The 226,319-nt window shown below is 67.9% G+C and carries 208 protein-coding genes, 2 tRNA genes, 4 pseudogenes and 1 riboswitch; of the genes and pseudogenes, 139 read left to right on the forward strand and 75 right to left on the reverse strand.

The annotated features are described in order from the left end of the window. The first annotated feature begins 102 nt into the window (after nucleotides 1–102). The 5 genes from ACFHYQ_RS04550 to ACFHYQ_RS04570 are packed head-to-tail and all read left to right on the forward strand — an operon-like array spanning nucleotide 103 to nucleotide 4,660. Nucleotides 103–720: a TetR/AcrR family transcriptional regulator gene (locus tag ACFHYQ_RS04550; RefSeq protein WP_394299797.1), complete on the forward strand. Its 618-nt coding sequence runs from the start codon at nucleotides 103–105 to the stop codon at nucleotides 718–720. Between the two features lie 54 nt (nucleotides 721–774). Next, nucleotides 775–1,962 carry an aromatic ring-hydroxylating oxygenase subunit alpha gene (locus ACFHYQ_RS04555; RefSeq protein ID WP_394299798.1) on the forward strand — a complete coding sequence of 396 codons (1,188 nt, stop codon included), beginning with the start codon at nucleotides 775–777 and terminating at the stop codon, nucleotides 1,960–1,962. Between the two features lie 10 nt (nucleotides 1,963–1,972). Continuing rightward, the gene (kce, locus tag ACFHYQ_RS04560) at nucleotides 1,973–2,902 is read left to right on the forward strand and encodes a 3,5-dioxohexanoate:acetyl-CoA acetone transferase (protein WP_394299799.1); all 930 of its coding nucleotides are present in this window, start codon (nucleotides 1,973–1,975) and stop codon (nucleotides 2,900–2,902) included. Next, complete coding sequence (locus ACFHYQ_RS04565) at nucleotides 2,889–3,896, forward strand: 3-hydroxyacyl-CoA dehydrogenase NAD-binding domain-containing protein (protein ID WP_394299800.1); 1,008 nt, start codon at nucleotides 2,889–2,891, stop codon at nucleotides 3,894–3,896. Before kce ends, ACFHYQ_RS04565 begins: the two co-directional genes overlap by 14 nt. Further along, complete coding sequence (locus tag ACFHYQ_RS04570; protein WP_394300119.1) at nucleotides 3,884–4,660, forward strand: VOC family protein; 777 nt, start codon at nucleotides 3,884–3,886, stop codon at nucleotides 4,658–4,660. The genes ACFHYQ_RS04565 and ACFHYQ_RS04570 overlap by 13 nt, the downstream gene beginning before the upstream one ends. Before the next feature lie 91 nt (nucleotides 4,661–4,751). On the opposite strand, the gene ACFHYQ_RS04575 is transcribed toward ACFHYQ_RS04570, so the two are convergent. Continuing rightward, nucleotides 4,752–5,033 carry a hypothetical protein gene (locus ACFHYQ_RS04575; protein WP_394299801.1) on the reverse strand — a complete coding sequence of 94 codons (282 nt, stop codon included), beginning with the start codon at nucleotides 5,031–5,033 and terminating at the stop codon, nucleotides 4,752–4,754. Continuing rightward, on the reverse strand, nucleotides 5,030–5,869 hold the full coding sequence (locus tag ACFHYQ_RS04580; protein ID WP_394299802.1) for an RNA polymerase sigma factor: 840 nt from the start codon (nucleotides 5,867–5,869) through the stop codon (nucleotides 5,030–5,032). The genes ACFHYQ_RS04575 and ACFHYQ_RS04580 overlap by 4 nt, the downstream gene beginning before the upstream one ends. Before the next feature lie 120 nt (nucleotides 5,870–5,989). On the opposite strand from ACFHYQ_RS04580, the gene ACFHYQ_RS04585 reads away from it, so the two are divergent. Then, nucleotides 5,990–6,784 carry a hypothetical protein gene (locus tag ACFHYQ_RS04585; protein WP_394299803.1) on the forward strand — a complete coding sequence of 265 codons (795 nt, stop codon included), beginning with the start codon at nucleotides 5,990–5,992 and terminating at the stop codon, nucleotides 6,782–6,784. 126 nt (nucleotides 6,785–6,910) lie between these two features. After that, nucleotides 6,911–7,363, forward strand: a complete 453-nt coding sequence (locus ACFHYQ_RS04590; RefSeq protein WP_394299804.1) for a hypothetical protein — start codon at nucleotides 6,911–6,913, stop codon at nucleotides 7,361–7,363. A 225-nt stretch (nucleotides 7,364–7,588) separates the two neighbouring features. Here ACFHYQ_RS04590 and ACFHYQ_RS04595 read toward each other — a convergent pair whose 3' ends face one another. After that, nucleotides 7,589–8,290 (reverse strand): helix-turn-helix transcriptional regulator, encoded by a 702-nt coding sequence (locus ACFHYQ_RS04595; protein WP_394299805.1) that lies wholly within the window; start codon nucleotides 8,288–8,290, stop codon nucleotides 7,589–7,591. 130 nt (nucleotides 8,291–8,420) lie between these two features. Here ACFHYQ_RS04595 and ACFHYQ_RS04600 point away from each other — a divergent pair, with 130 nt between their 5' ends. From ACFHYQ_RS04600 to ACFHYQ_RS04610, 3 genes are read left to right on the forward strand one after another with little or no spacing between them, the layout of a single operon-like run. Then, a complete protein-coding gene (locus tag ACFHYQ_RS04600) occupies nucleotides 8,421–8,660 on the forward strand; it encodes a DUF2231 domain-containing protein (RefSeq protein WP_394299806.1) in 240 nt (79 codons plus the stop codon). A 2-nt stretch (nucleotides 8,661–8,662) separates the two neighbouring features. Beyond that, complete coding sequence (gene folE / locus ACFHYQ_RS04605; RefSeq protein ID WP_394299807.1) at nucleotides 8,663–9,262, forward strand: GTP cyclohydrolase I FolE; 600 nt, start codon at nucleotides 8,663–8,665, stop codon at nucleotides 9,260–9,262. A 39-nt stretch (nucleotides 9,263–9,301) separates the two neighbouring features. Next, nucleotides 9,302–10,525, forward strand: coding sequence for an NAD(P)/FAD-dependent oxidoreductase (locus ACFHYQ_RS04610; protein WP_394299808.1), 1,224 nt, complete (start codon nucleotides 9,302–9,304; stop codon nucleotides 10,523–10,525). On the opposite strand, the gene ACFHYQ_RS04615 is transcribed toward ACFHYQ_RS04610, so the two are convergent. Then, nucleotides 10,507–11,481 carry a helix-turn-helix transcriptional regulator gene (locus tag ACFHYQ_RS04615; RefSeq protein WP_394299809.1) on the reverse strand — a complete coding sequence of 325 codons (975 nt, stop codon included), beginning with the start codon at nucleotides 11,479–11,481 and terminating at the stop codon, nucleotides 10,507–10,509. The genes ACFHYQ_RS04610 and ACFHYQ_RS04615 overlap by 19 nt on opposite strands. Before the next feature lie 135 nt (nucleotides 11,482–11,616). Here ACFHYQ_RS04615 and ACFHYQ_RS04620 point away from each other — a divergent pair, with 135 nt between their 5' ends. Then, entirely contained in the window at nucleotides 11,617–12,012 is a 396-nt protein-coding gene (locus ACFHYQ_RS04620) for a RidA family protein (RefSeq protein WP_394300120.1), read from the forward strand. A 67-nt stretch (nucleotides 12,013–12,079) separates the two neighbouring features. Here the strand turns inward: ACFHYQ_RS04620 and ACFHYQ_RS04625 are convergent, their stop codons facing one another. The 3 genes from ACFHYQ_RS04625 to ACFHYQ_RS04635 are packed head-to-tail and all read right to left on the reverse strand — an operon-like array spanning nucleotide 12,080 to nucleotide 12,787. Beyond that, on the reverse strand, nucleotides 12,080–12,256 hold the full coding sequence (locus ACFHYQ_RS04625) for a hypothetical protein (RefSeq protein ID WP_394299810.1): 177 nt from the start codon (nucleotides 12,254–12,256) through the stop codon (nucleotides 12,080–12,082). A 13-nt stretch (nucleotides 12,257–12,269) separates the two neighbouring features. Next, nucleotides 12,270–12,527 (reverse strand): Txe/YoeB family addiction module toxin, encoded by a 258-nt coding sequence (locus ACFHYQ_RS04630; RefSeq protein WP_394299811.1) that lies wholly within the window; start codon nucleotides 12,525–12,527, stop codon nucleotides 12,270–12,272. Continuing rightward, entirely contained in the window at nucleotides 12,524–12,787 is a 264-nt protein-coding gene (locus tag ACFHYQ_RS04635; RefSeq protein ID WP_308440851.1) for a type II toxin-antitoxin system Phd/YefM family antitoxin, read from the reverse strand. Before ACFHYQ_RS04635 ends, ACFHYQ_RS04630 begins: the two co-directional genes overlap by 4 nt. A 401-nt stretch (nucleotides 12,788–13,188) precedes the next feature. Here ACFHYQ_RS04635 and recQ point away from each other — a divergent pair, with 401 nt between their 5' ends. Both recQ and ACFHYQ_RS04645 read left to right on the forward strand, forming a co-directional pair. Next, nucleotides 13,189–15,072, forward strand: coding sequence for a DNA helicase RecQ (gene recQ / locus ACFHYQ_RS04640; protein WP_394299812.1), 1,884 nt, complete (start codon nucleotides 13,189–13,191; stop codon nucleotides 15,070–15,072). A 352-nt stretch (nucleotides 15,073–15,424) separates the two neighbouring features. Next, complete coding sequence (locus ACFHYQ_RS04645; protein WP_394299813.1) at nucleotides 15,425–15,556, forward strand: hypothetical protein; 132 nt, start codon at nucleotides 15,425–15,427, stop codon at nucleotides 15,554–15,556. A 5-nt stretch (nucleotides 15,557–15,561) separates the two neighbouring features. On the opposite strand, the gene ACFHYQ_RS04650 is transcribed toward ACFHYQ_RS04645, so the two are convergent. Next, the gene (locus tag ACFHYQ_RS04650) at nucleotides 15,562–16,815 is read right to left on the reverse strand and encodes a cytochrome P450 family protein (RefSeq protein ID WP_394299814.1); all 1,254 of its coding nucleotides are present in this window, start codon (nucleotides 16,813–16,815) and stop codon (nucleotides 15,562–15,564) included. A gap of 402 nt (nucleotides 16,816–17,217) precedes the next feature. Between ACFHYQ_RS04650 and ACFHYQ_RS04655 the strand changes: the two genes are divergently transcribed. After that, the gene (locus tag ACFHYQ_RS04655) at nucleotides 17,218–18,582 is read left to right on the forward strand and encodes a condensation domain-containing protein (protein ID WP_394299815.1); all 1,365 of its coding nucleotides are present in this window, start codon (nucleotides 17,218–17,220) and stop codon (nucleotides 18,580–18,582) included. A gap of 127 nt (nucleotides 18,583–18,709) precedes the next feature. Here ACFHYQ_RS04655 and ACFHYQ_RS04660 read toward each other — a convergent pair whose 3' ends face one another. The 3 genes from ACFHYQ_RS04660 to ACFHYQ_RS04670 all read right to left on the reverse strand — a co-directional run bounded on the left by ACFHYQ_RS04660 (nucleotide 18,710) and on the right by ACFHYQ_RS04670 (nucleotide 21,395). Then, nucleotides 18,710–19,513: an AfsR/SARP family transcriptional regulator gene (locus tag ACFHYQ_RS04660; RefSeq protein WP_394299816.1), complete on the reverse strand. Its 804-nt coding sequence runs from the start codon at nucleotides 19,511–19,513 to the stop codon at nucleotides 18,710–18,712. A 191-nt stretch (nucleotides 19,514–19,704) separates the two neighbouring features. Then, on the reverse strand, nucleotides 19,705–20,358 hold the full coding sequence (locus ACFHYQ_RS04665; protein WP_394299817.1) for an O-methyltransferase: 654 nt from the start codon (nucleotides 20,356–20,358) through the stop codon (nucleotides 19,705–19,707). Between the two features lie 104 nt (nucleotides 20,359–20,462). Beyond that, complete coding sequence (locus ACFHYQ_RS04670; protein ID WP_394299818.1) at nucleotides 20,463–21,395, reverse strand: NADP-dependent oxidoreductase; 933 nt, start codon at nucleotides 21,393–21,395, stop codon at nucleotides 20,463–20,465. A 127-nt stretch (nucleotides 21,396–21,522) separates the two neighbouring features. Between ACFHYQ_RS04670 and ACFHYQ_RS04675 the strand changes: the two genes are divergently transcribed. Then, the gene (locus ACFHYQ_RS04675) at nucleotides 21,523–22,086 is read left to right on the forward strand and encodes a MarR family winged helix-turn-helix transcriptional regulator (protein ID WP_394299819.1); all 564 of its coding nucleotides are present in this window, start codon (nucleotides 21,523–21,525) and stop codon (nucleotides 22,084–22,086) included. Nucleotides 22,087–22,117: 31 nt separating this feature from the next. Here ACFHYQ_RS04675 and ACFHYQ_RS04680 read toward each other — a convergent pair whose 3' ends face one another. Then, nucleotides 22,118–23,326 (reverse strand): cytochrome P450, encoded by a 1,209-nt coding sequence (locus ACFHYQ_RS04680; RefSeq protein WP_394299820.1) that lies wholly within the window; start codon nucleotides 23,324–23,326, stop codon nucleotides 22,118–22,120. A gap of 66 nt (nucleotides 23,327–23,392) precedes the next feature. After that, complete coding sequence (locus ACFHYQ_RS04685) at nucleotides 23,393–25,462, reverse strand: ATP-binding protein (protein ID WP_394299821.1); 2,070 nt, start codon at nucleotides 25,460–25,462, stop codon at nucleotides 23,393–23,395. Nucleotides 25,463–25,979: 517 nt separating this feature from the next. On the opposite strand from ACFHYQ_RS04685, the gene ACFHYQ_RS04690 reads away from it, so the two are divergent. Beyond that, nucleotides 25,980–26,108, forward strand: coding sequence for a hypothetical protein (locus ACFHYQ_RS04690; RefSeq protein ID WP_394299822.1), 129 nt, complete (start codon nucleotides 25,980–25,982; stop codon nucleotides 26,106–26,108). Nucleotides 26,109–26,135: 27 nt separating this feature from the next. On the opposite strand, the gene ACFHYQ_RS04695 is transcribed toward ACFHYQ_RS04690, so the two are convergent. From ACFHYQ_RS04695 to ACFHYQ_RS04715, 5 genes are all read right to left on the reverse strand, one after another. After that, nucleotides 26,136–26,672 carry an IS66 family transposase gene (locus ACFHYQ_RS04695; RefSeq protein WP_394299823.1) on the reverse strand — a complete coding sequence of 179 codons (537 nt, stop codon included), beginning with the start codon at nucleotides 26,670–26,672 and terminating at the stop codon, nucleotides 26,136–26,138. Beyond that, entirely contained in the window at nucleotides 26,641–27,528 is an 888-nt protein-coding gene (locus ACFHYQ_RS04700) for a hypothetical protein (protein ID WP_394299824.1), read from the reverse strand. Before ACFHYQ_RS04700 ends, ACFHYQ_RS04695 begins: the two co-directional genes overlap by 32 nt. Nucleotides 27,529–27,750: 222 nt before the next feature. After that, entirely contained in the window at nucleotides 27,751–28,878 is a 1,128-nt protein-coding gene (locus tag ACFHYQ_RS04705; RefSeq protein ID WP_394299825.1) for an FAD-dependent oxidoreductase, read from the reverse strand. A gap of 123 nt (nucleotides 28,879–29,001) precedes the next feature. Beyond that, nucleotides 29,002–30,072: a methyltransferase gene (locus ACFHYQ_RS04710; RefSeq protein ID WP_394299826.1), complete on the reverse strand. Its 1,071-nt coding sequence runs from the start codon at nucleotides 30,070–30,072 to the stop codon at nucleotides 29,002–29,004. Between the two features lie 90 nt (nucleotides 30,073–30,162). Continuing rightward, entirely contained in the window at nucleotides 30,163–31,227 is a 1,065-nt protein-coding gene (locus tag ACFHYQ_RS04715; protein ID WP_394299827.1) for a methyltransferase, read from the reverse strand. A gap of 521 nt (nucleotides 31,228–31,748) precedes the next feature. Here ACFHYQ_RS04715 and ACFHYQ_RS04720 point away from each other — a divergent pair. Then, complete coding sequence (locus ACFHYQ_RS04720) at nucleotides 31,749–32,519, forward strand: AfsR/SARP family transcriptional regulator (RefSeq protein ID WP_394299828.1); 771 nt, start codon at nucleotides 31,749–31,751, stop codon at nucleotides 32,517–32,519. On the opposite strand, the gene ACFHYQ_RS04725 is transcribed toward ACFHYQ_RS04720, so the two are convergent. The 4 genes from ACFHYQ_RS04725 to ACFHYQ_RS04740 form a co-directional block, all read right to left on the reverse strand. Next, nucleotides 32,432–33,304 carry an AfsR/SARP family transcriptional regulator gene (locus ACFHYQ_RS04725; RefSeq protein ID WP_394299829.1) on the reverse strand — a complete coding sequence of 291 codons (873 nt, stop codon included), beginning with the start codon at nucleotides 33,302–33,304 and terminating at the stop codon, nucleotides 32,432–32,434. The genes ACFHYQ_RS04720 and ACFHYQ_RS04725 overlap by 88 nt on opposite strands. A gap of 141 nt (nucleotides 33,305–33,445) precedes the next feature. Further along, complete coding sequence (locus ACFHYQ_RS04730; protein ID WP_394299830.1) at nucleotides 33,446–34,441, reverse strand: class I SAM-dependent methyltransferase; 996 nt, start codon at nucleotides 34,439–34,441, stop codon at nucleotides 33,446–33,448. Between the two features lie 65 nt (nucleotides 34,442–34,506). Beyond that, entirely contained in the window at nucleotides 34,507–35,574 is a 1,068-nt protein-coding gene (locus tag ACFHYQ_RS04735; RefSeq protein WP_394299831.1) for a type III polyketide synthase, read from the reverse strand. 333 nt (nucleotides 35,575–35,907) lie between these two features. Continuing rightward, the gene (locus ACFHYQ_RS04740) at nucleotides 35,908–36,366 is read right to left on the reverse strand and encodes a MarR family winged helix-turn-helix transcriptional regulator (protein WP_394299832.1); all 459 of its coding nucleotides are present in this window, start codon (nucleotides 36,364–36,366) and stop codon (nucleotides 35,908–35,910) included. 178 nt (nucleotides 36,367–36,544) lie between these two features. Here ACFHYQ_RS04740 and ACFHYQ_RS04745 point away from each other — a divergent pair, with 178 nt between their 5' ends. Beyond that, entirely contained in the window at nucleotides 36,545–37,963 is a 1,419-nt protein-coding gene (locus ACFHYQ_RS04745) for an FAD-binding oxidoreductase (protein ID WP_394299833.1), read from the forward strand. Between the two features lie 140 nt (nucleotides 37,964–38,103). Beyond that, nucleotides 38,104–38,379 (forward strand): hypothetical protein, encoded by a 276-nt coding sequence (locus tag ACFHYQ_RS04750; protein WP_394299834.1) that lies wholly within the window; start codon nucleotides 38,104–38,106, stop codon nucleotides 38,377–38,379. Nucleotides 38,380–38,596: 217 nt separating this feature from the next. On the opposite strand, the gene ACFHYQ_RS04755 is transcribed toward ACFHYQ_RS04750, so the two are convergent. Beyond that, nucleotides 38,597–39,046 carry a hypothetical protein gene (locus tag ACFHYQ_RS04755; protein ID WP_357811586.1) on the reverse strand — a complete coding sequence of 150 codons (450 nt, stop codon included), beginning with the start codon at nucleotides 39,044–39,046 and terminating at the stop codon, nucleotides 38,597–38,599. 274 nt (nucleotides 39,047–39,320) lie between these two features. After that, complete coding sequence (locus tag ACFHYQ_RS04760; RefSeq protein ID WP_394299835.1) at nucleotides 39,321–39,530, reverse strand: hypothetical protein; 210 nt, start codon at nucleotides 39,528–39,530, stop codon at nucleotides 39,321–39,323. A 110-nt stretch (nucleotides 39,531–39,640) separates the two neighbouring features. Here ACFHYQ_RS04760 and ACFHYQ_RS04765 point away from each other — a divergent pair, with 110 nt between their 5' ends. Genes ACFHYQ_RS04765 through ACFHYQ_RS04775 form a run of 3 tightly spaced genes read left to right on the forward strand, consistent with a single transcriptional unit; the run spans nucleotide 39,641 to nucleotide 41,193 of the window. Beyond that, nucleotides 39,641–39,811: a hypothetical protein gene (locus tag ACFHYQ_RS04765; protein WP_394299836.1), complete on the forward strand. Its 171-nt coding sequence runs from the start codon at nucleotides 39,641–39,643 to the stop codon at nucleotides 39,809–39,811. A 9-nt stretch (nucleotides 39,812–39,820) separates the two neighbouring features. Then, nucleotides 39,821–40,408 carry a recombinase family protein gene (locus ACFHYQ_RS04770; protein WP_394299837.1) on the forward strand — a complete coding sequence of 196 codons (588 nt, stop codon included), beginning with the start codon at nucleotides 39,821–39,823 and terminating at the stop codon, nucleotides 40,406–40,408. Then, complete coding sequence (locus ACFHYQ_RS04775) at nucleotides 40,408–41,193, forward strand: hypothetical protein (RefSeq protein WP_394299838.1); 786 nt, start codon at nucleotides 40,408–40,410, stop codon at nucleotides 41,191–41,193. Before ACFHYQ_RS04770 ends, ACFHYQ_RS04775 begins: the two co-directional genes overlap by 1 nt. Nucleotides 41,194–41,583: 390 nt before the next feature. On the opposite strand, the gene ACFHYQ_RS04780 is transcribed toward ACFHYQ_RS04775, so the two are convergent. Continuing rightward, a complete protein-coding gene (locus ACFHYQ_RS04780) occupies nucleotides 41,584–42,141 on the reverse strand; it encodes a TetR/AcrR family transcriptional regulator (RefSeq protein ID WP_394299839.1) in 558 nt (185 codons plus the stop codon). Nucleotides 42,142–42,257: 116 nt separating this feature from the next. Between ACFHYQ_RS04780 and ACFHYQ_RS04785 the strand changes: the two genes are divergently transcribed. Then, entirely contained in the window at nucleotides 42,258–43,169 is a 912-nt protein-coding gene (locus tag ACFHYQ_RS04785; RefSeq protein WP_394300121.1) for an NmrA/HSCARG family protein, read from the forward strand. 77 nt (nucleotides 43,170–43,246) lie between these two features. On the opposite strand, the gene ACFHYQ_RS04790 is transcribed toward ACFHYQ_RS04785, so the two are convergent. Beyond that, nucleotides 43,247–44,242, reverse strand: a complete 996-nt coding sequence (locus tag ACFHYQ_RS04790; protein WP_394299840.1) for a helix-turn-helix transcriptional regulator — start codon at nucleotides 44,240–44,242, stop codon at nucleotides 43,247–43,249. Between the two features lie 111 nt (nucleotides 44,243–44,353). On the opposite strand from ACFHYQ_RS04790, the gene ACFHYQ_RS04795 reads away from it, so the two are divergent. Both ACFHYQ_RS04795 and ACFHYQ_RS04800 read left to right on the forward strand, forming a co-directional pair. Then, complete coding sequence (locus ACFHYQ_RS04795) at nucleotides 44,354–44,776, forward strand: VOC family protein (RefSeq protein WP_394299841.1); 423 nt, start codon at nucleotides 44,354–44,356, stop codon at nucleotides 44,774–44,776. Between the two features lie 156 nt (nucleotides 44,777–44,932). After that, nucleotides 44,933–46,029: pseudogene (locus ACFHYQ_RS04800) on the forward strand (winged helix DNA-binding domain-containing protein). A gap of 202 nt (nucleotides 46,030–46,231) precedes the next feature. Here ACFHYQ_RS04800 and ACFHYQ_RS04805 read toward each other — a convergent pair. Then, the gene (locus ACFHYQ_RS04805) at nucleotides 46,232–47,788 is read right to left on the reverse strand and encodes an alpha/beta hydrolase (RefSeq protein ID WP_394299842.1); all 1,557 of its coding nucleotides are present in this window, start codon (nucleotides 47,786–47,788) and stop codon (nucleotides 46,232–46,234) included. Nucleotides 47,789–48,012: 224 nt separating this feature from the next. On the opposite strand from ACFHYQ_RS04805, the pseudogene ACFHYQ_RS04810 reads away from it, so the two are divergent. Next, nucleotides 48,013–48,114, forward strand: a pseudogene (locus tag ACFHYQ_RS04810) (DNA-binding response regulator); the annotation flags it as partial. 417 nt (nucleotides 48,115–48,531) lie between these two features. Here ACFHYQ_RS04810 and ACFHYQ_RS04815 read toward each other — a convergent pair. Next, a complete protein-coding gene (locus tag ACFHYQ_RS04815; protein ID WP_394299843.1) occupies nucleotides 48,532–49,407 on the reverse strand; it encodes a helix-turn-helix transcriptional regulator in 876 nt (291 codons plus the stop codon). A 131-nt stretch (nucleotides 49,408–49,538) separates the two neighbouring features. Between ACFHYQ_RS04815 and ACFHYQ_RS04820 the strand changes: the two genes are divergently transcribed. Further along, nucleotides 49,539–50,444 carry an oxidoreductase gene (locus ACFHYQ_RS04820; protein WP_394299844.1) on the forward strand — a complete coding sequence of 302 codons (906 nt, stop codon included), beginning with the start codon at nucleotides 49,539–49,541 and terminating at the stop codon, nucleotides 50,442–50,444. Nucleotides 50,445–50,540: 96 nt separating this feature from the next. On the opposite strand, the gene ACFHYQ_RS04825 is transcribed toward ACFHYQ_RS04820, so the two are convergent. After that, entirely contained in the window at nucleotides 50,541–50,840 is a 300-nt protein-coding gene (locus tag ACFHYQ_RS04825; RefSeq protein WP_394299845.1) for an SAM-dependent methyltransferase, read from the reverse strand. Between the two features lie 240 nt (nucleotides 50,841–51,080). On the opposite strand from ACFHYQ_RS04825, the gene ACFHYQ_RS04830 reads away from it, so the two are divergent. The 3 genes from ACFHYQ_RS04830 to ACFHYQ_RS04840 are packed head-to-tail and all read left to right on the forward strand — an operon-like array spanning nucleotide 51,081 to nucleotide 52,398. Then, nucleotides 51,081–51,779, forward strand: coding sequence for a DUF2637 domain-containing protein (locus ACFHYQ_RS04830; protein WP_394299846.1), 699 nt, complete (start codon nucleotides 51,081–51,083; stop codon nucleotides 51,777–51,779). After that, nucleotides 51,776–52,045: a hypothetical protein gene (locus ACFHYQ_RS04835; RefSeq protein WP_394299847.1), complete on the forward strand. Its 270-nt coding sequence runs from the start codon at nucleotides 51,776–51,778 to the stop codon at nucleotides 52,043–52,045. Before ACFHYQ_RS04830 ends, ACFHYQ_RS04835 begins: the two co-directional genes overlap by 4 nt. Continuing rightward, nucleotides 52,042–52,398 (forward strand): hypothetical protein, encoded by a 357-nt coding sequence (locus ACFHYQ_RS04840; RefSeq protein WP_394299848.1) that lies wholly within the window; start codon nucleotides 52,042–52,044, stop codon nucleotides 52,396–52,398. Before ACFHYQ_RS04835 ends, ACFHYQ_RS04840 begins: the two co-directional genes overlap by 4 nt. Before the next feature lie 109 nt (nucleotides 52,399–52,507). On the opposite strand, the gene ACFHYQ_RS04845 is transcribed toward ACFHYQ_RS04840, so the two are convergent. Then, nucleotides 52,508–53,713 (reverse strand): hypothetical protein, encoded by a 1,206-nt coding sequence (locus ACFHYQ_RS04845; RefSeq protein WP_394299849.1) that lies wholly within the window; start codon nucleotides 53,711–53,713, stop codon nucleotides 52,508–52,510. Nucleotides 53,714–53,730: 17 nt separating this feature from the next. Then, a complete protein-coding gene (locus ACFHYQ_RS04850) occupies nucleotides 53,731–54,264 on the reverse strand; it encodes a hypothetical protein (protein WP_394299850.1) in 534 nt (177 codons plus the stop codon). Between the two features lie 343 nt (nucleotides 54,265–54,607). On the opposite strand from ACFHYQ_RS04850, the gene ACFHYQ_RS04855 reads away from it, so the two are divergent. The 3 genes from ACFHYQ_RS04855 (at nucleotide 54,608) to ACFHYQ_RS04865 (ending at nucleotide 56,287) form a co-directional block, all read left to right on the forward strand. Beyond that, on the forward strand, nucleotides 54,608–54,904 hold the full coding sequence (locus ACFHYQ_RS04855) for a type II toxin-antitoxin system Phd/YefM family antitoxin (protein WP_394299851.1): 297 nt from the start codon (nucleotides 54,608–54,610) through the stop codon (nucleotides 54,902–54,904). Continuing rightward, complete coding sequence (locus ACFHYQ_RS04860) at nucleotides 54,901–55,137, forward strand: hypothetical protein (protein ID WP_394299852.1); 237 nt, start codon at nucleotides 54,901–54,903, stop codon at nucleotides 55,135–55,137. Before ACFHYQ_RS04855 ends, ACFHYQ_RS04860 begins: the two co-directional genes overlap by 4 nt. Nucleotides 55,138–55,597: 460 nt before the next feature. After that, entirely contained in the window at nucleotides 55,598–56,287 is a 690-nt protein-coding gene (locus ACFHYQ_RS04865) for a DUF2637 domain-containing protein (RefSeq protein ID WP_394299853.1), read from the forward strand. Nucleotides 56,288–56,955: 668 nt separating this feature from the next. On the opposite strand, the gene ACFHYQ_RS04870 is transcribed toward ACFHYQ_RS04865, so the two are convergent. Then, a complete protein-coding gene (locus tag ACFHYQ_RS04870) occupies nucleotides 56,956–57,912 on the reverse strand; it encodes a YhfZ family protein (RefSeq protein WP_394299854.1) in 957 nt (318 codons plus the stop codon). A 41-nt stretch (nucleotides 57,913–57,953) separates the two neighbouring features. Next, entirely contained in the window at nucleotides 57,954–59,399 is a 1,446-nt protein-coding gene (locus ACFHYQ_RS04875) for an FAD-binding oxidoreductase (RefSeq protein WP_394299855.1), read from the reverse strand. Between the two features lie 182 nt (nucleotides 59,400–59,581). Here ACFHYQ_RS04875 and ACFHYQ_RS04880 point away from each other — a divergent pair, with 182 nt between their 5' ends. The 9 genes from ACFHYQ_RS04880 to ACFHYQ_RS04920 all read left to right on the forward strand — a co-directional run bounded on the left by ACFHYQ_RS04880 (nucleotide 59,582) and on the right by ACFHYQ_RS04920 (nucleotide 70,202). Next, the gene (locus tag ACFHYQ_RS04880) at nucleotides 59,582–60,670 is read left to right on the forward strand and encodes a substrate-binding domain-containing protein (protein WP_394299856.1); all 1,089 of its coding nucleotides are present in this window, start codon (nucleotides 59,582–59,584) and stop codon (nucleotides 60,668–60,670) included. Continuing rightward, a complete protein-coding gene (locus ACFHYQ_RS04885; protein ID WP_394299857.1) occupies nucleotides 60,649–62,184 on the forward strand; it encodes a sugar ABC transporter ATP-binding protein in 1,536 nt (511 codons plus the stop codon). Before ACFHYQ_RS04880 ends, ACFHYQ_RS04885 begins: the two co-directional genes overlap by 22 nt. Nucleotides 62,185–62,276: 92 nt before the next feature. Continuing rightward, nucleotides 62,277–63,227 carry an ABC transporter permease gene (locus ACFHYQ_RS04890; RefSeq protein ID WP_394299858.1) on the forward strand — a complete coding sequence of 317 codons (951 nt, stop codon included), beginning with the start codon at nucleotides 62,277–62,279 and terminating at the stop codon, nucleotides 63,225–63,227. A gap of 48 nt (nucleotides 63,228–63,275) precedes the next feature. Then, nucleotides 63,276–63,974, forward strand: coding sequence for a class II aldolase/adducin family protein (locus tag ACFHYQ_RS04895; protein ID WP_394299859.1), 699 nt, complete (start codon nucleotides 63,276–63,278; stop codon nucleotides 63,972–63,974). Next, complete coding sequence (locus ACFHYQ_RS04900) at nucleotides 63,974–65,494, forward strand: FGGY family carbohydrate kinase (protein WP_394299860.1); 1,521 nt, start codon at nucleotides 63,974–63,976, stop codon at nucleotides 65,492–65,494. Before ACFHYQ_RS04895 ends, ACFHYQ_RS04900 begins: the two co-directional genes overlap by 1 nt. Further along, nucleotides 65,491–67,074, forward strand: coding sequence for a glycerol-3-phosphate dehydrogenase/oxidase (locus ACFHYQ_RS04905; RefSeq protein WP_394299861.1), 1,584 nt, complete (start codon nucleotides 65,491–65,493; stop codon nucleotides 67,072–67,074). The genes ACFHYQ_RS04900 and ACFHYQ_RS04905 overlap by 4 nt, the downstream gene beginning before the upstream one ends. A 10-nt stretch (nucleotides 67,075–67,084) precedes the next feature. Then, nucleotides 67,085–68,197 carry an S-(hydroxymethyl)mycothiol dehydrogenase gene (locus ACFHYQ_RS04910; RefSeq protein ID WP_394299862.1) on the forward strand — a complete coding sequence of 371 codons (1,113 nt, stop codon included), beginning with the start codon at nucleotides 67,085–67,087 and terminating at the stop codon, nucleotides 68,195–68,197. Further along, nucleotides 68,194–69,393 (forward strand): recombinase family protein, encoded by a 1,200-nt coding sequence (locus ACFHYQ_RS04915; RefSeq protein WP_394299863.1) that lies wholly within the window; start codon nucleotides 68,194–68,196, stop codon nucleotides 69,391–69,393. The genes ACFHYQ_RS04910 and ACFHYQ_RS04915 overlap by 4 nt, the downstream gene beginning before the upstream one ends. A gap of 119 nt (nucleotides 69,394–69,512) precedes the next feature. After that, on the forward strand, nucleotides 69,513–70,202 hold the full coding sequence (locus ACFHYQ_RS04920; protein ID WP_394299864.1) for a DUF2637 domain-containing protein: 690 nt from the start codon (nucleotides 69,513–69,515) through the stop codon (nucleotides 70,200–70,202). A 221-nt stretch (nucleotides 70,203–70,423) separates the two neighbouring features. Here the strand turns inward: ACFHYQ_RS04920 and ACFHYQ_RS04925 are convergent, their stop codons facing one another. The 5 genes from ACFHYQ_RS04925 to ACFHYQ_RS04945 all read right to left on the reverse strand — a co-directional run bounded on the left by ACFHYQ_RS04925 (nucleotide 70,424) and on the right by ACFHYQ_RS04945 (nucleotide 77,249). After that, on the reverse strand, nucleotides 70,424–71,566 hold the full coding sequence (locus ACFHYQ_RS04925) for a caspase family protein (RefSeq protein ID WP_394299865.1): 1,143 nt from the start codon (nucleotides 71,564–71,566) through the stop codon (nucleotides 70,424–70,426). After that, a complete protein-coding gene (locus ACFHYQ_RS04930; protein ID WP_394299866.1) occupies nucleotides 71,538–74,012 on the reverse strand; it encodes a GAP1-N1 domain-containing protein in 2,475 nt (824 codons plus the stop codon). Before ACFHYQ_RS04930 ends, ACFHYQ_RS04925 begins: the two co-directional genes overlap by 29 nt. Next, nucleotides 74,009–74,881 (reverse strand): TRAFAC clade GTPase domain-containing protein, encoded by an 873-nt coding sequence (locus ACFHYQ_RS04935; protein WP_394299867.1) that lies wholly within the window; start codon nucleotides 74,879–74,881, stop codon nucleotides 74,009–74,011. The genes ACFHYQ_RS04930 and ACFHYQ_RS04935 overlap by 4 nt, the downstream gene beginning before the upstream one ends. Further along, nucleotides 74,878–75,603: a TRAFAC clade GTPase domain-containing protein gene (locus ACFHYQ_RS04940; protein ID WP_394299868.1), complete on the reverse strand. Its 726-nt coding sequence runs from the start codon at nucleotides 75,601–75,603 to the stop codon at nucleotides 74,878–74,880. Before ACFHYQ_RS04940 ends, ACFHYQ_RS04935 begins: the two co-directional genes overlap by 4 nt. Before the next feature lie 212 nt (nucleotides 75,604–75,815). Continuing rightward, nucleotides 75,816–77,249 (reverse strand): GTPase-associated system all-helical protein GASH, encoded by a 1,434-nt coding sequence (locus tag ACFHYQ_RS04945; protein WP_394299869.1) that lies wholly within the window; start codon nucleotides 77,247–77,249, stop codon nucleotides 75,816–75,818. Between the two features lie 530 nt (nucleotides 77,250–77,779). Here ACFHYQ_RS04945 and ACFHYQ_RS04950 point away from each other — a divergent pair. The 9 genes from ACFHYQ_RS04950 to ACFHYQ_RS04990 all read left to right on the forward strand — a co-directional run bounded on the left by ACFHYQ_RS04950 (nucleotide 77,780) and on the right by ACFHYQ_RS04990 (nucleotide 91,843). Further along, on the forward strand, nucleotides 77,780–79,282 hold the full coding sequence (locus ACFHYQ_RS04950) for a DEAD/DEAH box helicase (RefSeq protein WP_394299870.1): 1,503 nt from the start codon (nucleotides 77,780–77,782) through the stop codon (nucleotides 79,280–79,282). Further along, nucleotides 79,282–81,267: an ATP-binding protein gene (locus tag ACFHYQ_RS04955; protein ID WP_394299871.1), complete on the forward strand. Its 1,986-nt coding sequence runs from the start codon at nucleotides 79,282–79,284 to the stop codon at nucleotides 81,265–81,267. Before ACFHYQ_RS04950 ends, ACFHYQ_RS04955 begins: the two co-directional genes overlap by 1 nt. Continuing rightward, on the forward strand, nucleotides 81,264–82,157 hold the full coding sequence (locus ACFHYQ_RS04960) for a phospholipase D-like domain-containing protein (RefSeq protein ID WP_394299872.1): 894 nt from the start codon (nucleotides 81,264–81,266) through the stop codon (nucleotides 82,155–82,157). The genes ACFHYQ_RS04955 and ACFHYQ_RS04960 overlap by 4 nt, the downstream gene beginning before the upstream one ends. A gap of 939 nt (nucleotides 82,158–83,096) precedes the next feature. Further along, complete coding sequence (locus tag ACFHYQ_RS04965; protein WP_394299873.1) at nucleotides 83,097–84,302, forward strand: cysteine desulfurase family protein; 1,206 nt, start codon at nucleotides 83,097–83,099, stop codon at nucleotides 84,300–84,302. 63 nt (nucleotides 84,303–84,365) lie between these two features. After that, the gene (locus ACFHYQ_RS04970) at nucleotides 84,366–85,490 is read left to right on the forward strand and encodes a DUF4007 family protein (protein WP_394299874.1); all 1,125 of its coding nucleotides are present in this window, start codon (nucleotides 84,366–84,368) and stop codon (nucleotides 85,488–85,490) included. Beyond that, a complete protein-coding gene (locus tag ACFHYQ_RS04975) occupies nucleotides 85,487–89,101 on the forward strand; it encodes an ATP-binding protein (protein ID WP_394299875.1) in 3,615 nt (1,204 codons plus the stop codon). Before ACFHYQ_RS04970 ends, ACFHYQ_RS04975 begins: the two co-directional genes overlap by 4 nt. After that, a complete protein-coding gene (locus ACFHYQ_RS04980; RefSeq protein WP_394299876.1) occupies nucleotides 89,098–89,934 on the forward strand; it encodes a phosphoadenosine phosphosulfate reductase domain-containing protein in 837 nt (278 codons plus the stop codon). The genes ACFHYQ_RS04975 and ACFHYQ_RS04980 overlap by 4 nt, the downstream gene beginning before the upstream one ends. Before the next feature lie 218 nt (nucleotides 89,935–90,152). Beyond that, entirely contained in the window at nucleotides 90,153–90,857 is a 705-nt protein-coding gene (locus ACFHYQ_RS04985; protein WP_394299877.1) for a hypothetical protein, read from the forward strand. A gap of 233 nt (nucleotides 90,858–91,090) precedes the next feature. Further along, a complete protein-coding gene (locus ACFHYQ_RS04990; protein WP_394299878.1) occupies nucleotides 91,091–91,843 on the forward strand; it encodes an adenine nucleotide alpha hydrolase family protein in 753 nt (250 codons plus the stop codon). Here ACFHYQ_RS04990 and ACFHYQ_RS04995 read toward each other — a convergent pair. The 3 genes from ACFHYQ_RS04995 to ACFHYQ_RS05005 all read right to left on the reverse strand — a co-directional run bounded on the left by ACFHYQ_RS04995 (nucleotide 91,770) and on the right by ACFHYQ_RS05005 (nucleotide 94,034). Next, nucleotides 91,770–92,108 (reverse strand): hypothetical protein, encoded by a 339-nt coding sequence (locus ACFHYQ_RS04995; RefSeq protein ID WP_394299879.1) that lies wholly within the window; start codon nucleotides 92,106–92,108, stop codon nucleotides 91,770–91,772. The two genes, ACFHYQ_RS04990 and ACFHYQ_RS04995, sit on opposite strands and share 74 nt — an antisense overlap. Nucleotides 92,109–92,112: 4 nt before the next feature. Next, entirely contained in the window at nucleotides 92,113–93,351 is a 1,239-nt protein-coding gene (gene fxlM, locus ACFHYQ_RS05000) for a methyltransferase, FxLD system (RefSeq protein WP_394299880.1), read from the reverse strand. Nucleotides 93,352–93,473: 122 nt separating this feature from the next. Continuing rightward, on the reverse strand, nucleotides 93,474–94,034 hold the full coding sequence (locus ACFHYQ_RS05005) for an AAA family ATPase (RefSeq protein ID WP_394299881.1): 561 nt from the start codon (nucleotides 94,032–94,034) through the stop codon (nucleotides 93,474–93,476). 329 nt (nucleotides 94,035–94,363) lie between these two features. On the opposite strand from ACFHYQ_RS05005, the gene fxlM (ACFHYQ_RS05010) reads away from it, so the two are divergent. After that, nucleotides 94,364–95,578 carry a methyltransferase, FxLD system gene (gene fxlM / locus ACFHYQ_RS05010; RefSeq protein ID WP_394299882.1) on the forward strand — a complete coding sequence of 405 codons (1,215 nt, stop codon included), beginning with the start codon at nucleotides 94,364–94,366 and terminating at the stop codon, nucleotides 95,576–95,578. Nucleotides 95,579–95,717: 139 nt separating this feature from the next. On the opposite strand, the gene ACFHYQ_RS05015 is transcribed toward fxlM (ACFHYQ_RS05010), so the two are convergent. From ACFHYQ_RS05015 to ACFHYQ_RS05030, 4 genes are all read right to left on the reverse strand, one after another. Further along, a complete protein-coding gene (locus tag ACFHYQ_RS05015; RefSeq protein ID WP_394299883.1) occupies nucleotides 95,718–96,317 on the reverse strand; it encodes an NUDIX hydrolase in 600 nt (199 codons plus the stop codon). A gap of 114 nt (nucleotides 96,318–96,431) precedes the next feature. Then, the gene (locus ACFHYQ_RS05020; RefSeq protein WP_394299884.1) at nucleotides 96,432–96,755 is read right to left on the reverse strand and encodes an NUDIX hydrolase; all 324 of its coding nucleotides are present in this window, start codon (nucleotides 96,753–96,755) and stop codon (nucleotides 96,432–96,434) included. A gap of 27 nt (nucleotides 96,756–96,782) precedes the next feature. Next, nucleotides 96,783–97,679 carry a phosphotransferase gene (locus ACFHYQ_RS05025; RefSeq protein ID WP_394299885.1) on the reverse strand — a complete coding sequence of 299 codons (897 nt, stop codon included), beginning with the start codon at nucleotides 97,677–97,679 and terminating at the stop codon, nucleotides 96,783–96,785. Beyond that, on the reverse strand, nucleotides 97,676–98,989 hold the full coding sequence (locus ACFHYQ_RS05030; RefSeq protein ID WP_394299886.1) for an NsdA family TPR-like regulatory protein: 1,314 nt from the start codon (nucleotides 98,987–98,989) through the stop codon (nucleotides 97,676–97,678). Before ACFHYQ_RS05030 ends, ACFHYQ_RS05025 begins: the two co-directional genes overlap by 4 nt. Before the next feature lie 136 nt (nucleotides 98,990–99,125). Between ACFHYQ_RS05030 and ACFHYQ_RS05035 the strand changes: the two genes are divergently transcribed. From ACFHYQ_RS05035 to ACFHYQ_RS05065, 7 genes are all read left to right on the forward strand, one after another. Then, the gene (locus ACFHYQ_RS05035) at nucleotides 99,126–99,473 is read left to right on the forward strand and encodes a hypothetical protein (RefSeq protein WP_394299887.1); all 348 of its coding nucleotides are present in this window, start codon (nucleotides 99,126–99,128) and stop codon (nucleotides 99,471–99,473) included. Between the two features lie 86 nt (nucleotides 99,474–99,559). After that, a complete protein-coding gene (gene fxlM, locus ACFHYQ_RS05040) occupies nucleotides 99,560–100,819 on the forward strand; it encodes a methyltransferase, FxLD system (protein WP_394299888.1) in 1,260 nt (419 codons plus the stop codon). Between the two features lie 61 nt (nucleotides 100,820–100,880). Beyond that, on the forward strand, nucleotides 100,881–101,075 hold the full coding sequence (locus tag ACFHYQ_RS05045; RefSeq protein WP_394299889.1) for an FxLD family lanthipeptide: 195 nt from the start codon (nucleotides 100,881–100,883) through the stop codon (nucleotides 101,073–101,075). 114 nt (nucleotides 101,076–101,189) lie between these two features. Next, the gene (locus tag ACFHYQ_RS05050; RefSeq protein WP_394299890.1) at nucleotides 101,190–104,294 is read left to right on the forward strand and encodes a lantibiotic dehydratase; all 3,105 of its coding nucleotides are present in this window, start codon (nucleotides 101,190–101,192) and stop codon (nucleotides 104,292–104,294) included. Beyond that, entirely contained in the window at nucleotides 104,291–105,526 is a 1,236-nt protein-coding gene (locus tag ACFHYQ_RS05055; RefSeq protein ID WP_394299891.1) for a lanthionine synthetase C family protein, read from the forward strand. Before ACFHYQ_RS05050 ends, ACFHYQ_RS05055 begins: the two co-directional genes overlap by 4 nt. Beyond that, nucleotides 105,508–106,527, forward strand: coding sequence for a thiopeptide-type bacteriocin biosynthesis protein (locus ACFHYQ_RS05060; RefSeq protein WP_394299892.1), 1,020 nt, complete (start codon nucleotides 105,508–105,510; stop codon nucleotides 106,525–106,527). Before ACFHYQ_RS05055 ends, ACFHYQ_RS05060 begins: the two co-directional genes overlap by 19 nt. A gap of 1 nt (nucleotide 106,528) precedes the next feature. Beyond that, a complete protein-coding gene (locus tag ACFHYQ_RS05065; RefSeq protein ID WP_394299893.1) occupies nucleotides 106,529–107,650 on the forward strand; it encodes a hypothetical protein in 1,122 nt (373 codons plus the stop codon). A 96-nt stretch (nucleotides 107,651–107,746) separates the two neighbouring features. Here ACFHYQ_RS05065 and ACFHYQ_RS05070 read toward each other — a convergent pair whose 3' ends face one another. Beyond that, nucleotides 107,747–108,859 (reverse strand): helix-turn-helix domain-containing protein, encoded by a 1,113-nt coding sequence (locus ACFHYQ_RS05070; RefSeq protein WP_394299894.1) that lies wholly within the window; start codon nucleotides 108,857–108,859, stop codon nucleotides 107,747–107,749. A gap of 371 nt (nucleotides 108,860–109,230) precedes the next feature. Here ACFHYQ_RS05070 and ACFHYQ_RS05075 point away from each other — a divergent pair, with 371 nt between their 5' ends. The 13 genes from ACFHYQ_RS05075 to ACFHYQ_RS05135 all read left to right on the forward strand — a co-directional run bounded on the left by ACFHYQ_RS05075 (nucleotide 109,231) and on the right by ACFHYQ_RS05135 (nucleotide 120,347). Then, nucleotides 109,231–109,572, forward strand: coding sequence for a hypothetical protein (locus ACFHYQ_RS05075; protein WP_394299895.1), 342 nt, complete (start codon nucleotides 109,231–109,233; stop codon nucleotides 109,570–109,572). A gap of 797 nt (nucleotides 109,573–110,369) precedes the next feature. Continuing rightward, a complete protein-coding gene (locus ACFHYQ_RS05080) occupies nucleotides 110,370–110,774 on the forward strand; it encodes a hypothetical protein (RefSeq protein WP_394299896.1) in 405 nt (134 codons plus the stop codon). Nucleotides 110,775–110,938: 164 nt separating this feature from the next. Then, nucleotides 110,939–111,616, forward strand: coding sequence for a hypothetical protein (locus tag ACFHYQ_RS05085; RefSeq protein ID WP_394299897.1), 678 nt, complete (start codon nucleotides 110,939–110,941; stop codon nucleotides 111,614–111,616). A gap of 21 nt (nucleotides 111,617–111,637) precedes the next feature. After that, on the forward strand, nucleotides 111,638–112,342 hold the full coding sequence (locus tag ACFHYQ_RS05090) for an SAF domain-containing protein (protein WP_394299898.1): 705 nt from the start codon (nucleotides 111,638–111,640) through the stop codon (nucleotides 112,340–112,342). Beyond that, complete coding sequence (locus ACFHYQ_RS05095) at nucleotides 112,336–113,058, forward strand: hypothetical protein (RefSeq protein WP_394299899.1); 723 nt, start codon at nucleotides 112,336–112,338, stop codon at nucleotides 113,056–113,058. Before ACFHYQ_RS05090 ends, ACFHYQ_RS05095 begins: the two co-directional genes overlap by 7 nt. Beyond that, a complete protein-coding gene (locus ACFHYQ_RS05100) occupies nucleotides 113,058–114,359 on the forward strand; it encodes a TadA family conjugal transfer-associated ATPase (RefSeq protein ID WP_394299900.1) in 1,302 nt (433 codons plus the stop codon). Before ACFHYQ_RS05095 ends, ACFHYQ_RS05100 begins: the two co-directional genes overlap by 1 nt. Next, nucleotides 114,350–115,177 carry a type II secretion system F family protein gene (locus ACFHYQ_RS05105; protein WP_394299901.1) on the forward strand — a complete coding sequence of 276 codons (828 nt, stop codon included), beginning with the start codon at nucleotides 114,350–114,352 and terminating at the stop codon, nucleotides 115,175–115,177. Before ACFHYQ_RS05100 ends, ACFHYQ_RS05105 begins: the two co-directional genes overlap by 10 nt. Then, nucleotides 115,174–116,055: a type II secretion system F family protein gene (locus ACFHYQ_RS05110; protein WP_394299902.1), complete on the forward strand. Its 882-nt coding sequence runs from the start codon at nucleotides 115,174–115,176 to the stop codon at nucleotides 116,053–116,055. Before ACFHYQ_RS05105 ends, ACFHYQ_RS05110 begins: the two co-directional genes overlap by 4 nt. Nucleotides 116,056–116,079: 24 nt before the next feature. Further along, nucleotides 116,080–116,304, forward strand: coding sequence for a hypothetical protein (locus ACFHYQ_RS05115; RefSeq protein ID WP_394300132.1), 225 nt, complete (start codon nucleotides 116,080–116,082; stop codon nucleotides 116,302–116,304). A 16-nt stretch (nucleotides 116,305–116,320) separates the two neighbouring features. Next, nucleotides 116,321–116,671, forward strand: a complete 351-nt coding sequence (locus tag ACFHYQ_RS05120) for a TadE family protein (protein WP_394300122.1) — start codon at nucleotides 116,321–116,323, stop codon at nucleotides 116,669–116,671. A 98-nt stretch (nucleotides 116,672–116,769) separates the two neighbouring features. After that, nucleotides 116,770–117,171, forward strand: coding sequence for a TadE/TadG family type IV pilus assembly protein (locus ACFHYQ_RS05125; RefSeq protein WP_394299903.1), 402 nt, complete (start codon nucleotides 116,770–116,772; stop codon nucleotides 117,169–117,171). Continuing rightward, nucleotides 117,171–117,587 carry a pilus assembly protein TadG-related protein gene (locus ACFHYQ_RS05130; protein ID WP_394299904.1) on the forward strand — a complete coding sequence of 139 codons (417 nt, stop codon included), beginning with the start codon at nucleotides 117,171–117,173 and terminating at the stop codon, nucleotides 117,585–117,587. The genes ACFHYQ_RS05125 and ACFHYQ_RS05130 overlap by 1 nt, the downstream gene beginning before the upstream one ends. After that, nucleotides 117,588–120,347, forward strand: coding sequence for a LysM peptidoglycan-binding domain-containing protein (locus ACFHYQ_RS05135; RefSeq protein ID WP_394299905.1), 2,760 nt, complete (start codon nucleotides 117,588–117,590; stop codon nucleotides 120,345–120,347). 268 nt (nucleotides 120,348–120,615) lie between these two features. Here the strand turns inward: ACFHYQ_RS05135 and ACFHYQ_RS05140 are convergent, their stop codons facing one another. Beyond that, on the reverse strand, nucleotides 120,616–121,059 hold the full coding sequence (locus ACFHYQ_RS05140; RefSeq protein ID WP_394299906.1) for an ATP-binding protein: 444 nt from the start codon (nucleotides 121,057–121,059) through the stop codon (nucleotides 120,616–120,618). 588 nt (nucleotides 121,060–121,647) lie between these two features. Here ACFHYQ_RS05140 and ACFHYQ_RS05145 point away from each other — a divergent pair. The 11 genes and pseudogenes from ACFHYQ_RS05145 to ACFHYQ_RS05195 all read left to right on the forward strand — a co-directional run bounded on the left by ACFHYQ_RS05145 (nucleotide 121,648) and on the right by ACFHYQ_RS05195 (nucleotide 130,275). Beyond that, on the forward strand, nucleotides 121,648–122,475 hold the full coding sequence (locus tag ACFHYQ_RS05145) for a helix-turn-helix domain-containing protein (RefSeq protein ID WP_394299907.1): 828 nt from the start codon (nucleotides 121,648–121,650) through the stop codon (nucleotides 122,473–122,475). Continuing rightward, nucleotides 122,457–122,684 (forward strand): DUF397 domain-containing protein, encoded by a 228-nt coding sequence (locus ACFHYQ_RS05150; protein ID WP_394299908.1) that lies wholly within the window; start codon nucleotides 122,457–122,459, stop codon nucleotides 122,682–122,684. The genes ACFHYQ_RS05145 and ACFHYQ_RS05150 overlap by 19 nt, the downstream gene beginning before the upstream one ends. Before the next feature lie 246 nt (nucleotides 122,685–122,930). Continuing rightward, nucleotides 122,931–123,072: pseudogene (locus ACFHYQ_RS05155) on the forward strand (IS5/IS1182 family transposase); the annotation flags it as partial. A gap of 543 nt (nucleotides 123,073–123,615) precedes the next feature. After that, nucleotides 123,616–124,362 carry a hypothetical protein gene (locus ACFHYQ_RS05160; protein ID WP_394299909.1) on the forward strand — a complete coding sequence of 249 codons (747 nt, stop codon included), beginning with the start codon at nucleotides 123,616–123,618 and terminating at the stop codon, nucleotides 124,360–124,362. A gap of 878 nt (nucleotides 124,363–125,240) precedes the next feature. Beyond that, on the forward strand, nucleotides 125,241–125,633 hold the full coding sequence (locus tag ACFHYQ_RS05165; RefSeq protein WP_394299910.1) for a hypothetical protein: 393 nt from the start codon (nucleotides 125,241–125,243) through the stop codon (nucleotides 125,631–125,633). 44 nt (nucleotides 125,634–125,677) lie between these two features. Next, on the forward strand, nucleotides 125,678–126,115 hold the full coding sequence (locus tag ACFHYQ_RS05170; RefSeq protein WP_394299911.1) for a hypothetical protein: 438 nt from the start codon (nucleotides 125,678–125,680) through the stop codon (nucleotides 126,113–126,115). A gap of 22 nt (nucleotides 126,116–126,137) precedes the next feature. Continuing rightward, nucleotides 126,138–126,437 carry a hypothetical protein gene (locus ACFHYQ_RS05175; protein ID WP_394299912.1) on the forward strand — a complete coding sequence of 100 codons (300 nt, stop codon included), beginning with the start codon at nucleotides 126,138–126,140 and terminating at the stop codon, nucleotides 126,435–126,437. Between the two features lie 93 nt (nucleotides 126,438–126,530). Further along, nucleotides 126,531–127,613, forward strand: a complete 1,083-nt coding sequence (locus ACFHYQ_RS05180; RefSeq protein WP_394299913.1) for a DUF4192 domain-containing protein — start codon at nucleotides 126,531–126,533, stop codon at nucleotides 127,611–127,613. 39 nt (nucleotides 127,614–127,652) lie between these two features. Then, nucleotides 127,653–129,125, forward strand: a complete 1,473-nt coding sequence (locus ACFHYQ_RS05185; protein WP_394299914.1) for a YifB family Mg chelatase-like AAA ATPase — start codon at nucleotides 127,653–127,655, stop codon at nucleotides 129,123–129,125. Next, nucleotides 129,112–129,423: a tudor domain-containing protein gene (locus ACFHYQ_RS05190; RefSeq protein ID WP_394299915.1), complete on the forward strand. Its 312-nt coding sequence runs from the start codon at nucleotides 129,112–129,114 to the stop codon at nucleotides 129,421–129,423. The genes ACFHYQ_RS05185 and ACFHYQ_RS05190 overlap by 14 nt, the downstream gene beginning before the upstream one ends. A 288-nt stretch (nucleotides 129,424–129,711) precedes the next feature. Then, entirely contained in the window at nucleotides 129,712–130,275 is a 564-nt protein-coding gene (locus ACFHYQ_RS05195) for a hypothetical protein (RefSeq protein ID WP_394299916.1), read from the forward strand. A 166-nt stretch (nucleotides 130,276–130,441) separates the two neighbouring features. Here the strand turns inward: ACFHYQ_RS05195 and ACFHYQ_RS05200 are convergent, their stop codons facing one another. Further along, complete coding sequence (locus ACFHYQ_RS05200; RefSeq protein WP_394299917.1) at nucleotides 130,442–131,350, reverse strand: hypothetical protein; 909 nt, start codon at nucleotides 131,348–131,350, stop codon at nucleotides 130,442–130,444. Between the two features lie 97 nt (nucleotides 131,351–131,447). Continuing rightward, a complete protein-coding gene (locus ACFHYQ_RS05205) occupies nucleotides 131,448–131,942 on the reverse strand; it encodes a hypothetical protein (protein ID WP_394299918.1) in 495 nt (164 codons plus the stop codon). A gap of 197 nt (nucleotides 131,943–132,139) precedes the next feature. Here ACFHYQ_RS05205 and ACFHYQ_RS05210 point away from each other — a divergent pair, with 197 nt between their 5' ends. Beyond that, nucleotides 132,140–133,165: a TIGR03299 family phage/plasmid-derived protein gene (locus tag ACFHYQ_RS05210; protein WP_394299919.1), complete on the forward strand. Its 1,026-nt coding sequence runs from the start codon at nucleotides 132,140–132,142 to the stop codon at nucleotides 133,163–133,165. Nucleotides 133,166–133,437: 272 nt separating this feature from the next. Here the strand turns inward: ACFHYQ_RS05210 and ACFHYQ_RS05215 are convergent, their stop codons facing one another. Further along, nucleotides 133,438–134,343: a phosphotransferase enzyme family protein gene (locus ACFHYQ_RS05215; RefSeq protein ID WP_394299920.1), complete on the reverse strand. Its 906-nt coding sequence runs from the start codon at nucleotides 134,341–134,343 to the stop codon at nucleotides 133,438–133,440. Continuing rightward, entirely contained in the window at nucleotides 134,340–135,701 is a 1,362-nt protein-coding gene (locus tag ACFHYQ_RS05220) for a helix-turn-helix domain-containing protein (protein ID WP_512701467.1), read from the reverse strand. Before ACFHYQ_RS05220 ends, ACFHYQ_RS05215 begins: the two co-directional genes overlap by 4 nt. A 653-nt stretch (nucleotides 135,702–136,354) precedes the next feature. Here ACFHYQ_RS05220 and ACFHYQ_RS05225 point away from each other — a divergent pair. The 9 genes from ACFHYQ_RS05225 (at nucleotide 136,355) to ACFHYQ_RS05265 (ending at nucleotide 144,507) form a co-directional block, all read left to right on the forward strand. After that, nucleotides 136,355–137,251: a phosphotransferase family protein gene (locus ACFHYQ_RS05225; RefSeq protein WP_394299922.1), complete on the forward strand. Its 897-nt coding sequence runs from the start codon at nucleotides 136,355–136,357 to the stop codon at nucleotides 137,249–137,251. Nucleotides 137,252–137,338: 87 nt separating this feature from the next. Then, a complete protein-coding gene (locus tag ACFHYQ_RS05230) occupies nucleotides 137,339–138,457 on the forward strand; it encodes a radical SAM/SPASM domain-containing protein (RefSeq protein ID WP_394299923.1) in 1,119 nt (372 codons plus the stop codon). A gap of 11 nt (nucleotides 138,458–138,468) precedes the next feature. Further along, complete coding sequence (locus ACFHYQ_RS05235; RefSeq protein ID WP_394299924.1) at nucleotides 138,469–139,440, forward strand: radical SAM/SPASM domain-containing protein; 972 nt, start codon at nucleotides 138,469–138,471, stop codon at nucleotides 139,438–139,440. After that, on the forward strand, nucleotides 139,425–140,267 hold the full coding sequence (locus tag ACFHYQ_RS05240; protein ID WP_394299925.1) for a creatininase family protein: 843 nt from the start codon (nucleotides 139,425–139,427) through the stop codon (nucleotides 140,265–140,267). The genes ACFHYQ_RS05235 and ACFHYQ_RS05240 overlap by 16 nt, the downstream gene beginning before the upstream one ends. Next, on the forward strand, nucleotides 140,264–141,481 hold the full coding sequence (locus ACFHYQ_RS05245) for an arylsulfotransferase family protein (protein ID WP_394299926.1): 1,218 nt from the start codon (nucleotides 140,264–140,266) through the stop codon (nucleotides 141,479–141,481). Before ACFHYQ_RS05240 ends, ACFHYQ_RS05245 begins: the two co-directional genes overlap by 4 nt. Beyond that, nucleotides 141,478–142,413 carry a glycosyltransferase family 2 protein gene (locus ACFHYQ_RS05250; protein WP_394299927.1) on the forward strand — a complete coding sequence of 312 codons (936 nt, stop codon included), beginning with the start codon at nucleotides 141,478–141,480 and terminating at the stop codon, nucleotides 142,411–142,413. The genes ACFHYQ_RS05245 and ACFHYQ_RS05250 overlap by 4 nt, the downstream gene beginning before the upstream one ends. Nucleotides 142,414–142,437: 24 nt before the next feature. Further along, nucleotides 142,438–143,154 (forward strand): class I SAM-dependent methyltransferase, encoded by a 717-nt coding sequence (locus tag ACFHYQ_RS05255; RefSeq protein WP_394299928.1) that lies wholly within the window; start codon nucleotides 142,438–142,440, stop codon nucleotides 143,152–143,154. A 15-nt stretch (nucleotides 143,155–143,169) separates the two neighbouring features. Next, a complete protein-coding gene (locus ACFHYQ_RS05260; protein ID WP_394299929.1) occupies nucleotides 143,170–143,769 on the forward strand; it encodes a P-loop nucleotide/nucleoside kinase family protein in 600 nt (199 codons plus the stop codon). Between the two features lie 255 nt (nucleotides 143,770–144,024). After that, a complete protein-coding gene (locus ACFHYQ_RS05265; RefSeq protein ID WP_394299930.1) occupies nucleotides 144,025–144,507 on the forward strand; it encodes a type 2 periplasmic-binding domain-containing protein in 483 nt (160 codons plus the stop codon). Between the two features lie 121 nt (nucleotides 144,508–144,628). Here the strand turns inward: ACFHYQ_RS05265 and ACFHYQ_RS05270 are convergent, their stop codons facing one another. The 5 genes from ACFHYQ_RS05270 to ACFHYQ_RS05290 form a co-directional block, all read right to left on the reverse strand. Continuing rightward, on the reverse strand, nucleotides 144,629–145,243 hold the full coding sequence (locus tag ACFHYQ_RS05270) for a prepilin peptidase (protein ID WP_394299931.1): 615 nt from the start codon (nucleotides 145,241–145,243) through the stop codon (nucleotides 144,629–144,631). Nucleotides 145,244–145,502: 259 nt separating this feature from the next. Beyond that, nucleotides 145,503–146,159 (reverse strand): hypothetical protein, encoded by a 657-nt coding sequence (locus tag ACFHYQ_RS05275; RefSeq protein WP_394299932.1) that lies wholly within the window; start codon nucleotides 146,157–146,159, stop codon nucleotides 145,503–145,505. A gap of 61 nt (nucleotides 146,160–146,220) precedes the next feature. Beyond that, nucleotides 146,221–147,660 (reverse strand): C40 family peptidase, encoded by a 1,440-nt coding sequence (locus ACFHYQ_RS05280; protein ID WP_394299933.1) that lies wholly within the window; start codon nucleotides 147,658–147,660, stop codon nucleotides 146,221–146,223. Next, on the reverse strand, nucleotides 147,657–148,496 hold the full coding sequence (locus tag ACFHYQ_RS05285) for a replication-relaxation family protein (protein WP_394299934.1): 840 nt from the start codon (nucleotides 148,494–148,496) through the stop codon (nucleotides 147,657–147,659). The genes ACFHYQ_RS05280 and ACFHYQ_RS05285 overlap by 4 nt, the downstream gene beginning before the upstream one ends. After that, nucleotides 148,493–150,934 (reverse strand): type IV secretory system conjugative DNA transfer family protein, encoded by a 2,442-nt coding sequence (locus ACFHYQ_RS05290; protein WP_394299935.1) that lies wholly within the window; start codon nucleotides 150,932–150,934, stop codon nucleotides 148,493–148,495. The genes ACFHYQ_RS05285 and ACFHYQ_RS05290 overlap by 4 nt, the downstream gene beginning before the upstream one ends. Before the next feature lie 50 nt (nucleotides 150,935–150,984). Here ACFHYQ_RS05290 and ACFHYQ_RS05295 point away from each other — a divergent pair, with 50 nt between their 5' ends. Beyond that, nucleotides 150,985–151,794, forward strand: coding sequence for a class I SAM-dependent methyltransferase (locus ACFHYQ_RS05295; protein WP_394299936.1), 810 nt, complete (start codon nucleotides 150,985–150,987; stop codon nucleotides 151,792–151,794). A gap of 5 nt (nucleotides 151,795–151,799) precedes the next feature. Here ACFHYQ_RS05295 and ACFHYQ_RS05300 read toward each other — a convergent pair whose 3' ends face one another. The 4 genes from ACFHYQ_RS05300 to ACFHYQ_RS05315 form a co-directional block, all read right to left on the reverse strand. After that, entirely contained in the window at nucleotides 151,800–153,569 is a 1,770-nt protein-coding gene (locus ACFHYQ_RS05300) for a VirB4 family type IV secretion system protein (protein ID WP_394299937.1), read from the reverse strand. Beyond that, nucleotides 153,566–154,501 (reverse strand): PrgI family protein, encoded by a 936-nt coding sequence (locus ACFHYQ_RS05305; protein ID WP_394299938.1) that lies wholly within the window; start codon nucleotides 154,499–154,501, stop codon nucleotides 153,566–153,568. The genes ACFHYQ_RS05300 and ACFHYQ_RS05305 overlap by 4 nt, the downstream gene beginning before the upstream one ends. After that, nucleotides 154,498–156,183 carry a conjugal transfer protein TrbL family protein gene (locus tag ACFHYQ_RS05310; RefSeq protein ID WP_394299939.1) on the reverse strand — a complete coding sequence of 562 codons (1,686 nt, stop codon included), beginning with the start codon at nucleotides 156,181–156,183 and terminating at the stop codon, nucleotides 154,498–154,500. The genes ACFHYQ_RS05305 and ACFHYQ_RS05310 overlap by 4 nt, the downstream gene beginning before the upstream one ends. Before the next feature lie 179 nt (nucleotides 156,184–156,362). Further along, nucleotides 156,363–157,607, reverse strand: a complete 1,245-nt coding sequence (locus ACFHYQ_RS05315) for a hypothetical protein (protein ID WP_394299940.1) — start codon at nucleotides 157,605–157,607, stop codon at nucleotides 156,363–156,365. Between the two features lie 286 nt (nucleotides 157,608–157,893). Here ACFHYQ_RS05315 and ACFHYQ_RS05320 point away from each other — a divergent pair, with 286 nt between their 5' ends. The 3 genes and pseudogenes from ACFHYQ_RS05320 to ACFHYQ_RS05330 form a co-directional block, all read left to right on the forward strand. After that, nucleotides 157,894–158,427, forward strand: a complete 534-nt coding sequence (locus ACFHYQ_RS05320; protein ID WP_394299941.1) for an XF1762 family protein — start codon at nucleotides 157,894–157,896, stop codon at nucleotides 158,425–158,427. Further along, a complete protein-coding gene (locus tag ACFHYQ_RS05325) occupies nucleotides 158,424–159,455 on the forward strand; it encodes a DNA-methyltransferase (RefSeq protein ID WP_394299942.1) in 1,032 nt (343 codons plus the stop codon). Before ACFHYQ_RS05320 ends, ACFHYQ_RS05325 begins: the two co-directional genes overlap by 4 nt. 246 nt (nucleotides 159,456–159,701) lie before the next feature. After that, nucleotides 159,702–160,865, forward strand: a pseudogene (locus ACFHYQ_RS05330) (recombinase family protein); the annotation flags it as partial. Nucleotides 160,866–161,333: 468 nt separating this feature from the next. On the opposite strand, the gene ACFHYQ_RS05335 reads toward ACFHYQ_RS05330, so the two are convergent. Next, nucleotides 161,334–161,419: transfer RNA gene (locus tag ACFHYQ_RS05335), tRNA-Leu, on the reverse strand. A 217-nt stretch (nucleotides 161,420–161,636) separates the two neighbouring features. Between ACFHYQ_RS05335 and ACFHYQ_RS05340 the strand changes: the two genes are divergently transcribed. From ACFHYQ_RS05340 to ACFHYQ_RS05350, 3 genes are all read left to right on the forward strand, one after another. Next, a complete protein-coding gene (locus ACFHYQ_RS05340; protein ID WP_394299943.1) occupies nucleotides 161,637–162,935 on the forward strand; it encodes a M20/M25/M40 family metallo-hydrolase in 1,299 nt (432 codons plus the stop codon). A gap of 103 nt (nucleotides 162,936–163,038) precedes the next feature. Further along, on the forward strand, nucleotides 163,039–163,707 hold the full coding sequence (locus ACFHYQ_RS05345) for a hypothetical protein (protein ID WP_394300123.1): 669 nt from the start codon (nucleotides 163,039–163,041) through the stop codon (nucleotides 163,705–163,707). A gap of 257 nt (nucleotides 163,708–163,964) precedes the next feature. Then, nucleotides 163,965–165,974, forward strand: a complete 2,010-nt coding sequence (locus ACFHYQ_RS05350; RefSeq protein WP_394299944.1) for a chaplin family protein — start codon at nucleotides 163,965–163,967, stop codon at nucleotides 165,972–165,974. Nucleotides 165,975–166,243: 269 nt separating this feature from the next. Here the strand turns inward: ACFHYQ_RS05350 and ACFHYQ_RS05355 are convergent, their stop codons facing one another. Further along, nucleotides 166,244–166,429 carry a DUF5703 family protein gene (locus ACFHYQ_RS05355; protein WP_055482469.1) on the reverse strand — a complete coding sequence of 62 codons (186 nt, stop codon included), beginning with the start codon at nucleotides 166,427–166,429 and terminating at the stop codon, nucleotides 166,244–166,246. A gap of 281 nt (nucleotides 166,430–166,710) precedes the next feature. On the opposite strand from ACFHYQ_RS05355, the gene topA reads away from it, so the two are divergent. The 7 genes from topA to ACFHYQ_RS05390 all read left to right on the forward strand — a co-directional run bounded on the left by topA (nucleotide 166,711) and on the right by ACFHYQ_RS05390 (nucleotide 177,354). Then, nucleotides 166,711–169,419, forward strand: a complete 2,709-nt coding sequence (gene topA / locus ACFHYQ_RS05360; RefSeq protein WP_394299945.1) for a type I DNA topoisomerase — start codon at nucleotides 166,711–166,713, stop codon at nucleotides 169,417–169,419. A gap of 134 nt (nucleotides 169,420–169,553) precedes the next feature. After that, the gene (locus tag ACFHYQ_RS05365) at nucleotides 169,554–170,912 is read left to right on the forward strand and encodes a metallophosphoesterase (RefSeq protein WP_394299946.1); all 1,359 of its coding nucleotides are present in this window, start codon (nucleotides 169,554–169,556) and stop codon (nucleotides 170,910–170,912) included. 124 nt (nucleotides 170,913–171,036) lie between these two features. Continuing rightward, complete coding sequence (gene tmk / locus ACFHYQ_RS05370) at nucleotides 171,037–173,112, forward strand: dTMP kinase (protein WP_394299947.1); 2,076 nt, start codon at nucleotides 171,037–171,039, stop codon at nucleotides 173,110–173,112. 35 nt (nucleotides 173,113–173,147) lie between these two features. Then, on the forward strand, nucleotides 173,148–174,341 hold the full coding sequence (locus tag ACFHYQ_RS05375; protein WP_394299948.1) for a DNA polymerase III subunit delta': 1,194 nt from the start codon (nucleotides 173,148–173,150) through the stop codon (nucleotides 174,339–174,341). 122 nt (nucleotides 174,342–174,463) lie between these two features. Further along, nucleotides 174,464–175,300 (forward strand): PSP1 domain-containing protein, encoded by an 837-nt coding sequence (locus ACFHYQ_RS05380; protein ID WP_394300124.1) that lies wholly within the window; start codon nucleotides 174,464–174,466, stop codon nucleotides 175,298–175,300. Between the two features lie 212 nt (nucleotides 175,301–175,512). Continuing rightward, complete coding sequence (locus ACFHYQ_RS05385) at nucleotides 175,513–177,189, forward strand: alpha/beta hydrolase (RefSeq protein WP_394299949.1); 1,677 nt, start codon at nucleotides 175,513–175,515, stop codon at nucleotides 177,187–177,189. Nucleotides 177,190–177,277: 88 nt separating this feature from the next. Next, nucleotides 177,278–177,354: transfer RNA gene (locus ACFHYQ_RS05390), tRNA-Thr, on the forward strand. A gap of 60 nt (nucleotides 177,355–177,414) precedes the next feature. Here ACFHYQ_RS05390 and ACFHYQ_RS05395 read toward each other — a convergent pair. Continuing rightward, entirely contained in the window at nucleotides 177,415–178,086 is a 672-nt protein-coding gene (locus ACFHYQ_RS05395) for a hypothetical protein (protein WP_394299950.1), read from the reverse strand. A 428-nt stretch (nucleotides 178,087–178,514) separates the two neighbouring features. Here ACFHYQ_RS05395 and ACFHYQ_RS05400 point away from each other — a divergent pair, with 428 nt between their 5' ends. Continuing rightward, entirely contained in the window at nucleotides 178,515–178,961 is a 447-nt protein-coding gene (locus ACFHYQ_RS05400; protein ID WP_394299951.1) for a hypothetical protein, read from the forward strand. Between the two features lie 189 nt (nucleotides 178,962–179,150). On the opposite strand, the gene ACFHYQ_RS05405 is transcribed toward ACFHYQ_RS05400, so the two are convergent. Next, the gene (locus tag ACFHYQ_RS05405; protein WP_394299952.1) at nucleotides 179,151–180,545 is read right to left on the reverse strand and encodes an aldehyde dehydrogenase family protein; all 1,395 of its coding nucleotides are present in this window, start codon (nucleotides 180,543–180,545) and stop codon (nucleotides 179,151–179,153) included. Continuing rightward, entirely contained in the window at nucleotides 180,546–181,655 is a 1,110-nt protein-coding gene (locus tag ACFHYQ_RS05410) for a class I adenylate-forming enzyme family protein (protein ID WP_394299953.1), read from the reverse strand. A gap of 255 nt (nucleotides 181,656–181,910) precedes the next feature. Between ACFHYQ_RS05410 and ACFHYQ_RS05415 the strand changes: the two genes are divergently transcribed. From ACFHYQ_RS05415 to ACFHYQ_RS05505, 19 genes are all read left to right on the forward strand, one after another. Next, nucleotides 181,911–182,423: a methylated-DNA--[protein]-cysteine S-methyltransferase gene (locus ACFHYQ_RS05415; RefSeq protein ID WP_394299954.1), complete on the forward strand. Its 513-nt coding sequence runs from the start codon at nucleotides 181,911–181,913 to the stop codon at nucleotides 182,421–182,423. Nucleotides 182,424–182,499: 76 nt separating this feature from the next. Next, complete coding sequence (locus ACFHYQ_RS05420) at nucleotides 182,500–183,228, forward strand: 2OG-Fe(II) oxygenase (RefSeq protein ID WP_394299955.1); 729 nt, start codon at nucleotides 182,500–182,502, stop codon at nucleotides 183,226–183,228. Further along, complete coding sequence (locus ACFHYQ_RS05425; RefSeq protein ID WP_394299956.1) at nucleotides 183,228–184,067, forward strand: type 1 periplasmic-binding domain-containing protein; 840 nt, start codon at nucleotides 183,228–183,230, stop codon at nucleotides 184,065–184,067. Before ACFHYQ_RS05420 ends, ACFHYQ_RS05425 begins: the two co-directional genes overlap by 1 nt. Further along, nucleotides 184,064–184,783 (forward strand): alpha-ketoglutarate-dependent dioxygenase AlkB family protein, encoded by a 720-nt coding sequence (locus ACFHYQ_RS05430; protein ID WP_394299957.1) that lies wholly within the window; start codon nucleotides 184,064–184,066, stop codon nucleotides 184,781–184,783. Before ACFHYQ_RS05425 ends, ACFHYQ_RS05430 begins: the two co-directional genes overlap by 4 nt. 507 nt (nucleotides 184,784–185,290) lie before the next feature. Beyond that, nucleotides 185,291–186,235: a 50S ribosomal protein L11 methyltransferase gene (locus ACFHYQ_RS05435; RefSeq protein WP_394299958.1), complete on the forward strand. Its 945-nt coding sequence runs from the start codon at nucleotides 185,291–185,293 to the stop codon at nucleotides 186,233–186,235. Between the two features lie 82 nt (nucleotides 186,236–186,317). Next, on the forward strand, nucleotides 186,318–187,739 hold the full coding sequence (locus tag ACFHYQ_RS05440; protein WP_394299959.1) for an iron-containing redox enzyme family protein: 1,422 nt from the start codon (nucleotides 186,318–186,320) through the stop codon (nucleotides 187,737–187,739). After that, complete coding sequence (locus ACFHYQ_RS05445) at nucleotides 187,727–188,062, forward strand: Rieske 2Fe-2S domain-containing protein (RefSeq protein WP_394299960.1); 336 nt, start codon at nucleotides 187,727–187,729, stop codon at nucleotides 188,060–188,062. The genes ACFHYQ_RS05440 and ACFHYQ_RS05445 overlap by 13 nt, the downstream gene beginning before the upstream one ends. A gap of 85 nt (nucleotides 188,063–188,147) precedes the next feature. Then, nucleotides 188,148–189,398 carry an ATP-grasp domain-containing protein gene (locus tag ACFHYQ_RS05450; RefSeq protein WP_394299961.1) on the forward strand — a complete coding sequence of 417 codons (1,251 nt, stop codon included), beginning with the start codon at nucleotides 188,148–188,150 and terminating at the stop codon, nucleotides 189,396–189,398. Nucleotides 189,399–189,533: 135 nt separating this feature from the next. Beyond that, nucleotides 189,534–190,865: an MFS transporter gene (locus ACFHYQ_RS05455; RefSeq protein ID WP_394299962.1), complete on the forward strand. Its 1,332-nt coding sequence runs from the start codon at nucleotides 189,534–189,536 to the stop codon at nucleotides 190,863–190,865. A 28-nt stretch (nucleotides 190,866–190,893) separates the two neighbouring features. Then, nucleotides 190,894–191,775, forward strand: a complete 882-nt coding sequence (locus ACFHYQ_RS05460) for an alpha/beta hydrolase (RefSeq protein ID WP_394299963.1) — start codon at nucleotides 190,894–190,896, stop codon at nucleotides 191,773–191,775. Continuing rightward, nucleotides 191,772–193,022 (forward strand): ATP-grasp domain-containing protein, encoded by a 1,251-nt coding sequence (locus ACFHYQ_RS05465; protein WP_394299964.1) that lies wholly within the window; start codon nucleotides 191,772–191,774, stop codon nucleotides 193,020–193,022. Before ACFHYQ_RS05460 ends, ACFHYQ_RS05465 begins: the two co-directional genes overlap by 4 nt. Nucleotides 193,023–193,085: 63 nt before the next feature. Further along, the gene (locus ACFHYQ_RS05470; protein ID WP_394299965.1) at nucleotides 193,086–194,432 is read left to right on the forward strand and encodes a hypothetical protein; all 1,347 of its coding nucleotides are present in this window, start codon (nucleotides 193,086–193,088) and stop codon (nucleotides 194,430–194,432) included. An 11-nt stretch (nucleotides 194,433–194,443) separates the two neighbouring features. Further along, nucleotides 194,444–195,358 (forward strand): alpha/beta fold hydrolase, encoded by a 915-nt coding sequence (locus ACFHYQ_RS05475; protein ID WP_394299966.1) that lies wholly within the window; start codon nucleotides 194,444–194,446, stop codon nucleotides 195,356–195,358. Nucleotides 195,359–195,608: 250 nt separating this feature from the next. Further along, nucleotides 195,609–196,265, forward strand: a complete 657-nt coding sequence (locus ACFHYQ_RS05480; RefSeq protein WP_394299967.1) for a LysE family translocator — start codon at nucleotides 195,609–195,611, stop codon at nucleotides 196,263–196,265. Nucleotides 196,266–196,343: 78 nt separating this feature from the next. Continuing rightward, entirely contained in the window at nucleotides 196,344–197,954 is a 1,611-nt protein-coding gene (locus tag ACFHYQ_RS05485) for an ABC-F family ATP-binding cassette domain-containing protein (protein ID WP_394299968.1), read from the forward strand. A 133-nt stretch (nucleotides 197,955–198,087) separates the two neighbouring features. Continuing rightward, nucleotides 198,088–198,867, forward strand: coding sequence for a hypothetical protein (locus ACFHYQ_RS05490; RefSeq protein ID WP_394299969.1), 780 nt, complete (start codon nucleotides 198,088–198,090; stop codon nucleotides 198,865–198,867). A gap of 95 nt (nucleotides 198,868–198,962) precedes the next feature. Further along, complete coding sequence (locus ACFHYQ_RS05495) at nucleotides 198,963–200,063, forward strand: saccharopine dehydrogenase NADP-binding domain-containing protein (protein ID WP_394299970.1); 1,101 nt, start codon at nucleotides 198,963–198,965, stop codon at nucleotides 200,061–200,063. A gap of 183 nt (nucleotides 200,064–200,246) precedes the next feature. After that, nucleotides 200,247–202,373: an RNA polymerase sigma factor gene (locus tag ACFHYQ_RS05500; protein WP_394299971.1), complete on the forward strand. Its 2,127-nt coding sequence runs from the start codon at nucleotides 200,247–200,249 to the stop codon at nucleotides 202,371–202,373. A 141-nt stretch (nucleotides 202,374–202,514) separates the two neighbouring features. Further along, nucleotides 202,515–203,705 carry a C40 family peptidase gene (locus ACFHYQ_RS05505; protein WP_394299972.1) on the forward strand — a complete coding sequence of 397 codons (1,191 nt, stop codon included), beginning with the start codon at nucleotides 202,515–202,517 and terminating at the stop codon, nucleotides 203,703–203,705. Nucleotides 203,706–203,746: 41 nt separating this feature from the next. On the opposite strand, the gene ACFHYQ_RS05510 is transcribed toward ACFHYQ_RS05505, so the two are convergent. Beyond that, nucleotides 203,747–204,250, reverse strand: a complete 504-nt coding sequence (locus ACFHYQ_RS05510) for an inorganic diphosphatase (RefSeq protein ID WP_394299973.1) — start codon at nucleotides 204,248–204,250, stop codon at nucleotides 203,747–203,749. A gap of 86 nt (nucleotides 204,251–204,336) precedes the next feature. Between ACFHYQ_RS05510 and dacB the strand changes: the two genes are divergently transcribed. The 11 genes from dacB (at nucleotide 204,337) to ACFHYQ_RS05565 (ending at nucleotide 214,387) form a co-directional block, all read left to right on the forward strand. Next, on the forward strand, nucleotides 204,337–205,884 hold the full coding sequence (gene dacB / locus ACFHYQ_RS05515) for a D-alanyl-D-alanine carboxypeptidase/D-alanyl-D-alanine endopeptidase (RefSeq protein ID WP_394299974.1): 1,548 nt from the start codon (nucleotides 204,337–204,339) through the stop codon (nucleotides 205,882–205,884). Between the two features lie 51 nt (nucleotides 205,885–205,935). Next, nucleotides 205,936–206,985 carry an Rv3626c family coenzyme F420 biosynthesis-associated protein gene (locus tag ACFHYQ_RS05520; RefSeq protein WP_394299975.1) on the forward strand — a complete coding sequence of 350 codons (1,050 nt, stop codon included), beginning with the start codon at nucleotides 205,936–205,938 and terminating at the stop codon, nucleotides 206,983–206,985. A 36-nt stretch (nucleotides 206,986–207,021) separates the two neighbouring features. Then, a complete protein-coding gene (gene tilS / locus ACFHYQ_RS05525; RefSeq protein WP_394299976.1) occupies nucleotides 207,022–208,077 on the forward strand; it encodes a tRNA lysidine(34) synthetase TilS in 1,056 nt (351 codons plus the stop codon). 12 nt (nucleotides 208,078–208,089) lie between these two features. Continuing rightward, nucleotides 208,090–208,647, forward strand: a complete 558-nt coding sequence (hpt, locus tag ACFHYQ_RS05530; RefSeq protein ID WP_394299977.1) for a hypoxanthine phosphoribosyltransferase — start codon at nucleotides 208,090–208,092, stop codon at nucleotides 208,645–208,647. Nucleotides 208,648–208,918: 271 nt separating this feature from the next. Then, nucleotides 208,919–210,934: an ATP-dependent zinc metalloprotease FtsH gene (ftsH, locus tag ACFHYQ_RS05535; protein WP_394299978.1), complete on the forward strand. Its 2,016-nt coding sequence runs from the start codon at nucleotides 208,919–208,921 to the stop codon at nucleotides 210,932–210,934. 2 nt (nucleotides 210,935–210,936) lie between these two features. Continuing rightward, nucleotides 210,937–211,521, forward strand: coding sequence for a GTP cyclohydrolase I FolE (folE, locus tag ACFHYQ_RS05540; protein WP_394299979.1), 585 nt, complete (start codon nucleotides 210,937–210,939; stop codon nucleotides 211,519–211,521). A 100-nt stretch (nucleotides 211,522–211,621) separates the two neighbouring features. Next, complete coding sequence (gene folP / locus ACFHYQ_RS05545) at nucleotides 211,622–212,524, forward strand: dihydropteroate synthase (RefSeq protein ID WP_394299980.1); 903 nt, start codon at nucleotides 211,622–211,624, stop codon at nucleotides 212,522–212,524. A gap of 6 nt (nucleotides 212,525–212,530) precedes the next feature. Beyond that, complete coding sequence (locus ACFHYQ_RS05550) at nucleotides 212,531–212,974, forward strand: nuclear transport factor 2 family protein (protein ID WP_394299981.1); 444 nt, start codon at nucleotides 212,531–212,533, stop codon at nucleotides 212,972–212,974. Beyond that, on the forward strand, nucleotides 212,964–213,329 hold the full coding sequence (gene folB, locus ACFHYQ_RS05555) for a dihydroneopterin aldolase (protein ID WP_394299982.1): 366 nt from the start codon (nucleotides 212,964–212,966) through the stop codon (nucleotides 213,327–213,329). The genes ACFHYQ_RS05550 and folB overlap by 11 nt, the downstream gene beginning before the upstream one ends. Continuing rightward, the gene (folK, locus tag ACFHYQ_RS05560; protein WP_394299983.1) at nucleotides 213,326–213,826 is read left to right on the forward strand and encodes a 2-amino-4-hydroxy-6-hydroxymethyldihydropteridine diphosphokinase; all 501 of its coding nucleotides are present in this window, start codon (nucleotides 213,326–213,328) and stop codon (nucleotides 213,824–213,826) included. The genes folB and folK overlap by 4 nt, the downstream gene beginning before the upstream one ends. A 111-nt stretch (nucleotides 213,827–213,937) precedes the next feature. Continuing rightward, complete coding sequence (locus ACFHYQ_RS05565) at nucleotides 213,938–214,387, forward strand: DUF3180 domain-containing protein (protein ID WP_394299984.1); 450 nt, start codon at nucleotides 213,938–213,940, stop codon at nucleotides 214,385–214,387. 10 nt (nucleotides 214,388–214,397) lie between these two features. Here the strand turns inward: ACFHYQ_RS05565 and ACFHYQ_RS05570 are convergent, their stop codons facing one another. Together ACFHYQ_RS05570 and ACFHYQ_RS05575 are read right to left on the reverse strand one after the other, a co-directional pair. Beyond that, a complete protein-coding gene (locus ACFHYQ_RS05570; RefSeq protein WP_394299985.1) occupies nucleotides 214,398–215,612 on the reverse strand; it encodes an NADH-quinone oxidoreductase subunit D in 1,215 nt (404 codons plus the stop codon). A 67-nt stretch (nucleotides 215,613–215,679) separates the two neighbouring features. After that, on the reverse strand, nucleotides 215,680–216,192 hold the full coding sequence (locus tag ACFHYQ_RS05575; RefSeq protein WP_394299986.1) for an NUDIX domain-containing protein: 513 nt from the start codon (nucleotides 216,190–216,192) through the stop codon (nucleotides 215,680–215,682). A gap of 322 nt (nucleotides 216,193–216,514) precedes the next feature. Between ACFHYQ_RS05575 and ACFHYQ_RS05580 the strand changes: the two genes are divergently transcribed. After that, a complete protein-coding gene (locus ACFHYQ_RS05580; protein WP_394299987.1) occupies nucleotides 216,515–218,158 on the forward strand; it encodes an ABC transporter substrate-binding protein in 1,644 nt (547 codons plus the stop codon). Nucleotides 218,159–218,247: 89 nt separating this feature from the next. Here ACFHYQ_RS05580 and ACFHYQ_RS05585 read toward each other — a convergent pair whose 3' ends face one another. From ACFHYQ_RS05585 to ACFHYQ_RS05615, 7 genes are all read right to left on the reverse strand, one after another. Beyond that, nucleotides 218,248–219,705 (reverse strand): amidase, encoded by a 1,458-nt coding sequence (locus ACFHYQ_RS05585; RefSeq protein WP_394299988.1) that lies wholly within the window; start codon nucleotides 219,703–219,705, stop codon nucleotides 218,248–218,250. 48 nt (nucleotides 219,706–219,753) lie between these two features. After that, nucleotides 219,754–220,773, reverse strand: a complete 1,020-nt coding sequence (locus tag ACFHYQ_RS05590) for an oligopeptide/dipeptide ABC transporter ATP-binding protein (RefSeq protein WP_394299989.1) — start codon at nucleotides 220,771–220,773, stop codon at nucleotides 219,754–219,756. Further along, on the reverse strand, nucleotides 220,773–221,909 hold the full coding sequence (locus tag ACFHYQ_RS05595; RefSeq protein WP_394299990.1) for an ABC transporter ATP-binding protein: 1,137 nt from the start codon (nucleotides 221,907–221,909) through the stop codon (nucleotides 220,773–220,775). Before ACFHYQ_RS05595 ends, ACFHYQ_RS05590 begins: the two co-directional genes overlap by 1 nt. After that, the gene (locus tag ACFHYQ_RS05600) at nucleotides 221,906–222,934 is read right to left on the reverse strand and encodes an ABC transporter permease (RefSeq protein ID WP_394299991.1); all 1,029 of its coding nucleotides are present in this window, start codon (nucleotides 222,932–222,934) and stop codon (nucleotides 221,906–221,908) included. The genes ACFHYQ_RS05595 and ACFHYQ_RS05600 overlap by 4 nt, the downstream gene beginning before the upstream one ends. Continuing rightward, nucleotides 222,927–223,880: an ABC transporter permease gene (locus ACFHYQ_RS05605; RefSeq protein ID WP_394299992.1), complete on the reverse strand. Its 954-nt coding sequence runs from the start codon at nucleotides 223,878–223,880 to the stop codon at nucleotides 222,927–222,929. The genes ACFHYQ_RS05600 and ACFHYQ_RS05605 overlap by 8 nt, the downstream gene beginning before the upstream one ends. Nucleotides 223,881–224,040: 160 nt before the next feature. Beyond that, a complete protein-coding gene (locus ACFHYQ_RS05610) occupies nucleotides 224,041–224,730 on the reverse strand; it encodes a pentapeptide repeat-containing protein (protein WP_394299993.1) in 690 nt (229 codons plus the stop codon). A gap of 66 nt (nucleotides 224,731–224,796) precedes the next feature. Beyond that, nucleotides 224,797–226,137, reverse strand: a complete 1,341-nt coding sequence (locus ACFHYQ_RS05615; protein WP_394299994.1) for an aminotransferase class V-fold PLP-dependent enzyme — start codon at nucleotides 226,135–226,137, stop codon at nucleotides 224,797–224,799. Between the two features lie 50 nt (nucleotides 226,138–226,187). Continuing rightward, nucleotides 226,188–226,303, reverse strand: a riboswitch (SAM riboswitch). Nucleotides 226,304–226,319: the final 16 nt, after the last annotated feature.

Below are 226,319 nucleotides of genomic sequence, written 5' to 3' on the forward strand. Positions count from 1 at the left end.
CGACCGGTCGTCCGCTCTCAGGGTGCTGTCGCCCGCTGACAGTGAAGTGACACCGATCCGTGCGAGACGACGGCCACTCACGCGACCGCTAAGGTGGTGGATGTGAGTCCGAGGCCCGTGCGCACGATGGACGGCGATGAGAAAGTCGACCGGCAGGCGCGGATCCTCGAGGCGGTGCTCCGGCTCCTGTCGCTTCAGGGCATATCCGGGGTCAGCATGCGGGCCGTCGCGCGTGAGGCCGGGGTCTCGTTGGGGCTGGTGAACTACCACTACGAGGACAAGACGAGCCTGATCCGTGCGGCCCTGCACCGCATCGAGGAGCAGGACATCGCGTTGGTCGAGCCGGATCTCACGCTGGAACCGGAAGAGCGGCTGCGTGCCGCGCTGAGGCGGGTGGCCGACCCGGAGTTCCTGACGACGGAGTACCTGTCCCTGCGACTTCAGCTCTGGGCGCTCGCCCAGGCCCATGAGGACTTCGAGCGCATCAACACGGCGGCTCAGAAACGCTACCGAGCCGGGCTTGCCGCCCTCATCCGTGCGGTCCGTCCCGAGTTGTCACCCGACGAGTGCGGTAAGCGGGCCGCCGACATCGACGTCATCCAGAACGGCTTGTGGCTCACGGCCCTGCTGGGGCTCGACCGCGCCTCGATCAGCAGGACCGTCATCCGCTGCGAGGAGATCGCACTAGCCGATTGGCCGGTTGCGCGACGGCGAACCTGAACGAACGTCCAGGAATATATTGAACGAACGTTCAGGCCCTCGTATGCTCCCATCATGGCACCAGTCACGATTGACGACGTACGCCGCGTCGGCACCGGGTACCACGAGGCCCCAGAACGATCGATGTCGCTGCGGTCGGAGGCGTACACGGACCCACCATGGTTCGAAGCCGACGTCCGGGCGATCTTCGCCCGCACCTGGCAGTGGATCTGCCACGTGGAGAAGCTCGAGTCACCCGGCAGCTACGTGTCGGCCACCGTGGCCGGCATGCCGATCGCGATCGTGCGCGATCGTGACGGAGCGCTGCGCGCCTTCTACAACGTCTGCAAGCACCGCGCCCATGAGCTGCTCACGGGCTCCGGCACCACGCGCAACATCGTCTGCCCCTACCACGCGTGGACCTACAGCCTGGACGGTCAGCTGAAGGCGGCTCGTCGCGCCGACAAGATGGAGACCTTCGACAAGGGCGAGATCTGTCTCGACCGGGTGCGGGTCGAGGAGTTCGGGGGATTCGTCTACGTGAACCTGGACCCGGGCGCCGCCCCCCTGGGCGAGCAGGCCGGGGACCTGGCGGCCGACATCGCCAGGTGGGCCCCCGACGTGGCCGGGCTGACCCACGCGAAGCGACTGACCTACGACATCGCCTCCAACTGGAAGAACGTCATCGACAACTTCCTGGAGTGCTACCACTGTCACATCGCCCACAAGGAGTTCGTCGACCTCGTCGACATGGACACCTACGAGGTGAAGACCCACGGCATCTGGTCGAGCCACTTCGCCGAGGCCGGCAAGCAGGAGAACACCGCGTACGACATCTCGGGTGCGTCGGTCACGCAGCACGCGGTGTGGTGGCTGTGGCCCAACACCTGTCTACTGCGCTACCCCGGTCGCGGCAACTTCATGGTCCTGCAGGTCATTCCGGCCGGTCCCGACCGGACCCTGGAGACCTGGGACTTCTACTTCGAGACGGCCGAGCTCACGGACGCGGAGGTGGAGGCGGCGCGGTACATCGACGAGGTGCTGCAGCAGCAGGACATCTCCATCGTGGAGAGCGTCCAGCGCGGCATGAGCACCCCGGCCTTCGACCAGGGCCGCATCGTCTACGACCCGTCCGGCTCAGGGCTGTCCGAGCACGGCGTGCATCACTTCCACGGTCTTGTTCTCGATGCCTACCGCTCGTGGGTGGAAGGGGCCGCCGCCGAGCGCGATCACGGGGATGCCGTCCCCACGCTCACCGCCTAGAGGAACGGTCATGTCGAGGCCCGTCATCATCACCTGCGCACCCACCGGCGGCATTCACACGCCGACGATGTCACCGCACCTGCCGGTGACTCCGGACGAGATCGCCGCCGCGTCCATCGAGGCCGCCGAAGCGGGGGCGGCGATCATTCACCTCCACGCCCGCGATCCCGAGACCGGCCGGCCCGACCCGCGGCCCGAGCTGTTCCTGGACTTCATGCCGAAAATCAAGGAGGCCTGCGACGCCGTCCTGAACGTCTCGACCGGCGGAGGCCTCGGCATGACCCGCGAGGAACGGCTTCGGGCCGCCGTCGTGACCTCCCCGGAAATGGCATCGCTGAACGTCGGCTCGCTGAACTTCGGGATCTTCCCGATGCTGCGGAAGTACTCGCACTGGAAGCACGACTGGGAGCCGGCCTTCCTGGAGATGACCCGCGACTTCGTCTTCAAGAACACCTTCGCCGACCTGGAGTACGTCGTGAAGGAGCTCGGCCACGGCCACGGGACCAGGTTCGAGTTCGAGTGCTACGACCTCGGCCACCTCTACAACCTTGCCTGGCTCATCGACCAGGGCTGGATCGAGCCGCCCTTCTTCGTGCAGATGGTCTTCGGAGTGCTCGGCGGCGTCGGTGCGGACCTCGACAACCTCCAGCACATGCACACGGTGGCGGACCGGCTGTTCGGGGACGGCTACGAATGGTCGGTGCTCGCCGCCGGACGCCACCAGATGCCGTTCGCGACGCAGGCCGCCATGCTCGGCGGCAACCTGCGGGTGGGCATGGAGGACAGTCTGTTCATCGGGCCCGGCGAGCTCACGACGTCGAACGCCGACCAGGTACGGAAGATCCGCGGCGTTGTGGAGGCGCTCGGGCATGAGGTCGCCACCCCGGCGCAGGCCCGGGAGCGGCTCGGTCTGAAGGGAGCCGACCATGTCACCTTCTGAGCTGTCACCTTCTGAGCTGTCACCCTCTGAACGCGCCTCGTCGCCCGTCGAGGTCGCCCGCGTCGCCTCGCTCGGCGGCGGAGTGATCGGCCAGAGCTGGACCGCCCTGTTCCTGGCCGCCGGAAAGTCGGTCACGCTGTTCGACCCCGACCCGGCCGCGGAGGGGCGGGTCCGCCGCGCGGTGGAGACAGCGTGGCCGGCCCTGATCGAGCTCGGTCTGACGACCCGGGCCGAGCCGGAAGGCGAGCTGCTCGTATGCGCCGACGCGCATACGGCGGTGGCGGGCGCCCAGTTCGTCCAGGAGAGCGTGCCCGAGCGGATCGAGCTCAAGCACCGGCTGTACGCCGAGATCGAACCCGCCCTCGCCGAGAACGCCATCGTGGCGTCGTCGGCATCCGGCCTGACCCTCACCGAGCTGCAGGCCGGTTGGGACCGTCCGGACCGGCTCGTTCTCGGTCACCCGTTCAACCCGCCGCATCTGATCCCCCTCGTCGAGGTCATGGGCAACGAGCGGACCGGCGACGGCGTGGTCGACCGGGCCCGGGACTTCTACGAGTCCGTCGGCAAGGTGACGATCGAGGTCAAGCGGGAAGTCCCGGGCCACGTCGCCAACCGGCTGCAGGCCGCCCTGTGGCGAGAGGTCATCCACCTCGTCAACGAGGGCGTGGCATCCGTGGACGACATCGACACCGCCATCTCCTCCGGGCCGGGCCTGCGCTGGGCCGCCTGGGGGCCGACGACGCTGTTCCACCTCGGCGCCGGCGAGGGAGGAATCGCCGCCTTCTGCGAGCGGTACGCCGACAGCTTCAACCGCTGGTGGGACGACCTGGGGCACCCACATCTGGACGAGGCCACCGCGGCCCGGCTGGCCGACGGACTGGCGGCCACCAGGTCCGGTGACCTCGATGCCCTGGCCGCGCAGCGCGACGCCATGATCGTGTCGGCCATCCTGGCGGCCGGCCGCGTGAAAGGAGCCATGCCATCGCAGGCGTAGCCCTCGACCACACGTCGTTCGCCGTCCATGACGCGATGAGCTGGGCACGGCGGCTACGGCGCGAGCTGGGCGCGACCCCGATCTTCGGTGAGCGGCTCGCGCAGTTCGGGTACCTGCTGCTCCACGTCGGCACCGCCGACGACGGTGCGAGATTGGAGCTGCTGGAGCCAAGAGGCGAGGGATTTCTCACCCGCTTCCTGGACGCCCGCGGTGAGGGTCCGCATCACATCACCTTCGTCGTACCGGACCTGCGCGCGATCGTGGCGCACGCCCGCGCACTCGGCCTGACCGTCGTCGGGGAGGACTACGACCACCCGCCGTGGCGCGAGGCGTTCATCGCGCCCGACGCCAAGCACGGTGTCGTCATCCAGCTCGCCCAGTCCGACCGGAGCTACCCGCCCGTCGACCGGCTGTTGTCGACTCGTACCCGTGGCATCGAAAACCTTCCCAGCTCCCGGGGAGCCACCGAGCCGCTGTGGTGGACCCCGCTGTGGGAGACCGCACCGGGAGCGGTCGCACGGTTGGGGACCACGCACCTGGCGTCGACGGACCTCGAGTTCTCCCGGCTCGTCTTCGGGGACCTGCTCGGGGCTCGAATGACCGAAGACGTCTCGGCGCTGGACCTGTCGTGGCCCGGCGGATCCGTCCGGGTTCACGCCGCGGACCGTCCGGGTGTGACCGGAATGAGCCTGCGCGGCGGTCCCGCCGGTGGCATCGAGATCGGTCCCGTCCGGCTGGGCACGGAGGTGCTCCACTCAGGGTGATCGGCAGTACCGCCCTGGCGACCGGGGGAGCGAAGCCCGGTGCGAACCCCGCCGGCGACATTGCCGGGTTGTCAGGGGAACTCTCGATGACTCACCGAATCCGCATCGAGGCGTCCAGGCGCGCGATGGCGCCGGCCGGGGACAGGCCGTGCTCCTCGGCCACCAGAGCAGCCAGCGACCGCGCTTCCTCGCAGCAGACCGCGCACGCCGACAGGTGAACTCGGAGCTCCTCGCTCATAGACCCAGTTGAATCGACCACCTTGTCGATGGCGGCATCGATCTGTTCGAAGCAGTCGTCGCAGGACAGCCAGGGTTCGGTGGCTGCGATCAGGCGTTCGACGGCCTCCGGGCTCAGCGGTTCACGTTTCGTCATCGGTTCACCTCCTTCGTGGTTTGTGCCGGCAGGAAGCCCTGGGCGGACAGGTGGGCCCGCAGTCGTTTCCGGGCGTCGTGCAACGTCTTGTACAGCGCGCTGCGGTTGGTCCCGAGCCGCTCTGCCAGCACGTCGATCGGTACTTCGTCGACCAGCAACGCGACGGCGATACGTCGCTGATGCGGTGTCAACACCTGACCGAGTCCGTCTCGTACGGCCTCGGCCAGGTCGCGTCCCTCCGCGTACGCTTCAGGGGAGGTCGCGGTGGCCTCCCGCGGCTCCGCCACCTCGTGCAGCTCGATCTCCCGCCCGTTCCAGGCGGCACGTCTCACCTCGACACCCGCGTGGAGGATCCCGAACTTGTACGCCCAGGTCGTGAACCGGCTGCGGCCCTCGAACGTGCTCAGCCGCGTCAGGACCGACAACGTCGCCTCGTCTGCCGCCGAGTGCACGATCTCCTCCCGGAGGGCCGCGCCGAGTCCGGCCGCATCCGGCATGCGGCTGACCTGATGCCGGGCCGCGCGCAGCATCAACCCGTGCAGACGTGCCACCGCGTTCTCGCGCACCGGCCCGGTCATGGACAGTTGGGTGACCCACTCCTCTCCGGGGGGCGGGTCTTCGGTCCGCGGATCCCCCGGATCGCGGTAGTGGATCATCAATCGGTCCGCCTCACTCACGTCCACCCCTTGGCCGGTCCTTCCGGGTCGTTTCGATCCACGGCAGCAGGCGTCGTACCCGGCGGCGATGAGCTGCTCGCGGCGCCATCGCAGCACCCGGCCCCGAGGCTGAGGTCGCGCTGACACCGGGATGCCGCGCAGGTCGTCAACACCGCCCATGTGTGATTAGTGCGTTTCGACCAGCCGTGTCTTACCGGGGGCCGAACAAATTCTTCCGCGCCGACAAGAAGTCGGCGAGAAGCCGGTAAGACGCCGCCGCCGGCCGCCCACTAAGTGTGCATGACCACCCCCCGGGCCGTGCGCGAGCCGGCCACGGCGCGCCTGCCGTTCAGCGACGCGGGCCCTGCAGAAAGGACCACCATGGCCATCCGGCACACGGCGAGGAACCGCGTTTCGGCGGTTTCCCTGATCACGGCGCTGGCGCTGTCCGGTACCGTGCTCGCGGCCTGCGGCCACGACAACGCGGTCGCGGCAGCGAGCACCAACGACTACGCGAGCACCGGTAACCAGGCGAGCACCGGTCACCATGCCGGTGACCAGGCTGCGCGGGCGGCCCTCTACGCGACGATGCGGACGCTGTGGCACCAGCACATGGAATGGACCTACGCCACGGTGGTCGCATTCGCCGCCGACTCACCCTCGCTCAAGCCCACCATCGACCGCCTCCTGCACAACCAGGCCGACATCGGCAACGCGGTCGCGCCCTTCTACGGCGACAAGGCCGCCAAGAGCCTCACCAAGCTGCTCACCACCCACATCGAGCAAGCGGTTCCCGTCCTCACCGCCGCCAAGTCCGGCGACAAGGCCGCCCTGAACAAGGCTGTCAAGGACTGGTACGCCAACGCCCGAGACATCGCGGACTTCCTCGCCACGGCCAACCCGGCCTGGGGACGGCAGGAGATGCGTTCGATGATGAAGATGCACATCACGCAGACCATCGGCTACGCCGGTGACGTCCTCAACGGTAGGTTCGCCGCGGCCATCACCAAGTACGACAAGGCCGAAAAGCACATGGCGGAGATGGCCGACATGCTCAGCCAGGGCCTCATCACCCAGTTCCCCGGCAAGTTCTGAACCCGCGCCCCAACGGTGAAGGCGCACCACGCTCGGGAGTCGCGCGATATGGGCCGCGATCCCGGGCGTGGGCCGGCGCACGGCGCCGATATTGCCTCAGGACGACACGAAGGAGAGAACGGTCCCTTGACCACCACCACGCATCAGAAGAAGAGCCAGCGCACCCCCACGCTGGCCGAACCCGGCTTCCAGGCATTCTGGGCGCTGCGTCTGGGCTTCGCGGTACTGCCCATCCTGTTCGGGCTCGACAAGTTCGCGAAGATCCTCACCGGCGACTGGACCCGTTACCTCGCGAACGGGATCAACGACCTCGTCCCCGGTGACGCCGAGATGGCGATGCACCTCGTCGGGGTCACCGAGATCGTCGCCGGTCTCGCCGTGCTGGTCCTGCCGCGGCTCGGGGCGCCCCTGGTCGCCGCATGGCTCGGAGGCATCATCATCGACCTGCTCATGGTGGGCGGATACGGCGATGTCGCCCTGCGCGACTTCGGCCTCATGGCCGCCGCACTGGTCCTGACCCGTCTCGCCTGGGCCTACCCCAACGGCCTGCCCAGACAAGCCCTCGGACGTGGTGTTTGACAGCTACCGGATTCGTCCGCCGTCCTGGCCGCCGGCACCACCTTCCTGCTCCGCGGCCAGGACCTCGAGATCGCCACACCCTGTCCACGGCTCTGCTCGAACCGGACAGCCGTACGCCACCAGGTCTTTCATCGCCGCCTGCCGCCCTTCCCGTTCCCGGAGGCCATCAGGCGGGTGATCCCCCTCCCGCAGTAGGGCGCGGAAAATGAGAGCGAGAGGTCGCTTCTAGCCTTCTCGGGAGGAGCGCAGTTCGACGCAGCACTGTCCAGAACGGGGGGCCAGGACTGCCCGCACCACGCCGTCGGCTTCCAGACCGGCGAGCATGCCGGAGAGGAAGGCGTGGTTGATGCCGCAGACCAGCTCGGGGGCCCGCGCGGCGAGCGGATGGAACGGGCAGTTGCTCAGCCGGACGCAGGTGGGGGATTCACGGGTGGGTTCGAAGCCGTGCCGTGCCAGCACGCCTTCCAACAGGGTGAGGGCCCGTTCGGCGCCGAGCCGGCCTGGTCTGGCCTGTGCGCGTTCGGCGGCGCCGAGTTCTTCGCCGCGCCGGCCTGCCACTTTGATCGCGGCCTGGCGGGCGTTGTCGCTGCCGCCTTCTCCCAGTACGGCGTCGGTGAGGATGCCGGCCAGCACCTCGTGGCGGCGTTCGGGGATGGTGACGCGGATGTCGGTCTCGGCCGGTTCGTAGACCTTGGGGGTGCGTCCGACCTTGCGGATGCCGCCCACCGCCTCGTATCGGGCTCGCAGCAGACCGGCGTCGACCAGTTTGTCCAGGTGGAAGGCGGCCAGCTTGCGGGAGATCCCGACCGCGGCGGCGGCCTCGTCCCGGGTCACCGGCCGGCGAGCCCTGCGGATGTGCATGTACATGCCCCGTCGCAACACGTCATCGAGCGCGGCGACGGCACTGATCGCGGGGTCAATCTCCACACCGCCAGGATAACGCCCGTGATTGTCTCCGTAAACCGGTGTCCATTCGGCCTAGCAGCAGGGTCTTGACTCGCGCGACGAATAAGACCTATATCTGTTGGTGTAATTACTGTGGACGTGGAGGTGGGCGATGACCGGCGGACTACACCAGGCGAAACATCCCGTGAGCGCCGTGCTCGCTGGGCCGTACGGGCATCCGTTCCAGCCCTTCGTGGTCACGGTGCCCGTCGGGGCATGGGCGGCGAGCCCGGTCTTCGATATCGCCTCCCGTTTCGTGTCCGGCCCGGGCTTCCTGGCCAGGGGCTCGTCGCGGCTGATCGCCATCGGCGTGCCCGGCGCGTCGGCGGCAGCGATGGTGAACGGCGGCTGATTATGCATTCCAATACCGCCCTGCGGGTCATCGGCGAGCACGGCGGCGAGGTGGATCTGGTTGCCGCCGAGTGGGCCGCCGGCGAGTTCCTGCGCGCTCTGGGGGTCGCCACGGATTCGGAGAGCCTGCGAAGGACTCCTGAGCGGATGGCCCGGGCGTATGCCGAGTTGTTCACCCCACGCCCGTTCGATCTGACCACCTTCCCCAACGACGAGGGCTACGACGAACTCGTGCTGGCCCGTCAGATCCCGGTCCGTTCGGTCTGCGAGCACCACCTGCTGCCCTTCGTCGGGGTGGCCCACGTCGGCTACCTACCCGGCGACCGCATCCTCGGGCTGTCCAAGCTCGCCCGCATCGTCGAGCATTTCGCCCGCCGGCCGCAGGTGCAGGAACGGCTGACCAAACAGGTGGCCGACTGGCTCATCGACCAGTTGCACCCCAAGGGTGTCGGCGTCGTGATCGAGGCCGAGCACACCTGCATGACCCTGCGCGGGGTTCAGGCGATCGGCTCGAACACCGTCACCTCGACGCTGCTGGGCACCCTGCGTGATGACGCCCGTTCCCGTCAGGAGTTCTTCGCCCTCACCGGCGTCCACTCCTAGAGCACGCCCAGACCACGCCTGAACAAGGAGATCACCGCCGTGGCAAAGCAGAAATTCGTGATCATCGGCGCTGGCCTGGCCGGCGCCAAAGCCGTCGAAGCCCTCCGCGAGCAGGGCTTCGACGGGCGGATCATACTGATCGGCGACGAACCCCACCGCCCCTATGAACGGCCCGCACTCTCCAAGGATTACCTGACCGGCAAAGCCGACCGGGACAGTCTCTTCGTCCATCCGGAAAGCTGGTACGCCGACCACGAGGTCGAGCTGCTGCTCGACGTCGCCGCGACCGGCATCGCCCGCAGCAGTCACCGCGTCGACCTGTCCGACGGCGATGCGCTGGGCTACGACAAGTTGCTGCTGGCCACCGGAGCCAGTCCCCGGACGCTGCCGATCCCCGGCGCCGACGCGGCGAGTGTGCGCTACCTGCGCCGGATGGAGGACTCCGAGTCGCTGAAAGACGTTCTGGGCAGTGCGTCCCGCCTGGTGGTGATCGGAGCCGGCTGGATCGGGTTGGAGGTGACCGCCGCCGCTCGGCAGGCCGGTGTCGCCGTCACGGTCCTGGAGGCAGCGCCACTGCCCCTGCTGCGCGTCCTGGGACCCGAGGTCGCCGCGGTCTTCACCACCCTGCACCGCGACCACGGCGTCGACCTCCGATTCGGGGCAGCCGCCCGCGAGATCACCTCCTCCGGAGTGCGGTTGGGCGACGGCAGCGAGATCACCGCTGACGCCGTCCTCGTCGGCATCGGCGCCGTGCCCAACGTACGGCTCGCCCAACAGGCCGGGCTGAACGTGGACAACGGCATCGTGGTGAACGCGGGCCTGCACACCGGCGATCCGGACATCGTCGCCGCAGGGGACGTCGCCAACGCCTTCCACCCACTGCTGCGCGAACACATACGAGTAGAGCACTGGGCCAACGCCCGCAAACAACCCGCCATCGCCGCCGCCACCATGCTCGGCAGGCCCGCATACTACGAGGAACTGCCCTACTTCTACACCGATCAGTACGACCTCGGCATGGAGTACGTCGGCTTCGTCAAGCCAGGCGACTACGATCAGGTCGTCTTCCGAGGTGACGTCGCCACACGTGAGTTCATCGCCTTCTGGCTCAAGGACGATCGTGTCCTGGCCGGCATGAACGTCAACGTCTGGGGTGTCGGCGAGCCGATCAAGGAGCTGATCCGCGCACGCACACCCGTCGATCCGCGGGCACTGGCCGACCCCGACCAACCGCTGGACCTCTTTCAGGATGAGACTTCGTAGCGGGTGGCGATCGCGGCGGCGCGGTCGCGCAGGGAGGTACGCAACGACCGCGGGGCCAGGGCTTCCGCGTACGTGCTGAGCTGCCACAGTGCCCATTCGGCGTGTCGTGAATCTTGGAAGGCCACCTCCAGCCGCAGCCAGCCGTCTGCGTCGGGCTCCTCGGCGTGGACGGCCAGCGCGGTGCTCAGCAGGTCCTCCCGCCGCGCCGGGTTCACCCGTACCAGCACGGTGACCTGGTCACCCCCGGTCCGAAACCGCGTGCTGCGTTCCTGCCAGGCCCGGCCCAGATCGACCCGGTCTGGTCGCTGTGCGGGTTCGGCGAGTTCCTTGGCGGCCAAGACTCGGGACAGCCGGTAGGTGCGATCCGCGCCGGACCTCGTGGCCAGCAAGTAACCCCGGTCGCGTATGGTGACCAGGCCGATCGGGTCCACCGTGCGCCACTCCGGGGTCTGATCCACAGCCGCGTAGTGGATCTGCAGCCTGTGTCCGGCGAACACCGCGCGCAGGACCTCGGCCGCTATGGCGTCAGGCACCTCCTCAGAGACCAACCGGCGCGAGAGGAGGTCGGTCTCCGGGTCGATGAGCAATCGCTCGGTCGCGCCGGCCACGGTGTTCCGATAGCTCTCGGGTAGCGCGTCAACCACCTTGAGCATCGCCGAAGCGAGCGCTGAGCCGAGGCCGAATGCCTGCGCGCCGCGCCGTGATCCGGCGACCAGTAGGGCAAGGGCCTCGTCATGGTTCAGCCCGGTGAGTTCGGTCCGGAAACCGGGCAACAACGTGAAACCGCCGTTTCGGCCGCGTTCGGCGTAGACCGGGACGCCGGCTGCGGACAGCGCCTCGATGTCGCGCAGCACGGTGCGGGTGGACACCTCCAGCTCGCGGGCCAGCGCGGCCGCGGACAGCCGACCGTGCTGCCGCAGCAGCAGCACCAGCGAGACCAACCGGTCGGCGCGCATACGAAAACTCTATCGAAATACACGACACAGGATGTCGTGATTTGTTGGGAGGCTCATTAACGAGACCAAAAGGTGGCGGCTACCGAGCCGAACGACGTATGTAATGTCGGCGAATCGAATGGAGCAAATGTGGCAATCGAGCGAACGCCGGTCAACCCGTGGCCGTGGTCGGTGGAGATGGGGTACAACCAGGGTGAGATCGTCTCCGGGCACACCCGGACCCTGTACATCTCCGGGCAGACCGCGATGAGCGGTGACGGCAAGCCCCAACATATCGATGACATGGCGGCGCAGTTGGCGCTGAGCCTCGACAACCTGGAGACCGTGCTCGGCGAGGCCGGCATGTCCCTCGCGAACCTCGTCCGGCTCAACGTCTACACCACCGACGTCGATCTGCTCTTCCAACACTACGGCGTGCTGGCGTCCCGATTGGGCGCTGCCAGGGTGGCGCCGACCACCACGATGCTCGGAGTGACACGGCTGGCGATCCCCGACCTGATGGTCGAACTCGAGGGAACCGCCGTCGCGTGATGCGACATCACCGCCTCCGGTAGAGCTGCCGGAGGCGGCACGAGTAGCCAGGGGAGCTGCCGATTACTTACCGAATCCGCAACGCGGCGTCCAGTCGCGCGATGGCCTCGGCCGGGGAAAGGCCGTGCTCCTCGGCCACCAGAGCAGCCGGCGACCGCGCTTCCTCGCAGCAGACCGCGCACCCCGACAGGTGAACTCGGAGCTCCTCGCTCATCGGCGCCGTCGAACCGAGACGATGTTGCACCTCGTCGATCCTTTCATTCGTAGTGGGTGCGGCAGGCGACGATCTGGACGATGTCGGCTTCGATGGCGTAGACGATGCGGTGTTCGGTGGTGATGCGGCGTGACCAGAAACCCGACAGGTTCTGCCGGAGGGGTTCGGGTTTGCCGATGCCTTCATAACCGCTGCGGCAGATGTCTTCGATCAGTCGGTTCAGCCGTTTGAGGGTTACGCGGTCGTTCTGCAGCCACCAGAGGTAGTCATCCCAGGCCTCCGGCGTGAAGAGGATCTTCACTCGGTTTCCTGGTCGTCGTCTTCGATGAGTTCACGAGGCTGGGCCTGGCCGCCGCGCAGGCTTTGGATGGACGCGGCGAGGTGACGGGCGTTGGCGGGAATGCCGAGGAGGAATGCCGTCTCCTTCAGGGACTCGTACTCGCGCAGACTGATCACGACGGCGGGCTCGCGGTTGGGCCGGGTCACCACGATCTCGTCGAGATCTTCGGTGACGCGGTCCAGGGCCGCTGCCAGGTTCGAGCGGAACTCGCTCGCGGACATCGGGTGCATCGTATCCTCCCTATCCCTGGAGTGTACGTAATCACGTACATCAACTGCAAGGCTGTCGTGTGGGTACGCCGAAAGATCTCCACCCTGATTCTTGGACGCCCTCTCCTCATGTCCGCCAAGGAGATGCCCCAGTCGTGATCCATTAGGAATCATTCGTCTAGACGCCAACCGGTCGCGATCGGTGCGGAGGCGGCGACCGCTGGGCGATGCGACGGGGGCGGACGATGAGACAGAGCAGACGGTGCTGCCCCGAGCCGCGGCGTTCGTTGTCCACAGGGTCCCACAGGTCGGCCACCGGGGCCGGTGAAGCTTTCTAGGATGGCGCGGTGTCTGAGAACGGTCGCGGGGGGAGTCCCGAGGTGCGCGCTGGAACCGGCTCTGCGGAGAGACCTGTGCCGGGCCCGGATGGGCCGGAGCCGGAGGCGATCGCGGCGGCGGCGCAGGATCCGGATGAGGCGCGGCACGTGCTGCGCCGCGTCTTCGGCTACGAGTCCTTCCGGCTCGGCCAGCAGGAGATCATCGACCATGTCGTGGCCGGTGGCGACGCGCTGGTGCTGATGCCCACCGGCGGCGGTAAATCGCTGTGCTACCAGATCCCGGCCCTCGTGCGTAAGGGCACCGGAGTGGTGATCTCCCCGCTCATCGCGCTGATGCAGGACCAGGTGGACGCGCTGCGCGCGCTCGGCGTGCGGGCCTGGTTCCTCAACTCGACGCAGGACATGGAGGAGCAGCGGCTGGTCGAGGCCGCGTTCGTCGCCGGCGAGTTGGACCTGCTCTACCTGGCGCCGGAGCGGCTGCGCACCGAGGCCACCGCGCGACTGCTGGACCGCGGCTCGATCTCCGTTTTCGCCATCGACGAGGCGCACTGCGTGGCCCAGTGGGGGCACGACTTCCGGCCCGACTACCTTGCGCTGTCCGCGCTGCACGAGCGTTGGCCGGACGTGCCGCGGATCGCGCTGACCGCGACCGCTACCCCGGCCACCCACGCCGAGATCGCCGAGCGATTGAACCTCGGGCGGGCCAGGCACTTCGTGGCCGGCTTCGACCGGCCCAACATCCAGTATCGGATCGTGCCGAAGAACGAGCCCAGGCGGCAGCTGCTCGGCCTGCTGAGTGGAGAGCACGCCGGCGACGCGGGCATCGTCTACTGCCTGTCCCGGGCCTCGGTGGAGAAGACCGCCGAGTTCCTCAGTGCGAACGGCTTTACCGCGTTGCCTTACCACGCCGGGCTGGACCCGGCCACCCGGGCCGACAACCAGGCCCGTTTCCTGCGCGAGGACGGCGTGGTCATGGTCGCCACCATCGCGTTCGGCATGGGCATCGACAAGCCGGACGTGCGTTTCGTGGTCCACCTCGACCTGCCCAAGTCGATCGAGGGCTACTACCAGGAGACCGGCCGGGCCGGGCGGGACGGCCTGCCATCCACCGCATGGCTGGCCTACGGCCTGCCCGACGTCGTCCAGCATCGCAAGCTGATCGACATTTCCGAGGGGGACGACGTGCACCGGCGGCGGTCAGCCGCCCACCTCGATGCCATGCTCTCGCTCTGCGAGACGGTCGAGTGCCGTCGGGTGCGGTTACTCGCCTACTTCGGGCAGAGCGGCAAACCCTGCGGCAACTGCGACACCTGCCTGTCCCCGCCGTCAACCTGGGACGGCACGGTCGCCGCGCAGAAGCTGCTGTCGGCGGTGTACCGGCTGCAGCACGAGCGGCGGCAGAAGTTCGGCGCCGGCCAGCTCGTGGACATCCTGCTCGGCCGGAGCACCCCCAAGGTCGTGCAGCACCGGCACGACTCGCTGACCGTGTTCGGCATCGGCGCCGAGCTGACCGAGCGGGAGTGGCGCGGTGTGGTGCGTCAGTTGCTCGCCCAGGGGCTGTTGGCGGTCGAGGGTGACTACGGCACGCTGGTGCTCACCGAGGCGAGTGCCGAGGTGCTGGGACGGCGGCGGCAGGTCATGCTGCGCCGCGACCCGGCCCGCCCGGCGGGTTCCCCCGCGGCGAAGGCCGCCGCCAAAACGAAGTCCTCATCCAGTCAGGTCGTGGAGCTCCCCAAGGAGGCCATCCCGGTCTTCGAACGGCTGCGCGGTTGGCGCGCGGCCTCGGCCAGGGAGCAGGGCGTGCCCGCCTACGTCGTCTTCCACGATGCGACGCTGCGCGAGATCGCGGTCAGGGCTCCGGCGACGCTGGAGGAACTGGGCACGGTGAGCGGGGTGGGAGAGAGCAAGCTCGCCAAATACGGCCAGCAGGTCCTGGATACCCTGGCCGCCCAGGAGTGACCTCGCCACTTCCGGGGGCGCCCAGATGTTCGGCGGCTGCGGTCATAGCGGGTGATCACTGTTGATCCTGAAGGATGTCGACACTCCGTTCTTGGATGTGAGCTGCGGTGATGTCCCGGCTTCCACAGCGGCGCAGTGGTCGGGACCGGGCACGCTCGCGCTGAAGCGGGACAGTTTCGCAACACCGGGCGAACGACATTCCGATCATTCACTCGCTCGGCTCCCCGGCGACTCGAACCCCCATGGAGGACTATGCAGTGCACCCATAGCTTAACCGGTCGATAAATGCGAAACGCCCGGAAAAAACTGCCCGAACGTCGGCTTAATTCTGCATATCCATGCGATCCTATGAATGATCTCGGTGTCCGAGGCCGACGAGGTGTTCGACCAGCGTCCGGACGACGGCAAAGCCTGCCCAGGGCACGATGGCGGGCACCTGCCGCGAAAGATGGCGCTGCCGGATCTGGCCTCGACGGTCACGTGAACGGGTCAGCCCCGTGACGGGCCGAGGTACACCGGCAGGCTGGTCACCGAATTGGAGAAGATTGACGGGACCGCGGTCAACTCGGCGGAGTCGACGGCGAGCCTGAGGTCGGGGAAGCGGGAGAACAGCGCGGGCAGGGCGACCGCCGCCTCGAGCCGGGCCAGGGCGGTCCCGATGCACATGTGCGGTCCACCGCCGAACGCCAGGTGCTTCTGGTTGGTCCGGGTGATGTCGAACCGGTCGGCGTCCGGGCCGTACTTGGCCGGGTCGCGGTTGACTCCGCTCCAGGGCGCGAGGATGGCGTCGCCCTTGGGAATGGTGACGCCGCCCACCGTGATGTGCTCGGTCGGGAACCTGGCCGGGAAGTTACCGACCGGGGCGTCCCAGCGCAGGGTCTCCTCGATGGCCTTGGACCACGTCTCGGCGTCGCCATCGCGGACGAGGGCCAGCTGGTCCGGGTGGGTGAGCAGGGCCCGCGTCGCGTTGACGATCAGGCTGATCGAGGTCTCGTGGCCCGCGCCGATGAGCATCCACAGGGTGTCTTCGAGCTCGTCGTCGGTGAGGGCGCCGTCCTCGTCGTTGACGGCGATCATCGCGCTGGTCAGGTCGTCGGCCGGCTCGGCGCGCCGCATGGCGAAGAGCCGCTGCCACAGTTCGTGCCGCTCCTGTTGGGTGGTGAGGTACTCCTCGGCGGTCGTGTCGGCGCGGATGACGGTGTCGATGAGTTCGCGGAACCGGGGCCACCACGCCTTGGGCACGCCGATGAGCTCGCAGATCACCTGCATGGGGAACGGGTAGGCGTAGTGCTTGCGCACGTCGACGACGCCGTTTGGTCCGACGTGGTTGGACAGGTCGTCCAGCATGGTGTTCACGATCTCTTCGGCCCGCGGCCGCAGACGCTCGATCCGGGCGCGGGTGAAGGTGCGGGTCAGCGGTTTGCGCAGCCGCCGGTGCTCCGCGCCGTCGCGGGCCATCGCGTTGTTGAGCCGGATCATGCTGAGTAGCGGCCAGTCCTCGGGGACCTCGCCGCGCCGCAGGGCGTCCCACTGGCGCCAGTCCCGGCCCACTCTCGGGTCGTTGGCGAGGTCGGCGAGCAGTGCGTACTCGGTGACCACCCACATCTGGACGCCACCGGGAAGCACGGCGCGGATGACCGGGCCGAGTTCGCGCATCCGTACCGCCTCGCCGTGGCGGTCGGCGCCCGAGGGGTCGATGTGGATGAGAGGGGGAGGGGTCTGGACGACTACCGATTCGGTCATAGCGGCATGCCTCCTGAATGCTGTGATGTCGGAGCGCGGGAATCGAGCGCACCTCGCTGAAACGACCGGGTTCGCTCACGGGACTGCCCTTGCCTCATTTCGAAATCGATGCCACCAGCGAAGGTCCCCACGTGGTCGGCTCCCGGCCGCCTGCCATCGATTCGCTCATAGCGGGGAGAGCCCGACGGTCATTCGAAATGCCATCACAGCACGCTTGAGAACCAGTTAAATGTCTCTAAAGCCCCAGTGTACCCCTGGACGATCTAAATCGCATGAAACGGTTGACAGTCGTTGCATACTTGCTAGTGTGGCATGCGATTAGCGGCTCTCGATTTCTTGCACTTCTCTCACTATTCGCCGCCGATGCCACCGTGCATCGCGCCATGATTGGGGCTAATTGGCATGAATGCCTCAGCCGTCAAGAAGTCGGGCACCGTCGATGGGCACGCCGGCCCGTTCAGGGCGTTGAGCCCGGCGGAACGCTGGTACTGGATCATCGACCAACTCTCCACACTCAACGTCTGCGCCCGCGTCCGCGTCGAGGGCGAACTATCCACTGAGGCGCTGACCGAGGCACTGCGCGCGCTGCAAGCCCGGCAACCGCTGCTGCGCTCGGCCATCACAGACGAGTTACCCGGCGGACCATGGTTCGTGCCGACGAACAACTCGATCCCTCTGCGCGAGGTGAGCCTGACCCACTCCGAGGAGTCGCGGTGGGAACGCGAGGTGGACGAGCACGAGTTCGCCGAATCGGTCGACTGGCGGTCCGGCCCCCTGGCCCGCGCCGTCCTCATCAGGCAGCCGGGGCAGGTCCACGACATGGTCCTCAGCGTGCCGCACTGTATCGCCGACGGGACGACCGCCCTCGCGTTGCTGCGGCAATGGGTGCGGCTCGCCGCCGAGCCGCGGACGTCCGACCCGGATGTCGCGGATGGACCTGTCCCGGTCGCGGTGGAAGACCTTTTCCCGGCGCGCTACCGCGACATGTCGGGTGTGCTGCCCGACAAGGACCCTGCGGCCGACGACGAGCCCGACACGGCGCAGGACGCGGTGGTGGGCCGCGTCGTGCCCGATCGCTTCGTGCCGTTCCAGCTCCGCCGGACTCGGCTGCTGCACCGGTCGATCGACAGCGACATGCTGGAGAGGCTCACGATGGCGTGCAAGCGGGAAGGCGTCACGCTGCACGGCGTGCTGGCCGCGGCGATGGCCTCTGCCGTGGCGCGCGACGCCGGAGCCAAGCCGCGTGCGCACTTCGCGGTCGGCTCCCCCGTCACCTTCCGGGATGAGCTCGACCGGCCGGTCTCCGAGGACGAGGTCGGGTGCTTCGTCTCGGCGGTGCACTCGGTGGTCGCCTACCAGCGCGACGACCTGTGGTCGATGGCCCGGTTCGTCAACAAGGACATCAGCGCGCGCAAGCGCCGCGGCGAGCAGTACTCGGTGTTCAGCCTTCTCGCTAGCCAGGGGCCGACCAGCGTCGCCGACAGCGAGCCTCTCATCCGATACATGGAGGAGCACGGCTCGTTCAACTTCTTCGTGTCCAACATCGGCCGATTCGACTTTCCCGGCGTCCTGGGCGGGTGGCGGTTGTCGGGGGCGCAGTTCGTGGGCGGCATCTCGGTCGTCGGTTACTTCGCCTCGTCGGTCAGCACCAGCTACGGCCAGTTGAACTGGAACTTCACGCACATCGACGAGGCGGTGCCCCGGGAGCGCGCCGAGCGCCTCGTCGATGACTGCGTCAAGACCGTGCTCACGGCGGCGGGCCTGTAGTACCGCGACACACCCGTGTGTCCTGAGTGGGCGGTGTGGTGCGAGCGAGGCCGGGGTGGGCGGGTGCCCTCGAGAGCACCCGCCCACCCCGGCCTCGGTCACCCGCCGTACGAGTGCCGTCGCGGTGTCAGAACGAGCTGGCCAGCGCGGGAATCTCCGGAAGGTCCGCCGTCGGCCGTCGCGGCAGCGGAACAACCTCCGCCCCGTCCAAGGCGGGATCCAGAGTCAGCACCGCCTGGTGGAGCTCTTTCAGTCTGGACGACGGCTCAAGCCCGAACTCGGTGAGCATGTTGTGGCGCAACCGGTGGAATGCCTCCAACGCGCGGATGCGGTAGCCCGACCGGTACAACGCGATCATGTACTGGGCGTGGAGATTCTCTTGGAAGCGGTTGCGCAGGGTCTGCACCGCGAGTTCGCTGAGGATCTCGCGGTGCAGACCCAGCCGCAGGTCCAGTTCGATGCGGTAGTCCAGCATCGTCATCCGGGACTGTTCGAGCGCGGCGACTTCGGCCCGGATTCTGGTGCCCGGTTCGACGTCGGCCACCGCAGGGCCGCGCCAGAGGTCCAGGGCCTGGCGGAAGTGCTGGGCGGCCAAGCGGTAGTCGCCGGCCCCCATGGCCGTGCACCCGTCCCGTCGGAGCCGGTTGTAGACCTTCAGGTCGAACTGCCCGGGTTCGACGACGAAGCGGTACCCGTTGCGCACTGTCTGCAGTATGTTCTCAGAAACCTCGGCCAGGGTGAGTCCCGTCGACTGGGTCAGCATCTTCCGCAGGTGGAAAACGTAGATCTGCAACGCCGCGCGCGCGCTTTTCGGTGGGCCGTCCTTCCATAACTCATAGATCAGCGCCGAGACGGGCACCACCCGCACGCGGTTGAGCAGCAGGAGGGCGAGCACGGTGCACAGCTTCTGCGCCGTGGGCGTTATCTCCACATTCCCATGGTGGATCGACAGTGGACCGAGGACTCTGATGTCCATCATGGCGAGCTCGTTTCAGGACGGCCGGAGGATGGTCGTGTGGCCAGGCGGACACGCGTACGCCCGACCAGCGGTCCGTTCCCGCAGTCGGAACACACAGCCTGCACACCGGTTATCCTGGAACGAGTCCTCAGTGTTGTCATACATCAGCTGAGCTTGAGGCACACCTGGACGCCCTGGTGGACCGGGAGTCGCAGGGACAGAAAGCCGTTGGCCGGATCGTTGACGTACTCGAGGAAGTCCCGGGTGAAGTCCCGGCCGATATGCAGGTCGATGTCGTCGACGATCACCAGGGCGCCGGGCCGTAGCCGCGGTTGCACGATCTTGATGACCGGCAGCCGCAGGTCCAGCCATCCGTCCAGGAGGAGCAGGTCGACCGGCGCGGGCAGGTCCTTCAGCGTTTCCCGTGCGTCGCCGAGTCGCAGCTCAATGATGTCGGAGAGGCCTGCCGCGGCGAAGTTCTCCTGTGCGCTGCGCGCCTTGTCCGCCTGCAACTCGGTCGTGATCACTTGGCCGCCGTCGTTGTCACGCACGGCGGAGGCCAGGTAGAGCGTCGAGATCCCGAACGAGGTGCCGAACTCCACCACGGTTCGCGCCTTGGCGGCTCGGGCGAGCAGGTACAGCAGCTGCCCACCCTCCCTGGACACCGACATGATGATGTCCTTCGTGCGCTCCGCCAGGTCGGCCGCGCTCACATCCACGGGGTACTCGCCCCCCATGTCCACGCCTGCGTCCGCGAAGGCGGCCACCAGGTCCTGCTGGTCCTCAGCGGCCAGCAGCTGGTTCAGGGTCGAGACCACTGGGTCCGAATGTAACGTCGAAAGCACGGGCAAACACTCCTCGATTTCGTCGCTACCCACCGGCCCGGCGCGGTCGTGCCTAGCCGGGCCGGTGGGTCCGCAGGTCATGGAATCAGGACGGTCTTGCCGGGCAGCTGCCCGGCGGCGGCCTCCTCGTGGATGGCGCGCAGGTCGACCAGCGGCCTGCGCTGGGCCAGGTAGATGGCCAGTTCCCCGGCGTCGACGCGGTTGACCAGCTCGGCGAGCTGCTCGGCGTCGCTGCGGCCGAAGACCTGGCAGATCCGTATGTCGCGAAGGGAGCTTTCTGGGCCCGGGGGGATGGTGTTGGCGAAGGCGCCGCCGTCGACGACCAGGTCCAGCAGCCGGGTGAGGTCCTCCGGGCTCGGCGGTACCAGGTTCAGCACCACGTCGAACCGCTGCCCTGTCACGGCCTCGTAGAGCGGAGTCTCGGTGTAGTCGATGATCCGGTCCACGCCGTAGGACTGGATGCGGTCGCGGCTGCGGGCGCTGGCGGTCGCGGTCACGACCGCGCCCGCCCGCACCGCGAGTTGCACCGCGTACGCGCCCACCGCGCCGCCCGCGCCGTTGATCAGGATGGTCTGGTCTGGCTTCAGGCCGACCTGCTCGAACAGCGCCTGCCAGGCGGTCAGGCCGACGGAGGGCAGCGCCGCGGCGTCGGCCAGGTCGCCCGTGCGGGGCGCGGCTGCCAAGGCCTCGGCGGGCGCGACGACGTACTCGGCGGCCGCGCCGCGCCCGGCGATCGGCAGGAACGCTAGGACCGTGTCCCCGGCGGTCCAGCCGGTCACGCCCTCGCCCACCTCTGCCACGGTGCCCGCCACGTCGTAGCACGGGATATGCGGCATCACCAGCGGGAACACCTCAGGGAAGTAGCCCGCGCGGATCGATGCGTCGACCGGGTTGAACGCGGCGCCCGCCACCTTCACCAGGACCTGGCCCGCACCCGGCTCCGGACGGTCTGCGTCCTCGTAGACGAGGACGTCGGTAACGCCGTAGGAGTGGTACTGCACTGCCTTCATGGTCATCCTTCCCTCGCGTGCTTCGAAGTCGAAGCACTAATCTAGCCTACTTTGACTTCGAAGCAACCCCTGCGAGCGGGAGACGGGCGACACAGTGGTTCTGATTCGAAACATGTAGACTTGTGGGATGGTCGGCATCCCTTCCGGCGCCGACGCGGACAACGGCCCGGCGCTCGATCCCCAGCAGTTGGGGGTCTACTTCGCGCTCATGGAAGCCGTCAGCCTGCTCCAGCACCAGGTCGAGGTGCAGCTGCGCGCTGAGGGCGACCTCAGCTACGTGCAGTTCCAACTCCTGGCCCGCCTCGCGTCGGTCGGCGGTCACCTGACCATGACGCAGCTCGCCGACGGCGTCGTCTACAGCCGCAGCGGCCTGACGTACCAGGCGGGCCTGTTGGAGAAGGCCGGTCTGATCACCCGGTGCCCCAGCCCCGACGATGAGCGCTCCACGCTGGTGGCCGTCACTGAGGAGGGCTTGGCCCTGGTCGGCCGCGTCCTCCCCGGCCACGTCGAGGTGACCCGCCGCCTGCTGTTCGAGCCCTTGTCGGACGACGACCTGCACCACCTCGGTGACATCATGACCCGGTTGCGCGACCACATGCGGGCACAGCCGCCGCGCTCGGCCGTGCCGCGCAAACGCCGTCCGAGCCGACCGTCGGCGGCCCAGTCCGCGCCGCAGGACCAGGATCGCTGACCCCGGTTCCGGGCGTTGCGTCCGGGCCATTTCAGCGTGCACGGGCAACGAAGCGCAGCGGAAGCTCGTTCGGGCCGTGGATACCGGTCGGCGGCCGCCAACTGACCGGGCCCGCGATGGTCGGTGGGTTCAACCGCTCGGCGAGAGAGGAGAGCGCCTCGGCGAGTTCTACACGGGCGAGCGCGGCGCCCAGGCAGTAGTGGGGACCCGCGCCGAACAGGAGGGGGGCCGCCGGGCTGGTACGCGTGATGTCGAACGTGTCGCCGTGCGCGAAGACGCGCGGGTCGCGCTGCGCGGTTTGCACGCACATTGTAAGGAAGGTGCCCTTCGTGACCTGCAGGCCCCCGTACTCGAAGTCCTCGGTCGCGCACCGGTAGATGATCGGCGTCGACGGAACCCAGCGGATGAGCTCCTCGACGGCCTTGTGCGCCAGCTCGGAGCGTTCTGCCAGCAGGTTCCACTGCTCTGGGTGCTGGGAGAAGACGACCATGGCGCTGGACAGCTGGTGGCAGGTGGTGTCGTGGGCGGCGAACACCAGCGTAACGAGGAGGTTGCGCAACTCGTCCTCGGTGACCTGGCCTTCGGCCCGCTGCACGGTGATCAGCGTGGAGATGAGGTCGTCGCCGGGGTTCTTCGCCTTCTCCTCCATGAGTGAGGCTACGTAGCCGTTCAGGCCCACGATGGCCTTCTCCACGCGCGCGACGATGTCGCCGCCGTGGACAATGCTGAAGACGAGGCCGATGTCGTTGGTCCACAGGCGGAACGTGTCGTAGTCCTCGTTCGGCACGCCGAGCAGTTTGCACATGACAGCCAGCGGCAGCGGGTCCGCGAAGCTCTCGACGAACTCGGACACGTCGGCCGACGCGATCTCCTCGGCCATGCGGACGGCCTGCGCCCGCACGAACGGCCGTAATTCGTTGATCATGCGCGGGGTGAAGGCCTTGGTCACCAGGGTCCGCAGCCGCCGGTGGTCGTCGCCGTCGCGATTGTTGATCATGGGCACGAACCAGTCGAAGATCGGCCCCTGGGTGACGCCGCTCTGTTCCATGTAGCCCCGGCCGTTGTGGTCCAGCCTCCGGTCCCGCAGGAGCTCCTGGGCCTCGGCGTAGCGCAGCACGAGGAGTCCGAGCGGGCTGTCGGCGTACCAACTCCGGGCTTGGGCGTTCATCACCTCGGGCGAGCCGAAGTCGAACTCGGGGTCGATGACGTTGAGGAACGGGACATCCGTAGACGTGGGCACGCGGTTCTCCGTCGAAACCATGGTTGTCGTCTCCTTCGAGGGCTAGTCCACCGAGGGGTTCAGGCCTTAGCGGCCACGCGACTTCGGGCCAGGTGGGCGGCACCCCCGACTCCCGCTGTCGTACGGCGGTGCCACCACGGGCCTCGGCGACGGCCGTTGCGGCAGCGGTGTGAGCGGCAGGGGCGCGTCCGGCGCCGGGAGCCGGTACTCGGCGCCCTCGGCCGCGCTCTCGGTGCCCCGCGCCCACGCCCGGCCCGCCGCCGCGCCGAGCCGCCGGAGCAGGCGGGCCCTGCGCAGTCGCCCGGTGGTCTCGTACAGCGCCTCGGTGACCAGGGCGTGGGTGAAGCGGAACCAGCCGAGCCGGTGCTGGTCCTCCACCACCAGGCCTGCCGCGATCGCGGTGTCGAGGATCTCCAGCGCCGCGTCGATCTCGATCGGCACGACCTCGGCGACGACCTCGATGTCGAAGTGCCTGCCAGCGACGGCGGCCACCGACAGCAGCTCGGCCGCGGGCCGGGGCAGCCGCGCGACGCGGCGCAGCGCCACTTCCCGCACCGAGACCGGCACCGGGGCCGTGAGAGGGTCGTCCAGGCGCTGCTCGCCGGCCAACAGTTTGATCAGTTCCAGCAGGAAGAACGGGTTGCCCTCGGTACGGGCGTACAGCCCTTCCGCGGTGCGCTTGCTGACCTCCTGGCGGAGGATGGCGCCCGCCAGGGTCCGAGTGTCCCGCGAGTCCAGTCCTTTGAGGTCTATCCGCGCCAATTCCCCTCGGGACAAGGCGGCCAGCGCCTCAGCCAGGATCGGAGCCTCGTCCGAACGGTAGGACACGACCAGCAGCAACCGGTGCGCGGGCACCGACTCGGCGAGGTGGGCCAGCAGCTGCAGCGAACTCGGGTCCGCCCGGTGGAAGTGGTCGAGCGTCACTACCATCGGCGCGTTCTGGGACATGTCGGTCAAATAATGGACAATCGCCTCAAATCGCCGCAGTGCGGCACCAGTTATGTCCTCGCCGTCCACCAGCGACCGGGGGTCCCTGTCCAGCAACTCGGCCACCGGTCCCGGCACCGGCCGCTCTGGGAAGGAGGCTTTCGCCGCGCGCAGCACCTGCTCCCACGGCCACAACGACGGCGCGGCCACGTGTTCGGGGCAGGCGCCCCAGAACACCGGCACCCCCGCCGACTCGGCGAAACGCCGAAGCAGGCAGGTCTTCCCGACCCCCGGCTCGCCGGACACCGTGACCACCCGGCCCCGGCCCGCCTCCGCCGCGGCCAACGCCTCGGTCAGCTGGCGCAGCGCCGTCTCGCGACCGACGAAGACCGCCACGTCGGCGCCCGGCGCGGGCGGCGGAGCGGTCGTCACGACCTGCGGCGGGGCAGCGGGCTCGCTGGACGCCACCACGGTCGGGACGGCGGGGACCGGACGCCAGTCCAGAGTCGGCGCTTGGTTCAGGATCTCGCGACTGCGTTGCTGGAGCGCGGGTCCGGGGTCGATGCCCATCTCCTCTTTGAGTCGTACCCGGATGGTCCGCAGCACTGCCAGCGCGTCGGCCTGGCGCCCGGCCCGGTACAGTGCCAGGCTCAGCAGTTCGCAGCCGTACTCGCGCAACGGGTTGACCTTCATGAAGGCCCCCAGTTCGGCCACGACCACCTCGTGCGCGCCCACGGCCAGCAGCGCGGCGCAGCGCATCTCGAAGACGGACAGCCGCAACTCCTCCAGCCGCGCCACTTCCGGCACCACACACGGGGCATCGGCCACCTCCGGGTAGGCCTGGCCCCGCCACAACGCCAAACCGGACTCGAACTCACCCAGCGCCTGCTGCGGATCGTCGCGGTCCCACGCGCGCCACCCCGCCGTGGCGTGCTCGCTGAACCGACAGACGTCGACGTCGACGACGCTGATGTCCAACAGGTAGCCCCAGGGAGAGGTGCGCAACACCGTCGCAGGCGTCCTCGGCGCACGGTCCGGTTCCAACAACCTGCGCAGGTTGGACACATACGCCTGAAGTGAGGTCATCGCCGACGGCGGCGGGTGGCCCGCCCACAACGCTTCCAATATGACGTCCACCGGCACCGGCTGACCCACCTGGCTCACCAGCAACGCGAGCAACGCACGCTGCTTGGGCGCCCCTATGTCCACCGGCCGACCAGAGACCGTCGCCTCTACAGGACCCAGCGCACGAAACTTCACCATGGCCTGGGAAGCCCCTTGAACGTCTGACGACTGTGCCGGTCTCTCAGCCCGTGGGATGGAACCCGACGGAGTGTGACGCGCGCCCCCGACGACTGATGTGGTAGTCATTTGCGCCTTTCCGGTCAGGTCAGTTATCGATTGGCCGCTGAACCGTAGTCGGCGCCCGCGCCCGATCTGATGGCGCGGCGCGCTGAATCCAGCTGGATATGGCGTAAGAGCACCTCTCATATGTGAATCGGGCCCACCACAGGAGCAGTGCGGTGCCGTATTTGGTTCACCGCCTAAAGGCCTGAACTGAACCGCCCGAAATGTGAAGGCGAGAGCCAGTCAGCCCCATCCAGATCCTCAAATATCGACTTCTTCGAGGCTAAGAACGCCCACTCAAAATCCACTTAAGAACTCCTAACCGACACTCTGCGGAGAGGCTGGCAGGAAACATCTGGCAGTCGGAGGATGCGGTCGGATGCTGCTGCTGCACCGGCTGGCCGCTCATACGTCGTCGCTGCCCGATGCCGGGGTGGTCGCCTTCCTGGATGTGGACTCGATGCAGCGGCGGACCCCGGTGGGAACTCATCGAGCCCATCCTGGGTAACCACTCACACCTACCTGTGAGCTGGGGTTATGCAGCGGTTCGAGGCAGGATCCAGGGCGTGCCGAGGAAAGCGGCATGCAGAGCGTGGAAGGCGTCGATGCCGTGGTTGGCGGCGGTGACGAGGTAGGTGTGGGCGCGGCAGAACGCCCGCAGGCCGCTCATGCTGCGCCAGCAACCGCTGATCTTCATCTGGGTCCTGGCCCTTCGTAAGATCCGCTCGCTGCCGTTGTTGGTCGCCCTGACGCGAAGATCGCTCAGGAAGAGCAAGGCCTTGTCCACCCGATCGTTCAGGCGTTCGGCCAGAACCCTGGCCTGGTTCTTGGGCCGTCCGACATGATGGGGGTTGAGCTTGACCCCTTGCTCGGCAAGGTCGAGGTAGCGGGTCCGGATGTCGGCGATGACCTGTGGGTTCAGATCGGTTTTACCGTCACGGACGGCCTGGTTGGCGGTGTGGACGGCCTCCTGCAGCACGGTGCGGAGCTGTGCGGCCCAGGCGCCTCGTACCGGATCGGCCTCGTGAACCCGGCAGAGATCACGTACGACGTGGGCCAGGCAGATTTGCACCCCGGCCAGCAGGCTGTCCAGGACAGTAGTAGCCCACGTAGTCGTCGCGGACCAGGATGCCGGTGAAGCCGGTCAGCAGGCCGAAGCCCTTGATGGTGGCGTGGCCGCGGGTGGCGCCGGCGCCGTACCAGACGACCTTGCCGTCGTGCATGCCGTAAATGTAGGCGGTGTTCCCGGCCAGCGCGACCGCGGTCTTGACGTTCGGGCCGTAACACGCCTGACCAGGCTGGACACCCTCGGGCGTCGCCGCGGTCGTCGCGTGACCGCACGAGCAACGCCGCACCGGCATCCGGTATTCGATCGTCTCCGGCATGACCTGCGGCAACTCGGTCACCTGGGCGCGGACGAACCCGGCATCGGCCCCGTGGCCGAATTCAGCGTCGCAGCCGCCGCACCGATCCGGCGCGGACAGGATCTGGATCCGGTCCGGGCCGGCTGTCACCTCCATCCGTGTGCCCTTACGGCCGCGCTGGCCACCCGGCGGACGCTTGGGCCCGTACACCCCGCGCGAGCCCGGCGAGGCATTCTTCTTATCCTCGGCCCGTTCCTTGCGCTCCCACACCTTCTCACTCGAGGTGGGCGTCCCGGAGCGGTTGGAGTCGATGTTCAGCCGTCGCTGCAGCTCAGCGATCAGCTCCCGCAGTTGCTTGATCTCCTCGGCCTGAGCGGTGATGACCTCGGTCTGCCGGACGATCCGCTCGCGCGCCACGGCAAGCTCGGCTTCGCGTTCGGCCAGCAACTCCCGCAGTCGTGTATTCGCGGCCCGGACCTCGGCCACGTCCTGCCGCAGGGCAGCCATCTGCCGCGCAAACTCCTCCATCGAGGGCGCGCTCGGGGACACGGGCTGCTCGGACATGATCGGCGATCACCATGCCGGACCTCGGCTCAATCACCAAACCGACAGTCTCAAGATCATGAAAGGTGTGAGTGGTTACCATCCTGGGGATGAGACGACGATGCCGTTACGGCACCCGGACCAAGGCTGAGGAATTTTCGATTCCGGACGGAACCGGCGTCGCCGGATTCCGCGGCGGTCTTACTACGACCGTAGGGCGACGCGGAAGCGAAAGCGGGAACATCAGACCGGTTCCACCAGCTTGGCCAGCGCCCGCTCCACGACGGCGGTCTGGGCCTCCGGCGGTGCCTGAAGCTGTTCGAGTCTGCCGATCTCGATCGAGCTCTCGACGACGAGCCTGCACCGCTCCTCGCGCCGGGCGGTGAACGCCGCGAACGTCTCGGCGACCGTCCCGTGGACGGCGAGTTCCTCGGCGAGCACCAGGGCGTCCTCGATCGCCATCCCGGCGCCGGAGGCCAGCTGCGGCGTCGTGGGATGGGCGGCATCGCCGATCAGGATGATCCGCCCGGAATGCCAGGGACTCGGCAGGTAGAAGGACTGCAGCGGGCGGAACGCGATCGCGGTGTTTTCGTTGATCGATTCCCGGATCTCCCGCACGTACCCCCCGTACGGTTCGAGCAGTTCGACAAGGCCGTCCGGCAGCTGGTGGCGCTCCCGGACCAGCCGCGGCGTGCGCTCGACCACGAACAGGTACATTCTGGACGCCGAGATCGGAGTCCACCCGACTTTGGCCTTGCCACCGAGGAAGTAGTGGCGGCGGTCGACCCCCGGCGGGCGCGGCACGAACATCCGCCATACGCTCTGACCGGTGTACTCCGGACCCGGCGCGTCAGGGAAGATCTGGTCGCGGGTCCGCGAGAAGATCCCGTCCGCTCCGACGACCATGTCGTAGCGATCCGCGGTGCCGTCGCTGAAGGCGACGTCGACCCCGTCGTCGTCCTGGCCCATCCGGTCGACGGAGACACCGAGGCGCGGGTGGACGCCGCTGGCGAGCACCCGCGCGGAGAGGATCTGGTACAGCACCGGCCGGGCGATCCCGCCCGAGCCGCCCACCCCGGCCTCCGACGGCATCGGTGTCGGGATGTCCCGGACGGGCTCGCCGTCGATCGTGCACACCCGGATTCCCTCACCGACATAGCCCAGTTCGGCCACCTCGTCGTACACACCGAGCTGCCGGAACGCCCGCAGCGTCGGCCCGGTGATCGTGAGGCCCGCACCGGCCACCTTCCAGTCGGGATGGATGTCGATCAGATCGACCGCGACCCCGACGCGCCGAAGTGCGATCGTCGCCGCCATGCCGGCGATCCCGGCACCGACGATCAACACTCGACCCGTCTGCTTCGACGTCATCGTGTTCCCCTCTGCGGGCATGGAGTAACCGCGAACAGTCGACGACTCCGCCACGTGCTCGATCGGGGTCCATGGGCGACAGCGCCGGCACCCGCGAGTCGGCGGGCGTGACCAGACCGTGGGTCACGCGGTCTTCGTGGCGGACAGGATCGCCTGCACGGGGAGGGCGTACGGCGGCAGGTCGGCGGGGTCCTTAGGGATCGCCTGGGTGACCGTGAACCCGGCCTCCTCCAGCCAACTGCGGTAGACCGACAGCTTCTGCGGGCCGCCGTAACCCATCGAGCAGCCGAGGAAGAAGCTCGGGAAGAAATCGATGGTGTAGTTGTCGGTGTCCTTGACGTTCTCCGGGTAGATCGGCACCAGGATGTGGACCTGCCCGCCGACCTCCAGCGACTGGTTGACGCACTCGAAAATCTTGAGCACGTCGTCCTTGTCCCACATGTCGATGAAGTGCTTGATCAGCACGACGTCGAAGCCCTTGGGGATGCTGTCGAAGACGTTGCCGCCGATGAAGGAGCAGTGCTCCTCCACACCGTGTTCGCGGAAGTTCTTCAGGCAGTCCTCTTCCCGCTCGGGTAGGTCGAACGTCGTCACCCGCAGCCCGGGAGAGGCCTTGCGCTTGTAGGTGTGGATCGCGCCGAGGCCGGTGTTCCCGGCCAGGTCGAGGACTCGCGCGCCGGACGGGACGTCGATGTTGTCGAAGAACCAGGGGTCGATGCGGGCGGTGGTCGCGTTCATCACCCTCGACCATGGGTCGCCGATGTCCTTGTGAGTGGCCGCCGCCTCGTACAGGGTGCCCTCGAACCCGTAGAACTCGCGCAGGCCCACGAGCTTGCCGGTCCGCACGCTCTCGGTGAGATAGAACAGCTGCCGGAGCGTGACGACCTTGATGAAGTGCATGAAGTCGACCACCCCCTTGAGTTCGGCCTCGGGCACCTCGGCGAGCGTGTCGAGGGTGTAGGCGCCGGACGCCTCGTCGTAGGCGACGAAGCCCTCCTTGACCAGCAGGAACAGCAGCTGCTCCACGGCCGCGGGCGTGGCCCCTACCACGGTGCCGAGCTCGGCTGCGGTCATGCCGGGGTTGGCCCGGAGCGCGTCGATGATGCCCAGTTCGAAACAGGTCAGCAGGTTCATGAACCGCGCGGGTCCGACCATGTATTCACGGAACCGCGCGAGCGTGCCTTCTGCGGTCATGTGCTGATTCCTCCCAGTCGTGCTGCTTGTGCAAGATGTGTACGGGGTGGATTCGCTATCCCTGTGTGGAGCCGGTCCCACGCCGGCCGGTCACACGGTCTTCGTCGCGCTCAAAATGGCCTGCAAGGGGAGGGCGTCCGGGGGCAGTTCGGAAGGATGCTGGGCGATCGCCTTCGTGACGGTGAATCCGCACTCTTCCAACCAGTTCCGGAACGTCGACAGCTTCTGCGGCCCACCCTGTCCCGTGGCGCACCCGAGGAAGAAGCTCGGGTAGTAGTCGACGGTGCAGGACTCCTTGATGTCTTCGGAATAGATCGGCACCAGGATGTGGACCTGGCCGCCGACCTCCAGCGAGCCTCGGACGCCGTTGAGGATCTTGAGCACCTCGCTCTTGTCGAACATGTTGAGGAAGTGTTTGATCAGCACGACGTCGAAGCCCTTGGGAACCTCCACGAAGACGTCACCGCCGATGAACGAGCACTGCTCGGCCACCCCATGCTCCCGGAAGTTCTTCAGGCACGCCTCTTCCCGGCCGGGTAGGTCGAACGTCGTCACCCGCAGCCCGGGCGACGGCTTCATCTTGAGGGTGTGGATCGCGCCGAGGCCGGTGTTGCCCGCCAGGTCGAGGACCCGCGAACCCGCTGGGATGTCGACGTTGTCGAAGAACCAGGGGTCGATGCGGGCGGTGACCGAGTCCATCAGCCTCGACCAGGATTCCCGCAGGTCCGCGTGCACGGTCATGGCCTCGTACAGGTCCCCGTCGAACCCGTAGAGCTCGCGCAGGCCCACGAGCTTGCCGGTCCGCACGCTCTCGGTGAGATAGAACAGCTGCCGGAGCGTGGTGACCTTGATCTTGTCCATGAAGTCGAGCGGCCGCTTGAGGTCGATGTCGTCCACCTCGGCGAGCGCGTCGAGGGTGTAGGCGCCGGACGCCTCGTCGTAGGCGACGAAGCCCTCCTTGACCAGCAGGAACAGCAGCTGCTCCACGGCCGCGGGCGTGGCCCCTACCACGGTGCCGAGCTCGGCTGCGGTCATGCCGGGGTTGGCCCGGAGCGCGTCGATGATGCCCAGTTCGAAACAGGTCAGCAGGTTCATGAACCGCGCGGGTCCGACCATGTATTCACGGAATCGCGCGAGCGTGGCTTCTGCGGTCATGCACTGATCCCTTCGAGTTGGTTCCATCTCAGCGGCACATAACGTGAACCCGCTACACGCCGATGGGAGCACTGTGGGGCACGCTCCGCGTCGCCACGATCCGGCGGAGACCCGGGCGGTCGCCGCTACCCGCTCTTCAGCATCGGCCACGGGACTTGGCTGGGACTGTCCGGCGAGTTGGCGTCGGCTTGGCGGCCGCCACGAAAGCGCGGTGACCGGCCAAGCGTCGCCGCAGGTCAACCGTTATCGACGGGTCGACTACGGCGATGATCCGACCATTCGCGGCCAGTTCGAACCAGTACCAATATGAGACGGTTGCCCGAAATTCCACACAGAAAGCTGACAAATTACCAGTTTTCTTGACAGCCGACTCGACCGTCGCGCATGATCTGGTGGCCGCGGCAGTGCCAAGGCGGCAGGAGAACGTGCCCGTGACCTGACCATGCGCATCTCCGGAGAGGAGGATCGTCATCCGGATTCACCTTCTTGGGCCGTTGCGGATTTTCTGCGCTGGCGGAGAGATGGCGCCGGTTGCACGGAGACCGCGGCAGATTCTCGCTCTGCTCCTGCTCAGCTATTCGCGGGTCGTGCCCACGGCCGCGTTGATAGATGAGCTGTGGGACGGGTCCGCACCGAAAACGGCGCGCGCCGCTGTGCAGACCTACGTCTTCGAACTGCGCAAGAGATTCGCCGCGGCCGCCGGCCTCGGCATGGACGCCGTCGGCAGCGAGATCTTGCGCAGGGCGCGCAACGGCTACGAGTTCGTCGCCGAAGCGACCTGGTTCGACCTACGGTCCTTCCGGCAACGCGAGCAGACAGGGGTGGCCGCCATGGCCGAGGGCGACCTGAGCAAGGCCGCTCAGGACTTCCGCGCGGCGCTGTTGATGTGGAGCGGTCCGGCGTTGGCGGGCGTCGAACCGGGGCCGAGCATGCGGGCCGAGGTGGCCGGGCTCGAGCAGTCGAGGGCGACGATGCTGAACCACTGCATCGAACTTGAGTTGAGGTTCGGCAGACACCGGGAGATCCTGAGCGAGCTGGCGAACCTGGTGTCGTACGACAGGTTCAACGAGGACCTGTACGCGCAGTTCATGGTCGCGCTGTACCGCTCCGGCTACCGCGCCCGCGCACTGGAGGCGTTTCACCGGCTGCGCAAGGACATGGTTGGCAGGTTCGGCTTGGAACCGTCCCCCAGGTTGCACAGGTACTACCAATCGGTCCTCACCTCCGACCCGGAGCTGGACGAGATGCCGGTGCGGCCGCTGCCCAGCGAACTCCCGGTGCTGCACCCGTAGCCGCCTATGGCGTCGACGGCCGCGGTGTCGGCGACCCGCATGACGTGCCACAGCCGGGAGATCCGGTCGGAAGGCGCTACGCCGAGATCGTCCTGTATGTTCCGCCGGAGTCGGTCGAACACCTCGAGGGCCTGGATCCGGTATCCCGCCCGGTACAGGGCGATCATGAACTGGGTGTGCAGCTCTTCGTGGTGCGGATGCTGGACGACGAGCCTGGCCAGCTCGCTCAGCATCTCGCGGTGCCTGCCCATGTCCAACTGCGTACCGAAGAACAGGACCAGTGTGTCCAATCTGGACTGGTCAAGTTCGGCGACGGCGGCCTGGAGCAGCCTGCCGTGGTCGACGTCCAGCAACGCCGGGCCCCGCCACAAGCCGAGTGCCTCACTCAGCACCTGGCTCGCGCCGAGGGCGTCCCCGATGTTCAGCAGTGCCTGCCCCAAGGCCCGCAGCCGGTGGAACTCGGACAGGTCGAAGGGCGTCTTTCCGACGTCGACCCGGTAGCCACCGTCGCGGGTTTGCAGCAGGTCCTGTGCGACCAGGTCGCGCGGAACACCGAGTTTTCGAGCGAACTCCGTACGCAGGCTGAAGATATGGGTCTGCAGCGTGGTCGCGGCGCGCCGTGGCGGCGTGTCATCCCACAGTTCACTGATCAGCGAACTGGCCGGCACCCGGTGCGGTTCGTTGAGCAGCAACAAGGCAAGCAGCTGCCGAGACTTCCCGGTGATGTGCACCAGGTCTTCGCCGTCTCGCTGGATGGACAGCGAACCCAACACCTGAAATTCCATACGCTCAGTCCACACAGAGACACCTGCTCGGGAATACCAGCCACGCGGCGGCCGCGCCGGCGCTGTCAGACTCTTGGAAGAACGTGCGACGACGGGCTTCACGGCGTTACGGCAAATAGCGCAATGCCCGCACCACTGAGTTTACCGTGCGAAGATCAAAGTGGTGGGCGACTCCGTCGAATGGAACGAGACGTCGTCGAAACCCGCCTCCGTGAGCCAGGCCCGGTAGTCGGCCTGCCGCCAGGTCCCACCCTTCTTGCTCTTGAGCAGCATTTCCGAGGCGAACAGGAGTGGGAAGAACGGGCCACCGCGGTCGTCGTCGACGACGTAGTCGCAGACGACCAGCGTGCCCCCGGGCTTGAGGGCTGCCCTGACCTTGGCGAAGATTGCGATGTTGTCCTCCGGCCCTTCCTGATGTGCGACGTGGGAGTACACTGCGATGTCGTAGGCGGCGGTGCCGAACTCCACGGTATGGAAATCCCCGTTGATGCAGGTGAACCGATCGGCCAGGTGCCGCTCTTTCAGCAGCCTGCGAGCGATCGCATTGATCTGCGCCCAGTCGAGCTGGGTCGAGCGGGCGGCGGGGTTGAGCCCGAGCCAGATGGCTGAGAAGATGCCCGACCCGCCGCCGAGGTCGAGGATCGAGACCTCCCCTGCCGCCGCCAGCCCCAGCAGGTCGGCGGCGACTGTCGCCACCGGGACCGACTGCGCGGCGATGGCGGGGACCACGTCCTCCCAGTGCGGGTTATCGGCCGCCTCGGTCATGGCGTCCACCGGTCCCCCGGTGCGGAACACCTCGAGTAGGCTCCCCATCTTGCCCATCTGCCCCAGTTTGAGCTTCGCGTAGCCGCTCAAGCCGGCGGGCCTGCCCTCGACAAGGAACGCGGCCGCTTCGGCGGTGTTGCGGTAGCTCGCGCCGTGTAGCTCGACCAGGCCCAAGCCGACGAGCCCGTCGAGCAGAGTCTGTGCGCCCCGCTTCGAGATCCCGGCTTTGGCGGCCAGCTGATCCGCGGTGTCCACACCTGCGTCGAGGTGGGTGAACAGTGAGTACTTCGCCGCCGAACCGAGGATGCCGGTGGCCCAGTAGCCGTTGGCGATCTCCATGATCCGGTCCGGCCTCGGTTGGTCGTTACTCACGCTGCCTCCTGAGTCCAGTGTGTAGGTGGCACGCGACCGCGCGCCGATGTTCCGGTGCCCAGCCCTCAGTGGGGCGCGGATACGGCCTCGGGAATCTGCTCTAGGCTCGTCGGCGCGTCCAGGGACCAACTGCCTACCGACATTTCCGCGGTGATGCCCGGTCCGAAACCGGCGATCACACCGATGGCACCGGGTGTCATCGTGCCTTCCTCGAACAGCCTGCGCAGCGCGTCGAGCACCACCGCGCTGGCGATGTTGCCGTACTCGGTCAGCGTCGCCCAGCTGTGGCGGAACATGCTGTTGTCGACACCGAGGTACTTGCTCAGGTCGGCCAGAATCCGCGGGCCGCCCGCGTGGATGACGTAGAAGTCGAGGTTGCCGACGTCCCAGCCGTGCTCGAGGGCGAGTGCGCGCAGCACCGGGGCGAGTGGCTCCATCGTCCCAGGCACCCGGCGGTCCAGTTGGAAGTGGAAGCCGGTGGAGCGCACAGCGTAGGAGATCCAGTTCTCGGTGTCCGGGATGATGTAGGCGGCATTGCGCTCCAGCGTGATGCCGTAGCCGCCGTTCCCCCGCACCACGGCGGCCGCGACCGCGTCGCCGAACAGCCCGTCGGACAGCAGGGACCCGACACCGTCGTCCTCGGGTTGGTAGCACAGCGAGCACAGCTCGCAGGAGACGATCAGGACGTTGCTGTCCGGATAGGCCATGCAGAAGTCATGGGCGCGGTTGATCGCCGCGCCGCCCGCCGCGCAGCCCAGCTGCGCGATGGGGATCTGCCGGGTGTTGTACCGGAATCCCAAGTTGTTGATCAACCATGCGGTCGGCGACGGCATCGTGAATCCGGTGCACGACACGAAGATGATCGCGTCGATGTCCTGCGCCATCAGCGAGGCGTTCGCCAGAGCCTCCTCGATGACCACAGGGCACCTCTTTTTCGACTCCAACTCGAAGATGCGGTTTCGCTGCTCGAAGCCGGGGTGGCGCAGCGTCTCCTCGATGGGCTGCACTATATGCCGCTTCTGCACGCCCGTGTTCCTGACCAATCGGAGCGCCAATGGAAGCTGCGGCTTTCCAGCGTGTGCCTGCTCGGCGAATTTCAGCGTGTCGTCCAGCGTGATGACATACTCCGGCACGCGCACAGACGGCTTGCATAACGTTGGCATTTCTGGAGTCTCCTCCTGTGGAAGTCCACTCTCTGTGCGGAAAGCGCCCTTCGTGTACCCCCGGTACAGATATCAGGTCGCAACGCGCTGCGTATGCCGCGCCGCGGATCGCAGTCGGCGTCGGCTCGGAGATACACATCCACTACCGTCGTTCATCTCGCTTGCCGTGGGCTTGGCATCGACTTGGCATCCCCTTTCGCGGTGGAGGCGGACGCTCGGAACGCGCCTGCCGCAACAGCGTGGCCGCACCGTTTGACGAGCGGGTTCCGGTGCCGCACGGGAGGCTGCGCCCGCGGCGGACTTCTATCCACTTTGAAGGGTGATGATCTCCTCCATTGTCCGGCGCAGCAGGGCGATCCGGTCCTGACCGAGGTGCAGTGCCCACCGCCGTTCGATGTCCACGAGGATTCGCGCGGCAGCCGCCTGGCCCGCCATGCCCCGCTCGGTCAGTCGGATGATCTTCGCCCGGCGGTCCTTCGGGTCGGTCGCCCGCTCGACGTAGCCGAGCCGCTCGAGCTCGTCGACCAGTTCGGCGATGGCCTGTTTGGTGAGCCCGGCGCGGTCGGCTAGCACGGTCAGCCGTGACCCCTCCTCGTCGATGAACCGGAAGACGGAGCCGTGCCGGTACCGGATTCCCTCGAACCCCTCCTCGCCGAGTCGCCGGTGGAGCAACTCGATTGTGATGTTCCTGGCCTGCGTGAGCAGAGCGGGAAGCGGCGCCTGGCCCGCGCCCGCCTCGCCGCGCTCCCCGGATTGCGTCATCCCGGGCGACCTTTCTGGTGTGGCCCATTTCGTCAGGCTACTTGACAATACGTTGCTCCTAGTTAACAGTAGTTTTGCCAATCCTGACAACCGTGACACGACCGCGCGATCCGTTGCGTGTTGTCGCATGGCCCGATTTAGTGGCGGATCCCAAACACCGGCAGAGGTAGGAATTTCGATGATCCGTTTCGACCATGAAGGAAACAAGGTCGCCGACGTCGACGCCGCGGCGATCGACGCTTTAGCCAAGCAGGTGGAAGGCCTGGTGCTCGCCCCTGACAACGAGCGGTACGACGCCGAACGCGCCGGGCACCAGACCACCCGCTGGCACCGGCCCGATGTGATAGTGAGCGCGGTCGGGCCCGCCGACGTGCAGGCGGCGGTGGCGTTCGCGAACGGTTACGGACTCCCGGTGGCGGTGCAAGGAACCGGGCACGCGCTCGCCGCCGTCGCAGCCGAGGGCGGAGTGCTGATCAATACCTCCCGGATGACGGGTATCCGGGTGAATGCCGAGGCGGGCACCGTGTGGGTGGGTGCCGGAGTGAAGTGGGATCAGGTGATCCACGAGGCGGCGACGGTCGGGCTGGCCCCACTGTCGGGTTCGGCCCCAGGCGTCGGCGTGGTCTCCTACACCCTCGGCGGCGGCCTGGGCCTGCTGTCGCGGCGGTATGGGTACGCCGCCGACCATGTGCGCGGCATCGACGTCGTCACGGTGGACGGCAGGCTGCGGCACGTCACCGAGACCTCCGACCCGGACCTGTTCTGGGCGCTGCGCGGCGGCCGGGACAACTTCGGCGTGGTGACTGGTATCGAGGTCGACCTCATGCCGATCACGACGATCTACGGAGGCGGACTGTTCTTCGACGCCGGGTCGGCCGCCGAGGTCCTCGGCAGCTACGTGCGATGGACGACCACCGTGCCCGACGAGATGACCTCGTCGGTCGCGCTGATCTCCTTCCCCGAGGTCCCGGCGCTTCCGGAGCCGTTGCGCGGCCGCTACGTCGTCCACGTCCGCATCGCCTACGCCGCGGACACCCTCGGGGCGGGCGAGGGCCTGGTGGCGCCGCTGCGGGCGCTCAACCCGTTCATCGACACCGTTGCCGAGATGCCCTATGCCCAGGCCGGGTCCATCCACAACGACCCGCCCTTTCCGGGGAGCTTCGAGTCCGGCACCGCACTGTTGGGCGAGTTCGACTCCGCTGCGGTGCGCGCCCTGCTCGGGCACGTCGGCCCCCAAGCGCCGGTGCCGCACGTCGTCGAACTGCGCCATCTAGGCGGGAGGCTGGCCCACCCCTCCGCCGTCCCGAACGCCGTCGGCCATCGCGACGCGCGTTACGCGATCAACGTGGTCTCCCGGTTGGAGCGTGCCGAGATCACCGACATCCGGCCCGCACACGAGCGCGTGTTCGCGGCGATCGCGCCGTGGACCACCGGCGGCCGAGCGCTGAACTTCATGAACGGCGAGAGCGACGCCAAGGACGTGGCCTCCGCGTACAACCCCGAGGACTACCGGCGCCTGGCCGAGATCAAGGCCGTCTACGACCCCCAGAACATCTTCCGGCTCAACCACAACATCCCGCCCGCCGTCACCGGGTGACCCGGAAAACAGGCAGCCCCCGGGCCCGGCAGGGCGCACGCAGACCCCGCGACGTTCGAGATCGTGACATGGATGTTCGTTGCATTCTCCGAAAACTGGGCAAAGAGGCCAAGGGGACCGTTCATGGGCCAGTCGGCGACTTGGGTTCGGAGATCAGCGCCCTTCTGGGCAAGCATGCGAACGCGGCCACGATCCGCCAGCTGGGCCGGCAGTACGGGCTGCACTCCTTTACGCTGAGCGGCGAGCCCGGCGAACTCGTGGCCAACCTGGACGAGGGCCGTACCTACTTCGATGGCACGGCATTCGAGGCTGATGCGTCAGGCCTCCCCGGCGCTATCGTCGAGGTCGTCCCTCGTGGTCCCGGGGTCGACGTCCAGGAACGTGAAGCACTCGGTGGCATGCGCGGAGCCGCGTGACCGTCCCGATCAGCGACCGCGAGCAGCAGGAGCTGACCCGTCTCACTGATGCCCAGGCCGCCGTCGCGCGGGCTGCCGGCATCGCGCGCGACGGCGTGCCCAAGGCCGGCGAGGAGCGCCTGCTCGCCCTCGCCTACGCCATGCGTCAATGCCGCGCACCGCCGGGGGAGACCCGTGAGCCATCCAGTCGGTCGGCGGATCTCTTCGCCTCGGCCGCTCACTCGGCACCGTCGACAGACTGTCCGCCGCTACCGTCGAACGGATTGGCCAGGTCACGGGCGATCTCGGGATCGCTCCAGGCCAGAGCGGTGGAGGTCCACGACCGGCGGGCCCGGGCGTAGGGCAGCAGTTCCCCGGTGTCGGCTCCGGCCAACAGATGAGCGAGGAGTTCGCGGACACACTGCGGCCGCTCGTGCTCCGGAAGCCAGGTCAGCCAAGGAAGGTCCTCGGCTAGGGCTTCTTCCGCCAGGACCCGATTGGAGCGAGCCACGATGGTCATGGAACGGGCCAGCGTGAGGAGAGCGGCACGGGCCGCCTGGTAACGCTCGTCGCGTACCAGCCAGACGTTTTCGGCGTCTCGCCGCTCCAGGAGCACATCGGCAACGTCGAGCTCGGGGAAGACCTCGTTGCGGTCACGGGCCAGCGCGCTGAAAGGGAACGTCTTCATGAATCCAGACTACCCGTCGAGTGCATCACTAGTACAACACTAATGGTGAAGAGCGCGATGGATAGATGTTGAGATTCGCGTTCGCAGGTCGGGTATCGACCGAGGATCTGCAGGATCCCACCACGTCCAGGCAGTGGCAGCGGTCCCGGGCTGAGCAACTCATCGTCGGCGCATCGCCGCCAGGACGGCCCCGAACCGGGCGGTCCACTCGATGTGCACCAGCTCTTTGGGGATCTCCCAGGTGTCATGGATCTCCGGGTCGGTCAGGGTCTGCTCACCGCGCCCGGCGGCCGAGCTCGCGCAGCCGGGCGGACTGCTCCTCGGAGACGGGGAAGCGAAGCGGGCCGACTCCGTCGACCGTCACCGACAGGTCGGTCATGAAGAGCTTCTGGTAGACGCTCCACGCGGCCTGTTGCTCCAGCTCCCCCGGCTTCCCCGGCTCACCGAGCAGCTCAGCCAGTCGCTCACGGGCCGTACCTGGCACGAAACACCACTCCCTCTCACGCGAAACCCCTAAATTACCGGGCTTACGCGCACCGACGGATGAAATCGGGCGTCATGAGTGAAAGGAAAACTCTCAGAAGGGACAGGGGCATGACCGCGACCCAAACCGAACTTCAGCTCGACACCTGGATCGGTCAGGCTCGCCGGGGAACCCGGAGACGCCCGGCCAAGCGCCGTCAGGCGGAGCCGGGGCTGCGGTTCGCGTTCTATGGCCGGACGTCGACGGACCGGTTTCAGGATCGGCGGACCTCGCAGGGCTGACAGCGGGAGGTGGCCGCGGAGTTGGTGTCGGGGCACGGGCGGGTCGTGCGGGAGTTCTTCGACGTCGGGGTGTCCCGGAGGGTGCCATGGCAGGATCGTCCGAAGGCGGCCGAGCTGTTGGAGCTCATCAGCGGGCCGGATTGCCCGTTCGACGCGATCGTGGTCGGCGAGTACGAGCGGGCGTTCTTCGCCGATCAGCTCAACGAGTTGCTGCCGTGGCTGGAAGAGCGCGGGGTGCAGGTGTGGCTGCCCGAGGCGGCCGGCGCGGTCGAGATGGGCAGCCCGACCCACCAGGCGTTGATGACCGTGCTCGGCGCGCAGGCACAGCGCGAGGTGGTCCGGGCGCGCCACCGGGTGCTGGCCGCGATGCGGGTGCAAGCGGCCGTGCAGGGCCGGTACATGGGCGGCCGTCCGCCGTACGGGTATCGGCTGGCGGACGCCGGTCCGCATCCGAACCGGGCGCATGCCCGCTGGGGGCGCCGATTCCACCGGGTATCACTACCTTCATCAGGCTTCCCCCAGCTACGTGGGACGAGCCTAGCCCAGCCACCGAGCAGCACAAGCGTGACCTCGACCTCAGCTCGCTCCGCGCATTGATGAACACCTCCGAGACCGTACGCACGCACTCGCTGGAGCGCTTCCCCCGCTCCTTCGCCGACTGCGGCTTCGACCCCGCCGCGCACCTCACCGCGAACGCCGCGTGGCTGACCCCGGCGACAATCGCGCACAACCTGCTGCGTGCCACCGGATGCCTGGCCTCGGTGTTCCATGCCAAGGCACGCGGGGCCACATCGCGCCCACCCTCCCCGACACCTCCCGGGTCAGGCTGCCGCCAACTCCAAAGTAGCTCTACCCAGAACCTTTACCGGCGTTTCGCAGTCAAACAGAACATGATGAAGACGATGATCGGGGCCTCGCTCCTCGCCGGCTCGCTGCTGGTCTCCGGCGCCACCGCGGCGAACGCCCAGGTGAAGCCGACGCTGGGTCCCCACGGTTATGGCGCCGTCAAGCTCGGTATGACCGTCAAGCAGGCCAAGGCGACGAGGAAGGTCGTCCAGAAGATGCCGGGCGGCGGCGGCTGCTCCGGCTGGGACCTGAAGAAGTTCCCGACCCCCAAGGACTCGGTTGGCGTCTACATCTCGCCGAAGGTGGGACTGGCCGCCATCTTCGCAGCGAAGGGCATGAGAACCCCGGAAGGCATCAAGATCGGCTCCACCGCCAAGCAGTTGAAGGCGGCCTACCCACACATCAAGAAAGACTTCCACGGCTTCTACTCGATCACGGTCCCCGGCAACAAGAAGGCCTACTACACCTTCGGTGTCACGCGCGGCAAGGTCACCGAGTACGGCATGGCGCTCAACGAGCAGGACTGTTTCAACTAGCGGGCATGCCACTTCCGCAATGCCGCCGAACTGGAAGCGGGCGTGGAGCAACGACGGCAACACCGGCAGTCGTGCTGAGGTTTTCGACATGCAGGTCGTCATGCGGCAGAGGAAGCGGTCACGCTCTGACCGCTTCCTCTGCCATTGTCGCTACCGGCAGGGCCGGACGAACCGATCGTCATCGGCCGCAGGAGAGCAATCTGCCGCCATATGCAGCGCACCAGCTCTGTGGTCCCGGGGCCTCAGACGACGGCAACACGTAAGACCACCCAGATGACAGGAATCAAGTGGGGTTCTTGCCCCTGGCCACCAGCCCTCGGTGCCCGGCGCGGTCGATGAGGGCCGGACAGGGTTGATTTGTCCAGGCCGAGCAACGCGGCGAGTTCACGCTTAGGGACATATGCCGTCGAGGGTGAGGCGGAGCAGGCGGCGTGCCGTCAGCGGATCACCTTCAGCGATGCGAGAGACCGCCTCTACCAGGGTGAGCAGATCGTCCGGGGAGACTTCGGAGCGGACGGCGGCCACCGTGAGGGCATGATTCACCAGGACCACGGTCGCCTCCCGCACGATGCCATGGCAGGTGTCGACGGCGGGCGAGTCGACGTCCGCCCCGGCGGCCAGCGAAGCGGGCAGGCCGCGGGTGTTCGCCGCGGCGGTCGTCAGTTCTTCCAGCCAGGTCACAAGTCCCGTCCGGGGGTCACCGCCGGCCAGTTCGCCGGCTCGTCGGCGAAGACGCTCGACCTCATCGCGGAAGACCTCCTCGAGTAACGCCTGGCGGGAGGGGAAGTGCCGGTGCAAGGTGGCGGAGCCCACGCCGGCGTCGCGGGCGATCTCCTCGAGGGAGACCTGGGCTCCGTCGCGGGCGACGAGGGCCGCGGCCGCCGCGAGGAGCCGCTCATGGTTGCGTTGCCAGTCCGACCGCTGCGGCCCGGCCTTGGGATTCGCCATTGGTATGACCTCTCATTGACAAATGGAGGGGGCCCCCATATCGTAGCGGGACATTAAACGGGGTGTGACCCCACTTTGAGTTATGGAGGATTGCCGTGCCTGAATCGCCATCGTTCGTGCTGGTCGTTGGAGCGACCGGCAAGCAGGGAGGCGCCGTGGCCCGCGCGCTGCTCCGCTCCGATGTCCCGGTCCACGCGCTGGTGCGAGACCCTGGCACCGAGAGCGCCGCCGCCCTCGGCGCTGAGGGGGCCACCCTTGTGCGCGGCGACCTCGACGACGTGGCGTCGCTGAAGGCGGCGCTCGACGGTGCCCGTGCGGTGTTCTCGGTGCAGACACCTGATGCCACTGACCTGGTGGGCGCCTCCGAAGTCCGACGCGGGCGAAACCTCGTCGAGACCGCCCGGGCGGCGGGCGCCGAGCACTTCGTGCACACCTCGGTGTCGGGCGCGGGCACCGTCGACGTCGAACGCTTCGACGAGCAGCGCTGGGGTACGCACATGCTGCACTACTGGCGCAGCAAAGCCGCGATCGAGGACCTCGTGCGCGCCGCAGGCTTCCCCCAGTGGACGATCCTGCGACCGGCCACGTTCATGGAGAACTTCATCCGCCCGTCGTTCTACTTCGCGGACATGACTTCGGATCGGCTCCTCGTCGGGGTCGATCCCGATCTCCGGCTTCCCTTCGTCGCAGTCGACGACATCGGAGCGGCCGCTGCCGCGGCATTTGCGGAACCTCGGCGTTTTCACGGCGTCGAACTCGAACTGGCCGGTGACGTTCTGAGCTTCCGCACCGCCGCACGGGTCTTGTCCGAGGTCCTCGGGACGAGCATCGAGCTTCCGGCCAGCCCGGAACACGCTCGCGCGAACGGCCTCGTGACCGAGCTCTTCCTGGCGCAGCAGTATATGAGCGCACATCCCGCACCGGCGCGTCCCGAATTCGCGGCAAACTTGGGGATACCGCTGACCGCCTTCCAGCAGTGGGCAAAGACCACCCTGGGTGGCCTGCCCTCCGGCTCGCACGGGAGTTGATTTCGCAGCCGTGGTCTTGACCGCCTCGCCACAGGCGGGCAGGTCCTGAGTAGCCCTGCGGCGGATTCTCACCCGGTTCAGGGCAGGCGCAGGCCGGTCGCGGCGGCGTAGCGCCGGGCGAGGTGCTCGAAGGCGTCCTTGAGCTCGGGCGGGCCGACCACCTCGAAGTCGACGTCGAACCTGCCGATGGCGGCGGCCAGGGCGGCCCAGGACCACGAGCCCAGGACGAGGCGGCAGCGGTTCGGGCCGAGTTCCTCGACGAGTCCGTCGTGGGTGTACCGGGACACGACGGCGGCCGGCAGGTCGAGGACCACCTCGCCGCGGCAGGGCCAGTCGCTGGAGCCGTCAGAGCCGCCGGAGCCCCGGAACCTGCCGTTCACGAAGGCGGCCACGTCGCCTCCGGGCAGCTCACGCGGGGTGAAGCGAGGTCCTGCGGGGGTGCGGGGGGTGATCCGGTCGGCGCGGAAAATGCGCCAGTCCTCGCGGTCGAGGTCCCAGGCGACGAGGTACCAGTGCCCGCCCCGGCTGACGAGGTGATGCGGCTGCACCCGGCGCGGCGGGGGCCACCCGCCGCCGTCCTCTCTCTGCGGCGAGTAGTCGAAGCGCAGCACCTGGCGGGCGTGCACGGCGGTGCTGAGCTCTATGATCACACCGCTGTCGGCCCGCGGATCCGTCCGGCTACCTGGCCGCTCGACGGTGGTGATCTGGAGGGTGTCGATCCGGTGGCGCAGCCGAGTGGGCATGACCTGCCGTACGGTGTTCAGCGCCCGTGCCGCGGCCTCCTCGATGCCGGCCCCCGACATGGCGGCGGTCTGGAGCGCGACGGCCAGGGCGACGGCCTGCTCGTCGTCGAACAACAGCGGGGGCAGGTCCGTGCCTGCCTCAAGCCGGTAGCCGCCGTCCGGACCCTTGGTCGCCACGATGGGGTAACCAAGCTCGCGCAGGCGGTCGACGTCCCGGCGCACGGTGCGCGGACTGATGTCCAGCCGTTCGGCCAGCAGTGCCCCCGGCCAGTCCCTGCGTGCCTGGAGCAGCGAGAGCAACGCCAGCAGTCGCGCGGAGGTCTTCGGCATGGCCCAATACTGCCCTGAGAAGCGGCCACAACCTGACCTCTTCCTCTGTGACTGTTGTCTCGCGCCGGACAACGGCGTCCAGAAACGACAATCAGTGGTCAGGAGCCGAATATGGCCGTCAAGTCCGTGACTCATCTGAACTTCCGTGGCGACGCCCGCGCGGCGCTCGAGTTCTACCAGTCCGTTTTCGGTGGTGACCTCGCCGTCGTCACCTACAAGGACGCCGGGAGCGTGCAGGACCCCGCCGAGGCGGACCAGGTGATGTGGGGCCAGGTGCTCGCCGGCAACGGCTTCCACGTGATGGCCTACGACGTGCCCTCGCAGATGCCGTGGGGCCGGGGCGAGAACTCCTTCTTCGTCTCCCTGCGTGGCGAGAGCGCGCAGGAGGTCACCGCGTACTGGGACAAGCTCTCCGAGGGCGCCACCGTCGTGCAGCCGCTGGGGCCCGCGCAGTGGGCCCCGCTCTATGGCATGCTCAGGGACCGCTTCGGCGTCGTCTGGGTCGTGGACGTCGTGAGCGAGTACAACGGCTGAACATCACACGTGGTGCGGGAGCGCGCCTCCCGCACCACGCCCCCAGGGCCACCGAAGAGACCGAAGGAGACATCGACGTGTCCTACGACCCACCGGCCGTCACCCGGGCCGAGCTACGCCGGCGGCGGGGCGGCGAGCGAGCCGCGGCGTGATCCGATGACCGTTCTCGACCTCCGGGCGCTCAACCGCGCGACGCTCGCCCGGCAGTTGCTGCTCGATCGCGCCGACGTACCGGTCCTCGACGCCGTCGCGCATCTGTGCGGCCTGCAGGCGCAGGAACCGCAGGAACCGTTCGTGGGGCTCTGGTCACGGGTGCATGGATTCGATCCAGCGGTGCTGTCGGACCTGCTGATCCGGCGGAGAGTGGTGCGTACACACCTGATGCGCCGTACCGTCCACCTCCTGGCCGCCGAGGACGTCCTGGCCTGGCGGGCGCGCCACGACACCATGCTGCGCCAGCGCGTGCTCGGGACCTACCGTCGTGAGCTCGCCGGGGTGGACCTCGACGAGCTCGCGGAGGCGGGCCAGGCGGTGATGGCCGACGGCGAGCCCCGCTCGATGGCCGAGCTGGCGCGGGCGCTGGCCGGGCGCTGGCCGGAGCCGGGACCGCGGGCGCTGGGCGAGATGTTGGTCGCCGCCCTCGTCCCGATGGCACAGCTGCCTCCGCGCGGCCTGTGGCGCAGGAAAGCGGGGGTGCGCAACGTTCCGCTACCCGTCTGGCTGGGCCGCGAGATCGACCCGCCCTCCCCGGACGGCTCAGACCCGGTCGGCAAGGCGCTGGTACGGCGCTACCTGGCCGCGTTCGCCCCGCCGCCACATCCGACCTGCGCGCCTGGTGCGGTCTGGCCGGGCTGCCGGCCGCGGTCGCCGCGATCCGGGACGAGCTGGTCAGCTTCCGTGACGAGCGAGGCCGGCAACTGCTGGACCTCCCCGACGCGCCGCGCCCCGACTCCGGTACCACCGCCCCGGTACGGTTCCTACCGGCCTTCGACAACGTCGTCCTCGGCTACCACGACCGCACCCGCATCATCGATGACGCCCACCGCGGCCTGTCGGTCACCGGCGCCCGCGTCGTGCTGGTCGACGGCAGGGTCGCTGCGATCTGGAACGTCGAGGGCGGCACCGTGCTGGTCAGCCTGCTGCGTCGCTTCTCGCGAGCCGAGCGTGACAGCGTGGCCGAGCAGGGGCAGGCACTGGCGTCGTTCCTGTCCGACGGAGACAGCAAGCGCGTAGAACTCACCGATGCTCCCTGAGATCAAGCCACCTCGAGGTTTCAGCGTGACCTCCTGATCACCGGCCTGCCTGCAGACCCGAGGCACCTACCTGTCTCACCAAGGCCTGTCACCTCGGTCACCCCGAACAACTGGGGTACGACGCCATGGGCACGACCGAGATGATCACCGGGGACGGCGCCGGTGCTCTAAAGCTTGTTGCAGAAGGTGATGTGTAGGCAGGTCAGGGCCGGGGGCCGTCGCAGGAGGCGATCTTGGCCGGCAGGGTTCCCTTGATCAGGAACGCGACGGTGGCCTTGTCGGCGCAGGTCGAGCCGGTGCCGTAGACGAAGTGGCCGCCATGCTTGACACCGAGGAAGGCGGCACGGTCACCCAGGGCCCTGCGCATTCCCCGGCCCGCGGCCCACGGTGTGGCGTTGTCGCGGCGGTTCTGCAGGATCAGGATGTTACGCGAACCGTGCGAGGTGACCTTGACCACCGGCTCGATCGGCTTCTGCGACCAGAACGCGCACGGCAGGATGTTGTTGGGCATGCCCGCACTCAGCGGGTACTTCGCGCGGGAGGCCGCGGTGGCGTCGGCGTAGGAGTCCACCTCTCGCGACCAGGTGGTGTCCCCGCAGAGCATGGCCAGGACCATGGTGGCCTGGTTGTCCGCCGGCACGCCCTTCGCAGCCGGGGTGTCGGCGAGAATCTGCCGGAGCACGGCGACGTCCGCGTCCGCCGGGGCCTTGCCGGCGGACAGGTCGGCCGCCGCCTTCCAGAATCGGGTGAGCGGGGCGAGCATCTCGTTGCGCTGCAACATCTGGTACGTGACGCCGCGCAGCAGCGCACCGCTGATGGCCACCGGTGTGCCCGGCATCATGGCCGGCTTCCGGTCGAGGCGGTCGGCCAGTGCGAGGAAGGTGTCGGTGACCTCGCCGACGGTGCCGCCCAGCCCGAGGCCGGCGTCGTCCGCCGCGGCCACGCGGGCGGCGTCCGGGAACCGGTCGTTCATGCCCTGGTTCCAGGTGTTCAGCATCTTCGCCCACACCTTGCCCGGGTCGACGTTGCCCTCCAGCACCATCCGGTCGGTGTTGTGGGGGAACAGCGAGGCGTAGACCACGCCGAGGTAGGTGCCGAAGGATTGGCCCCAGTAGGAGATCTTCCGCGCCCCGAGTGCCCGGCGGATGCGATCCATGTCGCGCGCTGTGTTCGCGCTGTTGAAGAAGCGGAGTTTGTCACCGATCGTGGCGCACTGCCGGGCGACGGCGCGCGCGGTGGTGACGTTGCCCTCGATCGAGCCGCCGACGCCGGGGTAGGGGAAGATGGTGAGAAGGCTGGTGCCGGACAGACCGCAGCTCATCGGGGTGCTGTGGCCGACGCCGCGCGCGTCGAATCCGATCAGGTCGTAGGAGTCCAGCACTCCCTTCGGGAGCGTCAGTGCCATCTGGCCGGGCATGTCAAGGCCCTGCAGTCCTGGACCACCCGGGTTGAACAGCAGGTCGCCGCGCTTTTTGCCGTGCTTGGCGGTGGCGATCCTGGAGACCGCGACGGTGATGGTCTCTCCGTCGGGGCGGCGGTAGTCCAGAGGCACCTTGACCGTGCCGCAGGTTTGCCTGGGGTCCCGTTTGGTGCCCGGCGCGAGGTCCGGGCACTCACCCCACTTGATCGAATTCTGGACGTGACCGGCGGCCGTCACGGCCCTGGCGTCGGCCGGCTGCCCGCCGATCACTGCCCCCGCTGCCGCGACCGCGGTCAGGGCGCCGGCGACGACGACGCGTACGCGGATGGTGTTTCCCATGGTGCTGTCCTCCGAATTGCCGATGTGCCGCGATTTGGTTTCGCGGTTGACCGTGGTTGTCGGCCGCTGATGAGAAAGGTAGGAGTGGAGGGCCCTGTCCCGAATCACCGTGTTGTGGACATTCCGTGTAGCTCACATGAGGGACAAGCGCGGCAACGTCGGGGATCAGAGATCGCTAGGCTCTGAGCCGTGCCGGGGACCTGGGCCAGCGACCGCTTGCGGAGGTCCGGACCTACGTCTCCCGGATCCTCACCAAACTGGGCCTACGCGACCGCATCCAAGCCGTGGTCTTCGCCTACGGGAGCGGCTCTGCTGGAGTGACGTGATCAAGTGGTCAGGGTGAGGTCGTCGCGGTGGCGCCGGTAGCACGGCGGGTCTTGAGGCTGGAAATGACAAAGCCCCGAGGCGATGACCTGCATCTTCTCGGGGCGTCTCTGGTGTCCGAGGGGGGGAGGCGGCGAACCAATTACACATCCCTTCGCCCTCACCGCCGGCCTCCTGCTCGCGCAGAGGTGAGCGGCTGTGGACACCGATCTTGCCCGGCCGGACCACCGCATCCGGCGTACGACGATCGCCGGTATTTCCTCGGCCACCACCGGCAGCGCTCCGAGCATCTTCTCCACGCTCGGAGCGCCCCACTGCGCTCGCTGTCTCACGAGCCACAGGAACTATCGCTCCGCCCGGCTGTGATCAACCCGCCGCGCCGGAGACGCTCCAACCACCCCGATGTGCGGAAAACGGGACTAGCAGGAGTGCTCGCCGGTGAGCGCCGAGCGGGTCGCGTGCAATGAGGCCAGGAGCTGCAGCCGGTCGGCGTCGGCGCTGCCCGGCTCGGCGGTGTAGACCAGCATGACCGGTCCGGGGCTGCCGGGCAGCGGATAGGTGTCCCAGTCCAGGACGATGTCACCGACCTCGGGGACTCGGAAGGTCTTGGTGCCGCTGACCGACTCGCGTACGTCGTGCCGGGCCCACAGCCGCCGGAACTCGGCGCTGCGGATGCTCAGCTCGCCGACGATCGCGGTGGCGCGCGGATGGGTGGGGTCGGTGGCGACGGCGACGCGCATCATGCCGATGTAGTCCAGGGCCTGCCGCTCCCAGTCCAGGCAGCTCCGCTCGCCGGTCAGCGCGTCGTCGAACAGCAGCAGGAGCATGTTGAGCCGGTGGGGCGGGTAGGCGTCCGGATCGCCGAGCAGCGCCTGCGCCATGGGGTTCCAGGCGAGCAGGTCGAGGTGCCGACCGAGCACGACCGCCGGGGTGTCCATCACCCGCAGCAGCCGCCGTGTGCTGTCCGGCACCCTTTCCGGACCCCGGTCCACCCGGGCAGGCGCTGGTCGGCGGGCGGCGCGGGCCAGGGTGAAAAGGTGTCGGCGCTCCTCGTCGTCGAGGTCGAGCGCCCCGGCCAGCGCGTCCAGGACATCGTCGGACGGACGCACATCCCGACCCTGCTCCATCCGCTGGTAGTAGTCGGCGCTCAGCCCCGCCAGCAGGGCCAGCTCCTCGCGCCGCAACCCGGTGACCTTGCGGCGGCCGCCCGGCTCCAAGCCCACGTCGTGCGGACGCAGCCTGCTGCGGCGGGCTCGCAGGAAATCCCCGAGCGCACGAGCGTACAGATTGGTCATGCCGCAAGTGTGCCGCCTGGCCGGACCTCCAGGGTAGGTCTCGCAGACCTAGGCAGCCGGGAACGATCGAGCTGGCCCGCGCTGCCTCTAACGTCGTCGACCAACCGCACCGACACCTTCAGGAGCAGCAGATGACCGGATGGACCACCGACCGCATCCCCGACCAGCACGGCCGAATCGCCGTCGTGACCGGCGCCAACTCGGGCCTCGGCCTGGTCACCGCCACTGAGCTGGCCCGCCACGGCGCCCATGTCGTGCTCGCCGTCCGCAACACCGCCGCCGGCCAGGAGGCTGCGCGCCGAGTAGGCGGCGACGTCGAGGTACGCGAGCTGGACCTGGCCCGCCTCGACTCGGTACGCGCATTCGCCGCGAAGCTGGCCGCCGACCACCCGGTGATCGACCTGCTGGTCAACAACGCCGGCGTGGTGCTGCTCGGCCCACGCCGTACCACCGCCGACGGCTTCGAACTACACCTCGGCACCAACATGCTGGGCCACTTCGCGCTGACCGGCCTGCTGCTCGGCAATCTGGCCGCGGCCGCTCAACCACGGGTGGTCAGTCTCAGCTCGATCACCCACAAGAATGCCCACCTCGACTTCGACGACCTGATGTTTGAGCGCGACTATCGAGCCGCTCCCGCCTACGGCCGGTCCAAGCTCGCCACCACGATCTTCGCCGTCGAGCTGGACCGCCGCCTGCGCGCCGCCGGATCGCCGATTATCAGCACGCTGGCCCACCCCGGCATCACCCGCACCAACCTCACTCCGCGTGCCTGGGAGCACCGCGGCCGGTTCGGGCAGGCGATCGCACGGCTCGGCCTGCTGGTCACCCAGCCGGTGGAACGCGGCGCGCTGCCGCAGCTGTGCGCCGCGACCGACCCCGGGGTGCGGGGCGGCCAGTTCTTCGGGCCATCCGGGCGCTGGGAGATGCGGGGCCCGGTCACCGAGGCCCGGCTCAGCCGCGAGGCGGCCGATCCGGCCGCCGGCAGGCGGCTCTGGGCGGCGGCCGGGGAACTAACCGGCGTCAGCTACCTGTGAACCCTGTGCCTTGAGTCCTGCATTGCCGGTCGGGGGCTTCGTTTCTCAGTCCTGACGCGGGCGCGGGGTGCGGCGCAGGAGGTACGTGTCCATGATCTATCCTTTGCGGGTGCGGGCCTTCGCGCGCAGTTCGCGGATGCGGTCGCCCACTTCGGTCACTGGCCCGGACACGAGGAGCTCGTCCGAGGTGCCCAGGTAGGCGCCCCAGTAGATGGTGTAGTCGTCGAGGCCGATGTAGGAGGAGTGGGCGTCCAGCATGACGACCGTGTCGTTGGCGGTGGGGCCATCCTCGGCCAGGCGGCGGCCGGTGGTGAGATGGACGGGCCGTCCGATCTGGGTGAGGCTGGTGCGGTGGCGGGCGGTCAGAGCGGCCACCGCGCTGATGCCGGGGATCACCTCGGGCGGTCTCAAATGGTGGAAGCAAGTTCGGAGAGCATCTCGACGAACACTTCGACTGGCGTTCTGTAACCAAGTATACGCCGCGGACGGTTATTGAGTGAGTGAGATATGGAATTTAGAAGTTCCGGATCACTGGGAATCTTTGTCCCTTTCAGAAGATACTCGCGGATAAGCCCGTTCGTGTTCTCGTTTGTGCCGCGCTCCCACGGCGAATGCGGATGCGCGAAATAGACATCGATGTCCGTCTTGACCGCCGTCGTCAGGTGGATCTTCGCCGACCGGCTGGCAGCGGTACTGATCCCGCTCGCCGTCGACGGCCTGATCGTCGTCGCCTCGATGTCCATCCTCCTGGCCAACCGGCATGGCTCCCGCGGCGGTCTCCTGGCCTGGAGCCTCCTCGTGGTCGGCAGCCTGGCCAGCCTCGGCGCGAACGTCGCCGTCGCCGAACCCAGCCTGATCGGCCGCATCATCGCCGCCTGGCCTTCGCTGGCCCTCATCGGGAGCTACGAGCTCCTGATGTCCCAAATCCGCCGCTGCGCGGAAGGACGAGCAGAGTCTGAAGATTTCCCGGCCCTCCGAGCTAATCCTGTCGCCGACGCGGAAGCTGTCCCTGGCGAGCCACAAGGCGATCAGGAGGAAGACGCCAAACTCCCTGCTGAGCACAACGGGAACGGTCGGGCGCTGCAGCGAGAGGCCTGGCGGTGGGCACAGCAGAATCGTCAGGAGGACGGAGACCTGCCCAGCGGCGTCGCCATCGCCCGAGCCTTCGCCCGTAGCCCCCGCTGGGGCCGCCTGGTCAAGAAGGCCGGCCTCGCCGGCGAGCTGAGCTGCTGCCGCGCGCTGCTGGCCCAAGATACACTGGCACTGACGGGTGATGCCCCCCATCAGGGCCTGCCTTGCCGCACCGGAGCGTGCAGAGGAGAGGATGCGCGATGAAGGCCGCCACCGCAGCCACACTGCATGCGAATGCGGCCACGATCCGCCAGCTGGGCCGACAGTACGGGCTGCACTCCTTTACGCTGAGCGGCGAGCCCGGCGAACTCGTGGCCAGCCTGGACGAGGGCCGTACCTACTTCGATGTCACGGCATTCGAGGCTGATGCGTCAGGCCTCCTCGGCGCTACCGTCGAGGTCGTCCCTCGCGGTCCCGGGGTCGACGTCCAGGAACGCGAAGCACTCGGTGGCATGCGCGGCGCCGTGTGACCGTCCCGATCAGCGACCGCGAGCAGCAGGAGCTGACCCGTCTCACCGATGCCCAGGCCGCCCTCGCGGGAGCTGCCGACATTGCGCGCGACGGCGTGCCCAAGGCCGGCGAGGAGCGCCTGCTCGCCCTCGCCTACGCCATGCTCACCTTCGGAGAGATGCTCAAGCAGGCCTCCTGGGGCGTGGTCACTCACGCCTTCAGCGGCCCCATCGCCCTGCGCGACAAGCTCGCCCACATCCCGCACCGCAAGCTCAACCCCGACGTACTCATCGCCTCCACCAGCCGCGCCGAGACCGAGATCCTCCCCTTGATCCAGGCCCGCATCGAGGACCTGGCCGCCCGACGCGGCTGACCAGCGAAGAGCTACGCCTTCCGGGCCTGCCGTGCTCGTTCGGGCTGCCTTCCTCACGACGTCCGGCTGCCATCGGCCACGGGCAGCGGTTGTGCTGTGTATGGCCGGATCAGAGAGGAACCTTCCAGTTCTTCGCGAGCCAGGCCAGGTCGGCTTCGCCGCGTTCGCGGGTGAGGCGCTCTCGTTCGAAGAGTGCATCGGTCTTGGTCAGTACCAGGGTGTACGGCCGGCCCTGTCGTCTGGTCTCGTGGCGGACCGGCAGTTCGGCGCTGTCGATCCGGGAGTGGACATGCCGTCGCTTCTCCTTGGCGAGCGGCCACTCGAAGGCACGCCGTTGCGGGTCGCGGAGGAACGCGCCGAGCGTCCCGCACAGATCACACGTGCAACCGGCGGGCAGTTCGATCGACCAGTCGCCGGACGCACGCCGCGGACGGGCGAGCACCCCCCGGATCCGTTCGGCGCAGCCGAGGGCCAGCTCGCCGAAGCCTTCTCTGTGTGGTCCCGCGGCTCGCAGCGCGGCCATCACCAGCGAGATCACCTGATCGCCGCTGGCCTGCCCGAGCTTGACGACATCGGCCAGCACGCCGGCCGATCCGGTCTGGGCGGCGGCCACGGTGATCCCGGCGAGCGGCCCGCCGAGGCCGGTCAGCCAGGTGTCCAGTCTGCTGGTGGACTGCCCGGTGAGCATGGGACGGACCCCGTCCGCCAGGCATGTCCACGACAGGTCCAGGATGCGGCAGGCGGTCGCGTTTCCTCCGCTCCCCGCGGCCGACAACGTTGTGCACAGCCGGGGGAGACCCGTGAGCCATTCCAGCCGCTCCGGGGCATGGCCGTAGCCTCCCGCCCGCCACGCGGCGGACCAGTCGCGCAGCAGGCCGGCGATCCAGCTGTCGCCGTAGTGCGCGGCCAGGGCGGCGAGCGCGGGGGCGTGGCCGGGCGTCAGTTGCTCCAGCTGGAACGGACGCAGGAGCATGGCCGCCGCCTCCGCGTCGTCCACTCCCTTGGCGGTTTCCAGTGTCCTGCCGAGGAGATCGGTCTGCGGGGCGGAACGGACCGAGGCGTTCCAGAACGGTTCCAGTGACTGCGCCGCCTCGCGGGCCTCGATGACCTGTCCAGCACGGATCATCTCGCCGAGCGCGTCCATCGCCCAGGCTGAGGAGGCCTGGGCTCTGCTGGCGAAGTCCCGGCTGCGGGGCCAGATGACCAGCGCCGCCCGCCGGTACCAGCGGTCCAGGGTGTTGCCGTAGTTGCCCATGCAGCCCTCGTACTGGGAGGTGTGGGGTGTGAGGTTGGCCGTCGGGGTCGTCGCGGCCACCTCCGCGTCGCTGATGGTCAGCGAGATCTCCTCGGGCCGTTTTCCTTCCGGGCTGACCCAGTGTGGGCGAGCGTGATGGAGGAATCGATCAGGTCCTGAAGGACGTACTGCTCATCGTCTGTGCTGTCGGAGTCCTCCTCCGCGAAGTCGTCTTCGTCATAGTCGTCTTCGTCGTCATAGCGGTCGTCGTACCAGGAATCCTCGTCGTCGGAGCCGTAGGCGTTCCAGGTTTCCTGAATCTCCGCAAGGGCCAGCGTCACCTCACAACCCGCCCGGTCTGCTGCGGCCCGCAGCAGCGCGGCCCGGGCGGCGTCGGAGCCCTTCATCCGGGACCAGCTCAATCCCCGGGCGGTGTACTCGTGATCGAGCAGGTACGCCAGCCGGATCGGCGGGCCGGCCTGACCTCTTCCGTAGGAGAGGGTGACCGGAGTCGCGAAGTGCTCGTCGAGACAGGCCGCGAGGTCGCCTGTCAGCGTGTCCTGGGCTGCGGCGCCGCTGTCTCCGGTCAGGAGCAGGTTGTAGGTGAGGGTGATCCGGTTTCCCGCCGTCACGGGGAGGACCTGGTGGTGGCAGTCGGCGTAGAAGGCGACCAGTGAGACCGCGACCTTCGATCCGCGAGCGCGGGGTATGCCGCCTGGGACGCCTCGCCGAGAGTGTCCCGGGACGGAGTACGGTGTGCCGGCGGACCGGCCCCCGCGTTCGGTAGGCCATGGAGGTCGGCCGTTCGGGCGTAGGGCCATGGAGGTCGGACCGGAGACGGGTGGTCGGACGCGGGTACGGCCGGGGTCGCGAGGGCGGCCGAGCACGCCGACCCATGGAGGTGCCCAAGCCGAAAGCGACCGCGCGTCCCGTCAGACCGGTGTACAGATTGGACACATCAACTAGTGTGGACACATGGAGATTGAACAGATTGGGATCGTCGAGGCCCGCAAGCGCCTCGGCACGCTGGTGTCCCGCGCCGTGCACGCCCATACCCCCGTCAGGATCAGCCGCTCGGCCGAGGAGAACGCCGTCCTCATCAGCGAAGACGACTACGCCGAGTTCCGGCGCCTGCGCGAGCAAGCCGAGGTGGTGGAGTTCAAGGAGCGCATAGCCAAGGCCGAGCGCGGGGAGACGCCCGCGCTGTCCTTCACCGACGCTGACGACATGTTCCGCCACTTCGGCGTGACCCGAGACGGCCAGGAGCTATGAAGCGGGCGATCCACCTCGGCGCGGTCGTCGAGGAGATCGCGGCGCTTCCCCCGAACCTGCGCGCCCGGGTCTTGCGCACGATCGAGGACCTGGCGGACACTCCCGAGCCGCTTGGCGCGCGGCCGTACGGCAGCATCCCGACCGCGTTCGAGATCGTCGCGGACTCGTTCACGCTGCGCTACACGTACGGCGATGATCACGTGTCGGTGTGGATCGTGCGCGCCAACACCTGATGATCGTCCGGCACCCCTGGCGGGTGCCAGAAGGCGGGGGCTGGGGGAGGGTTACCAGGTCATAAGGGGTGCCACGGTGTCTGGCAGGAAGATCGTGGAACCCTCTGGCACCTCCTTGCGGCACCTCTGGCAGCGAGATCGAAAGTCGCGGCGCGTGCATCCCACGCGCAGCCGTACGCGCGCGCCCGCATGTCCAGGGAAGAGATCGCCGCCCTGCTCTCTGAGATCGGCGACGTGGCGACGGCCATCGCCGAAGTCCCCACAGACCGGAAGAGCGAGGTCTACCAGCGCCTGGGCCTGCGGCTGACGTACCATCCCGGCAAAGCAAAAGTGAGAGCCGAGGTGAATCTCAGCCCTCACATAGTGAAAAGGTTCGTGTCCGAGGGGAGACACCGCCGATACGTACATACCCTTCGCGGCGTCCACCACACTCGTTCTCCCTGGTCGGGAGCGCTGAGCCTTGGTCGGACCATACGACACTCGCGCGGTACGCCGCATTCAACGTACGACGATCGCAGGTGTTTTCCTACTGGCCGCGATCGCCGCGGTCGTCTCATTCCGGCACATGCACGAGCTGTGCCTGCGCCATGGTGAGGACCACCTGGCGGCGGTGCTCATCCCGCTCGCCGTTGACGGCCTGATCGTCGTCGCCTCGATGTCCATCCTCCTGGCCAACCGGTACGGCTCCCGCGGCGGCCTCCTGGCCTGGAGCCTCCTCGTGGTCGGCAGTCTGGCCAGCCTCGGCGCGAACGTCGCCGTCGCCGAGCCCAGCCTGATCGGACGCATCATCGCCGCCTGGCCATCCCTGGCTCTGATCGGCAGCTACGAACTCCTGATGTCCCAAATCCGCCGCTGCGCGGAAGGACGAGCAGAGTCTGAAGATTTCCCGGCCCTCCGAGCTAATCCTGTCGCCGACGCGGAAGCTGTCCCTGGCGAGCCACAAGGCGATCAGGAGGAAGACGCCAAACTCCCTGCTGAGCACAACGGGAGCGGTCGGGCGCTGCAGCGAGAGGCCTGGCGGTGGGCACAGCAGAATCGTCAGGAGGACGGAGATCTGCCCAGCGGCGTGACCATCGCCCGGGCCTTCGCCCGTAGCCCCCGCTGGGGCCGCCTGGTCAAGAAGGCCGGCCTCACTGGCGAGCTGAGCTGAAATGGAGCAAGGTTCAGCGCGAGCCCCGCTGGCGGCATGGCCGGGTTGTCAGGGGAACCTTCAATGACTTACCGAATGCATCAAGGCGTCCAGTCGCGCGACGACGTCGGTCAGGGACAGGCCGTGTTCCTCGGCCACCAGAGCCGCCAGCCATCGCGCTTCCTCGCAGCTGTCGCGCACACCGACAGGTCAACTCGGAGCTCCTCGCTCATAGACGTAGTCGAACCGACCGTCTTGTCGATGACGGCATCGATCTGCCCGAGCAGTCGTCGCAGGACAGCCAGGGTTCGGCGGCTGCGATCAGGCGTTCGACGGCCTCGGGCTCAGCGGTTCACATTTCGTCATCGGTTCACCCCCTTCGTGGTTCGTGCCGGCAGAAAGCCCTGGGCGGACAGGTGGGCCCGCAGTCGTTTACGGGCGTCGTGCAATGTCTTGTATAGTGCGCGGCGGTTGGTCCCGAGCCACTCCGCCAGCACGTCGACCGGTATTTCGTCGACCAGCAACGCGACGGCGATGCGCCGCCGGGTGTCAACGCCTAGCTAGAGGAGTCCGTCTCGTACGGCCTCGGCTAGGTTGTGTCCCTCCACGTACGCCTCGAGGGATGCGGCCGATCGCCCCTCACCAAAGGCGAGGCCACCTCGCAGCCCCTGAGGCGTCAGCCGCGCCGGTCAGCGCGGCCAAGTGAGGTCGGACATCGAGGCTAGGTCAAGGTTGGCCATCAGCTCGCGGTAGCGCTTTTGCACCTCGCCGGGCCGCAACTCGCGCAGCGCGGCGTTCGTCGCGGCGTCGACGCCCATACTGACGATGACCGCGTGCAGGTCCTCGTGGGGCAGTTGCACGCCGAGGTCCTCCAGTGGGGTGAGCTCAAGGCCGGCCAGGTGAGGTGGGATCACGGTCGGCATCGCGTGCCAGATCCCGGTGTCGACCTCTCCGGCAAGGACGCGGGCAGGAACCTCGATGAACGGGCAGTCGACCGGCTCGGTCTTGATGTCGCCGAACGTCGCCTCAGTGATGGTCGTGTGATCGACTGAGGAGCGGTCGATGGCCACCCGGGGTATAGGGCCGAGCTCAACACCGGCCCGACGGACCAGGACCAGGCTGCGGTCGGCGTAGTAGCTGCCCGGCCCGAGGTTCACGCCGACGATGCCGGGGCGCGTTCCAAGCAGGTGTCGATAGGCGCCTGCGGACATCAGCGCCGCGTTGGCCCGCCCTTGGTAGACCTCCTCCAGGCGGCGGGCCGCGCCGCGCAGATACTCGACCTGCGAGGCGATCAAGATCTTTGAGAGTGCGGTGCGGACCGCGGTGTGCGTGGCCTGCTGCTCGATGGGACCGGGCGGCGGGAGGACCAGGACGAATGTCCCCAACCCGGCGGCCGACCACAGTCGGCCTACATGTCGCGCCTCGATGGTGGTGCCCTGGTGCCCGCGTGCCTTGAGCGTCGCGGCTTTGAGCGACTGCAACTCGCGCAGTGCCTTCACCACGGTGCCGGCGCCCAGCCCCGTCTCCTGTTGGAGCAACTGCGTGGACGGCAGCCGCTGTCCGACCTCACGCTCGAGCAGGATGCGCGCGAGTTGCTGCCGCGCTGCGATCACTCCCGTCGGCTCGACGTCGTTGGGGTTGGACATGGACCAAATTCTGTCCCACTGCATGCCGAGTCGTCCAACCTCTACACCGACGCCGGTGCCGCGAGACCGAGCTTGCCCGGGTTGAGGAGGCCCTGCGGGTCCAGGGCGTCCTTGAGCCGCTCGAGGAGTTCGAACCCGCTACCCAGGCTCTGCCGGGCCCAAGGAGCGCGGGCCAGCCCGCCGCCATGGTGGTGGGAGACCTCGCCCCCGTGAGCGATCACGACCTCCATCGCCCGAATCCAGATCTGCTCGAGCCGCTCCAGGGCGGTCTCGTCGTCGATGGCGCGGCCCAGGAGAATCACGTAGAGCGATACGCCGTCGTGGTAGACGTGCGAGAAGTGGCCCAGCACCTCGTCGGCCAGCGGCGAGAGCGCCTCGCGGAGCGCCCGGTACATCGGCTCGATGCGTGACCAACTGTTGGCCACCTCGATGGTCTCGGCGTAACCGCCTGGGGTGGCCAGCAGGTTCTCCACGGTGGAGAAGTCATAGCGGCGGCCCATCCAGGCGTCGACTGGCGCCGAGCCCAGGGAGACGCCACTGGCCTGGACCAGCAGGTCCTTGAACGCCGCGTGCTCAGCGCTGGCCACCTCCGAGATCCCCTCATGTCCGAGGAACAGGACTGCCTGACCCACCGGGGCGTCGGGAGCGGCATGTCGAGCCTCGTCCGCGTCGTACAGTCGCATCACGTGCGGTCGCAGACCACGCTGCGTCCCCTGCCGCATCGCGGTCAGTGCGTGGACGACGTCGGGGAACGCGAACGCCTCGCGGATCTCGAGGGCAGGGAGCTCGAAGACCTTGAGGCTGACCTGGGTGATGACGCCCAGGGTGCCCTCGCTCCCGATGAAGAGCTGCTTGAGCGACGGGCCCATGGCCGCCCGCGGGCTCTCGCCGACTTCGGCGGTTGTGCCGTCGGCGAGAACCACCCGGTAGCCGACGACCAGCTCTTCGATCCCCCCGTACCGAGAGGAGAACTGCCCGGTGGCGCGAGTGGCTACCCAGCCTCCGATGGACGAGCGGGCCAGCGACTGGGGTGAGTGACGAAGCGTGAGCCCGCGCTCCCCAAGCCAGGCCTCCAGGTCGGAGCCGCGGACGCCAGCCGGGGCCGTCACGATGCCGTCAACTGGGTCGAGCTCGGGATCCCCCGTGAGGCCCGATACGTCGAGCACCACGCCACCCGCGAGGGGAAGGGGCTGACCGGTGACGGAGGAGCCAAGCGCCCACGGCGTGACCGGCACGCCCGCCTGGCTGGCCAGGCGGAGGACGGCCACGACCTCCGCCTCGCTCTGCGCCCAGACTACGAGGTCGGGCCGGTGCGGGTGGCGGCCGAGCTTTGCCCAGGTTGTGGCGACTGGCCAGGTGTCGTGCGAGCGGCCGTCAAGCACATCATCCGCCGCGCTCACCCGTTCGGGGCTGACCACGATCGCGAGCTGCTGCAGCAGCTCCTGAAAGGTCGGGTCGTTCTTCGTCAGAGACGTGTCGGTGGTCATCGGTACCTCATCTTGCCGGACCAATATTCAAGAAACTGAGGGAATCATAGACAAGATCCCACTGTCCGTCGACCACCAGGAGCGACTGTTTCCAGCTCAGTTGAATGGAGGACCGTTGACGTTGCATGTGATGACCGCTACGTTCAGCACTCAAGTTTCTGATTGGCGTGAAGGAGCAGACGATGAAGCTGCGCGGAGCTCGTCGACGTCACCGTAGTGGCGCGTTGTTGGTCCTACTGGCACCGCTCGCGGTCAGCGCGTGCACCTCCGGCACAGAGGTGTCGAACGCGGCTGGATGCGACCTGAAGTACTCTGTGGGCTCCGACTCGAGCGACAAGCTGTCCTACGCGGACCTCGACAAAGTCGGGAAGATCGACGTTGATAAGGGCACGAAGGTGGCCGTCGTCCTGAAGACGCTGTCCAACCAGTACTGGTCGGAGGTCAAGCGCGGCGCCGAGGCGGCAGGGAAGATCCATGGCGTCGAGGTGGTGGTCCAAGCCGCCAAGGACGAGGCGTCGGAGAGCGAGCAGCTCACCATCGCGCAGACGATGGTCAACCAGGACTACGACGCCTATGTCATCGCGCCGGTGACCGACGTGAACCTAGCTCCGGCGATCCGCTCGATCAGCGAGAAGTGCAAGCCGCTGATCGACGTCATCGAGCCCAATGTCAAGGCCACTACCTACGTCGGCGCGGATGAGATCTCCGTAGGTCGTCAGGCCGCCGAGTTCCTTGGCAAGAACCTGCCCGCCGGTGCCCCCGTCCTCCACGTCGAGGGCCAGGCTGGCTCCGTCGCGGGCGAGAACCGCACCAAGGGCTTCACCGAGGGTGCCAAGGAAGCGGGTCTGAACCTGGCGGCGAGCGGGGTGGGCAACTGGGACCAGAACACCGCTTACGACGTCACTCGCCAGTTGATGCAGCGCAATCCTGACGCGGTCGGCATCTACGCAGCCAACGACACGATGGCGCTGGGCAGTGCGAAAGCCGTGTCCGGCGTGTCCGGCGAGGGCGTCAGCGTCGTCGGCACCGACGCCATTCCGGCGGCTATCGACCGGATCCGCTCCGGCGCGATGTCGGCGACCAACACGCCTTTCCCCTACTACCAGGGCTGTAAGGCTGTCGAGGCCGCGCTGCAGCAGCTGTCCGGGAACAAAGTGCCGGCCTGGCTCGAGAGCGCGCCGACCCTGATCACGCGCGACAACGTCGACACCTTCTTCGACGACCAAGGTGTCGTGAAGGACACCGGATCATGCGAACTGCCTTCGGCGTGACCTCTCGCCCGCAGCCGTCCCCGGACGCCGGGGACGCGCCGCCGGTTCTCTCGCTGAGAGGACTCGGTCGGAGCTTCCCCGGGGTCCGGGCCCTAGACGGCGTCACCGTCGACTTCCTGGCTGGGCAGATCCACGCCCTGCTAGGAGAGAACGGTGCCGGCAAGTCGACCCTGCTGAAGATCCTCAGCGGCGTGCAGCCACAGAGCGAGGGCCAGATCCTGGTCGACGGCGTCGAGCGTGCCTTCGGGGCGCCTCGGGATGCGGACGCGCTGGGCATCACGATGGTGCACCAGGAGCTGAGCATCGTGCCCCAGCTGAGCATCGCCAAGAACGTCGTGCTTGGGCGTGAGCCGTCACGGTTCGGCGTCATGTCGATCGACATCATAGAGCGGGAGGCGGCCGCCGCGCTGGCCAAGCTGGGCTGGCATGGCGACGTTACTCGTAAAGCCGGTGACGTCGGCGTGGCTACCCAGCAGTTGGTTGAGATCGCGCGAGCCATCTACCGCGACCAGCGCGTCATCATCCTCGACGAGCCCACCGCGAGCCTCGGACCCCATGAGGTAGAGCCCCTGCTCGCCGTACTCCGCGGGTTGCGCGATGAGGGCCGGTGCCTGATCTACGTCTCCCACCGGCTCGCCGAGCTCGAGCCGCTCGGGGTCGACGCGATTACCGTGCTCCGCGACGGCCAGCTCACCGGCACCTTCAACCGGAGCATGGGCTGGACCGAGGCAGACCTGGTCCGCAGCATGGTCGGCCGGTCGGTCGAGGTGCAGCCCCGGCAGCCTCGCGAGCCAGGCCCGGCCGTCCTGGAGTTGCACCGGCTGCAGCCCTCGGACGGTGAGCCGGTCGACCTCGCTGTGCGCGCGGGTGAGCTGGTGTGTATCGCTGGCATGGTCGGGTCGGGCCGTACCGAACTGCTCCAGGCGGTGTTCGGCGCCGACCCTGGCGCTGCGGGCACGGTCACAGTGGCCGGCCGGACCGTCCCTCCCCGCAGCCCACGGCACGCCATCCGCGCCGGTATCGCATTCCTGACCGAGGACCGCAAGGGCCAGGGGCTTGCCATGAACCTGGACCTGGCCGGCAACGTCACACTCATCGAGCCGCCCCGGCGGGCCGGCGTCCTCAACATGAAGAAGCGGCGCGCCGAGACCGCCGACCGCGTGGCCGAGGTCGGGCTCCGACGCAAGCCCGACGTGGCCGTCAAGAACCTCAGCGGAGGAAACCAGCAGAAGGCCGTCATTGCCCGATGGCGCCGGACCAACAGCAAGGTCTATCTGTTCGACGAGCCGACCCGCGGCGTCGACGTCGGGGCCAAGGACGAGATCTACCGCCTCATGGAGTCCCTGCTGGAAAGCGGCGCCGCCCTCCTCGTCGTCTCCTCCGAGATGCCCGAGGTCCTGGCTTTGGCCGACCGGGTCCTGGTCATGCGCGGTCACGCAGTCGTCGCCGAGCTGTCGGGCCAAGACGTCACCGAAGAACAGATCCTCGCGCACGCGACCGGGAGCACAACATGATCCCCACTCAATCACCTGTGACCGACACTGGCACGGACGCGAGCCCATCGCCGAGCCCGCCAGGCCGGAGCCGCAGCCTGGTCGGCTCCGTCTTGGCGGCCCGCCAGGCCGGCATCCTCCTCGCGCTAGCGTTGCTGGTCGTGGTTGTCGGGCTGATCCAGCCGTCGTACTGGGACCCGTCGAACCTGGTCAACGTGCTCGAGCAGGCTTCGATCACTGGCATCCTTGCCGTTGGCGTCACTTTCGTGATCATCACCGCCGGCATCGACCTCAGCTTTGGCTCGAACCTCGGTCTGTGCGCCGCTGCGTTGGGACTCACACTCGAGGCCGGCTGGCCGTTCGCCGCGGCGGTGCTGCTGACGCTGCTGGTCGGCGCACTCGCCGGCCTGGTCAACGGGGTCCTCACCACGACACTCAAGATCACCCCTCTGATCGTCACGCTCGGCACCCTCAGCATCTTCAGCGGCATCGCCCTGCTAATGACCAACGGCCGCACCATCTTCAATATCCCGACCAACCTCGACGCCGTGGTCAACTCCCGCTTCCTCGGGCTGCCCGCCGCAGTGGTGGTCCTGGTGGTCGTGACCGCGATCGCGTCGTTCATCCTCAACCGCACTGTATTCGGCGAGTACTGCATTGCCACAGGCGGCAACGCCGAGGTGGCCCGGTTGGCCGGGATCCGCGTCGGGCTGTACGTCGGTGCGGCGTACTGCCTCCTCGGCGTGCTCGCTGGGCTGGCCGCGTTCCTCACCGTCGGTCGGCTCGGCGCGGCCGATCCGCAGGCCGGGGCCGACCTCCTGCTCCCCGTGATCGCCGCGTCCGTCATAGGCGGCGCCAGCCTCTCCGGCGGCGAGGGCAGCGTCGTCGGCGCCGTCATAGGCGCGGTGTTCATCTCCGCGCTCCAGGCCGGCCTGACCATCCTTGTGATCCCGGCCTTCTACCAGCAGATCACTGTCGGAGCCGTCATCATCCTCGCGGTCACCATCGACAAGGTGCAGCGCGGCGAGATCACGTTAGGCCGGGCCCGCGCCCGGCGAGCCTGACCCACACAGAGCCCCCTCACCACACAGAGAACAGAGAGAGGAAGCACGATGTGCGACAACGAGACCGGTAAGTTCCCGTCGCCGGACCGCACCAATCTGCGCAGCCGCATGATGCGCGTCTACGACCTGGTGTTCGAGCGCAAGCTCACCAACTTCGCGGGCGGGAACATGACGGTCCGTGCCGGCGACAACACCGTCTACATCACCCGCAGCGGCGCCACCCGCAACCAGCTCGGCCATATGTCACCCGACGACTTCATCCTCGCCGACTTCGACGGGAATATAGTCGACGGCACCGGGCCGCTGTCGGTCGAGTTCGAGTGCCACACCCGGCTCATCCGGGAACTGGACGGGGTCGAGGCCGTGATCCACACCCATTCGCCGTACGCCACCATGTTCGCCGCTCGGATGGAGCCCATCCCGGCCGTCATCGACTCCGCGCTCGCCTACGGGACGATCCCCATCGTGGACGACACTTACCGCTACTCCACCCCGCCGTTCGTTGACAAGGTCGTCGAATTGCTGGCCGACCAGCCCTCGATGGCCGCGCGCGGCGGCGGCGCGGTGCTCTACCCGCGACACGGCGTGCTCGTAGCGCACCGCAGCCTTGAGCTGGCCATCGACCTGGCCGAGCGCATCGAGTGGAACGCGCTGGCCGTGGCCTTCGACCGGGCCATGGGCTCCTCGATCCCAACCGACCTGCCGGAGCACGCCGACAAGCCGGGTGACCCGGGCGTGGGTGGCTGATGGTGGGCCACGGAGGAGGCATTGGCCTCGCCCTCGACATCGGCACGAGCATGGTCAAGGCCGCCGCGTACGACGCAGAGGGGCGGCTGCTGGCGGCAGCGCGCGCCGCCGCACCAGTGCGGCGGCCCCAGCCCGGCTACTGTGAGTACGACACCGACGACGTCTGGGCCAGCCTGCGTGCCGCCGTAGCCGAGGTCCTGGCGACGGTCGGGGGGCGGGTCGAGCGGGTGTCCTGCACCGGGCAGGGCGACGGCTGCTGGCTCATCGATGCCGACGGCGCGTCCGTGGGCCGTGCGATCCTGTGGAACGACGGCCGCGCCGCAGACATCGTAAAGCGATGGACCGAGTCTGGCCTGGCCGACATCGCCTACCGCATCAATGGTTCCGCGCACTTCGCCGGATCGCAGGGAGCGATCCTCCAGTGGCTGCGCGAGAACGAGCCGACGCGTGTCGACCGGGCCCGCTACGCGCTCTTCGCCACTGGGTGGCTCGCCCACAAACTGTGCGGCGAGGCGATCATGGACCGGTCGGACGCCAGCCTCCCGTGGCTCGACCTGCACACCGGTGCGATCTCCGAGGAACTCCTGCGAACCCACGAGCTGACCTGGTCCGCCCGGCTGCGGCCACGGCTGCTCGACGGCCATCCGGTCGTCGGCGGCCTGACCGAGGCGGCCGCTCGGGACCTCGGTGTGGACCCCGGCGTACCCGTGGTCGCCGGGCCCTTCGACAGCGTGGCCATGGCGCTGGGCGCCGCGGTCCTCGACCCCGGCGACGCCCTGGTGATCCTGGGCACCACGCTGATCGTCGAGGGCGTCACAGAGCACCCGAGCCCCAGCGGCGAGCCCGCGGGGATGACATTGGCGACGGCGGTACCCGGCCGCTGGCTGCAACTGATGGGCACGCTGTCGGGTACCGACACCCTCAACTGGGGCGCTGAGCTGCTCGACATTGCCACCGCACGCGAGTACGTCGAGCTAGCCGGCGGCTCGGTGCCGGGCGCGCATGGCGTCCGGGTCCTGCCGTACTTCTCCCCGGCGGGGGAGCGGGCGCCGTTCATCGATGCCACGGCTCGCGGTTCGGTCCTCGGGCTGACCCTCGACCATACTCGGGGCGACCTGGTCCGGGCGCACGTGGAGGGGTTGGCGTACGCGCTGCGGCACTGCGTCGAGACCCTGCACGAGCCGCCCGCGCAGTTGACCGTCTGCGGCGGTGCCTCGGCCAGCCCGGTGCTGTGCCAGGTGCTGGCCGACGTCCTGGGCACGCCGATCCGCGTGCTCGGCGGGGTGGAACTCGGCACCCTCGGGGCCGACGTCGCGGCCCGGGTCGCGCTCAGCGCCGGCGAGGTGCACACGGTCGCGCGGTCCTCGCTTCCGGAGTCGGTGCTGTACTACCCGGACCCGGCGACCTCGGCGTTCTACGAGATCGAGTACAAGCGGTTTCACGAGCTTCGCGACCAGGCCCGCCCGACCTGGGCGACGCTGGCCGATGCGCGGCGCGCGGTCGAAGGAGTGGTGCAATGACGGACTCCCTGCCGACCTCAGTGGAGCTCCTGGTGGTGGGCGGCGGCATCAACGGGTTGGCCATCACACGGGACGCCGCGGCACGCGGGCTCGACGTGCTCCTGATCGAGCGTGACGACCTGGGCGCGGAGACCTCGAACTGGTCCTCACGAATGATCCACGGCGGGCTGCGCTACCTCGAGCAGCTCGACCTGGCGCTGGTGCACGAGTCCCTGCGGGAACGCGAGACGCTCTTCCAGCGGGCGCCGCACCTGGTGAAGCCGATGGACCTGGTCATCCCTGTGTTCGAAGACAGCACCCGCAACCGGGTGGTCATCACCGCCGGCATGGTGCTCTACGACTTGCTGTCCTGGCGCAAGAGCGTGTCATGGTTCCGGCCGATGAGCCGGAGAGCGACGATCGCGAAGGTACCGGGGCTGCGACGCCAGGGGCTCAAGGGCGCGGTCCGCTACACCGACGGCCAGGTCGAGCTCTCTGAGCGGCTATGCGTCGAACTCGCGCTCGATGCGATTCGCCTGGGGGCACGGGTCGTCACCCACCGCTCGGTGACCGGGCTCGAAAATGCTTCGGACGGCGTACGGGCCATGCTGTCGGATGGCTCGAAGGTCACCGCCTCCGTCGTCGTGAACGCGGCCGGCCCGTGGGTCGACGAGGTGCTCGGCGGCAGCGGCAGGCGTCTGATCGGCGGCACTCGGGGCAGCCACATCGCGCTCGCGCGTTTCGAAGGTGCGCCAACCAAGACGGTCCACTTCGAGACCGAGGATGGCAAGCCGCTCCTGGTCATCCCGTGGCGCGGCGTACTGCTGATCGGATCGACCGACCACCTCGACGACTCGCCCGACCGCAAGCCTGCGGTCAGCCCGGAGGAACGCGCGCTCCTCGTTCGTCAGGTCAACCGGCTGTTCCCTGCCGCGAGGATCACCGAGGATGACATCCTCTTCGAGTACTGCGGCGTCCGTCCGCTCCCGTACGTCGAGGGCAAGGCAGCCACGGCAATCACTCGCCGTCACTACCTGCACGCACATTCCGAGTTCAACAACCAAGTCATCTCCGTCATAGGCGGCAAGCTAACTACTCACCGCAGCCTGGCTGAGGAGGCGGTTAACGCCGTCCAGCAGCGGCTCGGCCCGGTCACCCCGTGCGCCACAACGCTGTTGCCGTTCCCGGGTGCCACGACCCCGACCCGGGTCGAGCACGAACTCGCTGCTTGGGCCGACCTCGGTGTCGCGCCCGAGGTGGCCCAGTCGGTGGTAGACCGCTACGGCGCGCTGTCGGCGTCAGTGCGGTCGGTCGTCGCGGAGGACAAGGCGCTAGCCGAACCGATAGACGACGCGTTCGTACGCGGCGAGGTCGTACACGCGGTACACCGTGAGCTGGCCGGCTCGTTGGCTGACGTAGTCCTTCGCCGCATGGTCGTCCGCTTCGACCTGGTCTCGGAAGACCTCGTGGACGAGGTCGTCAAGACCCTGGTCGAGCACTGCGGCTGGGACGACACCCGCGTCGCCGCCGACCGGGCCGAGCTGATCGCCGCCTTGACCAGAGTCGGCGTCCACACTCTCACAGCCGCTACGAAGGAGTAGGTAGGTACACATGCAGCAGGTCCAAGCCGTGGTCGCCAGAGCGAAGGGTGCCCCGGTCGAGCTGGCCACGATCAACGTCCCCAACCCGGGTCCGGGTGAGGCGGTGGTGAAGGTGCAGGCATGCGGGGTCTGCCACACCGATCTGCACTACCGGGAGGGCGGGATCAACGACGACTTCCCGTTCCTGCTGGGCCACGAGGCCGCGGGTGTGATCGAGTCTGTTGGTCCAGGCGTCACCACAGTGGCACCGGGTGACTTCGTAGTGCTGAACTGGCGCGCGGTGTGCGGCGACTGCCGGGCGTGCGACCGCGGGGAGCCGTGGTACTGCTTCGCCACCCACAACGCGACCCAGAAGATGACGCTTGCCGATGGCCCTGACGCCGGCACAGAGCTGACCCCGGCGCTGGGAATCGGGGCGTTCGCGGAGAAGACCCTGGTGGCTGCCGGGCAGTGCACCAAGGTGGATCAGTCGGCGCGTCCAGCAGCCGTGGGCTTGCTGGGCTGCGGGGTGATGGCCGGCCTTGGTGCGGCGATCAACACCGGCGCGGTCACCCGCGGGAAGTCCGTCGCCGTCATCGGCTGCGGTGGGGTCGGTGCCGCCGCGGTCGCGGGCTCCGCGCTGGCCGGAGCCTCGCCGATCATCGCCGTCGACATCGACTCGAAAAAGCTCGAGACCGCGAAGAAGATGGGTGCCACACACACCATCGACTCCTCGCAGACCGACCCGGTCGAGGAGATCAAGCGGATTTGCGCGCAGACCTACCGTGGCGCCGACGGCGCCGACGTGGTCGTCGAGGCGGTCGGGCGGCCGGAGACGTGGAAGCAGGCGTTCTACGCCCGTGACCTCGCCGGGACGGTGGTGCTGGTCGGCGTACCGACGCTGGAGATGAAGGTGCCCGACCTGCCGCTGATCGACGTGTTCGGCCGTGGTGGGGCGTTGAAGTCCTCCTGGTATGGCGACTGCCTGCCCTCGCGGGACTTCCCGATGCTGGTCGACCTCTACCAGCAGGGGCGGCTCAACCTGGACGCGTTCGTGACCGAGGAGATCGGGATCAGTGACGTGGAGGCGGCGTTCGAGAAGATGCATCACGGTGACGTGCTGCGCTCGGTCGTGGTCCTGTGACCGCTCGGATCGACCACGCGGTCTCGTCGGGCACGTTCAGCTTGGACGGGGAGACCTTCGACGTCGGGGTGTCCCGGAGGGTGCCATGGCAGGACCGTCCGAAGGCGGCCGAGCTGTTGGAGCTCATCAGCGGGCCGGATCGCCCGTTCGACGCGATCGTGGTGGGCGAGTACGAGCGGGCGTTCTTCGCCGATCAGCTCAACGAGTTGCTGCCGTGGCTGGAAGAGCGCGGGGTGCAGGTGTGGCTGCCCGAGGCGGCCGGCGCGGTCGAGATGGGCAGCCCGACCCACCAGGCGTTGATGGCCGTGCTCGGTGCGCAGGCACAGCGCGAGGTGGTCCGGGCGCGCCACCGGGTGCTGGCCGCGATGCGGGTGCAAGCGGCCGTGCAGGGCCGGTACATGGGCGGCCGTCCGCCGTACGGGTATCGGCTGGCGGACGCCGGCCCGCATCCGAACCGGGCGCATGCCCGCTGGGGGCGCCGGCTGCACCGGCTGGAACCGGACCCGGCCACTGCCGCCGTCGTCAGGTGGATCTTCACGGTGCGGCGGGCCGGGCGGAGCATCGCGGCGATCGCCCGGCAGTTGAACGAACGGCGCATCCCGTGCCCGTCCCGAGCGGACAGGGCGCGGAACCCGCACAGGTCGGGGGAGGGCTGGACGGTACGCACCGTGGCGTCGATTCTGGAGAATCCCCGCTACACCGGCCGTCAGGTGTGGAACCGGCAGCGCACCGACCATGATCCGCACTCGGTGAGCAGTCGATCCTGGAATGACCACTCCGACTGGGTCATTTCAGACGGTCAGGTGCATCCACCCCTGGTGAGCGAGGCCGACTTCGTGGCCGTGCAGGCCGTACGCGCCGCGCGGGCGACCGTGGACGGCGACCTTCGCCGCTACCGGTTGTCCGGGCTGGTCATCTGCGGGCTGTGCGGGCGGCGCATGGACGCGCACTGGGCCAACCAGCGGCCCGGCTACCGGTGCCGGCACGGCCACACCAGCGCCAAGGCCCGGACACCTGATCAGCCCAGGAACCTGTACATCCGCGAGGACCGGCTCCTCGACATCCTTGCTGCTCGCCTGAACCTGACCGACCACGAAAAGATCAGCCCATACCTGAAGACCAGCACGATCGCGATCGTCTGTGGTCCCGGCGTGGTGGACATCCGCCCGGCCGAAAGCACAAAGCCCGGTCCGTAGGCCGGGCTCCAGCTTCAACAATCCATGGGGTAGTTGCGTGTCCGAGAGACACCGCCGATACGTACATACCCTTCGCGGCGTCCACCACACTCATTCTCCCTGGTCGGGAGGGCTGAGCCTTGGCCGGACCATACAACACTCGTGCGGTACGCCGCATCCAACGTACGACAATCGCAGGTGTTTTCCTACTGGCAGCGATCGCCGCGGTCGTCTCGTTCAGGCACATGCACGAACTCTGCCTGCGTCACGGTGAGGACTACCTGGCGGCGGTGCTCATCCCGCTCGCCGTTGACGGCCTGATCGTCGTCGCCTCGATGTCCATCCTCCTGGCCAACCGGTACGGCTCCCGCGGCGGCCTCCTGGCCTGGAGCCTCCTCGTGGTCGGCAGCCTCGCCAGCCTCGGCGCGAACGTCGCCGTAGCCGAGCCCAGCCTGATCGGCCGCATCATCGCCGCCTGGCCATCCCTGGCCCTGATCGGCAGCTACGAGCTTTTGATGTCCCAAATCCGCCGCTGCGCAGGAAAGCGGGCAGAGGCTCAACACCCGCCTGCCCTCAACTCTGCTCCTGCTGCCGACGCGGAAGCTGACCCTGTCGAGCAACAAGACGATCAGGAAGAAGGCACCGAGCTGCCCGTCGAGCTCAACGGGAACAGCCGGGCGTTGCAGCGAGAGGCCTGGCGGTGGGCGCAGCAGAACTGTCAGGCAGACGGAGATTTGCCCAGCGGCGTCGCTATCGCCCAGGCCTTCGCTCGTAGCCCCCGATGGGGCCGCCTGGTCAAGAAGGCTGGCCTCGCCGGGGAGCTGAGCTGAAGCTGACGCTTGGTGAAGAATCCGCCTCGCATGACCCATCTTGCTGTATAAGGACCTTCTCAGGTCCTGTCGCATCAAGTTCCGACGGGATTCCCAGTCTTGATCGTCGTGCGACCGATCTCAACAAGATGGGTGAAGTGCCGACCAGCGGCGATCCCATGGAGCACGTCGATGTCGCGGTCGTGCTGCACCTGCCGCCGGGCCACGTGTGGCGGTAGTCGTCAGAGCGACGCTACCAAGACTGTGAGTTCAGGGTGGCGGGGGAAGTCGGCGAGCGCGGTTTCGAGCAACGTCCGGATGCTGATTCCGTGACCGCCGCCCCCGAGTCGGAGAGCGCGGAGTGCGGCGAACCAGTTCGCTCGCCCTGTTGCGGTTAGCGTGAGGCGCGAGACATCACCGCCGGCCCGTGCCCATATGTCCTGGTCGGTAGGGCCAGTGGGATAGAGGTCCGCCATAATCTGTTCGAGGTCGCGCCATCGCTCCGGAATCGGTGGGCTTGGGTTAGTGGGTGATTTCTTCCCGCCTAGGTCGAGGGCAACCGGGAAGTTGTCCTCAACGTCTGAGGCCTTGAAGATAGGGTGCTGGTTGGCAACGGTACGGGGGACTTGTTCGGCGACAAAATTGAAGATGTCGAAGACGCGAATAAGGCCATCGCCATTTGTTCGCGCCTTGCCCTTGAGTGCCTGGAGCAGGTGGTTGGTGAAGACGCTATTGCGGGCACCGGGCAGCACGAATGACACTTCGCTTGCCCGTGACGATGAGATGATCACGCGGCCAATACCTTGAGCGAGTCTCTGCAGAGACTTCTCGTCGAATCCTGATCGAGGCTCTACTGGTTGGCTCCCCTTCAAGATGCCTGCGCCACCGGAATGACAGGCATCCAGAAGAACAAGAAGCCGCCCTGCTCGTATACTACTGAGCGCTTCGGAGAACTCTGCTTCCAAAAGTGAGGTTCCCGTTAGATTGTCGAGGCGGCAGTCGACGGGTATGAGAGCGCTGGTTTCTACTCCGCAGGATTCGAATCGGCCACCGTGACCAGAGAAGAAAATCACTACAGTGTCGTCCGAGCTAGCCGACAATGCGAGTTCGCTCAGCTCGGCACGGATGGCGTCCAGCGTGGCCTCCTGGTTCAGTAGCATGCGCACGCATTCGGGAGGAAAGCCACAATAGTCAGGCGCTTGAAGGACTGAGGCGATGTCCCGGGCATCGTCCAGGACGGCGTCGGGAAGGACGTTAGCCTCGTGGTAGTCGGCGACGGCGATGATTAATGCTCGGCCATTACTGAAGGTCACGGATTCGGTACTCCGTTTCTGCAGGGTTGTCGCGTGTGAACGCTCATCGACGGTCTCCGAATTCTCGGTCATCCGCTAGAAGACTGAGGGAGGAATTGTCAGGGAAGTCGCTTCGCATCTGATGTAGAAGGCTTTCTATGCGTGGTTGCGTGCTTCCATGCCGGGTCCGGGCGAGAGCTTCCCGCCACTGAGTACGTCCGCTTTGGGCCCATGCGAGGTCGGCGTCACGCCCGCCAGCGCGTTCCCAAAGTCCGTTGTAGCCGGGACCCGTTGGGTAGAGCTCAGCGGCCAAGGCTTCGAGCGACTCCCACTTTTCGTCTGCGCTGATCTCCGTAAGGTCGTATCGCCAGCGGTCCCACCAGCCAATCAGCGACAGGCAAGCACGCAGCGCCGGTCGGGTGTCTTGACGGCCGTGACGCAGCATCGACAAGAGTTCGTCTGCGACCGATTTCCATCGGCGTTCTCGTGTCAAGCGGCCGATCGCTTCCGAATCTTTTTCTGGGAGAGGACACGTACGGATTGCCGCGGTGCGGAGCCAGAGGCGGAACCGGTGCTCCCTAAAGGCGGCAAGGGCCCCTACGACCTTGACGGCTTGGCCGACGCGACCGCTCGCGAGCCGAGTGAGCAGCTGGTCGAGTTCCGGGTCGGCGAGGACCATGGTCTGGAGTTCCGGTTCTACCGCGGCCCCGGAACCTGGAGCTTGGTCGAGCCAACCCCGGGCGGTCGCCCGGAGCATGTCGCTCCGAGCTGGCTCCCTCAGTTTTGGCCAGAGTTCGGTACGGCGGACGAAAGCGGACAGATCGGCTAGGGGTGTGAGCGACAGGCGGGTGATGAGTTCGGGTAGGACAGCGCGACCATCGAGCAGATCGAACAGGATCGTTTCACATGCCGAACGCGGATCGGTGGGCCCGCGCCAGGCCTCCGGATTGTGTTCCAGACTGGCCGACCAAATCACCTGCGCCGTGTGACCGGACAAATCTACGTGGGCGAGCAGCCCCGGGTCATCCGCCACGCATTCGGCGGCGAGACCTATGACCCGCGAGTCAGCGAGGCTGATTGCGCAGTTGACAATCTCGCCTGGCACGGCGTGTCTAAGTGCCAGGCGAATTCCTTCCACCCCGGGCGATGGTTCGGTTGCGGCTTGGAGGCGTACGGCGTTGGCCGGCTCGAAAGCGGCTGCTGCCGTCGCTCCGTGCAGCCGGTAGAGACACTGCTCTCGTGCGAATTCTAGGATTCTGTGAGCAGCCTCGAGGCTCAGCGTGCGAGGGGCGGTGTCGATAAGAACTTGCTCCAGCGCTTCGTCTGCCTTGATCGTGGTCAACACTGGCTGGACGATGGCGGGGTCGGCCTCGGCCCATCGCCAGAAGGCTCGGGCGAAGTGGTCCGCCGTGCGAGCGGCGGCCGACATGCCGTTCAGGATCGCGTCCCGCCAATTCTCCGTGCTTCTTGACGCATCTATTGCATCAGCGAGCAACAAGATAAAGAAAGCGTCCTGAAGCGGAGAAAAGGTGTTCTTCGCCAGCCACCGTGACAGTTCTGCCCACACGCACTCGGTTTCCTTGAAACCTTGCGGTACAAGGTTGCGGAGCGATAGGACATCCTCAACCGAGGCTTCACCAAGGTGCTTGACCAGCCGGTCCAGCAGGTCCGCTTTGCGGATGGCACCACGAGCCGGGTCCGGTGACAGCCGGTCGATCAGACGAACGGCTGCGAGCGTGCCGCCGATGGTGCTTGATTCCGAGATGGAGAGCTGATGAGCCTTCTCTAACAGGATAAGGTGGTTGAAGCTCGAAATGTCTGCGCCTATCTCCTCGGCGAAAGCGCGCAACGACTCGCTCTCGCGACGCCCACAGAGGAGAGCGGCGGCCAGCGAGGTAGCGGGGGCAGACCGCGCGTCGAGCAACCGATGCCCTCGCCAGCGTGATACGAGCCCGGGGGGCGTGCAGACCAGCGTAGGCTGAGGGGTCTCGACCACATCGGCGGGGCCGAAGCTCAGCCGAAAGACGAAGCTCCGGCGAATTGCTGGCCAGAGTCTTCCCCAGAGCGAAATCACGAGATCATCAAAGCCGTCAGTGCCTGGTCGTACGACGGGTCCGGCTCCATGCGTAGCGAGGGCCGCCGCCGCTGCTGGCAGATCAGGTGCTTCTGGCGGGACCTTATCTCCGAGCGTGAGGTCAAGTGTCCGGAGGTTCGCGGGAGCGGTCGGCTCGCTGATTAGCCGAGCGAAGAGCGGTCGGAGATCTGACGCGACGACGATCTCCTCTAGCGGCGTGATGAGGGCGTGGGACAGAACCATGCCCGCCCTGACGACCCCCGGGTCCAGGAAGATGCGTGCGAGCACATAACGGTCCTGGTAGGGGAACCCTACGACGAAGGGTGACCAGGCCACCCCGAGTGGCGCTGTATCCGGCAAGTCGAGGCGCGAGGCGAGTTCGGCAGCGGTCCTACCGTCGCCGGTGGCGACCCTGAGCGTGTGACCGCCTCGCACCTCGCCGAACACCGCCTGCTCGACGATCACTCTGGGGCCCTTTGTCCGCTCTGCCGCTGCCCGAGACTGTCCAGGAGCAGATGGATCGGCAAGGTGAGATCCGTTGACCGATTCCCGTCCGGCTGGACTACGTAACCGAAGTGTTCGGCGCCACGGGCGACGTATTCGTCGTCCTGCCGTTCCGGGCTGAGCGAGCGTCCCAAGGCCGACAGTCCCATGACGAACGGTGTGTGCCAGGTGGAGCGGAGGAATTCCCAGAGCATTGGCAGGCGGGCTTCGAGCGCCACCGTCGGTGCTAGGTCGAGGCCGAGTTCGTCCCAGCAGGTGAGCAGCATTCCAAGCCGCGGCCGGTCCAGCGGGCGCCTCCCACCGGCGCCTGCCACGTAGATCAGCATTTGCAGCAGTTCTATGAGGCGCGCCTGATCCGAGATTGGTATCTCTCGGTTCTCAGCTGACGCGTCGCGGAGACAGACTAGCGGGCGGGAGAAGATGTCATCATCCGTCCGCGTTTGCTGAAGCCGGATCAAAAGCAGCCATGCGCGGGCATTCCGCACGCGCGCCAGCCAGGCGTTTTGCACGCGTCGAGACGAGATCATAGTCCTGATCTGCTCTCCGCCGTAGTCGGGCCAGACAAGGTCTGCTCGCCGCCCCGCCGCGTCACGTACGGGCCAGAGGCTGTCGACATAGGTCGTGGTGGCCGTATGTCCAGCCGCCATTCCCTCATCGAGGCTCGCGAGCGCAGCCTCGAACGGGTCGAGGTTCGTCGCGTGCCCGTCCATGCGCAGGGCGCCATCACCGTTCGTCAGCCGCCTGAGTAGTTGGGCACCGTAGTGCGTCTTCCCGACGCCGCTTTCGCCAAGCAGGAGGATCGAGTCCCCGGACAGACTCACGCGGATCACACCCCATACAGGAAGAGCGGGTCATCATTGATCACCGTGCGGGGCGGCAACTCGACCCTCGGCCGCCGGGCTTTCAGGGCCCAGTCCAGAAGGTCGGTCCAAGTGGATCCAGCCTCGACAACGCTGACCGAGAACTCCACAGCGTCAGGCATGAGTTCCAGCACCGACCGGCGAACGGAGTCTTCTATCTCCGGAGCGATCTCGACGTCCGATTTCGTCCACACCAGCGCGATGGGACGCGCCCTTCGCTCGGCAGCTAGTCGGTGGCACAGCCGCTGCAGCGCGCCGCGCCCTGCGCCCCTGCGCTCGCCGGCGAGCGCCTCGCGATCCGCGATGAGAAGCAGGACATCCGCGTGCTCGGCGACCCACCGTGCCCCCTCGGCCTCGGGCGTGTCGCGGTTCATCGCCCACCGCTGAAACCATTCGCCCGGCGCGTCGGTCAGCAGGTAGTCCCTGGAGCGCTCGCCGACTGCGTCCCAGAAGGACAGATGCAGGAGACCCGGGGCGCGACCACTCCGGCTGGTTGTGTGCGGTGGAAAGCCCGGCAGCTGACCGGGAGACCAGCGCAGCGATCTCGCGACAGCCTCCCAGCCGTCGAGGGAAAAGGAGCCAGCGAACCGGCGGTCTTTGAATCTGGCCGTGCCATTACCGAGGAGTAGGTACCAGGCTCCGAGCAGCGTGGTCTTCCCCGCGTTCTCCAGTCCGACGATGCCGACAATCACGGGGCGGGCGCAGCCCGCAACGAAAGCGAGATCAGCGAGCCCAAGCGCGCTTCCCGACCACGGTAGCAGCGCATGATCGCCCGGCTCAGCTTCCGCCGAGTCCGTGGCGGGCTGGGCGATCCAGTCGGAGCAGTTCGATAGGTCGACATGGCCGACACCGCAACCGGTGTCGGGAGCGAAACAGTTCTGCCTCCCGCATCGCTCCATGCCGACTAGCCCTTCCGCCCGCGGCGCTTGGCGGTTGTGTAATTCGTCACGGCCTTGACCGCCTGAAGCTCGCGGAACACCCAGATCGCCCAGCTCGGCAAGGTGAGCTCTGTCTCCGGAGACAGGCCGGTCAACCGCCTGAACTCCTCTTCAGTATGCGAGGCACGGACTTCGGGATGAGAGATCAAGGCTAGGACCGAGCACCGACCTGCGGGAACAGCAACCAATTCGGTCCCGGCAGCGCGGAGTACCGCAAGTCCGGCATGCTCTCGCGCCGTCGCGACCAGTTCGCGGATCGAATGGGTCTCGCTCGGGTCAACGCTAGGCAGGCATAGGACGGCTTCCGATAGGAATGCCGCCACACTCGCCGGGGAAAACGTGGGAATCTGCTGGTGAAGGTCGAAGGCCATCAGAGGCGCCGCGACGTCCTGCGGCAGGTCACGGTAGCTGAGCCGGGCGGACGGGGAGAACAACGCTTCCTTCCACCACAAGAGGTGGGTCCGGCGCTGGAGCCCGGCCGTAGCGGTGCTCACGGCTCTGAGCGTCTCGTCGACATAGGCGGAGATGCCGACTACCAGGCTTTTTAAGGCACCTGTCAGATCCGCTTGATCAACCATTGCTTCACTCACGACCGCCTCGACGGTGTCGGCTGTAGCCTCAGCCAGGCGCTGGCCAAACTCGGTTACCCAAGGTGCGTTGTTCTGCGGCCAGTGCGGATTCCCATTCGTGGCGATGGTTGTTCCTTGTTGCGGGTTGTGGAACTGCGGACCCGCGGCTGCCCGGTACAGCTTCCTTAGGTGGTCTCGGTCGACTGGCTCGACCGTCAAGGTCAGTGGGTTCGACTCTGACAGCTCGATCTGTGGTGCAGAGACCATGATCGATGAAGGCGTCGCCCACTCCTCCTCGGCTCTCGTGTCCACCCTGCGCTCGATCTCCGGGACGACGTCTGCCCAGATCGCCTGCTCACCGGCAGCCTCCATATGGGGGAGAATATTTCGCGCCAGCGCAACGAAGGCCGCCCCGATGCGTCCGTCTGCTGCCGCTGCCTGCGCTAGGGCTTCCAAGAGCATCGCTCGGATGAGGGTCGTTGGCGTGCCGGAGAAGACGTTGGCGTAGGTAGCCCAGCGCTTCCTCAGCACGTCCACAACCTCGCTGACGATTGGATCGTCGTCGGGGATCTGCGGGTCGAAGGACACTAGGGAGAAGGGAATCGTCTTCGACGGCGTCTTCCGAAGGGTTGCAGCGAGGTCGCTGGCAGCCTGCTGCAGCCTTTCGAGCTTGCTGTCGTCCCCGCGGACGTCGAGGAGCCCTCTGTGGAGAAAGCGAAGCAGAACGTCCTCGACCAATCTGGCCCCCATGCGCTGCACGCCGAGCGTGACCCAAACCCCCGACCTCACGGCGACCCAACCGACAGGGTCGAGCCGAAGCCTAGCGAACATGGTCCGTTCTCGGCGAGCGTGAAAACTTGCGCTGCGGCGTCCCTTCGCATCTCACTTGAGCTTTGCGCAGAGGGATCAGGGGTGCGTGGTGTTGAGGTGGTTCGCCGGCGACCTTTACGTCGAATAGTCAGAAAAACCCACCACACGTCTGGTTGCGAGGCCAGACGGTCAGCCGACCGAGGACCGACTGTTACCTGGGCACAGCGATGGACTGAGATATTCAAGTAGATGCCGTAGCATCCGCTCTAATAGCCCACGTGGCAAATGATCTTCGAAGCGATGTGTGCGGAGGATGCCGTTCAGATGGACTGCATAGTTGCAGTGACTCGTCCCGCGCCGCCATCTCCCCGCGCACAAGTTGGTCTCCGGTTCGCTGGCCTGTCAGCTACCCCCTGGCCTCGGCGTAGCGCCTCCATGTGGGCTACAGACTACGATCTTCCGTCGGGGTCCAACCGCCTGTGAACGACCGGTACACGATCTTCGACCTTCTAAGCACCTCGGCACGAGCCCGAACCCTCGTTGACCCCCGAGTGGTCCGCACGATTGCCGGGCTTGTTCGAAATGGCCTCGTCTCAAAGATGCCGGCCGATGCGGTGCTCGCTGCGGCATCTCTCGGTGATCCGGTTTCAGCCGTCCGCCGCCTCACCGACGTCGGCGTTCTCCCTGATGAGCTACCGGAAGAGCAGCGCCAGACACTGTCGGCACGCCTGTCGTTGGGGCCGGCTGAACTGAGCACGCGAGGGATTCTCGCGAATCCCGGTCGCGTTGCGGTCTTCCTCGGATTGCCGGAGGCCCACAGCGACAAGGCGACAGCTCTGCCCACCGGGGCCGCTCCGACATACGGACTTTTTCCCCATCAGCGGCGCGCCATCGCGCAAGCGCGGTCGTTGCTAAGGAAAGGCAGGACCCGTCTTCTGCTGCACATGCCCACGGGCTCCGGGAAGACCCGTACGACCTTGAGTATGGTGTGTGACTTCCTTCGAGAACACGAGGGACGACCGGTGCTCTGGCTTGCGTCCACGCGCGAGCTTCTCGATCAGGCGGCGCGGGAGTTCCACCGTGCCTGGGCCGCACTGGGCAACCGCGAAGTCCCCATCCTGGCCGCATGGAGCGGTCAGGAGTGGCGCAGCGATGACCTGACAGACGGTCTCCTTGTGGCAAGCCTGCAGACGCTCTACTCACGTCGGGCCGAGCCCGGGTTCCTCCGCGACCTTGGACGCCGGGTGGGACTGATCGTCTTCGATGAAGCTCACCAAGCTATCGCCCCTACCTACCGGAAGGTCGTGCAACAACTGTCCGTAGCGGGGCAGCCGATTACGCCCATCGTTGGCCTGAGCGCCACGCCGGGGCGTACGTTTGTCGGTTCCCCTGCCGACGAGGAACTCGCGGCGTTCTTCGAGCACACCAAGATTGAACTAGACGCCGCGGCGGATGGTGGCGCAGTTGGCCCTGTCGAGTACCTGATACAGCAGGGCTACCTTGCCAAGCCTGAATTCCGACTGCTGGGTGAGCTGCCGGACGATGAGGACGAGCCGGCCGCCGACAGTGACGACCCGGCCGAGTTGGGGATGGACGAGGACGACTACCTTAACGAAGTCACTGCCGCAACACTGCAGCTGGTCAAGGAGTCGCATCGTCGGATCATCGTCTTCGCGGCTTCCGTTGAGTTGGCCCATATTATCGCGGCGACATTGCGAGCGGCGGGGGTGCTGGCTGACGCGGTTGACGGCACTACGGCGCCGGAGATCCGCGACACTGCGATCCGCATGTACAAGAACACGGCTCCCGTTGCTCGCGTGCTGGTTAACTACGGAGTGCTTACTACAGGATTCGATGCTCCGCAGACGAGCGCGGTCGTAATAGCCCGCCCCACGCGTTCACTTGTGTTGTACAGCCAGATGGTCGGCCGCGGTATTCGGGGCCCTAAAGCCGGCGGAAACAAGAAGGCCGTAGTCGTCACAGTTGTCGACCCATCCGTTCCTGCATTCGGCTCTATAGCTGCTGCTTTCACGCACTGGGAGGACTTGTGGTAGTGCCAGATATCAAAGGGAAGGAAGCGCCCCTCCTTTCCGGTTCGCAAACTGTGAAGTCGATCCGGGACACAGGTTACAAGGGCACCGACTATGCCCTAGCCGAATTGATCGACAACTCGTTTCAGTGGGGCAATGCCAACACGGTGCTGCTGGTGATCGTGCAGCGCACGGTGCAAGGCAAGGCGCGAGCAACGAAGCGGGTTGATGAAATCTGGGTCATAGACGACGGCGAGGGCATGACGGACGGGGCGCTGAACCTCGCGCTGTCCTTCGGCGGCTCCGGCAAGTACGACGACCGGTCCGGCATCGGCCGGTTCGGCATGGGCCTGCCACAGGCGAGCGTCTCGCAGTGCAAGCGGACAGACGTGTGGACCTGGCAGAAGTCGCAGCCGGAAAACGCATCGCACACGTACCTCGATCTGCAGAAGGTCGAAGATTCCGCTAAGGAAGCACGGCTGACGGTGCCCTGGCCGACCTATCCCTCAAGCCCGGACTACGTCCCTATGCCTGACTGGGTCCTTGACGTCTTCAAAGAACATGCCGTTCCTGACACATCCATGGGCCAACCGGTCTACAGCGGTACCGCGATCCGATGGACGAACCTCGACAAGCTGCGTTGGGTGCGCGCAGAAGCAATGTTCACGCACACCGAATATCTTCTCGGTCGCGTCTACCGCAACTTCCTGACCTCTAAGAATCGACGGCGCAGCATCAAGGTCGCCGTCATGGAAGGGGACACGTTGGGCGGGCCCGACGTTTTCAAAGACGTTAGGCCCAACGACCCGTTGTACCTGCATCCGGTGGCTGAGACTACGCTGGAGTACTGGGAAGCGGCCGCGGAAGACGATAGAGACGGCCTGATTCGAATCACAGACGAGCCGCCCTTTGCCGAGCACTACACGTCCCGCGATTTCGTCATTCAACGGCCGGACGGCCAAGGCACCTCGACCGTTCACGCCCGCCTGTCGTTGGCGAAGCCCAAAGCGAGGCCCGGACGCAACCCTGGAAAGGACACCCACCAGGGACGCCACGCCCGCGAGAACTCTGGTATCTCTGTCATGCGGGCTGAGCGCGAGTTAGTCCTGGAGAAGACCCTGGCGCAGGAAGCTACTGACCGCTGGTGGGGTGTCGAGATCGCGTTCGCCCCGTGCCTCGACGACATTTTCGGAGTCACCAACAACAAGCAGGACGCCCCTTACCTTACACAGGCACTACGTCTGGCCCGTGAGCACCATCTAACTAAAGACGAGGCGATCGAAGAGGGGCTGTTCGACGAGGAACACCCCATCGCGGAGCTGTACGACATGGCGCACCAGCTCGTCGCCCTCGTTAGCCAGATGAAGCAGGAAGGTAAGAACGAGAAGCAGGCTGCCACCAACGCTCGACGAGCCCAACCAGCCGTCACGAGCGTCGCCTCCAACGCCAAGAAGACCCGCTCCGCCGTCAGCCCAACACCTGGCGAGGCCGACTACGCCAACACCAAGCCGGACCCCAGCAAGGCAGCCAAAGCGATCGAGCAAAAGCTGGAAGAGCAGGATGTGCCGGCCGAGGTCCGCGAAGCGATCATCGCCAACTACCAACGTGGCGTAACAGTGCAGGTGATTGACCGCCCCGTGAAGCAGGCACCAGCGTTCTTCTGGCCCGACGAGGCGCTTAACCTTGAGATCTTATGTATCAACAACGCTCATCCGGCTTACAGGAGTCTAATCGAGCCACTCCGCGTCTCGAACGAGGAGATCGAGGCGATGAGCGAAGACGAGGCCAAGAGGCTACTGGTGCAAAGCGCAGATGCCGTGACGTGGCTTCTGCTGGCGTGGTCGCGCTACGAGAACGAGCACCGGACGAGCCCGCTCATTGGGAAGATCCAGGAAATCCGCGAAGGGTGGGGTCGCCGCCTCGCGGAATACGTTGAGGACCAAGCCTTTAAAGCAGCCTCACTATTCGACGGAGAGGATGAGACCCAGGACGGGGAGGGCGACACGTGACCCCGCCGGAGTTCGACCCCCAACGCTGCGGTGAACGCCTCCTGGCGCTCGTGCGAGATGCGAAAGTCGTGACGATTGTCGCGCCCTTTATCACCGTCTCGGGAATTGAGCCCTTGCTGTCAACGCTTCCCGCTGAGTGCTCACTGGAAGTGATCACCCGATGGCGGCCCGACGAAGTGGCGGCTGGGGTGAGCGACCCGCGCGTGCTCGATCTCGTCATCCAATGCGGTGGGACTGTGGCGCTTCAGCCTGTCATGCATGCGAAGGCGTACTTTGCCGATGCCCACGCCCTGGTCGGTTCCGCGAACGTGACCTCAAACGGTATGGGATGGCATGGCCCAGGTGCCGTTGAGCTCCTGATCGAGACTGCAGCTGATGACCCCGCACTCATGTCACTACTGACCGTGCTAAGGGGGACGTCGGTGGCGGCCACCGAGAGCGACCGCGATGCCGTCCTTGCCGCTGCAAGGATCCTGCCACTTGCGCCGGTCCGTGCACCTATCGAGGCAACAGAACGTAGCGACTGGCTGCCTACCTATCGGCCGCCCGAAGTCCTCTGGCGGGTATACACCGGTCAACGTGAAGAAAGCGTGGCGGAACTTGTCCGACCAGAACTGGCCGCATTGGGAATACCCACCGGACTGGCAACAGAGGAAGCATTCAATACATATGTGGGGGCCATTCTCCGGCAAGGATTCACCGGACGGATCGCACGCGAATGTAGCAACCTGACAACCATGAAGGCCGTCCAGCGGCTCGTTGATCTCTGTGGCGAGATGGGCCGCACGATCGACGATCCCGCGGATTCATGGGAGACCCTTGCAGCCTGGATCGCCCATTTCCTGCCCTACTATCAGCGCATCATGGGAGGCACCAGACTGGTCGGCTAGCGCCACATCCCAATCGGTCGCCCGGTCTCCGGATTCGGGACTCTTTTGTGTTCAGGAAATGAGGGCGATTCGGCGAGCCCAACGGGGTGTTGAGGGATGCTCTCGCACCGTTCAAGAGCCGCACGCAGCAGTTCAGCTGCTCTTATCATGCCAGCTGTCTCGGCCGCGGCGAGAAGACGGTGCGCGCTTGTCGTTGCCTCGGTCTCCAACAGGCCACCTAACCCGCCAACGTCGAACAGCATACCTGAGCCGGATACTGGGCCGCTGATGCGTCCTCGAAGACGCGTAGCCTCTTCTTTCAGGACTCCATCGAACTCCGGCGTCGCGGGCTCGTTGTCGCATCGGGGTTCCTGAACGATCGCGAAGAGCCGGGCCACCGAATCCGGTACGCCGCTGCGGCGGGCACGTTCCAGGTTCCTCGCACGCTGCTCCTCGAAACGACCGCTGCTCACGCCAGCCATCTGCCCCGCTCTCGCCTTACGTCGATCGCGCACCCCGCCTGCATCGGTGAGTAACGCACGGCCCTAAGGGCCATCAATGCGTTACTCCGCCAAGGTCAGCACCCGTGCGGGTCAGGGACATCCTCAGCGTAGCGGAAAATCGAACTATGTTACACTTAAAGCTTCGACCAAGATCATCTGCTTCCTGGTCTCCAGTGCATGATGACACCCCCTAGAGGGCGTTCGTTTGGATGGCGTCGCGAGGTGAGCCGCTCTGCCGGCCCCGGAGCGGGGCATGCCGCAATGTTGCCGTTCCCCTGCCTGCCCATGGAGTGCCGCCGAGTTGTCGATCACAGGGCGAGCGGCGGTTTCGCGCTAGGGACTTACTTCCGTTCTCCCGAGGCTACCCATGCTGTCGTAGGGGTTAGCTAGGATCTCAGCGTGCTCCTGGCGAGTTGGAGGTTGCCCTACGAGGGAGCCCGCCAGGAGTGGCTAGAGGGTGACATGGCAGCATTTGGAGCTGAACATGGCAGGTGCGGCGGAACATATGGACGTGGTGTATCTGGACTACAACGCTACGGCTCCCCTGCGTCCAGAGGCGCTCGAAGCGACTCTGGACGCTCTCCGAAGCGTCGGCAATGCTTCTAGTGTCCATCAAGCGGGCCGAGGCGCGGCTTCACGCGTCGACCTAGCTCGTCAGCGCCTCGCCCGCCTGCTCGGCTGCGCACCGGGCGAACTCGTTTTCACCTCTGGGGCGACCGAGGCAAACAACCTGGCGCTTCGTGCAGTTCATTCAGGCGGCGGCGGGGCCATTGTCACAACTGTCGTGGAGCACCCTGCCGTGCTGGAGGCGGCCCGTGCCATCACCACAGGCGGACGCGGCCGGCTCATCGAGCTGCCTGTGAACCGGGACGGGGCCATCGAACTGGGGCCTCTGGAGGCGGCATGTCAACGAGGCCCGGTTTCAATCGTCTCGGCCATGCTCGCCAACAATGAGACCGGAGTGTTGACCGACCTGACGCCCGTGATCAAGCTGACGCGGGAGGCAGGCGCGCTAGTGCATACAGATGCGACGCAGTATGTCGGCCGGCTTCCACTGGATCTGAGCGAACTCGATGTTGATCTTCTGTCCCTATCGGCTCACAAGTTTGGGGGACCGCAAGGGGTCGGAGCACTGTTTGTGCGCCGCGGGGTGCCGTTTCCTCACCGTCCCCTCTTGCTCGGAGGGGGGCAGGAACGGGGCTGGCGCGCGGGAACGTTGAATGTCCCTGGAATTGCGGGGCTAGGCGCTGCGGCCGAAGCAGTGAGAGTGCGCCTGCACGATGAGGCGGCCCGTGTCGCTGGGTTACGCGATGCACTCGAAGCTGGGCTGACCTCCCGTCTGCCGGGCTGCCGTATCAACGGGATCAAGTCTCCACGTCTGCCTGGTGTCACCAGCGTTACCTTTCCGGACATTCCCGCAGACGCGGTCCTGGCTGCGATGCCGGACGTTGCTGCTTCTGACGGCAGCGCCTGTGCGTCGGGCGCTCCAAGCCCGAGTCATGTGTTGCTTGCAATGGGACTGAGCCGAGAGGACGCGGACTCTACGGTGCGCTTCTCTCTCGGATACGCCACCACGGAACACGACATCGAACGGGCCCTCGACACCGTAGTCCGAACTGTCAGAGAGGTTCGCAGACTCATGGGGACCTCCGCGGAGCCTTAAACCACCCGCCCTGCAGGGCGGTTCGCTCTCACCATCAAGCCGTACTATGAAAGGTCCCATCGCATGTCTGACAATCGGCTCGCCGAGGTGACCGAGCCGAAATTCTCGCGACACGAAACTTTCGCTCCTCGCTTTGGCTGGCTTCACAAGGCCCACACCGAGATTGTGAGGGACGGCACGAGGGGCAGCGATATTTTCCACCGTGACAACGCCCCTGTGCTCCTGGGGGTCGGCAAGAACATGGTGAACGCGATCCGGTTCTGGATGCAGGCGTTCAAGCTCACCCGAGAGCATCCGCACCACGACCCTGCGAATCGCGCCTATATCGCTTCTCCAACATGGCGGGCTGAGTGGCTGCTGGGAGAGCACGGTGCTGACCCCTACTTGGAAGACACTGGGAGCCTTTGGCTGCTGCACTGGTGGCTGCTGTCCAGCGAGCAGGGCGGGTATGGGGCCAAGTGCATGGTGCCAAGCTGGTACGTGATGTTCCACCTGGCGCCCTTCTCCAAAGTCACTACGGCAGAGATGATCACGTTGATCACCCGGTATGTGAACGAAAGCTATCCCGAGGATGACGTGCCGGCCGCGGAGTCGATCAAGCGTGATGTCGAATGCCTGATCAAGATGTATGCCCAAGACTTGGAGCCTAACCCACTGTCGCAGGGCAGCTTTGAAGACCAGCTGATGAGCCCGTTCCGGGAACTTGGCCTGCTGGAGGGGCAGGGGAAGGCCAAGGAGCGCGTATGGCGCTTCACCAACCGACCCCGAGGCAACCTGTCACCAGCCGTCTTGCTCTACGCGTGCCTGGACTATGCCTCGCACTTCACCGGCGGCAACTCCATCTCACTGGCACGGCTAGCCAACGAGCCGGGTGCACCGGGGCGTGCCTTCCGCATTCGGGAACCCGACCTGATCAAGGCCATTGAGCCGCTCGTCGCTGACAGCGCCGACCTGCAGCTCACCGACTCGCTGGGGCAGCAGAGTCTATCTTTCAGTGTCGATCCACAGAATCTGGCCTGGGATGTGCTCGATCAGCACTACGGCCACATCCGCCGCCAGGAGGGCTTCCCAACCGCTGAAGAGTGGATCCAGCGCTATCCGGGCCTTATCCAAGGCAGGAAAGGCCGCAAAGCCGAGAAACAGTCTGAGACGGCTGAATCGCTGGAACTGATCGAGGAGCACGCGTGACCACGGCGAACCGCCCTCTTCGAGGCACTCTTGAAGATCGAACGATCGTTCAGCTCCCAGCAGGAATCAAGCTGGTCGGTACGGAACTGCGCTCCACCAACCTGGAGCGTGATGTCCGTGAGCCACATTTGAACTCCCCTTATGTAGGAGCCAGAGCGCTGGACGTTCTGGATCGCGTCGGTAATGCGATCGCTGATCTGCGGCGGACGCGCGCCTGGTCCTTCACCGGACCTTACGGTTCGGGCAAGTCGACGCTGTCGAACCTGCTCGACGCCTTCCTCGGACATAACACTGAGAGGCAGGCCGAGGCTCGCATAGCCGTGGAGGCCACCAGCGCCAGCTTGGCCGCACGCCTTGCCCAAGCGCGTGAGGCTCTCTCCCCCAAGGGATTCCTGGGCGCGGTGGCGACCGCTCGCCGCGAGCCGCTCGCCGCTACTGTGTACCGCGCACTGGAGATCGCGGCGGAGCGTAAGTGGAAGAGGCGGCCTCCGAAGGCGGTCGCTCAGGCCCTTCACACGTGTGCGGAACGAGAGGTTCCGAGAACGGAGGACCTTCTCTCCGCACTCACTGCTCTATGCGACACGGGCCACCCGGTACTGCTGATCATCGATGAGTTCGGCAAGTCGCTGGAATACCTCGCTGCCACAGGCGACTCGGGCAACGCCGAGAGCGATGTATTTCTGCTGCAGATGCTCGCCGAGAAGGGTGCCGGCCGCTCAGGGCTGCCACTGTTCATAGTCACCCTGCAGCACCTGGCGTTCAGCGACTATGCTGCGCGATCCAGCGCTATCCAGACCAAGGAATGGGCCAAGGTTCAAGGCCGCTTCGAGGACGTCACCTTCGCGCCGAATCTCGGCGATGCAGTCCACCTGCTTAGTCGCCGCCTCGATCAGTCCTCTGTTGGTGAGGCCGGTCAGAGTCTGATCCGCCAGCAGGCGCAAGCAGCTGCCGATGCTTGGACAGAACATGCGCTGAACGCGGTTGTGCACGTCTCACCGGAGATGTTCGCCGATCTGTACCCCCTGCATCCCCTCACAGCCGTCGCAGCGCCACTCCTGGCGTTTCAGATCGGACAACATGACCGCAGCCTCGTTGGATTCCTGGCCAACGACGAGCCGAACACGGTCCGCCGCACCCTCGATGAGGCATCAACCCCCGCACCTGGACGGGCCTCCACCATCCGGCTGCCGCAACTGTATGACTACTTTTTCGCCTCTGGCCGCACCACCATCCTGGCCTCAACCAACGCCAGCCGCTGGCTGGAGGTCGACACCCGACTCAACGAGGCGCACGGACTTCCCTCCGAAGATCGGAACCTTCTCAAGGCGATCGGCATCCTGAACCTCATCGACGTCGATGGCCTTCTGCGTGCCACCCCGGCAATGATCCAGTTCGCTCTGCATAACCCAGTCGACGCCTCGGATCCCGAACGCTTCAATGACCTGCGGCAGCGCCTACAGCACCTCGTCGAATCCGGCTTCCTCACGCACAGGGCCTACAACGATGAGTACCGGATCTGGCAAGGCACGGACGTTGACATCGATGCCCGCGTCAGGGAAAAGGCCCGCCATATTGCGCCCAGTGACGTCATCGATTACCTCAGTGATCATCTGGCCACCGTATTGCCGACTGAAGTTGTCGCAGGAGCGCACACGCAGCGCACGGGCATGCTCCGGTACTTCCGTACCGCGATCAGTCTCCAGACCGACAAACTCGACGGTCCCGACGTAGTCAGCGACGCCACCGACGGCATGATGATCGTCCATCTCGGCGAGCCCGGATCCCCGCCACTGGTCAGCTCACCGTTGCCTGTGCTCATCGGGACTACCCAAGACCCCGCGACCATCTTGGAAGCAGGCATCACCCTCAGGGCCCTTGAAGACCTACGTCACGAGGTCGACATCGACCGTGTGGCGAAAATCGAGATCAATGAACGCATCGCCGAGATCTCCTACACCATCGGCACCCAGCTGGACGAGGCGTTCAACCCTCGGAGTGTCCACTCCACCTGGCACCTATGGCATAGCGGAGAAGGAACCCGCACCGAGCAGGGCGAGCCCATCGAGGCCCGTAGTTACGCCGCACTGGTATCGGCCGCCTGTGACCGGGTGTACTCCCAGACACCGCACATTCGCAATGAAATGGCCGGCCGTCACGAACTCACCAGCAACGGTGCGCGGGCTCGCCGAGTGCTCCTGTCGGACTTGTTGACCAACACTGGCCTGCCTGTCCTTGGATACGACACTGCCAAGTACTCGCAAGAGCGCGCAATGTATCACGGAGTGGTGGAATACCTCGGGCTCCACCGCGCCGTCAATGAAACAGACGGAGCTATACAAGCCGAAAGCATTGCCACACACGGCGTGTCCCGTCCGAATCCACAAAAGCACCCCGAAGTCATGCCAGCCTGGGAGTTCCTCGAGCACTCACTCAGCAATGCCACCCAGGCCACCCCCCTCGCTGACATCTACCAGCGGCTCATGGCGCCCCCATTCGGCGTCAAAGCCGGCGTCGTTCCGATCCTGATCGTGGCAGCCCTGATCTTGCGAGGTTCAGACGTCGCACTATTTGAGGAGGGAAACTACTGCCCGAGGCTCACTCCGGAGATCATCGAACGCCTCCTTAGTCCTGGAGGACCTGACCGCTTCGCCGTCAAGTCTGTGCCCGTCGGGGAGGGACAGCGCAACCTGGTTGTCGAAGGACTTGCTGCAGCTCTCAACGTGGATATCCCCCGTTCTCGAACGGCCCGTAATCCGCAGTTGTTGGCGGTGACACGAGCCATGCTGGAGCGGATCATGGTGCTGACCCCCTACGCACGCCACACCAGGCGGCTCTCTCCACAAGCTCTGAAGGTCCGGCAGGTGCTCTCCTCGGCGACCGATCCCGACGAGCTTGTTTTCAGTACCCTTCCACAGGCGCTCGGCTTCGAGCCGATTCCCGCCGCCGCACCTCAGAACAAGCAGGCAGCCCGATCATTCGTTGCTGGCTTGACCAACGCACTGGACACTATTTCGGGTGCGAGTGCCGTGCTGCGGCGGGACGTGGCGGCAGCGATCGGTGAGGCGTTTGGCATCTCCGGCGATCTCGAACAGTTGCGCGCAGGCTTGACGGAGGCACTGGGTGGGTTCGCCACCGCCCCGCTCGAAGTAGATCTGCAGGGATTCATCTCGCGCGTGCTCAACACGAGCTTGCCGGACGAAGACTGGCTCGACCCGATCATCATTCGGCTCACCAACAAGGCCCTGGGCGACTGGACCGACCAGGACCTCGCCAACTTTCCCCGGCGCGTCAAAGACATGGCCCGCCGACTCGATCGCGTCGGCCACCTTTACGAGGCGCAAGAGCCGCAGACCGATCAGGGCAAGGCAGAGCCCAAGCAGATCGAGACCCACCTGCTCACTCTCACCACACCCCAGGGAACCGAGCAGCGCACGCTCATCCACGTGCCCAAGGACGTCAGGAAGACCGTCGACGGCCTGGTTGTCAGTGTCATGCGGCAGGCTGAGCAACAGCTAGGCCCCGGCGGTGCCCGCATCCTGCTCGCCGCCCTAGCTGAGCGGCTCGCCGCGACGAACTCCGACCATGTCCCCCTACGGAAGGAGGAGCTGTGACCGAGACGAACGGCTCAAACGGAAAGACGCGCCACGTCCTTGGCATCTCCGGGGGCAAGGACTCTTCTGCGCTGGCCATCTATATGCGCGACCGTGTTCCGGAGATGGAGTATTTCTTCTGCGACACCGGCGCAGAGCTTCCGGAGACCTACGAGTACCTCAACCGACTTGAGGCCGCACTGGGCAAACCGATCGAGCGTCTCAACTCCACCCGCGATTTCGACCACTGGCTTGAGGTCTACCAGGGGACCCTGCCTAGCCCGCAGATGCGCTGGTGCACCAAGAACCTCAAGATCAAGCCGCTGGAGGCGTGGGTCGGCGATGATGACGTCATCTCCTACGTGGCCATTCGCGCCGATGAGAACCGACTCGGATACGTCAGCACCAAGCCGAACATCAAAGCGGTCTTCCCCTTCAGAGAAGATGGGATCGACCGCGCCGGCGTTGATCGCATCCTTGACGAAGCCGGCATCGGACTGCCGGCCTACTACGAGTGGCGCACCCGCTCCGGCTGCTACTTCTGCTTCTTCCAACGCAAGCACGAGTGGGTCGGCCTCAAGGACCGGCATCCCGAGCTGTTCGAGAAGGCCGTCGCCTATGAGCAGAAGGTCAACTACCAGCAGACGGCGATGAAGGACCGCAAGTACACCTGGTCCCAGGGCGAATCGCTGGAGGAACTGATCGACCGACGCGAGGAGATCGAGGACAAGCACCGCGCTGCCATGGAACGGGCTGCCAAGCGCACCAAGCCCAACCGCCCCCTCTTAGAGATCCTCTCCGACGCCCTCGACGAAGACGACGACCAGGTTGGATGCGCCGTCTGCCACCTGTGACGCGACGTGAGCTTTGATCCCTCCTCCGCCGCAGGGGGAGGGATCAAAGCTCACGGTACCCCCGTAGCCCCCCTCTGTCCGCCCATTGACCTTCCTTGAAACGCGACTCGTCAGACAGATGCGAGCGACGCATCACCGCAGCCTACGGACAAGGCACGCTACTGTTTTCCTCAGCAGAGGATGGTGAGGCTCGAAGCAGCGTTGGGGTGAAGGCGGCCATGAGCACCGGGCAGATCCCATACCTGCTGGGCTACCACGAGATCGCTCACCTCTTCCGAGTGGCACGTGACGCCCCACTGCAGTGGCGCAAAAGAACGCTCCTGAGAGAACCCGATACGGTGATCTCCGGGAGCCCCTACTGGCTGTTACCTACGGTCCTCGCCCTCGTGAAGCCAGGTCAGCGGGAAGTGGACGAGCATCGACTCGCCGACTACAAGGCGGGCATCCCCGGCGGCTATGTCGCGCATGTTCTGGAGGAACCGCCACCCTTGATCGGGCTTCAGGAGGTCTCCTGGATCTTCGACAAGACGAGTTCCGTCATTGGGCAGTGGCGCAACCGCGGCACTCTCCCCGATCCCGATCTCGTCCTGTCGGGCTCACCACTGTGGAAGGTGGAGAAGATCCTTGCCGACGCCGAGATGCGAGGCCGTTCCGTCTTCCCCGGCGCTATTGCCCGCATCCGAGCTGGGGAGAGAGCACAACCGAAATCCCGGCAGCCACGTCGGCCTGACACAGAGCAACAAGGAGTTCTCCCCGCGGAGCGGATCTTCACGAGTGAGCAAAGCGTGGCCGCGACAACCTACGTTCGGAGTGTGCTGAACGCCGGTCACGCGGTCGAGATCCGGCCCCGTCCATCCGACTGGGCAGTCCCAACCCCGGAAGATCCGCCTGAGCGTGATTCGCTAGACGACGCGAATCAATAACCAGCCTGTACTCAGATTCCTCATTTTCTTCGCATAACGGTCGCTGTAGTCATGTGATTGTGGATAACGCTTGCCACGTTGACCATAAAAAATTATGGTCAACGTGGAGGTGGAAGATGCCTGATTCAGGAGGGACGACGGCCACTGGCCGTGAACCAGACGACGCGGCGAACCCCGAGCGAGCCGAGGCGCTGAGAGTCGTCTCGTATGGGGGAGGAGTTCAGTCGACCGCATTGCTGGTGCTCGCCGCGCAACGCCAGATCGACTTTCCGACGTTCCTGTTTGCAAACGTCGGCGATGACAGCGAACACCCCGCAACGCTCGCTTACGTCCGTGAGGTTGCCATGGCGTATGCCCGGCAGCACGGCATCGAGATCCACGAGATACAGCGCCGACGCCGCGACGGGAGCATCGAAACTCTCTGGGAACGCCTTCACCAGCCTCAGTTGCGATCAATCCCTATACCCGTGCGCATGGCCAACGGCGCCCCCGGCCGCCGATCTTGTACCTCAGACTTCAAGATCAAGGTTGTAGCCCGATGGCTGCGTGAACACGGCGCGACCGCACATCGTCCCGCGGTGCTCGGCATCGGGATCTCTCTGGACGAGATTCATCGAGCCAACAAGCGCCGAAGCGATCCTTATGAGCAGATCGAGTACCCTCTCCTGGATCTCGGTCTTCGCCGGGACGACTGCGCGCAGATCATCTCCGCCGCCGGCCTGCCCGTACCTCCCAAGAGCGCATGCTTCTTCTGCCCATATAAGACCGTGGACGCATGGCGAGAGCAGCGACGCGATGAGCCCGAGCTGTTCGCCAAGTCCGTGCAACTCGAGGCTGTGCTGAACGAGAAGCGCGCCATGCTCGGTCGGGACGCCGCCTACCTGACCCGCTACGGCACTCCGCTCAACAACGCTATCCAGGTGATGGCGCCTTCATCGTCTGAAACCCTCGACTCCGGCTGCGACTCGGGCTGGTGTATGACTTGAAATCGCAGCTGCGCTGCGGCGCTTCGGCGAAGACCTGGTGCTTCCTCCAGCGTAGCTGTGGGGCCAGGTCGGGCATCGCGACGTCGGAGGCGATCAGCGCGGCGTAGTTGAGGACCCCGCTGGCGCGGGCCACCAGATCGCGGTGGCTCGCTCCGGCGGGCTCGACGGTCAGCTCGGTGAGGTGAGTGATGCGTTCGGCCAGGGGCAGCCCGGCAGCCTTGGGACGGCTGACCAGCGGGATACGGGCGGCTATCGCGGAGATCATCGGCTCAGCTCCTGCGCGGCCAGTCGACGACCAGACGGCTGTAGGTCTTGTCGATGACGAAGCGCCCTTCGGCGGCCGTCAGCTGGTCGCGGGCATCGCCTACGGCCATGCGGAAGCCGGGTTCCGGGGCGGTATTGCCCCAACCGCGGTCCCATTCGCCGATCTCGGTGGCGACCTGGTCGGCGAGGTCGGCGGCGCGCCGGCCGTGGCCGATGACGCCGATCTCCCAGAACCTGCCCTGCTCGTCCTCGCCTTCGCGGACGGTCAGGTAGGCCAGGGTGTCGCCGTCGAGCGCGGCCATGGAGCCCCAGCCGAAGTGCGGGGTGAAGCCGGGGCGGGACCCAGGCATGCGGGACAGTCCGTTGGGCAGCACACACGCCAGGTACAGGTACAGCCACTGCCAGGGGTCCCCCTGACGGAACTTCACACCGGAGTAGACCTTGGCCTGCGGCTGGTCCAGGACGGTGCACATCGCCTCGCGGTCCACGTCCTGCTCGCTGAAGGTCTCCAGGCGCACGTTCCCCTCCCCAGCCATGGACACGAGGGTGTAGATGTCGTCGCAGACGCCCTTGCGCAGGGGCACGAACGTCGCCATCTCGCACGAGACGGCCTTCCAGGCGTCGCCATCGCGTTCGAAGGCGAAGGATCGTGAGATGCTGCCGCGGATCCGCATCGGGATGACCAGCCGTCCGCCGGGGGCGAGCTGGTCGAGGATCCTCACGGGGATGTCGCCGGCGCCGACGGTGAACTGGATGCGATCGAAGGGGGCGTGGTCGGGAAGGCCGGCGGCGCCGTCGGCCAGCACGACGGTCACGTTCGACGACTCGGCCTGCGCGAGGTTCTTTCGGGTGCCCTCGACGAGGTCCTGGTCGACGTCCACGGTCCACACGTGGCCGCCGGGGGTCACGAGCTCGCTGAGCAGGTGTGCGTTGTAGCCGGTGGCGGCCCCGGCTTCCAGGATTTTGTGGCCGGGCTTGGCGCCCAGCTGTTCCAGCTGGGTGGCGACGATCGAGGGTGCGGAGATGCAGGAGATCATCTCGCCTGTCTCGTCGTGTTTGATGGGCACGGCGTCGTCGACGTACGCGGCCTGAAGGTCGACGCCGGGCAGGAACCGGTGGCGTTCGGTGTTCCGGAAGGCGGCGATGGCTTCGGGGGTGCGCAGGTGGCCGCTGCCGATGAGGCGGGTCACGAGCGCTTCACGCAGCTCGGCGGGGCCGGTGGCCGGGGTCACGGCGGTCTCCATTCGGGTGAGAGTAGAGGCTGGGGAGGAGGACCGGCAGGTAGACACGTCGGCTGCCTCCCTCCGTGGAAAGGCGGCCGGATCCCAGGGGATGACGGCTGCTCATTGCCGCGCGCCCCGGCGCGTCAGCGAGGTTCATGGCTGGATGCGTCACCGATGATCTGTAGTGCGAGATCGGCGGCCTGGGCCGGGGTGAGCGTGGTGGTGTCGATGACGTGCGCTTCCTCGGTGAGCCATTGGTCGTACGCCTCGTCGTAGCGGGGCAGGTTCTCCAGCCGGAAGTCGATTACCCGCTGCGATCGAACGGGGTCGTCTGGGAACATCGAATGGCCTGTGATGCGATGTCGCACGGTGGCGGTGTCGGCGTGCAGGACGATGTGGCAGACGGTGATGCCGTGTTTGTCGAGCGCGGAGAAGATCTCGTGAGCGTAGTCCCTGCGGAGCAGGCTCATGGGGGCGATGAGCGTACCGCCGGTGTAGGCGAGGATCTCGGCGGCTGTGGCGGCGACCAGGGGTCGCCAGGGCGGGAGGTCCTGGAAGTCCTTCTCTCGTCCGGGCAGGATCGTCCGGAGCATGAAGCCGACTTCTTCGGGGTCGAAGAGCGTGCTGCCCGGGATTCGCGGCAGGAGTTTGTCGGCGACGGAGGTCTTGCCTCCGCCGAAGGGTCCGTTGAGAAAGACGATCATCGCGGGCTCCTCGTGTGCTCATGGTGATGTCATCCGCGTCAGCATCGCAGGCGGGGAAGGACTGCCGAGTTGGTTCGGGCGGCGGTGGTTGCGGCGGACGAAGGTGCCGGTGGCCGACCACTTGACCAGCAGATGGGAGAACTCCTCAGGCCCTACGCGCGGTACTCGCCCATCACGTCCTGTTCGCCTGGAACCGGGTGGGCATTCATGTTCAGCAGCAAGCCCTTCTGGCAGCGGCAGCGGCCGAGGTCGTCTTCCGGCAAGAACGCTTCCACCGAGCCGCGCCGATCTCTCATCTCCCCTCACCCTCGCCTACTACGCTGAGCGCGGTGACATCCGACATCGCCAACACAATCCCAGACGCCGAGCAGCTGCGGGATGCCCTGATCGAGCAAATCCGCGATCTCGGAAAACTCCGATCTGCCCAAGTCGAGGCCGCATTCCGCGCGATACCGCGGCACCTGTTCCTACCTGATGTGGACCTGCCGACGGCATATGCTCGCCGTCCCGTCATCATCAAGCGCGGCGACGATGGGACCGCCCTGTCGTCGGCCTCCTCACCCGATCTGGTGGCAGCGATGCTGGAGCAGCTTGATCTCCGGCCCGGCCACCGAGTGATGGAGATCGGTGCCGCTACCGGCATCAACGCCGCCCTGCTGGCCGAGCTGGTCGGTCGGAGCGGCCAGGTCGTCACCATCGAGATCGACGGTGACCTGGCTGATGGAGCCCGCGCTGCCCTGGCCGCGGCCGGATATCACCAGGTCGAGGTTGTCTGCGCGGACGGCGCGAGCGGCTACCCCGCCCGCGCGCCGTACGACCGGGTCATCGCCACCGCGGGGGCGGGGGATCTGTCCACGGCATGGTGGCAGCAGCTCGCCGCCGGTGGGCGGCTGGTGGTGCCACTGCGCCTGCACGACAGCGGCCTGACCCGCTCCATCGCGTTCGACCTCCAGCAGCCGGACCGGATGGTCAGCAGATCGGCTCTGGTCTGCGGGTTCGTGCCCATGCGCGGCACCGCGTTCTACGGCGGACGCTCCCTTCAACTCGCCGATAACGTCGTCCTCCACCTCGATGCCGGAGACCTCGGCGACGAGGCAGCGCTGGGCCGGGCCCTCGCCTATCCAGCACATGGGCACTGGACTGGCATCGAGATCCACGACGATGAGCCGGTCGAGCACCTCGATCTGTGGCTGGTCACCACCGGCAGCCGCTTCGCCCGCCTTTCCTCCGGATCGCAAGCACGTGACAGCGGCCTGGTTGCCCCGGCCCTGCGCTGGGCAGGCGCGGCCCTGCACGACGGCGGGACCATCGCCTACCTCACGCTGCGCCCGCACGGCAGCGGCGTCGACGAACTCGGCGTGATCGCCCACGGTCCGGACAGCCGCCAGTTGACCGATGAAACCGCCGACCTGCTGCACCAGTGGAACCGTCAGCGGCCTGCCCAGCCCGTCATCACCGCCTATCCAGCCGAGACGCCCGAAGAGCATCTCGCCTCCGGATACCGCATCGACAGGCCAGACACCCGGTTGACCATCGCATGGTGATCGAGGCGCCTCGTAAGGGAGGGCACGAACGTGGGGAAGACCCGACCCGACCAGGCACCGGAATCGCTGAGCCTGCACGACATCATGGCCCAGCGGTTTCCTCCGGATACCCTGGGCCTTCTCAGCTGACAAGCTGGACCTAGAGGCCACCGGCGCCAGCGCTGCCGTCCACTGTCACACCCGGATCCGAGTAGCCAAGTAGGGCTGCGAGTCTGCCGGACAGCCGTTCTCCGGCCTTGATCGCATGCACAGGCGTCCACCGGATGCCATTGATCTCGCTGATGTCTGGCCGCAGGGTCTGGGCAGCGTCTACGTGAACGGCGAAGGCGAAGTCCAGATGCCAGTGCGCAGGCTCGTCTCGGCTGGGCCGAGCGGGGACGTCGCCTAGCAACACCTCGACCGGGCCTGCCGCGGCCGGCGAGGTATCGGCGGGGCGAATACCGGTCTCCTCACACAGTTCCCTCAGCCCAGCGTCGAGTAGGGAACCATCGCAAGGGTCCAAATGACCCCCAGGTGGCAACCACAGATTGAGGAACCGGTGATGGACCTCCAGCATCAGCCCGCTGGGATTGATGGCCGCCACACTGCACGTGACATGACCCTGAAAGTGGGAACGGGGGGTGATATCCACGCCATCGAGGAGCGCGCGGACAGCGATCTCAAGGTCCTGCAGCTCATCCGGATAGGCGGCAAGATAGGCCAAGAGCGCTTCCTGCACTTCCCGCATAGCGACCGCCACGGGGACTCCTTCTCTAATGCCAGTAAATGCAACAGGCGTTGATCCAACCAGGTAGGTGCCGCCGCAGCTCCGCAGAACACTCCCCCCTCCGCTCCTCATCGCCACTGAGCCAGTTCAAGCCGCCTTCGGCGACACCAAATCATGATCGTTTGCTAGCTCGGAGAAGCGCACTGCCGCGGCGATCAGCGTGGTATCGGTCGGCTCGAGGTGACCCCCGGGCTGCAACGTGATCCCATACGCGCGGTGCTCGACAAGCAGGATCTCAGCGTTACCGCGGACCAGCAGCGCACCGACGGTCACGTGCATCGGGAAAGTCCGCCGCGAGGCGAAATCCCTTCCCTGAGACAGCAGTCGCACCGGCTCGGACAGCAGCGCGGCCTCGTCCGGGTAGCGCTCAAGGTAGGCGGCGACCTCCCTGTCGTGCAACATGGTGATCAACGCAGTCTGGGCGGGCGTGAGACCTTGTTACGGAACTGGACGCCAGTCAGGCCAGGGGCGCGGACCTCGCTCGCCACGGATGGAGGCCAGGCGCCGTACGACTTCACCGTGGCGGGCCGGGTTCTCTGCGGCTACCTGGGCGGCCATGCAAGTCATGCGGAACTCGCGGATGTCCCGCAGGGTCTCGAATCCCTCCCAGGTGGTGACGTCGTACCCGTAGACGCCGACGAAGTCTACGTAGTCCTCGACCGGGATGCCTCCGAGCGAGAACACCTTCACCGCCGTAGATACCAGGTCCCACTCCGGCGGGCCAACCGAGCAGCGTTCCAGGTCCAGCAGCACGACCTGGCCGCCCTCGGTGGACACGACGTTGCCCACCCAGGCATCCCCGTGGACCACGCACTCCGGTCGGCCGGGCGGCAGCTCGGCGTAGCGCTCCATCAGATGCTTCAGGTGGTCGTGCATCCAGGCGCGATCGGGCTCCGGCAGCGTGCGTGCCCGGTCGATCCGCTCGGCGAGCCGTACGAACGGGTCCAGTGGGGCGATGTCGATGCCGGGAGGAATCGGCAAGTCGTGTAGGCGCCGCAGAGCGGTCGCGACCTGCCGTGCCGTACCGTTCCGGTGCGGCGGCAGCTCGCGCCAGAACGTCACGGCCCTGCCGTCGACGTCGACGGGCTGGGCCACGTCCGGGAGTACCTGTACAGCGGGCACACCGGAGGCCTCGAGCCATCGGGCGATGCCGACCTCGCGAGCGGCGGCCGGGGCCTGGCCCGGGCGAGTCACCCTGGCGATGACCCCCGCCCCCAGCCGGTAGATGGTGTTCTCACTGTGGCGGACCAGCACGGCATTGCCGGCGTCAAGGCCAGCCTGCAGGCAGGCCTCTTCCAGCACGAGCCGAGCTGGGGCGTCGGAGGAGCCGGTCACGCCTGTATGGCCTCCTTGATGCTGTGCCGGAGTTCGGCAACCGAGCCGCGGCGCTGGTGGGGTACGGCGGTGCGGTGGAGCTCGCGTAGGTCGTCTGCGGCGCGCCGGGACCGGATGGCGCCGGCGTCGCGAACGGCATGTGCGCCGATGGCAGCGGCCTCGTCGGGATCGCCGGTGGCCATGGTAAGGGTGGCGAGCTTGATGCCGCTGATCGCGCGGGACCGGACGTAGGCGGGGGCGTGGCCAGCTACCGCAGCTGCGAGCCGTCGGGCCGCCTCGTCGGGTGACCTGCTGCGTATTGAGAGGTCGAACAGCGCATGTCCGGTGTCGCCGGCGTGCTGGGCGGCGTCGTAGTAGCGCATCCACGGCGCTTCCTCGTTCGGCCGGATCCGGGTGAACGCTTCATCGGCCAGCCCGACCGTGGTCAGGGTGTCCTGGTGCCGGCCGAGTTTGGCCAGGGCACGGGCGCGGGCCGACAGCAGCATGGCGCGTTCGGCAGGGGTCAGCTTGTCGGAGCGGACCAGGGCCATTTCCACCAGGGTCAGGCCGGTGTCGGGGTCGCCGCACCAGATGGCCTGGCGGGCCATGCTGGACATCACCTTCGCCCGCAGGTGCCAGTCGCCTGCCTCCTCCGCGCAGGCCAGGGCCAGGCGGAACATGCGCCGCGCGTCGTCGTGCGCGTAGGCGTCGAACGCCATGAACCCGGCCGCGTGGCCGAGGAATCCCACGGCCGCGTACAGGTCGTCATGGAGCCGCGCCGGGCAGCGGGCCTTCTCCAGCAGCGCGACCGACTGCCGTAGCTGTGCGTTGACGGCCTCCCGCACCAGGCTCCCGCCGTAGGTGTGGTCCCAGGTGGCGAAGACGGACGCGATCGTGCGGATCTCCTGGATGTCCTGCTCGCCGACCACGGCAGGCAGCGCTGCCGCCTCGACGGAGGTCAGCAGGTTGGTGAGGGGAATGGTCAGAGCGGTGCCAAGGGCCGTACGGAGGAAGGCTTTACGGTCCACACCGGAAACGCTAACCCCGACCGGTGCCTGTCGGCGAGGGCGGTGAAATCCCAGATCTCCGTCGGTACGAGCCTTCAGGATGTGCCGCAGGGCTGCCCGGTAGTCGGAGTTCGGCCAGCTCACGAGCCCTCGTTCCAGCTTGCCGACGTAGTTCGCGGTCAGGCACGCGACTCGTCCCAGATGCTCGTGAATCCAGGCGTTGACCAGGTCGGCCAGCTCCTGGCGTGACATGGGCTCACCGGGCACATGGGGAGATTCGCGCTGTTCACGGGCATGGCGGAGCCGGTCGTTGGGCTCGGGCATGGCGGCTCTCCTCTCGGGGGGCGGCGCGCCGTCATGGTCGCACACAGTCACCGCCTTGTCTGGCGAATCTGCCCCCAATCTGCCCCCGGACTGCCCCGCTGTACGGCGTTCCTCATCGGCAGCCGGGAGCGGAAAGTTGACCTGTTCCGCCCGACCTACCTGGATCACCCCCGAACCGGAGTTCATCGTCATGACGACCGATCCCAAGCAGGCCATCGAGCATCTGGAGAAGCTCATGGCGGAGCTGGAGGCGCGTCGCTTCGCCGTACGGGTGCATGCTCCGCCGGGCCGCGCGCCGCACTTGGAGGTCATCAACCTCGCGGCGCCTGTCCTGGCGGAGAAGGTGCTCGCTGCTCAGGAGGCCGATGGGGTCTGGGCCTTCTACTTCCCCTGGCCCCAGCTCATCGCCCCCGTCAACGACATCTCCACCGCTGTCGACCGGATCGAACGCGTCCTGGCCGAAGTCGGCCGCGCCGACCCGTGAACCGGCTCACGATGAACGAGCCGGGGCCCGCCCCGCGCAAGCCCCTCCACCTTCCACCCCATCGGTACAACAACGAGGACAACCGCGTGAGTGAAGACAGGAAAGACGACGCCGCTGACACCCGACGCGCCGCCGAGCTGCGCGGTCGACTCGTAGACGAGCTCGTCGCCGCCGGACACATCACCTCCGCCGAAGTCGAGACAGCGTTCCGTACGGTTCCCCGACACATGTTCGCCCCCGAGGCGAGCCTGGAGGAGGCCTACGCCCAGGACATCGTGGTCGTCAAGCGGAACGAGCACGGCACCCCGATCAGCACGGTGTCCGCCCCGGAGATCCAGGCGTTCATGCTGGAACAGGCGGCCATCGGCTCGGACATGCGGGTTCTGGAGATCGGCTCCGGAGGGTTCAACGCCGCGCTGATCAGCGAGCTGGTCGGCCCCACCGGCCAGGTCACCACCGTGGACATCGACCCCGACGTCACCGACCGGGCGGCCAGGTTCCTGCAGGCGGCCGGGTACTCCCGAGTGAACGTCGTGCTGGCCGACGCCGAAGCCGGAGTGCCGGAGTTCGCACCGTACGACCGGATCCTTGTCACGGTCGGCGCCTGGGACATCCCGCCGGCCTGGCGTGAGCAACTGGCCCCGGGCGGGCGGATCGTCGTACCGCTGCGGATACGGGGCCTGACTCGGTCTCTCGCTCTGGACCGTGACGGCGACCACCTGGTGGCGCAGTCGGCCATGATCTGCGGATTCGTCAAGATGCAGGGCGACGGCGCCCACCATGAGCGCCTGCTGTTGCTGCGCGGCGAGGAGATCGCCCTGCGCTTCGACGACGGCTTCCCCGAGAACCCGCACCTGCTGGACGGGGTGCTGCGCACCGAACGGATCGAGGTGTGGACCGGCGTGACGGCCGGGCGCGGGGAGTCGTTCGCGACACTGCAGCTGTGGCTGGCCACCACCTTGGCCGGGTTCTGCCTGCTGGCCGCCAGCGGCGACGAAGCTGACGGCATCCTGGTGGCCCCGGGCAACCGATGGTTCAACCTGGCCATGGTCGACGGCGACTCTTTCGCCTACCTCGCGCTGCGCCCTGTCGGACCCGACGGGATGTCCGAGTTCGGAGTGCACGCCTTCGGGCCCCATGCCAAGCAGATCGCCGAGACGATGGCCGACCAGATCCGCACCTGGGACCGCGACCAGCGACACGGACCCGGCCCTCAATTCGCCGTCTGGCCGATCGACACCTCGGACGACCTCCTGAACGCCAGCCCGGACGGCAAGCCGGAGAACGTCCTAATCACCGACAAGCGGCACAGCCGCATCACGATCTCCTGGCCTGCCGCGGGCTGATCCCGCTGCGCCGGCCAGGCCGTACCCCCTCACTGCCCACCGAGTAAGGAGAGTGATCGCAATGGTCCCAAGCCCGGCCGCGCTCGTCGAGGACGTCCCCCTCGACGTCGCCGACCTGGACGCCGAGTTCGAACTGGACATGAAGGTGGTCGAGGCGACTTACCCGATCGCCAAGCTGTCCTGCGACACCAGCGACAACTGCGGCGCAAGCTGCAGCGGCAGTGCCTGCAACTCCAGCATGAACGACCCCTTCTAACGGCCGCCACGCCGTCGGCACCGCTTCTGAGTCGCCCACGCGGTGCCGACGGCACTCGCCATGTCAGCTCCAGAAACGGACGTGAGGCCAGTAAGGGAGGGAGAGAAGACAGCAATGAAGTCGGCAACGCTCTACCAGCACGTCGGCCCGGTGCTCGTACGCGCCACGACCCATGCCGGTGGCCTGGACATGCCCGAGGGTCTCGGCCTGTTCGACGACGAGGCCGTAGGGGAGACCGGGCGCCGTTGGCTGACGACGCTCTGGCAACACGACGAGATCCGCGCCGCCATGCAGACGGCGAGCCCCGTGCTGGCCCGGCAGATCGACAGGGTGACGGCCGGAGAAATCACTGAAATCCGGCAACTGCGGCGGATCGTCATCTCGACGGCGTCCTACATGGTGCGGTGGCAGCGGCGGCCCACCCCCTTCGGCCTGTTCGCGGGCATAGCCGCAGCGGGAACGGGGAAGCCGAAGGTCCGCTTCGGCTCGGCGCATCAACTGGTCGCTATGGCGGACGCGCAGTGGCTCGGGCGGATCATCGACGACCTGGAGCGAAATCCCGCCCTGCTCCTGCGGCTTCCGGTCGTCGTCAACAACACCGGTTTCGTGCGCGGTGACCGGTTCGTCGTCTCCGGCCGATCCGGTGAGGCCGGACCGGAGTCGCTCGCACCGCTCGAGTTCTCCATCCGCTACACGCGTCCGGTACGCGCCGCCCTCGCCCACGCGGCCGAGCCGATCCGGCTCGGCGAACTGGACGAACGGCTCCGCGCGCAGTTCCCCGCCGCACCGCCGGAGCGCATCACGTGCCTACTTGCTGACCTGGTCGAGCGCGGCGTCCTACTCACCAGCCTTCGGGCCCTGATGACCAGCGTCGACAGCCTCGACCACCTGAAGGACCAACTCCAGGCGGCAGGGGCCCGGGATCTGCCCGATGTCGCCGAACTGCTGGATACCCTCACCGACATCAGTGCGGAGCTTTCCCACCTTCGCCAGATCACGCACCTCGCCGAGGTCGAGCCGATACGGCAACGCGCGGCCGAACGCATGACGACGTTGTGCTCGGCCATCGAGCAGCCGCTCGCCCTCCACGTGGCGCTCGACTGCGACATCACCATCCCCGACGCGGTGCTCGCCGAGGCAGAGGCCGCCACCACGACGCTGTTGCGCCTGACCCCGAACCCGTTCGGCTCCCCAACCTGGAAGGACTACCACTTCCGGTTCCGCTTCCGATACGGCCCCGGCGCGGTTGTCCCAGTACGCGAGCTGATCGCCGACTCCGGACTCGGCTATCCATCAGGGTTTCTCGGCGCACCACGCGAGCGGGCCGCGCGCACCCTGACCGAACGCGACGAAACACTGCTGGCACTCATCCAACAAGCCGCCGCCGACGAATCGCCGGAAATGGAGCTGACCGAGCGAGTGATCAGTTCGCTGGCAGTCGGCGACCATTCCGGGATGCTCCCACCCCCACGAGTTGAGCTGGCCTTCAACCTGCTGGCTACCTCCCCCGATGCCCTGTCCCGAGGGCGGTTCCAGCTGTGGGTGACTGGAGCCCCGAGTCCGGCGAGCAGCATGGCCGGGCGGTTCGCCCACCTGCTCCCCGAGGAAGACCAGCGCCGTCTGGCCGGCTCCTTCGCCCAGACCGCCAGCAACGCCCTCGCGGCACAGCTGTCGTTCCCGCCTCGGAAACAACGCAATGAGAACATCGCCCGGGCACCGCGACTCCTGTCGGCCACGATCCACCTGTCGGAGCACCATGACACCGACGGCGTGCACATTCGGCTGGACGACCTCGCGGTAACCGCCGATGCCTCCCAGATGCACCTCGTGCAGCTCTCCACGGGTACTGTGATCCACCCGCGGGTGCTGCACGCACTGGAGGCTTCCGTACAGACTCCGCCGCTCGCACGTTTCCTCGCCGAGATTTCCCTGGCGCGCTGCGGCGTCTATGGGCCATTCGACTTTGGGGCTGCCCGCCGCCTACCCTTCCTGCCTCGAGTACGGCATGGCCGTACAGTGCTCGTCCCAGCACGCTGGCTGCTGGCCGCCGCCGACCTTCCCGCGCCGACGGCAACGATGGCCGAATGGGAGAAGGCGCTGGACGCCTGGCGAGCACGATGGCGTGTTCCGGCGGCCGTCGTACTGTGCCAAGGAGAGCTGCGCCTCCCGCTCGACCTGGACCACCGCCTACACCGAGGGTTGCTGCGCGCCCGTCTGGATCGCGCTGGCCGCGTCGAACTGCGGGAGACCCCGGCACTCGAGGAGTTCGGCTGGATCGGAAGAGCTCACGAACTCCTCGTCCCGCTCATCACCACCCGCACATCCGTGAGCGCCAACCAGCCGATCACGGTGTGGTCGCCTGCGGTCGCGGCCAGGGACACCGAGCTGCCAGGGTCGTCGTCGTTGCTGTACGCGCAACTGTTCGGCCATCCGGCACGCTTCGACGAAATCCTCACTACCCACCTGCCACACCTGCTCGACCAAGTCGACGACCTGCTGACGCGGTGGTGGTTCCGCCGCCACCGAGACCAGACACGGCCCGAAGAAGAGCAGCACCTTGGGCTGTACCTGCGCCTGCGGGGACCCGAACACTTCGGAGACGCCGCCGAACGGCTCCCACGTTGGGCTGCGGACCTTCATGCGAGGGGCCTGCTAGCGCATATGAGCCTCGCCACCTACCAGCCGCAGACCGGCAGGTACGGCCACGGCGCGGTGATGGACGCCGCCGAGGATGTCTTCGCCACCGACTCCGCCGCTGCCCTCGCCCAGCTCACGATCGCAGCCGGCACCAGCATCCCCGGCCAGGCCATCGCCGCCGCCTCCATGACCGACCTCGCGACCAGCTTCGCCGCCAATTCGGAGGCAGGGTTGCGCTGGCTCATCAACCAGCTCCCGCGAATACAGGGCACGCTGGAACGCTCCCTGCGCGACACGGCACTGCTGCTCACCGATCCCGCCGACAACCACGCCGCACTGCGCGCCCTGCCGTACGGCGAGACCGTCGGCGCAGCCTGGAAACGACGGAGAAAGGCGCTGTCCATCTACCGACGGAGACTGGCGAAGGACCGTGACCCGGACACAGTGCTCCGCTCGCTGCTGCACGACCATCACATACGCGCTGTCGGCATCGACCTCGAACGCGAACGCGTCACCAACCGCCTGGCCCGCGTCGCCGCGCAGCGCCAAGCCGCCCTCATCGAGAGGGGGACGCGCACGTGACACCCCGGACAGCCGAAGGAATCACCGCTGCCGACCGGATCGCCGCCCGACTGGCGGAGGCTCAATCAGTGCCCGATGCCGCCAACCAGCGGTGGCAAGCCCAGTCCCTGTCGCGGGGTCCAGGGGGCGTCGCGCTACTGCACATCGAGCGCGCTCACACGGGATCGAGTTCGTGGGAGACAGCACACACCTTGGTGAAGGCGGCCACCAGCACCCAGATCAGCGCAGCCGATGACGTGGGACTCTACATAGGCGCGCCAGCGATCAGCTTCGTGCTGCACGCGGCCGGAGCCGACGGCGTGTCGCGCTACCGGACCGCCCAGACCCGGCTGGACGAGCATGTGATCAGGCTCGTCCATCGCCGCGTGGACGCCGCGCTCGCTCGGATCAACCGCGGCGAGCCAGCGGAGTTCGCCGAGTACGACCTGTTCTACGGTCTGACCGGAATCGGGGCGCTGCTGCTCCGGTTCCTGCCAGGCAGCGACGCCCTCGGACGGATCCTCAGCTACCTGGTACGCCTGACGGTACCGCCGCGCGGCGACGAGAGCCGCGAGGTGCCCGGCTGGTGGGTGACCCACGACCCCGACCCGATCCTGCCGACTCCCGGCGGTCACGCGAACCTCGGACTCGCCCACGGCATCAGCGGTCCCCTGGCGCTTCTCGCTCTGGCGACGCGCCGCGGAATCGTCGTGGACAGGCATCTCGAAGCCATCGAACGGATCTGCGATCACCTGGACCGCTGGCGGCAGGAGAGCGATTCCGGTCCCTGGTGGCCGCAGTGGATCGGCCGCGAGGAACTGCGGATCGGCGTTCCGAGACAGCCCGGTCCGGGCCGCCCGTCGTGGTGCTACGGCACTCCCGGCCTCGTCCGTGCCCAGCAACTCGCCGCCATTGCCACCCGGGACACCACACGTCAGCTGCTGGCGGAGAAAGCCTTGGTCGCGTGTCTGAACGACCCTTGCCAGCTTGAGCGGCTCACCGACATCGGGCTGTGCCACGGCTGGGCCGGGCTCTACCAGACTGCCTCACGCGCGGCAGCGGACGCACTCAGGCCAGATATCGGCGAGAAGCTTCCGTACCTTGCCGAACGACTCGTGCGGTGCGCCGACAACACAGAGCGCGACCCTGACGGGTTCCTCGACGGCGCCGTTGGCCTCGCTCTCGCCCTGCACGGCGCGACCCGCACCGCGCCACCGATCTCCGGATGGGACTCATGCCTTTTGATCGCCTGACCCGGCCACGGAACACGACCGACAACCCGCAGACCGAACCGCGCACGCTGGCCGAAGGGGTTCTGGCGGTCCTCGCTGGGCTGCCCCTTGAACAGGCAGCCGCCGAGATCCGTATCACGCCCGTCGACCTCTCAGAAGCGATCGCGGCGTACCAGGCCGCCGGGAAGGCCGCCCTCGATACCCAAGCCGCGGATTGCGACTGGTACCAGGTCCACGTTCAATTCCCCGACTGGAACAGCGCCGAGCACGCCGCCACTACCGGCCTGGCCCAACAGATGAACCGCCTCCGCGAATCCGGCGCCATCGTCGGCTGGTGGTTCATCCGCAAGCACCCATGCTGGCGGCTACGCCTACGAGCCGCTCCGGCCATCGTGCCAGCCGGCCTGCGGACCGCCGTGGACGCCGTCCTTGACGACCTGACCGCGGCAGGCACGATCTCGCGCTGGTGGCGAACCCGCTACGAGCCAGAAACCGCGGCCTTCGGCGGTGCGATCGGCATGGGCATCGCCCACGACCACTTCTGCGCCGACAGCGGCGGCGTGTTGGACTTCCTGGCCCGAGCCGAGCCTCTCGTCGGCCGACGAGAACTGTCCGTACTGCTGTGCAATGCCATGTTCCGAGCAGCACGGTTGGACGGGTTCGAATGCGGCGATGTCTGGCACCGAGTAGCCCAACTACGTCCTCTCCCCGGCGACGTCCCGACGGACCGACTGAAGGAACTCACCGACCGTCTCCGCACGCTATTGATGGCCGACGTACGACCAACCGGTGCCCTCTTCGGTGCGATCGGCCCGCTGGCCTTCGCGGCCGACTGGGCCTCCGCGTTTGAGCGAGCGGGTCACGCCTTGGGCCAGGCGGCAGGCGACGGACGGCTGGAGCGAGGAGTACGCGCCGTCCTCACACATCTTGTGATCTTCCATTGGAACCGCCTCGGCCTGTCCGCCACCACGCAAGCAATCCTCAGCCGCGCGGCACGCGAGGTCCTACTTCCCGGGAGCTGAAATGGACGTTGCGGATCTTCACCAGATAGCACGGCGATTTCCTCTGGTCGGCCGTCCCCGACCCGCCTGCCCGTCCCTGGAGGAGCGGATCGGCGAGATCAGCCGCATCGCGCACGAGTCCACGCGAGCGGACGACCCGCTACCGGTCGCCGGCCACGCGCTCAACAAGGCCGCGTTGATCGCGAGCGACTGTGGGCTGCCGGATTTGGCGCGCGAGCTGTGCTGGCGTCACATCGACCTCTACCGAAACGCCGCACCGTTGACCGTCCGAGAGGCTGGCTACATGCTCGAACCGGTCGTCAACCTCGCCCGCCTGCTCATCCGCTCCGGCGATGGGAATGCCGCGTGGGAACTGCTCGGCGCGCTGCACCAGGCGGTCAGGACCAACACCGACGCCGACATCGAGGGCAAGCCCCTGCCACTCAGCGATCTCACCGGCAGCCTCGACGAGCATCGAGAGCTCTGCCGGTGGATGTGGGGCGTCTTCCTGTCCGAAGGCACCCGTGCTCTGTTGAGCCAGGGCCGATGGCAGGAGGCGCTTGCCCACGTCGAGCAGCACAAGGGCATCGGCCAACACCTGATGGACGGACGGCAAGTCCAGATCGTAGCCCGCTGCCTCGCGGGCGACCCGGACTCCGCCTTCACCACCCTGAAGGACAGCACGGCCACTGAGCCGTGGGAGAAGCCCGTCGCAGCGTGCCTCACCGTGCTCTGCCTCGGATTTGCCGCCAGGCCAACGAACTCCGCTGTCGCCAACATGATGGACGCATACCTCAGTCTCGGATCTGCATCCGAATTTGTGGTGTTCCGCACCCGCCTGGGCCTCACGGTGATCGACTTGGCTAGCGGCACCGCACATCGCAACGCCGAACGAGCGGCCACCCGCGCCGTGAGCGAAGCCGTGGCAGCCGGAGACGGCTACGTCGCCCGGGACATCCTCGCCCACGATCTGTGCAGGGCCGTACTCACCGATGCAGAGGAACGCGCGCTGACATCAGCTGTACGATCCTCCGGCCTCGACCAAGGCACGATCCCCGAACATCTGCTGGCCGATCTCCTGCCTGCAGTGGAGACCAGCGAGGCAGTAGCGGCCCGAAGCCTTGCGGTGTCGATTGAGCTGTAGCTTCCGTCGGTGACGGACAGCTCCCAAGTCACGGAGATCTTCATGTGCGTGCGGCAGCTCGCGAGTTGGCTCGCCCGCATGGCGGGTAGTGCGGCCTCAGCAGTTCTCGATCTCTGCCATCAACATGCGCAGGGTCAGACTGTGCTTTTCAGCGGGAAGCTCGTTCAGCGCAGCGCGGGCGTAGCTTATGCCCCCTGGGCGGTCACCGGAGCGCACCATCATCAAGCCTCGGTGCATCTCCAGATGGGTGGCGAAGCGGGGGAGGGACGGGGGGAGGTTCTGAGTCGCTACCTCTTGAGCCGTCAGCGCCGTTCGCTCGTCCCCGAGCCGAGCGGCGAGAAGACTGGTAAAGACGTTCATCCTCCACAGAGGAACCGCATAGTCGGACTCCTGCTCCTCCGAGCCTGAGACGTCGAAGACTCGTCGGCCTTCTTCCAAGAGCGTGAGAGCGCCCTTGGCGTCGCCTCGGATCGCCGCGATATGGGCTTTGCCGACAAGAGCGTTGAGTCTGCCCAGTGAAGGCTTCTCTGAGATCGCCAGTGCTTGGTTCGCCAACGACTCGGCGACGGACAGGGAAGCGCCCTCGTAGCCGAGTGCGATGGCGGCTCGTCCTCGTACCCAGACCCGGGCTGTATCGTCGTCGGATCTGTCGGCGGCATGCGTCGCCATCATGTACCAGTTGACCGCCTTCGACCCGTCCGCGCCGGGGAAGGTCTTGCCGTACAGGGTCATGAGCTTGGCGGCGACGCCCCACATGCCGGAGGTGTCGAGCTGCTGTTGGAGTACGACGAGGTCGCTCGCCAGCCGGCGTTGGATCTCGGCAGCGCCAAGAGCCATGTAGTCACTGCCGTACGCCGCCAGCTTCTCGTGCCAATGGTCCAGTGTGGGGCGCTTGCTGAGGGCGGCGGCGAACCCGTGCTCAATGAGGTCTGATGCCGCGGCGGGAGCAATAGAGAGGGCGGCGACATCGGTCAGGAACGTCCGACGCTTCACAGGATCGGCCTCCAGTGCCGTGAGGGGTACTTCCAGCACCGTGGCCAAATGCCGAAGCCAGAACGCTCCGGGGGTCCGCTTGCCGCGTTCCCAGCGCGACACGTCTTCGCGAGTGATGGTCGCGTGCTGGGATACCTCGCGCAGCTTGGCGGCCAGTCGTCCCTGGGACCAGCCGTGGGTAAGGCGGAGCTCACGAATCACGGTGCCGAGATCCATGACGCCAGTATGCGCCTGCTGAGCGGCACAGGGACTGCCATCTCTTACCGAAGAAGGGATGCTGGCCCCCTCCTGGCCCCTAACGCGATCCGGCTATGGCTACTTAACGGTGCGACAGAGGCCACTCCCCCGAAGCAGAGCCATGCGCTTTGCTGGTGCGGGTTGTTGTCATCCGGGTCCATACCGGAGAACGGAAACACCTTTCTGAGCTTGGGGGTGTGCGACTGGCTGGAGACCGAAAATCCGGCAATTAAGCAATAAACAGTGGATAGCAGACAGGCGGTGCCGCGTGACCGAGACGGTTGACATGTCCGAAGACTCTGAGCGGGCGGTGGAGATCCGTAACGCCCTCACGGACAAGCGAGCGCGGCATGAGTGAGCAGAGGAGCACGCTGTTGGGCGTGGGGGTGCGCGACGGTCTGGAGGCGGAGTATCAGGCGCGCGCAGGGGTGGTCTACGTTCGCGATCCAGATGATGAGGAGCGGACGTCAGTACGGGTCAGCCTGGCGCGGTGGAGCCGCTTCCTGGCCTCGATCAAGGTGGGCCAGTTCGTCCCGCAGCAGGAGGGCGATGTGGTCACGATCACGATCGGCGACCTGTCACACACCGGGGTCATGCAGCGCCCAAGTTTCCTGGCGACCAACTGGCACACCTGGGAGACCTTCGTGAAGGCCGTGAAGACCGGCGCATTCGATCACCTGGCCGACCAATGAGCTTGTCAGACCTGTTGGATGTGATGCCGGGTGCCGATGACGCAGCCGAGTTGACGGCTGACGATCTGCGAGGCATGTGTCAGACGCTCGTGTGTCTGAATGAGGCTGTTGCCGAGGTGGTGGCGCGCGAGCACGAGAGCCGGTGTCCGCAAGGGCTGGTAACAGCTGGTGGGCGGTTGACCCGCGCAGGGGTGGACGCCGCGCTCACGAACCTGGGCCTGCCGCTGGTGTCCGATGAGGAGTGGTGGGAGATCGGAGGTTAGGCATCGCTCGGAGGCCTTGGGCTGATCACGTGGTGTGGGTTGCTGGCTCGGTCGCCGCCGCCTGTAGGGCGGTGCGGCCGGAATCTTCCCCGGACTGCGGACCGGCCCACCGGCTGCCCTTGAGTGCACCCTTGACCTTCATGAGGACGGGGGCGAGGCGCCGCTCGCGTTAATCGAGAAAGCGACACTTTGGATACGAATGGGTGATATGACATCGAGTAATCGGTAAATCTCTTTGAAGCTGTTTTCGCCACCGGGGCAGGCCTTGGTGGCTACTTCAATGTGTCCTTCGGGTTAGTTCTCTCCTCTGGCCCTGTCAAAATTGGCCATCTACCCTGTAGCTCTCTGCAATGGTTCGATTGCTTTGAGTAAAGGGCGCTGGTAATGGCGATGGTCCGGCGATATTCCAGACGGCTCGTGCTGGCCGTTCTCGCGCTGTCGGCTTCAGCCTGCGCGGTAGACGAGGGGGCAGTGCCGAAGCCGTCTCCCTCGGCGGCGACCGTCTCGGCGCAACCTGTGCCTACACCCACCGGAGTGACGGCGGAGGAAGCGGTGATCGCGGCCTACAAGGGCATCTACTTTGCGGGCCGGCGTGCCGAGCACACTCCTGATGGGCAACGCAAGCCGATCCTCGCCCCGTACGTGACCGAACCCTTGCTGAGCAGGATGCTTCGGGGCATCGTCGCACTTCGGGCCACTGGCAGATTCACCTGGGGAATGCCAGTGTTACACCCTTTCGACGTGAAGATCAGGGGACAGAAGGCCACGCTTCACGACTGCCAGGATGACCGGAAGACCGGGCAGATGGACGAGAAGACCTCTCAGCGTCTTCTCCACGGCGTGGAGAAGACGCATCTCGTCGCGACGCTGTTATTGGTCGACGGCGCCTGGAAGGTATCGACGGTTGAGCAGGTGAGGCAGCCGTGTTCGGTCGGCTAGTGATCGCTGGCTTGCTGTCTGCCGTGCCGGTGCCTGTGCCCTCACCTTCCTCGGACGGCAACGCAGTCCAGGCGATGTCTTGGGGTTATTACCTGACCGCCACCAAGGACCCAAGCTTTGGCCAGCAGGTCATCAGCGGGAGTGCGGCTCATCGTGGGTCCGGGGTGACGTGCTCCTATACCCCGTGGCACGCCGACGGTACGGAGAACGGCGGTCTGGAATGGGTCGATCCGGCGTCGAGTCCCAGCGGTGTACCCAGGGGTGAGGGCGCCTATTACCTGGTCGACTGTTCCGACGGCTTCCGCGATGTTCGCTGGGTTCGCGACCGCGCCCTGTCCGCTGCCCAGGTGACGCCCGAGGAACTGGCTCGGCGGGCGTGGGCGATGATTCCGGTGCGCGAGCCGAAGGTCTTCACCGCTCCGCCCCGCGGATCGAGTGGCCTGGTCGGTCTGGATGAGTGGGTCTACCTGGCTCAGGGGGAGTGGAGCCCGAAGCACAAGCGGGTGGAGACGGCCGGCGTCTGGGCGGAGGCGACCGCCCGCCCGCAGAAGATGACCGTCGTGCCGGGTGACGGCAGCGGGACCGTCACCTGCGACGGGCCCGGCCAGCCGTACAACCCGCAGCTCCCGGCGCGCCGTCAGAAGCCGACCTGCTCGGTGAAGTACCTCCGGTCGTCGTTCCGCCAGGGGCAGCAGAACGCCTACCGGGTTACCGTGACCGTCACGTGGAGCGGCACGTGGACCGGGTCGGGCGGGACCGGGGGCACGCTGCCGCCGATCACCCGATCGACTTCCTTCCCGCTCCGCGTCGCGGAGGCTCAGGCACTCATCACCAAGGAGTAGGGCATGCTCCAGCGATCTTCAGTGGCTACGAACAGTCCGCCGCCCGCGCCGCCCGCGCGGCCCGTGCCGGGCAAGCGCCGCCCCGCGATGGCCGTCGTCGGTGTCCTGGCCGTGGTGTTGAGCGCGGTTGTGGGGCTGCAGTTGTACCAGGTGGCGGCGCATCGGACGCAGGTCCTGGTCATGGCGCGTGATGTGCCGATCGGGCAGGTCATCGAGGCTCAGGACCTGACGAGCCTCGCGGTCGGGGTGGTGCCGGGGATGCAGTGGACCCGCACGCAGGACCGGGACGGCGTCATCGGCAAGCGGGCCACGGCCGACCTCAGGGCCGGGACGCTGCTCGCGCCGTCTCAGTTCGGCACGGCCCTCATCCCCGACGACGGTCAGCAGATCGTGCCGATCGCGCTCAAGGCGAGCCAGCTTCCCGCGCGCGGCCTCAAGCCCGGGGACTGGGTCGTCGCGGCGGCCGTAGCGGAGGAGGGGCGGCAGGGCGTTGACTACCGCGCGCTGGTCGACAAGGTCGGCCAGGCGGACGCCGACGGGACGGTGGTCGTGGACCTGCTGATGCCGGCCACGACCGGTACGGCTTTGGCCCGGCTGGCGGCGGAGGGGAAGATCGCGATGGTTCTCGGCTCGAAGGCCGGCCGAGCCCGTTTCGCCGCCCAGGCCTGCCCGCCCGGCTCCGGGTCGCCGACCGGGACCTCCGCCCCGGCGGAGGCGGCATGCTGAGCGTGATCTGCTCGGGTGGGCATTTCGCCGGTTCGACCACCAGCGCGCTCGCGCTCTTTCTGGAGTGGCCGCGCCCGGTGCTGCTCGCCGAGGCCGACCCCGGTGGCGGCACGATCCTGTCCGGTTACCTCGCCGGGACGCCGCGCGACCGCGGCCTGGCCGAGTGGGGTGTGAAGATCCGCAGGGGAGTCGCCGCGGCCGAGGCGCTGCGGGAGCAGCTGTACGCCCTCCAGGAGGGGAAGCTGATCCTCCCCGGCCTGGCCGAGCCCAAGCAGGCCGAGGCCCTCCAGCCGCTCTGGCCGGAGATCGCGGGTTGCCTGGCCTCCCTCGATGAGGACGTGATCGCGGACGTGGGCCAGGTCGGGCGGCCGGACACGCCGGAGCCCCTGCTGGCCCGGGCCGATCGGGTGTTCGTCGCCACCCGGCCCACACTGGTCCACCTGCACGCCACGACCTCTGTCGTTCGTGATCTGAAGGAGCTGCGCGGGCATCTGCCGGATCCCGAGCTGATCGTCGTCGGGAATGGCCGCTACCAGCGCAAGGAGATCGCCGAGACGCTCGGCGCCACGGTCGCGGCCTGGCTCCCGTACGACAAGTGGTCCGCCCCGGCGCTCGCGTACGGCGTCGGCCAGGTCCGGCCGTTGTCGCCGCTGATGCGCAGTGCCCGGGCGCTCGCCGCCGCCGTCGCCGAGCAGAACGGGCAGGTGACGGTGTGATGGATGCCCAGGACTTCCGCCGTGCCGTACGGGAACTGCAGCAGCAGGTCAACAGGGCCCTTGACGAGTCTGGTGTGACGGGTGCGGAGGCGACCCTCCAGTACGGCAAGGCCGCCATCACCGACGTGGTCCGTACCTACGCCGACAACCTCGTCCTGCTCGGCAAACCGGCCCCCACCCTGGATGAGGAGGAGGCGCTCAAGAAGGCCGTCGAGAACCGGATCTTCTACCTGGGGGACCTGCAGCCGCTCGTGGATGATCCCCAGGTTGAGAACATCGACGTCAACCGGTGGGACATCGTCTGGGTGACCTACAACGACGGGCGGAAGGCGCTCGGCCCGCCGGCCGCCGACAGCGAGGAAGAGCTGATCGAGAATGTCCGCCGGTGGGGCATCTACCAGGGGCAGAACGCCCGCGACTTCTCCACGGCCCGGCCGATCCTGCACAAGGCGCTGTCCAACACCGTACGGCTCGCCGCGGCCACCGGCATCACGCCGAACACGGCGTTCTCCATCCGTAAGCACGGCATGCTGGATGCCAGCATGTCGGATCTGGCCGCCCGGGGGACCATGTCCTGGCCGGTCCGGCATTTCCTGCGCGCGGTGATGAACGTCCCGATGAACGTGATCATCGCGGGGGCGATGAACTCCGGAAAGTCCACCCTGGTCCGTGCCCTGGCCGGGGACATCGACCCGTACGAGCGGGTCATCACGGTCGAGAATGAGCGTGAGCTGTTCCTGCACCTGATGTCCGACCGGCACCATGACGTGCTCAGCTTCGAGGCCCGCGCCGCCAACTCCGAGGGCGAGGGCGCGGTCACCATGCGCCGGCTGATCGACGACGCGTTCCGTTTCAACGCACGCCGCATCCTGGTCGGCGAGGTCCGCAGCGACGAGCTGGTCCCCATGCTGGTCGCGATGAACTCCGGCGGCCGCGGCTCGATCTGCACCATGCACGCCGACTCGGCTGAGGAGATCTTCCCCCGGATGGAGATCCTCGCCGGGACGATGCCCGCCGACGCGCTGTTCCGGCTGGTCGGCAAGGCGGTCGACTTCATCGTCTACCTCCGGCATGAGGTGAGCCATGACCCCGACGACCCGGTGAACGCCCGGTACATCTCGGAGATCTTCGAGGTCCTGCCGCCGACCGACTCGGTCGTCCCGGCCGTCAACCGGGTCTTCGTATCCGGCCCGGAGGGGCGGGCCGTCCCCAACATCACGCCCCAGTGCATGGACAAGCTGGTCAAGGCGGGCTTCGACCCTGCGATGTTCATCCCGAGAGCGGGTGGGGCATGGAGCTGATCGCCGCACTCTCTGGGGGCGTGTTCACCGCCGGAATCATCCTGCTCGTCACCGGCCTGCAGCGGGTTCCGGTACGGCAGTCCCGCCGCGCACGCCGACATGTGAAGCTCCCGACCGTCCCTCTCGCGCTGGCCGTCGGAGCTGCAGCCATCGTGCTCTGGCTGACCGGATGGCCGGTCGCCGCCTTCTCCGTCGGGGCTGCCGTGCTGCTCTTGCCGCGGGTCCTGTCCGGCCGCGAGGCGGCGCGCAGGATCGCCCGGCTGGAGGCCATCGAGACCTGGATCCGCCAGCTCGCCGACGCCCTGTCCGGCAGCGCGGGCATCGAGGAGGCCCTGGCCATCAGCGCCCGCAACGCGCCCGAGCCGATCGCCGCTGAGGTCACCGCGCTCGCCCGCCGCCTGGCGCTGCGCGTCCCGGCCGACACCGCCCTGCGCGCCTTCGCCGACGAGCTTGATGACCTGGTCGGCGACATGGCCGCCGCCTCCCTGATCCTGGCGGCGGAGTCCCGGGGACGCGGTCTGCGGGAGGTGCTCCAGGGGCTCGCCCGGACCATCAGCATGGACGTCTCCGCCCAGCGTGAGGTCGAGGCCGAGCGCTCCCGGCACCGCACCACGGCCCGCTGGGTCATCGGCGCGCTGCTCGGCTACACGGGTTTTTCCCTGCTCAACCAGGACTACGTGAAACCGTTCGGCACCCTCGCCGGGCAGCTCATCCTCGCCGGGGTCGCCGGACTGTACGCGGTGACGTTCTTATGGATCCACCGCCTCGGCGCCGCACCCGAGGCTGATCGCTTCCTGAACGAGGAGGCCACGGGATGACCTGGGTCGTACTCGCCGCCGGGGGCATGATGGGCCTCGGACTGTTCCTGATCCTGCTCGCGGCCCGGCCCGGCGCGCCCGAGTTGGCCGCCTCGCTGGCGCGCCTTCAACCGGGCGGTGGCCCCGTCGAGACGTACAGCCTCCAAGAGAGCGTCCGGCGTTCTGTCATCGGTGTGCTGGGGTCGTCCTGGCTGGGCAACCGCGCCACGGCCGCCGATCTGGCCATCGTCGGCCGCAGCCGGGAGGCCCATCTCGGCCGCAAGGCGCTGCTCATGGCGGCCGGTCTGTGCGGTCCGGCGATCCTGTGGACGTACGGCTGGTTGCTCGGCGTCACCTTCCCCGCGATCCTGTTGTGGGCGGCGTCGGCCGTCTTCGGCGTCGTGATGTTCACCGCGCCCGAGCTGTCGCTGCGCGTGGAGGCCGCCAACGCGCGGCGGCGATTCCGCCGAGCCTTGATGTGCTACCTGGATCTGGTCGCCCTGTGCCGCCTGGCAGGCCGCGGACCCGCCGATGCGCTGGACTCCGCCGCCCGGGTCGGGAAGGGCCGGACGTTCAAACGGATCGCAGCCGCGCTCGACCCTGCCTTCCGCGGCACCGGCTCCGCCTGGGACGAGCTCACCCGCCTGTCGCAGGAGCTCGCGGTGCCCGAACTGGCCGAGGTCGCCGCGATCGCCAAGATGGCCGGCACCGAGGGCGCCAGCATCCTCGACACCCTCAAAGCCAAGGCGGCCAGCCTGCGTGAGAGCGAGCTGGCCGCGCTGCTCGCACGGGCCAAAAGCCGCACCGAGACCATGACCGTCCCCATGTCCCTGACCATCATCGGCTTCATGATCCTGCTGGGCTACCCGGCCCTGGCTCGTATGACCGGTGGTGGATGACCGTATGAGAGAGGGGTCCTTCACATGCTTCGTACCTACGGCCGCCTGCTGGCGCTCGGCGCCTGGCTCGGCGCCTGGTTCACCACCAACGTCCCGCTCCTGCGATGGTTCCGCGCACGACGCGGAGACGACGCCGGCGAGGGGCCGCTGGGGTTCATCGTCATCGCCGCGGCGATATTCCTGCTGGCCATCGCGGTCGCCGCGAAGATCACCCAGGTCGTCAACGAGCACATGGCCAAGATCAAGTGATCGCGGGTCGGCGCCGCTGGAGGCCGCCATCCTCTATCCGGTCGTCCTGACCTTGATCCTGCTCATGGTCAACACCGCGCTGTGGTTCCACGCCCGTGGCGTCGCGCTCGCCGCCGCACAGGAAGGCGTCCGCGTCACCCGGGCGTACGGCTCCGACCTGTCGGCGGGAACGGCGGTCGCCGAGCGGTTCGCCCGAAAGGTCGGCGGGTCCCTCCTGGTCTCGCCGCAGGTGAGCGTCGACCGCACGGGTGACACGGTGTCGGTGACCGTACGCGGGGAGGCGCTCACGTTGGTGCCGCTGCTCAAGCTGCGCGTCTCCCAAGTCGCCCACGCCCCCATCGAGAAATGGTCGACGCCCGGCCAATGAGCGTTCGAGTTCGTAGAGGACCTGTTCATGGTCACGGTCATGGCAATGGGTGGGGACACGTGCGTGTTCTGCATGGAGCCGTCTCCGAGCGTGGGTCGATGACATTGGAGCTGGCCATTCTCGCGCCCGCGCTCATCCTCGTGCTCGTCCTGTTGATCGCGGCCGGGCGGATCGTGATCGCGCACGGCGCGGTGGAGGCGGCGGCGCGGGATGCCGCACGCCAGGCATCCATCTCCCGCGACCCCTCCTCGGCCCGTACCGCCGCCCTGGCCAGCGCACGAGCGGCCCTCGCCCGCGAAGGGCTCCAGTGCACCCCGACCGTCTCGGTGGACACCGGCGGGTTCTCCGCTCCACTGGGCAGACCGGCCACGGTGTCCGCCACGGTCACCTGCGACGTACGGCTCAGCGACCTGGCCCTGCCGGGAATCCCCGGATCCAGGGCCCTGACCAGCCACTTCACGAGCAGCCTCGACCCGTATCGCGCCAGAGGAGACCGGTGATGCCCGACCGCGACAGGGGATCGATATCCGGGTTCGTCGTGGTGCTCATGCTGGCCACCCTGGTCTGCCTCGGGCTGGTCGTGGACGGCGGGCAGAAGATCCGCGCCTACCGGGAGGCGTACGCGGTCGCGGAGGAGGCCGCACGAGCGGGGGCCGGCGTCGTCGACGTCGACCGCGCCTACGCCCAGGGCGGCCGGTTCGAAATCGACACATCACAGGCGCTCACCGCGGCACGCGCCTACCTCGCCTCATCGGGAAACCGGGGCAGCGTCGCGATGGGGGGCGGGCGGACGCTGCGGGTCACGGTGAAGGTGTCCCGGCCGACCGCGCTGCTGTCGCTGATCGGGGTGGGCGAGGTCACGGCCACGGCGAGTGCCTCGGCCCGGATGTTGCAGGGAATCGAGCAGGGAGAGTAGATGCACAGCAACCGCCCGATCGCCGCCGCTACGTACTCGGCGCTGGTGCTGGCCGCGCTGATCGTCGGGCCGCCCGTGATCCTGCTCGCCTTCCTCGACCCGCCGCACCTTCCTACCAGGGCGGAGCTGGCCTCCCCGGGCGATCCGGCCTTCCTCGTGAACGCGCTGCTGGCCACGGCGTGGTTGTGCTGGCTGATGTTCACCTGGTCGGTGCTCGTCGAACTGGTGCGACGACTCAGGAACCTGCACGAGCGCGCCGCGATCCGGACGCCGTTCCAGCGGCTCGCCGCGCACCTGGTGACCACGATCGCGATCTCAGCCGTCGCCCCCATCCCACAGGCCTTCGCTGCCACGGCCACCGTCACCGCCGCCCCGGCGGACACCCCGACGACCGCGAAGGAGGACACCACGGCGAAGGCGGACGCCGGCCAGCAGCACACGACGTATCGGGTCAAGCCGCACGACACCCTCTGGGAGATCGCCAAGAAGCATCTGGGTGACCCCATGCGCTACCAGGAGATCGTGAAGCTCAACGACGGCCGGGTGATGACAGACGGCAGCACCTTCACCTCCGAGGGCTGGATCCGGCCCGGCTGGCTGATCCGGATGCCGGCCGACGCCACCGACCTGGAACCCAAGCACACGCCGAAGTCGGCCCCGCCCCATGCCGACGAAGAACCACTCCACGTCGTACGACAAGGCGACAGCCTGTGGAAAATCGCCGAGCGACACCTGGGGGACGGCCACCGCTACGGCGAGATCTTCAAGCTCAACAAGGGACGGTCCCAACCGGACGGCGGACGCCTCACCGATCCCGGCCAGCTTGAGGCCGGATGGCGCCTGCGACTGCCCGGGCGCACACGATCACCGTCATCATCACCATCGCCGGAACCTTCGCCCATCGCCGAGTCCGCCCCGACCCAAACGACCGCTCCCGACGCTGAGTCTCCGGGGAATGCCACCCCTCGCGTCACCGAGACTCCGGCAAGTCTGCCCGCGCCCGCCGTCCCCGGAGTGAGCATCGCCCTGCCCAGTGGCGGGGTGGTCGGGCTGTCGTTCGCGGCGGGCATCGCCGTGGCCCTGGCCACCGCCCGGGTGCGGCGACGCGTCCGGCGACGGATGCCAGAGGCGACGGAGGCCGTACAGGTCGTGGCCGTGCCGAAGCCGGAACCGGCCGTACAGGCGGTGGAAGAGGAGTACCGGCAGGCCAACGACCCGGTCCCGGACGACTACGACCTCGTCAAGGACTCCTTCACCACCGAGCCCCCTGCCACGTTGGACGTCGGCGTACGCGCAGGCGAGACCGCGGCCGTGAACCTGCCCGGCCTGAACCTCTGCCTGACCGGGGACGGTGCCGAGGACGTCACGCGGGCGCTGTTCGTGGCGCTCATCGCCCAAGCCGAAGCGCATCGGGTTGAGGTCGTCGTACCGCAGGATGATGCGGTCGAACTGTTCGGGGACGACCTGGAGGCGCTTGCTCCGCACCTGCCGGGACTGACGCTCGCACCCACCTTCGATGACGCGGTGACGCATATCGCGAGCGAGCACATCAGCCGCGCCGAGCTGTTACGAGACGCTGAGGTCGACGATCTGACCGAGTTGCGGGCCAGCAGGCCGGACGAGTTGGTCCCGGCACTGGTGATGGTCGGCCGACTGACCGGGCGGGACCCGTCATACCTTGAGTCGTTCATGGGGCATGCACTGAGCTTCGGAATCGGCGCGATGGTGCTCGGTGACCGGCTCGCCGGGGTCAGGTGCGAGGTCGGTACAGACTTCAGAGCCGTCGCTGATGGCGACCTGGACGGCGTGGACTTGTTCCATCTCCCACGCCAGGAGGCGATCGCCTTCCTCCGCCGGATCGCCATCCAACACGGTCACGAGGAGCCCGCCGCAGAAGCCGCAGAGGAACCCGCCGACGCCCGCGAGATCGAGGCGCCGAAGGTCGAGGCTCCGAAGCTTGAGGCAGCGGAGGTTGAGGCCTCGGAGGTTGAGAACGCATCGAACGCCGCCCGCGTCCGCCTGTTCCTGCTCGGCGAGATGCGCATCGAAGTCGACGGCGAACCCAACGACATCCCGACCGCCAAGGGACTGGAGATGCTCGTCCTCCTCGCGGTCCACCCCGCCGGCCAGACGAAGGAAGAGATCTGCGCCACCCTGTGGCCCGACGTCGAACAACCCCAGGCCGGATACCGCTTCCACGCCGCGCTCAGCGACCTGCGCAAGCGGCTATGGGCCGCGACGGGATCGAACCGCAAGCTGACGAGCTTCGTCGAAGCGGAAAACGCGACGTACCGGATCGACCGACAGCACGTCTGGATCGACCTCTGGGAGTTCCAGAATGCTCTCGCCGACGCCCGCAAGGCCACCGACCCAGAGGCTAAGGCCGCCGCGCTGGACAGGGCCGCTGAGGTATGCCGAGGACACCTCGCCGACGGGGCGCCATATCTCTGGATCGACCTCGACCACAGAGATCCCCTCACCCTCGCCTCGGTCCGGGCACTGCTCCAGCTCGGTGGCATCCACGAGAAGGCCGGCAGGCCCAAGCGGGCTCTGGCGGTCATGGAACAGGCGCTGGCGCTCGACCCCATCAACGAGGCCGCCGCAGCGTCCGTCATCCGCCTGCTCACCGGACTCGGCCGCCGGGACGAGGCCCGCCTGCGCGCCCAGCACCTCAACGCCCACCTCGCCAGCCTCGACCTCGAACCCACCCCCGCAACCCAGGCCACCCTCAGACAACTCCACGTCCGCCATAGATCTTGAGGGGGAGTGCGGCACACCGCGCGGCGGCGTGTCCAGGCGGAGGCGCCGGCGTTCCGGGAGTCGAGAGCGGGGCTGGCCAGGGGCCGAGAAAGGCACGACGGTACGGGCAATACGGGGGCTTGCCCGTACCGTCGCGCTGGGCCTGTCGCACGTCAGACCGCGTGCGATCAGGCCTTATTGCGGCCCTGCTTTGGGGGAAGGCAGAGACCGCGACCGTGCCGCCGAAGCTAGGGGTGAGCAGGACGGCACGGAGCTTCACCGAGTCATCTCACGGAACAACGGCAGCCACCGTTGCCGGGGGCATGCCCATCCGGAACCAGACCGCGTTCCCAACCCCATCGTCGTGGTGGAAGCCCCAGGCGTCCGCCATCGCGTTCACCATCCACAGGCCCCGCCCGCCGTCGCCCTCCAGGGACACCTCGCGGATGCCCGGAATGCTGGTGTCTGAGCCGTCGTCGATGACCTCGCAGTACGCCGCTCCGTCTCCGACAGCCAGGAAAACGATGACCTGCCCGTCCGGCCTGCGACCGGAGTCCGAATGGACGACGGAGTTGGTGACCAGCTCGCTGAGCAGCAGCACCACCGTCTCCCGCACCTCGTCGGCGACCCGCCCGGTCAGCAGACCGTTAGCCCACGTCCTTGCGGCACAAACCGATACGGCCTGGCCGGCGAAGTTGGCCTGGCCCACGCCGTGTAAGTCTTGATTGTCCACGAATCGAGGCTGGCGGTCTGCCCGCAACTTGGCCGTTTTCTGCGTTTTCATGCGCTCACCGCCGCTTCGACTCTTATGGCCGCCTTCTTGTGGAGCATTCCGGCCGATTCGTGGCGTCTCCGGAAGTGTGACCAGTACGGTCTCCGGGCGAAAACCCCGCTATACACCCGTCGAATCGCCGCGACCCGAAGCGGCCTCTCCGCCGCCCGTAGGACGTCCAAGGCGGGGTGTTCTGTCGGGGAAAGAACGACAGCGGTAATGACCTCCATGCCTCGCAGCTTCCAGGCGGGCCACACCAGGAGGACGAGCTGCTCCCGAGCATGTGGCGCACTCCCCGAAGCCATGTGATCACCTTCCAATGGATACACCGACGCTCCGATCACGGCTGATGCACGGACAAGCGGCCGGGGTTTTTGTCCGGTTGTTGTCATTGCCTAGTCGTGGAGTAAACATCTGGGATTAGATTGCCCTCAGTTTCGGTGGACGTGTAGCCGCAACCCGTCGACAATCAGACGACAGAAACTTTCGTCCGATGTAGCGGTCTGTCAGAAACCGTCATGGCATCAGGAAACCGAGGAGAGGAAGGGCATGGCGAACGATCTCGATCCCCGGCTGACGCCCGTTCAGCGCTTCGGGCGTGAGCTGGCACGGGTCCGCAAGCAAGCCGGTCTATCGCAAGAGCGGCTCGGGACACGGTTGGGGGTCTCGGGGTCACTCGTAGGGCACATCGAGGTCGGCAGTCGGACACCCAAGCCAGACCTGGCAGTTCGATGCGATGAAGTGTTCGGGACGGGCGACCTGTTCGCCCGGCTCTGCCGGAACATCACCTCACCGTCGGCACCTCACTGGTTCCTGGGATGGTCCGATGAGATCGAGCCCCGGGCGCAGGTGCTGCGAAGCTGGGACCCGCTGCTGATCCCCGGACTCCTTCAGACCGAGGACTATGCAAGAGCTGTCTTCCGCGGCGACCTCGCCACCTCCGAGGACGAGATCGAAGAACAGGTCGCTGCCCGAATGGCCCGACAGATCATCCTCGATCGAGACCGCCCGCCCACCTTATGGGTCTTGCTAGATGAGATGGTCCTGCACCGTCTCATCGGCAGCCGCCAGATCATGTACGAGCAGCTCAACCGTCTCGTAGCCCTTTCGGCTAGACAGAACATCAAGATCCAGCTCGTTCCGAGGGATACGTCATGCACATCTGGCCTGCTGTCGAGCTTCATCATCGCGGAGTTGCCGGACGCTCCTACCTCCGTCTCTATAGAGTCGTCCGCGACCGGCGAGGTGTCAGCAGAGCATCATGTGGTGTCTCTGGTCTGGGGCAGATATGACAGGATTCGCGCTGAAGCCTACAGGCCCAGCCATTCGCTAGACATCATCAAGGAAGCGGGGATTCGATGGAACTCAATGATCTAACTGGCGTCGACCTCTCCAAGGCCGCATGGAAGAAGAGTTCTCTCAGTGGCGGTGGCGGGGGCAACTGTGTCGAAGTCGCAGCGAACCTTCCCGGCGTCGTCGCCGTTCGTCACAGCAAGAACCCGGACGGCCCCAAGTTGCTCTTCACGCCCGCCGAGTGGCGCGCCTTCATTGGGGGCGTCAAGGACAGCGAATTCGACATCGCGTGAAGGCAAAGCGAGTGCCCGACCAGGGCACTCGATTGCCACCCTTGATGCGAACCTCATGGGCGCATGGCGATGCTGTCCGGCCGCCATCCCAGAAATGAAGAACAACACATACGGCCAGATCGCCCATGTGGCGACGCACATGAGCCAGCATTCCTGCATGAGCAACCGCCGTCTGACCGCCATTCGACGATCCAGCGGACCGGCGTGATTGATGGGCTCCCCGGTGGCGGCGTCCAGGTCTTCGCCGACCAGGACCACCAGGGGTGGGCAGTACGATCCGCACCCCGTTCAAGTGCCACAGGCGCCGGCTGGCCTGTCGCGCCACCAAAAGGCCGTCGATCGCTCCCACGCCCGCATCCGAGCGATCGGGGAACGCGCCGCCGCGACGCGATCGAGCGAATTCAGAGAGCGGCCAGTCGCATGGCCAATGCTCGGCCAGTGGTTCGCCACTTATGACTGGTCATGATCCTAGCAGTATCGCCGCTGGTCAGCGGCTTGCGCTGTGGCCTCTCGCTGGCCCGACTCTATAGGGAACCTCCCTGATCGAAGGGCTGCGAGAGTGGCGTGCTCGCGATGTTCTATGACTCCAGAATATTGAATTTCTCTCGGCGTCATTTCTCTGACTCATTTAATTTCCTAGCTTGCGGCTTGAGGGCGAATCGCCGTCCTTATTGTCCCTTTCGCCGCCGCGCCTCCGTTGCCTGTTGAGCCTTTCTCTATGGCTCATCCCCGCCTCTTGACCAGGGAAAACATCGTAAAGACGCGCGGGAATTCATTGCGCCGGTCTCCGTTCTGCGGTTCAATTGAATTGAGAAAAAGAGAAGGGCGGCGCGGTTGCCGCGTCGCGGTGATCGGAGGAAACATGTCGAATGGAGCTCCCGGTAAGTGCGTCCCTTCGAACGTTCCGGGTGAGAAACTCACGCCGGAAGACATGGCGCGCGTGACGCCGGACGATTGGGCGGAGATTCAGCGGCTCGCACGGGGCTACTGCCGTACGGTCGACGCCACGCGGTCACGTAAGCGCATGGACGGAAGCGCGACCATCGTTAAGCAGGGGCACGCACCGTACGGCACGGATGACGTGTCAGACGACGTCACGCAGGATGCCGTTCTTCTGTTCGCGCAGCGTTTGCGGGACATCATCACATCGTGTGCGAGGGCATCCGAAAGCACGGTTGACGCACCCGCGTGGGTCTACGTTCGGCGCGACGGTGGCGAGATGACCATCACGCGGACAACACTTCAACGGTGGGCGGTTCGGGACGCTGCCGCACGCAACGGCTACCGGATCGACGTTCCGGCGGATCAGATCGACGCCACACCCGGCGCTCAGCTCATGCGCGGTGTTCCGCGCGCGGAGACGGTCACGGGGGCCGCTGTGGCGTTCTGTGTCGCCCAGAACAGCGCGACCATCTTCCGTCAGGCGTTCGGCGACGGTCGGGACTTCCCGATCATCGCTGACGTCATGGAAACGGCGTCTCAGGCTGATGATTTGGGGCGCGCGGGGATCCTGAGCTCGATTGCTCAGGCGCGCTACGGCGGCGCGTACGGCTCTCGCCGGAACGTGATTCGGGTGCGTGACGCCGGACGGGCGGAGTGGCGGGAACTGTCGGAGCGTCTTGACGACGTCAGGGGCACGATGGCTCACGTTGGCATCCACAACGGTACGGAGGACTGACGAAAGCTCGGGAGAGGGCCCTAGAGAGCGTTCTAGGGCCCTTTCTCATGCCCGCGATAATGCGCCTGTTACCCCACCTGAGAAGCTAAAGAATCTTGCGAGGTGTGGACGCTTGGACCGCTACGCGCCCCGTATTTAGATGAGAGCGGAATCCGCCGGTACGCGCGTGACGTGCACCGGCGCGATGCCCGTTCTCACACGCCGTTCAGCAGCGTTATCACTGCGCTGTGGAACGGCTACGGTAACCGGAGCGTCGACCGTCGGCGCGACGCGGAAACGCTGAAAGAATGTTGCCGCGTGCGGACGGTCGGGTCGTTCCGGTCACCGTATTTAAGTGAGAGCGGAAACCGCCGGTACGCGCCTGACGCGTTCGGCGCGATACCCGCTCTGACGTGCTGTTTCGCGACGGATGTTGCCGTGTCGCGGACGGCTACGGGGCTGGAACGGTCGACTGCCCGAATATCGCGCGGTGACATTGAAAAATGTTGCCACGTGCGGACGGTCGGGCGGTTCCGGTCCCCGTATTTAAGTGAGAGCGGAAATCGCCGGTACGCGCCTGATGCGTTCGGCGCGATGCCCGCTCTCGCATGCCGTTCTACGGGGTGAATCGTCGCCCTGTAGAACGGCAACCGGTGGCCGGAACGGTCAAACCGTCGAAGTGCGGCGCGCGCGGCAATGCTGCGGAAATTGTTGCCGCGTGCGGACGGTCGGGCCGTTCCGGTCACCGTATTTAAGTGAGAGCGATTCGCGCCGGTGAGAGCGTTGGTTAAACCATGCTCCGCCGGACGCGCGGAACGCCGCTGTCCTGATTCCCGCACATCCGTACGGACGCAGGTCGCCCGAACGGGCACCCGTACGAAGGGGGCAATCTTGTGGAGGTGAATGCCGCCGGCCCGCCCGGCTGGGCTGTGGGGGACCTGTCGGTCTCCAGCGGTGGCCGGGTGATGCGGGTGATCGCGTTGGGTGAGGTCCGCCCGGATGTCGCGACTCTGGTGTGCGCCGCCGATCCCGGCGGCGTACGTGAGTACGCGGTGACGCTGGCGCTCACGCCGATGCCCATGGAGGCCGAGGTGATCACCTGTCTCGGCTGCCTGGCCAGCACCCATCTGTGGATCGACGCCACGCACACCAACCGGACATCCGGGGCGCGCGTGCGGTTGATCCGCTGCTCGCGGTGCTTCATCTCGGCCCTGGATTTCCGGGACTGCGAGATCCACACGGTCAGCCCGACCGTGCGACCGCATCATCTGGCCCGCCGTCGCCCCTGGTGACGGCCGCCATTCCATTCCATCTTTCCGAGTCTCTTGGAGTCGCCATGGCGATGACGCATGCCCCGACGCATGCCCTGACCCTGCCGCCGGGGTGGATCATCAGCTCCCGGCTGGTGCCCGCGTGGCAGATCGACGCTGATCACCTATTGGAGGTGGAGGCCGCGGGGCGGACCGATGAGGGCCGGATCCGCTGGCGGTACCGGCTGTCGCGGCGCCGCCGTACGATCTTCACCGCGTCCGACGTCTGCTCGGGCGTCGGCGCGGTCCTCACACCCGATGAGCTGATCGACGCCGCCCGGACGGTCCTGCGCTTCCTGACCGTGCAACCGGGTGACACCGACGCCGACTATTTCGACTCCTACACGGCGGCCCAGGCCGATTGGCGGGACCAGTACGCCGAGGAACTGTCGATCTACGCCATGGACGAGTGGTGCGGCTACTGCGGCGGCGACCACGCCTCGCCGGGCTGCCCGTCCCGCTGACACCGCCCGACAGGAGACGATCATGGGACGTTGGTTCGGTCTGTGGCACGGCGGCAGCGGGTACGGCCCGCCGGAGCCGGATGATCTGGAGGAGTTCTCCTCCCTGGCCGAGGCCCGCAGCAAGCTGCTCGACCGGTACCACTACGGCCACTGGCAGCGTTCGCGATTCGCGTTCACCGGCCGTGAGGTCGCCGAGGTGCTCACCCCGTGCGTGGGTGATGACTGCGAGATCATGCTGTACGGCTCCCGCGACGGGCTGGACTACCCCGATCGGCGGATCTTCCTGGGACCGCGCGGCGGCGTCCGCGTTGAGCGCTGCTGACCCGTACTTCCTTTACAGCTTTTCGTTCTGTTCTTGTTCGTTCGCCCCCGGCGGTAGACCCGCCGGGGGCTTTGTCATGTCTGGAGGACATCCATGACCGCTCGCCTGGATCACACCGTACGGCTGAGCCGCCCGGCGGACTTCATCGCGATCGTGCCCTACATGCTGGGATTCCATCCGGAGCGCAGCATCGTCGCCCTGGCCTTCGAACCCGACCGGGACCCAGGCTCCGGGGTGCGGGGGCTGCGGGTCAGCGTGCGGTTCGACCTGCCGGAGGATTCGGAGGACAGCCCGGAGATGGCCCGGCACGTCGCCGAGTTGCTCACCCGCAACGACATCGGGCGCGTGCTGCTGATCGGGTACGGGCCCGGATGGCACGTCACACCGGTGATGGACGCCGTGCGCGGCACGCTGACCGATTCCGACATCGAGGTGATCGACGCGCTACGCGTCGAGGAGGGGCGCTACTGGTCGTACCTGTGCCCCGATCCCGAATGCTGCCCGCCGTACGGCATGGCCTACGACCCGACGGACAACCCGGCCGCCGCGGCGGCGGTGTTCGCCGGATACGTCGCCCGGCCCGACCGCGCGGCGCTGGTGGCCACACTCACCCCAGCGGGCGGGCAAGACCGCCAGCAGGTGACGGCCGCGACCCGTGCCGCCTGCACACAAGTCCGTGCCACGCTCGCCCGGGATGGGGGCCAGGGCTGGTATCAGGAGGGCCTCACGCAGGTCGACGCCGCGCTCGACACGGTCAAGCAGGGGCAGGACCTGCCCCCGGACATGGTCGCCTGGCTGGGTGTGCTGCTGACCTCGATCATCGTCCGGGACGGGGCGTTGACGTTCATCGGCCGGTACGACGACGACACGCACATCAGGCTGTGGACGGAGGTGACCTGCCGGGTTGAGCCGGAGTTCGCCGCCGCTCCGGCCGCGCTGCTGGCGTTCGTCGCCATGCGCACCGGTGACGGGCCGCTGGCCCGCGTCGCGGTCGAGCGCTCGTTGTCCGCCGACGGTGACTATCGGCTCGCCCGGCTGGTCCAGCTCGCCCTGAACCATGGGCTGCCGCCGGAGGTGACCTCCGGGATCGACTACGCAGGGATGGCCGAGGAGATCGGCGCTCAGGCAGCGCAGCATCCGGCGGGGACGCGGCCGGTGCTGCCGGAGGGGTGGTGACCGGGGTTGACGACGGGGTATGCGTCTACCCGGTCGACGGTGCTGGTCGGCCTCGATGCCCGCGTGGTGGACATCGAGGCCGACGCCGTACCCGGCGCGGCGGAACTGCACCTGATCGGCCTGCCCGAACTGTCGGTCTGGCCGGCCCGTGCCCGGATCCGCTCGGCGATCTTCAACAGCGGTACGGCGTGGCCGGAGGCCAAGGTCACCGTCAGCGTGAGCCCGGCGATCCCGCCGGTCTACGACGCGGCGGCCGATCTCGCGCTGGCCGTGGCCATGCTGGCCGCCTCCGGTGTGGTCCCGCCCGAGCGGATCGCCGGACGGGTGTTCCTCGGGGAACTGGCGCTGGACGGCGGGATCTGCCCCATCAGGGGCGTCCTGCCCGCCGTCCGCGCCGCCGTGACCGCCGGGATCAGAACAGTGGTCGTGCCCGCCGCGTGCGCGCCGGAAGCGGCACAGGTACCCGGGGCGGTGGTGATCCCCGTAACCAGGCTGAGCGAGATGATCGATCGGCTGCGGAGCGGGACGCTGGACGGATACCGCTATCGGCCGCCTGAGGCTTCGGTGAGCTCAGCGCGACCGCCGGGGGTGGATCTGGCGGAGGTGCCCGGCAACGAGGCCGCCCGCCGCGCGCTGGAGGTGTGCGCGGCGGGCGGGCATCACCTGTTCCTGACGGGGGACGGCCCGGCCACGATGCTCGCCGAACGCCTGCCGGGCGTCCTGCCGCCGCTGGAGGTGGAGGCTGCCCGGGAGGTCGCCGAGATCTACTCCCTGGCCGGACGGTCCGACAGCGCGCCGGGGGCCATGGTGCCGATCTGTTCGCCGCACCACACGTCCACGCCTGCGGCGATCTTCGGCGGCGTGGCCCGGAACCGCCCGGGCGCGGTCTCGCTCGCCCACCGCGGCGTGCTCCACCTGGCCGACGCGCCAGAGTTCGCCCGCCCGATCCTGGACGGGCTGAGCCGGCCGATGGACACCGGAGAGGTACGCGTCACGGGGCTCGGGCGCACGGTCCGATATCCGGCGCGGTTCACGCTCGTGCTCGATGCCCGTCGCTGCCCATGCCCGCAAGGACAGCCATGCGCGTGCAGACCGGTGGACAGACGCCGCTACCTGCAACGTCTGGCCCTGCTCCTGCCACGCATCGTCGTACGCGCCCCCATCGAGCGGGGAAGTCGAGACGGGGCGCAGGCGGGTGAGACGAGCGCGGCGGTAGCCGCGCGGGTGGTCGCGGCCCGGGTACGGGCGGCCCACCGGCTGGCCGAAACGCCCTGGCGGACCAACGCCGAGGTCCCCGCGCTGGAGCTGCGGACCAGCTTCGCCGCCGAGCCGGAGGCCGTCGAACTGCTGCGGTCCGCTGTGAACACGGGGTTGCTGACGGTGGAAGGGTTTCCCCGGCTGCTGCGGGTGGCCTGGACGCTGGCGGACCTGCGCGGAGCCAACCGGCCCGGAGTCGATGACGCGGCGGGTGCTCTGGAGCTGTGGAAGGGGGTAGACGGTGAAGGTCGGTGACCGCGTCCTGGTCCGGCCCTCCTTCCACATCCCGGTACGGCCCTGGTGGTCGGAGAGCTATGCATCCCCCTTCTACTACCCGGGCACGGTCACCGAGGTCAACGAGCAGCGCGGACGCGCCCGCGTGGAACTGGACGACTCGCTGTACCTCACTCCGTGGGAGAACCGCGTCCAGATTTTCCACGTCAGCGACATCCACAAATATGGCTGCCGCTGCCAGGAATGCGCAAAACCCGGCCGGGACATCTACCGTTTCCGAGCCGATCAGGAACGGCTCCGCAACGAAGAGCAGCAATAGATGAGCCAGTGGCGGTAACGGTCGGTGGATGCTGTGCATCCTGCACAGCATCCACCGACCTTGGCGCAGCGCATGCCGCCGCTCAGGCTGTCGATGCTGTTCACCGTGCGTGTCGGTCCCGTAGATGCGGACGTTCGAGCCGTCCTGCCTTCCGTATTTAGATGCGAGCAATCAGCGACCGGAAACCGCAGGCACGGCTTCCGGTCGGCAACTCACGACGCTTTTCCTTTCGGGCGAGGTCGGCCCGCTCCCGAACTGCCAACCAATAATGTGAAAGGAGGCCTGCCCGTGAATGAATGGGAGGTCGATGAGCTGGTGTTCGAAGTCGCCGAACACCTTGAGGGTTTCACGGCTCTGGTCCGCCCCGGTCATCCCGCCTACCTGATGGGACCGGCCGGCGTCCGGCTCGTCGTGCACCCGATCTGGAACCAGAGGGGGCGCATCCGGGTGCTCGGCGTCTATCCCGACGGAAGCAGGGGCATGCTCCTCAACCTGCGGCGGCACGAGATCACCGTGACGGCCGCCCGGGGGGCCAAGTTCGTCGCCAAAAGGATCGAGCGCCGCCTGTTGCCCGACTACCGGCGGGACCTGGTCGCCTGCTGTGAACGGCTGGCCGCCCGGTCCGCCGAGAACGGCACCCGGGCCGAGTTCGCCGAGACCCTGTTGACCCTGCTGCCGGACGCGACGCTCACCGAGAAGGAACGCGAAACCGTCATCCGCTGGCGACTCGGCAACACCATCGGCACGTTCACCGTGCATGGCGACACCACCACCAGCACGATCGAGATCCGCAACGCCGACCGCGAACTCACCGAACGCATGGCCTACGCCGTACAGCACCGCGCCACTTGACCGACACTCGAACGCCCCCGGCCTGCTGGCCGCAGAGAGCAGGCCCGAACGCTGAAGGTCATGGCTGTTCAGAGCCTGCCACTTCGGCCGTAGCATCTCCGTTGATGAGCCGGTTGAGCACGGCGGTATCGGCAGCCCCGCGTGGCGATTCTCGTCAATCGCCGTCCTAACTATTCGGTTCAGCAGCGAGAGGAGTGCCAGGAGGAAGCGGGATCTCATCAAGCTGTGCCACGACGTGCTCTCCGTCTGGACCGGGGAGCAGGAAGCGCTGATCCTCCGTGGGCGTTAGATGCTCCGGCAGTTCCCGGACGGCCTCGACCAGTGCGGCGGCCCGCTTGTGCGGAATCAATCGTGTACTTCCCGGGGGAAGAGAGCTGGCCAGGATCTTCACCGCCGCTGAAGCAACATTGATACCACGGCGCCGGTAGTTTTCGGCCTCGGCGTGGGGCACAGGGTGATCAAGCAGGGCGGCGCTCGTTGGCATTGATGCGAGTGTGTAGGTCAGCAGTAAGTCCTTCCGCTTGACCTTGATACTTATCGGTGCGTTGCCCGAGAGACGGGGTCCGCGGTGGCCGGCGATGATCGGGCCGTCATCGAGGGCGGCGATCTCCGCGAACTGCTCGGCGGTGACGTCCACCAGGTGCTCCAGGGTCGGCAGCCACACAACGGTGTGCCCGTGGATCATGTCGTCTTCCCAGCGGGGTGTCAGGCTGCCGTGCGTGACGCTGGATTTGGTCGAGGTGTTGGTTACGGTCAGTTCGACAGCCCGGACCTGTGCGGGGATACCGAGCTGGGCGTAAGCGTGAACGAGTGTCATGCAGTCGTCCAGGCAGCGTTCGGCCGGTGCGAGGTTCACGGTCGCGACCATGTCGATGAACAACGGCAGCAGGGTCGGGAGCTGCATCGGGTCGGACGGAGCGACAGCGGCCGTAATCCCACCTACGCGCGCTGCGGCGCGCTGTACCGGGTCAATCTGTTCAGCCACCTTCTGGGCCATCGCGCGGCGCCGAGGGTCACCAGAGCGGCTGACGGCACGCGTGTTCGAGTGGGATTTACGCCCTCGGGACTTCGCCATGCTCGGAACGGTAACCCGTCCCGAACTGTCTCCAGGGTCAGATCTTGCATCCGTATCCCGCACGAGCGAAAGCCTTCGTCCGGTGTTCGCTGTCAGGTCATCCTGTGCTGATATGTGGGCAGGGTGGGCGCTGCTGGTAGCCGCCGGGTACGTCGGTGCCCACAGTGGACCAGAACGGCCGTGAGTCGGTGAAGTGCCCGCCGAGGGTATGCCAGGCCAGGCCGGGGTTCTCTGCGCGTAGTGCGGCAAGCCCGGCGCTGGCCAGCCCACACCGTTGATAGCGCGGCAGGGTGTGAGGTTGCTCGACCCAGCCGAGCCGGCAACGCCCGCAGATCTGATAGTCGACGGCGAACGCGAACTCCCCGTTCAGATTGGCCGCACGCATGCGCCAACCGATCCGCTCGGCCGAGATCGTGTCCTGCCACGGCGTGCTCAATCGAGGAACGATCGGCCAGCCGTGTCGGCGGCCGAGGCGACCACCGGTGATCCATCGCAGTGTCTCGCCCCAGGGTTGGCGTCCGGATGCGCGCCCCACCTCGTGGGCCTGCCTGGCCAGGCGCAGTGCCGCTTGCCTGTCGTCATTGTCGGCCATGCCGCTCATGGTGTCAGGCCGGGGCAGGGTCAACGTGGATACGGCAATACCAGGCAGTTTGAGCCGAACCTGACGGGCGGCGCTCCCAGAAGCGGGCAGGACCGGCTTCGCTCCGCCCAGTTCTACCGACGTAACGACACCGACGGCACCGGCACCGGCTGGTGCCTTTCTCATTTCCACCGAATTGGAGAATGATCATGTCCAAGGAAACTCTGGAGTGGCTGAACGCCAACACGCTGATCGGCTTCACCGACAGGCGGGGCACGGCCTGGCACTACCGCGCCAGCATGCAGGGGGAAGAAACCAACCACTACCCCGGTCCGATCCCGGTAGACGACGTCAAGCACCGCCTGTTCGACTGGGAGGCGTTGTCCAGCCCGGTCTACGTGGAGGACCCACGCGGCGGGCTCGCCCAGGTGCCCGGCAGGCAGGCGATCGTGCGGAGCGACAACGGCCACGTCATGGGGATCTTCTCCGACGGGTACGAGCCGCATCCCTACGTGGAATGGTTGATCAACACCATCTCCCGGCTTCTCGACTCCGATCTGTCGATCGGCTCGGCCGGGCTGCTGAAGGCCGGGGCGGTCGCGTGGGTGTCTGTCGAGGTTCCGGAGAACGTGGTCACGCCCGAGGGCGTCGAGTTCCGCCCCCACCTGTTCGGCGCGACGTCCTTCGACGGATCGCTGGCCACGACGTTCAAGCGGGCGGTGACCAGCATCGTGTGTGACAACACGATGGCCGCCGGCCTGGCCGAACGCGGACAGCAGGTCAAGATCAAGCACTCGCGGCATTCACGGCTGCGGCTCGCCGAAGCCCGCGACGCATTGAACATCGTTTACGCGCTGGCCGATGAGTTCTCCACGGCCGTACGGGAGCTGTGCCAGGTCGAGGTCTCCCGGCGGGAGTGGAACAAGTTCCTGGACGCCCACGTCCCGAGGCCCGATGAGCGAGGCCGCAGCCGCACCATGGCCGAGCATAAGCGCGACACCCTGACTAAGCTCTGGGACCACGATCACCGGGTGGCACCCTGGAGCGGCACGGCCTGGGGCGTCGTGCAAGCGGTGAACACCTTTACGCATCACGAGCAGAACGTACGCGGCGCCGAGCGAGCCGAACGCAACATGCTCCGCGCCGTCACCGGAGCCATCGACGACCTCGACCAAGGCACCCTGCTCACCCTGTCCAAGATCCTGGATCGCCCGCTCCACGCCGCCGCGGCGTGACCTCGGACGCCGCACCCGTACGGCTCCCGCTACTGGAGATCGAGGCGGTTCTCCTTGCCGTCGATGGCACGATCACTACCTTGGCGTGAGGGGTGACCGGCCGGGCTTGACCACCCTTCTGCGGCGGCCGGGGCCCGGCCGGTCTCCCATGTCGGCCGGGCTCCTCGGATCCCGAAGGCGCTCCCACTATCTGGCTGAGATGCAGACAGCGAGCAGTGGTGCCCGTCGTCAAGGCGCGGGCCGCGATCCGCTGCGCGAGCTGCGCATTCGGGTCACTGGTAGGTCTGCCACCTGGCGCTCAGGTCGCGGGCCTTGAAGCTGCGCATGCGGTGTTCCCATTGCGGCCGGATCACTGGATTGCTTCGCAGGATGGGGAGCACGCTGGTGACCAGTTTGAGCTCGCGGAGCCGCCGCAGGACTGGGAAGCCTTCCCACCGGGTCACGTCGAAGCCGTACTCCTCGGCCAGCGGGCGGTGGTCGTTCACGGGGTAGTCCATGCGTAGGCTGCCGACTGCCACGGGGGTCAGGTCCCATTCGCGTGGGCCAATCGTCGTGCTGTCGAAGTCGCACAACACGGGTCCGTACGGCCCGGCGATGACGTTTCCGAGGAAGGCGTCCCCGTGGATGACCCCGGGCGCAAGCGCGTAGCTGAGGGCGGCGAGCTGTTCTCCGATCTCGTCGCATTCGTGCCGTAGGAAGGCGTGATCGTCGGCCGACAGCTCTTCAGGCTCGGCCAGGCGCTGGCGGATCTCCGTCATCGGCCGCCACCGAGGCAGGTCCGGCGGCGGGTCGGTCAGGGTGTGCAGGCGCCGCAGCAGGACCCCCAGGTCAGCGCCACCGGGGCGCGGCCCGACCTCGGGTACGTACTCCCACAGAGTGATCATGTGGCCGTCTACCTGCAAGGGCTGCTCGACATCGGCCAGGAGCCGGACTGCGGGGAAGTCGTGGCGCGCCAGCCAGCGGGCGACTTTCACCACGGCCGGAACGCGGGTGCGCGCCGCCGTGGACCCGGCGATGCGCACGACGACGGGCGCCCGGTGGAGGCGGAAGACAGCGTTGTTGGTGAACTTGATCAGCTCGGCGTCGCGGGAGGGGAGCCCTGCGCGGGTGCAGGCGGCATCCAGTAGGCCGTTGAGCCGCTCGCGTGTGAGTCCGCCGGCGTTGGTGGTCGTCATCATGCCGCACGCAGTGCCGAGATCCGCTGGGCGAGGTCACGGGCATCGGAATGGTGAGCGGATCTGCTCACGGCGGCCTCCTGCAGGGGCGCCAGGCGATCTATGACCCGGCTCGACCGGATTTCGGTCGCCAGCGTGACGGCCTGGAAGCCGATGTCGATTCCCCTGGTCATCTCTCCGGCCTTGAGGTGCACGGTGGCGAGCGCGGTCAATTCGAAGGTGCTGCTGCGGGTCATGCTCAGGTCGCGGCCCGCGAGCGCTTCAGTGAGGTGTTGCACGGCGGCATCCAGATGCGCGCTGCCAAGGCTGGCGTGGACCATGCCGCTGGTAGCGGCGAGGTCGGCGTAGCCGAAGAAGTTCACCCAGGAGGGGGCGGGACGAGCGTGGGCTCGGTCAAGTTCGTCACTGGCCCGGCTCATCGACTTGAGCGCCAGTTCGGCGTTGCCGAGCAGGGCATAGGCCCAGGCTTCGTTGGCGCACAGCAGTGCCACGGTGCGTTCGCAGCTGGCGTCCTGGGCGCAGATCTGCCCCAGCTGGAAGAAGCGCAAGGTCTCCTGGACGCGTCCGCAGTGCAGGTAGACGCGGCCCATCCGGTACAGGATGTTGGCCATCAGCGAGGGATCTTTCGCGTGTTTGGCCTGTTCCAGAGCGCGGGCCAGGTGATCCCGGGCCGGTCCGTACAGGCCGATGTCGAAGGACGTCCATCCCGCCAGGTTGTGCTGGTCGGCCAGCGCCCGATGAAGCCGCCGCATGACCTTGGGGGAGCACGAGGCGCGGAGCAGCTGCTGCGACCAGGCCAGTTGCGCCACCACCGCGTCGCGGCAGACTCCGCCACCGTGCTGGTAGTCCAAGGCGCGCAGGGCGCGGGTCACCGACTCCACCTGGGCGACGTCGGCGGCTCCGATCCGTTCCGGCACGGGGGCCGCGGCATAGGGCAGGGGCTCGACCCACTGCTCTACGCTGCCTTCGATCGCGCCGACGGTCACCTGTGCGGCGTGTGCCAGTAGGCGGCGGGCCTGTTCGTCCTCATCGTCCCGCCTGGCAACGGCTGAGGCCGGCGGGGTGAGATGCGCCGAGGAGGTGGCGTAAGCCAAGCCCATGTAGCCGCGGGGGATGCCGAGGCCGTCGGCGATACGGCTGAGCACCTCGTAGGCCATGACCTGGCGGCCGTTGGCGACGATCTCGGAGATCTCCGACTGTGCCTGCCCGGTGTGTGCGGCGATCACACGCTGGGACAACCCACGCTTTCCCAGCAGTCGGAAAACTGTGGATATGTCCCGGGCGGCGAGCGCCTGTCGCATCGCCGGATGTTCCCAGACGCCGGGGTCAATGTCCTGTCCGCTTGGGGGGTTGACGTTCATCGGCGACCTTTCACGGCCGGTTGCTTCACGATCACCCTAACTGCGCGCCTGGCATCGGCGAAGAGGTATCGGCTGAGCTGATCGGTCAAGGTGATCAGCTCAGCCGATCACGTCGTGAACAGGCAAACGTATGAGGGCCGCGTCTCGCTATCCCGTCTGGTGGCCGCCCACCATGGCAGGCACGCAGAACCCTTTAGCAGACGCAGGTAACGCCGTCCACCTCCCTCAGTGATCGACTTGGAGTCTGATATGTCGGAGACCAAAGCATCCGCGGCCGACGGCCACGCCGACGCTCCTCCCGAGGTGAAAGTGACCCGGTTGGCGCCGTACCAGATCTTCGGCGCACTGCCTGGAGCTTCTGCCATCTGCGTTCCGCAGGACAGCGGATCGTGATCACGCGACGGAGGTTTCTCACCCTGAGGTGGGTCAGCCGCGAGATCCGGCAGCGCTCCGCCGTGACGAAGCTCGCGCACCACTGGAGCCCGCTGCCAGAAGACCTCGACGCGGTCGCCGATCGGAGCGGTATCGAGCACGCTGCGGAATCCGCCGGGACCGTTTCCGGCCCCGCATAAGCCGGTGTGGCGACACGGTCGCCCTGACACCTCCGGGCCGCCACGGCCAGGACTGATACGACGACCCAAGGAGAACTGACCATGGCCGCAATGCAGTGGGAGGACCTTCCGGCCGCCGTCCGCGAAGCCGTCCAGGCCCGGTTCGGTTCCGTGCTCAAGGCCGAGACCGTCACCGCGGGCATGATGCCCGGCATCGCGGCCTGCCTGCATGCCGACAGCGGCGAGCGTCTCTTCCTCAAGGCCATCCCTGGCGACAATCCGACCGCGCGCCGGTACGAGCGGGAACGCTGGGCCGGGACCGTTCTGCCGCGCACCGTGCCGACACCGCGCCTGCTGTGGTCCTCCATCGGCAGTGACTGGATCACGATGGTGTTCGAGTACGCCGACGGTCGTGCCGCTGACCTGTTGCCGGCCTCGACCGACCTGCCCGCCGTCCTGGCCACCGTGGCTCGGCTCGGCTTCCTGCTCACCCCGTGCCCGGCGATCGTCGCCCCACCCGTCACCGACAACGTCGGATTCCTCCTGGCTGAAAGCCAGCACTTGCTGGACAAGCCCGACGGGGTGCTGCCGCACCGGAAGCTGTACGCCGCCGCGCTTGATGGCTTCGACCCCGAGCACCTGACCGGCGATACGCTCTTGCACTACGACCTGCACGCCGGCAACCTCCAGGTCACCTCATCCGGAGTGAAGGTGATCGACTGGGCCTTCGCGGCGGTCGGCGCGCCCTGGATCGATGCCTTCATGCTCGGCCCACGCCTCATCGAAGCCGGGCACACACCCGAGCAGGCGGAGCGCTTGCTGGCACAGGTGCCCGCCTGGGGCGAGGCACCCAGGCGCAGCGTGAACGGCCTGCTGGCCTCCTGGACGCTGTTCCGCTTCTCCAAGGCCATGTACGGCCCTGCGGAAGGCCGCGAATTCCGAGCCCGCGCCGCCGCTGCGGGGCGCGCCTGGCTGATCTACCGCACCGCCACCACCTGATGGGAGGGAACCATGCCGCCGCACCTGCTCCAGACCTCGCCCTACCTCACCCGTGTCCAACCGGGAACCGCTGCACCGGTGAGGTACATGACCGATACCTTCGGGCCCTCGGCCCCGCAGGCCGATCCTCCTCCGCCCGGCACCGCGTTCGGCCTCGTCGGCCTGGACCGCCGGGTCATATGGCAGTCCGACCCCCAGATGCTGGACATGCTCACGGCATGCGCGCCCGAGCCCTGCGACGCCGAGCGGGTGGCGCAGCGGTTCGGCGCCGACCGGATGAGCGCGGCCCTCCAGCGTGGATGGCTCCAGAGCCCCGACGAGCTCTGCCGCGACTACCACCTGGTGTCCGGGGAGATCGAGATCACCAGCCACTGCAACTGGGGCTGCCGGTTCTGCCCGGTCTCGATGGACCCGAAGCCGCCCCGAACCATGCCGATGGACCTGTTCGAGGAGATCATCGCCAAGCTGGCCGACGTCGGCACGATCGACTACGTCACTTTCCAGCACTACAACGAGCCCACCCTGGATAAACACTTCACCGACCGCCTGGAGGTGCTCGCCCGCCACCGCATGCAGCTGGCCCTCTACACCAACGCCTCCGCGCTCACCCCGGACAAGATCGACGCCTTGCGCCGCCTTGGCGTGCTGCGGCACCTCATCGTCAACATGCCGAGCATCGATCCGGGCGAGTTCGCCGAACTGACCGCCTCGCGCAGCTACCCGCACGTCGTGCGCAACCTGGAGCAGGCGATCACCGCGGGATTCCGCGTCCAGATCGTCGTCAACGGCGCAGGTGAGCGCCTGGCCCGCAACTTGGAGGGCCTGACCCGGCGCTACGCGCCCCTGGGCGTGGAGGTCTTTCCGTCCCTCACCTGTGACCGGGCCGGCGACGGGCCCGCCGAGTACTTCCAGGACGTCCACGTCGACGGGCAGCTCACCGGGTGCGGCTGGCCGGTCCACCACGCCAACATCAGCGTCACCGGCGACATGTTCCTGTGCTGCAACGACTACTACCAGCGCGAGACGTTCGGCAACATCCGCGACGGGTCGATCCACGACCTCATGACCAGTGACGCCGCGGTGCGCCTGCGGCGGCAGGTGTTCGGCGTGGCCGATGCCGCGGCCGGCTTCCTGTGCCGCCGCTGTCACAACCAGCAGCTCGACTTCCCTGCCCGCGAGTTCCGGCCCATCGCGACCTTCGGCTGAGGAGCATCACGATGTCCAAGCCCGTGAAGATCTGGTACGTGGCCGGGCAGCGGCTGTGCAACTTCGACTGCACCTACTGCGTGTCGGTGGGCGACTGGGCGAAGAGCCGCAGGTACGACTGGCGCGACCCCGCGGACAAGGATCGCTTCGTCTCCATCGTCGAATGGATCGGGTCGCGGCCCTTCGAGGTGGCGGTGCGCCTGGGCAGCCTGGGCGAGCCGTTCGCCTCCCAGACGTTCCTCGCGCAGGCCGGGTGGCTCACCCGGCAGCGGTCGGTGCGGTACGTCGAGCTGGTCTCCAACGGCTCTCTGCTGATGCGCCGGCTGCCGAAGATGGAGCCGCTGGCGAACCTGGGCAAGCTCTCGCTGTGGCTCACCTACCACGACGGCCAGACCAACCTGGACAAGTTCATCGCAGCAGCCGCGTTCGCCCAGGAGGAGTACGGCTGCTTCGTCGTCGTGAACGCCTTGTTGTTCCCCGGCGGCACTGACGCGATCCGCCGGGTGCGCGACGCAGCCCGAGACGCAGGGCTGCGTTTCAACGTCGATCTCGGCTATGACCCCACCGCGCCGTCGGTGGCCTTTGAGTCCGACGGCATCACCGCCGCCGTACCGATGATCCGTAGCGAACCCGACGTGGTGAGCGCGGTGGAGGAACTGGGCGGCGATGCCGCGCTGACCCGGGCCGCGCTGGTGGGCCTGACCTCGCCGCAGGGCCGCGCGTGCCGGGCCGGACACGACTACGTGTTCATCGACATTCACGGTCAGGTGCACCGCTGCTCCCGCTATGCCGTACTGGAGCGGGACTGCTACGGCAACGTGCTCGACCCGGACTTCGAGCTGGACCTGCGCCCGCAGGAATGGGTGCCGTGCGCGGCGGCCCGCGGGTGCTGTAACAAGGAGGACTTCCTGAACCTGGACGTCGCCGTGACCGTGGGACTGCGTGGCGGCCAGGTGCCCAGCCTCGGATGGACCGACGCCTGACCCCGATCCGGAACCGAACTCACCCCGAGGAGACGTTCATGCTGCTGGGCGACCTGCCCTGGCCCGACTTCGCGGCCCGAGTCCGCGACGACTACACCATCATCCCCGTCGGCGCCGTTGAACCGCACGGCCCGCACCTTCCGCTCGCCTCCGACACGATGATCAGCGAATACTTCGCTCGGCGGCTCGCGCCCGCCTTGGGCGGCTACGTCACCCCCTCGATCGGGTACGGCATCGCCACGCCGCCGTACCGGCTCGGCGGGGACTTCCCCGGCGTCATCAACATCAGCGGCGCGACCTTCATGCACCTCATCACCGACGTGCTGTCCTCCCTGGCCCGCTACGGAGCCCGCAAGTACGTCATCGTCAACTCCGCGATCGACAACGTGAGCTTCCTGTGCGAGGTGGCACGGCTCCTGCGCGAGAGCGTGCCGGACGCCCGCGTCATGGTCGTCAACTGGTGGGACGTGGTCGGCGAGCGCTTCCGTGACGAGCTGGCCCGCGAGACCGGGGTGGAGCGCCGAGACGATCACCACGCCGCCATGGTGGAGTCGAGCCTGGTGATGCACATCGCCCCAGACGCGGTGCACCCCGACCGCATCCCCTGCCTCCCCGCCAGAGCAGACCAGCGGGAGCCACGCCGGATGCGCTACCACGTTTTCCCGCTGCCGCCGGACGCGACGACCGACTCCGGCATCGTCTACACCGCCCGGCAGGCCAGCGCCGAACTCGGTGCCCGAGTCGCCGACCGGGTGACGCAGAAGATGGCCGACGCGGTCCGGCTGGAGTTCGAAACACCACCCCGTCGCCCAGGAGAGCTCCTGTGACGCGATCAGCGGCTGGCGCCGACGATTCCGGCACGTCCTTCCTGTTCTCTCCATCCGCCTCCTACCCGCAGCCGTTCGCCTGCCTCATCGACCGGAACGCCCGCCTGGTGCACGCGTGGAGCAACCCGGCCGAGCAGCCGAACCCCTCCACCGACCCGCCGACCTACCTGCGCGGCTGGAACCACGTCGAGCTGGACGACGACGGCAACCTGCTGGCCATGGTGCCGCTGCAGGCGCTGCTGAAACTCGCCCCCGACTCGACGCTCCTGTGGAAGGCCCCCATTCCCGTCCACCACGATCTGGGCATCAGCCGCGACGGGAAGATCTACGCGCTCACCGAACAGCCCCGCTCGGTGCCCTGGCGCGGCGGCGAGCACCTGCTGCTGGACAACGCCGTGACCGTCCTGGACAGCCGCGATGGCCACGTCTTGACCGTCCACTCCCTGTACGACGTGCTCACCACCTGCCCCGAGCTGCGGGCGCTGATCGACGAGGAGATCGACCGCCGCCGCGCCGCCGCACCGGACAGCACCGCGCTGCTGGCGGAGCTGGCCGAGCCGCACCGCCGCCCAGCCGCCACCAGGCAGGCGCTGCGGCTGCTGCGCGACCTGCCCGGCTCGCCCAGCGACGTACTGCACGCCAATACGATCGAGATGCTGAACACGCACCCCTACGGACTGTGGAAGCAGGGCGATGTGCTCGTCTCCCTGCGCAACCTCAACCTGATCGCGGCCGTGGATCTGACGGCCCGGTCGGTAGCGTGGTTCTTCGGCCCCGGTGAACTGTCCGGCCAACACCAGCCCTCGGCGCTGCCCGGTGGAACCGTTCTGGTCTTCGACAACGGCCAGGCCGCCGGGCGATCACGCGTGCTTGAGATCGACCCCGCTACGGGAGAGATCATCTGGCAGTACACGGCCGACCCGCCGCAGACGCTGTTCTCTCCGCTGGCCGGCGGCTGCGAGCTGCTCGGCAACGGCCACACCTTGATCACCGACGCCCAGGCCGGACGCGCCATAGAGGTGACCCGCGACGGCCGGACCGTCTGGGGCGTCCAGATCCACACCACCGCCCCTACCACGGCCAGGTCCCGCGCCGAGATCTACCGGATGTCGGCCACGCGGGCATCGATCACGGACCTGGGCAGCGACGCGACGGCCCGGCAGCTGGTGCAGGCACGGCTGAAGTGCGAACTCACCCACAGGAGCACACCATGATCAGCGTGATCATCCCCACGGCCGACCGGCCGGGACCGCTGCACCGGGCACTGCGGAGCCTGGCCCGCCAGACGTTCCACGACTTCGAGGTCATCGCCGTACGCGACGGCGGCCAATGCCCGCAAGCGGTCATCGACAGCTGGCAGAACGACCTCAATGTGAGGCTCCTGGAGGTCGAGCCCCGCCAAGGCGTCTCACACGCACGGAACGTCGGCCTGGCCGCCGCCTCCGGCGAGTACGTCGCGTTCCTCGATGACGACGACATCTACCTGCCGCACCACCTGGAGAAGGCTCACCAGGTGCTGTCGGGCGGGCACACCGACGTGGTCTACGGCGGAGCGCTGGTCAGCTCCCACTGGATCGAGGCGATCCCGCGAGCCGCCGAAGGCCTCCCGCGCAAGGACTACCCGTTCGACGACGGCTACCTGGCGGTCGCCAACTACATCCACACCGGCTCAGTCGTGGCCCGCAGCTTCACCGCCTCGCTCGTGCGTTTCGATGAGGACATGTCCCACTGCGAGGACTGGGACATGTGGCTGGCGCTGCGGCGCACCCTGGGCTACCGGTTCGCCTTCCTGGGGGAGTGCACGTCCGTCTACCATCAGGTCCCGCAACGGTCCGGCGCTGTCTCGGCGGCCTACCGAAGCGCACCCACGCCGTTCACCCTCGCCCGCGCCCACCTGTACGGCAAGTGGGATGCCCCGGACGCCCTCACCTCCGGTTACCGCGACTGGTTCCGCCAGTTCGATCAGCGGCTGGACGCCTGCATCGAACGCGACGACGCACTCCCCGAGCACGTCTACGAGCGCGCCGTACGACTGCTGCACACTCATTTCACCGCCGGTGTCCCGGCCGACCCGGCGTGGCTGGACAGCCTGTTCCCGGCTCTGCCGCAGGAACCGGAACCGACCGCCGCTCTCTCGGTGGCGTGAACCGCGGGAAGCGGGAGAAAACTCATGGAGCTATCCGACAACGGTCGCGCACTCTACGACGGGTTCGCCGAGGTCTTCGCCCAAGAGGCAGCCGACAGCCCCTATAACGCTTACTACGATCGGCCGGCTGTGTTGGAACTGCTCGGTGACGTCCGTGGCCGGCGCGTCCTGGACGCCGGGTGCGGTCCCGGCCTGTACGCGGCCGAACTGCTCGCGCGAGGCGCCGAGGTGATCGGCTTCGACCAGAGTGGCGACATGGTCCATCTGGCCCGTGAACGCCTTGGTCCTGGGACGGTCGTGCGCCGGCATGACCTGGATGCGCCGCTCGACTGGCTGCCGGACGCGGAAATGGACCTGGTGCTCTTGGCGCTGGTCATCCACTATCTCCGCGACCGCGTGGCCGCGCTGCGCGAACTGCACCGCGTGCTGCGCCCGCATGGCCGACTCGTGATCTCCACGAGTCACCCGACCGCGGACTGGCTCGCAGACGGTGGCAGCTACTTCGACGCCCGGCATGTCGAGGAGAAATGGTCCTGCGGCATGCTGCACCACTTCTGGCGGCAGCCGCTGCAGCGGTGGTTCAACGAGTTCGCCGCCGCGGGGTTCGTCGTCGAACGCCTCATCGAGCACGAACCGGTCGAGGAAATGGCGCACCGCTACGGCGAGGTGTACGGCAAGCTGTCACGCGAGCCGGGATTCCTCGCCGTCCGGCTCGCCAAGGCACTGCCGTCGTACGGCTGACCGTTGAGGATGTTCATGGCTACTGGCAATCGTCCAGAGGTTCCGGTGCTGGCTGTGGTCAGCGGTCCTCCGGGTTCGGGGAAGACCACCTTGGCCCGTGAGGTGGCACGCACACTCGGTCTCCCGCTGATCTGCCGTGATGAGATCAAGCAGGGAATGGTGCATCGCGTCCCTGCCGCCGAGGCGGACAGCGAGGACCTGCTCAACCAACGGACGCTGGCAGCGTTCTTCGCCGTCCTGGAGACCCTGCTGAGAGCCGGGGTAAGTGTGATCGCCGAGGCCGCGTTCCAGGACCGGCTATGGCGTCCAGGGCTGGAACCGCTGGCCAGACTGGCAGAGGTCCGGGTGATCCGCTGTGCGGTCGATGCCGCCGTCGCCCACGAACGGATCGCCCGGCGAGCCGAGACAGATGCCCACCGGGCTGCGCACGCCGACCAAGACCTGCTGGCGGCGATCGCCGCAGGAGGGTACTCGACGGACTCCTTCGTCTGGATTTCCCTGCCCGTGCCGACACTGACGGTGGACACCACAGCCACGCAGGGCTACGACCCCGGTCTCCGGGACATCGTCGCCTTTGCTGCTGGAGCAGTGAGCAGCACGACACCAGTACCTTGAGATCTCGCCCTCCACCTTCGAGATCACCGGATAGTGGTGTGACCTGCGGTTATGCCACTGCGAGGCGTTTGCGGTAGTGATACCAACCAGTAGCCGGACGCCTGTTGGGGCTGGCAGTGAAGGCCTCGGTTCTGAGTACGCCCAGCGTGAGTGCGTCGGCATGCGGTGTCACATTAGGGTTCAGTGCCAGAGGCATGTCAGGTGACCGTCGGCTTTGACGGCACGCGATGGGGCAGCTCAGAAAAGGAGGGTCAGATGAATGAAGAGACGGCCAATCTATTCTTCGATGTCGTTGAACGGCTGGAGAAGAGCATCCTCGCTCGCGACTGCCCTGCGATCGTCGTGCTGGAGGGGGAGCGCCGCCTCGTCCTGAGTGACTACGACTACCTGCGGGATCGTGAGACGGCCGTCGCGTTCGAACACAGAGTTGCTGCGAAGGCGCTGGAGATCGGTACGAGTCGGTGGGTCTTGGCAGTGCCACAGGTCTGGATCTTCAAGCCGCCGAGCACCATAGCCACTCGCGCCGTCTCGAACCATCCCCTGCGCGAAGGCGAGCAGGAGGCCATCACGTGGATGAGCTTCGACCGTGACGATGGCGTGGACTATGGTCGGGTTGCCTACGCGCGCCGCCCAAACGGCGAACCGGTCTTCGAGGAGCCGGAGATCTTCGAGGTCGGCATACGGCCGAGGGAGAGCATGCCGGGGTTCACGCTGCTGCAGGAACTCATTGATGCGTAGCGGGGCCGTTCCCCAGGGGGGAACGGCCCCTGACCGGTTTCACTCTTTGAGAAAAAGAGAAGGTGAGATCGGTCGCACCCAGCCTACGACCACGGCGTCGTCCGTGGACAGCATTTGGCGCTCACGCCGCGAGGACGCCTACGAGGCAGCCAGCGAACAGGAACGGTCCATACGGCATGAGCGTGGAGGCGCTGCCCTTGCCCCTGATCAGCAGGGCCACCGCGCACAGGGCTGCCAGCACGAGGCCCGTGCCGATACCGAGGACCCACGCGTTCACGCCCAAGATGCCCAGTACCCCGCCGGCCAAGCCGGACGCCTTGACATCTCCCGCCCCGAGGGCGGTGTTCATCCGATGGAAGCCCCAGTAGAGCAGGAACGCGGCAAGCGCGCCGACGAGTAGCCGCACGACGATCGACCCATTCCCGCTGATCACGGCACCGGTGGTCACGAGCGTCAGGAGGACGGCGTACGAGGGCAGGGTGAGCGTGTCCGGCAGCCGTCGCGTTCGCAGGTCGATCAGGCTGAGCGCGACTCCGGCACCGGCCATATAGAGGTACGCCGGGAGAAGAGGGCCAAGCCTGATCTTCCAGCCGACAAGCCCGAACACCACTGCGGTGAGGATCTCGATTGCGTACGGCGGGCCCTTTCGTGGGGCGAAGCGATCGGAGATGGCCCGGACGACTCGCCCGGCGAGGAGTCCGACGGCGGCAGTTCCCAGGGCAACGCCGATCGTCAACACGATGCCCCCCACTCAAACAGGTGCTCGCACGAGCCGCCGTTGTCCATGTAGTGAGAGCAAATGATAACTATAAGTGATCGATCGTGTTCAAACTGTTTCGTTAGACGATCGGACGGCCCCGGCGTAGTCGCTGCGGAAAGCCGATGTGATCTGCACGTGGCTGCCGGTGTGCGGGGCGTGGCCCATCTTCCCCTTACCGATGCAGGGGCCGACATGGTGGATCGTGCTGGGGTCTCGCGGGTTTATCCGCGACCAGCTATGCGATCTTGGGTCGGGCCAGCTCCGAGAGCGGGACGGCTGCACGCCGAGACCATGCCTGAACCGCCGCCGACACGGCAAGGGCGCTGCCATACAGGACCAGCTCGCCGCCTTGCCGGACCATCAGCGTGTTCAGGGAGCTGAACGCCCGCTCCTTGCGGGCCAGCGACAGGATGTCGGTCGCGGCGCGTTCTCCGGTCCAATGGCCGGAGCCGAGGCGGGCATGGTGAGCAAGGTCTGCCGGTGCGTCCGGGTCGCGGCCCGACAGCCACTCGTCCAGCAGGCCCAGAGCAAGGCCGATGCACGCTGAGACCGTCGGCGTTGAGTGGTCTGGGGACTCGGGCTGAGTCTGGTCCAGGATCGAGGCGGCCACGGTGGTCTCGCCGTCGGCCAGTGCCTCAGTGGTCAGCCGCAGCGTGGCGGCGGCCAGTTCACGTGCCCGGCCGACCGGTGTGAACAACATCATGTTGTGCCGCTCGACCGCGCGGTCCATAGCGCGCTGCAACGTGGCCATGTCCTGGACCTCGATGTTGTCGACATCGATGCCTTCTTCGGCCAGTAGTGGCGCGAGCTCCCGCATGGTCTCGGCCGCGATGCCCTTCTTGAAGCGGATCTGCGGCGGACCGGGCAACGGTTCTGGGCTGCTGCGTCGCATGTTCGCCATCCTCTGATCCTGCCAGCTTCGCGGCAGTGCCCGCACCGAGTTCTCCATAGTTTCACCTGGTCAGACGGGCCGATGGGCGAGTGAACCCAATCACCGGCCGCCCATTCCGGTACGACGCGACCGTGATCGGCCCGCATCGGGTGCACCGGGCCTCGACCATCTTGCCGTCGCCCACGACGATCCCGACATGGCCCGGCCGCCCCGATGAGCTACCCGGTCCGCTGTTGAAGAACACCAGGTCGCCGGGCTGCTCCTGGCCAGCGGGGACGCGGACGCCGAACGGCCACTGCTCGAAGGTGGTCCGGGGGATCCGCACTCCCGCGGCGGCGTACGCCTTCATCACCAGTCCCGAGCAGTCGAAGGAGTTCGGTCCTGTCGCGCCCCACCGATACGGCTTGCCGGTCTGCGCCAGTGCGAACCCCACCACGTTCGCCACCACGCGGCAGCGCGGGGGGATGCGCCCTGCTGATCCTTGCACCACGCCTGTCGCAGTCCCAGATTGCTCAGTGTTGGCTGCTTGAGCTGTGCAAGCGCGGAGAATGAACTCCGCGCCCCCGGCTGGAATGCCGGAGAAGGAGTAGGACGCTCCGAGCGTGCCCAGCACGGCCTTGACCGTGATCGCGCCCCGTCCGGAGGGGATCTCGATCTGCGGGTTTCCTCCAGTCGGGATCTCGTCAGCAGGGTCCTTGGGCTTCAGTTCCTCGCAGAGTTGTCCGGCCACGGTGGTCACGATGTCGTCGGCGCGTTTTGTGATCCCGTCAGGGTCGGACTGTTCGCCTGGGTTCTGGCTGATGAGGTCGGTGGCGAGGCTGGCCACGACCGCGTCACGTGGAACGCCGAGCCCGGCGGCGGCTTGGATGCTGACCCGCATGTCATCGGTCCCCACCGTGTTCACGGTTGCTCGCCTGGGGGCTGTGCTCTTCCACAGCCGGGCGACCAGCGCTTTGGCGAGCGGTTCGTGTTTGGCGTAGGCGTTGCGCAGGTCCTCGCGGGGGCGCTGGACGATCGCTGCGGCCTTGGTGAGCGGCATGTGCTCCCAGCCGGGGATCTCGACCAGGCGCGTGTAGAAGGAGCGGGCCGCGTGGGAGGGGTCGGTGACCTGCTGTTTCGTCCCCCAGCCTTGTGACGGCTGCTGCTGGAACAGGCCGTACGAGCTGCCGCCGCTTGTTAAATTGGTAAGGCTGCTTTCCTGAAGAACGGTCGCGAGGGCGATCTCTGCGGCACGCCTGGGCAGCCCCAGCTCAGCGGCGACGTTGACGATCTTTCGGACGTTCGCCATCTGCTCAGAGGAGAGGCCGAAGCGGGCGGCGGGCACTTGCCGTGCCGCGTCGGGTGAGGCGGCGTAGGCGCAGATGGCGGACCGGAGCTTGGTCGCGTCGGCGGCGGTGAGGGCGTACTTGGCTCCGCCGCCCAGTCCGGCGATGACGACGACGCTACAGACCAGGCCGCCGCCGGTGGCGATGAGCTTGCCCAGTCCGGCTTCCGCGATCACGGGTGCCCCTCCCGCCTCTCCTGGCCGAAGTGGCGTGCGAGCTCGGCGAGGCGGAGCCGTCCTTCCGTACGGTTGCCCGGTAGCCATATCGCCTCGTGGGGTTCCTGGCCCTGGGCCGCGGTGGCGACGGGTACCGGCACGAGAGCGCCCCGCAGCCGGAGCCGTTCATGCAGGTTGGCTTCGCGGCGTGCCGTGCTGGTCAGGAACAGGACGGGGGTATCGATGCCGCTGACCGTGGCGAGCGAGGCGTAGCCGCGGAGCTTGGCGGCGACGCGGTCGAGGGATTCGGTGCCGGTGTCGTATTCGAGGAAGAAGTCCAGCGTGATGCCGTTGTCGGTCCACCTGGCGTAGGCGTCGGGGCGTACGTGCTTGCCCCACATGGCCTTGCATCGCGCTTCGGTCCACCAGGTGTCCAGACGGCAGTCCTCGGTGTGGCGGGCGTGGCCGGTCAGGGCGGCGAAGACGCCGTTGACGCCGACGGTGTGGGCGAGTCGCTGGCTGTAGGCGATCGCGAGCGCTTGGCCGCGCCGGTAACCGAACTCAGGCAGGGTGACGCCGTTCTCGCGGGCCAGTACGGCGGCGCCGGCTTCTCCCAGGACGTAGTGCCAGGGCGCGGAGCCGAGGGGAGGCCGGGGGCGGAAGCGGTCGAGGGCGCCGAGACGGGTCAGTTTCACCAGGCGGTGGCGGCCGGTGTGGTCGTTGTCGTACGCCGCTTGCAGGAGTTGGTGGGTGGTCAGGACCTCGTGCGTCCAGACCAGGCGGAGCAGCTGCCGGTCGTGGTCGGTGAGCCGGATGACGAGCGAGTCCAGGACACGGGGCGTGTAGTGCTGGCTCATGAATCCTCTCCTTTGGGTTGGGTGCGGGGGTCTCCTTCCGGAAGGGGGTCGGCGGCGGCCGGGTGCCTACCGTGCGCGCGGGAGGCGGCGATCCGTACGCGCTCGGCGAGGCCGGGATCGGGGTCGGGCAGGGGTCGGGTGCGCAGGGTGAACGGCGGAACCTCCGCCGAGCGCACCACGAGACGTGCGGCGGCCTGGAAGGCGTCCAGGTTGGCCAGGTCGTGCGCGGTCAGGTGCGGGCTGAAGTGGTGCTCGACCTCACGGGCGTCCTGGGGCGAGAGCGAGAAGTACACCTTGTTGCGGGCGTCGGAGCTGATCGCCTGGCGCAGATCCCGGGGGAGCTGGGCCAGGTGCTGGTGGGCGAGCACCATCGACAGCCGATAGGCGCGGGCCTCGGCGAGCATCTCACTCAGCGTGTGCGGCAGGTTGAGGAAGTTCTGCGTCTCATCCACATACAAGGCGGCGGGCGAGCGGGCGTGGCCGAGCCGGGCCCGGCGGGCGGCGGCCTGCCAGACCTGGGCGAGGATCAGCGAACCCAGCAGCCGGGCGCTGTCGTCACCGAGGACGCCCTTGGGCAGGCGGGCGAGCAGGATCCCCCCGTCCAGGACGTCGCCGAGATCGAAGGTCGATTTGGCCGAGCCGATGACGCTGCGGACGAACGGCCGGAGCAGGAACGCCCTCAGCTTGTTCATGATCGGCGCGGTGACGTGCGCCTGGGCCTGCTCGGACAGGTTGTCGTACCAGTTCCAAAAACCCAGCAGGAATTGGTCGTTGAGCGCTTCGACGAGGTCGGCGCGGTAGGCCGCGTTGGTGAGCAGCAGCGGGACGTCGGCGAGGGTGCCGCCGTGGTGCGCCAGCGTGAGCGCGCAGCCGCGCAGGATGTCGTCGGTGCGTGGCCCCCAGTAGTCGGCGTAGATCTTGTGGAAGATGCCGACGAGGTTGTCCACGCCGATCTCGTTGGAACCGCCGAGCACGTTCAGCGCCGGCCACGGATGGCGGTCGTCGGGGTCGATGAGCACGACCCTGTCCGCCACCCGTTCGGGGATGAGCCCGAGCAGGTCGGTGATCAGGTCGCCCTTGGCCTCGATCACGGCCACGCCGCGGCCGGCCTCGATGTCGGACAGGATCATCTGGGCCAGCAGGGTGCTTTTCCCGGTGCCGTTGGGGCCGAGGACGTGCACGTGGTGGCAGGAGTCGGCCACCCGCAGCGCGACCGGCCGCTCATGCCCGGCATCGGAGAAACCGAGGACCTTGCCCGCCGAGGCGACCTGTGGTGCGGGCGGGGCGGACCTGGCCCCGGCACGAGGCAGGCCGGGGACGGCGACATCCAGGGGAAGGTGCGCGAGCGCGGCGAGTTCAGGAACCGACAGCAGGAACCCGCGCCCCAGCCTCCGCGACGCCAGCCGCGCAGCGGGAAGAGGAAGCCGGCGCCGTTCCAGCCGGTTGTGTCCCGAGAACAGGGCGAACGATGAGGCGATCGCGTGCGCGCGGCCCCGGATGGCGTTCCACCGTGCCTCGCGCGCCTGCCGGGCGTTGTACGCGTCGCCCGTCGCGAGGTCGTCGGCGTGTACGGCGTAGCGGATCGCGACCTCGTACCGGGGACACTGGGCTTTGTCGCGGATGGCGCGGGCTTCGGCCGACTCTTCCAGCCGGACGACGCGATTGGCCGGGTGGAGATGTGCTGGGTGGAGCCGGGGGTGCATCGGGCCGGGCGTGACGAAGTCCAGGAGGGCGCGTACCAGTCCGAGTGGTACGGCCAGTGCACCTGTCAGGCCGCCCTTGGTGGTCACTCCGGCGGGGCCTCCGCTGATCACCTGGGCCAGGCGGCGGCCGGTGGCGGGGCGGGTGAGGATCTGGACGGCGGCGTGCTGCCAGGTGGGCATGCCGACCCCGGACCCGAGCAGGGCGCGTAGCGGATCCCGGTCGTGGGAGTGGCGGATCGGCAGCAGTTCGCTGCGTGCGATCACCAGGTGCCCGCCGGTCGCCTGCCCGGTGAGCGGTACCGGCGGGGCCGCCTCCACGACCGCCGTGCGGGCGGACGGCCAGGCCGACTCGATCGCGTGCTCCACCAGGTGCTGGGGGACGGTGCCGGGGACCCACAGCCGGATCCGTACGCCGCCGACGCCGAAGGCGTACTCGAAGGCCAGATGCGGCTGGCCGAACAGGACGCGCTTCCAGGCCGGGCGCAGCAGCCCCATCAGGTTCGTCCACAACGCCTCCGCACCGGGCATGTCCGCCACCGGCGGGGCGAGGATCTCCACACACCGCGCCCCCCTCAGCGCCGCGCGGTGGCGGAGCCGTACGACCAGGGAGCAGAGCGCCTCGAGGACGAACCCGGCGGCCGAGACCATGAAGGTCGCCTGCCAGACGTGGCTGTCCAGCCAGGCCAGCAGCAGGTCGAGGAAGCGGTCAGGGTCGTAGAGAAGGTCATCGATCACGGCTGGGCCTCTTTCGCGGGATGGTCGGTGGAGCCGGTCATGATGGCCTCATGGATCACAGGCGGGTGGAGGCGTACTTCGACGGGCGAGCCAACGGGTACCGGCATCTGAAGTGGCATGTCGGCTATGCCGAGCGCCTGGTGGCGCTCGCGGGTCTCGCCCCTGGAATGCGGGTGCTCGACGCGGCCACCGGCACAGGGCTGGTCGCGATGGCGGCGGCGAGGGCGGTCGGCCCCTCGGGTCAGGTCGTCGGCGTGGACATCTCGGCTGGCATGCTCCAGGAGGCCGATCGGCTGCTCGCCGCGTCCGGGCTGGTCAACGTCACCTACGTGAAGTCGGACGCGACGGTGCTGGACGAGTTCGACGACGAATCGTTCGACGCGGTGCTCTGCTGCGCGGGCATGCTCTACCTGCCGGCTGGGACGGCTCTTGCGGCCTGGCATCGAGTGCTGAAGCCGAGCGGCTTGCTCGGCTTCTCCGCGATGCGAGCGGGTTTTCCCCTCGCGGCCCGGATGTTCCGTGAATGCGCCGCCGATTTCGGTCTCACGCTTACCGACGCGATGGCCGAGGTTGGCACCGAGGAGGCCAGCCGTGACGCGGTGAATCGGGCCGGATTCGCCTTCGAGCGAGCGGTTCCAGGGGTGATCGCTCTCCAGCCCGCGAGTGCGCTGGATCTGTGGCGCAGCTACATCGCCAACCCGCACTATGCCGGCGTCACGTCGCTCAGCTCTGGAGACCTGGCGCTCTTCCAGGCGAGCTACACGGCTCGTCTCGGCGAGATGCTCAAGGAACCGGGCGCTTTCGACTTGCCGGTTATCTACGTCTACGCGCGAAAGCTCGGAGTTGGAGGCGCTGTTTGAGGCGATCACAGGTCGTCCTCCTCGTACGCTGCGAGCTCCTCGTAGGCGGCCAGCTCTTCGGGTGATGATGTGACCAGGCGGTGTTCCTGCTCGCTGGCCAGGACGCGGAAGGCCACCCGGGCGGCGCCGGAATCGGCGGCCAAGAGGCCGAAACCGCGATCTGCCGACAGCAGGAGCTGCCGCTCCCCCTCAGACAGGCGGAATGCCTCGGCGACTCTGTCGATCGCCTGGGGCGCCTGGCGCAGGAGGATCTGCGTGGTGGAGTTGGCGATGATCGCCTGACCGATCTCGGAGCCGAGCAGGTCGGCCGCGTCCTGGGTGACCACCGACAGCCCGGCCCAGTGCTTGCGGGCGGCCTTGGCCATCCTCAGCAGGAACTTCGCGCCCTCCGGATCGCGCATGAGCAGCCAGGCCTCATCGACCACCACGAGCCGGGGGCGGCGGTTGACCGGGTCGGAGACGCGGCGCCAGACCGCGTCCAGGGTGAGCAGCGTGCCGACGGCCTTGAGCTCCTCGGGTAGGTCGCGGAGTGAGAAGACGATCAGGTGGGAGTCGGGCCGGGTGGTGGTGTGGCCGTCGAAGAGCTGGCGGTGGGTGCCGGTCACGTACGGTGCGAGCCCGGCGGCGATCTCCGCTGCTGCGGGATCATCATCGTCGGTAAGCGCGCTTACCAGGTCCTTCATGAGCGGCGGGCGGCGTTTCCAGGTTCGTCGGTCGAAGGTGATCCCCGCGCCCTTGTAGGTGGCGATGATGGCGCGGTCGAGCGCGGCCTTGCTTGTCTTGTCGAGCGGTTCGCCGAGCATGACCGCGATCAACGTGTGCAGGAACAGCGAGCGCCGAGTCAGCGCGTCGCCCTCCCGCTGGTTGGAGGGTGGCAGGTCGAACGGGTTGAGCCTGACGTTCGCCGCGCCGAGATGAAGGTAGGCGCCGCCGACGGCCGTGCACAGGCGGGCGTACTCGTCTTCGGGGTCGATGACGGCGACCTCGACCCCGGTGTACAGCGAGCGCAGCACCTCTAGCTTGGCCAGGTAGGACTTCCCGCCGCCGGAACAGCCGAGGATGGTGGAGTTGTGGTTGGGCTGGGCGAACCGGTCCCAGGCGACCAGGGATGCGCTGGCGGCGTTCGCGCCGTACAGGACCGTGGTGGGTCCGAGGTCGGCGGCCAGGTCGGGGGAGGTGAACGGGAAGGCCGCCGCGAGGGCCGGGGTGTCGAAGGTACGGCGCATCTGGAGGTTGTCGTACGCCAGCGGCAGGGCCGACACCCAGCCCTGGAGCTGCCGGAAGGTCACTACGCGGGCGTCCAGCAGGAGGGAGGCGGCCAGCGCGCGGACTTGGGCGCAGGCGTCCTCCAGCTCCTCGGTCGTGGTGGCGTGGACGGTGAGGTAGATCGAGGTGCGGAACAGTTTGGCCTGGCCGCGCGCGATCCGGGAGGCGAGGTCCTGGGCGTCTTCGGCGGCGACCTCCGCGCCGGGGTCGAGGAGCCGGCCGTGCTGCTGGTCGCTGCGCAACCCGGACTCCAGACGGGCGAGTTGCTTGCGTAGCCGGTCGGATGCGACCAGGGACGGCACGGGCTCGATGTGGAACGACACGTCCAGCCGCCCGGGGTGGGTGAGCAGTGGTTCGAGCCAGCCCGGTGTGACCTCGCGTGGGTAGCCGGTGATGGCGAGCGTCGCGCATTGGCTGTCGCCGACGTGGAGGCGTCGGGGCTGGACCTCGACCGCGTCCGGGCCGAACCCGTGTACGCGCTCTGCTGTACGGCGGAAGGCGAGCTTCACCAGCCTTCTCCTCTCGTGATGACCTCGCCCGGAGGCGCCATCTCGGCGGTGGGCAACGGTGGTGCTGATGGGTCGAAGCAGGCGGCCAGCAGCGCGTTCGTGGCGGAGGCGTCGAGCAGGCGGACGGTCAGCCCGCATGCGGTCAGCAGCCGGGCGGCCTCCTCCAGCCGCCGCAGGGCGCGGGCCGCCGCTGCCTCACGTGCCTTGCCGGGTGCGGGCTCGCGTACGACCAACAGGACCTGTCGGCGGAGCAGGTCGTGGCGCTCGCCGATCTGGGCGAGGAAGTCGGCGTGCTGGAGCGCGGCGGCCGACAGCGCGGAATGCGGGAGTTGCCGGGCGTTGTGCTCAAGGGCGGAGATCGTGTCGGTGAGATCGACTCGTTCGGCGCGGACCAGGATCTGCGCTGGACCGGACAGCGAGTTGAGCCAGCGCCCGAACACCGCGACCAGCGCGTCCTGCTCGTCCGGGGTCCGCAGCGCGAAGCTGACCGTCGACACCTCCGCGACGGCGGCGACGCCGTCCGGGCCGAGATCGATCAGCCCGTCCCCGGCCACTCCCCGGACGGGAAGGCGTAGCGGCGCGGGAAGGGGGCCGGGCTTGACGCCGATCCAGGCGGGTGGCGCCGGAACCTCCTGGGGAGCGGATACGAGGCGTTTGGGTGAGCGCAGGTGGCGTGCCACGGCGAGCAGGTAGCGGTCGAGCGGCACGCCGTCGTGCTGTGCGACGGCCAGCAGGATCCCGGCCACCGCGACCGGCAGGGCCACGGCGGCGCAGATCACCAGCGGCACCCGCTCACCGGCGAGCAGGTAGGCGGCGTAGATCAGGGCTCCGGTTCCGGCGAGGATGGCGACCTGGCGGGCCGTGAACCCGGCGAGGATCTTGTCTTCCTGGTCCACGTCGGCGGGGATGCGGACCGGCTGCACCCAGCTCATCGGCCACCACCCCCAGAGGAGCCGGACGGGCGGCCACCACGCCCACGCCGGGGCGGGGTACGGCGGGCCCCAGGGTTCTCGGGCCAGTCGACGCTTCCCGGAGTGGGAGCATTCGGCGAGACGATCGGCCGGACCCCACCCGTGGAAGCGGGCGGCGGGGCGGACGGGTCGCGGAGCCGGGCCATCTGCGCGAGCCCGGCCGGGCCGTTCGCGTAGTAGGCCTCGCGCGGGTACCCATAAACCGGCGTCGTACGGGGAACCGGAGCCGAGGGCCGTGGCGGCATCCGGTACTTGCCCTGGACCGCGGGAGCGGACGGCGCGTGCTTGACCGGGCCGGGCTCCCAGTCGGCGGCCCGGATCGGACGCCGGGCCGCCACCGGCGCGTGCTTGACCGGACCAGCGCCGCCCCGGGCCGCGGCAGCGGCGCTCCCTGTGGCAGCGGCGCTCCCCACGGCAGCGGCAGTCGGACCGGCAGGGCCGGCGGCAATCGCGGGCAACATCCTGCCGGCGATGGCTTTGCCGGTCATGGCGTGGGCGGCAACACTCCCAGCGGCCCCGGAGGCCCTGCCGCCCCGTCCGCCCCGGCCGAGGTGCAGGGCGTTCAAGACGGGCGAGGTGAGCTTGTAGGCCAGGGCGTATTTGATCATCCGGGTGACCATCCAGCCCCGGCCGCCGGTCTGGGCGAAGATCCGACGGGAGATCCAGCCCGGGATGCGGATCAAGATGATCAGCAGGCAGAGGGCGAGCACCAGGTTGACGAGCTGGCCGGTCGGGGCGATGCCGAGCAGCAGCCGGCCGTCCTGGTTGAAGAAGACCCTTACAGCCAGCACGAGCGTGAGGGACTGGGCGACCTGGATGAGCAACAGCCCACAGAAGGCGCGCCACCAGAACCGGGCCAGCCCGTCGGTGTAGGGCAGGGCCAGGCAGGCCAGCGCGAGCGGGGCGGCGACCGTCAGCAGCAGGATCAGCGCGGCCCGCATGACGAACGTGACCAGCAACAGCAGCAGCAGGATGACCGCGACCAGGGCGAGCAGGATGAAGAAGATCTGCTCCTGCATGCCCGGCGCGATGATCCACAGCTGGAGGGTCGCGGCGGCGCGGTGGCCGTCGAAGTCCTGCCCGAGCAGCGCCTTGGACAGGGCGTTGGCGATCTCGATGACCTTGCCGCAGAGCAGGAAGCTGGTGTTGGCCGCCAGGACGGCGACGAACAGACGGGGCAGGACCTCCTTGACCGCGTATCGGGTCTGCACGGTCTGGTGGCCCATCGCGATGATCGCACCGATGGTGGCCAGCAGGACGAAGCCGGTGTTGGCGATCGCGGCGTTGGCCTTCCACAGGTCGAAGACCCGGCCGCTGCCGGCCACGTCCGGGGTGGCCAGCAGCGTCACCGCCAGCAGGTCCAGCAGCGGCTTGATCGCCAGGTACACCAGGTTGGCGAACCAGGAGTTGATCTGACTGGTGATCCAGTCACCGAACCCGAAACCGATCCCCGTACCGCCGGTCGACGGCAGTTCACTTGGGATGGGTGGGGAGGGCATGGGCCCCGGGGACGGCATGGGCCCCGGAGAGGGCGCGGGCATCGGCGCGGCAGCCTCCGCAGCCGTCGCGGTAACGACGGCCACCACGGCGCAGACGCCGATGATGGCGGCGGCAGCGATAACCAGGTGTGCTGCCACCCGCACGGCAGCGAGGGCAGGCGGCCTTGCCGCCTTCGGTGCACTGCAAGCGGCAGCGGCCCGGTCGGGCAACGTGGCAGCGGCAGGGGAAACGGCTGGCAACGCGGCTGCGGCAATGGGCGTTTCCGTTTCCGGTCGCTGTCTACCGACTTCGGTGAGCTTCTCGGGGATGGGGATCACGGGACTCACCCCACGATCCGCTTGAGGACGCTCACGAAGAGCGGGGCCAGTACGGCGAGCGCGTAGCCGAAGGCGGCGGCCTTCAACGCCCCCTTCGCCTTCTGGACCTCGCCCGGGTCGCCGCCCGCCACCAGGTAGCGCAGCCCGCCGAGGGTCAGCATCAGCGTGGCCAGCGTCGCCAGCAGGCCGATCAGCCAGTTCCGCAGATTGTTGAAGACCGAGTTCAGGTCCGAGGGAGCCGCGGCGACGATCGACGAGGCCATGGCGCTGGTCGCCGCAGCGGCAACGAACGGCACCGCGCCGGCCAGCATCGGCGGGAGACGGAACGCGATCAGACGCGCCGCCCGGTGCCACCTGTCCCGCCTGCTGCAGGGCAGCACGCCCCACTGCCGCACCGTCGGGGGGATGCGGCGACCGAAGGCAGGCCGGGGGAGAGAGGAGATCCGCGCGGAGTCAGGGGTAGTGTCCCTGCCTCCCTTCGGGTCGGTTGCCAATTGCGCATCCGGAGTTCCCTGGCTCCGCGCGGAAGCCGTAGGCGCTTCCTCGTCCACACACCCTGTGGAAGAGGAAGCGGGAGTCGGGGGAGTCGTGTCATTCGATTGCCGCAGCGGCACGTCGCCCAGCCGGGTCAGGAGGATCAGTTCGGCGTCCAGCTCACTGAGTACGCCTGAGGTCACCGCGTCGAGCAGGACCAGGTCGGGGTGGGGCCAGGTGCGGGCGTTGAGGGACTGCGGCCGTGGCGGAGGCGGTGACTCGTCCGGCGGCTGACGCCGCTCCGCCTTCGCGGCGATGTGCCGTACGGCTCGCTCGCCCGCGTGCCGGGCCGCTTGGCACAGCCGGGCACGGACGGCGGCGGTGTCGAGGTCCAGCCGGCGAAGAGCCCGCAGGTAGCCGGCCAGGACCTCGGAGTCGACATCAGCCGGGTCACCGCTGGGAAGGTCGCGGGTCAGCGAGGCGGCGATCATGCGGAGGGCGGGCATCGCCATGCCGACGGCGGCGACCGTCCAGGCGCCCTTGCGCTCCTGTGACCGGGTGACCAGCTCGCGCCATACGGCGTCGCGGACTTCGTCGGTGACGTGCCGGGCGGCGAGCAGCATCCGCAGCTCCAGCAGGTTCACCTCGCCTCTGGGGAGACGACCGGGGGCGAGCGTGGCGCAGTTCAGGGACAGGGCTCCCGGTCCGGTGGCCAGCAGCCGGAACGAGGTCTCCGCGGTGTCGAGCGGTGAGCCGGTGGTGAGTTCGGCGCTCATTTCCCTACTCCAGGTTCGAGAGGAATTCGTTGGTCTCGAAACCGGTGTACGCACCGCCTCATAATTTGCTCAGAGTCGTTTCAGAGTTCCGCTTCAGAGTTTTCTCATAATCCGCGTTCCGTGATCTCTGAGCTGTTCAGAGCCCACATGGTTCGCCTCAGATTCCGATCTTGAGATTGGCTCTCTGAGCGGTCTCTGAGCCCCCTGCTGTCCTGGTCATGCGCCATCGGACCCGCCTGGCGGGCCGGCGGCGCACGCATCCGGAGAAACGTGTCCCGACAACACCATGGAGAGCAGGAATGAGAACCAGACAATCGCCAACGAGCGCGAGGGCCTGAACAGCCAGGAGCATCCGGAGAACCGCCGGCTGGTGATTTCACCGGTGGCAATCCAGACCGCACGGGCTTTCATCGCCTGGGCTCAGCCCCACCTCACCCATCCGGTCGAGGCTGCGTTCGCCATCGGTGTCCAGACCGGTGAGGGGACGCTCCTCGGGGTCGCGCTCATCGGCTGGCCCGCCGCTGAGGTCTTCGACGACGGGTACACCGCCAAGCTCCTCGCCCTGGCCACGGACGACGGTGCGCCCGACGTCAGCTCTACGCTGCTGGGCGCGGCCTGGTGCGAGGTCCGCGCGATGGGCTACCGGCGCCTGATCGCCTACACCCGCATCGACGAGCCGGGCACCGGCCTGTGGGACGCCGGCTTCCGCATCGTCCCCAGCCCTCTCGGATGGGGCGCTGACAGCCGCAGCGGCTCACCGGAAGACGGCGACGCCGTCCGCGTCCTGTGGGAGATCCGGGACGCCGGAGGCCGCCGATGAGCGCAATGCGGGAGCCGTACTGGCGCGACGAGCGGGCCGCGCTCTACCACGGGGACGCACGCGCGGTCCTGGCCGAGATGGCCGACGGTTCGGTGGACTGCATCGTCACCAGTCCGCCGTACTGGGGCCTGCGGAACTACTGCGAGGGCCAGTACGGACAGGAGCCCACCCCGGAGGCGTACGTGGAGAACCTCCGGGCCACCTTCGCCGAGGCCCGCCGGGTGCTCGCCGACGAGGGCACCTGCTGGCTGAACCTCGGGGACTGCTACGCGGCCAACTCCGACGGCTGGGCCCGGGGCAAGGACTACAACGCTCGGCAGCCCGAGGTGCGGCCCAAGGCGCGGCTGGCCGTACCGCCGAAGAACCTGCTCGGCATGCCGTGGCGGGTCGCGTTCGCCCTCCAGGAGGACGGCTGGATCCTCCGCAACGCCATCGTGTGGAGCAAGCCGAACGCGATGCCGCAGTCGGTCCGCGATCGGATGTCCAATCGGTACGAGCTGATCTTCCTGCTCGTCAAGCAGCAGCGGTACTGGTTCGACCTCGACCCGGTCCGCCAGCCCTACACCGGCGACCGTCCGATCACCAGACGGGCACGCTCCGGGGGCACCAAGGCGAACAGCATCCAGACCGCTTGGCCCCCGCCTGGCAAGTACGGCGCCGACGGCGAGGACTCGGCCGGCACGCGGCACGGGGAGGCGATGCGGCCCACGGGTGAGCGGCATGCCGCCGCGCACCCCAACGGCAGGAACCCCGGGGACGTCTGGTCGATCCCCACCCGGCCGCTGCGGGCGGCGCACTTCGCGGCGTTCCCGATCGACATCCCGCTCAGGGCCATTGCCGCCGGCTGCCGCCCCAGCGGCACCGTGCTGGACCCGTTCACCGGCAGCGGCACCACCGGCATTGCCGCCCGGCAACTCGGCCGGAAGTTCACCGGCATCGAGCTCAACGGCGACTACTGCGAGCTCGCCCGGACCCGGATCCTCGCTGCCGCGGACGCGGCACTCGCGGCAGGAGGCGAGGGTGACTGAACAGCCACAAAGGGCCTGCTCAGGGCCTCCAAAAACGGGTTCCCAGGCGTACCCTGCAGGCCCGGCCGACCGCGAGAAGGAGCCCAGATCGCGGGAGGCCGGGGCCAAGAGCAAGCGCGTCGTCACCGTGGTGCTGCCCGCCGAACCGCCACAGCTGACTGCAGGGGCGGCGCGCGTGCTCCTGCGGATCCTTCTGAAAAGTCACGCGGAGCTGACCAAGAGTCAGCGGGAAGAGAGGAATGCTGAATGATCCCGTTCGCCTTCTGGGGGCGAGTGTCCACCGAGGACAACCAGGACCCCACCTCGTCACGGAACTGGCAGCTGTCCCGGTCGCGATCACTGATCGAGCCACGAGGCGGCGTGATCGTCGCGGAGTTCTTCGACATCGACAAGTCGCGATCGATCCCGCCGCAGCGCAGGCCGCAGGCCGCGATCCTGCTCGACGAGCTGCGCAACCCCAACCGGGGGTTCGACGCCGTCGTGGTCGGTGAGCCCCAGCGCGCCTTCTACGGCAACCAGTTCGGCAACACCTTCGAGCTGTTCAACCACTACGGGGTGCCCCTGTGGGTGCCGGAGGTCGGCGGGCCGATCGACCCGACCAACGAGGCGCACGAGCTGATCATGTTGATGTTCGGCGGCATCAGCAAGGGCGAGCGCAACCGGATCAAGATGCGCGTCCGCACGACCATGGAAGCCCAGGCCAAGATCGAGGGGCGCTTCCTCGGGGGCCGCCCGCCGTACGGCTATCGCCTCGTTGACGTCGGACCGCATCCCAATCCGAGCAAGGCAGCCGACGGCAAGCGCCTGCGCCGGTTGGAGCCCGACCCGGTGACCGCTCCCATCGTGGGCCGGATCTTCTGGGAGTTCCTCCACGGCCAAGGGCTCTACCTGATCGCCGAGGGGCTCACTCGGGAGGGCATCCCATGCCCCTCCGCCTACGACCGGGCCAGGAACCGCCACCGCAGCGGGATCGCCTGGTCGAAGTCTGCGGTGCGCGCGATCCTCCTCAACCCCCGCTACACCGGCCGCCAGGTCTGGAACAAGCAGCGCAAGCAGGAAGAGCTGCTGGACGTGTACGACGTCACGCAGGGGCACATCACCAAGCTCAAGTGGAACCCAGCGAGCCAGTGGGTCTGGTCCGAGAAGATCGTGCACGAGCCGATCGTGGACACCGAGACCTTCGAGCAGGCCCAGGTTCTGCTTTCCGCACAGGAGCGGCCCGCCACGGAGCGGAAACCACGCAGGACCCCGCGCCCGTACGTGCTCCGCGGCCTGCTGTACTGCGGCGTCTGCACCCGGCGGATGGAAGGGACCTGGAACAACGACCGCCCGCACTACCGGTGCAAGTTCCCGACCGAATACGCGGTGGCCAACAAGATCGACCACCCGCGCACGGTCTACGTCCGCGAGGATCGGATCCTCGACGAGCTGGACCCCTGGCTCTGCCAGATCTTCACGCCCGCCAACCTCCAGCGAACGGTCGAGACCCTGCTCGACACCCGGGGCAGCGAGGCCGACCGCGTCGCCATCGAAGCGGCCAAGCGGACCATCGACGACTGCGACCGCCGGATGGCCCGCTACCGAACGACGCTGGACGCGGGCGGAGACCCCCAGGAGATCGGCAAGTGGATGGCCGAGACCCGGGCCGAGCGGCTGAAGGCGGAGGGCCAGCTACGGGCCATCAACAGGAAGAGGGAGATCAGTGAAAAGGAGATCACGGAGATGATCCCACGGTTGGTCGAGATGGTTAAGGTCATCAAGAAGGCGGATCCCGCCGACCGTAACGAGCTTTACACGCAGATGGGCCTGCACCTCGTCTACGATCCCTCAGAGAGGGCTGTCGCAGTCGAAGCCAGGCCCAGCATGTACCAGAGTGCGTGTCCGAGGGGGGACTTGAACCCCCATGCCCATCACTGGGCACTAGCACCTCAAGCTAGCGCGTCTGCCTATTCCGCCACCCGGACGTGTGCCACACGCGGGACATTCATCTCGCGTCGGCTGCTACAGGTTAGCACTCTCTCAGCGTTGCGTCATACCGCCGACGCGGTGCCGTACGCACCCCGGCCCGGGGTTGAACCCTTACGTCCGGAAACAGGCAGGATGGAGGCGCGAGCCGTACGGGAACCCGCCGAGGGACCGGTGACCACGACGTTGTGGGTCGGCAGCACGTGAGGAGGCGAAATGACCCTGCTGAACGGGGAGGACGAGGTCGTGGAACTGTGCCGCGACCTGATCCGCATCGACTCGACGAACGCGGGGGACAACGCGGGCCCCGGCGAGCGCGCCGCGGCCGAGTACGTGGCGGCCAAGCTCGCCGACGTCGGCCTGGAACCGCGGATCCTCGAGTCTGACACCAAGCGAACCAGTGTGATCGCCCGCATCGAGGGGACCGACCCGAACCGGGACGCGCTGCTGCTGCACGGTCACCTGGACGTCGTGCCGTTCGACGCGGCCGATTGGCGGCATCACCCGCTGAGTGGCGAGATCGCTGACGGCTGCGTATGGGGCCGCGGCGCGGTGGACATGAAGAACATGGACGCGATGATCCTCGCGGTGGTACGGCAGCGCCTCAACGCCGGGCGCCGCCCGCCGAGGGACGTGGTCCTGGCGTTCACCGCGGACGAGGAGGCCGGCGGTCTTTACGGCGCGCATTGGCTCGTCGACAAGCATCCGGAGGTCTTCGACGGCTGCACCGAGGCGATCGGTGAGGTCGGCGGCTTCAGCGTGACCGTCGAGGGGAAGGGCCGCCTTTACCTGATCGAGGCCGCGGAGAAGGGCATCGCCTGGATGCGGCTGACCGCGAAGGGGCGGGCCGGGCACGGCTCGATGCTCAACGACGACAACGCGGTGACCGAGCTCGCCGAGGCGGTGGGCCGTCTGGGCCGCCACAAGTGGCCGGTACGACTCACACCGACCGTGCAGGCGTTCTTCGAGGAGGTCTTCGAGGTCGAGGTCAAGGCGGAGGACGCCGAGGCCGCTGTCGCCGCGCTCGGCCCGCTGGCGCGGATGATCGGCGCCACGCTGCGCAACACGGTCAACCCGACCATGCTGCGGGCGGGATACAAGACGAACGTCATTCCGCAGGCCGCCGTGGCGGAGGTGGACGGCCGGTTCCTGCCCGGCTACGAGGACGAGTTCTTCCAGACGGTCGACGAGTTGCTCGGGCCGAACGTGACAAGGGAGTTCGTCAACCACGACGTGGCGGTCGAAACCGCGTTCAAGGGGCCGCTGGTCAAGGCGATGGCCGACGCGCTGCACGCGGAGGACCCCGGGGCGAAGGCGGTGCCGTACACGCTGAGCGGCGGCACGGACCTCAAGGCGTTCAGCCGTCTGGGCATGCGCGGGTACGGCTTCGCGCCTCTCCGGCTTCCCCCGGGCTTGGACTTTTCTGGGATGTTCCATGGCGTTGACGAGCGGGTTCCGGTGGATTCGCTCCGATTTGGGGTCCGCGTGCTTGACCATTTCCTCGATTACTGCTGAGAAAGCTGTTGCGATCACGTGGCGTACCGCTACAGTGACTCTTCGTAGAGGGCTGGCTCCGCACCAGGCGGTCCCAGCGGACTCGGGAGGCCACGTGACGTACATGCCGGAAGAGCAGCGGAGGGCACAGCCGTCCGCCGCCTGCCCGGGCGTGTCCGCGGTGTCTTCCGGGCCCGCCCGGGGAGGTCGGATGGCGCGGTTCGCGGCCGGCTTCCCGCTGGGTCGTCTTCTGGTCATCGGTGGACTGATCACCGCCGGATGGCTGCTCGGCGTTATATACGGTGTGTTCGGCCCGGCCATGTCCGTGGCCGGGATGCCAGCGCAGCCCTCCGCACAAGATGTCGCCGGGTCGGTGCTCTCCGACGTTCTCTCCACGGCCGATTCCGCCAACTCGCTCACATCGAGCAGCTCGCCCATATCGGGCAGGTTGCTCGCATCGAGCACCGGCGGGGACGCCAAGGAGGGGTCAGGGAGGACCGGCGGATTCCCCACGGCGACGAAGAACGCCTCGGCTAACGCCGAGGCGATGGCAGGGCGGACAGTCGACGGGCTCACCAGTCAGTCGAAGCCCCTGCTCCCATCGTCCTCCGCGGAGGACCACGTGGGTGACCACGGCCTGGTCCCGCAGACGAGCGGTGAGTCGATGGTGTTCGGGGACATCGCGCGGAGCACGTTCGAGCCGCGCTTCACGAAGCTGCCCGCCCCGGTGGCGGCAGTCGTTCCCCCAGTGGTCCGCACAGCGGCGGACGATCCTTCCTTCTCGCCTGACTGATCCCGCCATTGTCGCCGGTCCCTCGTCTTGGGGCCGGGGCCGGAGCCTGCCACGCGTGTCGGGCATGCCGCACGGATCCAGGTAATCCGGGCGTGGGCATCTCAAACACCCGTCACGCATCTCGTACGGCGGTCTCCGCGGGTGACGCGGACTCTCCAATCTCGTGACCATCCACAGCCCCGCTGTGTCTTCGGCGTGGACATCTGTCGCGAACTGTCAGGTAACCCCCTAAATAAGAACCACTAGGAGCATCTATCATGCGAACGTGGGCGAAGGGCTCAACTTCCGCGGCGTTTCTCGCCGTCGGCGTCCTGGCTCTTGGCAGCGGTACGGCTTACGCCGACACCGACGGCATGGGCTCGATCGGCGGCGGCAACCAGATCAACATCCCGATAACCCTGCCGATCGACATCAGCGGGAACGCCGTGGCCGTGGCCGGGGAGTCGAACGCCTCGTCCCAGGGCGGCGCGTCCGTCCTGGGTTCCCCGCGGGGTGCCGCGGTCGACGCCGGCGGCAACCGGACCTCCGGCCGGCACAGCATCCTCGGCGGCAACCAGGTGGTCGCTCCGATCACCGCCCCGATCGATGTCTGCGGCAACGCGATCTCGCTGTTCGGTGAGTCCGACGCGGGCTGCAAGGGCGGCGCGGCGGTCAAGGGCTCCCGACGGGGTGCCGCGGTCGACGCCGGCGGCAACCGGACCTCCGGCCGGCACAGCATCCTCGGCGGCAACCAGGTGGTCGCTCCGATCACCGCCCCCATCAACCTGTGCGGCAACTCCGTCGCCATCTTCGGCGACGCCACGGCGGGTTGCCAGGGCGGGGCGACCGTCGGTGGGCACGGCAGGCACGGCGGCGCCGTGCGCGCCGGGGACAACCGCACCTCGGGCCGCTCCTCCATCCTGGGCGGCAACCAGGTGGTGGCTCCGATCACCGCGCCGATCAACGTCTGCGGCAACTCCGTCGCCGTGCTCGGCGAGGCTTTCTCGGGCTGCCGCGGCGGCTCGTCGGTCGGCGGCGGCCACGATCACGGTCACAAGCCGCGCCAGGACAAGCCCGCCCGCGAGAGGCGTGGCGGCGGTAAGTGGACCCACCCCGGCTCGAGCGGTCACGACACCGACGCGCGTTACTCCGGGGGCAGCGGCACCCGGGTGGTGACGCCGGGCAAGAAGCCGAGGACGATCAGGAGGGACCGGCCGGGCAACTGGGGCGCGGGCGGGAACCGCACTTCGGGCACCTCTTCGATCGGCGGCGGCAACCAGGTGGTGGCTCCGATCACTTTGCCGATCAACGTCTGCGGGAACGCCGTGGCGATCGCCGGTGACGCGTTCGCGGGCTGCCGCGGCGGGGCCACCGTGAAGGGGAGCTGGGGACGGCACGGCTACTGGGGCGCGGGCGGGAACCGCACCTCGGGCCGCTCCTCCATCCTGGGCGGCAACCAGGTGGTGGCGCCGATCACCGCGCCGATCAACGTCTGCGGCAACGCGGTCGCCCTCCTCGGCGAGGCAGCCGGGAGCTGCAAGGGCGGTGCGTCGGTGACGGGCAGCGTCGGCGGAGGCGGCAACATCACCTCCGGCCGGTACGGCATCCTCGCCGGCAACCAGCTGGTGGCGCCGATCACCGCGCCGATCAACGTCTGCGGCAACGCGGTCGCCGTTCTGGGCGACGCCGCCGCCGGATGCCTGGGCGGCGCCCGGGTCGGCGGCGACGCGGGGCGCGGTGGCCACCACTACTGGACCAAGGCAGCGAGCTCCAAGCGCGCCGGGATCATGCGTGAGACGCCCGCACTGCCGATGCTGTCCGGTCTCAAGGAGGCCAGCGGCCTTCGCCAGGAGATGAGCTCGGCCGCCGCTCCGTCGGCGCCGGTCCTCGGCGACCTGCCGAACATGAAGGGCATGTCGGGCCTGCCGAGCCTGCCCGTCGCCGACACCGTGCTGGCCAAGTCGGGCACCACGAAGGGCAAGACCTCGGTCGCCTCACAGCCCGCCGGTTCGCTTCCGGTCCGCGACACGCTCGGCCAGACGACCCGGACGCTGCAGGCGAACAAGACGGTCCAGAACGCCACCGGCACGCTGCCGCTCCGTAACGTGACCCAAAACCTGCCGACCGGGGGCCTGCTCGACAACATCGGGCTGATGAGCGCCGAGCAGCCGGTCGGCCTGACCGGCATGAACTCCGGTTCGCTCGCCGCACTGGTCCTGGGCTCACTGTTCGCCGCCTCGGCGAGCCTGTTCGCCCTCACCCGCCGCGTCCGCTTCCGCCGCAAGTAGTCAAGTCCGCCGCAAGCAGGACGTTCGGGAAGCGCACGTCTGATCCGCTGCTTCCGCTTCCCGCGGAAGCAGCGCCCATCCGCACACTCACCCCCGGCCTTCGCCGCAGCGGAGGTCAGGAATATCACTCGCCCACGCCTGGTGCCGGCGGGGTGACGCTGGACGCTCCTCCCTTCGGGGGTGAGCAAGGATGCTTTGCCCGTTCCGGGGGCGCGGCCCGGAGCGGGCAAAGCGCTTTTGACCCACGACTCGTACCGGAGTGGTGTCGCTCACATCGTCCGGGCGGCGCGTATGATCTTGCGGCGTAGTCGGACACGCCTGCTGCCATCGGGATACAGGCGTAGGCGCTCCAGCTCCCAGTTCCCGTACTCAGCGTGTTCCGTCAGCATTTGCCGGGCCACCTCCCGCGAGGTGCCCCGGGGCAGATACAGGTCCAAGTAGGAGTAGTCGAGCACAGCGATTAGTCTCCGAGGGCGTGCCAGAGAACCTGATGGGCTCTATTCTGCGTCCTCGTGGATAACAGGTCCAGGCGGGTTAGATTCCCGGATATAACCGGGTAGCCCGAGGGGAAGGGACTTGCGGTGGCAGGTACCTTCAAAAACGGCCCTCCGGGGTAGCGGGACCGACCCGGCCCGGTCCAGACGGACCGGTGCTGAGCCGGGAGGACGCGGGCCACGAAACCGGGGAGCACTCGGAAGTACGGGGAACGACAGCGGACAGCGAGGTAGGAAGCAGCGTGCCAGCCAACAACGGCAACGCCGGCGGAACCCGCCTGGTGATCGTGGAGTCGCCTGCGAAGGCGAAGACGATCGCCGGGTACCTCGGGCGCGGCTACATCGTGGAGTCGAGCATCGGTCACATTCGCGATCTTCCGGAGAAGGCCGACGACATCCCGGAGAAGTACAAGGGACAGACTTGGGCGCGTCTGGGCGTGAACGTCGATCACGAGTTCGAGCCGCTCTACATCGTCAACCCGGACAAGAAGTCCCAGGTCTCCAAGCTCAAGCAGCTCCTCAAGGAGGCCGACGAGCTCTACCTCGCCACTGACGAGGACCGGGAGGGCGAGGCCATCGCCTGGCATCTGCGCGAGGTGCTGAAGCCCAAGATCCCGGTCCACCGCATGGTCTTCCATGAGATCACTCCACACGCGATCCAGGCCGCCGTGGCCAACCCGCGTGCCCTGAACCTGCGGCTCGTCGATGCCCAGGAGACCCGCCGGATTCTCGACCGCCTCTACGGCTACGAGGTCAGTCCGGTCCTGTGGAAGAAGGTCAAGCCGCGGCTGTCGGCCGGCCGGGTGCAGTCGGTCGCCACCCGTCTCGTCGTCGAGCGCGAGCGGGAGCGCATGGCGTTCACCGTGGCCAACTACTGGGATCTGCAGGCCGTGTTCGACACCGGGCGCGCGCAGGATGACCCGAGGACGTTCGGCGCCACGCTCACCGGTGTGAACGGCAGGCGTGTCGCCCAGGGCCGCGACTTCGCCTCGACCGGCAGGCTCAAGAGCGCCGATGTTCTCCACCTCGACGAGGCCGTCGCCACGGCGCTGGCCGCCAGTCTCGGCGCCGCCGCGTACTCCGTCAGGTCGGTGGAGCGCAAGCCGTACACGCGTAAGCCGTACGCGCCGTTCCGGACGACGACCCTGCAGCAGGAGGCGAGCCGCAAGCTGGGCTTCTCCGCCAAGTACACGATGCAGATCGCCCAGCGGCTGTACGAGAACGGCTATATCACCTACATGCGAACCGACAGCATCACGCTGTCGGAGACCGCGGTCGCGGCCGCCCGTAGCCAGGCCGTCAAGCTGTACGGCTCGGCGTACGTGCCGGACAAACCGCGCGTCTACGCGAGCAAGGTGAAGAACGCGCAGGAGGCGCACGAGGCGATCCGCCCGGCAGGGGAGGAGTTCCGCACGCCGGGCGAGACCGGCCTGAGCGGGGACATGTTCCGGCTGTACGAACTGATCTGGCAGCGGACCGTCGCATCCCAGATGAAGGACGCGGTCGGCGAGTCGGTCTCCGTGAAGGTCGACGGCGTCGTCGCCGCCGCGGAGAACGCGGCCGCCGGGTCGCAGCCCTTGAACGCACAGTTCAGCGCGAGCGGGCGCACGATCACCTTCTACGGCTTCCTCAAGGCGTATGTGGAAGGCGCCGACGATCCGGCGACCGACCGGGACGACTCGGAGAAGCGGCTGCCCACGCTCGCCGAGGGCGACCGGCTCACGGCGGCGGACCTGACGGCGGTCGGCCACTCGACGAAGCCGCCGTCGCGTTACACGGAGGCCTCGCTCGTCAAGGAGCTGGAGGAGCGGGAGATCGGCCGGCCGTCGACGTACGCGTCGATCATCGGGACGATCCTCGACCGGGGATACGTGACCAAGAAGGGCACCGCGCTGGTGCCGTCGTTCCTCGCGTTCGCCGTCGTCAACCTGCTGGAGCAGCACTTCGGCAACCTCGTCGACTACGACTTCACCGCCGAGATGGAGAAGGTCCTCGACGACATCGCCAACGACCGGGCGGAGCGGCTGCCGGAGCTGCGCCGGTTCTATTTCGGGCAGGACGGCGGTGAGGGCCTCAAGGAGATGGTCACCGACCTCGGGGAGATCGACGCCAAGGAGATCAGCTCCTTCCCGATCAAGGGCACCGACATCGTGATCAGGGTGGGGCGCTACGGGCCGTACCTCGACCGCGACGGCGCCCGGGTGAACATCCCGGAGGACATGGCACCCGACGAGCTGACCGCCGAGAAGGCCGAGGAGCTGTTCTCCCGGCCCAGCGGTGATCGTGAGCTCGGCAAAGATCCGGTGACCGGCCACGTGATCGTGGCGAAGGACGGGCGGTTCGGCCCGTACGTCACGGAGATCCTGCCCGAGGAGCCTCCTGCGCCGACCGAAGGTAAGAAGCGGACAAAGAAGGCGGACGCCCCCAAGCCTCGCACCAGCTCGCTCTTCAAGTCGATGTCGCTGGACACGATCACGCTGGAGCAGGCGCTGGAGCTGCTGCGTCTGCCGCGCGTCGTCGGAGAGATCGACGGCGAGGAGGTGACCGCGCAGAACGGCAGGTTCGGGCCCTACATCAAGAAGGGCACGGACTCGCGCTCGCTCGCCGCCGAGGAGGACCTGCTCACGGTCACGGTCGAGCAGGCCAAGGAGCTGTTCGCGCAGCCGAAGGCCCGCGGGCGGGGCCGGGCCGCCGCCGCACCGCCGCTGCGCGAGCTGGGCGAGGACCCGAACTCGAAGAAGCCGATCGTGGTGAAGGAGGGCAGGTTCGGTCCGTACGTCACCGACGGCGAGACCAACGCGTCCCTGCGCAAGGGCGACACGGTGGAGGACATCACGCTCGAGCGGGCGGCCGAGTTGCTGGCCGAGCGGCGGGAGCGGGCGCCGGCGCCGCGCAAGCGCGCCACGACGACCCGGGCCAAGACGGCCAAGAAGCCCGCAGCCAAGTCCTGATGTCTTGATGTCCTGGAGGCTCCGCTGGCCGGCGCTTCGGCGCCGGTCTCGCGCTGTCCGCGGCGCCGTACGGGCGTGCACGGCGGGAATCTGGGCCCCGTAGCATCTTCCCAGCGGGCCGAGGGGAGATCGCGGTGGGATTTCTGGTCATGATCCTGGTGACCGTGGTCGTCGTCCACTACTACCTGTGGCGGCGGCTGGTCAGATCGACGACCCTGCCCGGTTCGCGCTCACGCCGGTGGTCGACCTGGGCGCTGGTCGCGCTCGCCGCGCTGCTGCCGCTGACCCTCGTGGGCGGCCGGGCCTTCGGCCAGGGGGTTGGGCACGTCCTGGCCTGGCCGGGCTACCTGTGGCTGGCGATCATGTTCTATCTGTTCGTGTTCTCGCTGGTCCTGGAGATCCCCCGGGCGATCGCCCTGCTGACGGTCCGGCGGGCCCGGCGGCCGTCATCGGCCTCGGTCGCTCCGGTGATCGTCAGCAGCCCGATGAGCGCAGGGGGTTCCGCTGTCGCGGCCGCCGAGACCACTGTCCAGACCGGGCCCGGGGTTGACGCCGACAACGGCCTCGCCGACCCGGTCGATCGCGAGCCCGGCCCGGACGCCGCGATGATCGGCAGGCGGATGTTCATCTCCCGTACGACCGCGGCCGCCGTGGGGGTCGGCGCTCTGGCCACCGTGGGGTATGGCATGCGTGTGGCCCAGGGCGATCCGGTCATCGAGCGGGTCCCGGTGCGCCTGGCCCGGCTTGATCCGAGGATGAACGGACTGCGGTTCGCCGTGGTCAGCGACATCCACCTCGGGCCTCTTACGGGCCGTGGCCATACCGAGCGCATCGTCCGTATGATCAACAGCCTTCAGGCCGACGTCGTCGCGATCGTCGGGGATCTGGTCGACGGCACGGTGGCCGAGCTGGGTCCGTTGGCGACCCCGCTGCGGTCCCTGGAGTCGCGCTACGGGGCATATTTCGTGACCGGCAACCATGAGTACTACACGGCCAACGGTCCGCAGGAGTGGATCGACGAGCTCGACTCCCTCGGCGTGCGGTCGCTGCGCAACGAGCGGGTGGAGATCCGCCACGCGGGAGCCGTACTCGATCTCGCCGGGGTGAACGATCTGAACGGCCAGGTGATGGGAGACGGACCGGACATGGCCAAGGCGCTGGCCGGCCGAGATCCGGGGCGTCCCGTCGTGCTGCTCGCGCACCAGCCGCTGCAGGTGGAGCAGGCCGCCGAGCACGGCGTCGATCTGCAGCTTTCCGGGCACACCCACGGTGGGCAGATGGTGCCGTTCAACCTGCTCGTGCCGCTGCAGCAGCCGATGGTGGCCGGTCTGGCCGAGGTCCCCCGCCCGGCGGCCGGTGCCGCCGCCGACGCCCGGGGCACCCGTCCCGACGCCACCCAGGTCTACGTCACCCGCGGCGCTGGATTCTGGGGCCCACCCGTACGGGTGGGCGCCCCACCCGAGATCACCCTGCTCGAACTCCGTCCCTCGTGACCGGACTGCGCGGGGACGGGGAACGTAATACGCTCAGGCGACGAGTGGGGTGGGCAAATCGGTCCGCTCCATCGTTCCCCCGTGGAAAGACCTAGCCCAGCGAGCACCTGGATACGCTGACATCATGAGCACCCCTGGCCGGGCCGGCGCGCGACGCAAGACGCCGCACGTGCTGGCGAACGCGCCGTACCGCAGGCTGTGGACCGCCATGTCGGTCCGTGGCCTCGGCGACTGGCTCACCATCATCGCGCTGACGGCCCTGGCAGCCCACCTCACCGCCGGGTCCGGCTACCGGACGCAGAGCCTCGCCATCGGCGGGGTCTTCGCGGCCAAGCTACTTCCCTCGATCTTGCTCGGTCCCCTCGTCGGGACCCTGGCCGAGCGGTTCGACCGCAGGGCGACGATGGCCATGGCGGACCTCGTCCGCTTCGCCGTGGTGCTGTCGATCCCGTTCGTCGACGGCTACCAGTGGTTGATCATCGCGATGGTCCTGGTCGAGTGCGCGTCCCTCTTCTGGGTGCCGGCCAGAGACGCGACCCTGGCCGGCGTGGTGCCGAAGGAGCGCCTGGGGGAGGCCGACCGGCTGAACCTTCTGGCGGCGTACGGCACCGCCCCGATCGCGGCGGCGCTGTTCACGGTCGTGGCGGCCGTGGTCGGCGTGATCACGACGGTGGTACGGACGGCGTCCCTGCCGGCCGCCGGCATCGCGCTCGGCGGGGGCGCCCTGGCCTATCTCGCCTCCGCCGCCCTGATCTTCACGCTGCGCGGCGTTCCCGGTGATCGCGGTCCGCACGTGCCGCCGCCCTCGCGGCAGATCTCGGTCTTCCGGCAGATCGCGGACGGCCGCCGCCGCACCGGTGGCGGCGCGGCGGCGCGCGGGGCGGTCACCGGCATGGTGGCCGTGCTCGCGGCGGGAGCCGCGGTGGTCGCCGTGGCCGGGCCGTACGTCCAGGCGCTGCACGGTGGCGACGCCGGCTACGGAGCGGTGTTCTGCGCGGTCTTCTTCGGTGTCGGGTACGGCATGTTCTTCGGGCCGCGGCTGCTGGCGGGGCTGTCGCGCCGCCGCCTGTTCGGGCTGGCGGTCGTCGTGGCGGGTCTCACCCTGGCCGCGGCCGCGCTGATCCAGAACCTGGTGATCGTCGTCATGCTGGCCGCGCTTCTCGGCGCCTGTGCCGGAGTGGCGTGGATCATCGGCTATCAGGTGGTCGACCTCGAGTTCGGCGACGGGCAGCCAAGCCGTACGCTGCCGTATCTGCGATCGCTCGGCCGCGTCGTGCTGCTGGTGGTACTGGCCGTCGCGTGCGCGCTGGCCGGGCTCTTCGGCGGCCACCCGGCGTCGGAGCCGGGTCTCGGCTACCGGTTCGACGGGGCCAATCTGGTGCTTCTGGTGGCCGCTCTGCTCGTGGTCGTCGCCGGGCTGCGTGCGCTCAGCCGGCTGGACGACCGGCGCGGCGTACCCCTCGGCGCCGACCTGCTGGCGGCGCTGCGCGGCGAGAAGTACGCGCCCGAGGCGGCGCCCGCGACCGAGTCGCGCGGCCTGTTCGTGGCGTTCGAGGGCGGTGAGGGCTCCGGCAAGACCACCCAGTCGCGGCTGCTCGCCATCTGGCTGCGTGACCAGGGGTTCGACGTCGTGCAGACCCGTGAGCCGGGGGCGACCAAAGTCGGCATGCGGCTGCGGGCGATCCTGCTCGACGCCGCCCACCAGGGCCTGTCAGCCCGCTCAGAGGCCATGCTCTACGCCGCCGACCGGGCCGAGCACGTGGAGAAGGTCATCAGGCCCGCGCTCCAGCGGGGCACGACCGTCATCTCGGACCGGTACGTCGACTCGTCCCTGGCGTACCAGGGCGCCGGCCGGTCACTCGACTCGGGCGAGGTGGCGAGGATCAACGCCTGGGCGACGGGCGGCCTCGTGCCCGACCTGACCGTGCTGATCGACGTGTCGCCGTCGGTGGGGCTGCGCCGTATAGCGTCCGCGGCGGACCGGATCGAGGCCGAGCCGATGGACTTCCATGAGCGGGTCCAGCGCGAGTTCCGCGGGCTGGCGGCGGCCGACCCCGAGCGCTACCTGGTCGTCGACGGCACGCTGCCGCAGCAGGAGGTGTCGCGCCTCATCCAGGACCGGGTGCGCGAGATCCTGCCCGACCCCGTGCCGCACGAGGCGGAGGCCGCGACCGGCACGATGCCCGCCATCCGGGACTGATCCGGGACCAGGGAGGGGGTTCAGAAGTGGGCGGGGTGTTCGCTGAACTGGTGGGGCAGGACCAGGCGGTCGACGTGCTCCGGAGGGCGGCGGCCGCGGCCGCTGAGGCGCTCGCGGGGGGGCGCGGCACGGGCATGACCCATGCCTGGCTGTTCACCGGTCCCCCCGGATCCGGCAGATCGAACGCGGCCCGGGCCTTCGCCGCGGCCCTGCTCTGCGACGGCGCCCTGTCCGCTGATCGGGGGTGCGGCCACTGCGGCGCCTGCCACCAGGTCGAGGTCGGCTCGCATCCCGATCTGACCCGCGTACGCCCCGAGGGCCTGTCGTACGGCGTCCGGCAGACCCGTGATCTGGTGCTCAAGGCGGCGGGGGCGCCGACGCTCGGCCGCTGGCGGATCGTCCTGTTCGAAGACGCCGACCGTGTGACCGAGGCGGCCGCCAACGCGCTGCTGAAGGCGATCGAGGAGCCGCCGCCCCGGACCGTGTGGCTGCTCTGCGCGCCCTCGCCGGACGACATGATCATCACGATCCGGTCCCGCTGCCGCGTGGTGACGCTGCGCACCCCCCCGGCCGAGGCGGTCGCCAGGGTCCTGACCGAGCGTGACGGCGTCCCGCTCGACATGGCGCTGTTCGCCGCCCGGGCCGCGCGGGGACACATCGGCCGGGCGCGCCGGCTCGCCCTCGATGAGGAGGTACGGCGGCGTCGCGCCGACGTGCTGTCGATTCCCGCCTCTCTCAGCGGGGTGGGAGCCTGCGTCACCGCCGCCGAACGCCTGGTCAAGACCTCGACCGAGGAGGCCGACGCCGCTACCGCCGAGCTCAACGAGACCGAGACGGCCGAGCTGCGCAAGGTGTACGGCGAGGGCTCGTCCGGCAAGGGCCTCAACAAGGGGCTGGTACGCGGCGGCGCGGGGGCTCTGAAGGAGCTGGAGACGCTGCAGAAGTCCCGCGCGACCAGGATCAAGCGTGACTCCCTGGATCTCGCCCTGCTCGATCTGGTGGCGTTCTACCGCGATGTGCTCGCCCTGCAGTTCGGTGCGGGCGTGGAGTTGGCGAACGAGGACCGCAGGCGGGAGATCGAGACGATGGCGCGCGGTTCTTCACCGGAGGACACGCTGCGCCGCACTCAGGCCATCATGAGGTGCCGCGAACGGCTCGCGGCGAACGTCAATCCTCAGATCGCGGTGGAGGCCATGACCCTCGCCCTCCGCTCACCCGGCCTCGCGTAGACGGAGATATAACGGCATATATCCGCCCATTGTCGGGCCGTGACCTGTCCTTGGTGTCGGCGCGTATCGTGGGATGCGGGCGAAAGCCGTACCGGGATCTGAGGAGGGCCGGGCTCTTGGGCATGATCATGGCCGTGAGCTTCACGCGCTACGGACGGCTTTACTACCTCGATCCCGGCGGTCACTCCCCGAAGGTGGGGGACAAGGTGCTCGTGCCCACCGACGCCGGGCCGGAGGTGGCCGAGTGCGTGTGGGCCCCGCAGTACGTCAGCGAGGACATCGACGGCCTGCCCGTCTGCCAGGGGCTCGCGGCCGATCAGCACCTGGACCGCGACGAGAGCAACCGCCGCCGCAGAGCGGAGGCGCGCAGTGTGTCGAAGCGTCTCATCAAGCGGCACGAGCTGCCGATGAAGGTGGTCGGCGTCGACTACCTGGACGCCGACAACGTCTTCACCGTCTATTTCTCGGCGCCGCATCGGGTGGACTTCCGCGCGCTCGTCCGCGACCTCGCCAGGAACCTCCGCGCCCGGGTCGAACTGCGGCAGATCGGGCCGCGTGACGAGGCCAGACTGCAGGGCGGGATCGGGCCGTGCGGGCGTGACCTGTGCTGCGCGACGTTCCTCAAGGACTTCGAGCCGGTCTCGGTCCGGATGGCGAAGGACCAGGATCTGCCGGTGAATCCGCTCAGAATCGCCGGCGCGTGCGGGCGTCTGATGTGCTGCCTGAAATATGAGCATCCGCTCTATCAGGAGTTCCGGGCCTCCGCGCCCCGAACGGGGACGGCCGTGGACACCCCGGAGGGCTCCGGCACGGTCGTCGGCCACAATGTGCCGGGCGACTCGGTGATCGTTCGCCTGAACGACGGAGGCCGCCGGTGCGCCTGCTCCAGGGCGAGCGTGTGCTCCCCTCGGAAACAGCACGACGAGATGTACGGCGAAGCGGGTGATCCGGAAGAGTAGCCGTACGTCGCCTGAGCGCGGGGGAGCGACCTGGGAAAGAGCTGGAGCCGCAAGAACGTTTCTGCTGGCTCACGCTCCCAGTTGGCGGCATGCTGGTCGGCGGCGATGGGAATCGGCGAGCATACGAACGGCCGCGTGCGGCCGTGTGACCGGTGACCGTGCGATCGGCTGGACGTTCGGCTGGGTTTTTCTGAGGTGGGGGACCGGGGGCTATGAGGCAGGCGGACGACAGGGACGATGTCGCCGGGTGGTGGCGGGGAGAACGGCGTTTCCGTGGGCGGTGTTTCCCCGAGCGGTGTTTCCCCGAGCCCGGGGCCCGGTCGGGGACGCGCGGTGACCGCGGTGTGATCCGCCGCGTCGCCGTCGCGGCCGTCGCCGCGACGTTGCTCGTCGCCGGTTGCACCTCCGCGGCCAGGGGGGACGGTGACTCGCCGGAATCGGGCAAGGCAGACCGGAACGCGGCGGCCGAGGCCCCCACGCCCGCGCTTCAGCCGTTCTACGGTCAGCGGGCGGGGTGGCGCGACTGCGGTGGGGGCTTTGAGTGCGCGAAGATCCAGGTCCCGCTCGACTACGCCGACCCGTCCGGCGAACGGATCGAACTGAGCGTGATTCGCCTGCCGGCCTCCGGCAAGCGGATGGGCTCGCTGCTCATCAACCCCGGCGGGCCCGGCGGATCGGGGGTGGACTACACCCGAATGGCCCGCAACGTGCTCACCGACGGGCTACGCGCCCGGTTCGACATCGTCGGCTTCGACCCTCGCGGAGTCGGGGAGTCGACTCCGATTCGGTGCATGTCGGGCAAGGAGTTGGACGCCTACGTGGCGATGGACACCAGCCCCGACACCCCCGCCGAGGTCGCGGCGCTGAAGACCGGCTCGAAGGCGTTCGCGGACCGGTGCGGGGCCAAGGCGCGCCGCCTGCTCCCGTTCGTCGGCACGCCGGACGCGGCCAGGGACATGGACGTGCTGCGCGCGGTCCTGGGCGACTCCGGTCTCACCTATCTCGGCAAGTCGTACGGCACGTACCTGGGCGCGGTGTACGCGGGTCTCTTCCCGAAGCGGGTGCGGGCCCTGGTGCTCGACGGGGCCGTCGACCCGGCCGTCCCGTCGCTGAAGTCCGAACTCGTCCAGGCACAGGGCTTCGAGGTGGCCCTCAAGGCGTTCGTGGAGGACTGCTTCAAGGACGGCGCCTGCCCCTTCACCAGCCGTACGGTCGACGGCGCGATGGGGGAGATCACCGCCCTGCTCAAGCGAGCCGACGAGCACCCACTGAAGAACGATCTGAAGGACGGCCGCGAGGTCAACGAGTCATGGACGATCCTCGGCATCGTCACCCCGCTGTACGAGCGTGAGGCGTGGCCGTTGCTGCGCCGGGCTCTCGGCAGTGCCCTCGTCCACGGCAACGGGACGGACCTGCTTCGCATGGCCGACCTGCTGGTCGAGCGTAAGTCCGACGGGTCGTACTCGAACCAGACCGAGGCGAACCTGGCGATCAACTGTCTGGACCATCCGTACCCGAAGGACATGGCGGCCTTCCGGAAGGCGGCCGACGAGGCGGCCAAGGTGTCCCCGCATTTCGGGAGGTTCGTGGTGTGGGGCTCGCTGACCTGCGCGTACTGGCCGATCCCGGCCAAGAGCGAGGACAAACCGATCAAGGCCGAGGGGGCGCCGCCGATCCTCGTGATCGGCACCGTGCGCGACCCTGCCACGCCGTATGAATGGGCGCAGGGGCTGGCGTCGGAGCTGACGTCCGGCGTGCTGCTCGGGTATGACGGTGACGGTCACACGGCCTACCGGACCGGATCGAAGTGCGTCGACCGGGCCGTCGACGACTACCTGATCTCGCTGCGGGTGCCCGCCGCCGGTACGGTCTGTCCGAACGCGGAATAGCCGCGCACGAGCCGTACGAGCCGGTATTCCGCACTGTGCGCGAGGACCCCGGTGAACCTGTAGACTAACCTCGCCGTCGTACGGCATCGCCGCCTTAGCTCAGTCGGCCAGAGCGACGCACTCGTAATGCGTAGGTCAAGGGTTCGATTCCCTTAGGCGGCTCCACGTCAGAGGCCCCTTCCGCTTCCGGAAGGGGCCTTCTTGCTGACACTTTTGCTAACAGCCTCATGACATGGTAGGCGGCGAGAGGTGCCGCATGTCGAGGGCTTTGAACGTCTCCTGTACCCAGGTGTGTTCCCAACGATTATCCGTGATCTTTAAGAGTGCCCGGTGGGGATTGCTTGGCCTGCCGGCCAATGAACTCTCTGAGAGCAGCCCCGCGACGCGTCCGGCCAGTGCCTTGAACGCAAGGTAGGGCGCAGAGTCCGAGCTAGCCCAGTAGATCTTGACAAGCTGCCCCGTGTCGGCATCCCGGACATGGGAACGCAGGGGATCCCTCGCCGTGATGGACTCGCGAAGCGACTGGAAGGCTTGACGGAAGCAGGCCAACACTGTGCATTCGAGGTCTGATAGAGCACGTTCCGAGGAGATCCGCACCAGAAGCGACTCAAGTTCGCCCTCTGCTCGTACGGCCGGCTCCAACACTTCACGTCGGATTCCGTCGTCCTTGGCGGCCTCAGTACAGACACCGCCCCACAGCTTCCACACCGTAGTGAACTGGCCATATACGGAATAGAACGCGCCGAGAGCCTGTAAGTCCAGCTCTCGGCGCTTCTTGTGCTCGTCCCATCGGGCTGTGATGCGATTTCCCGCGCCCCAGCCGAGGAACAAGATCAGAAGTGTGATCAGGAGATTGGGAATCGCCTTCACGGACTCCGCCCACAACTGCTGGTACATGAGGCCCCCATTTTGATCGTATGTGGATCACTGCCGGCCCATTATCTATCAGGGTCCGTCGCTGTTACTCGGAGCGCTTGCGGAGGCGGCGACGGCCGCCTCCGCGGAACGGATCACACGGGGCGCCCCCCGGGAGTGCCGTTGATCCTCTGATCGGACCCCGATCGAGCTCCCGAAGGCCGATCTTGGCGGATCGATTTCAAATCGGACACTAGGGGACAAAAGGGATTTTAGTGGTTTAATCTAGGATATAGAATGACAAGGCTGGATAAAACCGTTATGCGGCGGTTTGTGGTGGGATCGCGCCGGTAATCAAGCAGGTGCAGGAAAATAGTCCGTTAGGGGGCTGCGGAGGCGTTTCTCCTGTGAGGCTACAGAAACGCCTCCGAAAATTAAGGGCAATCGAATCCTGTCAAGGGGGACACGTAATGCCCGCTTTCAAGAACATCATCGCCGGGCTGGCGCTGGGCACCGCGATCACAGGCGGCGCGCTCACTCTGGGCGCCACCGCCGCCAGCGCCACCGTCATGCCGGCCTGGGGTGGCGGCTTCGGTGGCTTCGGCGGCTGGGGCGGCGGCTTCGGGGGCGGCGGCTGCGGCGGCGGCGGCTTCGGGGGCGGAGGCGGCTTCGGCGGCGGTGGGTTCGGAAACTGCAACATGGGCTGGTCGAACAACAACCTCTGGAACCAGAACCAGTTCAACGATCAGTTCAACGACGAGTCCGCCTTCGCGGTTTCCAACGGTGTCTCGACCATCGCCTTCCAGGGCAGGACGAACTCGAACACCAACTGGTGGAACAACACCATGCTCAACAACAACATGGGATTCGGTAGCAGTAACTGGTTCAACAACGGCAACAACAACAATTGGTGGTGAGTACGAACTCAACTGTGACGGCCGGCGGAACCACCGGCCGATGGCCCGATGGCGCATGGTCGCCCTGGTGGGCGCCTGACGGTGCGGTGCGAATGCCGAGCACGACTCGGCCGGGCACGAGCGGTTGAGAAAAGGGCCCCGGCGGAAACTCCTCCGCCGGGGCCCTGCCCGATCGAAGCCGCTGAACGCTCAGTCCCGGATGACGCCCTTGGTACGCATGAGAAACTCGGCGAGATAACGGTCGTGCGGCACCCAGGGTGCCATCCAGTGGGTCGGATGATCGCCGACGTAGACGTTGCCGATCGTCGGTTCCGCCATCAGGCGGTCGATCAGCCCCTCGTCCCCGGTGATCGCGGTCAGCACCAGAGTGTCCTTCAGCGGCCCGATGCCGTCGTCGGACGACCAGGGCGCCACCCAGACGCAGGGGAAGGAAAGCTCGATGCCGGTCTGCGGGGCGTCCGCGCGGTCGACCCGCATGACCGCGGGGCGCAGAACCCCGATGCCGTCCCCGAGATCGTCGGCGATGCCGCCGCCACCGAGCAGGATCTCGGCGTCATCAACATGATCGAACAGGTACTTCTCCACGGCCCGGGCGTTGGCGAGAGACTGCGCGGGCAGCACGGCCCCATCGTCTTCCGGCGGGAGGCTCGGGATGGCGGACAGCCGCTCGGCCACGGCCTCGGCCAACGGGCGGGGGTCGCCCGCCACGAAGACCGCCGTCGTGTTCACGCACGCGGTTCCACCCTGCGAGCTGACCGAGTCGACGACGACGTCCAGGTGCGGGGTCCAGTCCTCCTCCGCGATCAGGATCTTCGACCGTCCCGGGCCCTGTGGGAGCACGTCGGTGTTCCGGCCGTACTTGTTCACCACGTCCTCGCCGCCGTACACCATCGCGAGGTCGGCATCGCGGATGATGTCGTCGGCCACCGCGTGGTCGGTGGGCAGGAAGACCACCTGGTCGTCGGCGAAGCCGGCCTCCCGCAGCGCCGTGATCAGGCGGTGGGGAGTGAAGGGCTCCCGCCGGGAGGGACGGACGGCGACCCGGTATCCCAGCGCCACCGCCTCCAGCCACAGTGTGTGTACGGCCGGGTGATTGCCCGCCGCGTGTACGGCGAAGACATCGCCGCGCCGAGTCCACAGCGCACGGCCGTCTCGGGTGATCGGGTCCCGCCAGTCGGTGACGGCCCCGTTCGGCCTGGCGTACTGCGTCGAGCCGTACGCCTGGGCGGCGCTGCGCGCGATGGCGTCGGTCGCGGCCCGGACCACCGAGATCGACATTCCGCAGACTCGGCTCACGAGGCGCTGGTAGTGCTCGGCGGAAAGCCCGTTGACGGGCCCGGTGGCGAACAGCCGGCCGGCTCGCGCGAGGGCCTTGGCCCGCTCCCCGGGCGGCATGGGCCGCGCCCGGTGCAGCGCCGCCATGGTGCGCTGCACGTAGAGCCGCGGCACCAGGCTGAGCTCGGCTACCGGGTTTCCGGCGAGATCGGAAACGGTCACGTGTTTGCGGGTGCGGTACGGACCGTTCGGGCCGAGTGCGTCGAGCCGGATCGGTTCGGTCGACAGCGTGCCCATCAGCGCGGTCATTCAGTACACCCCCTCGATGACCCGCTCGTCCTCGAGGAAGGCGAGCGGTGCGACGTCGGCGACGGCATCGCCGAGCTGACCCGGTGGCGGCTGGACCCGCAGTGCCGTGTCCCGTTCGAGATTGTTGGGCAGCAGCAGGTTCTTGCTGATGTGGTGCATCACGACCTGTCCGCGCTCGCCGTACGGGACCTCCCGCCTGGTCTCCGGGTCGACGACGGAGAAGGAGATGTACGGAGAGAACGGGTCGAAGACACAGGCGTCGTCGTCGTCCAGGCCCGTCCGCTCACTCACCGACCCCATGATCATCGTGCTTCCGTAGTTTCCGACGATCTGGACGTCCGGGAACACCTCGTCGCGCAGCAGCGCGCGCGTGTCGGGGTCCAGGTGCGCCCCGGCCCACACGATGACCCGGACCTTCTCGTTGATGAGGGCGACCAGCTCGTCTCGGCGGCTGAGCCGTACCAGCAGCGGCGGCGTGGTCACGAGGACTCCGATGTCCTGGGTGCGCAGCGCGTAGGCGCTCTGGTCGATCAGGTGCTCCGCGTAGCGGCGGGCCTCGTCGAGGCGGTTCTCGGCGATGAGTTTCTTCACCCAGCGCGGGTCGAGGTCGACGGAGAACCTGAAACCACCACGCCTGCGGACCTGCTGCCTGATCAGCTCGCCGAAGATGTGCGGCCCGCTCGGACCCAGTGAGAGCCAGTTGGCCCCCCGCGGGTAAGCGAACTCGTCCATGATCCGGTCGTGGTGGTGCATCAGCCGGTCCATCCAGTCGGCGAGCAGGACCACCAGCTTCGGCGGGCCGGTCGTGCCGCCGCTCTCGAAGACGCCGATCACCTCGGGCCGGGAGCCGTACCCTTTGGGCACGAGATCCTCGACGCGGACGTCACGGAACTCGTTGACCACGTTGGGGAAGAGTCGCAGGTCGGCGAAGGTGTGCACGTCGGTCAGCGGATCGAAGTCGAGGTTTTCCGCCCGCTCCAGCCAGAACGGCGAGCCGGTCCGCGGATCGAAGTGCCAGCGCATGGCCGCCTCGATGAACGCCCGGCCGTCCGGCACCAGGTCGACGGGGCAGTCAAGCACATCAAGGACTGGATCCGCGGCATTCGACATGTCGTCTCCCGTTGCCCCGGGGTACGTCCGAACAGAGTATTTCGGTTTAAGTCACTTATGTACCAAATCTCCCCATCAATCCCGTTCGGTGGACGGAAAAATCTCGGGTGGCGCCAGCATGAGCGCGACGTCCGTTTTCCGCCAGCGAAGGGGCCGGGGCCGCAGCACAGTGGGATGGGCGCGATGGCCGGGGAGAAGTCGCAGAGTGAACGGCGGAGATCGGGGCCCGACGGACGGCCGGGGAGGAACGAGGCGATGACCGTCTACATGAGGACCGAGAGTCCGGTGGGTGACCTGCTACTGGTGGGCGAGGAGTCGAAGACGGCGAAGGGCGGTGTCGCCCTCACGTCGGTGTCGATGACCGGGCAGAAGAACGCCCCCACCGTGCAGGGCGACTGGGTTCACGCCCCCGAGGCGCTCGCCGAGGTCATCCGGCAGATCAAGGCGTACTTCGCCGGTGAGCTGACGACGTTCGATCTGGAGCACATCACCACCGGCACCGCATTCCAGGAACAGGTCTGGCAGGCTCTGGACACCATCGAGTACGGAACCACGACCACCTACGGCAAGCTCGCCGACCAGATCGGTGTGCCGCGTGGCCATGTGCAGGCCCTTGGAGCGGCGATCGGCATGAACCCGTTGCTGGTCGTCCGCCCATGCCACCGCGTCATCGGCGCGGACGGCACGATGAAGGGGTACGCGGGCGGCGTGGAGCGCAAGCAGCAGTTGCTCGTCCACGAGGGTGCACTCCAGCCGATGCTCTGCTGAGCCGCGGCATACCGCAGACGGCGGGCCCGCCGGATTCGGCGTCACGAGCCACCGGACCAGACTTCCTTGGAGACCCATGAGCACCACCACTACGGCGGACGATGTGTGTCGGCGCGTGGACGCGGCAGACTGGCGTGGCCTGGCAGACGAGCTCGATGCCTACGGCTGTGCGCTGACCCCGCTGCTGCTGACCCCCGAACAGTGCCGGGGCGTGTCCGCGCTCTACGACGAGCCGGTGCTGTTCCGCTCCACCGTCGACATGGCCCGGTACCGTTTCGGCTCCGGCCAGTACCGTTACTTCGACCGTCCCTTTCCCGAACTCGTCGAGGAACTGCGCGAGGCGTTCTACCCGCACCTGCTCGCCATCGCCCGTGACTGGGCCGCCAGGCTCGGCCGGCCCGCGCCGTGGCCGGACACCCTGCAGGAGTGGCTCGCCATGTGTCACGAGGCTGGTCAGACCAAATCCACCGCCATCCTGCTCCGCTATCAGGAGGGCGACTGGAACGCGCTCCACCGCGACCTGTACGGGGAGCTGATCTTCCCGCTCCAGGTTGTCATCGGCCTCGACGAACCCGGCACCGATTACACCGGCGGCGAGTTCCTGCTGGTCGAGCAGCGGCCCCGCGCTCAGTCCCGCGGTATCAGCACCGTTCTCACGCAGGGTCATGGCCTGATCTTCACCACCCGCGACCGGCCTGTGCGCTCCGTCCGCGGCTGGTCCAGCGGCCCTGTCCGTCACGGGGTGAGTACGGTGCGCTCGGGCCGCCGTCATGCCCTCGGCCTTGTCTTCCACGACGCCGCCTGATGCCCACCATGCGCGTGTACACGTTGATGGGCGCCGACGGACGCCCTTACCGGAGCTCTGTCCCCGGTACGCTCGGCGGATATCGTCGAGGCCGCCTCTACGGCCGCCTCGACTGCCGTTCAGCTCTGCGCGCCATCTCCGTCGGCGACTACATACGCCACCGGGTCTTCTTCCTCGATGAGGCCACCGCCATCGCCGCCGGCTACCGGCCCTGCGCCGTGTGTCTGCCGGAGACGTACGCGCGATGGAAAGCGGCAAGAGATCACGACATGCATCCGGTGAACGGATACACGCGCCCCCGCTCGCCCTTGATCCGGCCCGCGGACGTGACCGCATACGGTGAGCTGCCCGCTCCGATACCGTACGCCGGGCCCGAGCTCACCTCGCTGCTGGGCCTGCTCACCGCTCCTCGTTCGCGCATCGAGACGGTCACTGTGGGCCACAGCCGCGACGATGCCTCCCGGGCCACCGTCGATGCCTTCACCGAGGCGTGGCAGGCCGTCGGCAGGACCGTGCTGGCAGTCGTCGACTGGCCAGAGGAAGCGGCTTCCTGGCTGCGCGCCGCTCAGCGGTTCACGAGGGGCACACCCGACGCCTGGGTGGTGGCCGCGGCACCGCTCGGCTGGGTGCAGATGAGCCGCCGTCTGCGCCACAGCACGGGCTGGGACCCGAACCGCACTTTCGGATTCGCCTCCCTCGCCGAGCCATGCATCACGGCTCTCGCCGGCCAGGGCACCCTCGACGGGCTGCGCGGCGCCACTGGCGACGGCGGCATCTGGAAGGTGGAATCCGATCGGCTGACCGTCTGCCCTCCCGAGAACGAGGGGACAGTGGCATGAGCGCCGTACTGCCTCTGTTCGGCGTGCGGGACCGCTCCCCATTGGAGCTCGCCCCAGGCGCGGTTCACGTGCCCGGCTGGCTGACCCTCGATCAGCAGTACGAGCTCGTCGAGGCATGCCGGAGCTGGGCGATCGGCCCGGTCCCGATCCGCCACACCCGACTTCCGAATGGCGGCGTCATGTCCGTGCAGACCGTCTGCATCGGGTGGCACTGGCAGCCGTACAAGTACACCCGCACCGCCGACGACGTCAACGGTGCCCAGGTCGCGGAATTCCCCGCCAACATGATCGAGCTGGGCCGTCGGGCTCTCGTCGACGCCTACCAGGACCCGACCGCCGGTGACGGCTATACCCCGGACGCCGCACTAATCAACTTCTACGGTGAGCAGGCCAAGCTCGGGATGCATCAGGACAAAGACGAGAAGTCCGATGCCCCGGTCGTGTCGCTGAGCATCGGGGACACCTGCGTCTTCCGTTTCGGCAACACCGAGAACCGCAACAAGCCCTACACCGACACAGAGCTGGCCTCGGGCGACCTGTTCGTCTTCGGTGGGCCCTCCCGTTTCGCCTACCACGGCGTGCCCAAGGTCTATCCGGGCACCGGCGACCCCGCCACCGGCCTGGCCGGCGGCCGTCTCAACATCACCATGCGGGTCACCGGCCTGACGGCCGCCCCGGCCCAGACAGACGAACGGAGGGCCAGAGGCGCGTCGTAGTCGCCGTGTCACCAATTCGGTCACCCGGCCCGCCTTGTCACATGTGCCCGATTTCGAATAAATGGTCCGAATTAGGAAGTTGTCTGACTACTGTAAGTGGCAGTAAATAGCTGAGTGCGATCATATAACGGTCATTGATGCACTCGACCACCCATTACGCTATGAATCTCTCGAAAGTCGAATGAGCCCGCCCTGACCGAAATTTGACCCTTGTGGGTACTTGCGGCTCTGTGATCTACTTGACTCCGGCCCCGGACAGGAGGGCGGGATTCCATAAGAATTACTGCCTTTCGCTTGTTGACGAATACTTACACAAGGTGGTCCGGCTAGCGCACCCTCTATTAAAGATTGGAGGAATCAGTGCAGAGCAAAACTGCTGAGCGCTCTCTTGTTTCTCCTGAGCCTGTCGGTGCCCTCGACGAAACAGTTCCGGTGACTCTCTCGGCATTTCCGGAAGGCAGACTCTTCCTGGCATCTCTCCAGGCCGGCGCGCAGGAAGTCGCCCGGATGTCCGCCGCCATCAACGAAACCATCGCGGCTGTGGTCGAGTCCTCGACGCTCGCACCACAGATGATCGGCAACCTCGCCAGGGGGCTCGTTCCACGCTGGCACTTCGCCATGCTCAACGACATAGAGCGGAACGAGGCCCTCGCCACCGCCGTGGAACGCCAGGTGAAGCCGGGCGACTACGTGCTGGACATCGGCGCGGGCACCGGTCTGCTGGCCATGCTGGCGGCGAAGGCCGGCGCCGCGAAAGTGATCACCTGCGAGGCCAATCCGCTGCTGGCCGAGATCGCCTCCCAGGTGGTCGCCTCGCACGGCCTGTCCGACACCATCACGGTGATCCCCAAGATGTCCTCCCAGCTGGAGGTCGGACAGGAACTGAACCGGCCGGTCGATGTGATCATCTCGGAAATCGTCGACTGTGGCCTGATCGGTGAGGGCATCCTCCCGACCATGCGGCACGCCAGGGAGCACCTGCTCGCGCCCGGTGGCCGCCTGATGCCGCCGTCGGCACGCATCTACGGATCGCTGCTCCAGAGCAACGTGATCGCCGGGCTCAACCGGGTGAGCAACGCCGTCGGCTTCGATATCGGTCCGATCAACTTGGTGGCCACCGCCGGCCATCACCCCGTCCGGTTGCACACCTGGCCACACGCGATGCTCTCGGAGACCGTCGAGCTGGTCAGCTTCGACTTCGTGGACGGCCCGCTCGACGACGGCAGCGCGAACGTGGCGCTGCCAGTGACCGCTGACGGCACCGCGCATGCGATCGTCGCCTGGTTCGAGATGGACCTGGGCGCGGGCGTGATGCTGCGCAACTCTCCCGACAACGTCAGTTCGCACTGGATGCAGGCGCTGATCCCGTTCGACGTGCCGGTGGTCGTCAACGCCGGCGAGGTCTTCGAATGCGACCTGCAGTGGCAGGGCGGCCGGCTTTCGATCGTCTGAGTCCGGCATCAGCACTTCAGAGTTCCACTCTTCGCCTTCCCGGCGCAGCCATCCGTACTGCCTGCCTCGAAAAAGGTGCAGCATGAGCCATGACCTTCCGCCCCACAAGCCGTTCGAGCTCACCCCTGAGCAACTCAAGGAGTACGTCCTCCGATACGCGACCAATCCCATCTATCTCGATAATGAGGAATGGGAGAACGATGACAACCCCTATCGTCGGCAGCTCCGACCCCAGATTCTCCCCTACCTTGATTTCAGCAAGGTCCTGCCCCGCGGCGAGATACTGAACTACGAGGGCCTGGCCGCGCAGCGCATTCTCACCAGCATCTACGAGGCGGACCTCATGTTCCTCCCCAAGGCCGGCCTGAAGGAGAAGTGGGAGGACTACAAGCGGTTCTACAACCCGAGCAACCGCGCCCTCGGTGAGATCATCCGGCCGTCGCTGGAGAAGTTCGCATTCGGCTTCCTCGACCAGGAGGTCGAGGTTTCCGGGAAGTGGACCAAGGCCGAACTGGAGGCGTATCTGCGGTCGCTGCAGGACCGCGACCTGTCCCAGCCCTCGCTGTCCGAGATCGCGATCGAGAAGTCCACGGATCCGGTTCGCGCGGCACGCATGTGGCTGATCCAGTTCGCGCCGGACTTCCTGTCCGAGGCCTCACCGATGATACGGAACGTGCTGGGCTACTACGGTGCCGCGCAGTCCGAGTGGTTCAAGATCATCATTGATGAGTACGGCTACGGCGTCCACGACACCAAGCACAGCAAGTTGTTTGAGCGGACCCTGGAGTCCGCTGGCCTGCGCACCGATGTTCACCACTACTGGCAGTACTACCTCAACAGCAGCCTCATGCTGAACAACTACTTCCACTACCTGGGGAAGAACCACGAGTTGTTCTTCCGCTACGTCGGCGCGCTGTACTACACGGAGACCGCTCTGGTCGACTTCTGCCGGCGCGCCGCGGACCTGCTTGTCAAGGTGTTCGGTCCCGAGGTCGACGTGGAGTACTTCACCGAGCACGTCGGCATAGACCAGCACCACGGCCGGATGGCGCTGGAGAAGCTGATCCTTCCGCTGGTGGAGGAGCACGGGGAGGTGATCATCCCTGAGATCGTGCGTGGCTTCGAAGAGTTCCAGCTGATCTCCGAAATCGCCGATCAGGATTTCGCGGACCAGATCGCCTGGATGGATGCCGGTCCGACCAACAAGGAACTGCACGCACCAGTCTGGGCGGCCATCGAGAGCGGCAAGGTGACGCCGCCGGTCGCGCACATCGTCGAGCCGTACCGCGAGCTCTCCAACACCCACTGTCACGACGGCGACGAGCTGTGTCACATCGTCTCCGGCACGATGAAGTTCGTCGCGGGCTTCGACTCCTACCAGATCCTGGAGGCCGGTGAGGGCACGGTGATCCAGCGCAACCGCCTGCACGGCGCGATCATCGAGTCCGAGGAGTGCGTCTACCAGATTCACTCGGTGGGGGACTACCGGGCATGCCTGTCGTGACCTTCGCGGTCGAGGGCCGCGACAACTGCGTCGTGCTGGGCGACGCCTCCTACGTGTACGCCCGTACGAAACTCGGCTCGTTCGTGCTCTCAGCCCGCTGCCCGCACCGGGGCGGGCCGCTCAACCTGGCCGAGTTCGAGCCCGGCCGGAGCCGGCTGATCTGCCCGTGGCACGAGCGGGCGACCTCGGTGACGAAGGCGATCAAGGCCGGAGTGCCGGCGGTGCGCCGCGGCAACCGGGTCACGGCCGTTTTTCCCGACACGGCCGGTACGGAGTACGTCCTCGAACACCGGCCGCTGTCGCCGGCACTGACCGGCCGCTGACGGCGCCCGGCGAGCAAGCCGACCGGCAGCCGGGCTGATGCCCGGCTGCCGGCATGTCACCCCCGCACTTCCAGGAGACATTCCCATGACCAACCTTCTCCCTGACGGCAAGGCCACCGAGAAACCGCTGATCATCCTCGTCAGCAGCGGCTACCACCTCTACCGGGAGTACCTCCTCGATCTGGTGTCCGGCGCGGCGGAGGTCTGGCTGTTCCTGTCACAGGAGCCAACCTGGGAGAAGCGATACATCGTCGGCCACACCGTGGTCGACACCCTGGACGTGCCGGCCATGGTCGACGCGGCCCGCGAGCTCGCCGCCCGGCACAGGATCTCCGGCGTGCTGTGCTGGGACGAGGTCCGAATGGTGCAGACCGCCGAGGTCCAGCAGGCGCTCGGGCTGCCCGGCACCGCCCCTGAGGATGTCGCCCGATGCCGGGACAAGCACCAGACCCGCGTCGCGCTGGAGGCCGCCGGCGTCCCGCAGGCGGCCTCAGTGCTGGTCTCCTCTCTGGAGGAGGCGCGGGCGGCCGCCGAGCGGATCGGCTACCCGGTCATCCTCAAGCCGCGTGCCCTGGGTGCCAGTTTCGGCGTGAACGGCGTCGACGACGCGGATGGGCTGGAAGCCGGCTACGCCGAGGCCCGGGGCGCGGAGGAGGACGGCGTGCCGTACTACGACGCCGGTGTGCTGGTCGAGGAGTACCTCACGGGTGAGGAGATCAGCGTGGACGCCGCGCTGGTCGACGGGGAGCTGAAGCCGCTGTTCGTGGCGCGGAAGATCAGTGGTTTCCCGCCCTACTTCGAGGAAACCGGCCACACCGTGGACGCGGCGGATCCGCTGCTCACCGACCCTCGCCTGCTGGATGTGCTGGCGCGGGCGCACCGGGCGGTCGGCTATCACACGGGCATCACGCACGCCGAGTTGCGCCTGACCGACGACGGGCCGAAGGTGATCGAAATCAACGCCCGGCTCGGCGGCGACCTGATCCCGTACGTCGGCTCGGTCGCCTCCGGCATCGATCCCGGCCGGGTTGCCGTCGAGGTGGCCTGCGGGGTGCGGCCTGACACGGCGGGGACCCGCGAGCAGGTCGCCGCCGTCTACTTCCTCTACCCGGAGCGGGACTGCACGGTGGCCGAGGTCACCGTCGACGAGACCGCCCTGGCCGCCGCGGTCAACGCCTTCGGTGTGCTGGGCGGCCCAGGCCAGGAACTTCTGTTGCCGCCGGCCGGGCACGTCACCAGCCGGTACGGCTATCTCGTCGTCGAGGGCGCGACTCTCGCGGCCTGCGAGCAGGCCGCGGAGACCGCGCGCCGGGCCATCACTCTGCGGACCCGTTGAGCCTGTGACCGTCACAGCCGGATCGGTGTTCGAGGAGTGGCTGAGCCCTGCCGTGTCTCCAGGCGGCAGAGCCGGCACTAGACGAGGAGATGGAGATATGGAGATATCGGTGGCCGGCCTTCCGGTGGGGACGACATGACCTCGGCCCAGGAGGAGCAGCGGGACAATGAGGGCCTGAAGGCGGACGCGCCGGTCAACGCACCCACCGCCCGGCGGGATTTCGGCCTGCTGTGGACCGGGCAGTCGGTCAGCCTGTTCGGCGATCAGTTCATGACGCTGGCCCTGCCTCTGCTGGCCGTCACGATCCTCGATGCGACACCCGCCCAGGCGGCGCTGCTCAAGTTCGGACTCTTCCTGCCGTTCCTGCTCCTCGGACTGCAGGCAGGCGCGATCGTGGATCGACTTCCCCGCCGAGCCGTGATGATCGTTTCAAATGCCCTGCAGTTGGTCGTCTTCGCCAGTATCTGGTTGCTGGCCGCAGCGGACACCCTGTCGTTCGCCGCGCTCATGGCGCTGATCACGCTGGCCGGCTGCGCGGTGGTGTTCTTCCAGGTCGCGTACACCTCCTATCTGCCGAGCCTGTACGGGAACCCCAGGGACCTGCACCGCGGCAACGCGCGGCTCGCGCTGTCGGAGTCCACCTCGCAGGCGCTCGGGCCGATGGCGGCCGGCCCGGTGATCGCTTTTCTCGGCGTGGTCGGCGCGATCGCGGCCAACGCGATCGGCTTCACCGTCTCGGTGGTGACACTGGTGATGATGAAGCACCGTGAACCGCCTCGGGAGAAGGTCACCCGTGAGCGCGGTTGGATGCGCCGTAGCATCGGCGAGGGCCTGAGGTTCGTGCTCCGACACCCGGTGCTGCAGCCGATCTTGACGTGCGGGGCCACCTATACGCTCTTCCTCACCATGGTCACCACCAGCCTGGTGCTGTACTGCCGCAACGAGCTCGGCCTCTCGCCGCAGTGGATCGGTGTCGTGGTCGGCGCGGCGGCGGCCGGATATCCGATCGGGAACATGCTCTCCGCCAGGCTCGGCGAACGGATCGGCTACCCGAAGGCGCTGGTGATCTCCGCCGTCGTCTCGGTGGTGGGCATTCTGCTGATGCCGGCCTTCGGCGCGCTGGGCGGCATCGCGGGCGCCTGCGGCCTGGTGTTCGGCAGCGTCTTCCACAGCGTGGGCGAGGGATCGTACTCGCCGACCTCGCTGACGCTGCGGCAGACCGTTTCGCCACCTGAGCTGCTGGGCCGGGTGGGTTCTGTCCAGCGGTTCCTGATCTGGGGCGTGATCTCGCTCGGCAGTCTGCTCGCCTCCGTCGCGACGGCTCTGGTCGGGCTCACCGGCGCGATGTGGATCGGAGCCCTGGGCACTGTGCTCTGCCTGCCCGCCCTGGTGCGCCGGGGCATCCGCAGCGCCGTATTCAACACCAAGAACCAGAAGGAGAATGATGCGGTACGCGCCGGGAATTGAGGAATTCGTCTCCCGTAGCAACAAGGCGATGCCTCCGGACTTCTATCTGAAGCCGGTGGCGGAACAGCGAGCACTCTATCTCGGCCTCGGTCAGGAGTTCCCGTACGAGCTGCCCGAAGGCGTCGCCATCGCCGACGACGCGGTGGAGCACGATGGTCGCCGGATTCCGATCCGGGTGTACCGGCCGGAAGACCGCAGAGGTCGCGGTGTGCTGCTCTACATCCGCGGCGGTGGATTCGTCGTCGGGTCGCTCGAGACGCACAACACTGTCGCCGCCGAACTGGCAGCCAACTCGGGCCTGACCACCATCGCGGTCGATTTCCGGATGGCCCCGGAGCATCCGTTCCCTGCCTGCCTGGAGGACTGCTACGGCGCACTGTGCGGGATCGTGGCGGCGGCCGAGCGGTTCGACATCGACCCGGAACGCGTCGTGGTCTGCGGCGACAGCTCCGGCGGCAACATGTCGGTCGTCCTCTGCATGATGTCCCGTGACCGGCACGGTCCGCGGCTCGCCGGGCAGGCCCCGATCAGCCCTGTGCTGGACTTCTCCCGCTGGCGTGACGGCGGCGAGGACGCCCCGCTGCTCACCGGCGGCGAGATGGAGTACTACACCGCCTGCTACTGCCCGAACGCCGCCGACGTGCTGGAGCCGTACGTCTCACCGCTCGTCCGCGGAGAGTTCCATGGGCTTCCACCCGCGTACATCATGGGCGCCGAACTGGACTCGCTGGTGGTGGACGCCACCACCTACGCCGACAAGCTGCGGGAGAACGGCACCGAGGTGGAGTTGGTGGTCGAGCCGGGCCTGGTGCACGCGGCCGTCCGGGCCCGTCAGCTGTCGCCCGACGTGATGGACGCCTGGCTCCGCTACTGCGCGGCCGCCGCACGGCTGGCGGGGGTCACCGAATGATGCTGAGCGATCCAAACGGCCCCGCGGTCATCGTCGACCCCTTCTCCTCCGGCGGCATGTACGCGCCGGCCTTCCGCCAGGCGGGAGTCCCGGTGGTCGCGGTGCTGTCCGGCCCTGACATGCCGGAGGTCTACCGCGCGTCGTTCCACCCCGAGGACTTCCCCGAGATGATCGTGTTCGACGGGGATCTGGACGCGGTGGCGGGCCGGCTGCGTGAGCTCCGGCCCCGCTGCATCCTGCCGGGCGCCGAGTCCGGCGTGGAATTGGCCGACTTGCTGTCGTCGCTGGTGACCGAGGAACTGGCGAACGTCCCGGAACTGCGCGCGGCCCGGCGGCACAAGTGGGAGATGGCCGAGGCGGCGCGGAGGGCCGGGCTGCCGGTGATCCGGCAGATCTGTACGGACGACCCAGCCGAGGTCGAAGCGTGGATCGAGCGCGAGGGCCTGGTCGGCCGCGATCTGGTGGTGAAACCGCCCAAGAGCGCGAGCACGGACGGCGTGACAAGAGTCAGGGAGAACTGGCGTGAGGCCTTCGAGGCCCAGCTCGGCCGGCCCAACCAGTGGCAGATCATCAACGACCGCATGCTCGTCCAGGAGTACGTGAACGGTCACGAGTACGTGATCGACATCTTCAGCCACGACGGCGTGCACACCGTGACCGACCTGTGCCGCTACACCAAGGTGGACAACTCCGAGTACATGGCGGTGTACGACGCCATGGAGTGGGTCTCCCCCGACGAGCCGGAAGTCCAGGAGCTGGTCGACTACACCAGGAAGTTTCTGGACGCGGTGGGCTTCCGCTTCGGAGCGGCGCATGTAGAGGTGATGCTCTCCGAGGACGGGCCTCGCCTGATCGAGCTCAACGCCCGGCCGCACGGCGGTGGACAGCCCAGGTTCTGCCGGATGGCCACCGGGGACAGCCAGATCGACCGTGCGGTGCGGTACTTCACCAGGGCGGGTGAGATCCCCGAGGGCTACCGGCTGCAGAATGTCACTCTGGTGGTCTTCTTGATCAGCAGGGCCTCGGGCATCGTGCGGAACGCCGCCTGCCTGGAGGACGTCGCCAAGCTGGCCAGCCATTACCACCATGTGGTTGGGGTCAAGGACGGTGACCGGCTGGAGGTCACCAAGGACCTGCTCAACACCCTGAGCCTCGGCTTCGTGGTACTCGCCGGGCCCGATCGCGAGCAGGTCTGGGCCGACTACGAAGAGGTACGCCGGATCGAGGCCGGCCTGATCGTGGCCTGATCGCGGCGGCTCGGTCTTCGAGCCACCTGACCAGTGATCGGTGGGACGGACGGAGAGTTCGCGATGACAAATCACGTGACCGAGAAGTACATCCAGGAGTGCCTTGTACCGGGGAGCCGGCTGCTCACCGCCATGCAGGATGCCGACCTTCCGCCGGCCCTGTCCGCCTCGTCCGGCCAGCGCCTGCTGCCCAGGCCGCTGTTTCTCCAGGAACAGGAGATCCACCGATTCGCGGACGACGTCATACGGGTGTTCGAGCTGATCACCTCCCTGCCGGCCCGGCTGTTCGGCAACGATCTCCGGCGCTACTGCGCCGCGCTCGCCATCAGCGAGCGCCGGACTCGGCTGATCACCCGCCTCGGCGGGGCCGTACCGCCCCAGTACGGGCGCGCCGACATGTACCACGACGGGACGGCCTTCCGGCTTCTGGAATTCAACATCGCCAGCGAACTGGGCGGGGTGGACCGGGCTGGTGAGATTCCCCGGGTGCTGCTCGACGTAGCGGCCTTCGCGCGGTTCGCCAAGGAGCACGACCTGCGGTACACCGACACCGGCCGCGTGATCGCCGATGCCCTGCGTACGGCCGGCGCCGCGGTGGCGCCCGGCCGGGAGCCGGTGGTGGCGCTGCTTGAGGCGCCCGGCGGGCTGGCCGGCTACGGAGCCGCCTGGCGCGCCTTCGAGGAGCTGATGCGCAGTTTCGGGATGGACTTCCATATCGGCGAGATCGGTGATGTGCGCACCAGAGGTGACCGGGTGTACCTGCACGGGAGGCCCCTGGACGTGGTGCTGCGCTGCTACTCGGCCGATGAGATCCTCGCCGAGCCGGACGGCGAGGCACTGGCCGAGCCGGTCTTCCGGGCCCATGAGGCGGGCACCGTCGTGCTGTGGACCCCTATGGAATCCAACCTGTTCGGCAACAAGGGCTGTCTGGCGATGCTCTCCGACCCGCGCACCCGGAGCAGTTTCGAAGCCTCCGAGCTAGCCGTCATCGACCGATTGGTGCCCTGGACCAGGGCCATCGGCGGTACCTTCGGGCAGGACGGTGCGGACGTCCTCGAGGAGTGCCTGGCCCGCCGAGAGCAGCTGATCCTGAAGCCCAACGCTCTGTACGGCGGCGCCGGGATCGTGGCCGGCTGGGAGACCGGCGAGCGTGAGTGGCGTCAGACACTGGAATCCGTCGGCGAGGCGGGGGCCGTCGTCCAGGAGCGTGTGGTGCCGAGGTCCGAGCTGGTGGTCGACCCGGAGACCGGCCGGCTGGAGGAGTGGCAGGCGGCCTGGGGGCTGTTCGTTACCCCCCAGGGCTATGCGGGCACATATGCTCGCGCGCTGCCCGCCGACGAGAGCGCCGTGATCGGGATCGGTGCCAATGAGAAGACCCGGACGGCCGGGGTCTTCACGTACCAAGACTGAAGGGGAGTCACATGACGAGTCAGCAGACCGGCGCCAGGATCAACCACCCAGCGGGGCGGCACTACGAGGTACGTGGGCACCGGCTCTGGGTGGAGACCGAGGGCAGCGGCGAACCGGTGCTGCTGCTGGCCGGCCTCGGCCCCGCTGGTTCGCACCTGATCTTCCATCCGTTCTTCTCGGACCTGGCGGAGGACTACCAGGTCATCTACGTCGACCTGTTCGGCCGCGGCCGGTCCGGTGCCCCGGACGATCTCTCGCAGATCACCTTCCGGGACGACGTGGCCGATGTGGCCGCGCTCATCGAACAGCTCGGGCTCGGCCCGGTGCACATCTACGGCTTCTCGTACGGCGGCCTGCTCGGTCAGGCGCTGGCGCTCGACCACGGGCACCTGGTTCGCTCGCTGGTGCTCGCCAACAGCCTGCACAGTCCCGAGATGTGGCAGCTCAACCATGCCAACATCAACCGGGAGCTGGCCAATCAGGCCCCCGAGGTGTGGGCGAAGATCCAGAAACTCCGCATCGGGGGCCTGGCCTCCACCAGCCCGGAGTTGCGTGAGCAGTTCGCGGCTGCCACAAAGCTTGTCCGGTTCTTCAATCCGGACAACGCCGCGCTGCTGCTGAACGAGCCCGGTGCCCGTAACATCGAGCTCTACCCGGTGTTCGTCGGCTCTGACGTGGACTTCATCATCGGCGGAGAGGTGGCCAGGATCCCGGATTTCCGGCCCAGGCTGAAGGAGATCACCGTGCCGACCCTCGTCCTGGCCGGTCGACACGACCGGGCACTGTACCCGAAGCTGCAGCGGGAGTTCGTCGTGCACGCACCGCAGTTCGAATTCCGCGTCCTGGAACGCAGTGGCTCGTTCGGCCATGTCGAGGAGCCCGAGACCGTCTTCGGACTGCTGCGTGAGTTCTGGAAGGCCGGTTGACTCGGCGCCTGACGCGGGTCCCGGCCGCTGCGGCGATGAAGAACTCCGGCGAGGTCACGGTTTCCCAGCCGCCCGGATGCCTCCGTTCTCGTCATCGATTCCACGTAGAGTGTGGTGATGAGGGCGGTCTCCAGACCGGTCGGCACAATCGGAGCATGGAGGCACATCCCTCGCCAGTGCGCAGGGACTTCGGGCTTACTCGCCTGCCCGACCCCTGTTGCCGCTCCGTGCTTGTGTTCCTCTCAGCACAGTGATCAGCGCTCTCTTTCTGGCCAGTTCGGTGCTGGTCATCGTCACACCTGGTCCGGATGCCGCTTTGATCGCGCGACTGGTGCTCGGCGGCATGGGGCGGGCAAGGGGCCTCACCGCCGCCGCTGGAATGATCACGGCGGGTGGGGTGCAGGCGATGATGTCGGTCCTTGGGGTGTCGCTGTTGCTGACGGCCGACAGCACGCTGTTCCGCGCGGTGCAGTGGGTGGGGGCGGCATTGCTCTTCTATTGGGGCCTGCGGGCACTGCTCGCTGCGCTCCGCCGACCCCGACCCGGGCCGGCGGACGGCAACGAGGGGGTGCCGGCCGTACCGAAGCCGCCGACCGGCCGGCGCACCTTCCTTCAGGGCCTGCTCTGCACCGGGACCAACCCCAAGGTGGGACTGTTCCTGCTTGCATTCCTACCGCAGTTCGTCCCGGCCGGGGAGCCGCCGGGCCGCTCGATGGCTCTGCTGGCCGCCGTCTACCTCGCGCTCGGCGCGCTCTGGCTGACCATTCTGACCGAACTCCTTGTACGGCTGCGGCAGTTGACGGACCGTCGCAGACCGAGTGGCGGACAGCAGCTGCTGCGCTGGGTGGATGCCGGGCTGGGCCTGGTGTTCGTCGGTTTCGCGGTCCGGTTGGTGGTCGGCGGCTGAGCGGGGCCGCCGGGGAATCGGGATGCCCGGTGACGAGATCGGGCGATAACCTGCGCGGAACGCGAGGAGGGGAACGCCGTGGGACACGTCGAGGTCGGGCATCTCACGCATGTGCTGCCCGATGGCAGGCCGCTGCTGGACGACGTCTCGTTCCGGATCGGGGAGGGTGTCAAGGCCGCCCTCGTCGGCCCCAACGGAGCGGGCAAGACGACGCTGATCCGCCTGATCTCCGGAGATCTCCAGCCGGTCGAGGGCTCGGTGGCGCACTCCGGCGGCCTCGGCGTGATGCGCCAGTTCATCGGCGGAATCCGCGACGGCAGCACGGTTCACGACCTGCTGCTCGGGGTCTCGCCCACCCGGGTGCGGGAGGCCGCGGCCCGGCTCCACGACGCCGAGCTCGCGATGATGGAGCGCGACGACGTGAAGACCCAGATGCGGTACGCCCAGGCGATCACCGACTACACCGACGCCGGCGGCTACGACGCCGAGGTGCTCTGGGACGCCTGTACGGTCGCCGCCCTCGGCATGCCGTACGACAAGGTGAAATATCGGGATGTGGGGACGCTCTCGGGGGGTGAGCAGAAGCGGCTCGTGCTGGAGGCGCTGCTGCGCGGGCCGGACCAGACCCTGCTGCTCGACGAGCCCGACAACTACCTCGACGTGCCGGGCAAGCTCTGGCTGGAGCAGGCGCTGCGGGAGACCCCGAAGACGGTCCTGCTCGTCTCCCACGACCGGCAGCTGCTGGCCAACGCGGCGGACCGGATCGTCACCGTCGAGTCCGGGAACATCTGGGTCCACGGCGGCGGATTCGCTACGTACGCCGAGGCCCGGAGGGAACGCAACGAGCGGCTCGACGAGCTGCGCCGCCGCTGGGACGAGGAGCACGCCAAGCTCAAGCGCCTGGTGAACATGCTCAAACAGAAGGCGCGCTACAACGACGGCATGGCCCCGGCCTATCACGCGGCACAGACGCGTCTGCGCAGGTTCGAGGAGGCGGGGCCGCCCGAGCTCGCGCCAAAGGACCAGCTCATCAGCATGCGCCTGCACGGCGGCCGCACCGGCAAACGCGCCATCATCTGCGAGAACCTCGAACTCAGCGGCCTGATGAAGCCGTTCGATCTGGAGGTCTGGTATGGCGAGCGCGTCGCCGTACTCGGCTCCAACGGGTCGGGCAAGTCCCACTTCCTGCGGCTGCTCTCGGGCGAGGAGATCCGGCACGCCGGGGTGGCCCGGCTCGGCGCAAGGGTCGTTCCCGGGCATTTCGCTCAGACACATGCCCGTCCCGAGCTGCTCGGGCGTACGCCGTGCGAGATCGTGATGGCCGAGCACGCCCGGCTCAGGAACGAGGCGATGAAGGCCCTGGCCCGTTACGAACTGGCCGGACGGGTCGCCGACCAGCGGTTCGAGACGCTGTCGGGAGGCCAGCAGGCCAGGCTGCAGATCCTGCTGCTCGAGCTGTCCGGCGCCACGCTGCTGCTGCTCGACGAGCCGACCGACAACCTCGACCTGGCCAGCGCGGAGGCGCTTCAGGAAGGCCTGGACTCCTTCGACGGCACGGTGTTGGCGGTGACCCACGACCGATGGTTCGCCGCCGACTTCGACCGTTACCTGGTCTTCGGCGCCGACGGGCGGGTCTACGAATCGCCCGAGCCGGTCTGGGACGAACGTAGGGTCGCCCGCCCGAGATAGCGATGCCGGGCCGGGAACGCCCGTCGGAAACAGCCAGGTGAAAGCCCGTAAAGATACCGTACGGCCTGCGCGTGTCCGAGGCCTCGCCGCCCGTTTCAGGGGTTATGACGTCTAAGTGACTCGACGTAGCCGAATGACGATCGCCCTCGCCCTCGCCCTCGCCGGCCTGGCGCCGGCGGCGTGTGGCGAAGACAAGCAGGCGGATATCCGGCCGCTCGTCCTCAAGGAGCAGGTCTCCTCCATCGCGAAGTCCGGCACCGGCTATGTGGTGAGCTGGGCCGGCGTGCTCAGCAACGCCAACCGCTGGCACTTCGGGGAGCACGCGATCGCGACCGTCACCGCTGTGGACGCGGCGGGCAAGCAGGTGGTCCATCTGAAGCAGCCGCTGGACGCGGTGCCGCCGGGGAGGTCCGTGGCGTTCAGCGGCCAGACGACGGCCACCGGGCAGCCGGTCCGGGTGAAGATCGAATGCGGCCACGCGACCTGGCATCTCGTTCCGCGCATCCCATCGGCCTTCCTGACGTTCCCGATCTCCGATGTCGTCACCGAACGGCTGCACGAGGGCAGCTACCTGATCACGGGCTACGTGCTCGATCCCTTCCTCAAGGCGGCGAGCGGCGTCGCGGTGACGGCCCTGTTGAGAGACGCCGCGGGCAAGTTGGCCGGGGGCGGCACCGCCTACCTCGAGAAGGTCCAGTCGAACCTCAAACGCCGCTTCGTGATCACGATCGACGGTGTGACCGGCGGCACGGTCGCCAAGACCGACGTGCGCGCCAGGACGTGGGGGACGACCGCCAAGCCGTACATCGACCTCGCCCTCGCCGGGGCGGTTCCGATCCACACCGTCGCGCCGAGCACCAAGCCGTTCGACAAGGACCGCGGCTATCAGGTGCTCGCCGATCGGCGGCAGTGAGCGGCGCACGGCGAGCAGCGGATCACGGGCGGGGACCGGCACCACCACCGGCACCACCACCGGGCCCGGCAGCCGGGGCAGGTTACCGTGAGGGCATGAGAACCCCGAGGATCGTGCTCTTCGGAGCCACCGGGTTCACCGGCCGGCTCACGGCGGCGGCGCTGATCGCGCGTGGAGCCCGGCCGCTGCTCGTGGGGCGCGACCCCGCCAGGCTGGACGCCTTCGCCGCGTCTCTGCCGGTCCGGCCGCCGACGGCGGTCGCCGACGTGAGCCGCCCGGAGTCGGTTCGCAGAACCGTCGGCCCGGGTGACGTGCTGATCTCGGCGGTCGGACCGTTCATGCGCTGGGGGGAGGCGGCGGTCGCGGCGGCGACCGAGGCGGGCGCCGTCTACCTGGACACCGCGGGCGAGCCCCCGTTCATCAAACGGATCTACCAGCGGTACGGCCCGGCCGCCGGCGCGGGCGGCGCCGCGCTGATCACCGCCTTCGGATATGACTACGTGCCCGGCAACCTGGCCGCGGCCCTGGCCCTGCGCAAGGCGGGATCCGAGGCGGTGCGGGTGGACGTCGGCTACTTCGTGCGCGGCGACCTGGCCGCCCGCCTCAGCCCCGGCACGCGCGCCTCCGCGCTCGGCGTCCTTCTCGATCCGATGTACGGCTTCCGCGAGGGCCGCATCGTCCGAGAACACGGCCGCACCCGTGCCTTCGTCGTCGGGGGACGCCGGCGGTACGGCATGGCCGTGGGGACCTCGGAGCACTTCGCGCTGCCGCCGGCCCATCCCGGCCTGCGTGAAGTCAACGTCTACCTCGGCTGGCTGGGCAGGTTGACCCGGGCCGCGGGGACGCTGGCCCGGGCGACTCCGGTGCTCGCCGCCATGCCGGGCGCCAGGCGGGTGACGGACGCGTTGGTCGATCGGGTCATCCGCTCGGGGCGGCCACCCGGCCACGCCGCGCCAGCGGTCTCCTCCCAGATCGTCGCGGAGGCGTACGACGCGAGGGGGCGCCTGCTCGCCGCCGTGGAGCTCAACGGAGGAGACCCGTACGACTTCACCGCGCGGGTCCTGGCCTGGGGCGCGACCACCGCACTCGCCGAGGGCGTACGAGGCACGGGCGCACTCGGCCCCGTGGACGCCTTCGGTCTTGAGGCGCTCACCCGGGGGTGTGCGGAGGCCGGGCTCGCCGCACAGACTCGCTGAGGCGCTATGAGCTGATTTGCCCGATCAATACTGATTTTTACTGCTAGTTACATAAGTAAATTCCGAAACTGATAAATAATTAGACAATTTTGATGGGGAGATCGGGGGTGTTTTCGCCGCATTCTGGGCGCGCTTCGGGGAAAGGGTAGAGCGGGTAGTTACCGAGCATTTACTCTGAGTTATATGAATGATGGCGTCCTGGTCGAGGCGTTGCGTGCACGTGATCCGGGTGCTCTCGCCGCGCTCTATGAGATGTATGCGGAGAGCATCTACCGATACTGCCGAATGATGCTGGACGGTCCCGACAACGCCCAGGTCGCGTTAAGAGACACTTTGATCGCCGCTGAGGCCCTCGTCGGTTCGCTGGCGGACCACGAGTCGTTCCGGCCGTGGTTGTACGCCCTGGCACGCGGGGAGTGCCTGCGCCGCAGGACCCCGGGTACATCACCGGATGACCGGACCCATAACGGTGATCAGGCCGGCGATCAGGCGAGTGATCAGGCGAGTGGTCAGGGTGCTGCGCCGAGCACGACGCCGTTCGGCGTCACGCCGTTCCATGTCGCGCAGTTTCACGCCTCGCAGTTCCAAACGGGACAGTTCGGTACAGGAAAGCCCGGCACCGGACAGTTCGACACTGGACAGTTCGGGGCAGTGCCGTACGGTACTGCCGACGTCACCGGCCCGGTGGGTTCCGCCGACGCGGTGGCGGCCGATCTGCGGGTGGTGGCCCAGGGTGCCGTGTCCGCGCTGGCGTCGGAGTACCGCGAGGTTCTCGAGTTGACCACGCGGCACGACCTGTCGACGGCCGAGGTGGCGACCATGTTCGGCACCGGCCAGCGTTACGTGGAAGGATTGCGTGAGTCGGCGGTCGACCGACTGCGCGACGCGATCACCGCCGAGATCCTCGCGAGGAAGAGCGCGCCCGGCTGCGATCGGGCCGGCAAGATGCTCGAGGGGTTCTCCGGTCGGCTCACCACTCAGACGCGCCAGCGGTTGATCAAGCATCTGGCGCGGTGCGAAAGCTGTTCCGGGCACCGGATTCGCCAGGTCTCTCCGGCCAAGGTCTTCGCTCAACTACCCGAGACCGCCCTGCCCGACACGCTGCGTGTCCGGGTGCTGAGCTGCTTCGTCGATCCCGAGCTCGTTCCCTATCGGCGGTTCGTCGCGAAACGGGTGGGTGCGCTCGATCCGTCGGGTTTTCCCAGGGCGGGCACCCGGCGGGAGGGCCGGTTGGCGCAGGCGGTGGCCGGGGGGGTGGCCACGGTAGCGGCCGCGGCGGCGATCGCCCTGGTCTTCGCACAGTTCTCCGGTGACATCACAGATTCGGCCACCGGGGGCGTCGCGCGGCGATGGCCCGTCGCCGGCCAGACGCCGGGTACGGCGGGGCCTGACAGCACCTCGGAGGGCGCCGACGCCCGCGCCCAGCGCCCGCCTCAGCCCGAGCCCGAGTCCCAGCCCGAGCCCGAGTCCCAGCCCGAGCCCGAGTCTCAGCCCGGCCGCTACGACCTGGCCGAGCCGGTGATCCCAGTGATCCCGGCCGGTCCGGTTCCGCTGCCGGCTCCCGCGCCCCGCCCGGCTCCACCTCCATCCGAACCCCCACACTCATCCCCCCCACACTCCCCGCGACCGGCGCCGAACCCGTCCGCGGAGCCGTCCGGCCCGGAGCCGATGCCGCCGGGCGAGGAGCCGGGGGACATGCCCCCGAGTGACACCGGTCCCACTCCATCGCCCAAGCCGCCCTCTCGGTTCCCGTCCGAAGGCCCCCCACCACACCGGCCCGGTCACAGGCCACCGCCGCACCGTCCAGGACCCTGGCCGGGCGGTCACCATCCCGGACCCTGGCCGGATCACGGTCACTGGCCGGGCCGCGATCACCAGCACCACCGTCGGCCGCATAAGGACTGGGACGAGACGCCCCGGCCGACGGTGCGGCCTTCACCCCCTCCGACATCCCCTCCGAAATCCACCCCGACATCCCCGCCGAGTGGCGCCCTGCCGCGGACCCCTTCGGCCCGGCCGTACCCGCCCGGTTCGCGCCGCTGGTTCCGCTACGGCGGGGGCAGAGCGGATCGGGCCGGGACGGTGAAATCCGGAGCAGTGAGCGGAGCGCGGGACGAGCGGCGGGTGCCGCGGGCGGAGCGTCCCGCGCCTTCCGCGTCATCCGGGCCCTCCACGCCGAGCGGCAGGCCGACACCGGAACCCGAACCAGGGCCGACCCCGCCGCCTTCACCACAGTCCGCCCCGCAGATCGCCCCGCAGATCGCCCCACAGGCCGAGGTGCGGCCGACGCCGCGGCCGTCATCTTCCTGATGGCCCGGCTGTCCCGGTCGATTTCGCCGCTGTACTTATCGGGACGATCTCCTACATATGGCGATTACTCTATGTGTCCAAGATGTGTACGCAGAGTAATCACAGGGAACTTGGGGGAGTGGACGCACGGAAGGGGTAGTAATGCCACTCCTCAGAGCATCGGGGCTCGTCGCTGGACTGGGAACGGGCCTGGTCCTGACCCTGGGCGGCGCGGCCGGCGCGGATTCGAGACCGTCCGCCGAAGATGTGGCGAAGGCCCGGGCGACAGCCCAGGAGCGAGCCCATGAACTGGACAAGGTGGGAGCCGACCTGACCGCGGCGCGGGCCCGTCAGGACGATCTGGCGCAGGACGCCGAAGGGCTCGTCGAGGCGTACAACGGCGAGCTCGTCCGGCTTGAGGCGATAAAGGCGAGCTATGAGCAGGCGACACGGCGGCTGCGCGGCGCGGCCGATCAGGTCCGGGAGGCCCGCGCCGCGGTTGCGGCCGAGGCGACGGCGAGTTACGGCGGCGTGAGTTACGGGGCGCCGGACCTCTCCGTGCCGGGTGTCCTCGTCGAGGGCCTGGGCGACATCGGGGATCTGCTGCAGCGGGCCAGTCTGCTGACGCATATGTCGGACGCACGAGTCGCCAACCTTGAGCGGCTGCGCGACACCCTGCGGGTTCACGAGATTCTCCGCGCCCAGGCCGCCCAGGCGTACACCGCGCAGCTTCGCGCGACCGAGCGGGTACGGCTGGCCAGGGACGCGGCGCAGGAGGCCGTGGACCGGCAGATGGAGACGACCCGGCGGATCGAACAGGAGAAACGGGAGCTGACCCGGCGCCTCGAGGCCGCCCGTTCTCGGGTCGACGAGCTGAGACGCGCCAAACGGGAGCCGCGGCGACATCCGGCGCGAGAACCCTCGGCGGCCGGCCGTCGCGGAGGAAGGAACAAGATTCCGGCGTGGGTCGGCCGCCTGGGAGCGGGCCGGGGCGGGCTCGCCGCCCAATGGGCGCTCAAACAGCTCGGCAAGCCGTACGTCTGGGCGGCCGACGGGCCCTCGGGCTTCGACTGCTCAGGATTGACCATGAGAGCCTGGCAGCGGGCGGGGGTCTCACTCGACCACTGGACCGGCACCCAGTGGACTTCGGGACGCCATGTGTCGCTGAAGAACCTGCGCACCGGGGATCTGGTGTTCTACGGCAGGTTGAGCCGAGATCCGGGCACCATCCGCCACGTGGGGATCTACATCGGGCGAGGACTGATGGTCCACGCCCCCCGGACGGGGGACGTGGTACGCATCTCACCCATCTGGCGGCACGATCTGGTCGGCGCCACCAGGCCTGACACCTGACCCGCCGCCTGACCCGCCGCCTGACCTGTGGGACGGTCGGCTCAGTGCTCCTCGGCGATTCCCTCTTCTTCCTCGCACCGCTTGAGAGACGCGATGATCTCGGCCTCGGCCTCCGTCCGGCCGACCCAGTTGGCACCCTCGACGGACTTGCCGGGCTCCAGGTCCTTGTAGACCTCGAAGAAGTGCTGGATCTCCAGCCGATCGAACTCGGCGACGTGGTGTATGTCGCGGATGTGCTCCATGCGAGGGTCCGTGGCCGGGACGCACAGCACCTTGTCGTCGCCGCCCTTCTCGTCGGTCATGCGGAACATGCCCACCGCGCGGCAGCTGATCAGGCAGCCGGGGAAGGTCGGTTCCGAGAGCAGCACCAGCGCGTCAAGCGGATCTCCATCCTCACCCAGCGTGTTCTCGATGAAGCCATAGTCCGCGGGGTACTGGGTCGACGTGAAGAGCAGGCGATCCAACCGGATGCGGCCACTCTTGTGGTCCACTTCGTACTTGTTCCGTTGTCCTTTGGGAATCTCCACGACAACGTCGAACTCCACTGGTTCCTCCGCTCAAGCCCCCGGTGTCCCGGGTGGGCATTAATGTCTCGTAGGCGTGGTTCCGGTCGGCGCGAAATGAGGGTCTCGTGGTACTGCGACGTGAGCGGTGGATGGTGTTGGCCACCCTCGCCCTGCTGCAGATCTTCGTCGTCGTCGCGGGTGTCTATGGCTACGTGGTCATCCATGACGCCACCCGGACGCCGGCCCCGATCGCGTCCCCGGAACCGACCCCCACCCCCATCATCACCGCCGGCCCGGTTCTGGCCGCGGCTGGGGACGGGGTCCTTCCCGCCAAGGGTACTTTGACCTCCAGATTGCGTGGCGCGATGGGTGCCCCGGGACTGGGAAGGAACGTGGCGGGGATCGTTCTCGACGCCAGGACCGGGGAGACGCTCTTCGATGGCCGTTCGACGGCGCCGATCACGCCGGCCTCGACGACCAAGGTCGTCACCGCGTTGGCCGTGCTGGCCTCGGTGGGGCCCGACGCCCGGTTCGCGACGCGAGTCGTCCAGGGCGAGGCGAAGAACTCGATCGTCCTGGTCGGGGGTGGGGACCCCACCCTCGCGGGTCTCCGAGGCACGGGGAAGGGCGGCTATCCACGTCCGGCCTCCCTCGCCCAACTCGCCTCGCGCACGGCCAAGGCGCTCAAAGCGGCCCGGATCACCCGGGTGACCCTGTCGTACGACGCGTCCCTGTTCGCCGGTCCGCGGTTGGCGCCGGGCTGGAAGCCGAACTACATCCCGGAGGGCAGCGTGGCGCCGGTCGCCGCGCTCACGATGGACGAGGGCCGGACGGCCGGCGGCGGGCTGCTGGCCGACCCCCCGCGGGAAACCGCCGCCGCCTTCGCCGCGCTGCTGCGGCGCAACGGCGTCAAGGTCGGCGACAAGATCGTGCCCGCCGACGCGCCTCCCACCGACCAGGTGGTCAGCGGCTCGCCCGGCACGGACGCGTCGAATGTCGACGGGCAGAACGGTGCCGCGCAGAACGGTGCCGCGCAGAACGGGGTCGGGCAGAACAGGGCCGGGCAGAACGGTGCCGGGCAGAACGGTGCCGGGCAGGACGCCGGGGCGCGAGCCGGTCAGGAACTCGCGCGGGTGGAGTCGCCGCCGGTCTACGCCCTGGTCGAACGCATGCTCACGCTCAGTGACAACGATCTCGCCGAGGCGCTGGCCCGGCAGGTGGCGGTGCGGGAGGGCACGCCGCACACCTTCACGGGAGCCACAGACGCGATCCACCGGGTGCTGGCCCGACTGAAGCTGGACGGGGGCGTCGAGGTCCACGACGGCAGTGGCCTGTCCACGCACAACCGCATCACTCCGGCCGCCCTGGGCCGCCTGCTGGCGGCCGCCGCCTCGCCCGCCAACCCGGCGCTGCACTCGTTGATCAGCGGACTGCCCGTCGCCGGGTTCACCGGCACCCTGCACGGCAGGTACGGAAAATCCGACTCCGCGGCCGGCGCCGGATTGGTCCGCGCGAAGACGGGGACGCTCAACGGGGTGAACACCCTCGCGGGCATCTCGTACACGACCAACGGGCGACTGGTGACGTTCGCGTTCATGGCGGACGAGGTGGCCGATGCGCACGGGGCGATAGTCGCGCTCGACAAGATGGCCACGATCGTCTCCCAGAGTTGATTCCGCGTTCCCTTCGCGCGGCGGGAACGCGGAGAACGTACGGTGGTGGGTATGCAGGTGATCGACTGGGATCTGGCCGTCGCGACCGGAGTTCGCCTCGTGCGTCCCGGGCCACAGGTGAGCCGTGAGGAGGCCAGGCAGGCGGTCGCCGACCTGCGGCGGCTGTCGCGGGACGCGGAAGGACACGTGCGGGAGTTCACCCGCCTAGACTCGGCGCCGCCGGAGGCGGCGACGATCGTGGACCGACCGGGCTGGATCAGAGCCAACGTGGACGGGTTCCGCGTGGTGCTGGAGCCGCTCACCGAGAAGATGTCGAGCATGCCGGCGATCGTGGGCGCGGTCGGGTCCCGCATCACCGGCCTCGAGGTGGGCGCCGTGCTGGCGTTCCTGGCCTCCCGGGTGCTGGGGCAGTACGAGCTGTTCCTCCCGCCCGACCCCGGCGGGGTCGCCCCGGCGGGACGCCTGACGCTGGTCGCGCCCAACATCGTGCACGCCGAGCGCGAACTCGCCGTCGATCCGCGCGACTTTCGCCTGTGGGTGTGCCTGCACGAGGAGACCCATCGGGTCCAGTTCACCGGAGTGCCCTGGCTGAGGGAATACGTCCGGGGCCAGATGACCGAGTTCCTGCTGGCCTCCGATATGGATCTCACGACCCTGCTGGAGCGGCTGCGGGCCGCCTCGGACGCGGTCGCCGACGCCTTCAGAGGCGGGGACGGCAACCTGATCGAGGCCATCCAGACCCCTGAGCAGCGGGCCGTCCTCGACCGGGTCACCGCGGTGATGACGCTGGTGGAGGGGCACGGCGACTACGTGATGGACGCGGTGGGGCCGTCGGTGGTGCCGTCCGTCGCCGAGATCAGGGCCAAGTTCCAGCGCCGCCGGGAGGGCGGATCACGCATGGACCAGCTCGTCCGGCGGCTGCTGGGCATCGAGCTCAAGATGAAGCAGTACGCCGAAGGCTCCAGGTTTGTCCGAACCGTGGTCGAGGAGGCCGGGATGGACGGGTTCAACCGGGTCTGGACCTCGCCTGAGACGCTTCCCGATCGCGACGAGATCGCCGACCCCCACGCCTGGATGTCCCGCGTCCTCACCGCGGTGTGACTTCCAGCCAGAGATCACCGCGGGAGAATGGGAGCCATGGGTCCGCATCCCGCCGTGGCCGATGTGCGGCGTGCCGTACGGCTGTGCCTCGCCGATCTGTCGAACCGTAAGTCCGGTAAGCCCGACAAGTCCGGCAAGCCTGATGAGCGGGAGCAGGGTGCGCTTGTGCTGGTCGCGTGCAGCGGCGGGGCCGACTCGCTCGCGCTCGCCGCTGCCCTCGGATTCTGTGCGCCGCGTCTCGGACTGCGCGCCGGGCTGCTGACCGTCGATCACGGTCTCCAGGAGGGTTCCGCCGAGCGGGCCCGGGAGGTCGTACGGCTCGCGCCCGCGCTCGGCCTGGGGCCCGCCGAAGCCCTGACCGTCGTCGTGGGCGGGGCCGGTGGCCCGGAGGCGGCGGCGCGTGAGGCGCGCTACGAGGCGTTGTCGCGGGCCGCACGGCGCCTGGATGCGGCAGTCGTACTGCTCGGCCATACGCTGGACGACCAGGCCGAGACCGTGCTCCTGCGATTGGCTCGCGGTAGCGGCACCAGATCGCTCGCCGGCATGCCGGAAATTTCCGACATCTATCGCCGCCCGCTGCTGGGCCTCGCCCGGGTGAGAACCAGGCAGGCGTGCGCCGCGCTCGGCCTGTCGCCCTGGGTTGATCCGCACAACGCCGACCCCGCGTACACCAGGCCGAGGGTCAGGCATGACGTCCTGCCGGTGCTCGAGGCCGCGCTGGGGCCGGGCGTCACCGAGGCGCTCGCCCGTACGGCACGGCTCTGCCGGGACGACGCGGACGCCCTGGACGAGTGGGCCGGCGACGTCTACGTCAAGTCACTGGAGGCGGGTGTCGGGGAGGCGGGTGTCGGGCTGTCGGTGGCCGTGCTGGCGGAGGCGCCCGCGGCCGTCCGGCGGCGGGTCCTGCGGCGGGCGGCCGTGGCCGCCGGGTCCTCGGCGTCGGCGCTGGCGGCCGTCCACATCGAGGAGGTGGATCGTCTGGTGACGGGCTGGCACGGCCAGAAGGGGGTCGACCTGCCCGGCGGGGTCGGAGTGGTCCGGCGCTATGGCACCCTGTACTTCGTCGGGAAGCTCGTCGACAACCTCGCGTAAGGAAACCCCCAGGTGGATGCAGCCGACATGGGCAAGGATCTCTCCAGCGTCCTCATTTCGGAAGCAGAGCTCCAAGCCAAGATCAAAGAGCTCGCCGGCCAGATAGACGCCGACTACGCCGGACAGGAACTCCTGCTCGTCGGTGTGCTCAAGGGCGCCGTCATGGTGATGGCGGACCTCGCGCGGGCGCTGCACGTTCCGGTGCAGATGGACTGGATGGCTGTTTCGTCATACGGCGCCGGGACCAGGTCATCCGGGGTGGTCCGGGTGCTCAAGGATCTCGACACCGACATCGCGGGCCGGCACGTGCTCGTGGTCGAGGACATCATCGACTCCGGCCTGACGCTGTCATGGCTGATGAACAACCTGAAGTCACGCGACCCCGCCTCTGTGGAGATCTGCGCCCTCCTGCGCAAGCCCGAGGCCGTGAAGGTGCCGCTCGATGTGCGATATGTGGGGTTCGACATCCCCAACGAGTTCGTCATCGGCTATGGGCTCGACTACGCGGAGCAGTACCGCAACCTGCCGTTCATCGGCACCCTCGCGCCACACGTGTACGGAGGCGAGTAAGCCCTGAGCGAATCCCCCTTCCGAATGGGGCATGGATTCGCGCCCAGGTAGGGGAACACGGGAATGCCTGACGTACGTTGGAATGGCAAAGCCGGACGCCGCGCGGGCGGTTACCCCGAGCGGCGCGCGGGTGTACCTTCGGATATCCATAGGGTGCCTGAGGGTAGCCTCCGGTAGTCAGTAGGAGCGGTAAGGGATGCCGCCACCCCGGGACCTCCCGGGGCCAGGCCTCGGTCAGGAAGGAACGGGCCCCCCGGGGGTTCCGCAACGGATGGATCTCAAGCGATTTACACGTGGGCCACTGCTGTGGATCCTGGGCATCGGTTTGCTCATCCTGCTCGTCACCACGATGTTCGGCGGCGACGGCAACTACACGCCCGCCGACACCTCCACGGTCGTCCAGCAGATTCAGCAGGGCAATGTCAAGAGCGCGACCGTCGTCGACAAGGAGCAGCAGGCGAAGCTGACTCTGAACTCGCCGATCGCGGTCGGGGGCAAGCAGACCGACCGCATCCAGGCCTCCTGGGTCTACGGGCAGGGCCCGGAGCTCGCCAAGGCGCTGGAGGCGGCCAAGCCGAAGCAGGGCTGGACGGTCGAGGTCCCCAAGGACAACTTCCTCGTCAGCCTGCTGGTCAGTTTCCTGCCGATCATCATTATCGTCCTGATCTTCCTGTTCATCATGAACCAGATGCAGGGCGGCGGCTCCCGGGTGATGAACTTCGGGAAGTCGAAGGCGAAGCTGATCACCAAGGACACCCCGAAGAGCACGTTCGCCGACGTCGCCGGGGCCGACGAGGCGATCGAGGAGCTCCAGGAGATCAAAGAGTTCCTGCAGGCTCCGGCCAAGTTCCAGGCGATCGGCGCGAAGATCCCCAAGGGCGTCCTGCTGTACGGCCCGCCCGGCACCGGTAAGACCCTGCTGGCCAGGGCCGTCGCCGGTGAGGCCGGCGTGCCGTTCTACTCGATCTCGGGTTCCGACTTCGTGGAGATGTTCGTCGGTGTCGGCGCCTCCCGGGTCCGCGACCTGTTCGAGCAGGCGAAGGCCAACGCTCCGGCGATCATCTTCATCGACGAGATCGACGCCGTCGGCCGCCACCGCGGCGCGGGCCTCGGCGGCGGCCACGACGAGCGCGAGCAGACGCTGAACCAGCTCCTCGTCGAGATGGACGGCTTCGACGTGAAGGGCGGCGTGATCCTGATCGCCGCGACCAACCGGCCCGACATCCTCGACCCCGCCCTGCTGCGTCCCGGCCGGTTCGACCGTCAGGTCACCGTCGACCGGCCCGACCTGGAGGGCCGAAAGGGCATCCTGAGGGTCCACGGCCGCGGCAAGCCGTTCGCGCAGGACGTCGACCTCGACACGATCGCCCGGCGGACGCCCGGCTTCACCGGCGCCGACCTGGCGAATGTGATCAATGAGGCCGCCCTGCTCACCGCGCGGCAGGACCAGAAGCTGATCAGCATGAACACGCTCGAGGAGTCCATCGACCGCGTCATGGCCGGTCCCGAGCGCAAGTCCCGGGTCATGTCGGACCAGGAGAAGAAGATCATCGCGTACCACGAGGGCGGACACGCCCTGGTGGCGCACGCGCTGCCCAACTCCGACCCGGTCCACAAGATCACGATCCTCTCGCGCGGCCGCGCCCTCGGTTACACGATGACGCTGCCGATGGAGGACAAGTTCCTCGCGACCCGGTCCGAGATGATGGACCAGCTCGCCATGCTGCTCGGTGGGCGCACCGCCGAGGAGCTCGTCTTCCACGAGCCGACCACCGGCGCGTCCAACGACATCGAGAAGGCGACCTCGATCGCCCGCCGCATGGTCACCGAGTACGGCATGAGCGAGCGGCTCGGCGCACGCAAGTTCGGCAGCGGCAACGGCGAGGTCTTCCTCGGCCGTGAGATGGGCCACGAGCGCGACTACTCCGAGCAGATCGCGTCCGCGATCGACGAGGAGGTCCGCCGCCTCATCGAGAGCGCGCACGACCAGGCGTGGGAGATCCTCGTCCAGTACCGCGACGTGCTCGACAACCTGGTCCTCGAACTCATGGAGAAGGAGACCCTCTCCCGCGAGCAGGTCCTGGAGACCTTCGCGCCCGTGGTCATCAGGGAGAAGCGGCCCTCCTACGCCGGGTACGGCAAGCGCCTCCCGTCCGACCGTCCCCCGGTCATCACGCCCAAGGAGCGCGCGAACGGCAACGGTTCGGCGCTACCGGCCGGCGGCGGTGCGAGTCCCGCGCCGTGGGCGGGGGTCGGCGAACAGTCCGCTCAGCGAGACGAGGCCTGACGATGGTCCACCCCTTCCCGGGCTTCGACCACGATCGGATCGAGAAGGCTGTTCGCGAGATCCTGCTCGCCATCGGCGAAGACCCGGATCGTGACGGACTGCGCGACACCCCCGCGCGCGTCGCGCGCGCGTACGCCGAGCAGTTCGCCGGGCTCGGTCAGCGGCCGGAGGACGCGCTGACCACGTTGTTCGACGCGGATCACGACGAGATGGTGCTCGTGAAGGACATCGAGGTGATGTCCACCTGCGAGCACCACCTCCTGCCGTTCCACGGCGTCGCGCACATCGGCTACACGCCGAACGAGAAGGGGCAGATCACCGGCCTGTCGAAGCTGGCCAGGCTGGTGGACGTCTACGCCCGCCGTCCGCAGGTGCAGGAGCGGATGACCTCGCAGATAGCGGACGGTCTGATGGCTGTGCTGGAGCCGCGCGGGGTGATCGTGGTCATCGAGGCCGAGCACATGTGCATGACGATGCGCGGAGTCCGCAAGCCGGGCGCCAAGACGATCACTTCTGCGGTTCGCGGCGACTTCCGCACGTGCGAGGCGACCCGGGCCGAGGCCATGTCGCTGATCCTGCGCGGTTGATCGCTGCGCGGCCCGTTTCCGATTCCATCAGGCCCTGTCTGTCCACAGGGCGGACCCCCGCGGGACCGATCGTGACCTCTCAACATCTAGGCTTGACTCCATGACCGGATGGAGCGTGCCTGGGATGCCGGAACCCGGCCGCTGCCTGGTCATGGGCGTCGTGAACGTGACCCCTGACTCCTTCTCTGACGGAGGGCGGTGGTTCGACCCCGACATCGCTATCCGGCACGGCCTCGACCTCGTGGCCGAGGGGGCCGACATCGTCGATGTGGGAGGGGAGTCCACCCGTCCCGGTGCCGCCAGGGTCTCGCTCGAGGAGGAACTGCGCCGGATCGAGCCGGTGATCCGCGCTCTCTCGGCGGAGGGGGTGCCGGTCAGCGTCGACACCATGCGTGCCGAGGTGGCCGAGGTGGCGGTCGCGGCCGGTGCCCGGCTCGTCAACGACGTGAGCGGCGGTCTCGCCGATCCCGACATGCCACGGGTGGTGGCCGCGACGGGCGTGCCGTACGTGGTGATGCACTGGCGCGGCCACAGCCGTGACATGGACAGCCGCGCCCTCTACCACGACGTGGTGACCGAGGTCGCCGAGGAGCTGCGTAAGCGGGTCGATTCCGTGCTCGCCGTAGGCGTCGGAGAGGAGCAGATCATCCTCGATCCGGGGCTCGGCTTCTCCAAGCAGGCGAAGCACAACTGGGCCGTGCTGGCCGGCATCGACACGCTCAACCGGCTCGGCCGCCCACTGGTCATCGGGGCGTCGCGCAAGCGTTTCCTCGGCCGCCTCCTCGCGGACGCCGAGGGCACGCCACGGCCGTTCGAGCGCAGCGACGACGCCACTCTCGCCGTCACCGCACTCGCCGCACGAGCGGGCGCGTGGTGTGTGCGGGTGCACAAGGTCGGCCCCAACGCGGACGCCGTACGCGTCGCCGGCGCGTGGCTGGCAGCGGAAAGAGGCGATGCCGGCGCGAACGCCGATCGGCGCGAGCCTGACGAGGGACGGCGATGAAAGAGGATGATGAAAGAGGATATCGAGCAGATCGAGGCGCTCAACGAGGCGTTCTACCACGCGTTCGAGAGCGGTGACCTCGACAAGATGTCCGAGATCTGGATCGAGGACACCGACGACCGGGTCGCGATGTGCGTGCATCCCGGCTGGGCGATGCTGGCCGGGCGATCCTCCGTGCTGCGCTCGTGGGCGCTGTTCATGGCGAACACGACGTACATCCAGTTCGTGCTGAGCGACGTACGCACCATGCTGAGCGGCGACGTCGCGGTCGTCACCTGCACCGAGGACGTCCTGGTCCCGGCCGGGACCGACGAACTGGGCTTCGCGGCCGGGGTCGTCGTCGCCACCAACACCTTCATCAGGACCGAGTCGGGCTGGCGGCTCTGGCTGCACCACGGCTCTCCCGTCATGCAGGACGAGGACGAGGACGAGGGCGACCATGAGCAGTGACACCATCCGGCTCGCCGGACTGCGGGTGCGCGGCAGGCACGGGTGCCTTCCCGCCGAACGCGAACTCGGTCAGGAGTTCGTCGTCGATGTGACGCTCTTCCTGAACACCGCGCCGGCCGCCGCGCACGACGACCTGAACAGGACCGTCGACTACGGCGCTCTCGCCGTACGGCTCGCCGAGATCGTGGCGGGTGAACCCGTCGACCTGATCGAGACTCTCGCCGACCGCCTGGCGTCCGCTTGCCTGTCACACGTCGTGGTCGAGGAGGCGGAGGTGAGTGTGCACAAACCGGCGGCGCCGATCCCGCTGCCGTTCGATGACGTGGTGGTGACCATCAGAAGGAGCCGCGCATGAGGGTTGTGCTCTCGCTCGGTAGCAACCTGGGCCGCCGGATCGACTGTCTCCAGGGCGCGCTCGATGTGCTGTTCGACGCTCCGGGACTGACGTTCGTGGCGGTGTCCCCCGTGTACGAGACCGACCCGGTGGGCGGTCCCGAGCAGGGGCCCTACCTCAATGCCGTCGTGATCGCCGAGGGAATGCAGGACCCGCGCACGCTGCTGGAGCGGGCGCAGGGCGTCGAGACCGCTTTCGGCCGCAGACGCGAGGAGCGGTGGGGGCCGCGTACGCTGGACGTCGATCTGATCACCGTGGACGGTGTGGTGTCGGATGATCCGGAGCTGACGCTGCCCCATCCCCGGGCGCACGAGCGGGCGTTCGTCCTGGTCCCGTGGGCCCAGATCGATCCGGACGCGGTGCTTCCCGGCCACGGACCGATCGGGGCGCTACTGGCCGATCTGGACCAGAGCGGCGTACGGCTGCGGCCCGACCTCGCGCTGGAACCACCCGGCTGAACGGGCGGAACCTCATCGGCTCCAGCAGCACCATCGGCCCGGCAGCCCCGGCAGCCCCGGCAGCCCCGTCAGCCCCGACAGCCCCGTCAGCTCCAGAAGAGCGGAGTGTGCGTGAAACCCAGCAACCCCGGCGTCCTGGTCGGCCTGGTGGTGGTGTTCGGACTCGTAACGTGGGGTGTGCTGCGGCAGGCCTACGCGGTGCTGCCGACCGTCCCGTGGACGGCCATCCCCACGACGCTGCTGCTCGCGCTCGGCGAGGCGTACACCGGCTGGCTGACACGCGCGCGGATCTTGCGCAGGCCGGACACCAAGCCCGTCGAGCCGCTGGCCGTGGCCCGGCTGGCGGCGCTGGCCAAGGCCACGGCGTACGCGGGGGCGGTGTTCGCCGGGGTGTTCGCCGGGTTCGTGCTCCGCGTCGTCGACATGCTCGACCTGCCCAAGCCGCGCCAGGACGCGCTGGTCGCGGGGGGATCATTCGTGTCGTGCGTGATTCTGGTCTGCGCGGCGCTCTTCCTGGAGTACTGCTGTCGCGTTCCCGACAAGCCCGAAGAGGAGGAGTGACAACCCCGATCTACTTGTCGATGTCCCCGACGACGAAGAACATCGAGCCGAGAATGGCGACCATGTCGGAGATCAGGTGCCCCGGCAGCATCTCCCGCAGCACCTGGATGTTGTTGTACGAGGCGCTGCGGAGCTTGAGCCGCCAAGGAGTCTTCTCGCCCCGGGACACCAGGTAGTAGCCGTTGAGGCCGAGCGGGTTCTCGGTCCAGGCGTAGGTGTGGCCCTCCGGAACCTTGAGCACCTTCGGCAGCCGCTGGTTGATCGGTCCTGGCGGCAGGTTCCGCAGCCGCGCCACGCAGGTGTCGGCCAGGTCCAGGGACACCCTGACCTGATCGAGGAGCACCTGGAACCGGGCGTTGCAGTCGCCGGCCGAACGGGTCACCACCTTGACCGGCAGCTCGCCGTAGGCCAGGTACGGCTCGTCACGCCGTAGGTCGAGATCGACGCCGGAGGCCCGGGCGACAGGGCCGCTCACGCCGTACTGCATGATCGTCTCGCGGTCGAGAACGCCGATGCCCCTGGTCCTGGCCAGGAAGATCTCGTTACCGAAGATCAGCTCTTCGATGTCCGGCAGGCGGCGCCGTACGTCTGCGACGGCTTGGGCCACCCGGTCGAGCCAGCCGAGAGGGAGATCCTCCTTCAGCCCGCCGACCCGGTTGAACATGTAGTGCATGCGGCCGCCGGAGATCTCCTCCATGACATGCTGCAGCGTCTCCCGCTCGCGGAAGGCGTAGAAGACCGGGGTGATCGCGCCGAGCTCCAGGGGATAGGAACCGAGGAACATGAGATGGTTGAGCACGCGGTTGAGCTCGGCCAGCAGCGTACGCGCCCACACGGCCCGCCGCGGGACCTCCATCCCGAGCATGCGCTCGACCGCCAGCACCACCCCCAGCTCGTTGGCGAAGGCCGACAGCCAGTCGTGCCGGTTGGCGAGCACGATGATCTGCCGGTAGTCGCGTACCTCGAACAGCTTCTCCGCGCCCCGGTGCATGTACCCGACGATCGGCTCGGCGGCGGCGATCCGCTCACCGTCGAGCGTGAGCCGCAGCCGCAGCACACCGTGCGTGGACGGATGCTGCGGGCCGATGTTGAGGACCATGTCCTCAGTGGCCAATTCCTTCGAGGTTGCCAGGTCCTTCGGGGCGTGCAACTCCTTCGGCTGGACGGCGTCCGCGCCGGCGCCGATCCCGACCACACGCTCCCGCCGCATGCCCTCCTCGGTCATACGGCCATGCTCCCACGCCGTACGGCACAGCGAAGTGCCCGTACGGCACCGCGAATCGGGGCCGCCGTCACGGCGCACCCTCCACGATGTGGCTCCACGGTGCGGCTTCATGAGGCAGGTAGACGGCACGTTGGTCTTTCCTGGCCCGGCGGGCGGCGGGCAGACGCGGGGCGGTGGTGACCGGCAGCAGGGCGGCGGCCTGCTCCCAGGGGAAGAACCCGAGGTCGTCCAGCTCCTCCTCCTGCAGCCGGAGCGGCGTGCCGTCACTGATCGTGCCGCCGTCGAAGAGGAAGTTGACCATCGAGCGCGGGCGCTCGCCGAGCGGCGGCGCCCAGTCCAGGACGAGCAGCGCACCCGCCTCGACCCGGAGACCGAGCTCTTCGTAGATTTCGCGGCGGGCGCCGTCGTGGGGCGACTCGCCGTCTTCGACGATGCCACCGGGGATCGACCATCCCGGCCGATAGTTGGGCTTCACCAGCAGGACCCGGTCGTGGACGTCGGTGAGCAGCACGCACGCCGAGGCGAACACGGTGGGCAGGGTGGCGAACCATTCCGTTGGTTCGAGATAAGGGTTGCTCATCGGCTCACGCTACCCCGGCCGATCCCGGCCCAACCGGCGCCTGCTCGTACTCACTCATGTCAGACCGGCGGAGATGCGTGACGAGAACGATTGCGGAGCCGCGGCATGGCGGGGGAATGGTGGTCACAAAATTCTGGACAGAGTCCACATCATCCGTTTATTGCCCCAAGCATCACATCGGGTCGTCATTCAGCGCGCGTGATCCCGTTCAGTGGGACGGGCGGGGCGGGCCATCCGGGCTCCACGTCAGTGTGATGGTGCACACAATGGCCAGGCGAGCGGCGCCGCTCGGTCCCTGCGCTTTTCTTTTCAAGGAGCAGTAGTGAGATCACACATTCCGCTCCGTTCCCGCATTACGGCAGCGCTTCTCGCGAGTTGTCTGATCGTCACCGGATGCGCGAACTCGTCATCGAAGAATGAGGGAGTCGATCGGGGCGGCTCCACCGGGTCCTCCGAGGGCCCGAGCAAGGCTGAGATCTACACCACCGGGCTCGTCAACGCCGACGACGCCGGGACTCCCGTCAAGGGCGGCACGCTGACCGTCGCCGAGTACGCGGAGGCCCGGAGTCTGAACCCGGTCGAGACCTATGCCAACGGCGCCACCGGAGGCAGCGCCATGGCGGCGGTCTACGACGAGCTGATGCGCTACGACTACAAGACGGACAGCTTCGAACCCTGGCTCGCCGAATCGCTCACGTCCGACGACAACGTCACATGGACGTTGAAACTCCGGGACGGAGTGAAGTTCACCGACGGTACGCCGCTGAATGCCAAGGCGGTCGTCGGGAGTATCGGCTTCTACCAGAAGAACTACGCCTACAACGCGCTGCTCCTGCTGGGCAACATCGCCGAGATGAAGGCGACGGACGACCTTACCGTTGTGTTCGAGGCACGCGCCCCGTGGGCCAAGTTCCCGAACATGCTCGCGCAGGGCCCTGGCATGATCATGGCTCCCGCCGCTTACAAGGACCCCAAGAACTTCAAGCCGATCGGCGCCGGCCCCTTCATGCTCGACCATTACTCTCCGGGCGAGGAGCTGGTGCTGAAGGCCAACCCGGGATACTGGAACGGTGCCCCCAACCTGGACGCACTGCGTTTCGTGTGGGTGGGCGGCGCCGACGACACCGCCAAGCTCGACTCGCTCAAGAACGGGGACGTCGACGCCGTTTTCATGCGGGACGCCACCGCGGTGGAGGAGGCCCGCCGTGCGGGTTACCCGGGGATGATGTTCGTGACCGGCATGGGCGGCAACCTGTGGATCAACGTGCGTAAGGGCCGCCCGGGGGCGGATGTCCGAGTCCGGCAGGCCATCGATTACGCGTTCGACCCGAAGGCGTACATGGACCGGTTGGACGAAGGCGCCGGTCTGCCCGCCAAGGCGCTCCTCCCGGAGACCTCGCCCTGGCACACCGGCGTCGAGCCGAACAAGGCCGACCCCGAGAAGGCCAAGAGCCTCCTCCAGGCCGCCATGGCGGACGGATTCGACGGGGAGATCAGCTACTCCCACTCGACGGACGCGTCCTCGCAGGCCGCCGCGGTCGCGATCAAGGCCGTGCTGGAGGCGGTCGGTTTCAAGGTGACCCTCGTGCCGCTGCGCACGGTCGCCGACCAGGTGCAGAAGCTGTACGTCGACCACGACTACGACCTCGCGGTGGCCGGTACGACGATCCCCGACGAGGATCCTTACTCCCGGCTGTCGGGTGTCCTGGGCAGCGAGTCCCCCTCGAACACCTCGGGTTACTCCAACCCGGAGATGGACAAGCTGCTGGGAGAGCTTCAGGCCGCTCCCGGTCCCAAGGACGGCAAGGCGGTCCTGGCCAAGATCGAGGAGCTCTGGAAGAAGGAGGTGCCCGGCATCGGCATCGAGATCGGCGGCACCTTCCAGGCCTGGCAGAAGAACGTGCACGGGCTGATCCCCACCAGCGAGACGATGTTCCTCTACAGCAAGGCGTGGAAGAGCGAGTAACCCGCATCGCCCGCTCAACCGCGCGGACCGCGAGGACCGCCATCCGGGTGGGGATGGCGGTCTTCGCCGTCAACCGAGCGATCCAGTCGTTACTTCGCGTAACCGGATGCCTGGTAGCCGGCTGCCTCGTAGCCGGGTGCCAGGCGACGCCACGGCGACGCCTGCTCCAGTTGGGCGGCCAGTGAGAGAAGCAGCTCCTCGCCTCCCAGGTCCGCGGCGAACTGCACCCCCAGTGGCATGCCCCGCCGGTCGGCGGCGAGCGGAAGGGACATGGCCGGCATGCCGGTGACGTTGAACGGGCTGGTCCAGCAGGAGAACAGCGGGGCGGACTCGTACATCGTCTCGGCACGGCCGGTGTCCAACACGCCGTGCTCGGGCGTCGGTCGCGCGAGGGTCGGGGTGAGCAGGACGTCGAAGGTGTCGAATTTCGTGCCGAGCTTCCAGCCGATCTCCTGGACCCCGCGCATGGCCCGGGTCACGTCGGTGCCGCTGAGCCGCCGGTACTGCTCCAGCAGGAAATGAGTGAACGGCTCGAGGTCGTCGTCGCGCAGTTCGCGTCCCAGGAAGGCCAGCCAGTCGTCGATCGCCACCACGAGTTCGGTGCCCATGGCCGTCGCCGAGGTTATCGCGGCTTCGGCGTAGTCGAATCCGCAGTCGGTCTCGGTCACCTCGTGGCCGAGTCGCTCGCAGAGCGCCGCGACGCGCTCGACCGCCGTGACACACTCGGCGTCCGTTTCCGGGCCGTTGGTCTGCTTGACGGCCATGCCGATGCGCAGCCTGCCAGGATCCCGCCTGGTGGCGTCGAGGAAGCTGGTGCGCGGAGCCGGTGCCGAGAATGCCTCACCCTTCATCGGCCCGGCCGCGATGTCGAGCAGCAGCGCGCTGTCGCGCACGGTGGTGGTGAGCGCGTGGTTCACCGACACGGGACCGGCGAGAGTCCCGGGGTCGGGGAAGCTGGTGACGCGGCCGCGGCTCGGTTTCAGCCCGAACAGGCCGCACATGGCCGCCGGGATGCGGATCGACCCGCCGCCGTCGCTGGCGTGCGCGACCGGCACCATGCCCCCGGCCACGGCCGCAGCGGAACCTCCACTCGACCCGCCGGGTGAGAAGCCTCGCCGGTGGGGATTGTGGGTCGGGCCGAACAGGGCGGGCTCGGTGCTCGCGTTCAGGCCGAGCTCGGGGGTGTTGGTGGTGCCGAGCACGACCATTCCGGCCTGACGGTAGCGGCGGACGAGTTCGCTGTCGTGCTCGGGCACGTAGTCCGCGAACAACCGGCTGCCGCTGGTGCTCGGCAGTCCGGCGACATCGGCGCCGAGGTTCTTGATGAGAACGGGCACGCCGGTCAGCGGACCCTCGGGCAGGCCCGCCCTGACCTCATCGAGTGCTTCCTCAAACCGGAAGCCCACGACCGCGTTGAGTGCCGGGTTGTGCTTCTCGATGCGGGCGATGGCGTCCTCGACGGCCTCCCTCGCGCTGATCTCACCGGAGCGGATGGCGGCCGCGAGGGCGACGGCATCGCGCGGTGAATCAGCAGAGCCTTCCAACATGGCGTTCCTTTCGTTCGGTGGCGTGCCGCCTGGCCGTACCGGGCTCTTTCAGGCCGTGGGGACGTGTGCCGCGTCGACGTGGTGACAGGCGACGAAGTGGCCGGGGCCGAGTCCGCGAAGCACCGGTTCCTCGGCGGCGCACCGATCGGTGGCCAGCGGACATCGCGTGCGGAACCGGCAACCCGAGGGCGGGTCGAGCGGCGAGGGTAGCTCTGTGGCGGGCTGCGTCTGCCGCGATCCGCTCTCGGTCGCCTCGGATATTTCGGACATCTCGGGCACCGAGGCGAGGAGGAGCCGGGTGTAGGGGTGGACGGCGCGGGTGTCGAGGTGCGCCGACGGCAGGACCTCGCAGGTCTTGCCGAGATAGAGCACCATCACCCGGTCGCTGATGTTCTTGACCACGGCGACGTCATGGGCGATGAACACCAGGCTGAGCAGGTGGCTGCGTTTGCTTCGCTCCAGCAGATTCAGGATCTGCGCCTGCACCGAGACGTCGAGGCTGGCGACCGGCTCATCGCAGATCAGCACGGACGGCTTCAGCATCAGGGCCCGCGCGATGCAGACCCGCTGGCACTGCCCGCCGGACAGCTCATGCGGCCGACGGTTCCACACCACCTCGGGTTCCAGACCGACCGCGTGCAGCGCCTCCCGGATCAGCCGGTCCTCATCTTCGCCCTCGTGCCCCCAGATGGAAAGCCCTTCGGCGACCAGGTCCCTGACTCTGCGCCGCGGATTCAACGAGGAGACCGGGTCCTGCATGATCATTTGCATCTTGGCCCGGGCCCGTCGGAGCTCGCGGGACCTGAGGCGGGTGAGTTCCGAACCGTGCAGCAGTACGGATCCCGAGGTCGGCGGGGGCATCTGCATGAAGGCGCGTCCGGCGCTGGACTTACCGCAGCCGGACTCACCGAGGATGCCCAACGTCTCCCCCGCGAGCAGGTCGAGGTTCAGCCCGGAGACGGCGTGCACCTTCTGCCGCCGCCCGACGGGGAACTCCACCACCAGGTCCCGGACCGACAGGACCGGCTGCTCAGACTCCCGCATATGTACGGTGCCGCTGCCTGCCATCAGTCGTCTCCCCTGTTCATCGAGCCGGCGTCCCTCGAGTCGGCGTCCCTCGGGCCGGCGTCCCTCGAGTCGGCCTTCGGCGTGGGTAGCAGAGGCGCGTGGCAGGCCACGCTGTGGCGCGCGTCGTACGCCAGCGGCTCGTGCGGCGGCGGAGCCTCCTCGCGGCAGCGCTCAAACGCGTGAACGCATCGAGGCGCGAAGCGGCAGCCGGGCGGCGGCGCCGACATGTCGGGCGGGTTGCCGTCGATCACCCGCAACTCGGCGTGCGGTTCGTTCGACAGCCGCGGGATCGAGCCGATGAGCGCGTCGGTGTAGGGGTGGAGCGGATGCTCGAACACGGTGGCCGTGGCGGCGGTCTCGGCGATCCGTCCCGCGTACATCACCGCCACCCGGTCCGTGCGACCCGCGATCACGCCGAGGTCGTGGCTGATCAGAATCGTCGCCATTTCCAGGCGCTCCGCCAGCGTGCCCAGCAGGTCGAGGATCTGCTTCTGCACCGTGACGTCGAGCGCCGTCGTCGGTTCGTCCGCGATCAGCAGCTTCGGGGAGCAGGCCAGCGCCAGGGCGATCACCACTCGTTGGCGCATGCCGCCCGAGAGTTCGTGCGGGAACTGTCTCACCCGGCGGCGAGGCTCCGGGATGCCCACCTGTACGAGTAGCTCGATCGCGCGGTCGGTGGCCGCTCCGCGACGGAGCCCGAGGTGCAGACGGAGGGTTTCGGTGAGATGGGTGCCGATCCGCTTCGTCGGGTTCAACGACGTCATCGGGTCCTGGAACACCATGGCGACCTCGGGCCCCCAGAGCCGTCGGCGCTCGCCGGGAGCGAGCGCGTGGACGTCGCGGCCACCTATCCGCACCGTTCCCCGGACCTCGGTGGCCGGGCCGGCGGAGATCAACCCCATGATGGTGCGGCCCAGCACGGACTTGCCCGAACCGGACTCGCCGACGATCCCGATCGTCTCGCCCGCGGACAGTCGCAACGAGACACCGTCGACGGCGCGTACCGCGCCCCGCGGGGTGTGAAAGGTGGTGCGCAGGTCGTCCACTTCGAGAAGCGGCGTGGCGGTCGACCCCACGGTCACGGGCGGCTCCACGGTCACGGGCGGCTCCGGGGACATGGGCGGCTCCGGGGTCACGAGGCGGCGCTCCTGGGGTTCCAGCGCTTCTGCGCCTTCTCGCCGAGTACGTTGAACGCGAAGACGGTCAGGAACAGGAAGGCTCCGGGCACCAGCACCATGGACGGGTGCTTCTGGAGGACCCCGCCCTGCGCTTCGGCGATCATGTTCCCCCAGGTGGGCTCGGGCGGCCGGACGCCGAGGCCGAGGAAGCTCAGCGACGCCTCCGCGACGATGAGACCCGAGATGACCACGACCGCCATCGACAGCAGCGGCGGCAACACGTTCGGCACCAGTTCTCTGGCCATGATCCGTAGGCGACCGGCTCCCATGGCCTCCGCCGCGAACACGAACTCGCGTTGCCGGAAGGAAATGGTGTTGGCACGGGCGAGGCGGATCATGCTCGGCACGGTGAGCAGCGACAGGACCAGCACCATGTTCCGGATGCTGGGTTCCAGCAGGGTGGACAGCGCGATGAGCAGGATCAGCGGGGGTACGGCCAGAAGCGCGTTCGTGAGCACACCGATGACGCTTTCCACCCCCCGTCGGTAGTAGCCCGCGATCACTCCGATCGCGCCTCCGAGAACCGTGCCGATGGTGACCGCGAGCAGGGACACGGCCAGTGAGGTGCGGGCGCCGTACAGGCACCGGGCGAGCATGTCGAGACCGGCGCCGTTGGTGCCCAACGGATGGTCGTAGTAGCGCAACGGCTCCAGGTAGACCGGCTCCAGGAGCGTGGCGGCCACGTCCCGGTGCTCTTTCAGCGGAAGGGCCGGCGCCAGCACCGCGGCGACGATCAGTACGGACAGCCAGGCCAGGCAGACCCAGGGCAGGAGGTCCACCCGCTGCCGCCGTAGTCCCCAGACCAGCCGTGACACACCGGAGAAGGCAGTCACCACCCCCGCGAGCGCCAGGAGCACGCGGACGGCCACGATGAGCGGGGCGACAAGCCCGAGGGCGAGCAGGAATACGCCGACGGCCGTCAGCCCGGCCCCGAGGCTGATCAGCCGGCGCCGGGGGATCATGGTGGTGGTCTCCCTAGGCATGAACACGACGCGTCCTCGGGTCAAGGAATCCGTAGGCGAGGTCGATACCGATGTTGACGAGCACGTACGCCGCGGCGATGAGCAAGGTGGCCCCCTGCACCATGGGGAAGTCGCCCTGGTTGGCCGCGTTGACCACGAGTGACCCCATGCCCGGAAGGGCGAACAGGTTTTCGACGATGACGGTGCTGCCGATGAGGCTGCCGAAGCTCAGGCCGAGCAGCGTGAGCAACGAGAACGACGACGGCCGCAGTGCGTCGCCGACGAGGACACGCCACCGCGGCATGCCCCTCGCCCGCGCGGCGAGCACGAAGTCTTCGCGCAGGGTGACGACGAGGTCGCCGCGGAGGATGCGGGTGAACACCGCCGCCTCCGACAGCGCGATGACGACCGCCGGGAGCAGGGCGTGGTGCAGGTTGCCGGTGATGCTTTCCGAGATCCTGACCCACTGGCCTCGGGGGAACCACCCGAGGCCGTTGACCAGCACCATGATGAGCAGGAGACCGGACAGGAAGGACGGGACGGACAGGACGGCGAACGTCGAGGCGCCGATGGCCCGGTCGACGAGGCCGCCCTCGCGCGCCGCGGACCACATGGCCAGCGGGATGGCCAACGCCATCGCCAGCAGCAGTCCCAGGATCGCGAGTTCGGCGCTGACGGGAAGGGCCGCGAGCACCCGGTCGATCACGGCCGACCTCGGCGGCACTATGGAGTGACCCAGATCGCCGGTGAGCGCTCCTCCCAGCCAATCCAGGTAGCGGCTGAGGATCGGCTGGTCGAGGCCGAGTTCGGTACGGAGCGCGGCGTAGTCCTCCGGTGGGTGCCCCTCGCCGAGGATGGCGACGGCGGGATCGCCGGGGATCAGAGAGACGAGGAGGAAGACTCCGAAGCTGACCAGGGCGAGCACGACGACCAGCTCGCCCAAGCGGAGCAGAAGCTTGCGAGTCACCGGGCTCCTTGGGGTGTTCGCTGTGGATGCCTCAGATGTGCGGCCGGTTGAACGCGCAGGCTAGGGCCCGTGAGCGGCGTCACATGCCCGTTGTCCCGCTCATCGGGATCAACGGGCGGTGTCCCCTCCAGAGACGTGAGAACGGTGGGCGCGCCGCTTCTCAGTCGTCGCTCACGGTGACGCCCAGGAGGTGGGCGAACGCCGGGGCGAGCTCCATCAGTTGGAGGCCGCTGATGGTCGCGCCGCGCATGGCGTCGTACCCGTCCGCGATGCCCAGCGCGGTGGCGCCGCGCAGATCGACCTCGGTCATCCGCGCCTTGTCGAACCGCACCCTTTCCAGGCTGGAGCCGGGGAAGGTGACGCCGTTCAGCGTGGCACCGGCGAAGTCCACGTCGCGCAGCGTGCAGTCCACGAACGACACCTCACGCAACGCCGCGACGCGGAGGTTGACCGAGTCGAGTTTGCACCGGTGGAACACCACGCCACGCATCCGGCAGTCCGGCATCGCCGTACCGGCGAGCACGCTCGCGATGATCTCGGCGTCCGCCAAGGAGGTCTCGGTGAGGTCGCCGCCCACCCACCGCACGGTGTTCAGCCACACGTCGCTGAACCGGGCGCGCCGGTAGCGCCCGCCGGTGAACGTCACCGACGTGAACGCCGACTCCATGAAACGGGCGTCGCGGGCGTCCTCCTCCTCGAACTCCTGCCCGTCGAACAGGACCGTGTCGTAGTCACCACTCTGGGTCAGCCGACCGCTGAACGGCTCGAGGTACCTCGCGTACGGCAGCGCGGCCAGTTCACGAGGCTCCGGGTAGGCGTGTTCACGGTGCTGTCCACGGGGCTTCGGCATCGCTCCAACCTATAAGGGGCGGCCGACAACTCATCGTCGGGCGGTGTTCGCCGGAGCAGGGCCGGCTCAGCGAGCGGCGATCTCCCGTAGGGCCTCGATGAGGCGGTCGACGTGCTCCGCTGTGGAGCCGATGCCGATCGACGCCCGGATCGCCCCGGTCGCGCCGTCTGCGCATCCGCCGTCCGCACCGCCTTTCCCGGCGGTATCGCCCGAGGCCGAGAGGAGATGCCGGACGAACGGGTGGGCGCAGAACTTGCCGTCCCTGACGCCGATGCCGTGCTCGGCCGCCAGCGTCTCCGCGACCTCGCGGGCGTCCCGGCCGGTCACGGTGAACGACACGATGCCGACACGCGGGTGGTCGGGGCCCCACAGCGACAGCTCACGTACGCCCTCGATCGTGGCGAGTCCGGCGCGCAGGCGGGCGAGCAGCCGCTTCTCCTCCCGGATGAGCCGCTTCCAGCCGGTGGCGTTCAGCGCGTCGCAGGCGGCGGCCAGCGCGACCGCGCCCAGCACGTTTGGGGTGCCCGCCTCGTGCCTGGCCTCGGGGTCGTCGCTCCACTCGAGAACCTCGGGGGCGTCGCCGACGGTGCGCACCGCGCCCCCGCCCCGCAGGTACGGCTCGGCCCGCGCGAGCCAGTCCGGCCGGCCGATCAGCGCCCCGGCCCCGAACGGGGCGTAGAGCTTGTGCCCGGAGAACGCGACGTAGTCGAGGTCGAGCGCGGTCAGGTTGAGCCGCCGGTGCGGGACGAGCTGGGCGGCGTCGACGGCGATGCGGGCGCCGTACCGGTGGGCGATGTGGGCCAGGCCCGCGATGGGCCACAGTTCGCCGGTGACGTTGGAGGCGGCGGTGACGACCAGCAGCGCCGGACCCTCGATCGACGCGAGCGCCTCGTCGGCCGCCCGGACCGCCTCGCCGGGAAACGCCGGCGGCGCGAGCCGTACGGCACGCGACCAGGGCAGCAGGGAGGCGTGGTGCTCGGAGTCGAACACCACGACCGTGGTGCCCTCGGGCAGGCAGCGGGCCAGCAGGTTCATCGCGTCGGTCGTGTTGCGCGTGAAGATCAGCGCGTCGTCGGGCCGGGCGCCGACGAAGGCCCGCACGCTGTGCCTGGCCTGCTCGTACCGCGCCGTCGTGAGCTGCGAGGCGTACCCGGCCCCCCGGTGGACGCTCGAGTAGGCCGGGAGCGCGGCGGCGACGGCGGCGCTCACCGGCTCGAGACAGGGCGCGCTGGCCGCGTAGTCCAGATTGGCGTACGGCACGAGCCTGCCGCCCTTGACGGGCACCCGCAGGTCGGCGCCCAGCACGGCCGGGATCTCACGGGAGCCGGCGGAAACGGAGACGGCGGCGCAATCACCGGCAGTGTGGTCACCGGCAGTGGGGGTGAGGATGCTGAGAACAGCGGACAACGCCAGGCCTCCTTGGAGTCGAGGACCCCGACCACGGCGTCGTACGGCGGAGCCCGCGCTTGTCCGGCACACCTCGTGCCGAACCCGGTCCTCACCCGGGGCACCCCGCCGCGGACGCGAGGGTTGCCGGCCAGCGAGCCGGGGCTTGGCGCTGACACTCATGACCTGATCCGCACTATAAC

The sequence above is a fragment of the Sphaerimonospora cavernae genome, assembly GCF_042435035.1.
Classification (GTDB): domain Bacteria; phylum Actinomycetota; class Actinomycetes; order Streptosporangiales; family Streptosporangiaceae; genus Sphaerimonospora; species Sphaerimonospora cavernae.

What these genes read in the sequence shown, in the direction of transcription:
- ACFHYQ_RS05490 (WP_394299969.1), top strand. Translation starts at nt 198,088, where the DNA reads ATGACGATCGCCCTCGCCCTCGCCCTCGCCGGCCTGGCGCCGGCGGCG.
- fxlM (WP_394299880.1), bottom strand. Translation starts at nt 93,351, where the DNA reads ATGGAGACCGCCGTGACCCCGGCCACCGGCCCCGCCGAGCTGCGTGAA.
- ACFHYQ_RS04765 (WP_394299836.1), top strand. Translation starts at nt 39,641, where the DNA reads ATGACCGCGACCCAAACCGAACTTCAGCTCGACACCTGGATCGGTCAG.
- ACFHYQ_RS04700 (WP_394299824.1), bottom strand. Translation starts at nt 27,528, where the DNA reads ATGTCCGAGCAGCCCGTGTCCCCGAGCGCGCCCTCGATGGAGGAGTTT.
- ACFHYQ_RS05460 (WP_394299963.1), top strand. Translation starts at nt 190,894, where the DNA reads ATGCCTCCGGACTTCTATCTGAAGCCGGTGGCGGAACAGCGAGCACTC.
- ACFHYQ_RS04905 (WP_394299861.1), top strand. Translation starts at nt 65,491, where the DNA reads ATGACGGACTCCCTGCCGACCTCAGTGGAGCTCCTGGTGGTGGGCGGC.
- ACFHYQ_RS04880 (WP_394299856.1), top strand. Translation starts at nt 59,582, where the DNA reads ATGAAGCTGCGCGGAGCTCGTCGACGTCACCGTAGTGGCGCGTTGTTG.
- ACFHYQ_RS05575 (WP_394299986.1), bottom strand. Translation starts at nt 216,192, where the DNA reads ATGAGCAACCCTTATCTCGAACCAACGGAATGGTTCGCCACCCTGCCC.
- folP (WP_394299980.1), top strand. Translation starts at nt 211,622, where the DNA reads ATGACCGGATGGAGCGTGCCTGGGATGCCGGAACCCGGCCGCTGCCTG.
- ftsH (WP_394299978.1), top strand. Translation starts at nt 208,919, where the DNA reads ATGGATCTCAAGCGATTTACACGTGGGCCACTGCTGTGGATCCTGGGC.
- folB (WP_394299982.1), top strand. Translation starts at nt 212,964, where the DNA reads ATGAGCAGTGACACCATCCGGCTCGCCGGACTGCGGGTGCGCGGCAGG.
- ACFHYQ_RS05110 (WP_394299902.1), top strand. Translation starts at nt 115,174, where the DNA reads ATGACCTGGGTCGTACTCGCCGCCGGGGGCATGATGGGCCTCGGACTG.
- ACFHYQ_RS04815 (WP_394299843.1), bottom strand. Translation starts at nt 49,407, where the DNA reads ATGACCAATCTGTACGCTCGTGCGCTCGGGGATTTCCTGCGAGCCCGC.
- ACFHYQ_RS04740 (WP_394299832.1), bottom strand. Translation starts at nt 36,366, where the DNA reads ATGACGCAATCCGGGGAGCGCGGCGAGGCGGGCGCGGGCCAGGCGCCG.
- ACFHYQ_RS05180 (WP_394299913.1), top strand. Translation starts at nt 126,531, where the DNA reads ATGACCGCTCGCCTGGATCACACCGTACGGCTGAGCCGCCCGGCGGAC.
- ACFHYQ_RS05240 (WP_394299925.1), top strand. Translation starts at nt 139,425, where the DNA reads ATGGACCGACGCCTGACCCCGATCCGGAACCGAACTCACCCCGAGGAG.
- ACFHYQ_RS04720 (WP_394299828.1), top strand. Translation starts at nt 31,749, where the DNA reads ATGGCGCCGGTTGCACGGAGACCGCGGCAGATTCTCGCTCTGCTCCTG.
- ACFHYQ_RS05210 (WP_394299919.1), top strand. Translation starts at nt 132,140, where the DNA reads ATGTCCAAGGAAACTCTGGAGTGGCTGAACGCCAACACGCTGATCGGC.
- ACFHYQ_RS04675 (WP_394299819.1), top strand. Translation starts at nt 21,523, where the DNA reads ATGGTCGGCATCCCTTCCGGCGCCGACGCGGACAACGGCCCGGCGCTC.
- folE (WP_394299979.1), top strand. Translation starts at nt 210,937, where the DNA reads ATGGTCCACCCCTTCCCGGGCTTCGACCACGATCGGATCGAGAAGGCT.
- kce (WP_394299799.1), top strand. Translation starts at nt 1,973, where the DNA reads ATGTCGAGGCCCGTCATCATCACCTGCGCACCCACCGGCGGCATTCAC.
- ACFHYQ_RS05500 (WP_394299971.1), top strand. Translation starts at nt 200,247, where the DNA reads ATGAATGATGGCGTCCTGGTCGAGGCGTTGCGTGCACGTGATCCGGGT.
- ACFHYQ_RS05095 (WP_394299899.1), top strand. Translation starts at nt 112,336, where the DNA reads ATGCTGAGCGTGATCTGCTCGGGTGGGCATTTCGCCGGTTCGACCACC.
- ACFHYQ_RS05105 (WP_394299901.1), top strand. Translation starts at nt 114,350, where the DNA reads ATGGAGCTGATCGCCGCACTCTCTGGGGGCGTGTTCACCGCCGGAATC.
- ACFHYQ_RS05415 (WP_394299954.1), top strand. Translation starts at nt 181,911, where the DNA reads ATGACCGTCTACATGAGGACCGAGAGTCCGGTGGGTGACCTGCTACTG.
- ACFHYQ_RS05325 (WP_394299942.1), top strand. Translation starts at nt 158,424, where the DNA reads ATGAGCGCAATGCGGGAGCCGTACTGGCGCGACGAGCGGGCCGCGCTC.
- ACFHYQ_RS05610 (WP_394299993.1), bottom strand. Translation starts at nt 224,730, where the DNA reads ATGCCGAAGCCCCGTGGACAGCACCGTGAACACGCCTACCCGGAGCCT.
- ACFHYQ_RS05170 (WP_394299911.1), top strand. Translation starts at nt 125,678, where the DNA reads ATGGCGATGACGCATGCCCCGACGCATGCCCTGACCCTGCCGCCGGGG.
- ACFHYQ_RS04855 (WP_394299851.1), top strand. Translation starts at nt 54,608, where the DNA reads ATGGAGATTGAACAGATTGGGATCGTCGAGGCCCGCAAGCGCCTCGGC.
- ACFHYQ_RS05340 (WP_394299943.1), top strand. Translation starts at nt 161,637, where the DNA reads ATGACCCTGCTGAACGGGGAGGACGAGGTCGTGGAACTGTGCCGCGAC.
- ACFHYQ_RS04970 (WP_394299874.1), top strand. Translation starts at nt 84,366, where the DNA reads ATGTCTGACAATCGGCTCGCCGAGGTGACCGAGCCGAAATTCTCGCGA.
- ACFHYQ_RS05570 (WP_394299985.1), bottom strand. Translation starts at nt 215,612, where the DNA reads ATGACCGAGGAGGGCATGCGGCGGGAGCGTGTGGTCGGGATCGGCGCC.
- ACFHYQ_RS05585 (WP_394299988.1), bottom strand. Translation starts at nt 219,705, where the DNA reads ATGTTGGAAGGCTCTGCTGATTCACCGCGCGATGCCGTCGCCCTCGCG.
- ACFHYQ_RS04875 (WP_394299855.1), bottom strand. Translation starts at nt 59,399, where the DNA reads ATGACCACCGACACGTCTCTGACGAAGAACGACCCGACCTTTCAGGAG.
- ACFHYQ_RS05425 (WP_394299956.1), top strand. Translation starts at nt 183,228, where the DNA reads ATGCCCACCATGCGCGTGTACACGTTGATGGGCGCCGACGGACGCCCT.
- ACFHYQ_RS04805 (WP_394299842.1), bottom strand. Translation starts at nt 47,788, where the DNA reads ATGGGAAACACCATCCGCGTACGCGTCGTCGTCGCCGGCGCCCTGACC.
- ACFHYQ_RS04585 (WP_394299803.1), top strand. Translation starts at nt 5,990, where the DNA reads ATGACCACCCCCCGGGCCGTGCGCGAGCCGGCCACGGCGCGCCTGCCG.
- ACFHYQ_RS05175 (WP_394299912.1), top strand. Translation starts at nt 126,138, where the DNA reads ATGGGACGTTGGTTCGGTCTGTGGCACGGCGGCAGCGGGTACGGCCCG.
- ACFHYQ_RS04790 (WP_394299840.1), bottom strand. Translation starts at nt 44,242, where the DNA reads ATGCCGAAGACCTCCGCGCGACTGCTGGCGTTGCTCTCGCTGCTCCAG.
- ACFHYQ_RS04820 (WP_394299844.1), top strand. Translation starts at nt 49,539, where the DNA reads ATGACCGGATGGACCACCGACCGCATCCCCGACCAGCACGGCCGAATC.
- ACFHYQ_RS04910 (WP_394299862.1), top strand. Translation starts at nt 67,085, where the DNA reads ATGCAGCAGGTCCAAGCCGTGGTCGCCAGAGCGAAGGGTGCCCCGGTC.
- ACFHYQ_RS05030 (WP_394299886.1), bottom strand. Translation starts at nt 98,989, where the DNA reads ATGCCCGAGCCCAACGACCGGCTCCGCCATGCCCGTGAACAGCGCGAA.
- ACFHYQ_RS04795 (WP_394299841.1), top strand. Translation starts at nt 44,354, where the DNA reads ATGGCCGTCAAGTCCGTGACTCATCTGAACTTCCGTGGCGACGCCCGC.
- ACFHYQ_RS04945 (WP_394299869.1), bottom strand. Translation starts at nt 77,249, where the DNA reads ATGTTCGCTAGGCTTCGGCTCGACCCTGTCGGTTGGGTCGCCGTGAGG.
- ACFHYQ_RS04565 (WP_394299800.1), top strand. Translation starts at nt 2,889, where the DNA reads ATGTCACCTTCTGAGCTGTCACCTTCTGAGCTGTCACCCTCTGAACGC.
- ACFHYQ_RS05005 (WP_394299881.1), bottom strand. Translation starts at nt 94,034, where the DNA reads ATGATCGTCTTTCTCAACGGACCCTTCGGCGGAGGCAAGACCTCCGTC.
- ACFHYQ_RS05065 (WP_394299893.1), top strand. Translation starts at nt 106,529, where the DNA reads ATGGACGTTGCGGATCTTCACCAGATAGCACGGCGATTTCCTCTGGTC.
- ACFHYQ_RS04885 (WP_394299857.1), top strand. Translation starts at nt 60,649, where the DNA reads ATGCGAACTGCCTTCGGCGTGACCTCTCGCCCGCAGCCGTCCCCGGAC.
- ACFHYQ_RS04705 (WP_394299825.1), bottom strand. Translation starts at nt 28,878, where the DNA reads ATGACGTCGAAGCAGACGGGTCGAGTGTTGATCGTCGGTGCCGGGATC.
- ACFHYQ_RS05235 (WP_394299924.1), top strand. Translation starts at nt 138,469, where the DNA reads ATGTCCAAGCCCGTGAAGATCTGGTACGTGGCCGGGCAGCGGCTGTGC.
- ACFHYQ_RS05060 (WP_394299892.1), top strand. Translation starts at nt 105,508, where the DNA reads ATGCCTTTTGATCGCCTGACCCGGCCACGGAACACGACCGACAACCCG.
- ACFHYQ_RS05430 (WP_394299957.1), top strand. Translation starts at nt 184,064, where the DNA reads ATGAGCGCCGTACTGCCTCTGTTCGGCGTGCGGGACCGCTCCCCATTG.
- ACFHYQ_RS05215 (WP_394299920.1), bottom strand. Translation starts at nt 134,343, where the DNA reads ATGATGACGACCACCAACGCCGGCGGACTCACACGCGAGCGGCTCAAC.
- ACFHYQ_RS05590 (WP_394299989.1), bottom strand. Translation starts at nt 220,773, where the DNA reads ATGGCAGGCAGCGGCACCGTACATATGCGGGAGTCTGAGCAGCCGGTC.
- ACFHYQ_RS05160 (WP_394299909.1), top strand. Translation starts at nt 123,616, where the DNA reads ATGGCGCGCGTGACGCCGGACGATTGGGCGGAGATTCAGCGGCTCGCA.
- ACFHYQ_RS04655 (WP_394299815.1), top strand. Translation starts at nt 17,218, where the DNA reads ATGAATGCCTCAGCCGTCAAGAAGTCGGGCACCGTCGATGGGCACGCC.
- ACFHYQ_RS05465 (WP_394299964.1), top strand. Translation starts at nt 191,772, where the DNA reads ATGATGCTGAGCGATCCAAACGGCCCCGCGGTCATCGTCGACCCCTTC.
- ACFHYQ_RS04710 (WP_394299826.1), bottom strand. Translation starts at nt 30,072, where the DNA reads ATGACCGCAGAAGGCACGCTCGCGCGGTTCCGTGAATACATGGTCGGA.
- ACFHYQ_RS05305 (WP_394299938.1), bottom strand. Translation starts at nt 154,501, where the DNA reads ATGAGCTGGGTGCAGCCGGTCCGCATCCCCGCCGACGTGGACCAGGAA.
- ACFHYQ_RS05145 (WP_394299907.1), top strand. Translation starts at nt 121,648, where the DNA reads ATGGCGAACGATCTCGATCCCCGGCTGACGCCCGTTCAGCGCTTCGGG.
- ACFHYQ_RS05125 (WP_394299903.1), top strand. Translation starts at nt 116,770, where the DNA reads ATGACATTGGAGCTGGCCATTCTCGCGCCCGCGCTCATCCTCGTGCTC.
- ACFHYQ_RS04985 (WP_394299877.1), top strand. Translation starts at nt 90,153, where the DNA reads ATGAGCACCGGGCAGATCCCATACCTGCTGGGCTACCACGAGATCGCT.
- ACFHYQ_RS05315 (WP_394299940.1), bottom strand. Translation starts at nt 157,607, where the DNA reads ATGAGCGCCGAACTCACCACCGGCTCACCGCTCGACACCGCGGAGACC.
- ACFHYQ_RS05285 (WP_394299934.1), bottom strand. Translation starts at nt 148,496, where the DNA reads ATGAGCCAGCACTACACGCCCCGTGTCCTGGACTCGCTCGTCATCCGG.
- ACFHYQ_RS05455 (WP_394299962.1), top strand. Translation starts at nt 189,534, where the DNA reads ATGACCTCGGCCCAGGAGGAGCAGCGGGACAATGAGGGCCTGAAGGCG.
- ACFHYQ_RS04555 (WP_394299798.1), top strand. Translation starts at nt 775, where the DNA reads ATGGCACCAGTCACGATTGACGACGTACGCCGCGTCGGCACCGGGTAC.
- ACFHYQ_RS05440 (WP_394299959.1), top strand. Translation starts at nt 186,318, where the DNA reads ATGAGCCATGACCTTCCGCCCCACAAGCCGTTCGAGCTCACCCCTGAG.
- ACFHYQ_RS04860 (WP_394299852.1), top strand. Translation starts at nt 54,901, where the DNA reads ATGAAGCGGGCGATCCACCTCGGCGCGGTCGTCGAGGAGATCGCGGCG.
- ACFHYQ_RS05550 (WP_394299981.1), top strand. Translation starts at nt 212,531, where the DNA reads ATGATGAAAGAGGATATCGAGCAGATCGAGGCGCTCAACGAGGCGTTC.
- ACFHYQ_RS05385 (WP_394299949.1), top strand. Translation starts at nt 175,513, where the DNA reads ATGAGGCAGGCGGACGACAGGGACGATGTCGCCGGGTGGTGGCGGGGA.
- ACFHYQ_RS05050 (WP_394299890.1), top strand. Translation starts at nt 101,190, where the DNA reads ATGAAGTCGGCAACGCTCTACCAGCACGTCGGCCCGGTGCTCGTACGC.
- ACFHYQ_RS05380 (WP_394300124.1), top strand. Translation starts at nt 174,464, where the DNA reads ATGATCATGGCCGTGAGCTTCACGCGCTACGGACGGCTTTACTACCTC.
- ACFHYQ_RS04645 (WP_394299813.1), top strand. Translation starts at nt 15,425, where the DNA reads ATGATCTCGGTGTCCGAGGCCGACGAGGTGTTCGACCAGCGTCCGGAC.
- ACFHYQ_RS05295 (WP_394299936.1), top strand. Translation starts at nt 150,985, where the DNA reads ATGGATCACAGGCGGGTGGAGGCGTACTTCGACGGGCGAGCCAACGGG.
- ACFHYQ_RS04780 (WP_394299839.1), bottom strand. Translation starts at nt 42,141, where the DNA reads ATGGCGAATCCCAAGGCCGGGCCGCAGCGGTCGGACTGGCAACGCAAC.
- ACFHYQ_RS05075 (WP_394299895.1), top strand. Translation starts at nt 109,231, where the DNA reads ATGAGTGAGCAGAGGAGCACGCTGTTGGGCGTGGGGGTGCGCGACGGT.
- ACFHYQ_RS04725 (WP_394299829.1), bottom strand. Translation starts at nt 33,304, where the DNA reads ATGGAATTTCAGGTGTTGGGTTCGCTGTCCATCCAGCGAGACGGCGAA.
- ACFHYQ_RS05225 (WP_394299922.1), top strand. Translation starts at nt 136,355, where the DNA reads ATGGCCGCAATGCAGTGGGAGGACCTTCCGGCCGCCGTCCGCGAAGCC.
- ACFHYQ_RS05470 (WP_394299965.1), top strand. Translation starts at nt 193,086, where the DNA reads ATGACAAATCACGTGACCGAGAAGTACATCCAGGAGTGCCTTGTACCG.
- ACFHYQ_RS05260 (WP_394299929.1), top strand. Translation starts at nt 143,170, where the DNA reads ATGGCTACTGGCAATCGTCCAGAGGTTCCGGTGCTGGCTGTGGTCAGC.
- ACFHYQ_RS05320 (WP_394299941.1), top strand. Translation starts at nt 157,894, where the DNA reads ATGGAGAGCAGGAATGAGAACCAGACAATCGCCAACGAGCGCGAGGGC.
- ACFHYQ_RS04995 (WP_394299879.1), bottom strand. Translation starts at nt 92,108, where the DNA reads ATGATCTCCGCGATAGCCGCCCGTATCCCGCTGGTCAGCCGTCCCAAG.
- folE (WP_394299807.1), top strand. Translation starts at nt 8,663, where the DNA reads ATGCATTCCAATACCGCCCTGCGGGTCATCGGCGAGCACGGCGGCGAG.
- ACFHYQ_RS04690 (WP_394299822.1), top strand. Translation starts at nt 25,980, where the DNA reads ATGCTGCTGCTGCACCGGCTGGCCGCTCATACGTCGTCGCTGCCCGAT.
- ACFHYQ_RS04925 (WP_394299865.1), bottom strand. Translation starts at nt 71,566, where the DNA reads ATGACCGAGAATTCGGAGACCGTCGATGAGCGTTCACACGCGACAACC.
- ACFHYQ_RS04775 (WP_394299838.1), top strand. Translation starts at nt 40,408, where the DNA reads ATGAACACCTCCGAGACCGTACGCACGCACTCGCTGGAGCGCTTCCCC.
- ACFHYQ_RS05275 (WP_394299932.1), bottom strand. Translation starts at nt 146,159, where the DNA reads ATGCGACGCAGCAGCCCAGAACCGTTGCCCGGTCCGCCGCAGATCCGC.
- ACFHYQ_RS05495 (WP_394299970.1), top strand. Translation starts at nt 198,963, where the DNA reads ATGAGAACCCCGAGGATCGTGCTCTTCGGAGCCACCGGGTTCACCGGC.
- ACFHYQ_RS04650 (WP_394299814.1), bottom strand. Translation starts at nt 16,815, where the DNA reads ATGACCGAATCGGTAGTCGTCCAGACCCCTCCCCCTCTCATCCACATC.
- ACFHYQ_RS05410 (WP_394299953.1), bottom strand. Translation starts at nt 181,655, where the DNA reads ATGTCGAATGCCGCGGATCCAGTCCTTGATGTGCTTGACTGCCCCGTC.
- ACFHYQ_RS04835 (WP_394299847.1), top strand. Translation starts at nt 51,776, where the DNA reads ATGAAGGCCGCCACCGCAGCCACACTGCATGCGAATGCGGCCACGATC.
- ACFHYQ_RS05230 (WP_394299923.1), top strand. Translation starts at nt 137,339, where the DNA reads ATGACCGATACCTTCGGGCCCTCGGCCCCGCAGGCCGATCCTCCTCCG.
- folK (WP_394299983.1), top strand. Translation starts at nt 213,326, where the DNA reads ATGAGGGTTGTGCTCTCGCTCGGTAGCAACCTGGGCCGCCGGATCGAC.
- ACFHYQ_RS04670 (WP_394299818.1), bottom strand. Translation starts at nt 21,395, where the DNA reads ATGAAGGCAGTGCAGTACCACTCCTACGGCGTTACCGACGTCCTCGTC.
- ACFHYQ_RS05200 (WP_394299917.1), bottom strand. Translation starts at nt 131,350, where the DNA reads ATGGCGAAGTCCCGAGGGCGTAAATCCCACTCGAACACGCGTGCCGTC.
- ACFHYQ_RS05345 (WP_394300123.1), top strand. Translation starts at nt 163,039, where the DNA reads ATGCCGGAAGAGCAGCGGAGGGCACAGCCGTCCGCCGCCTGCCCGGGC.
- ACFHYQ_RS05475 (WP_394299966.1), top strand. Translation starts at nt 194,444, where the DNA reads ATGACGAGTCAGCAGACCGGCGCCAGGATCAACCACCCAGCGGGGCGG.
- ACFHYQ_RS05395 (WP_394299950.1), bottom strand. Translation starts at nt 178,086, where the DNA reads ATGTACCAGCAGTTGTGGGCGGAGTCCGTGAAGGCGATTCCCAATCTC.
- ACFHYQ_RS05405 (WP_394299952.1), bottom strand. Translation starts at nt 180,545, where the DNA reads ATGACCGCGCTGATGGGCACGCTGTCGACCGAACCGATCCGGCTCGAC.
- ACFHYQ_RS05115 (WP_394300132.1), top strand. Translation starts at nt 116,080, where the DNA reads ATGCTTCGTACCTACGGCCGCCTGCTGGCGCTCGGCGCCTGGCTCGGC.
- ACFHYQ_RS05135 (WP_394299905.1), top strand. Translation starts at nt 117,588, where the DNA reads ATGCACAGCAACCGCCCGATCGCCGCCGCTACGTACTCGGCGCTGGTG.
- ACFHYQ_RS05350 (WP_394299944.1), top strand. Translation starts at nt 163,965, where the DNA reads ATGCGAACGTGGGCGAAGGGCTCAACTTCCGCGGCGTTTCTCGCCGTC.
- ACFHYQ_RS05435 (WP_394299958.1), top strand. Translation starts at nt 185,291, where the DNA reads ATGTCCGCCGCCATCAACGAAACCATCGCGGCTGTGGTCGAGTCCTCG.
- ACFHYQ_RS05420 (WP_394299955.1), top strand. Translation starts at nt 182,500, where the DNA reads ATGAGCACCACCACTACGGCGGACGATGTGTGTCGGCGCGTGGACGCG.
- ACFHYQ_RS05220 (WP_512701467.1), bottom strand. Translation starts at nt 135,701, where the DNA reads ATGAACGTCAACCCCCCAAGCGGACAGGACATTGACCCCGGCGTCTGG.
- ACFHYQ_RS05130 (WP_394299904.1), top strand. Translation starts at nt 117,171, where the DNA reads ATGCCCGACCGCGACAGGGGATCGATATCCGGGTTCGTCGTGGTGCTC.
- ACFHYQ_RS04900 (WP_394299860.1), top strand. Translation starts at nt 63,974, where the DNA reads ATGGTGGGCCACGGAGGAGGCATTGGCCTCGCCCTCGACATCGGCACG.
- ACFHYQ_RS04600 (WP_394299806.1), top strand. Translation starts at nt 8,421, where the DNA reads ATGACCGGCGGACTACACCAGGCGAAACATCCCGTGAGCGCCGTGCTC.
- ACFHYQ_RS04870 (WP_394299854.1), bottom strand. Translation starts at nt 57,912, where the DNA reads ATGTCCAACCCCAACGACGTCGAGCCGACGGGAGTGATCGCAGCGCGG.
- ACFHYQ_RS05400 (WP_394299951.1), top strand. Translation starts at nt 178,515, where the DNA reads ATGCCCGCTTTCAAGAACATCATCGCCGGGCTGGCGCTGGGCACCGCG.
- ACFHYQ_RS04830 (WP_394299846.1), top strand. Translation starts at nt 51,081, where the DNA reads ATGTCCGTCTTGACCGCCGTCGTCAGGTGGATCTTCGCCGACCGGCTG.
- ACFHYQ_RS05450 (WP_394299961.1), top strand. Translation starts at nt 188,148, where the DNA reads ATGACCAACCTTCTCCCTGACGGCAAGGCCACCGAGAAACCGCTGATC.
- ACFHYQ_RS05205 (WP_394299918.1), bottom strand. Translation starts at nt 131,942, where the DNA reads ATGGCCGACAATGACGACAGGCAAGCGGCACTGCGCCTGGCCAGGCAG.
- ACFHYQ_RS05250 (WP_394299927.1), top strand. Translation starts at nt 141,478, where the DNA reads ATGATCAGCGTGATCATCCCCACGGCCGACCGGCCGGGACCGCTGCAC.
- ACFHYQ_RS05505 (WP_394299972.1), top strand. Translation starts at nt 202,515, where the DNA reads ATGCCACTCCTCAGAGCATCGGGGCTCGTCGCTGGACTGGGAACGGGC.
- ACFHYQ_RS05100 (WP_394299900.1), top strand. Translation starts at nt 113,058, where the DNA reads ATGGATGCCCAGGACTTCCGCCGTGCCGTACGGGAACTGCAGCAGCAG.
- ACFHYQ_RS05150 (WP_394299908.1), top strand. Translation starts at nt 122,457, where the DNA reads ATGGAACTCAATGATCTAACTGGCGTCGACCTCTCCAAGGCCGCATGG.
- tilS (WP_394299976.1), top strand. Translation starts at nt 207,022, where the DNA reads ATGGGTCCGCATCCCGCCGTGGCCGATGTGCGGCGTGCCGTACGGCTG.
- ACFHYQ_RS05445 (WP_394299960.1), top strand. Translation starts at nt 187,727, where the DNA reads ATGCCTGTCGTGACCTTCGCGGTCGAGGGCCGCGACAACTGCGTCGTG.
- ACFHYQ_RS05045 (WP_394299889.1), top strand. Translation starts at nt 100,881, where the DNA reads ATGGTCCCAAGCCCGGCCGCGCTCGTCGAGGACGTCCCCCTCGACGTC.
- ACFHYQ_RS04745 (WP_394299833.1), top strand. Translation starts at nt 36,545, where the DNA reads ATGATCCGTTTCGACCATGAAGGAAACAAGGTCGCCGACGTCGACGCC.
- ACFHYQ_RS05070 (WP_394299894.1), bottom strand. Translation starts at nt 108,859, where the DNA reads ATGGATCTCGGCACCGTGATTCGTGAGCTCCGCCTTACCCACGGCTGG.
- ACFHYQ_RS04615 (WP_394299809.1), bottom strand. Translation starts at nt 11,481, where the DNA reads ATGCGCGCCGACCGGTTGGTCTCGCTGGTGCTGCTGCTGCGGCAGCAC.
- ACFHYQ_RS05265 (WP_394299930.1), top strand. Translation starts at nt 144,025, where the DNA reads ATGAATGAAGAGACGGCCAATCTATTCTTCGATGTCGTTGAACGGCTG.
- ACFHYQ_RS04580 (WP_394299802.1), bottom strand. Translation starts at nt 5,869, where the DNA reads ATGGGCGGTGTTGACGACCTGCGCGGCATCCCGGTGTCAGCGCGACCT.
- ACFHYQ_RS04575 (WP_394299801.1), bottom strand. Translation starts at nt 5,033, where the DNA reads ATGACGAAACGTGAACCGCTGAGCCCGGAGGCCGTCGAACGCCTGATC.
- tmk (WP_394299947.1), top strand. Translation starts at nt 171,037, where the DNA reads ATGAGCACCCCTGGCCGGGCCGGCGCGCGACGCAAGACGCCGCACGTG.
- ACFHYQ_RS04635 (WP_308440851.1), bottom strand. Translation starts at nt 12,787, where the DNA reads ATGTCCGCGAGCGAGTTCCGCTCGAACCTGGCAGCGGCCCTGGACCGC.
- ACFHYQ_RS05255 (WP_394299928.1), top strand. Translation starts at nt 142,438, where the DNA reads ATGGAGCTATCCGACAACGGTCGCGCACTCTACGACGGGTTCGCCGAG.
- ACFHYQ_RS04715 (WP_394299827.1), bottom strand. Translation starts at nt 31,227, where the DNA reads ATGACCGCAGAAGCCACGCTCGCGCGATTCCGTGAATACATGGTCGGA.
- ACFHYQ_RS04895 (WP_394299859.1), top strand. Translation starts at nt 63,276, where the DNA reads ATGTGCGACAACGAGACCGGTAAGTTCCCGTCGCCGGACCGCACCAAT.
- ACFHYQ_RS04755 (WP_357811586.1), bottom strand. Translation starts at nt 39,046, where the DNA reads ATGAAGACGTTCCCTTTCAGCGCGCTGGCCCGTGACCGCAACGAGGTC.
- ACFHYQ_RS05600 (WP_394299991.1), bottom strand. Translation starts at nt 222,934, where the DNA reads ATGCCTAGGGAGACCACCACCATGATCCCCCGGCGCCGGCTGATCAGC.
- ACFHYQ_RS05520 (WP_394299975.1), top strand. Translation starts at nt 205,936, where the DNA reads ATGCAGGTGATCGACTGGGATCTGGCCGTCGCGACCGGAGTTCGCCTC.